203 protein-coding genes, 2 pseudogenes and 1 riboswitch (1 of these 206 running past the window's edge) are annotated in these 225086 nt (G+C 72.0%); of the genes and pseudogenes, 111 read left to right on the forward strand and 94 right to left on the reverse strand.

Annotation, left to right across the window (positions count from 1 at the left end; all coding sequences use genetic code 11):
- On the reverse strand, positions 1 to 1683 hold a 1683-nt coding region (locus tag E2C06_RS05785; protein ID WP_133287649.1), incomplete at its 3' end, for a protein-disulfide reductase DsbD domain-containing protein.
- Between the two features lie 140 nt (positions 1684 to 1823).
- Here E2C06_RS05785 and E2C06_RS05790 point away from each other — a divergent pair.
- Complete coding sequence (locus E2C06_RS05790; protein ID WP_133287650.1) at positions 1824 to 2153, forward strand: hypothetical protein; 330 nt, start codon at positions 1824 to 1826, stop codon at positions 2151 to 2153.
- A gap of 44 nt (positions 2154 to 2197) precedes the next feature.
- A complete protein-coding gene (hrpB, locus tag E2C06_RS05795; RefSeq protein WP_133287651.1) occupies positions 2198 to 4717 on the forward strand; it encodes an ATP-dependent helicase HrpB in 2520 nt (839 codons plus the stop codon).
- 78 nt (positions 4718 to 4795) lie between these two features.
- Here the strand turns inward: hrpB and E2C06_RS05800 are convergent, their stop codons facing one another.
- From E2C06_RS05800 to alr, 3 genes are read right to left on the reverse strand one after another with little or no spacing between them, the layout of a single operon-like run.
- Positions 4796 to 5605 (reverse strand): ABC transporter ATP-binding protein, encoded by an 810-nt coding sequence (locus E2C06_RS05800; RefSeq protein WP_133287652.1) that lies wholly within the window; start codon positions 5603 to 5605, stop codon positions 4796 to 4798.
- A 5-nt stretch (positions 5606 to 5610) separates the two neighbouring features.
- Complete coding sequence (locus E2C06_RS05805) at positions 5611 to 6399, reverse strand: MlaE family ABC transporter permease (protein ID WP_133287653.1); 789 nt, start codon at positions 6397 to 6399, stop codon at positions 5611 to 5613.
- Entirely contained in the window at positions 6399 to 7469 is a 1071-nt protein-coding gene (gene alr / locus E2C06_RS05810; protein WP_133287857.1) for an alanine racemase, read from the reverse strand. Before alr ends, E2C06_RS05805 begins: the two co-directional genes overlap by 1 nt.
- 254 nt (positions 7470 to 7723) lie before the next feature.
- Here alr and E2C06_RS05815 point away from each other — a divergent pair, with 254 nt between their 5' ends.
- The 3 genes from E2C06_RS05815 to E2C06_RS05825 all read left to right on the forward strand — a co-directional run bounded on the left by E2C06_RS05815 (position 7724) and on the right by E2C06_RS05825 (position 9655).
- On the forward strand, positions 7724 to 8299 hold the full coding sequence (locus tag E2C06_RS05815; protein WP_133287654.1) for a hypothetical protein: 576 nt from the start codon (positions 7724 to 7726) through the stop codon (positions 8297 to 8299).
- Between the two features lie 187 nt (positions 8300 to 8486).
- On the forward strand, positions 8487 to 8912 hold the full coding sequence (locus E2C06_RS05820; protein WP_165982239.1) for a YsnF/AvaK domain-containing protein: 426 nt from the start codon (positions 8487 to 8489) through the stop codon (positions 8910 to 8912).
- Between the two features lie 44 nt (positions 8913 to 8956).
- Positions 8957 to 9655 (forward strand): YsnF/AvaK domain-containing protein, encoded by a 699-nt coding sequence (locus E2C06_RS05825; protein ID WP_133287656.1) that lies wholly within the window; start codon positions 8957 to 8959, stop codon positions 9653 to 9655.
- A gap of 164 nt (positions 9656 to 9819) precedes the next feature.
- Here E2C06_RS05825 and E2C06_RS05830 read toward each other — a convergent pair whose 3' ends face one another.
- On the reverse strand, positions 9820 to 11343 hold the full coding sequence (locus tag E2C06_RS05830) for a replicative DNA helicase (RefSeq protein ID WP_133287657.1): 1524 nt from the start codon (positions 11341 to 11343) through the stop codon (positions 9820 to 9822).
- Between the two features lie 161 nt (positions 11344 to 11504).
- On the opposite strand from E2C06_RS05830, the gene E2C06_RS05835 reads away from it, so the two are divergent.
- Positions 11505 to 11945 carry an SPW repeat domain-containing protein gene (locus E2C06_RS05835; protein WP_133287658.1) on the forward strand — a complete coding sequence of 147 codons (441 nt, stop codon included), beginning with the start codon at positions 11505 to 11507 and terminating at the stop codon, positions 11943 to 11945.
- On the opposite strand, the gene E2C06_RS05840 is transcribed toward E2C06_RS05835, so the two are convergent.
- Entirely contained in the window at positions 11873 to 12988 is a 1116-nt protein-coding gene (locus tag E2C06_RS05840; RefSeq protein WP_165982240.1) for an MFS transporter, read from the reverse strand. The two genes, E2C06_RS05835 and E2C06_RS05840, sit on opposite strands and share 73 nt — an antisense overlap.
- A gap of 143 nt (positions 12989 to 13131) precedes the next feature.
- Between E2C06_RS05840 and E2C06_RS05845 the strand changes: the two genes are divergently transcribed.
- The 3 genes from E2C06_RS05845 (at position 13132) to fdxA (ending at position 17040) form a co-directional block, all read left to right on the forward strand.
- Positions 13132 to 16278, forward strand: a complete 3147-nt coding sequence (locus tag E2C06_RS05845; RefSeq protein ID WP_241671133.1) for a helicase-related protein — start codon at positions 13132 to 13134, stop codon at positions 16276 to 16278.
- Between the two features lie 13 nt (positions 16279 to 16291).
- The gene (locus E2C06_RS05850; RefSeq protein ID WP_133287660.1) at positions 16292 to 16597 is read left to right on the forward strand and encodes an RNA-binding S4 domain-containing protein; all 306 of its coding nucleotides are present in this window, start codon (positions 16292 to 16294) and stop codon (positions 16595 to 16597) included.
- 110 nt (positions 16598 to 16707) lie between these two features.
- Positions 16708 to 17040, forward strand: coding sequence for a ferredoxin FdxA (gene fdxA / locus E2C06_RS05855; protein ID WP_133287661.1), 333 nt, complete (start codon positions 16708 to 16710; stop codon positions 17038 to 17040).
- 103 nt (positions 17041 to 17143) lie between these two features.
- Here the strand turns inward: fdxA and E2C06_RS05860 are convergent, their stop codons facing one another.
- Together E2C06_RS05860 and E2C06_RS05865 are read right to left on the reverse strand one after the other, a co-directional pair.
- Positions 17144 to 17590: a response regulator gene (locus E2C06_RS05860; RefSeq protein ID WP_165982241.1), complete on the reverse strand. Its 447-nt coding sequence runs from the start codon at positions 17588 to 17590 to the stop codon at positions 17144 to 17146.
- Positions 17591 to 17680: 90 nt separating this feature from the next.
- Positions 17681 to 18859, reverse strand: coding sequence for a sensor histidine kinase (locus tag E2C06_RS05865; protein ID WP_165982242.1), 1179 nt, complete (start codon positions 18857 to 18859; stop codon positions 17681 to 17683).
- A gap of 75 nt (positions 18860 to 18934) precedes the next feature.
- Here E2C06_RS05865 and E2C06_RS05870 point away from each other — a divergent pair, with 75 nt between their 5' ends.
- The 3 genes from E2C06_RS05870 (at position 18935) to E2C06_RS05880 (ending at position 23027) form a co-directional block, all read left to right on the forward strand.
- The gene (locus E2C06_RS05870; protein ID WP_133287664.1) at positions 18935 to 20098 is read left to right on the forward strand and encodes a YbfB/YjiJ family MFS transporter; all 1164 of its coding nucleotides are present in this window, start codon (positions 18935 to 18937) and stop codon (positions 20096 to 20098) included.
- Between the two features lie 32 nt (positions 20099 to 20130).
- The gene (gene bla, locus E2C06_RS05875; RefSeq protein WP_133287665.1) at positions 20131 to 20967 is read left to right on the forward strand and encodes a class A beta-lactamase; all 837 of its coding nucleotides are present in this window, start codon (positions 20131 to 20133) and stop codon (positions 20965 to 20967) included.
- 71 nt (positions 20968 to 21038) lie between these two features.
- On the forward strand, positions 21039 to 23027 hold the full coding sequence (locus E2C06_RS05880) for a DUF4139 domain-containing protein (protein WP_133287666.1): 1989 nt from the start codon (positions 21039 to 21041) through the stop codon (positions 23025 to 23027).
- A 157-nt stretch (positions 23028 to 23184) separates the two neighbouring features.
- Here E2C06_RS05880 and E2C06_RS05885 read toward each other — a convergent pair whose 3' ends face one another.
- The 8 genes from E2C06_RS05885 to E2C06_RS05920 form a co-directional block, all read right to left on the reverse strand.
- A complete protein-coding gene (locus E2C06_RS05885) occupies positions 23185 to 24180 on the reverse strand; it encodes a D-2-hydroxyacid dehydrogenase (protein ID WP_133287667.1) in 996 nt (331 codons plus the stop codon).
- A 5-nt stretch (positions 24181 to 24185) separates the two neighbouring features.
- A complete protein-coding gene (locus E2C06_RS05890; protein ID WP_133287668.1) occupies positions 24186 to 24971 on the reverse strand; it encodes a class II aldolase/adducin family protein in 786 nt (261 codons plus the stop codon).
- Positions 24972 to 24986: 15 nt separating this feature from the next.
- The gene (locus E2C06_RS05895; RefSeq protein ID WP_133287669.1) at positions 24987 to 25877 is read right to left on the reverse strand and encodes an amidohydrolase family protein; all 891 of its coding nucleotides are present in this window, start codon (positions 25875 to 25877) and stop codon (positions 24987 to 24989) included.
- A gap of 72 nt (positions 25878 to 25949) precedes the next feature.
- Positions 25950 to 26741 carry an enoyl-CoA hydratase/isomerase family protein gene (locus E2C06_RS05900; RefSeq protein WP_133287670.1) on the reverse strand — a complete coding sequence of 264 codons (792 nt, stop codon included), beginning with the start codon at positions 26739 to 26741 and terminating at the stop codon, positions 25950 to 25952.
- A 78-nt stretch (positions 26742 to 26819) separates the two neighbouring features.
- Positions 26820 to 27080, reverse strand: coding sequence for a hypothetical protein (locus tag E2C06_RS05905; RefSeq protein WP_133287671.1), 261 nt, complete (start codon positions 27078 to 27080; stop codon positions 26820 to 26822).
- Positions 27081 to 27141: 61 nt separating this feature from the next.
- The gene (locus E2C06_RS05910; RefSeq protein ID WP_241671134.1) at positions 27142 to 28626 is read right to left on the reverse strand and encodes a sensor histidine kinase; all 1485 of its coding nucleotides are present in this window, start codon (positions 28624 to 28626) and stop codon (positions 27142 to 27144) included.
- 13 nt (positions 28627 to 28639) lie between these two features.
- Positions 28640 to 29320 (reverse strand): winged helix-turn-helix domain-containing protein, encoded by a 681-nt coding sequence (locus E2C06_RS05915; RefSeq protein WP_133287672.1) that lies wholly within the window; start codon positions 29318 to 29320, stop codon positions 28640 to 28642.
- Between the two features lie 177 nt (positions 29321 to 29497).
- Positions 29498 to 30652 carry a S1C family serine protease gene (locus E2C06_RS05920; protein ID WP_133287673.1) on the reverse strand — a complete coding sequence of 385 codons (1155 nt, stop codon included), beginning with the start codon at positions 30650 to 30652 and terminating at the stop codon, positions 29498 to 29500.
- Positions 30653 to 30750: 98 nt separating this feature from the next.
- Between E2C06_RS05920 and phnC the strand changes: the two genes are divergently transcribed.
- From phnC to phnE (E2C06_RS05940), 4 genes are read left to right on the forward strand one after another with little or no spacing between them, the layout of a single operon-like run.
- The gene (phnC, locus tag E2C06_RS05925; protein WP_241671135.1) at positions 30751 to 31572 is read left to right on the forward strand and encodes a phosphonate ABC transporter ATP-binding protein; all 822 of its coding nucleotides are present in this window, start codon (positions 30751 to 30753) and stop codon (positions 31570 to 31572) included.
- Between the two features lie 32 nt (positions 31573 to 31604).
- A complete protein-coding gene (phnD, locus tag E2C06_RS05930; protein ID WP_133287674.1) occupies positions 31605 to 32594 on the forward strand; it encodes a phosphate/phosphite/phosphonate ABC transporter substrate-binding protein in 990 nt (329 codons plus the stop codon).
- 47 nt (positions 32595 to 32641) lie between these two features.
- On the forward strand, positions 32642 to 33505 hold the full coding sequence (gene phnE, locus E2C06_RS05935; RefSeq protein WP_133287675.1) for a phosphonate ABC transporter, permease protein PhnE: 864 nt from the start codon (positions 32642 to 32644) through the stop codon (positions 33503 to 33505).
- On the forward strand, positions 33502 to 34329 hold the full coding sequence (phnE, locus tag E2C06_RS05940) for a phosphonate ABC transporter, permease protein PhnE (protein WP_133287676.1): 828 nt from the start codon (positions 33502 to 33504) through the stop codon (positions 34327 to 34329). Before phnE (E2C06_RS05935) ends, phnE (E2C06_RS05940) begins: the two co-directional genes overlap by 4 nt.
- Positions 34330 to 34482: 153 nt before the next feature.
- On the opposite strand, the gene E2C06_RS05945 is transcribed toward phnE (E2C06_RS05940), so the two are convergent.
- The 6 genes from E2C06_RS05945 to E2C06_RS05970 form a co-directional block, all read right to left on the reverse strand.
- Positions 34483 to 35877 carry an amidase gene (locus E2C06_RS05945; protein WP_133287677.1) on the reverse strand — a complete coding sequence of 465 codons (1395 nt, stop codon included), beginning with the start codon at positions 35875 to 35877 and terminating at the stop codon, positions 34483 to 34485.
- Between the two features lie 23 nt (positions 35878 to 35900).
- Positions 35901 to 36860 (reverse strand): NAD(P)H-dependent flavin oxidoreductase, encoded by a 960-nt coding sequence (locus E2C06_RS05950; RefSeq protein ID WP_193560424.1) that lies wholly within the window; start codon positions 36858 to 36860, stop codon positions 35901 to 35903.
- A 610-nt stretch (positions 36861 to 37470) separates the two neighbouring features.
- Positions 37471 to 37698, reverse strand: coding sequence for an AbrB/MazE/SpoVT family DNA-binding domain-containing protein (locus E2C06_RS05955; RefSeq protein ID WP_133287678.1), 228 nt, complete (start codon positions 37696 to 37698; stop codon positions 37471 to 37473).
- Between the two features lie 128 nt (positions 37699 to 37826).
- Positions 37827 to 39656 carry a translational GTPase TypA gene (gene typA, locus E2C06_RS05960; protein ID WP_133287679.1) on the reverse strand — a complete coding sequence of 610 codons (1830 nt, stop codon included), beginning with the start codon at positions 39654 to 39656 and terminating at the stop codon, positions 37827 to 37829.
- 196 nt (positions 39657 to 39852) lie between these two features.
- Entirely contained in the window at positions 39853 to 40233 is a 381-nt protein-coding gene (locus tag E2C06_RS05965) for a hypothetical protein (RefSeq protein WP_133287680.1), read from the reverse strand.
- A gap of 112 nt (positions 40234 to 40345) precedes the next feature.
- Positions 40346 to 41362: an adenosine kinase gene (locus tag E2C06_RS05970; RefSeq protein WP_133287681.1), complete on the reverse strand. Its 1017-nt coding sequence runs from the start codon at positions 41360 to 41362 to the stop codon at positions 40346 to 40348.
- 114 nt (positions 41363 to 41476) lie between these two features.
- Between E2C06_RS05970 and E2C06_RS05975 the strand changes: the two genes are divergently transcribed.
- The 3 genes from E2C06_RS05975 (at position 41477) to E2C06_RS05985 (ending at position 43549) form a co-directional block, all read left to right on the forward strand.
- Positions 41477 to 42127 (forward strand): EI24 domain-containing protein, encoded by a 651-nt coding sequence (locus E2C06_RS05975; protein WP_133287682.1) that lies wholly within the window; start codon positions 41477 to 41479, stop codon positions 42125 to 42127.
- Between the two features lie 147 nt (positions 42128 to 42274).
- The gene (locus tag E2C06_RS05980) at positions 42275 to 42907 is read left to right on the forward strand and encodes a bactofilin family protein (RefSeq protein WP_241671136.1); all 633 of its coding nucleotides are present in this window, start codon (positions 42275 to 42277) and stop codon (positions 42905 to 42907) included.
- Positions 42908 to 42991: 84 nt separating this feature from the next.
- Positions 42992 to 43549, forward strand: a complete 558-nt coding sequence (locus E2C06_RS05985) for a hypothetical protein (protein WP_133287683.1) — start codon at positions 42992 to 42994, stop codon at positions 43547 to 43549.
- A gap of 276 nt (positions 43550 to 43825) precedes the next feature.
- On the opposite strand, the gene E2C06_RS37395 is transcribed toward E2C06_RS05985, so the two are convergent.
- Together E2C06_RS37395 and E2C06_RS05995 are read right to left on the reverse strand one after the other, a co-directional pair.
- Positions 43826 to 44659: an ATP-binding protein gene (locus E2C06_RS37395; RefSeq protein WP_165982243.1), complete on the reverse strand. Its 834-nt coding sequence runs from the start codon at positions 44657 to 44659 to the stop codon at positions 43826 to 43828.
- A complete protein-coding gene (locus tag E2C06_RS05995) occupies positions 44566 to 45999 on the reverse strand; it encodes a PDC sensor domain-containing protein (RefSeq protein ID WP_133287684.1) in 1434 nt (477 codons plus the stop codon). Before E2C06_RS05995 ends, E2C06_RS37395 begins: the two co-directional genes overlap by 94 nt.
- 246 nt (positions 46000 to 46245) lie before the next feature.
- Here E2C06_RS05995 and E2C06_RS06000 point away from each other — a divergent pair, with 246 nt between their 5' ends.
- The 3 genes from E2C06_RS06000 to E2C06_RS06010 all read left to right on the forward strand — a co-directional run bounded on the left by E2C06_RS06000 (position 46246) and on the right by E2C06_RS06010 (position 49272).
- On the forward strand, positions 46246 to 47157 hold the full coding sequence (locus E2C06_RS06000) for an AEC family transporter (protein WP_133287685.1): 912 nt from the start codon (positions 46246 to 46248) through the stop codon (positions 47155 to 47157).
- A 52-nt stretch (positions 47158 to 47209) separates the two neighbouring features.
- On the forward strand, positions 47210 to 48181 hold the full coding sequence (locus E2C06_RS06005; protein ID WP_133287686.1) for a Bug family tripartite tricarboxylate transporter substrate binding protein: 972 nt from the start codon (positions 47210 to 47212) through the stop codon (positions 48179 to 48181).
- Positions 48182 to 48243: 62 nt separating this feature from the next.
- Positions 48244 to 49272: an SAM-dependent methyltransferase gene (locus E2C06_RS06010; protein WP_241671137.1), complete on the forward strand. Its 1029-nt coding sequence runs from the start codon at positions 48244 to 48246 to the stop codon at positions 49270 to 49272.
- A 203-nt stretch (positions 49273 to 49475) separates the two neighbouring features.
- On the opposite strand, the gene E2C06_RS06015 is transcribed toward E2C06_RS06010, so the two are convergent.
- The 3 genes from E2C06_RS06015 to E2C06_RS06025 are packed head-to-tail and all read right to left on the reverse strand — an operon-like array spanning position 49476 to position 52620.
- Positions 49476 to 49769 carry a hypothetical protein gene (locus E2C06_RS06015; RefSeq protein WP_133287687.1) on the reverse strand — a complete coding sequence of 98 codons (294 nt, stop codon included), beginning with the start codon at positions 49767 to 49769 and terminating at the stop codon, positions 49476 to 49478.
- 14 nt (positions 49770 to 49783) lie between these two features.
- Positions 49784 to 50311 carry a DUF488 domain-containing protein gene (locus E2C06_RS06020; protein ID WP_133287688.1) on the reverse strand — a complete coding sequence of 176 codons (528 nt, stop codon included), beginning with the start codon at positions 50309 to 50311 and terminating at the stop codon, positions 49784 to 49786.
- Positions 50308 to 52620: an NADP-dependent malic enzyme gene (locus tag E2C06_RS06025; RefSeq protein ID WP_241671138.1), complete on the reverse strand. Its 2313-nt coding sequence runs from the start codon at positions 52618 to 52620 to the stop codon at positions 50308 to 50310. The genes E2C06_RS06020 and E2C06_RS06025 overlap by 4 nt, the downstream gene beginning before the upstream one ends.
- Positions 52621 to 52823: 203 nt before the next feature.
- Between E2C06_RS06025 and mutS the strand changes: the two genes are divergently transcribed.
- The 4 genes from mutS (at position 52824) to E2C06_RS06045 (ending at position 59025) form a co-directional block, all read left to right on the forward strand.
- On the forward strand, positions 52824 to 55481 hold the full coding sequence (mutS, locus tag E2C06_RS06030; protein ID WP_133287689.1) for a DNA mismatch repair protein MutS: 2658 nt from the start codon (positions 52824 to 52826) through the stop codon (positions 55479 to 55481).
- A 20-nt stretch (positions 55482 to 55501) separates the two neighbouring features.
- Complete coding sequence (locus E2C06_RS06035; RefSeq protein WP_133287690.1) at positions 55502 to 58327, forward strand: [protein-PII] uridylyltransferase; 2826 nt, start codon at positions 55502 to 55504, stop codon at positions 58325 to 58327.
- Between the two features lie 168 nt (positions 58328 to 58495).
- Positions 58496 to 58810, forward strand: a complete 315-nt coding sequence (locus E2C06_RS06040) for a hypothetical protein (RefSeq protein ID WP_133287691.1) — start codon at positions 58496 to 58498, stop codon at positions 58808 to 58810.
- A 26-nt stretch (positions 58811 to 58836) separates the two neighbouring features.
- Complete coding sequence (locus E2C06_RS06045) at positions 58837 to 59025, forward strand: hypothetical protein (RefSeq protein ID WP_133287692.1); 189 nt, start codon at positions 58837 to 58839, stop codon at positions 59023 to 59025.
- 72 nt (positions 59026 to 59097) lie between these two features.
- On the opposite strand, the gene E2C06_RS06050 is transcribed toward E2C06_RS06045, so the two are convergent.
- From E2C06_RS06050 to dapA, 6 genes are all read right to left on the reverse strand, one after another.
- Positions 59098 to 60057: a Bug family tripartite tricarboxylate transporter substrate binding protein gene (locus tag E2C06_RS06050; protein WP_165982244.1), complete on the reverse strand. Its 960-nt coding sequence runs from the start codon at positions 60055 to 60057 to the stop codon at positions 59098 to 59100.
- A gap of 55 nt (positions 60058 to 60112) precedes the next feature.
- Positions 60113 to 62392, reverse strand: a complete 2280-nt coding sequence (gene xdhB, locus E2C06_RS06055; protein WP_241671139.1) for a xanthine dehydrogenase molybdopterin binding subunit — start codon at positions 62390 to 62392, stop codon at positions 60113 to 60115.
- Positions 62389 to 63777 carry a xanthine dehydrogenase small subunit gene (locus E2C06_RS06060; RefSeq protein WP_133287694.1) on the reverse strand — a complete coding sequence of 463 codons (1389 nt, stop codon included), beginning with the start codon at positions 63775 to 63777 and terminating at the stop codon, positions 62389 to 62391. Before E2C06_RS06060 ends, xdhB begins: the two co-directional genes overlap by 4 nt.
- Before the next feature lie 77 nt (positions 63778 to 63854).
- The gene (locus E2C06_RS06065; RefSeq protein WP_133287695.1) at positions 63855 to 64544 is read right to left on the reverse strand and encodes an amino acid ABC transporter permease; all 690 of its coding nucleotides are present in this window, start codon (positions 64542 to 64544) and stop codon (positions 63855 to 63857) included.
- 68 nt (positions 64545 to 64612) lie between these two features.
- Positions 64613 to 65431 carry an ABC transporter substrate-binding protein gene (locus tag E2C06_RS06070; protein ID WP_133287696.1) on the reverse strand — a complete coding sequence of 273 codons (819 nt, stop codon included), beginning with the start codon at positions 65429 to 65431 and terminating at the stop codon, positions 64613 to 64615.
- Positions 65432 to 65449: 18 nt separating this feature from the next.
- Positions 65450 to 66364, reverse strand: a complete 915-nt coding sequence (dapA, locus tag E2C06_RS06075; protein ID WP_133287697.1) for a 4-hydroxy-tetrahydrodipicolinate synthase — start codon at positions 66362 to 66364, stop codon at positions 65450 to 65452.
- 22 nt (positions 66365 to 66386) lie between these two features.
- Here dapA and E2C06_RS06080 point away from each other — a divergent pair, with 22 nt between their 5' ends.
- From E2C06_RS06080 to cynS, 11 genes and pseudogenes are all read left to right on the forward strand, one after another.
- Positions 66387 to 69290, forward strand: coding sequence for an FAD-dependent oxidoreductase (locus E2C06_RS06080; protein WP_133287698.1), 2904 nt, complete (start codon positions 66387 to 66389; stop codon positions 69288 to 69290).
- 175 nt (positions 69291 to 69465) lie between these two features.
- Entirely contained in the window at positions 69466 to 70449 is a 984-nt protein-coding gene (gene gnd / locus E2C06_RS06085) for a phosphogluconate dehydrogenase (NAD(+)-dependent, decarboxylating) (protein ID WP_133287699.1), read from the forward strand.
- Entirely contained in the window at positions 70449 to 70958 is a 510-nt protein-coding gene (locus E2C06_RS06090) for a gluconokinase (protein ID WP_133287700.1), read from the forward strand. The genes gnd and E2C06_RS06090 overlap by 1 nt, the downstream gene beginning before the upstream one ends.
- 97 nt (positions 70959 to 71055) lie before the next feature.
- The gene (locus E2C06_RS06095) at positions 71056 to 71763 is read left to right on the forward strand and encodes a ribonuclease activity regulator RraA (protein WP_133287701.1); all 708 of its coding nucleotides are present in this window, start codon (positions 71056 to 71058) and stop codon (positions 71761 to 71763) included.
- Positions 71764 to 71884: 121 nt separating this feature from the next.
- Positions 71885 to 72322, forward strand: coding sequence for an acyl-CoA thioesterase (locus E2C06_RS06100; protein ID WP_133287702.1), 438 nt, complete (start codon positions 71885 to 71887; stop codon positions 72320 to 72322).
- Entirely contained in the window at positions 72319 to 73278 is a 960-nt protein-coding gene (locus tag E2C06_RS06105) for a Bug family tripartite tricarboxylate transporter substrate binding protein (RefSeq protein ID WP_133287703.1), read from the forward strand. Before E2C06_RS06100 ends, E2C06_RS06105 begins: the two co-directional genes overlap by 4 nt.
- A gap of 404 nt (positions 73279 to 73682) precedes the next feature.
- Positions 73683 to 74780: pseudogene (locus E2C06_RS06110) on the forward strand (CmpA/NrtA family ABC transporter substrate-binding protein).
- 4 nt (positions 74781 to 74784) lie between these two features.
- Positions 74785 to 75633: a nitrate ABC transporter permease gene (ntrB, locus tag E2C06_RS06115; RefSeq protein WP_133287704.1), complete on the forward strand. Its 849-nt coding sequence runs from the start codon at positions 74785 to 74787 to the stop codon at positions 75631 to 75633.
- Positions 75630 to 75893 (forward strand): annotated as a pseudogene (locus tag E2C06_RS40575) (ATP-binding cassette domain-containing protein); the annotation flags it as partial. The gene ntrB and the pseudogene E2C06_RS40575, both read left to right, overlap by 4 nt.
- Positions 75894 to 75981: 88 nt before the next feature.
- Positions 75982 to 76485 (forward strand): ABC transporter ATP-binding protein, encoded by a 504-nt coding sequence (locus tag E2C06_RS40580; protein WP_338324200.1) that lies wholly within the window; start codon positions 75982 to 75984, stop codon positions 76483 to 76485.
- Positions 76482 to 76928, forward strand: a complete 447-nt coding sequence (cynS, locus tag E2C06_RS06125; protein WP_133287705.1) for a cyanase — start codon at positions 76482 to 76484, stop codon at positions 76926 to 76928. Before E2C06_RS40580 ends, cynS begins: the two co-directional genes overlap by 4 nt.
- A gap of 92 nt (positions 76929 to 77020) precedes the next feature.
- Here the strand turns inward: cynS and E2C06_RS06130 are convergent, their stop codons facing one another.
- From E2C06_RS06130 to E2C06_RS06165, 8 genes are read right to left on the reverse strand one after another with little or no spacing between them, the layout of a single operon-like run.
- Positions 77021 to 77575, reverse strand: a complete 555-nt coding sequence (locus E2C06_RS06130) for a HupE/UreJ family protein (RefSeq protein ID WP_133287706.1) — start codon at positions 77573 to 77575, stop codon at positions 77021 to 77023.
- Entirely contained in the window at positions 77572 to 78183 is a 612-nt protein-coding gene (gene ureG, locus E2C06_RS06135; RefSeq protein ID WP_133287707.1) for an urease accessory protein UreG, read from the reverse strand. The genes E2C06_RS06130 and ureG overlap by 4 nt, the downstream gene beginning before the upstream one ends.
- Entirely contained in the window at positions 78180 to 78935 is a 756-nt protein-coding gene (locus tag E2C06_RS06140; RefSeq protein WP_456305171.1) for an urease accessory protein UreF, read from the reverse strand. Before E2C06_RS06140 ends, ureG begins: the two co-directional genes overlap by 4 nt.
- Complete coding sequence (locus E2C06_RS06145; RefSeq protein ID WP_133287709.1) at positions 78856 to 79371, reverse strand: urease accessory protein UreE; 516 nt, start codon at positions 79369 to 79371, stop codon at positions 78856 to 78858. The genes E2C06_RS06140 and E2C06_RS06145 overlap by 80 nt, the downstream gene beginning before the upstream one ends.
- The gene (gene ureC, locus E2C06_RS06150) at positions 79371 to 81083 is read right to left on the reverse strand and encodes an urease subunit alpha (RefSeq protein WP_133287710.1); all 1713 of its coding nucleotides are present in this window, start codon (positions 81081 to 81083) and stop codon (positions 79371 to 79373) included. The genes E2C06_RS06145 and ureC overlap by 1 nt, the downstream gene beginning before the upstream one ends.
- Complete coding sequence (locus E2C06_RS06155; RefSeq protein WP_133287711.1) at positions 81083 to 81388, reverse strand: urease subunit beta; 306 nt, start codon at positions 81386 to 81388, stop codon at positions 81083 to 81085. The genes ureC and E2C06_RS06155 overlap by 1 nt, the downstream gene beginning before the upstream one ends.
- Positions 81389 to 81437: 49 nt before the next feature.
- Positions 81438 to 81740: an urease subunit gamma gene (locus tag E2C06_RS06160; protein ID WP_133287712.1), complete on the reverse strand. Its 303-nt coding sequence runs from the start codon at positions 81738 to 81740 to the stop codon at positions 81438 to 81440.
- A gap of 42 nt (positions 81741 to 81782) precedes the next feature.
- Positions 81783 to 82739: an urease accessory protein UreD gene (locus E2C06_RS06165; protein ID WP_165982245.1), complete on the reverse strand. Its 957-nt coding sequence runs from the start codon at positions 82737 to 82739 to the stop codon at positions 81783 to 81785.
- Between the two features lie 77 nt (positions 82740 to 82816).
- On the opposite strand from E2C06_RS06165, the gene E2C06_RS06170 reads away from it, so the two are divergent.
- From E2C06_RS06170 to E2C06_RS06195, 6 genes are read left to right on the forward strand one after another with little or no spacing between them, the layout of a single operon-like run.
- Positions 82817 to 83932, forward strand: a complete 1116-nt coding sequence (locus E2C06_RS06170) for an ABC transporter ATP-binding protein (RefSeq protein ID WP_241671140.1) — start codon at positions 82817 to 82819, stop codon at positions 83930 to 83932.
- Between the two features lie 2 nt (positions 83933 to 83934).
- The gene (locus E2C06_RS06175) at positions 83935 to 84957 is read left to right on the forward strand and encodes an extracellular solute-binding protein (RefSeq protein ID WP_165982246.1); all 1023 of its coding nucleotides are present in this window, start codon (positions 83935 to 83937) and stop codon (positions 84955 to 84957) included.
- Positions 84954 to 85841 carry an ABC transporter permease gene (locus tag E2C06_RS06180; RefSeq protein WP_206664449.1) on the forward strand — a complete coding sequence of 296 codons (888 nt, stop codon included), beginning with the start codon at positions 84954 to 84956 and terminating at the stop codon, positions 85839 to 85841. Before E2C06_RS06175 ends, E2C06_RS06180 begins: the two co-directional genes overlap by 4 nt.
- Positions 85834 to 86655, forward strand: a complete 822-nt coding sequence (locus E2C06_RS06185; RefSeq protein WP_133287715.1) for an ABC transporter permease — start codon at positions 85834 to 85836, stop codon at positions 86653 to 86655. Before E2C06_RS06180 ends, E2C06_RS06185 begins: the two co-directional genes overlap by 8 nt.
- A gap of 1 nt (position 86656) precedes the next feature.
- Complete coding sequence (locus tag E2C06_RS06190; protein ID WP_133287716.1) at positions 86657 to 87154, forward strand: ureidoglycolate lyase; 498 nt, start codon at positions 86657 to 86659, stop codon at positions 87152 to 87154.
- Entirely contained in the window at positions 87154 to 88077 is a 924-nt protein-coding gene (locus tag E2C06_RS06195) for an allantoinase PuuE (RefSeq protein ID WP_133287717.1), read from the forward strand. The genes E2C06_RS06190 and E2C06_RS06195 overlap by 1 nt, the downstream gene beginning before the upstream one ends.
- Here the strand turns inward: E2C06_RS06195 and E2C06_RS06200 are convergent, their stop codons facing one another.
- Positions 88078 to 89118 (reverse strand): TauD/TfdA family dioxygenase, encoded by a 1041-nt coding sequence (locus tag E2C06_RS06200; RefSeq protein ID WP_133287718.1) that lies wholly within the window; start codon positions 89116 to 89118, stop codon positions 88078 to 88080. It lies immediately after the preceding gene.
- Positions 89119 to 89216: 98 nt separating this feature from the next.
- Between E2C06_RS06200 and E2C06_RS06205 the strand changes: the two genes are divergently transcribed.
- From E2C06_RS06205 to E2C06_RS06245, 9 genes are all read left to right on the forward strand, one after another.
- Positions 89217 to 90191: a Bug family tripartite tricarboxylate transporter substrate binding protein gene (locus E2C06_RS06205; RefSeq protein ID WP_133287719.1), complete on the forward strand. Its 975-nt coding sequence runs from the start codon at positions 89217 to 89219 to the stop codon at positions 90189 to 90191.
- A gap of 53 nt (positions 90192 to 90244) precedes the next feature.
- Positions 90245 to 90883, forward strand: a complete 639-nt coding sequence (locus E2C06_RS06210; protein ID WP_133287720.1) for a histidine phosphatase family protein — start codon at positions 90245 to 90247, stop codon at positions 90881 to 90883.
- Positions 90884 to 91023: 140 nt separating this feature from the next.
- Entirely contained in the window at positions 91024 to 91848 is an 825-nt protein-coding gene (locus E2C06_RS06215; RefSeq protein WP_241671141.1) for a lipid-binding SYLF domain-containing protein, read from the forward strand.
- Positions 91848 to 92537 carry a lipid-binding SYLF domain-containing protein gene (locus E2C06_RS06220; RefSeq protein ID WP_133287721.1) on the forward strand — a complete coding sequence of 230 codons (690 nt, stop codon included), beginning with the start codon at positions 91848 to 91850 and terminating at the stop codon, positions 92535 to 92537. Before E2C06_RS06215 ends, E2C06_RS06220 begins: the two co-directional genes overlap by 1 nt.
- A 151-nt stretch (positions 92538 to 92688) precedes the next feature.
- Positions 92689 to 93204 (forward strand): YcgN family cysteine cluster protein, encoded by a 516-nt coding sequence (locus E2C06_RS06225; protein ID WP_133287722.1) that lies wholly within the window; start codon positions 92689 to 92691, stop codon positions 93202 to 93204.
- Positions 93201 to 94139: a dihydrodipicolinate synthase family protein gene (locus E2C06_RS06230; protein ID WP_133287723.1), complete on the forward strand. Its 939-nt coding sequence runs from the start codon at positions 93201 to 93203 to the stop codon at positions 94137 to 94139. Before E2C06_RS06225 ends, E2C06_RS06230 begins: the two co-directional genes overlap by 4 nt.
- A complete protein-coding gene (locus E2C06_RS06235) occupies positions 94136 to 94465 on the forward strand; it encodes a cupin domain-containing protein (protein WP_133287724.1) in 330 nt (109 codons plus the stop codon). The genes E2C06_RS06230 and E2C06_RS06235 overlap by 4 nt, the downstream gene beginning before the upstream one ends.
- A gap of 169 nt (positions 94466 to 94634) precedes the next feature.
- A complete protein-coding gene (locus E2C06_RS06240; RefSeq protein ID WP_241671142.1) occupies positions 94635 to 95366 on the forward strand; it encodes a M48 family metallopeptidase in 732 nt (243 codons plus the stop codon).
- Between the two features lie 689 nt (positions 95367 to 96055).
- On the forward strand, positions 96056 to 97036 hold the full coding sequence (locus E2C06_RS06245; protein WP_133287725.1) for a DUF808 domain-containing protein: 981 nt from the start codon (positions 96056 to 96058) through the stop codon (positions 97034 to 97036).
- A gap of 123 nt (positions 97037 to 97159) precedes the next feature.
- Here the strand turns inward: E2C06_RS06245 and trpS are convergent, their stop codons facing one another.
- The 4 genes from trpS to E2C06_RS06265 form a co-directional block, all read right to left on the reverse strand.
- Positions 97160 to 98161 (reverse strand): tryptophan--tRNA ligase, encoded by a 1002-nt coding sequence (gene trpS / locus E2C06_RS06250; RefSeq protein WP_133287871.1) that lies wholly within the window; start codon positions 98159 to 98161, stop codon positions 97160 to 97162.
- Between the two features lie 89 nt (positions 98162 to 98250).
- Positions 98251 to 99798 (reverse strand): murein biosynthesis integral membrane protein MurJ, encoded by a 1548-nt coding sequence (gene murJ, locus E2C06_RS06255; RefSeq protein ID WP_133287726.1) that lies wholly within the window; start codon positions 99796 to 99798, stop codon positions 98251 to 98253.
- 67 nt (positions 99799 to 99865) lie between these two features.
- Positions 99866 to 102049: a carboxypeptidase-like regulatory domain-containing protein gene (locus tag E2C06_RS06260; RefSeq protein ID WP_133287727.1), complete on the reverse strand. Its 2184-nt coding sequence runs from the start codon at positions 102047 to 102049 to the stop codon at positions 99866 to 99868.
- Positions 102050 to 102125: 76 nt separating this feature from the next.
- Complete coding sequence (locus E2C06_RS06265; protein WP_133287728.1) at positions 102126 to 103022, reverse strand: LysR substrate-binding domain-containing protein; 897 nt, start codon at positions 103020 to 103022, stop codon at positions 102126 to 102128.
- Positions 103023 to 103214: 192 nt separating this feature from the next.
- On the opposite strand from E2C06_RS06265, the gene E2C06_RS06270 reads away from it, so the two are divergent.
- Positions 103215 to 103961: a TSUP family transporter gene (locus E2C06_RS06270; RefSeq protein ID WP_133287729.1), complete on the forward strand. Its 747-nt coding sequence runs from the start codon at positions 103215 to 103217 to the stop codon at positions 103959 to 103961.
- Between the two features lie 18 nt (positions 103962 to 103979).
- Positions 103980 to 104234, forward strand: a complete 255-nt coding sequence (locus E2C06_RS06275) for a hypothetical protein (protein ID WP_133287730.1) — start codon at positions 103980 to 103982, stop codon at positions 104232 to 104234.
- Here the strand turns inward: E2C06_RS06275 and E2C06_RS06280 are convergent.
- Complete coding sequence (locus tag E2C06_RS06280) at positions 104225 to 104980, reverse strand: hypothetical protein (protein ID WP_133287731.1); 756 nt, start codon at positions 104978 to 104980, stop codon at positions 104225 to 104227. The two genes, E2C06_RS06275 and E2C06_RS06280, sit on opposite strands and share 10 nt — an antisense overlap.
- 38 nt (positions 104981 to 105018) lie before the next feature.
- On the opposite strand from E2C06_RS06280, the gene E2C06_RS06285 reads away from it, so the two are divergent.
- Positions 105019 to 105819 (forward strand): LOG family protein, encoded by an 801-nt coding sequence (locus tag E2C06_RS06285; RefSeq protein WP_133287732.1) that lies wholly within the window; start codon positions 105019 to 105021, stop codon positions 105817 to 105819.
- Positions 105820 to 105827: 8 nt separating this feature from the next.
- On the opposite strand, the gene E2C06_RS06290 is transcribed toward E2C06_RS06285, so the two are convergent.
- The 5 genes from E2C06_RS06290 to E2C06_RS06310 all read right to left on the reverse strand — a co-directional run bounded on the left by E2C06_RS06290 (position 105828) and on the right by E2C06_RS06310 (position 109704).
- On the reverse strand, positions 105828 to 106553 hold the full coding sequence (locus E2C06_RS06290) for a non-canonical purine NTP pyrophosphatase (RefSeq protein WP_133287733.1): 726 nt from the start codon (positions 106551 to 106553) through the stop codon (positions 105828 to 105830).
- A complete protein-coding gene (rph, locus tag E2C06_RS06295; RefSeq protein ID WP_133287734.1) occupies positions 106553 to 107275 on the reverse strand; it encodes a ribonuclease PH in 723 nt (240 codons plus the stop codon). Before rph ends, E2C06_RS06290 begins: the two co-directional genes overlap by 1 nt.
- Before the next feature lie 440 nt (positions 107276 to 107715).
- Positions 107716 to 108126 carry a response regulator gene (locus E2C06_RS37400; RefSeq protein ID WP_165982247.1) on the reverse strand — a complete coding sequence of 137 codons (411 nt, stop codon included), beginning with the start codon at positions 108124 to 108126 and terminating at the stop codon, positions 107716 to 107718.
- A 110-nt stretch (positions 108127 to 108236) separates the two neighbouring features.
- Positions 108237 to 108731 carry a GAF domain-containing protein gene (locus E2C06_RS06305; RefSeq protein WP_133287736.1) on the reverse strand — a complete coding sequence of 165 codons (495 nt, stop codon included), beginning with the start codon at positions 108729 to 108731 and terminating at the stop codon, positions 108237 to 108239.
- Positions 108724 to 109704 (reverse strand): Bug family tripartite tricarboxylate transporter substrate binding protein, encoded by a 981-nt coding sequence (locus E2C06_RS06310; RefSeq protein WP_133287737.1) that lies wholly within the window; start codon positions 109702 to 109704, stop codon positions 108724 to 108726. The genes E2C06_RS06305 and E2C06_RS06310 overlap by 8 nt, the downstream gene beginning before the upstream one ends.
- A 147-nt stretch (positions 109705 to 109851) precedes the next feature.
- A riboswitch (SAM riboswitch) is annotated at positions 109852 to 109930 on the forward strand.
- A gap of 72 nt (positions 109931 to 110002) precedes the next feature.
- Between E2C06_RS06310 and metZ the strand changes: the two genes are divergently transcribed.
- On the forward strand, positions 110003 to 111235 hold the full coding sequence (gene metZ, locus E2C06_RS06315) for an O-succinylhomoserine sulfhydrylase (protein ID WP_133287738.1): 1233 nt from the start codon (positions 110003 to 110005) through the stop codon (positions 111233 to 111235).
- A gap of 111 nt (positions 111236 to 111346) precedes the next feature.
- Complete coding sequence (apaG, locus tag E2C06_RS06320) at positions 111347 to 111763, forward strand: Co2+/Mg2+ efflux protein ApaG (RefSeq protein ID WP_133287739.1); 417 nt, start codon at positions 111347 to 111349, stop codon at positions 111761 to 111763.
- 40 nt (positions 111764 to 111803) lie between these two features.
- Here apaG and E2C06_RS06325 read toward each other — a convergent pair whose 3' ends face one another.
- The 5 genes from E2C06_RS06325 to E2C06_RS06345 are packed head-to-tail and all read right to left on the reverse strand — an operon-like array spanning position 111804 to position 116181.
- Positions 111804 to 112442, reverse strand: coding sequence for an ABC-type transport auxiliary lipoprotein family protein (locus E2C06_RS06325; protein ID WP_133287740.1), 639 nt, complete (start codon positions 112440 to 112442; stop codon positions 111804 to 111806).
- Positions 112439 to 113461: an MlaD family protein gene (locus E2C06_RS06330; RefSeq protein WP_133287741.1), complete on the reverse strand. Its 1023-nt coding sequence runs from the start codon at positions 113459 to 113461 to the stop codon at positions 112439 to 112441. Before E2C06_RS06330 ends, E2C06_RS06325 begins: the two co-directional genes overlap by 4 nt.
- A 48-nt stretch (positions 113462 to 113509) precedes the next feature.
- Positions 113510 to 114277, reverse strand: a complete 768-nt coding sequence (locus E2C06_RS06335; protein WP_133287742.1) for an ABC transporter ATP-binding protein — start codon at positions 114275 to 114277, stop codon at positions 113510 to 113512.
- Positions 114278 to 114280: 3 nt separating this feature from the next.
- A complete protein-coding gene (locus E2C06_RS06340; protein ID WP_241671143.1) occupies positions 114281 to 115399 on the reverse strand; it encodes an ABC transporter permease in 1119 nt (372 codons plus the stop codon).
- A complete protein-coding gene (locus E2C06_RS06345; RefSeq protein WP_241671144.1) occupies positions 115396 to 116181 on the reverse strand; it encodes a TrmH family RNA methyltransferase in 786 nt (261 codons plus the stop codon). The genes E2C06_RS06340 and E2C06_RS06345 overlap by 4 nt, the downstream gene beginning before the upstream one ends.
- A gap of 201 nt (positions 116182 to 116382) precedes the next feature.
- On the opposite strand from E2C06_RS06345, the gene E2C06_RS06350 reads away from it, so the two are divergent.
- Together E2C06_RS06350 and E2C06_RS06355 are read left to right on the forward strand one after the other, a co-directional pair.
- A complete protein-coding gene (locus E2C06_RS06350; protein WP_133287743.1) occupies positions 116383 to 116838 on the forward strand; it encodes a DUF3237 domain-containing protein in 456 nt (151 codons plus the stop codon).
- Between the two features lie 242 nt (positions 116839 to 117080).
- Entirely contained in the window at positions 117081 to 119351 is a 2271-nt protein-coding gene (locus E2C06_RS06355; protein WP_165982248.1) for a sensor histidine kinase, read from the forward strand.
- A 14-nt stretch (positions 119352 to 119365) separates the two neighbouring features.
- On the opposite strand, the gene E2C06_RS06360 is transcribed toward E2C06_RS06355, so the two are convergent.
- The 4 genes from E2C06_RS06360 to E2C06_RS06375 form a co-directional block, all read right to left on the reverse strand.
- A complete protein-coding gene (locus E2C06_RS06360; RefSeq protein WP_133287745.1) occupies positions 119366 to 120352 on the reverse strand; it encodes a Bug family tripartite tricarboxylate transporter substrate binding protein in 987 nt (328 codons plus the stop codon).
- A gap of 169 nt (positions 120353 to 120521) precedes the next feature.
- The gene (locus E2C06_RS06365; RefSeq protein ID WP_133287746.1) at positions 120522 to 121454 is read right to left on the reverse strand and encodes an NAD(P)-dependent oxidoreductase; all 933 of its coding nucleotides are present in this window, start codon (positions 121452 to 121454) and stop codon (positions 120522 to 120524) included.
- Positions 121455 to 121791: 337 nt separating this feature from the next.
- On the reverse strand, positions 121792 to 123465 hold the full coding sequence (locus E2C06_RS06370; RefSeq protein ID WP_133287747.1) for a stimulus-sensing domain-containing protein: 1674 nt from the start codon (positions 123463 to 123465) through the stop codon (positions 121792 to 121794).
- A gap of 132 nt (positions 123466 to 123597) precedes the next feature.
- Positions 123598 to 124299 (reverse strand): response regulator transcription factor, encoded by a 702-nt coding sequence (locus E2C06_RS06375; protein ID WP_133287748.1) that lies wholly within the window; start codon positions 124297 to 124299, stop codon positions 123598 to 123600.
- Between the two features lie 95 nt (positions 124300 to 124394).
- On the opposite strand from E2C06_RS06375, the gene E2C06_RS06380 reads away from it, so the two are divergent.
- The 3 genes from E2C06_RS06380 (at position 124395) to E2C06_RS06390 (ending at position 127277) form a co-directional block, all read left to right on the forward strand.
- Positions 124395 to 125120 (forward strand): HugZ family pyridoxamine 5'-phosphate oxidase, encoded by a 726-nt coding sequence (locus E2C06_RS06380; RefSeq protein WP_133287749.1) that lies wholly within the window; start codon positions 124395 to 124397, stop codon positions 125118 to 125120.
- Between the two features lie 148 nt (positions 125121 to 125268).
- Positions 125269 to 126864: a phosphoenolpyruvate carboxykinase gene (locus E2C06_RS06385; protein ID WP_133287750.1), complete on the forward strand. Its 1596-nt coding sequence runs from the start codon at positions 125269 to 125271 to the stop codon at positions 126862 to 126864.
- Positions 126864 to 127277 (forward strand): DUF2237 family protein, encoded by a 414-nt coding sequence (locus tag E2C06_RS06390; RefSeq protein ID WP_133287751.1) that lies wholly within the window; start codon positions 126864 to 126866, stop codon positions 127275 to 127277. The genes E2C06_RS06385 and E2C06_RS06390 overlap by 1 nt, the downstream gene beginning before the upstream one ends.
- Before the next feature lie 6 nt (positions 127278 to 127283).
- Here E2C06_RS06390 and E2C06_RS06395 read toward each other — a convergent pair whose 3' ends face one another.
- The 4 genes from E2C06_RS06395 to E2C06_RS06410 all read right to left on the reverse strand — a co-directional run bounded on the left by E2C06_RS06395 (position 127284) and on the right by E2C06_RS06410 (position 131316).
- The gene (locus tag E2C06_RS06395) at positions 127284 to 128006 is read right to left on the reverse strand and encodes an endonuclease/exonuclease/phosphatase family protein (RefSeq protein ID WP_133287752.1); all 723 of its coding nucleotides are present in this window, start codon (positions 128004 to 128006) and stop codon (positions 127284 to 127286) included.
- Positions 128007 to 128576: a hypothetical protein gene (locus tag E2C06_RS06400; RefSeq protein ID WP_133287753.1), complete on the reverse strand. Its 570-nt coding sequence runs from the start codon at positions 128574 to 128576 to the stop codon at positions 128007 to 128009. It abuts the gene before it with no gap.
- Between the two features lie 214 nt (positions 128577 to 128790).
- Positions 128791 to 130287, reverse strand: a complete 1497-nt coding sequence (locus E2C06_RS06405) for a SulP family inorganic anion transporter (protein ID WP_133287754.1) — start codon at positions 130285 to 130287, stop codon at positions 128791 to 128793.
- A gap of 186 nt (positions 130288 to 130473) precedes the next feature.
- Positions 130474 to 131316, reverse strand: coding sequence for a prephenate dehydratase (locus tag E2C06_RS06410; protein WP_133287755.1), 843 nt, complete (start codon positions 131314 to 131316; stop codon positions 130474 to 130476).
- A 169-nt stretch (positions 131317 to 131485) separates the two neighbouring features.
- Between E2C06_RS06410 and hisN the strand changes: the two genes are divergently transcribed.
- The 7 genes from hisN (at position 131486) to E2C06_RS06445 (ending at position 139520) form a co-directional block, all read left to right on the forward strand.
- Complete coding sequence (gene hisN / locus E2C06_RS06415; RefSeq protein WP_193560425.1) at positions 131486 to 132271, forward strand: histidinol-phosphatase; 786 nt, start codon at positions 131486 to 131488, stop codon at positions 132269 to 132271.
- A gap of 74 nt (positions 132272 to 132345) precedes the next feature.
- On the forward strand, positions 132346 to 134229 hold the full coding sequence (locus tag E2C06_RS06420) for an extracellular solute-binding protein (RefSeq protein WP_133287757.1): 1884 nt from the start codon (positions 132346 to 132348) through the stop codon (positions 134227 to 134229).
- Between the two features lie 4 nt (positions 134230 to 134233).
- The gene (locus tag E2C06_RS06425; protein WP_133287758.1) at positions 134234 to 135340 is read left to right on the forward strand and encodes a microcin C ABC transporter permease YejB; all 1107 of its coding nucleotides are present in this window, start codon (positions 134234 to 134236) and stop codon (positions 135338 to 135340) included.
- Positions 135337 to 136368, forward strand: coding sequence for an ABC transporter permease (locus tag E2C06_RS06430; protein WP_133287759.1), 1032 nt, complete (start codon positions 135337 to 135339; stop codon positions 136366 to 136368). The genes E2C06_RS06425 and E2C06_RS06430 overlap by 4 nt, the downstream gene beginning before the upstream one ends.
- A gap of 148 nt (positions 136369 to 136516) precedes the next feature.
- Positions 136517 to 138121, forward strand: a complete 1605-nt coding sequence (locus tag E2C06_RS06435) for an ABC transporter ATP-binding protein (protein ID WP_133287760.1) — start codon at positions 136517 to 136519, stop codon at positions 138119 to 138121.
- Positions 138118 to 138576, forward strand: coding sequence for a hypothetical protein (locus E2C06_RS06440; protein ID WP_133287761.1), 459 nt, complete (start codon positions 138118 to 138120; stop codon positions 138574 to 138576). Before E2C06_RS06435 ends, E2C06_RS06440 begins: the two co-directional genes overlap by 4 nt.
- Positions 138576 to 139520 carry a 2-hydroxyacid dehydrogenase gene (locus E2C06_RS06445; protein ID WP_133287762.1) on the forward strand — a complete coding sequence of 315 codons (945 nt, stop codon included), beginning with the start codon at positions 138576 to 138578 and terminating at the stop codon, positions 139518 to 139520. Before E2C06_RS06440 ends, E2C06_RS06445 begins: the two co-directional genes overlap by 1 nt.
- 111 nt (positions 139521 to 139631) lie before the next feature.
- Here the strand turns inward: E2C06_RS06445 and E2C06_RS06450 are convergent, their stop codons facing one another.
- From E2C06_RS06450 to E2C06_RS06460, 3 genes are all read right to left on the reverse strand, one after another.
- Positions 139632 to 140042: a MarR family transcriptional regulator gene (locus E2C06_RS06450; protein WP_133287763.1), complete on the reverse strand. Its 411-nt coding sequence runs from the start codon at positions 140040 to 140042 to the stop codon at positions 139632 to 139634.
- A 165-nt stretch (positions 140043 to 140207) separates the two neighbouring features.
- Complete coding sequence (locus E2C06_RS06455; RefSeq protein ID WP_133287764.1) at positions 140208 to 141590, reverse strand: leucyl aminopeptidase family protein; 1383 nt, start codon at positions 141588 to 141590, stop codon at positions 140208 to 140210.
- Positions 141591 to 141666: 76 nt separating this feature from the next.
- Complete coding sequence (locus E2C06_RS06460) at positions 141667 to 142920, reverse strand: hypothetical protein (protein WP_133287765.1); 1254 nt, start codon at positions 142918 to 142920, stop codon at positions 141667 to 141669.
- Between the two features lie 184 nt (positions 142921 to 143104).
- Here E2C06_RS06460 and E2C06_RS06465 point away from each other — a divergent pair, with 184 nt between their 5' ends.
- Positions 143105 to 145081 (forward strand): glycosyltransferase family 2 protein, encoded by a 1977-nt coding sequence (locus E2C06_RS06465; protein WP_133287766.1) that lies wholly within the window; start codon positions 143105 to 143107, stop codon positions 145079 to 145081.
- On the opposite strand, the gene E2C06_RS06470 is transcribed toward E2C06_RS06465, so the two are convergent.
- The 8 genes from E2C06_RS06470 to E2C06_RS06505 all read right to left on the reverse strand — a co-directional run bounded on the left by E2C06_RS06470 (position 144990) and on the right by E2C06_RS06505 (position 152810).
- Positions 144990 to 145517 carry an HAD-IIIA family hydrolase gene (locus E2C06_RS06470; protein ID WP_133287767.1) on the reverse strand — a complete coding sequence of 176 codons (528 nt, stop codon included), beginning with the start codon at positions 145515 to 145517 and terminating at the stop codon, positions 144990 to 144992. The genes E2C06_RS06465 and E2C06_RS06470 overlap by 92 nt on opposite strands.
- The gene (locus tag E2C06_RS06475; RefSeq protein WP_133287768.1) at positions 145517 to 146098 is read right to left on the reverse strand and encodes a D-sedoheptulose-7-phosphate isomerase; all 582 of its coding nucleotides are present in this window, start codon (positions 146096 to 146098) and stop codon (positions 145517 to 145519) included. Before E2C06_RS06475 ends, E2C06_RS06470 begins: the two co-directional genes overlap by 1 nt.
- Positions 146099 to 146160: 62 nt before the next feature.
- Complete coding sequence (locus E2C06_RS06480) at positions 146161 to 147312, reverse strand: UDP-galactopyranose/dTDP-fucopyranose mutase family protein (protein WP_133287769.1); 1152 nt, start codon at positions 147310 to 147312, stop codon at positions 146161 to 146163.
- 140 nt (positions 147313 to 147452) lie between these two features.
- Entirely contained in the window at positions 147453 to 148199 is a 747-nt protein-coding gene (locus E2C06_RS06485) for a Crp/Fnr family transcriptional regulator (protein ID WP_133287770.1), read from the reverse strand.
- Positions 148200 to 148361: 162 nt separating this feature from the next.
- Positions 148362 to 148736 (reverse strand): phage tail fiber protein, encoded by a 375-nt coding sequence (locus E2C06_RS06490; protein ID WP_133287771.1) that lies wholly within the window; start codon positions 148734 to 148736, stop codon positions 148362 to 148364.
- Positions 148737 to 148767: 31 nt separating this feature from the next.
- Complete coding sequence (locus tag E2C06_RS06495) at positions 148768 to 149070, reverse strand: hypothetical protein (protein ID WP_133287772.1); 303 nt, start codon at positions 149068 to 149070, stop codon at positions 148768 to 148770.
- A 25-nt stretch (positions 149071 to 149095) separates the two neighbouring features.
- Entirely contained in the window at positions 149096 to 152065 is a 2970-nt protein-coding gene (locus E2C06_RS06500; RefSeq protein ID WP_133287773.1) for a beta strand repeat-containing protein, read from the reverse strand.
- A gap of 91 nt (positions 152066 to 152156) precedes the next feature.
- Positions 152157 to 152810, reverse strand: a complete 654-nt coding sequence (locus E2C06_RS06505) for a hypothetical protein (protein ID WP_133287774.1) — start codon at positions 152808 to 152810, stop codon at positions 152157 to 152159.
- A 384-nt stretch (positions 152811 to 153194) separates the two neighbouring features.
- On the opposite strand from E2C06_RS06505, the gene E2C06_RS06510 reads away from it, so the two are divergent.
- From E2C06_RS06510 to E2C06_RS06545, 8 genes are read left to right on the forward strand one after another with little or no spacing between them, the layout of a single operon-like run.
- Entirely contained in the window at positions 153195 to 154286 is a 1092-nt protein-coding gene (locus E2C06_RS06510) for a polyamine ABC transporter substrate-binding protein (RefSeq protein ID WP_133287775.1), read from the forward strand.
- A 4-nt stretch (positions 154287 to 154290) separates the two neighbouring features.
- Entirely contained in the window at positions 154291 to 155328 is a 1038-nt protein-coding gene (locus E2C06_RS06515) for an ABC transporter ATP-binding protein (protein ID WP_133287776.1), read from the forward strand.
- On the forward strand, positions 155328 to 156254 hold the full coding sequence (locus E2C06_RS06520; protein WP_133287777.1) for an ABC transporter permease: 927 nt from the start codon (positions 155328 to 155330) through the stop codon (positions 156252 to 156254). Before E2C06_RS06515 ends, E2C06_RS06520 begins: the two co-directional genes overlap by 1 nt.
- Positions 156255 to 156268: 14 nt before the next feature.
- On the forward strand, positions 156269 to 157060 hold the full coding sequence (locus E2C06_RS06525) for an ABC transporter permease (RefSeq protein ID WP_456305172.1): 792 nt from the start codon (positions 156269 to 156271) through the stop codon (positions 157058 to 157060).
- A 58-nt stretch (positions 157061 to 157118) separates the two neighbouring features.
- Positions 157119 to 158321 carry a pyridoxal phosphate-dependent aminotransferase gene (locus tag E2C06_RS06530; RefSeq protein ID WP_133287779.1) on the forward strand — a complete coding sequence of 401 codons (1203 nt, stop codon included), beginning with the start codon at positions 157119 to 157121 and terminating at the stop codon, positions 158319 to 158321.
- Positions 158322 to 158325: 4 nt separating this feature from the next.
- Entirely contained in the window at positions 158326 to 159528 is a 1203-nt protein-coding gene (locus tag E2C06_RS06535) for a pyridoxal phosphate-dependent aminotransferase (protein WP_133287780.1), read from the forward strand.
- Positions 159525 to 160559 carry a GNAT family N-acetyltransferase gene (locus E2C06_RS06540; RefSeq protein ID WP_241671145.1) on the forward strand — a complete coding sequence of 345 codons (1035 nt, stop codon included), beginning with the start codon at positions 159525 to 159527 and terminating at the stop codon, positions 160557 to 160559. The genes E2C06_RS06535 and E2C06_RS06540 overlap by 4 nt, the downstream gene beginning before the upstream one ends.
- A 13-nt stretch (positions 160560 to 160572) precedes the next feature.
- Entirely contained in the window at positions 160573 to 161100 is a 528-nt protein-coding gene (locus E2C06_RS06545; RefSeq protein WP_133287781.1) for a DinB family protein, read from the forward strand.
- Positions 161101 to 161182: 82 nt separating this feature from the next.
- Here the strand turns inward: E2C06_RS06545 and E2C06_RS06550 are convergent, their stop codons facing one another.
- Together E2C06_RS06550 and E2C06_RS06555 are read right to left on the reverse strand one after the other, a co-directional pair.
- Positions 161183 to 162061, reverse strand: a complete 879-nt coding sequence (locus E2C06_RS06550; RefSeq protein WP_133287782.1) for an alpha/beta fold hydrolase — start codon at positions 162059 to 162061, stop codon at positions 161183 to 161185.
- 28 nt (positions 162062 to 162089) lie between these two features.
- Positions 162090 to 162956, reverse strand: a complete 867-nt coding sequence (locus E2C06_RS06555; protein WP_241671146.1) for a metallophosphoesterase family protein — start codon at positions 162954 to 162956, stop codon at positions 162090 to 162092.
- 121 nt (positions 162957 to 163077) lie between these two features.
- On the opposite strand from E2C06_RS06555, the gene E2C06_RS06560 reads away from it, so the two are divergent.
- Genes E2C06_RS06560 through E2C06_RS06570 form a run of 3 tightly spaced genes read left to right on the forward strand, consistent with a single transcriptional unit; the run spans position 163078 to position 165241 of the window.
- Positions 163078 to 163476, forward strand: a complete 399-nt coding sequence (locus E2C06_RS06560) for a carboxymuconolactone decarboxylase family protein (RefSeq protein WP_133287784.1) — start codon at positions 163078 to 163080, stop codon at positions 163474 to 163476.
- Positions 163476 to 164450, forward strand: a complete 975-nt coding sequence (locus tag E2C06_RS06565; protein ID WP_133287785.1) for an NAD(P)-dependent oxidoreductase — start codon at positions 163476 to 163478, stop codon at positions 164448 to 164450. The genes E2C06_RS06560 and E2C06_RS06565 overlap by 1 nt, the downstream gene beginning before the upstream one ends.
- On the forward strand, positions 164447 to 165241 hold the full coding sequence (locus E2C06_RS06570; protein WP_133287786.1) for an N-acyl homoserine lactonase family protein: 795 nt from the start codon (positions 164447 to 164449) through the stop codon (positions 165239 to 165241). Before E2C06_RS06565 ends, E2C06_RS06570 begins: the two co-directional genes overlap by 4 nt.
- 148 nt (positions 165242 to 165389) lie before the next feature.
- Here E2C06_RS06570 and E2C06_RS06575 read toward each other — a convergent pair whose 3' ends face one another.
- Positions 165390 to 165716, reverse strand: a complete 327-nt coding sequence (locus tag E2C06_RS06575) for a hypothetical protein (protein ID WP_133287787.1) — start codon at positions 165714 to 165716, stop codon at positions 165390 to 165392.
- A gap of 10 nt (positions 165717 to 165726) precedes the next feature.
- Positions 165727 to 166695, reverse strand: a complete 969-nt coding sequence (locus tag E2C06_RS06580) for a Bug family tripartite tricarboxylate transporter substrate binding protein (protein ID WP_133287788.1) — start codon at positions 166693 to 166695, stop codon at positions 165727 to 165729.
- 142 nt (positions 166696 to 166837) lie between these two features.
- Here E2C06_RS06580 and E2C06_RS06585 point away from each other — a divergent pair, with 142 nt between their 5' ends.
- Both E2C06_RS06585 and E2C06_RS06590 read left to right on the forward strand, forming a co-directional pair.
- The gene (locus tag E2C06_RS06585) at positions 166838 to 169210 is read left to right on the forward strand and encodes a xanthine dehydrogenase family protein molybdopterin-binding subunit (protein WP_133287789.1); all 2373 of its coding nucleotides are present in this window, start codon (positions 166838 to 166840) and stop codon (positions 169208 to 169210) included.
- A 227-nt stretch (positions 169211 to 169437) separates the two neighbouring features.
- The gene (locus E2C06_RS06590; RefSeq protein WP_133287790.1) at positions 169438 to 169797 is read left to right on the forward strand and encodes a response regulator; all 360 of its coding nucleotides are present in this window, start codon (positions 169438 to 169440) and stop codon (positions 169795 to 169797) included.
- 109 nt (positions 169798 to 169906) lie between these two features.
- Here the strand turns inward: E2C06_RS06590 and E2C06_RS06595 are convergent, their stop codons facing one another.
- From E2C06_RS06595 to E2C06_RS06615, 5 genes are all read right to left on the reverse strand, one after another.
- Complete coding sequence (locus E2C06_RS06595; RefSeq protein ID WP_165982249.1) at positions 169907 to 173284, reverse strand: PAS domain S-box protein; 3378 nt, start codon at positions 173282 to 173284, stop codon at positions 169907 to 169909.
- Positions 173285 to 173387: 103 nt separating this feature from the next.
- Positions 173388 to 174722: an oxygen-independent coproporphyrinogen III oxidase gene (gene hemN, locus E2C06_RS06600; protein ID WP_133287792.1), complete on the reverse strand. Its 1335-nt coding sequence runs from the start codon at positions 174720 to 174722 to the stop codon at positions 173388 to 173390.
- 45 nt (positions 174723 to 174767) lie between these two features.
- Entirely contained in the window at positions 174768 to 175040 is a 273-nt protein-coding gene (locus E2C06_RS06605; protein ID WP_241671147.1) for a cupin domain-containing protein, read from the reverse strand.
- A gap of 59 nt (positions 175041 to 175099) precedes the next feature.
- The gene (locus E2C06_RS06610) at positions 175100 to 176566 is read right to left on the reverse strand and encodes an AtzE family amidohydrolase (RefSeq protein WP_133287793.1); all 1467 of its coding nucleotides are present in this window, start codon (positions 176564 to 176566) and stop codon (positions 175100 to 175102) included.
- Positions 176563 to 176754 carry an AtzG-like protein gene (locus tag E2C06_RS06615; RefSeq protein WP_165982250.1) on the reverse strand — a complete coding sequence of 64 codons (192 nt, stop codon included), beginning with the start codon at positions 176752 to 176754 and terminating at the stop codon, positions 176563 to 176565. The genes E2C06_RS06610 and E2C06_RS06615 overlap by 4 nt, the downstream gene beginning before the upstream one ends.
- Before the next feature lie 148 nt (positions 176755 to 176902).
- On the opposite strand from E2C06_RS06615, the gene E2C06_RS06620 reads away from it, so the two are divergent.
- The 8 genes from E2C06_RS06620 (at position 176903) to E2C06_RS06655 (ending at position 195946) form a co-directional block, all read left to right on the forward strand.
- Positions 176903 to 180292 carry an alpha-1,4-glucan--maltose-1-phosphate maltosyltransferase gene (locus E2C06_RS06620; protein WP_241671148.1) on the forward strand — a complete coding sequence of 1130 codons (3390 nt, stop codon included), beginning with the start codon at positions 176903 to 176905 and terminating at the stop codon, positions 180290 to 180292.
- The gene (gene treS / locus E2C06_RS06625) at positions 180292 to 183591 is read left to right on the forward strand and encodes a maltose alpha-D-glucosyltransferase (protein WP_133287795.1); all 3300 of its coding nucleotides are present in this window, start codon (positions 180292 to 180294) and stop codon (positions 183589 to 183591) included. The genes E2C06_RS06620 and treS overlap by 1 nt, the downstream gene beginning before the upstream one ends.
- Complete coding sequence (gene glgB / locus E2C06_RS06630; protein WP_133287796.1) at positions 183588 to 185738, forward strand: 1,4-alpha-glucan branching protein GlgB; 2151 nt, start codon at positions 183588 to 183590, stop codon at positions 185736 to 185738. The genes treS and glgB overlap by 4 nt, the downstream gene beginning before the upstream one ends.
- A gap of 5 nt (positions 185739 to 185743) precedes the next feature.
- Positions 185744 to 187843, forward strand: a complete 2100-nt coding sequence (gene glgX, locus E2C06_RS06635; RefSeq protein WP_133287797.1) for a glycogen debranching protein GlgX — start codon at positions 185744 to 185746, stop codon at positions 187841 to 187843.
- Positions 187840 to 189630: a malto-oligosyltrehalose trehalohydrolase gene (treZ, locus tag E2C06_RS06640; protein WP_133287798.1), complete on the forward strand. Its 1791-nt coding sequence runs from the start codon at positions 187840 to 187842 to the stop codon at positions 189628 to 189630. The genes glgX and treZ overlap by 4 nt, the downstream gene beginning before the upstream one ends.
- A gap of 13 nt (positions 189631 to 189643) precedes the next feature.
- The gene (gene malQ, locus E2C06_RS06645) at positions 189644 to 191680 is read left to right on the forward strand and encodes a 4-alpha-glucanotransferase (protein WP_133287799.1); all 2037 of its coding nucleotides are present in this window, start codon (positions 189644 to 189646) and stop codon (positions 191678 to 191680) included.
- A 73-nt stretch (positions 191681 to 191753) separates the two neighbouring features.
- Positions 191754 to 194555, forward strand: a complete 2802-nt coding sequence (treY, locus tag E2C06_RS06650; RefSeq protein ID WP_133287800.1) for a malto-oligosyltrehalose synthase — start codon at positions 191754 to 191756, stop codon at positions 194553 to 194555.
- A complete protein-coding gene (locus tag E2C06_RS06655) occupies positions 194552 to 195946 on the forward strand; it encodes an alpha,alpha-trehalose-phosphate synthase (UDP-forming) (RefSeq protein ID WP_133287801.1) in 1395 nt (464 codons plus the stop codon). Before treY ends, E2C06_RS06655 begins: the two co-directional genes overlap by 4 nt.
- 24 nt (positions 195947 to 195970) lie before the next feature.
- Here the strand turns inward: E2C06_RS06655 and E2C06_RS06660 are convergent, their stop codons facing one another.
- Positions 195971 to 197149, reverse strand: a complete 1179-nt coding sequence (locus tag E2C06_RS06660) for a glycosyltransferase (RefSeq protein ID WP_133287802.1) — start codon at positions 197147 to 197149, stop codon at positions 195971 to 195973.
- 116 nt (positions 197150 to 197265) lie between these two features.
- On the opposite strand from E2C06_RS06660, the gene hydA reads away from it, so the two are divergent.
- On the forward strand, positions 197266 to 198747 hold the full coding sequence (hydA, locus tag E2C06_RS06665) for a dihydropyrimidinase (RefSeq protein WP_133287803.1): 1482 nt from the start codon (positions 197266 to 197268) through the stop codon (positions 198745 to 198747).
- Between the two features lie 37 nt (positions 198748 to 198784).
- Positions 198785 to 199195, forward strand: a complete 411-nt coding sequence (locus E2C06_RS06670; protein WP_133287804.1) for a hypothetical protein — start codon at positions 198785 to 198787, stop codon at positions 199193 to 199195.
- On the opposite strand, the gene E2C06_RS06675 is transcribed toward E2C06_RS06670, so the two are convergent.
- Positions 199192 to 199872 carry a DNA-3-methyladenine glycosylase family protein gene (locus E2C06_RS06675; RefSeq protein WP_133287805.1) on the reverse strand — a complete coding sequence of 227 codons (681 nt, stop codon included), beginning with the start codon at positions 199870 to 199872 and terminating at the stop codon, positions 199192 to 199194. The two genes, E2C06_RS06670 and E2C06_RS06675, sit on opposite strands and share 4 nt — an antisense overlap.
- Positions 199873 to 200131: 259 nt before the next feature.
- Between E2C06_RS06675 and E2C06_RS06680 the strand changes: the two genes are divergently transcribed.
- A complete protein-coding gene (locus E2C06_RS06680; protein ID WP_133287806.1) occupies positions 200132 to 200851 on the forward strand; it encodes a response regulator in 720 nt (239 codons plus the stop codon).
- Positions 200848 to 202233 (forward strand): ATP-binding protein, encoded by a 1386-nt coding sequence (locus E2C06_RS06685; protein WP_241671149.1) that lies wholly within the window; start codon positions 200848 to 200850, stop codon positions 202231 to 202233. The genes E2C06_RS06680 and E2C06_RS06685 overlap by 4 nt, the downstream gene beginning before the upstream one ends.
- A gap of 6 nt (positions 202234 to 202239) precedes the next feature.
- Here E2C06_RS06685 and E2C06_RS06690 read toward each other — a convergent pair whose 3' ends face one another.
- Positions 202240 to 203322 (reverse strand): LLM class flavin-dependent oxidoreductase, encoded by a 1083-nt coding sequence (locus E2C06_RS06690; RefSeq protein WP_133287807.1) that lies wholly within the window; start codon positions 203320 to 203322, stop codon positions 202240 to 202242.
- A gap of 115 nt (positions 203323 to 203437) precedes the next feature.
- On the opposite strand from E2C06_RS06690, the gene E2C06_RS06695 reads away from it, so the two are divergent.
- Genes E2C06_RS06695 through cofC form a run of 5 tightly spaced genes read left to right on the forward strand, consistent with a single transcriptional unit; the run spans position 203438 to position 207623 of the window.
- Entirely contained in the window at positions 203438 to 204298 is an 861-nt protein-coding gene (locus tag E2C06_RS06695) for a TIGR03620 family F420-dependent LLM class oxidoreductase (protein ID WP_133287808.1), read from the forward strand.
- A 13-nt stretch (positions 204299 to 204311) separates the two neighbouring features.
- Positions 204312 to 205316: a glucose-6-phosphate dehydrogenase (coenzyme-F420) gene (gene fgd, locus E2C06_RS06700; RefSeq protein WP_133287809.1), complete on the forward strand. Its 1005-nt coding sequence runs from the start codon at positions 204312 to 204314 to the stop codon at positions 205314 to 205316.
- Positions 205313 to 206053 (forward strand): coenzyme F420-0:L-glutamate ligase, encoded by a 741-nt coding sequence (gene cofE / locus E2C06_RS06705; RefSeq protein ID WP_133287810.1) that lies wholly within the window; start codon positions 205313 to 205315, stop codon positions 206051 to 206053. The genes fgd and cofE overlap by 4 nt, the downstream gene beginning before the upstream one ends.
- On the forward strand, positions 206050 to 206970 hold the full coding sequence (gene cofD, locus E2C06_RS06710; RefSeq protein ID WP_133287811.1) for a 2-phospho-L-lactate transferase: 921 nt from the start codon (positions 206050 to 206052) through the stop codon (positions 206968 to 206970). Before cofE ends, cofD begins: the two co-directional genes overlap by 4 nt.
- A complete protein-coding gene (gene cofC / locus E2C06_RS06715; RefSeq protein ID WP_133287812.1) occupies positions 206967 to 207623 on the forward strand; it encodes a 2-phospho-L-lactate guanylyltransferase in 657 nt (218 codons plus the stop codon). The genes cofD and cofC overlap by 4 nt, the downstream gene beginning before the upstream one ends.
- 60 nt (positions 207624 to 207683) lie before the next feature.
- Here cofC and cofH read toward each other — a convergent pair whose 3' ends face one another.
- Positions 207684 to 210041 carry a 5-amino-6-(D-ribitylamino)uracil--L-tyrosine 4-hydroxyphenyl transferase CofH gene (cofH, locus tag E2C06_RS06720; RefSeq protein ID WP_133287813.1) on the reverse strand — a complete coding sequence of 786 codons (2358 nt, stop codon included), beginning with the start codon at positions 210039 to 210041 and terminating at the stop codon, positions 207684 to 207686.
- A gap of 64 nt (positions 210042 to 210105) precedes the next feature.
- Between cofH and E2C06_RS06725 the strand changes: the two genes are divergently transcribed.
- From E2C06_RS06725 to E2C06_RS06745, 5 genes are read left to right on the forward strand one after another with little or no spacing between them, the layout of a single operon-like run.
- The gene (locus tag E2C06_RS06725) at positions 210106 to 211059 is read left to right on the forward strand and encodes a TIGR03619 family F420-dependent LLM class oxidoreductase (protein WP_165982251.1); all 954 of its coding nucleotides are present in this window, start codon (positions 210106 to 210108) and stop codon (positions 211057 to 211059) included.
- A 2-nt stretch (positions 211060 to 211061) separates the two neighbouring features.
- A complete protein-coding gene (locus E2C06_RS06730) occupies positions 211062 to 212090 on the forward strand; it encodes an LLM class F420-dependent oxidoreductase (RefSeq protein ID WP_133287815.1) in 1029 nt (342 codons plus the stop codon).
- A gap of 36 nt (positions 212091 to 212126) precedes the next feature.
- Positions 212127 to 213068, forward strand: a complete 942-nt coding sequence (locus tag E2C06_RS06735) for an acetamidase/formamidase family protein (RefSeq protein WP_133287816.1) — start codon at positions 212127 to 212129, stop codon at positions 213066 to 213068.
- Positions 213069 to 213087: 19 nt separating this feature from the next.
- On the forward strand, positions 213088 to 214047 hold the full coding sequence (locus E2C06_RS06740; RefSeq protein ID WP_133287817.1) for a peptidyl-alpha-hydroxyglycine alpha-amidating lyase family protein: 960 nt from the start codon (positions 213088 to 213090) through the stop codon (positions 214045 to 214047).
- Positions 214047 to 215585: a D-aminopeptidase gene (locus tag E2C06_RS06745; protein WP_133287818.1), complete on the forward strand. Its 1539-nt coding sequence runs from the start codon at positions 214047 to 214049 to the stop codon at positions 215583 to 215585. The genes E2C06_RS06740 and E2C06_RS06745 overlap by 1 nt, the downstream gene beginning before the upstream one ends.
- A gap of 148 nt (positions 215586 to 215733) precedes the next feature.
- Here E2C06_RS06745 and E2C06_RS06750 read toward each other — a convergent pair whose 3' ends face one another.
- Both E2C06_RS06750 and E2C06_RS06755 read right to left on the reverse strand, forming a co-directional pair.
- Positions 215734 to 216585 carry an LLM class F420-dependent oxidoreductase gene (locus tag E2C06_RS06750; RefSeq protein ID WP_133287819.1) on the reverse strand — a complete coding sequence of 284 codons (852 nt, stop codon included), beginning with the start codon at positions 216583 to 216585 and terminating at the stop codon, positions 215734 to 215736.
- 61 nt (positions 216586 to 216646) lie between these two features.
- Complete coding sequence (locus E2C06_RS06755; protein ID WP_165982252.1) at positions 216647 to 217636, reverse strand: Bug family tripartite tricarboxylate transporter substrate binding protein; 990 nt, start codon at positions 217634 to 217636, stop codon at positions 216647 to 216649.
- Between the two features lie 97 nt (positions 217637 to 217733).
- Between E2C06_RS06755 and E2C06_RS06760 the strand changes: the two genes are divergently transcribed.
- Both E2C06_RS06760 and E2C06_RS06765 read left to right on the forward strand, forming a co-directional pair.
- Entirely contained in the window at positions 217734 to 218150 is a 417-nt protein-coding gene (locus tag E2C06_RS06760; protein WP_133287821.1) for a helix-turn-helix domain-containing protein, read from the forward strand.
- 51 nt (positions 218151 to 218201) lie between these two features.
- Positions 218202 to 219161, forward strand: a complete 960-nt coding sequence (locus tag E2C06_RS06765; protein ID WP_133287822.1) for a tripartite tricarboxylate transporter substrate-binding protein — start codon at positions 218202 to 218204, stop codon at positions 219159 to 219161.
- A gap of 104 nt (positions 219162 to 219265) precedes the next feature.
- Here the strand turns inward: E2C06_RS06765 and E2C06_RS06770 are convergent, their stop codons facing one another.
- Positions 219266 to 220324, reverse strand: coding sequence for a tripartite tricarboxylate transporter substrate-binding protein (locus tag E2C06_RS06770; RefSeq protein ID WP_206664450.1), 1059 nt, complete (start codon positions 220322 to 220324; stop codon positions 219266 to 219268).
- On the opposite strand from E2C06_RS06770, the gene E2C06_RS06775 reads away from it, so the two are divergent.
- Both E2C06_RS06775 and E2C06_RS06780 read left to right on the forward strand, forming a co-directional pair.
- Positions 220323 to 220685 carry a gamma-glutamyltransferase gene (locus E2C06_RS06775; RefSeq protein WP_206664451.1) on the forward strand — a complete coding sequence of 121 codons (363 nt, stop codon included), beginning with the start codon at positions 220323 to 220325 and terminating at the stop codon, positions 220683 to 220685. The two genes, E2C06_RS06770 and E2C06_RS06775, sit on opposite strands and share 2 nt — an antisense overlap.
- Complete coding sequence (locus tag E2C06_RS06780; RefSeq protein WP_241671154.1) at positions 220576 to 220992, forward strand: gamma-glutamyltransferase; 417 nt, start codon at positions 220576 to 220578, stop codon at positions 220990 to 220992. Before E2C06_RS06775 ends, E2C06_RS06780 begins: the two co-directional genes overlap by 110 nt.
- Before the next feature lie 120 nt (positions 220993 to 221112).
- On the opposite strand, the gene E2C06_RS06785 is transcribed toward E2C06_RS06780, so the two are convergent.
- Both E2C06_RS06785 and E2C06_RS06790 read right to left on the reverse strand, forming a co-directional pair.
- Positions 221113 to 222087, reverse strand: coding sequence for a Bug family tripartite tricarboxylate transporter substrate binding protein (locus tag E2C06_RS06785; protein WP_165982254.1), 975 nt, complete (start codon positions 222085 to 222087; stop codon positions 221113 to 221115).
- A gap of 58 nt (positions 222088 to 222145) precedes the next feature.
- Entirely contained in the window at positions 222146 to 222922 is a 777-nt protein-coding gene (locus E2C06_RS06790) for an enoyl-CoA hydratase (RefSeq protein WP_133287826.1), read from the reverse strand.
- Positions 222923 to 222999: 77 nt separating this feature from the next.
- Here E2C06_RS06790 and E2C06_RS06795 point away from each other — a divergent pair, with 77 nt between their 5' ends.
- Positions 223000 to 224172 carry a CaiB/BaiF CoA transferase family protein gene (locus E2C06_RS06795; protein WP_133287827.1) on the forward strand — a complete coding sequence of 391 codons (1173 nt, stop codon included), beginning with the start codon at positions 223000 to 223002 and terminating at the stop codon, positions 224170 to 224172.
- 70 nt (positions 224173 to 224242) lie between these two features.
- Positions 224243 to 225086, forward strand: the 5' portion of a protein-coding gene (locus E2C06_RS06800) for an enolase C-terminal domain-like protein (protein ID WP_133287828.1). It continues 335 nt past the right edge of the window; only the first 844 of its 1179 coding nucleotides appear in the window; its start codon is at positions 224243 to 224245; its stop codon lies off the right edge, out of view.

The raw sequence follows: 225086 nt of genomic DNA on the forward strand, positions 1-225086 counted from the left end.
CGCCGGCAGCAGGGCCAGCGCGGCAATGGCCGCGGCGGCGGCCAGCGCCCGGCCGGCGCGGCGCCCGCCGCCAGCGCTGCGCTGCCCGATGCCGAGCGCCCAGCCGGCGAAGCCGAGCAGCACCGCGCCGGTCAGCACCAGCAGGAGCCCGTCCGGGCCCGCCTGCTGCGCCAGCACCCAGGCCAGCCAGGCGGAAGCGGCGTACATCGGGAAGGCGAGGCCCTGGCGTAGCCATTCCATCCAGGCGCCCGGCCGCGGCAGGCGCTGCGCCAAGCCGGGGAAGAGCCCCAGCAGCGCATAGGGCGCGGCGAGGCCGAGGCCGAGCGCGGCGAAGACCGCCAGCGTCGCCGGCGCCGGCAGGGCCAGCGCGGTGCCGACCGCCGCCGCCATGAAGGGTGCGGTGCAGGGCGTCGCCACCAGCACCGCCAGCGCCCCGGTAGCGAAGCTGCCGGGATGGCCGCCGCGCCTGGCCAGCGCCCCGCCCGCCCCGACGGGCCCACCGATCGCATAGACGCCCGAGAGATTCAGCCCGACCGCGAACATCAGCCAGGCCAGCGCCGCGACGAAGGCCGGGGCGGTGAACTGGAAGCCCCAGCCAGCGGCGATCCCGGACGCGCGCAACCCGACCAGCACCGCAGCCATAGCCAGAAAGGCGGCAAGCACGCCGAGGGTATAGCTGCCGGCATGCGCCCGGACCTCGGCTTTGGCGGCGCCGGACAGCCGCGCCAGCGCCATTGCCTTCATCGCCAGGATCGGGAAAACGCAGGGCATCAGGTTCAGGATCAGCCCGCCGAGGAAGGCGGAAAGCAGCGCCTGCCAGAGCGTCAGCGCCCCCGCCCCCGTCTCCGGCACGCCGCCGACCGGGGCGGCGACGGCATAGGCCGAGCGCACGCCGGCCGCATCCGTCAGGGCAACCACGCCGGACAGGGTGGCGGGGCTTGCCGCGCCTTCCGGCCGGGTCAATCCCAAGGTCAGCTTGCCGTCATGGACGCGCAGCGGCTGCGGTGCGGCATTGTCCAGCAGCCCGCCCTCGGTGGGGAAGAAAACGGCGTCGCGAATCGCGGCGGCCGACAACCCTTCCCCTTCCAGGGTCAGGCTGCCGCGCGTCCCGGCCAGAGCCGCCCGCACCGCCCAGGGAGAAGGCCGCGGCGCCGCGGCTTCCGCCGCGGTGAACAGCGGGGCGAGCCCGGCATCCGCGCGGCCCGCGGTGGCCACCGGCAGGTCGAGCCGGAAACGCCCCTCCTCGGGGATGCAGATTTCGGCGCAGACCAGCCAGTTCGCCTCGGCCTCGATGCTCAGCCGGTCGCCGGAAGCGGCGCCGGCCGGCACCACCATGCGGAAGGGCAGCAGCACCTCGCCCTCATAACCGAAGCTGACCAGCGGGCCGGTCGGGATGCGGGCGGGGGCCGGCCAGCGGATCGGGCTGCCCTCGGCACCGGCCGGCGCCACGATGGTGACCTCCGGCGGCGCGCCGGCATCGCCGGGGTTCTGCCAATAGGTATGCCAGCCGGGGGCTAGTCGAAGGCGGAGGCCTAGCTCGACCGGCTGCCCCGGCGCTACCTCGGCAGCGGCGGCGGCCAGCGTGGCGGTAGCGCGCGGCGAGGTGATGGCCGCGCTCTCCCCGGCCCGGCCGGCAAGCGGGGCGAGAAGGACCAGCAGGGCGAACAGGATTTGGCGGACCATGGCGCAGCCATAGAACGGAACGCCGCCCGGCCAAAGCAAGCGCCGCCCGCCAGCGACCGGGAGCGAATTCGCCGTCCCAGGCGTTTCCGCCCGGCGGCGATCCGGTTTAGGAGCAGCCCGCCAACCAGGAATCCCACGCCATGCCATTGTTCACCGTCGAGGTCGCAAGCCGGCCTGTGCTCGTCTTCTCCGAGACGAGCCGGGATTCCGCCGAGGAGATTCTGGCCAGCCTGATCGGGCCGGACCTGCAGGAATTCGAATCCGAGGGCGTGCCGGTCTGGGATGGCGAGGCGCCGCTTGCCGTGCGCGACGCCGACCCGGTCGAGACCACCCGCTGGGAGCAGGGCTTGGCCGAGGCGCAGGAGGACAGTGCCGGGGAGGAGGACGGCCCGGGCGATGGCGACGATTTTGCCGTTTTCCTCATCGAGCTCGACGAGGAGGGCGAGGAGGCGGACGGCGAGGAGGCCTGAGGCCCCTTTTTTAGGCGCATGGCGGCTACCTTATAATCCGCAGGATGCTGCCCGACCTTCCGGTGACCCAGGCGCTGCCCGCGCTGACCGCGGCGCTGCGCGCCGGCTCCAACGCCCTGCTCATCGCCCCGCCCGGCGCCGGCAAGACCACGCTGGTGCCGCTGGTCCTGAAGGACGAGCCCTGGGCGGCGGGGCGGAAGATCTTGGTACTGGAACCGCGCCGCGTGGCGGCCCGGGCCGCGGCGCGACGGATGGCCGAGTTGCTTGGCGAGGGCGCGCCCGGCCATACCATCGGCCTCGCCACCCGGCTGGACCGCGCGGTCTCCGCCGCCACCCGGGTCGAGGTGGTGACCGAGGGTCTGCTGGTGCGGCGGCTGCAATCCGACCCCGGGCTCGAGGGCATCGCCGCGGTCCTGTTCGACGAAGCGCATGAGCGCAATCTCGATACCGACCTGGCCCTCGCGCTCTGCCTTGACCTGCAAAGGGCGTTGCGGCCCGAGTTGCGGCTGCTGGCCATGTCGGCCACGCTGGATGGCGGCATCTTTGCGGGGTTGATGGGGAGCGGGGCGGCTGCCGACGCCACGGCAACGGATGCGCCGACAATCGAAAGCCTCGGCCGCGCTTGGCCGGTCACGATCGAGCACCGGCCGCGTGACATCCAGAATCCGCGCGACCTGCCGGAAGCGATGGCCGCAGCGATCCGCACGGCGCTCAAGGCGCATGAGGGCGACATCCTCGCCTTCCTGCCGGGCTGGGGCGAGATCCGCCGTACCGCCGAGCGGCTCGGCGGGATCGAGGCCGACATCCGCTCGCTGCACGGCGAGATGCCGCCGGCCGAGCAGGACCTGGCACTCAACCCCGGCCCGCGGCGGAAGGTGGTACTGGCAACCTCGATCGCCGAGACCTCGCTGACCGTCCCTGGTGTCCGCATAGTGGTCGATGGCGGTTTCCGCCGGGCACCGCGGCTCGATCCCGCCACCGGTCTGTCCCGGCTGGTCACGGTGCGTATTTCGAAGGCTGCGGCCGAGCAGCGCGCCGGCCGCGCCGGCCGCACCGCGCCGGGCGTGGCGATCCGGCTTTGGTCGGAGGCGCTGCATCGCGGCCTGGCGCCGCAGGACCGGCCGGCGATCCTTGAGGAGGAGCTGTCGGGCCTCGCCCTCGACCTCGCCGCCTGGGGGACGGAGCCGGCCGCGCTGTCCTGGCTGGACCCGCCGCCGGCAGGAGCCATGGCCGCGGCACAAGCGCTACTGGCGGAGCTTGATGCGCTGGACGGCGCCGGCCGGGTCACCGCGATCGGGCGGCGGATGGCGCGGCTCGGCACCCATCCGCGGCTGGCGCGCATGCTGGCCGCGGCCGAGACGGAGGGCGAGAAGGCCATGGCCGCCGATCTCGCCGCACTGCTGGAGGAGCGCGATCCGATCCGTCGCGCGAATGCGCGCGGAAGCGACATCCGGGAGGCGCCGGCCGATATCGGCCTGCGGCTTGACTTGCTGCATGGCGGTGACCACCCGAATGCAGACCGCCCGGCGATCCAGCGCATCCGCCGCGCCGCGGCGCTGCACCGCCGGCGGCTGGGCGTGCATGGGTCGGTCTACCCCGAGGGTGATCCGGGCGCCCTGCTGGCGGCTGGCTTCCCCGACCGGATCGCCGCCATGCGCGGCGTCATGGCCGGTGCCTTCCGCCTCGCCTCCGGCCAGGGCGCCCGGCTGGCGACCACCGACTCGCTGGCCAAGTCGCCGCTGCTCGCCGTCGCCGATCTGGAACTGCAGGGCACCGATGCCCGCATCCGCATGGCCGCCCGCATCGACCGCGCGGCGCTGGAGGCGCGCTTCCCCGAGCGCTTCGTGCAGGAGGAGGGCGCCGCCTTCGACGCCCGCGCCGGCGCCGTGCAGGCCCGCCGCCGGCTCCGCTTCGGCCCGCTGGTGCTGGAGGAAGCGACCATCCCGCATGCCGACCCGGCCGCCGTCGCCGCGGCGCTGGCGACGGCCGTGGCCGAGCGGTCCTTGCGCGACCTGCCCTGGGGCGAGGGAGCTAGGCAGCTTCAGGCACGCATCGGCTGGATGCGGCAGGCCGAGGGTGACTCCTGGCCCGACCTGTCGGACTCCAGCTTGATCGCCACGGTGCAGGACTGGCTGGCCCCGCAGCTGCACGGCAAGACCCGGCTGACCGAACTCGCCGGGCTGAACCTGCCGGACATCCTGCTGCAGTCCCTTCCCTGGGACCGCCGCCAGCGGCTGAACGCCTCCCTGCCCGCCCGCCTGCCGCTGCCGATGGGCCGCAGCGCCACCATCGACTATGCGCGGGAAGTGCCCACGCTCGAGGCCCGGGCGCAGCATTTGTACAGCCTGTCCGGCCTGCCGAAGCTGGCGGAAGGCCGCGTGCCGCTGCAGGTAGCGTTGCTGTCGCCGGCGGGACGGCCGATCGCGGTCACAGGCGACCTCGCGGGGTTCTGGAAGGCCGGCTGGCTGGATGCGCGAAAGGACATGCGGGGGCGCTACCCGAAGCATAATTGGCCGGAGGATCCGACGACGGCCCAAGCCGATCCGCCGAAGCCGGGTCGGTAAAGGAAGTAAGATCGAGGGAAGGTATTCTCCCCGAGCTCCTCCTCCAGTTTTGGGAGTCTGGCATCCGACCTGCGGCGGCTACCGCCTGAGCTCCATCTGAATGGGACCCTCGCGCTCGCCATTGGCGAACTGGTCCACCAGTGCATTGCCGGTATGGCCAAGCGCGCCGGCCGGGCCGCTCCAGACGATCCGCCCCTTGTGCAGCATCGCGGCGGTGTCGCCGATACGCCGCGCGCTGGCCATGTCGTGGGTGATGGACACCGCGGTCGCGCCCAGCTTCTTCACGCAATCGACGATCAGTCCATCGATGACCGCACCCATGATAGGGTCGAGCCCGGTGGTCGGCTCGTCGAAGAAAATAATGTCCGGCCGCGCCGCGATGGCGCGGGCCAGTGCCACGCGTTTCTGCATGCCGCCGGAAAGCTCGGCGGGCGAGAGGTCGCCGACAGAGCCGGCGAGACCGACCTGCGCCAGCACCTCGGCCGCGTGGTCGCGCGCCTTGGCTCGGGTAATGCGCTTCTGCGCCAGCAGCTTGAAGCAGACATTCTCCCAGACCGGCAGGCTGTCGAACAGCGCGCCGTTCTGGAACAGCATCCCGATCCGATCGCCGAGCGCCTCGCGCTCCCGCCATCCCATGCGCAGCACGTCGCGGCCGTCGACCTCAATCGTCCCCTCGTCCGGCTCGATCAGTCCGAGGATGCTCTTGATCGTCACCGATTTGCCGCTGCCGGAGCCGCCGAGGATCACCAGCGAATGCCTCGCATCGACGTCGATGTCGACGCCGTCCAGCACCTGCTTCGCGCCGAAGGCCTTCCGCACGCCACGCATGCGGATCTTCGGCACGCCGGCCACGGCCACCGGGGGGGACAGGATCGCCTGGTCGGTCATGTCCCTCATTGCGCGAAAAAGATCTCGGTCAGGACGTAGTCCAGCGCCAGGATGAGGATGGAGGAAGCGACTACCGCTTTGGTCGTCGCCCCACCGACGCCCTGCGCCCCGCCCTTCGAATTGTAGCCGCACCAGGTGCCCATCAGGGCGATGACGAAGCCGAAGACCGCCGCCTTCACCAGGCCGGAGACGACGTCGTCCGCTTCCAGGTAGTCGAAGGTGGATTTCAGGTAGGCGGCGGAGACGAAGCCGAGCTTCTGCGTGCCGATCAGCCAGCCGCCCATCACCCCGATCACGTCGGCCACCAGCACCAGCAGCGGCAGAGCGATGACGGCGGCCAGGATGCGGGGCGCCACCAGGTACTTCATCGGGTTAGTGGACAGCGTGGTCAGCGCGTCGATCTGGTCGGTCACGCGCATGGTACCGATCTCGGCGGCGAAGCTGGCGCCGATGCGCCCCGCCACCATCAGCGCCGCCAGCACCGGGCCCAATTCGCGGACCAGGGAGATGACTACCACGCTTGCAATGGCGCTTTGCGCATTGAAGCGGGCGAAGCCGGTATAGCTCTGCAGCGCGAGGACCATGCCCGTGAAGACCGCGGTCAGCGCCACCACCGGCAGCGAGAACCAGGCGATCTCGACGAAGGCGCGCCAGAACAGCCGGCCGTAAAAGGGCGGCCGCAGCAGGTGGCTCGTCGCCTCGAGCGCGAAGAGCCCCAGGTTGCCGACGGCGTGGCAGGCGGCGATGACCCCGCGGCCGAGCGCCGCCAGCGGATCGAGCAGGATGGCTCCCATCAGGCGGCGCGATATGCGCGGCGGTAGCGGGCGCCGAGCGAGGTCAGGATCTCGTAGCCGATGGTACCGGCCACGGCGGCGACCTCGTCCGGGGTGTTCCCGGGGCCGATCAGCTGCACCATCGTGCCGGGCACGACGTCAGGCAGATCGGTCACGTCGAAGGTGATGAGGTCCATGGATACCCGGCCGACCAGGGGCACGGGCCGGCCGGCGATCCTGCCGACGGCCCGCCCCGAGAGCGAACGAAGGTAGCCATCGGCATAGCCCGCGGCAACGGTGGCGATCCGGGAGGGCCGCGCGGCGGTCCAGGACGCGCCATAGCCGACCGGCGTGCCGGCCGGGATTTCCCGAACCTGCAGCACCGGAGCCTCGAGCGTTGCCACCTGCCGCATCGGGTTCGGCACGGCCGGGGTCGGATTGATGCCGTACAGCGCGCAACCCGGCCGGGCGAGGTCGGAGCCGAAATCGGGGCCGAGGAACATGCCGGATGAATTGGCCAGGCTCGCCGCCGCCGCCGGCAGGCGGGCGCGGATGGCGGCGAAGCGGCTGGCCTGCTGGGCGTTCAGGGGATTCTCCGGGTCGTCGGCACAGGCCAGGTGGGTCATGACATGGCGCAGTTCGAGCCCGGCCAGCCGCGCCGGGTCGGCTGCCAGCACCGCGGCCTCAGCCGGGGTCAGGCCGAGCCGCGCCATGCCCGTGTCGACGTGCAGCAGGGCGGGAAGTTGCCTGCCCTTGGCACGAGCGGCGGCGGCCCAGGCTGCGACGTCGCCGGGGCCGTTCAGCACGGGCAACAGGCCGGCCTCGCCATCCGCTCCCGGTGCGAAGCCGTTCAGCACCGCGACCATCGGGCCGGGGCCGAGCGCGGCGCGCACCGCCACACCCTCCGTCAGATGGGCGACAAAGAAGTGCCGGCAGCCGACTGCGTGCAGTGCGCGGGCTACCGGGGCGGCGCCGAGCCCGTAGCCATCCGCCTTCACCACGCCGGCCACCGCGCCAGGGGCGGCGCGGTCGCGCAACAAGAGCCAGTTGTCGGCCACGGCACCGAGATCGACGGTCAGCACCGCCTGCATCGCCTTCACCCCAGGTACATTGTGCAGCACGGCATGGACCGCGCGGCGGAGGGCGGCAAGCCTCGGATTGTGACGACGACCCTTGCACTGGCCGAGCAGCAAAGTACCGCAACCGGGTCCGGGGCGCGGCGTTGCACTGAGCGCCAGCACAATCGTGACTCGTGTTACCGCAGGGCACAATTTCCCAAAACCAGGGATTGCAGGATGCCATAGAGCTTCCGCCGGCGCGTCAATTCAAAGAAGGAAATTAGGCAATGGCCGACAGCAACAGGCGGCAGGACCAAACCGATGGCGCGGCGGAGACGATGCGCCGCGGCTCTCAGCAGGCTACCAAGGTCGGGGCCGAGGTGATCGGTCGGGCCGGCAAGGCCGCCGCCCAACAGGGCGACGCGGCACTGGAAGCGGCTGTCAGCCGGACCGGAGAAGCGATGGAGCGCGGCATGGAGGCAGCGCGGCGCACCGGTGCCGAGGTCGCGCAGCGCTCCGCTGCCGAGGTTACCCGCCAAGCCGAAGCCATCGAGACCAGCGGCCGGCAATCGGCGCAGGTCGCCAACGGAGCAGTCGCCGGCCAGGCAGAGACGACGATGCGGCCAGCAATGGTCGGGATGGTGGCGCTGCCGCAGGCCTTCGCCGGATTTCTCGGTGACATGGCCCGTACCAATTGGCAAATCGGCCAGGAGATGCTCCGCCTGGCCAATCCGGTTGCGCTGATCGAGCTGCAGCAGAAGATGCTGCACGGCTACCTGGATCTTATCCTGGCTGGGCAGGCGACGCTCGGGCGCACCGCCCAGGCGACCGAAGAAGCCTTGCCCAAGGGCCGGGAAAGCTGATTTCGCAACGGGTTAATTGTGCGCCGCAGCGGAACGCGTTGCGGCGCAGCATGTTCTCTGAGTCAGCGGGCCCTGGACCGACCCGCGCCAGACCACCCCGCCGCTGTCACAATACTGAAGTGGTCGGCTTAGATCGTTGATCGCGTGAATACCATCGCATCTGATTTTGCGACGGATGGGGGATTGCATGGCCGAGCCGGATCCATCAGGACGACTTATCGATGAGAAGGTCGTTCCTGTCATCGAGGAAACGGCGGTGGTCTACAAGGAGCGCGTCGTCACTGACCGGGTGCGCCTGCACAAGCGCGTCCAGACGACGCAAGAGGTGCTGGACATCCCGGTCCAGACCGAATCCCTCGAGGTGGAACGCGTGCCCATAGGCGCCTGGATCGAGGCGCCGGCCGGCATCCGCCACGAAGGCAATACCACCATCTACCCGGTGGTGGAGGAAGTGCTCGTCGTCGAGAAGCGCCTTCGCCTGGTTGAAGAAGTGCGCATCACCCGGCGACGGGACACTCGGCAGGTCCGGGAGAAGGTGTCGCTGCGCCACGAGGAGATCCTCGTCGAGCGTGATGCCCCGCCGGACGGGCCGGACCGCGACCCGGGGCCGTGAGCGCCTGGGCGCAAACGACTACATTGAAAATATAGGGGAATTTCATGATGGAATCCGTGATCGGGTTGCTGGCCGACCGCGAATCGGCGCTGCGTGTCCGCAGCGCGCTGGTTGAGGCCGGCTGCGACCAGTCCGCCGTGGTGATTTTCGACCGCGGCACCGGCCAGGCGCTCGCCGGGGAACTTGCGGAGCGCGGCCTCGAGCCGGCCCGCGCCCGGCTCTACGCCGAGGCGGTGATGCAGGGCGGCATCCTGGTCGCCGCAGAAGCCGAGACGGCGGACAGCGCGCTGGCGGTGATGAACCGCTTCGAGCTGAAGGCGCCGGAGCAGTTGCTCGGCCGGGGCGGCGAGACAACCGAGCGCGCCCAGTCCATCGAGGAGGAGCTGCATGTCGGCAAGCGGGAAGCCACGGGCGGCAAGCGCCTGGTGACCAGCGTCACCGAGCGCGAGGTCGAGAAGCCGGTGACGCTGCATGAAGAGACGGTCGAGGTGGAGCGCCGCCGCGAGGACCATGCCCTCCGTCCCGAGGAGGCCGCGCATGCCTTCCGCGAGGAGACGGTGGAGCTGACCGCGACCAGCGAACGGCCGGTGGTGTCGAAGGAGGCGCGGGTGACCGGCGAGGTGGCGCTGCGCAAGCGGAGCGTGGAGCGGCGCGAGGTCGTGCGCGATACCGTCCGCCGGCAGGACGTGGACGTGGAGACAATCCAGGAAGTGCCGAAGGCCGGCCCCGAGCGGCGCCACTGAGATAGGCTGGGGAGAAGCCATTCTCCCGCTGGACGCATGCGCCCGACCCCGCATCGACTTATGTGAGCCGGCACCTGCTGCGCGGCAGATGCCCGACTGACAGCGGGATGGGTTAGGCTTCGGGGAGGGAAATTCTTTTCCCTCCCCGATCTTTTTTCAGTGGCTCAGTGCCGGTCCGAACCGTCATGTACCACGTCGAGGTCGCCGAAGCGGGTGAACTCGCTTTCGAAAAACAGCTTTACCGTGCCGGTCGGGCCATGCCGCTGCTTCGAGATGATTAGCTCCGCCTTGTTGTGCGCCATCTCCATGTCGGCCTGCCACTTGGTCATGGCTTCCTCGAACTTGCCGCCATTGTCGAAGCCCATCTCCTTGGGGGCGCGCTGCGCCAGGTAGTATTCGTCGCGGTAGACGAACATGACCATGTCGGCGTCCTGCTCGATCGACCCGGATTCGCGCAGGTCCGAGAGCTGCGGCCGCTTGTCCTCCCGCTGCTCTACCGCGCGGGAGAGCTGCGACAGCGCGATCACCGGCACCGAAAGCTCCTTCGCAATTGCTTTCAGCCCTTGGGTAATCATCGAGATTTCAAGCACCCGGCTTTCCGGCCGGGTCCCCGCCGCCGGCCGCATCAGCTGAAGGTAGTCCACCACCACCAGCTCCAGGCCCCGCGTCCGCTTCAGCCGTCGGCAACGGGTCCGCAGCGCCGAGATGGTGATCGCCGGCGTATCGTCGATCACCAGCGGCAGGATGGCGAGTTCGCGGCTCACCTCGACGAAGCGGTCGAAGTCGCGCTGGGAGATGTCGCCGCGGCGGATCTTGTCGCCGGAGATGCGCGCCGCCTCGGACAGCAGACGGGTGGCCAGCTGGTCGGCGCTCATCTCCAGCGAGAAGATCGCCACCGTGCCGCGCGGCTGGACGCCCTCGCCCTTCTCCTGCGCCTCCCGCACCAGGGCCTGGGCGGCGCCGAAGGCGATCTTGGTCGCCAGCGCAGTCTTGCCCATGGCCGGGCGTCCCGCGATGATCATCAGGTCGGACCCGTGCATGCCGCCGGTCTTGGCGTCCAGGTCGCGCAGGCCGGAGGGCAGGCCGGATACGCCGCCGGGGGTTGAGAAAGCCTTGGCAGCGAGTTCCACCGCATCGGTCAGCGCGCGCTCGAAGGTGACGAAACCGCCCTCGGTCCCACCATCCTTGGCCAGGTCGAACAGCCGCTGCTCCGCTGCCTCCAGCTGTTCCTTGGCGGAAAGCTCGGCCTCGGCGCCGAAGGCGCGGTTGACCACCTCCTCCCCCACATCGACCAGCTGGCGGCGCAGCCAGCAGTCGTGGACGAGCCGGCCGTACTCCCCGGCATTGATGATGCCGACCATGGCAGTGAGCAGCTGGGCCAGGTAGGCGGGGCCGCCGACCTCGTCCAGCACGCCCGAATGCTCGAATTCCGGGCGCAGGGTGACGACATCGGCCAGTTGCCCGGCCTCGACCCGGCGCTGGATGGCGCGGTAGATCCGGCCATGCGCGGCTTCGGCGAAATGCTCGGGCGCGAGGAATTCGGATACGCGCTCGTAGGCCTTGTTGTTGGCCAGCAGTGCCCCGAGCAGCGCCTGCTCCGCCTGGTAGTTGTGCGGCGGCGTGCGCTGCGACAGGCCGAGCAGCCCGTCGACGCCCGCGAAGGGCGATGCCTGGTCGATGGTGTTCATGCGGCAATACTAGCGCGGAACGGGCCCTGTGGATTACGGGGATGGCTGTGGATAACGGGGACGGAACGCGGCGGCGGAACGGCGTGGTGGCCGGGCCACGGCTGCCGGAACAGCCGGCCTGCTCCGGGCGTTGGCGGGCGACCTGCCGAAGGATCCAACGGATGCGCCTGGTTTCCACCCGGCTTCATGGGGTCATGGACTACCTCTGGGGCGCTGCCCTGCTGCTGGCACCACGCCTGTTCCACCTGCGCCCTGGCTCGGCGGCGGCCCGGTCGGCCCAGGTGGCAGGCGCCGGCGCCATCGCCTATGCGGCGCTGACCGACTACGAGCTCGGGCTGGCGCCGGTGCTGGACATGCGTCAGCACCTGGCGCTCGACATCGCCGGCGGCGCAGCGCTGGCCGCCGCCCCGGCGCTGCTCGGCTTTCCCGGCCGGCGAACGCCGCATCTGGCCTTCGGCCTGTTTGCCGTCGGTGCCGGGCTGCTGACCCGGACCCGACCGCAGCACGGGCCGCGCCTCCTGGCGCTGGCTCAATCCCGCCGCAGCCGGAAGGCCAGCGGCAGCGCCAGGACGCACAATCCCGCCATTGCCCAGAAGCCCTGACCTCCCCAGGCTGCATAGAGCGGGCCAGAGGCAAAGGTCAGCAGGCCGGAAGCCAGCCCCACCCCGATCGAGGCATGCAGCGTCTGCGCCGTCGCCGCCTGGGTCGGCGGCATACCGCCCAGTACCCGCATCGCCGCCAGATGCTGCGCGCCGAACGTCACCGCATGCAGCAGTTGCACCGCGGCCAGGGCTGGCAGCCAGACCGTTTCCGCCGTCACCCCCCAGCGCACCACCCCGGCACCCGCCGCCAGCGCCGCCAAGCCCGGCGCCCCCAGCCGCTCCACCAGCGGCTTGCCCCAAAGAAAGAGTGCGACCTCGGCCACTACGCCCTCTGCCCAGAGCAGGCCGATGACGCCGGGCGAGAGCCCCGCCGCCTGCCAGTGGAGCGTGCCAAAGCCGTAATAGAGCGCATGGCTGCCCTGGATCAGCGCCGAGAGCGGCAGGATTCGGCGGAAGGCCGGGACGGCGAAGGGCGCGGCAAAGCCGCCCCGGCCACGCGCCGCCGCCCGTTCTGCTGGGAGGCCGCGCGCCGCCAGCGCGGTCAGGCCGAGGCAGGCGGAGGCCAGCCAGACGATGCTGCTCACCCCGAGCCACTGCACCGCCTGCCCGGCCACGATGGCCGCCAAGATGAAGGAGAGCGACCCGGCCGAGCGCACCCGGCCATAGTCGAACCGCTGCTCCCGTGCCGCGCCGAGGCAAAGCGCGTCCGAGAGCGGCACTACCGGCGCGTTCACCATGGCGTGCAGCACGGCCACCACCAGCAGGGCGGCGGAGCCCTGGGCCAGGGCGAAGCCGGTCACCGTGCAGGTGGCCAGGGCTGCGGCCAGCAGCAGGATGGTCCGCGCATCGCCGAAGCCATCCGCCCCGCGTCCTACGGCGGGCGCCGCCAGCAGCCGCACGGCGGAGCCGGCAGCAAGCACCAGAGCGATCTCCTGCGCCGTAAGCCCATGGTCCCGGAGCACCGCGGGGAGGAAGGGCATGAGGATGCCGACCGCGGCGAATTGTGCGGCGAAAAGCAGGGCGAAACGGGCGGGAGCTGACACCGGGACGCGCTCAGCCGACCGGCATCGTCGGGCGGCACGGCATTGCGACGGCGGGTCGGGCTTGGTCTGCACGCATCGGCGCCCCCTAACTTCCGGCCCACGTGGTTGCAAATCCTGCGCATCCGGCCCATGCATGGCGCCGCATGCCCGACCCCCACACCCCCATGTTCGACGCCCGCGTCAAGGCCGTGTTGGGCCCCACCAACACCGGCAAGACGCATCTGGCGATCACCCGCCTGCTGGCCCATTCCAGCGGCATCATCGGCTTCCCGCTGCGCCTGCTGGCGCGCGAGAATTACGACCGCATGGTCGCCGCGAAAGGGGAGCAGCACGTCGCCCTGATCACGGGTGAGGAGAAGATCGTCCCGCCCGGCGCCAAGTGGTTCGCCTGCACGGTCGAGGCCATGCCGCTTGACCGCCGCGTGGAATTCGTCGCGGTGGACGAGATCCAGCTCTGCGCCGACCCCGACCGCGGCCATGTGTTCACCGACCGCCTGCTGAATGCACGCGGCATGGTCGAGACTATGTTCATGGGCGCCGAGACCATCCGCCCGCTGCTGCAGCGCCTAGTGCCGCGAGCCGAGATCGAGACACGGCCGCGGCTGTCGCAGTTGACCCATTCCGGCCCCGCCAAGCTCACCCGCCTGCCGCCGCGCAGCGCCGTCGTCGCCTTCTCGGCGGCCGAGGTCTACGCGATCGCCGAGGCCATCCGCCGGCGCCGCGGCGGCTGCGCCGTGGTGATGGGGCGCCTGTCGCCCCGCACCCGCAACGCCCAGGTGGCGCTTTACCAGAACCGCGAGGTCGACTTCCTGGTGGCGACCGACGCCATCGGGATGGGGCTGAACATGGATGTCGACCATGTCGCCTTCGCCGCCCTGCAGAAATTCGATGGCCATAAGGCCCGCCAGCTGACCGCGCAGGAAGCCGCGCAGATCGCCGGCCGCGCCGGCCGCGGCATGCGCGACGGTACCTTCGGCACGACCGGCGAATGCCCAGCCCTGCCGGACGAGATCGTCTACAAGATCGAGAACCACAATTTCGAATCGCTGCAGACCCTGGCCTGGCGGAACAGCGAGCTCGACTTCACCAGCGTCGACGCGCTGATGGACAGCCTTTCCACCCCGCCTCCTCTGCCCGGCTTGGCACGCGGCAACGATGCCGACGACTTCATCACGCTCTCCATGCTGACGCGGGAGCAGGAGCTGCGCGCCTTGGCCTCGGGCCGCAACCGCGTCCAGCTACTCTGGGAAGCCTGCCAAGTGCCGGATTTCCGCAAGCTGGCGGACGACACCCACACGCGGCTCGTCGGCCGCATCTTCAAGCACTTGGCCGAGGACGGCGTGCTGCCGAGCGACTGGGTGGCCGGGCAGATCGCCCAATGTGGCGCGACCGAAGGCGACCTCGATACGCTGATGGCGCGCCTGGCCAATATCCGGGTCTGGTCCTACATCGCCGCCCGCGCCGACTGGACCCGCGACGCCGCGACCTTCCAGGCGGAGGCCCGGAAGGCCGAGGACGCGGTCTCCGACGCGCTGCACGAGCGGCTGACCGCCCGCTTCGTCGACCGGCGCGCCGCCCACCTTATGCGCCGGCTGGACGACACGGAAGGCGAGGACCTGCTTTCCGCGGTGACGCGCCAGGGCGAGGTGGTGGTCGAGGGGCATACCGTCGGCAAGGTCGCCGGCTTTCTCTTTCACCCCAAGGCCGAAGGCGCGACCGAGGAGGAGCGGAAGCTCGTCCTCCGCGCCGCCCGTCGTGCGCTGCGGGAGGAGATGCCGCGCCGCGTCGCCGCGGTGGAGACCGCCAAGGACGAAGCATTCGCGCTGACGCCGAACCATCGCGTCACCTGGACCAGCCCCGGCGCCGAGCCGGCCGAGATCGCCCGGCTGCGGATCGGCGACCAGCCCGGCAAGCCGCAGGTCGAGGTGCTGGCGAGCGAGTTCCTCGACGGCGCCCAGCGCGAGCGCGTCCGCGCCCGACTGGCCAAGTATGTGGAAGGGCTGGTGGGCAAGGAGCTCGCCATCCTGTCCACGATCGAGGCGAAGGCGGAGGCCGAGGGCGCGCTGCGCGGCCCGGCCTACACCTTGCGCGAGCATCTCGGACTGGTCCCCGGCAACACCAATGCCGGGATCAACCAGGATCTGCGGCAAAAGCTGAAGGCGATAGGCGTCCGAGCCGGCCGTTTCGCACTGTTTGTCCCGGAAGCCCTGAAGCCGCGCGCCATGGCGCTGCGGGCGCAGCTCTGGGCGATGTCACGCAACATCGACACCCCCTCGCTGCCCGCCCCGGGCCTCGTCGCGCTGCAGCTGCGCGAGGCCCATGAGGGCGAGACCAACCCGCCACCCCCGATCGGCTGGCCGCCGGGCTTTGCCCAGACCATGGGCTGGCTGCCGGCCGGGCCGGTGCTGCTGCGGCTGGACGTCGCCGAACGCATCGCCGCCGAGCTCGGCTTCCTGACAAGGCGCGCCCCGGCGCCGCCGCCTCCCGACCTCGCCAGCCGGCTCGGCGTGAAGGCGGATACGCTGGGGGCGGCGCTGACCGCGCTCGGCTTCCGTCTGCTGGAAGCGCCGCCGCTGGCGGAGAACGAGTACGGCCCGCCGACCCCGCTGCGCGTCGCCCAGCCGCGCCCACAACACCATCAGCACCAGCGTGGCCCAAGGCCGCATGGGCGTAACGAAGGACGCAACGAGGGCCGGGCCGGGCTCGGGCCGCGGCCGCAGCAGGGCGAGGCGCGGCAGGATGGGCCTCGGCAGACCCGCCGCGATGCCCGGCCGGAAGGACAGCGGGAAGCCCGGCCCGGCCAGCGCCCGCCGCAGGAGAACCGTCCGCAGCACGACCGGCAAGAGGGCCGCCCGCCGCGCGATCGGCAGGACGGCCGCCCGCCGCGTGACCGCGGCGACCGCCGCCCGGCTCATGCGCAGCGCGACATGCACCGGGAAGACCGACCGGTCCGCGTGCCGGACGCGCCGCTGCCGCCGCCCACCAGTGCGGCGATGATCTTCTTCGGCCCGCCCATCCCGCCCGAACTGCGCAAGTCACCGGGCCGGATGGAGGTCTCTCGTGGCCCCGGCGGTGGCGGCAAGCCCTGGCAGGGCCGTGACCGCGGCCCGGGCGGCGGCCCCGGCGGCCCACCGCGCGGCCCGAGGCCGGATCGGCGCGACGAAGACCGCGGCCCGCGCGGGCCACGGCCGGAAGAGCGCGAGGCGCGCAAGCCGGCAGAGCCGGCCGGGCCGAACCCGGATTCGCCCTTCGCGGTCCTGGCGCGGCTGAAGCTGCAGCAGAGCGGGTAGCGAGAGGCAGGGCGTGGCGGAAGGCGGCGAGGACCGGGACTGGCAGCGGCTCGACAAATGGTTGTGGTGCGCGCGGGTCGCCAAATCTCGCGCCGCCTGCGCCCGCATCGTCGAATCCGGCGCCTTCCGCATCAACCGCCAGCCGACCGATAAGCCGCATGCCAGGCTGCGGCTAGGCGACACCATCACCTTTGCCCTCGGCACGCCGGAACGCGGCGTGGTGCGGGTCTGGCGGGTGCTGGCGCTCGGCGACCGGCGCGGCCCGGCCAGCGAGGCGCGGAGCCTGTTCGAGGACCTGGTGCCGCCCTCGCAGGGCTGACCCGTGCAATCCTGATCCGCGAAGCCGGCAGAGCCCGGATGGGTTGCCTTCGCGCGCGGCCCGGTCCATCTCTGCGGCGCCGATCAGCCGGGCCCGAGGGACTGCCAGCCGTGACCTATGTCGTTCTCGAGAACTGCATCAAGTGCAAGTACATGGACTGCGTCGAGGTCTGTCCGGTGGACTGCTTCTACGTCGGCGAGAACATGCTGGTCATCCATCCGGACGAGTGCATCGATTGCGGCGTCTGCGAGCCGGAATGTCCCGCCGAGGCGATCGTGCCGGACAGCGACGATCGGGCGACCGAATATGCCGAGTTGAACCGGCAATATGCGGCGGAATGGCCGAACATCACTCGAAAGGGTGAGCCGCCCGCAGATGCCGAGGAATGGAAGAACAAGCCCGGCAAGCGCGCCCTGTTCAGCGAGAAGCCCGGCACGCCCTAGCAGCCTGCCGGAACCTTCGGGTCGGCACGCGCTTCGGCGGGTCGTTGGGAAGGTGCGGCCACAACTCCGGGCGTGCCTGCCCCGCAACGCTCTGCTTAGAGCCTCAGACCCGGTCGACCTGCCGGCGTCCACCCCGTGGCCGGGCGCCACATTTCGCCTGGGCCATCACGTCGCGCACCGCGCCGACCAGGTATTCGCCATGCTGCGGTTTCTGCAGTCGCACCGTCGGCCAGCCTAGTCCGCGCAGGTCGGCCTGCGGGGCGTCGCTGTCGTAGCCGGTCACCACCACGATCGGCAGGTCGGGCCGCAGCCGCCGCAGCGATCGGATGATGCCATGGCCGAGCAGTTCGCCGTTCAGCCGCAGGTTCACCACCGCGACCGACAGCGCCGCGGCCGGCACCGCCCGCGCCGCCGCCTCGGAGCAGGCAATCAGGGTGGCGAAGCCGGCTCCCGCCAGCAGGTCCTCCATCTCCAGCGCCAGCAGCGCCTCGTCGTCCACCACGAGCGCGAGCGGTGCGGCCGCTGCGGGGTTATCGTCCTGTCGTTCCATGCTGCCTCGGCTGGGGGCGCCATCTGGACGACGCTCCTGCTCAACAATCATCGCAGGCCATTCGTTACAGAAGCTTCACAGCCTTGCACGTCACCGCAGCGGGAGCAGACGGAACTGCAGCGTGAGCCGGGTCCCCCGCCCGGCGGGCGACCAGTCCAGCCGGGCAGAGAGCTGCCGCGCCAGCCCCTCGACCAGCCGCATGCCGGTACCGCCGGAGCGTTCCTCCGGCAGGCCACGGCCATTGTCGCAGAGGATGACGCGCAATTCGCCGCCTCGCGTCGGCTCCAGCCGCAGGCCTATGGTACCGCGGGTGCCCTCACCGCCGCGTGGGGCCGCGTCGAACGCGTATTTCAGGCTGTTGGTAATGAACTCGTTGACGATGAGGCCGAGCGGCGCCGCCTGTTCCGGCGGCACGATGATGCGCCGCATCTCCAGCACCAGGCGGATGCCGTGCTCGTCCTCGGCATGGAAGCGCAGAAGCGTTCCGGCCAGCTCGCCCAGGTAGGCGCCGAGATCGACCCGGTCGACATCTCCCGCGAGGTAGAGCTTGTCGTGCAGCAGCCGCAGCGCGTCGACCCTCTGGCGCACCACCCGCAGCGCGTCCAACGTCTCGGGCGAGCGGGCACGGCGGGACTGCAGCTGCATCAGGCCGATGATGACTTGCAGATTGTTCTTCACCCGATGCTGCAATTCGCGGAACAGCCGTTCCACATCCGCCGCCCGGGCGCGCAACTCGTCCCCCGCGCGCAGACGGTCCACCGCGGCAGCCAGCATGTTGGCATAGGTTTGTAGGAAGGCGATCTCATCGGCATCGAAGGCGCGCGGCGCGCGGCTGTCGACTTCCAGCAGGCCGTAGGGCGGCCGGCTGTCGGCGCCGATGACGGTGACGTTCACCAGCGACCGCACGCCATGGTCGCGCATGAATTCGGCAATCGGAAAGCGAGCCTCGGTCTCGGTGTCTTCGCTGACCACGGCCTCGGGGCTCGACAGCGCCAGCCCTTCCAGCGTGCCGGGCTCGGCTTTCAGCGTGACATGGCCCACCACGCCGGGCTTCCAGCCGACACCGGCGCGGACCAGCAGCGTGCGGCCATCCGGCTGCAGCTCCAGCACCTTAGCCAGCCCAGTGCCGAGCCCTTCGGCGACCAAGCGGCAGGCATCGTGCAGGATCGCCTGCAGGTCGTCGGAATGCAGCGCCAGCTCCCCGAAGCGGGCAAGCGCGGTCTGCTGCGCCAGCAATCGGTCCGCGCTGCGCTGGGCTGGATCGGACATGGCGGTGCAAAAGCCCGGCAGCCCTTGTGGTTCCGCGACCATGACGGCGGCGCGAGCAGCCGCTAGGCTTGGCCGGTGCCCCCCTTTCTCCGCCAGGCCCTTGCCGGTGCCGCCGCCACCGCCTCGGGCAACGGCCTCGCCCGCTTCGCCTATGTGCCGCTTTTCCCCGCCATGGTGGGCGCCGGCTGGGTGGACGGCGCCGAGGCCGGGACGCTCGGCGCGGCGGCACTGGCCGGCTACCTGATTGGCACGCTGATCGGGCGGCGCGCGGGGCAGCGGCTCGGGGTGCCGGGCACGCTCGACCTCGGGATGGCGCTGGTGGTCGTCTCCCTCGCCACCTGCGCTTGGAATGGCGGCTTCTGGTGGTTCCTGCCCTGGCGCGGCCTTGCCGGGATGGGCGGCGGGCTGTTGATGGCACTGGCCGGGCCGGCCACCCAGGCCTCCGTGGCGCCGGCGCAGCGCGGCCGGGCGGGCGGCGTGGTGATCGCCGGAGTCGGCTCTGGCATCGCCACGGGGGCACTTATGGTGCCTGCGCTGCTGCCGGCCGGGCTGCCGTCGACCTGGCTGGGGCTGGCCGGGCTGGTGCTGCTGCTTTGGGGACTGGCCCGCCCCCGCTGGCCGGACATGGCGCTGGATGGCGCGGCGGGGGAGGCACCGCCGCCCGCGGTGCTGCTGCTGACGACCTACGGGCTCTATGCCGCCGGGATGGTGCCGCCGATGGTCTACCTGGCCGACCTCGCCGCGCGCGGGCGGGGCCTCGGCGTCGGCATCGCCGCGCTGCTGTGGCTGGTCTTCGGCCTGGCCGGGGTCGCCGGCGGGGTGCTGAGCGGGCGGGCGGTGGACCGGCTGGGCGGCATGGCGACGCTCAGGCTCTGGCTGCTGATCCAGGTTGCAGCCCTGGCCTTGTGCCTGCCGCCCTGGCCGGTGCTGGTGCTGCCGGCCGCGGCGGCGGCGGGCTTCGCCGCGGTCGGCGTCACTGCCGTGGCCCTCAGCGTGACGCGGGAGATCGCCGGGGTGCAGGCGACCGGGCTCTGGCTGCGCTGCAACCTGACCTTCGCGGTGGTGCAGACGGTCGTGGGCTTCGGCCTCGCCGCGGTCTTCGCGGCGACCGGCGAAAGCCACATGGCGGTCTTCGGCGCCGGCCTCGGCTTCTCGCTGGCCGGCTTCGGCACGGCGGCGGTGCTGGCGCGGCAGGCAGGGCGTTCACCGGCGGAACCGGCAGCACCGCACGGCGTCTGACAGCGCTCCCCCAATCCGCAGAGAGCCCGCCCATGCCGTCACGCCGCACCCTGCTGGCCGCCCCGCTGCTCGCCCTGGCGCGCCCTGCCCGGGCGGCCGAGGCGCTCGCCGCGCTTGAGGCGCGGCACGGCGGCCGTCTCGGCGTCGCGGTGCTCGACACCGGCAGCGGCCAGCGGCTGGCGCATCGCGCCGGGGAGCGCTTCCCGCTGACCAGCACCTTCAAGTTCCTCGCGGCCGGGCGTGTGCTGGCGCGGGTGGATCGCGGCGAGGAAGGGCTGGACCGCATGGTCGCCTACACGAAGGCCGACCTCGTCACCTACTCCCCTGTGACCGGGCAGCAGGCCGCGATGAGCATCGGCGCGCTCTGCGACGCGGCAGTGACGTTCAGCGACAATACCGCGGGCAACCTGCTGCTCGACAGCTTCGGCGGCCCGGCGGGGCTGACCGCCTGGCTGCGGGGCTTGGGCGACGCGGTCACGCGGCTCGACCGGCGGGAGACGGCGCTGAACGAAGCGCGGCCGGGCGATCCGCGCGACACCACAACGCCGACGGCCATGCTCGGCCTGATGCAGGTTTTGCTGCTGGGCGAGGCACTGGCAGCAGCGTCGCGGGCGCAGCTCGCCGCCTGGCTGGTCGGCTGCCGCACCGGCGACCGGCGGCTGCGGGCGGGGGTGCCGGCCGGCTGGCGGGTCGGCGACAAGACCGGCTCCGGTGAGATCGGCACGGCGAACGACATCGGCATTCTCTGGCCGCCGGGCCGGAGCCCGATCCTGGTGGCGGCCTATTCCACTGGCTCCGCCGCGCCGGAGGAGGCACGCAGCGCCGTGCTGGCGGAGGTCGGGCGGATCGCTGCGGGGCTGGCGGCGTAGCCGACCCGCTGACATCCCTGCCGGCCGGCGGGCGGCGTGATAGGATGCGTTGCCGACTTGCAAGGAAGCCCATGCGCGCGCCCATCCTGCTGACCGCCCTTGCCCTGCCTGCCGCTGCAGCGGACCTGCCGGTGCGCAGCGTCACTCTCTCCAATGCCGGGCTGATGCAGATCGAGCGCGCCGGGGACCTGGCGCCGGAGGCCAGCATCGGCTTCCGCGCCCCGGTCGAGGACGTGGACGACGTATTGAAGTCGCTGCTTCTGCGCGACCCCGGCGGGCGGGTCGAGGACGTGCGGCTGGCGGCGCAGGACCTGCAGGCGGAAGCCTTCCGCGGCCTGCCGCTGAAGCCGGAGGATTTCGGCAGCCGCGCCACGCTGATGGCGGCGCTGCGCGGCCAGGCGGTGGAAGCGGGCGGCGCGAGCGGCCGGTTGATGGACGCCGAGGACACCGAGGCCGGCCTGCGGGTGACGCTGCTGACCGATGGCGGCCTACGGCTGCTGCTGCTGCGGGAAGGCGAGGAGGTCAGGCTGGCCGATGCCGCACTCGCCGCGCAGATCGCCCGCGCGGCAGAGGCGCTTGCGGCCAGCCGCAGCGCCGATATGCGCGGCATTACCATCCGGCTGTCCGGCGCGACGGCGCCGCGCGAGGTCGGGCTGACCTATGTCGCCGCCGCGCCGCTGTGGAAGCCGTCCTGGCGGCTGGTGCTGCCGGACGGGGCCGGGGAGGCGCGGCTGCAGGGCTGGGCGGTGGTGGAGAACCGCTCGGGCACCGATTGGAATAGGGTGCGGCTGTCGCTGGTGTCCGGCAACCCGTCCGCCTTCGCGCAGCCGCTCTATGCCCCTATCCGCGTTGCACGGCCGTTGCTGCCGGTGCGGGCCGCGGAGCGGGTGGAGGTGGCGGCCGATACCGGGGCGCGACCGGCGCTGCCGGAGATGTCGCCGGATATGCGCGCCTCGGTCTCCCGCCGCCTGCCCGCGGCTGCCATGGCCCGCATGGCGGCGCCGGAGCCACCGCCGGCCGAGGCGGCGCAGGCGGTGGCAGAGGCCTCGCCCGGGCGGGTCGCTTTCACCCTGCAGACCCCGGTTTCGATCCGCGGCGGGGAGACGGCGAACCTGCCCTTCCTGGAGGAGAGATTGCCGGCCGAGCGCATCTGGTGGGTGCAGGACGTGAACGTCCGCCATCCGCTGAACGCGGTGCGGCTGACCAATGCCACTGCCCATGTGCTGCCGGATGGCCTGGCCGCGGTCTATGGCGCGACTGGGGCCGAGGCCGGTGCCTGGCTGGGCGATGCCGAGCTACGCGCGGTGGCGCTGGGCGAACAGCGGATCATCGCCTATGCGCGAGACCGCAACGTGCAGATGACCGCCGCGCAGGACGGCAGCGAACGGCCGGTCGGCGTGGCGATGACGCCTGGGGTGGCGCATTTCACCGTGCGGAAGCGACAGGAGGTGGCGCTGGCCATCGACCCGCGCGGGGCGCGCGGCCGGCTGGTGCTGGACCTGCCGCGACGGGGCGAGGCGAAGCCGATCTTCGCGGTCACCGCCGAAGGCGATTTCGGCCTGCGCACCGAGGCCCTGCTGGACGGCAGCGCCACCACGCTGCGCTTTGCCTGGGAACAGACGGTGCGGCAGGAGGTGCCGCTCTGGGATCGTGGCCTCGGCGACCCGGTGCTGCTGCGCTGGCGCGAGATCGACCTGGACCAGGACTGGCGCCGCATGCCCGGCGGCGGCACCGGCCTCGAGACGCTGGAATTCTTGGCGATGCAACTGCCGGCCGAGGCGCCGGGACGCGCGATGCTGCAGGGGACGATCGCCGCCCTGGCGGAGGCAAGGCGCCTGCTGGAGGCGGCACGCGCCGCCATCCGTACCGATACCCTGGCGGAGGCGCAGCTGACCCGCGCCCGTGCTGCGGTGGAGGACCGGACCGGCGCGGCGAAGGAGGACGCCCGGAAACGGTTGAACGAGGCGAGCCAGACCGCCGAGCGTGCCGGCACCGCGGCGGATGCCGCCTGGGAGGCCTGGCAGCGCGCGGTGCAGGCCGTGCTCGCGCAAACGGGCTGACCGGCTGGTGAGCCTTCCGCGAGGTCAAGCAAGGCCTATGGAAAAAGTGTTCCGGCCCCGAACCCCTTTCCGTGAGGCGGGTATCTGCCGCGCGGCGCGTGCCGACCCTTGGAAAGAGATAGGGATTCGGGAGAAATGCCTTTCCTGTTCTTCCTTTTCAGGCGACGGGCTGCGCCACGTTCCTCAGCGGCTCGCCGGTGCGGTAGCGCCGCAGGTTGTCGCAGAAGATCGCCGCCACCCGCGCCGGCAGCCCGTCGGAGGCCGCGGCGCTGTGCGGCGAGACGATGACGTTGGGCAGATTCCAAAAGGGGCTGTCCTGCGGCAGTGGCTCCATCATGAAGACGTCGAGGAAAGCGCCGGCGAGATGGCCGCTGCGCAGTACCGCCAGCAGCGCCGCTTCGTCCACTACGCCGCCGCGGGAGACGTTGATCAGGTGCCGCCCTGGCGGCAGCAGTGCGAGCGCGCGGGCATCGATCAGCCCGCGCGTCGTCTCGGTCAGCGGGCAGGCGAGGAGAAGCCAGTCGGTGCGCGGCAGCAGGTCCGGCAGCGCGGCGAAGCCGGCCACCGCGTCGAAGCCCGGCGGCGGCCCGGCTGCGGCGTCGCGGCGGATGCCGATCGTGCGCAGGCCGAAGGCGCGGCAGAGCCGAGCGATCTCCTGGCCGATCGGGCCTGTGCCGATGATGAGCGCGGCCTGGCCCTCGACCTCGCGCGGCTCGGGCTCGGCATAGAGTGGTTCCCAGGCATGGCGCGCCTGGGCCGCGGCGATGCGGGGGAATTGCCGGGCCAGCGCCAGCAGGCCGGTGACCGCGGTCTGCGCCACCGCCGGCGCGCTGGCGCCGGTGCTGTTGGTCAGCAGCAGGCCGCGCGCCAGCATCTCCTGATAGACCGCCATGTCAGTGCCGGCGGAGAAAGTCTGCACCCAGCGCAGCGCCGGGGCGGCTTTCAGCAGGTCTATGAAGCGGAGGAAACGCGGATTCAGTCGATGCCGCGTGCCACCGACGAAGAGGTCGCGGGTGACGAAGGCGACCTCGATGCCCGCCGCGTCAGGCAGCGCCCCCTCGGGCGCCACCGGCACAAGCTCGGCCTCCGGCACGGCATCCCGGATGCGGCCGCCATGGCGCGCGGCGCCGATATCCGAGATGAGGATCCGCATGATGGCTAGTCGCGGTAGCTCGGGTCGATGCGGTCCAGCTTGCGCAGCAGCGCCGGCCAGTCGAGCACGCCGAAGGGACGGCGGGTCTGCGGCTGGTAGTTCAGCCAAGTCTTCTCGACGACGTCGTCCGGCACCTTGATCATCGGGCTGTTGCAGGACATCGCGGCGATCTGCGTCTTGCAGGACAGTTCCAACCGGTGCAGCGCGTTGAAGCATTCCGGGATGGTGTTGCCGACCGTCAGCAGGCCGTGGTTGCGCAGGATCATCGCATTGTTGTCGCCGAGGTCGCGCACCAGGCGTTCCTGCTCGGACAGGTCCAGCACGACGCCGCTGAAGTCGTGGTAGCTGATCTTGGCGAAGCGCATGCTGGTCTGGGTATTCGGCAGCAGGCCGCATTCGAGCGTCGAGACCGCCATGCCCGGCCAGGTATGGGTGTGGGCGACGCAGGCAATGTCGTGCTTCGCCTTGTGGATCGCCGAGTGGATGACGAAGCCGGCGCGGTTCACGCCGTAGTCGGTGCCGGGGAAGTCGGGCTTCAGCACGACGTTGCCGTCATAATCGATCTTGATGAGCGAGGAGGCGCTGATCTCCTCGTACAGCATGCCGTACGGGTTGATCAGGAAGGTGTCCTCGCCGGGAACGCGGACCGAGACGTGGTTCGCGATCAGGTCGCTCATGTGGTAGAGGTCGACCAGCCGGTAGCAGGCGGCGAGGTCGATGCGGGCCTGCCATTCCTCCGGGCTCACCCGGTGGCGCATGGACGGGATGCGGTATTCAGCGGCGTCGAGCATGTCTCGGGTCCTCCTTCAGAAATCGTAGAGCCGGGCGGCATTGTCGACGAGCACGGCCTGCAGCGTCGCGGCATCGGGGATCCAGCGCGCCAGCGTCTCGGCCAGCGCCGCATCCTCCGACATCGGTCGGTCGAAATAGGCGATATGCGGCCAGTCGGTGCCCCAAACGCAGCGCCCGGCATTCGCCGCCAGCAGCGCCCTCGCATAAGGATCGGCTGCCAGCCAAGGCGCCTCGCCGCCGGTGATGCGGTCGGCGCCGGAGATCTTAGTCCAGGCCCGGCCGTCGCGCAGCAGGTCGCAGAGCAGGCGGAAGCCGGGGTGTTCCGGCGTGTCATGCTCCGTCGAGATGCGGCCCATATGGTCGACGACCAAGTCCATCCCATGGGGCTCGAGTAACGGCAGCGCCTCGGCCAGGTCGCGCGCATGGATCCAGATCTGCAAATGCCAGCCGCGTTCCCTGATGCGGGGCCCGAGTTCCTTCAGGCTGTCATAGCCGACGCCGTTGCGGTAGGTGCGCTCCCCGGCCGCGCCGCGCAGCAGGTTCAGCCTGAGGCCGCGCACGCCGGCCGCGGTCATCTCGTCCAGCGTCCGGTCGGTGGTCTCCGGCGGCAGCACGGCGACGCCGCGGAAGCGGCTGGGATAGCGCCGCAGCGCGTCCAGCATCGCGCCGTTGTCGGTGCCTTGGGCGCTGGCGGTGACGATGACGCCGCGTTCGAAGCCCAAGGCATCGAGATGCGCGACGAAGGCCTCCACCGGCGCCTCGACCGGGGTGTAGCTGCGGTCCTCGGCCAGCGGGAAGCGGTCATAGGGGCCGAAGACATGCACATGGCTGTCACAGGCGCCGGGCGGCACGGCGAAGCCGGGGCGGCGGCCGGGCGGGAAGTAGGGCAGGCAGGGGTGGGTCATCGTCTCAGCGCCCGATCGTGGAGGCAGGCCGTGCGCAGCACGCGGGCTGGAGCGTGAATCGGTCGCGCATCATCATCGCCCCTTGAAGACAGGCTTGCGCTTCTCGGCAAAGGCCGCGGTCGCCTCCCGGTAATCCTCAGTGCCGGCGACGATGCCGGTGCAGCTCGCGGCATAGGTCAGCGCCTCGGCGAAGGAGCTGTTGGCGCCCTGCCGAACCATGCGCTTCATCAGCCGGATGGCAACCGTCGGACCGCTGGCCAGCCGCTCGGCCATTGCCATGCTGTGCGGCAGCAATTCTTCGTCCGGCAGCACCTTGTTGACCAGGCCGATCCGCTCGGCCTCGGCGGCCAAGACGAAGTCGCCGGTCCAGAGCATCTCGAGCGCCTTCGGCGTGCCGATCAGCCGCGGCAGCATCCAGGCGCCGCCATCGCCGGCGACGAAGCCGACCTTGATGTAGCTTTCGGCGAAGCGGGCGCTTTCCGCGGCGAAGCGCAGGTCGCCCATCAGTGCCATGTCCATCCCGGCGCCGGTCGCCGCGCCGTTGACCGCGACGATGTAGGGCTTGTCGAGTTCCTGCAGGGTCAGCGGGATACGGTGGACATGGTTGACCAGGTACTGGCCGCGGTCCCAGGCGGTCTGCCCGCCGGCAGCCACCCGCGCCATGCGCTTGACGTCGCCACCCGAGCAGAAGATCCGCCCCGCCCCGGTCAGCACCACGGCGCGGATCGCGTCGTCGGCGATGCAGACCCGCAAAACCTTCTCCCAGTCCGCCAGCATCTCCAGCGTGAAGGCATTTCCGCTGTCGGGGCGGTTCAAGGTGATGGTGGCGATGCCGCCGGTTGTCTCGAACAGCAATTCGCTCACGGCGCTTCCCCATTCTTTGGGGTAAGCTTAGGGGCGGTCGCCCGACCTCTCAAGCCATGCGGGCGCGCGCGGGGCCGTTCAGGGCGAAAGCTGGGCCGCGCGCACCGCGCGCCGCAGCTTGGCAATGCCGGTGCGGACATGCCCGGTGCCGCAGAGCCGCTCGCCCTCCGCCGCCAAGGTGCGGGAGGGTTCCTGCTGCGCCGCTGGCAGGCCGGCCAGGCGCACCACCAAGCTGTTGCAGTATTCCGGGGTGTCAGTGGTGACGCGCGGGCTCGGCTCCGCCGCGGCGGAAACCACCAGGGCCAGCAGCATCGCAGGGGGCGTCAGGGCAGCCGTCATCGCGGGGCGGAGAGTGCGACCCCGCTCTTGAAGCCGCCGTGGGCGGAACATGACGCTTCGGTCATCCCTGCGGCAGCCGAATCACCACCCGGAGACCGGGTGGCACGCGCTGCGGCACGGCATCCACCAGCGACACCTCGCCGCCATGCAGGTGCGCCACCGCCCGCACCAGCGACAGGCCGAGGCCGGAGCCCGGCGTGGCGCGCGCCTTGTCGGCACGGAAGAAACGCTCCCCGGCATGGGCGCGATCCTCGAGCGACAGACCAGGCCCGTCATCCGCCACGGTGACCTCGATCCCCACCGAGGTCGCCGCGGCCGAGAGCAGCACGGCACCGCCGGACGGCGTGAACTTGATGGCGTTGTCCAGCAGGTTGGCGACCGCCTGCAGCAGCAGGTCGCGATCGCCAACCATCGGCAGGGAGTCCGGCAGGTCGGTCTCCAGCCGCTGTCCACGCGCCTCGGCCGTCGCCTCGTAGATCTCGGCGGCATCCGCCAGCACATGCACCAGGTCGAGCGGCGCGAAGGCCGCCCGGCGGGCGCCCGCCTCGGCCTCGGCGATGCGCAGAAGGGCCTGGAAGATGCGGCTGATGCCGTCCAGGTCGGCGATCCCCTGCTCCACCGTGGCTCGCAGCGATTCCTCGTCCTCCGAGGTCGCCAGCGCGTCCTCGAGCTTGGCGCGGGCCCGGGCGATCGGCGTGCGGAGGTCATGCGCGATGGCGTCGGAGACGCCGCGCACGCCCTCCATCAAGGTCCCGATCCGGTCGAGCATGATGTTCAGCGTTTGCGCGAGACGGTCGAATTCGTCCCCGCTGCCGGACAGCGCGACGCGAGAGGACAGGTCGCCGCCGGCGATCGCCGCCGTCGTGGTGAAGGCCGGCCGCATGCGGGCCTGCAGGGCGTGGCGGATCAGCCAAGCGCCGGCCAGGGCAAACAGCACCACGGCGCCGGAAGCCCAGACCACGCCTTCGGTCAGCAGCCGGCGCAGCTCGGTCCGCTCGGTCTCGTCTCGGCCGACCAGCAGCCGCAGGCCGGGCAGTTCCAGCCGGTGCAGCCGCGCATCCACCGCCAGGCCATCATGCAGCACCCTCGTGCGGAACCAGGGCCCGGTCTCCGGCTGGCCCTTCGGCCAGCTGTCGAGGTTGCCGGCGATCCGCCGGCCGGTGCCGGCTTCCATCATCAGGTAGATGGCCTCGTTCTCGACATCGACCGCCAGCCGTTCCTCGATCGCCTCGACAAGCCCGGTGTTGCCGGCCTCGCGCCAGCGCTCGGACAGGGCGATGGCGTCGGCACGGATGGCGGCATCGGTCTGCCGGTCGAGCGCGCCGGCGGTCGCCCACCACAGCACCGCGACCAGCGCGACCGCGGCACAGGCGAACATGGCGGCAAAGAGTACGGCGAAGCGCAGCCCGGCGCTGCGCAGCAGCCGCGGCGGGCCGAGCGCCAAGCTGGGCGGGCCGGCAACGGGAGCGGACCGCCGCACCCCGAGCCGCCGCCCGAGCCGGGTGGGCAGCGGCATCCCGGGCGCCGGGCGGGCCTTGCCGCTCATGGCGCAGCGCCGGTCAGGGCTCCGCCCGGATCATGTAGCCGGCATTGCGGACGGTGTGGATCAGCGGCTTGTCGAAGCCCTTGTCCAGCTTCTGCCGCAGGCGCGAGACGTGGACGTCGATGACGTTGGTCTGCGGGTCGAAATGGTAGTCCCAGACCTTCTCCAGGAGCATGGTCCGGGTCACCACCTGGCCGGCATGCCGCATCAGGTGCTCCAGCAGGCGGAATTCGCGTGGCTGGACGTCGATTCGCTTCGCCGCCCGGGTGACGGTGCGCGACAGCAGGTCGAGCTCGAGATCGGCGACCCGCAGCTTGGTCGCCGGGGCATCGACCGAGGGACGCCGGCCGAGCGCCTCGACCCGCGCCAGCAGCTCAGCGAAGGCGAAGGGCTTCGTGAGGTAGTCGTCGCCACCGGCCTTGAGGCCCTTCACCTTTTCATCGACCGCCGACAGGGCGGACAGGAACAGCACCGGCGTACGGTTGCCCTGGCTGCGCAGGGTCTCCACCAGCCGCACGCCGTCGACGCCGCCCGGCAGCATGCGGTCGAGCACCAGCATGTCGAATTGCTCCGAGGCCGCGAGGAAGAGCCCGTCGCGGCCATTGGTCGCATGCTCGACCGTATGACCGGCCTCCTGCAGGCCCTTGCGCACGAAGCGCGCGACCTCGGCATCGTCCTCGACCAGCAGAATCCGCATCGTGTCCTGTCCTCGTCCGGTCCCGGATGGCACGATCCGCGCGACCCGGTGCGCGGGGATCGATCCTGGGCCGATCCTGTCATTCCTGCCCCCGAACCGGTTACCGCCGGCTGCCGGGCGCATTGATTCTACACCATGAGCGCTCCGCGCGGGACCACAACCGCCCGCAGCCCAGCCTTATCCGGCGCTCGGCCGCCGGCCGACCTGCACCGGCAGGTCGCGCTCCCGTCCCTCCCGCACCACCGTCAGGCGCAGGGTCTGGCCGGGCGGGATGGCGGCGACGGTGCGGACCAGCGCGCGGGAGGTCTCCACCCGGTCGCCGTTGATCGCCACCACCAAATCGCCCTGACGCAGTCCGGCGCGGCCTGCCGGGCTGTTGCGCTCGATCCCGGCGATCATCACGCCGCGGCGACCGGCGCGGCCATCCTCCGGCACGATGTCCTGCACCGAGACGCCGAGCCAGCCGCGCTCCACCCGCCCGTCCCGCTTCAGCTGCTCGATCACTGGCCGGGCCAGGTCGGACGGGGTGGCGAAGCCAATTCCGGCCGAGGCGCCGGAGGGGGAGTAGATCGCGGTGTTGATGCCGATCACCTCCCCGGCCGGGTTGAACAGCGGCCCGCCGGAATTGCCGGGATTGATCGCGGCATCGGTCTGGATGAAGTCGTCGAAGGGGCCGGCACCGATCTCCCGCCCGCGGGCGGAGATGATGCCGGCGGTGACCGTGCCGCCGAGGCCGAAGGGATTGCCCGCAGCCAGCACCCAGGACCCGACCCGGGCGGCGGAGGACGACCCCCAGGGCACCGCCACCATTGGCCCGCGCGGCTCGACCTTCAGCAGCGCCAGATCGGTCAGCTCGTCCGTCCCGACCACCCGCGCCGTCAGTTCCGAGCCGTCCTGCAGCGCCACCACCACCTTGCTGGCATTGCCGACAACATGGTTGTTGGTGACGATATAGCCGGCCGGGTCGATGACGAAGCCACTGCCGGCGCCCATCACCTCCTGCCGCCGGTTGCGCTGGCGGTCGCGAAAATAGCGCTCGAACGGGGTGCCGCGCAGTTCGGGCGGGATCTCCGCCCGCTGCTCCGAGGTGACGGCAATGTTGACCACGGCGGGCTGCACCCGCTCCGCTAGGTCGGCAAAGTCGGCGACGAGGGCGCCGCGCTGCGCCGCGGCGGGGGCGCAGGCGGCGAGCGGCAGCAGCGGGGCGGCAAGCAGCAGGGTGGTGGCGGCCAGGCCGAGCCTGCGGCGCGGCAGCGGGGCGGAAGGCAGGATGGCGATCCTCGATGGGGGCGGCGACGAAAACGGTCTCAGTGCAATTCTGGGCGGATGCATGCGGCTGTTCAACCCGCCTGACCAGGGCTTGACGAGATCGACCCGGCGATCGCGCGGCCGGGGTTCGCCGGCGGGCGGATCTGGGGTAACCCGGACGGATGGAGGCTTCCTCGGCAACGATGCTGGAATTGCAGGCGCTGACGCGGCGCTTCGACACGACCACGGCGGTGGACGGGGTCAGCCTCACCGTCCCGGCCGGGCAGATGCTAGGCATCATCGGCCGCTCAGGCGCCGGCAAGTCCACCTTGCTGCGGCTGGTGAACCGGCTCGTCGAGCCCAGCGCCGGGCGCATCCTGGCCGAGGGACGCGACGTCACCGCGCTGCACGGGTGGGCGCTCAGGGCCTGGCGGCGGGACTGCGCCATGGTCTTCCAGCAATTCAACCTGGTGCAGCGGCTGGATGTGCTGACCAATGTCCTGGTCGGTCGGCTGGCGCACCAGCACGGATTGCGCCGTGCCTTGGTCCTGCTGACCGGCACCTTCTCCGCGGCGGAGCGTGCCATGGCGCTGGCCGCGCTCGACCGCTTCGGCCTGGCCGAGGTGGCGCTGCAGCGGGCCGAGACGCTCTCGGGTGGCCAGCAGCAGCGGGTCGCGCTTTGCCGCGCCCTGATGCAGGCACCAAGGCTGATCCTGGCGGATGAGCCGATCGCCTCGCTCGACCCGATGAATGCCAGGGCGGTGATGGAGGCGCTGCGCCAAGTGAACCGGGCGGAGGGGATCACCGTGCTGGTCAACCTGCACCACCTCGACACCGCGCGCGAATACTGCGACCGGATCCTGGCGATGCAGGCCGGGCGGGTGGTCTTCGACGGGCGGCCGGAGGCGCTGGACGCCGCCCGGGTGCGCGACGTCTACGGCATCACCGAGGCCGAGTTCGCCGCCGAGGCCGCGGCTGCCCAGCAACGCGCGGCGGTGGCATGATCCAGGCGCCTTTCCGGACGAGGACCCGCACCATGACCACGCGTCGCGCCCTCGGCGCCCTGCTCACCGCCAGCCTCGGCTCCCCCGTGCTGGCGCAGACAGCGCGGCCGCCACGGCGCAGCCTCGACCCCGATATTGCCTTCCCCGAGGCCGGGCCGCGTGCCTGGGGGGCGCAGATGAAGCAGGTCCGCATCGGCCTTCTGGGCGGGGAGAACGAGTCCGACCGGCTCGGCCGCTTCGGCCCCTACCGCGACCTGATCGAGACGACCTTCAAGGTCCCGGCACGGCTCTACCCCGCCAGCGACTATGCCGGGGTGATCCAGGCCTTCGGGGCGAAGCAGCTTGACATCGCCAACATGTCCCCGGCCGCCTATGCCGCCGCCTGGGTCGACACGAATGGCGGCGTCGAGCCCTTGCTGACCACCGAGGAGGCTGACGGCTCCATCAGCTATGTCGCGGTCATGCTGGTGCGGGCCGACAGCGGCATCCGGACGCTGGAGGACATGCGCGGCAAGGCGATGGCCTGGTCCGACCCCAACTCGGCCAGCGGCTACCTGATCCCGCGCTTCGCGCTGCGTCGTCAGGGGGTGAACCCCGAGCAGTACTTCAGCCGCACCGGCTTCGCCGGCGGACACGAGCAGGCGATCATCGCCGTGGTGCAGAAGCAGTACGATGCCGCGGTCACCTGGGCGTCCGGCCAGGGCGACGTCAATGCCGGCTATACCCGCGGCACCCTGCGGGCAATGGTCGAGAAGGGACTGCTCGACATGCACCAGATGCGGGTGATCTGGACCTCGGCCCCCATCATCAACGGCCCGCAGACCGTCCGCACCGACCTGCCGGATGCCTTCAAGGAGGACATGCGGCTGTTTCACCTGGCCCTGCCCAAGGCGCATCCCGACATCTACCGGCAGATCGAGCGCGGCGGCGGCGCCGGCTACCGGGAAGTCACCCACCAGGACTACGCTTTCATGGTGGAGATGCGGAAGCAGGAGGCGGTGGAGCGCCGGCGGCGCAACTGAGCGCGTCCGATGGCCGGGGGACTAAATCGGCCGCGCCGCCAGCCGACGTGATCGCCCGCGGCGAAGCCGTCTACCAGGGGACGTTGCGGCAGCGCCGCCTCGCCACGCTGGTCGGCCTCGCGCTCCTGCTCGCCTGCCTGCTGGCCGCCGCCTGGGTGAGCGAGGTGCGGCCGACGACCCTGGCCGAGGGCCTGCCCCGCGCCGGCGAGTACTTCGAGAAGCTGCTGCCGACGCTGCGCTGGGCCACGCTCCTCGCGGACAGCGAAACCGAGGGCAGCCTCGCCGCCTGGTTCTACCGGCTCGATTCCTGGGCTTGGCTGCTGTTCGAGACCGCCAACATGGCGGCCCTCGCCACGCTGATGGGCGTCGCCGCCGGGCTGCTGCTGGCCTTTCCCGCCGCCCGCAACCTCGGCGCCGGCACGGTCGCGGTGCAGCTTGCCCGGCGCGGCATGGAGGCGATGCGGACGGTGCCCGAGATCGTCTTCGCGCTGATCCTGGTCTGGGCCTTCGGCGTCGGTCCGCTGGCCGGCATCCTGGCCATCGCGCTGCACACGGCCGGGGCCTGCGGCAAGCTCTTCGCGGAATCCATCGAGAATACCGGGCTCGGCGCCTGGGACGGCGTATGGTCGGCGGGCGGGTCCTGGCCGCAGGCCTGCCGCTTCGCCATCCTGCCGCAGGTGGCGCCCAACCTGCTGAGCTACGCGCTGCTGCGGTTCGAGATCAACCTGCGCTCGGCCAGCGTCATCGGCTTCGTCGGCGGCGGTGGGATTGGGCAGGAACTCTACACCGTCATCGCGCAGAACTACTACGAGGAGATCAGCGCCATCGTGCTGCTGATCCTGCTCGCGGTCGCCAGCATCGACCTGCTGTCGGAGCGGCTGCGGCACGCCGTGATCGGGCGGCTGGCATGAGTAGGGCGGATGTCGCCGCCTGGCGTGCGCGGCTGCCCGCCGCCTTCGGCTCCGCGCCACGCACCCGGCTGCTGCGCGGGCTCGGCGCCGCGCTCTTCCTGCTCTGGCTCAGTTGGGCGCTGGCACAGTTCGGCTTCACGCCGCGGCGGCTGTGGAACGGGCTGGAGGGCCTCGCCACCATCCTGCGGCTGATGGTGCCGCCCTCGCCCGGCGCGCAATGGGCCGAGATCCTGCAGGGGTTGGCGGAAAGTATCGCCATGGCCTTCCTCGGCACCTGCGTCGCGGCGCTGGTCGCCGTGCCGCTCGGCTTCCTCGGCGCCGGCAACGTGGTCACGGCCTGGGCGCTGCGCTTCTCCGTCCGCCGGCTCTTCGACGGCTTCCGCGGCATCGACCAGCTGATCTGGGCGCTGGCCTATGTGCGGGCGGTCGGGCTCGGGCCGCTGGCCGGGGTGCTGGCCATCGCCACCGCCGACATCGCGGTGCTGGCCAAGCTCTATGCCGAGGCGATCGAGAGCATCGAGCCTCGCCAGGTCGAGGGCGTGACGGCGGCCGGCGGTGGCTGGGCGGAGCGACTCCGCTTCGGCGTGCTGCCGCAGGTGCTGCCGGTGATGTTGTCCCAGGCGCTGTACTTCTTCGAAAGCAATACGCGCTCCGCGGCGATACTCGGCGTGGTCGGGGCGGGCGGGATCGGGCTGCAGATTTCGGAGCGCATCCGGGTCAGGGCCTGGGACGAGGTGGCCTTCATCATCCTGCTGATGGTGGTGATCGTCGCCACCATCGACTGGCTTTCCGCCAGACTGCGGAAGCGGCTGATCGGCGGGTGACGCCGTCCTCTCCGGGCCTCCCCTGCCAATGGCCGAGAGGCGCTTGGAACCCTACGGCGGTTTGCGTTCAAAGGTGACCGCGGCACCGCTGTGGGTCTTTGTTTTCATGCCGGATTCAGGCGTCCGGGCGTTCAAGCCCTCCCGCCATCCGCTCTAGAGTTCGGGCCAGCGGTCGGCCCAGGGGCGGGCTGCTTCCCACTCGGCGGCCATGGCGCAGAGCAGGCCATCCGCGCCGGAGGAGCCGACCAGTTGGAAGCCGATCGGCAGGCCCGCCTCGGACGCTTGGCAGGGCAGCGCGATGCCGGGCAGGCCGGCTAGGTTGGCGAAGTTGGTGAACAGCGCATGGCCGCGCGGGCCGACCGGCTGGCCGTCGATCAAGGGCGGCGCCACCTGTTCGGCCGGCCAGGGCAGCGCCGCGGCGGCAGGCGTCAGGATCAGATCCCAGGCGCCGAAGAACCCCGCCATCCGCCGGCGGAAACCGGCGATGCCGTCGACCGCGGCGAAGATCGCCTGCGGCGCCAGAGCCCGGCCCGCCGCCGCCATCTCCCGCAGCATCGGCGCCGCTGGCTCCCCGCCCCGCTCGGCCAGCAGCCAGGCGAGCCCGGCCTGGCTGATCGGGGCGAACAGTGCGTTCAACTCGTCCAGCGTGAAGGGTGCTTCGCCTTCCTCCACGTGATGCCCGAGGCCGCCGAGTTGCGCCGCGGCGATTGTGGTGCTGGTGGCGATCTCCGGATCCACCGGATTGCGGCCGAGGCGGGGCACGAACAGGATCCGCTGGCGCGGCGCGCGCGGCGGCACAGTGAAGGCCGGCATGGCGCGGCATGCGGGATCGCGCGCATCGGGCGGCGACAGCAGCGTCAGCAGCGCCACCAGGTCGGCCGTGGTCCGGGCAATCGGGCCGATCTGCTCGAGGTCGAGCAGGATCGCCGGCAGCCCGTCGCAGCGCGGAACCCGGCCGATCGAGGGCTTCAGCCCGACCAGCCCGGCATGGCTCGCCGGCCGGCGGATCGACCCGCCGCCATCGGTCCCGAGCGCCAGCGGCCCCAGCCCCGCGGCCACCGCCGCCACCGCCCCGCCGGAGGAGCCGCCCGGGGTCAGTGCGGTTTTCCAAGGATTGCGGGTGACGCCGTAGACGGTGTTGTCGGTATAGCCCTGCAGGGTGAATTCCGGGACGTTGGTCTTACCCAGCACGACCATGCCGGCCGCGCGGGCGCGCGCCACCGGCAACTCGTCCAGTTCCGGCACGTAGTCGCGGAAGATCGGGCTGCCCCAGGCGCAGGGCAGGCCGGCGACAGTGATGTTGTCCTTCACCGTAACCGGCACGCCATCCAGCGGCGAGAGCGGCGTGCCGGCCCGCCAGCGTGCCTCGCTTGCCCGCGCCGCGGCCCGGGCGCCGACCTCGTCCAGGGCGACAATGGCATTCAGCCGCGGGTTCAGCCGGCCGATCCGTGCCAGGATGGCCTCCAGCGCCTCCACCGGCGACAGCGAGTGGCGGGCGAAACGGCCGGCCAGGGTGGTGGCCGGCAGCAGGGCGGGATCGCTGGGCATGGAGGAGGCTCCAGTCGGGGCGGTCAGGGGAAGCAGCCGCGCAGGCGGGCCAGGCCCTCGGCCGCCTCGGCCGCCATCCGCGCAACCACCTCGCCGGCGGTCTCGACCCGGTCGAACAGCCCGACGCATTGCCCGGCCCAGACATAGCTGCCCGCGAGGTCGCCATCATCCGTGCCGCGCGCATTCATGGCGCCGGCGATCATCGCCACGATCTCCGCCTGCGGCGCGCCGGCCGCCTCGGCGGCGGTGATCGCCTCGGCATGCCGGCTGCGCAGCACGCGACCGGGCATCCCGAGCGTCCGCTTGATGATCATGGTGTCGCCCGGCGCCGCCGCAGCCAGCGCCTGCTTGTAGGTGTCATGCGCATGGGCCTCGGCAGTGGCCACGAACCGGGTGCCCATCTCGACGCCCTCGGCGCCGAGCGCGAGCGCCGCCAGCAGCCCGACCCCGGTGGCGATGCCGCCCGAGGCGAGGACCGGGATCTTCACCGCGGCCACCACGCGCGGGACCATCACCATCGTGGTCTCGTCGGACCGGCCGATATGGCCGCCACCCTCGTAGCCCACGGTCGCCACCATGTCGGCGCCGACCGCCTCGGCCTTCCGCGCCAGCTCCGGCCCCGCGGTCAGCACCAGCGTCTTTGCCCCGGCCTCCTGGCAGCGGCGGATATAGGGGGCGGGGTTGCCGGCGGTCAGCGCGATGATGCCGACGCCTTCCTCCAGCGCCGTTTCCAGCCCCGGCCAGATGTCCTGCCGTCCGATCGGGAAGTTCACCGCGAAGGGCTGCGAGGTTAGTTCACGGCAGCGCCTGATCTCCGCCCGCAGCGCCTCCGGCCCGTTGAGCCCGGCCGAGGCGATCTGCCCGAGGCCGCCGGCATTGGACACGGCCGCGGCCAGCGGGGCGGTGGCGACCCGGGCCAAGCCACCCTGGACGATGGGGTAGCGGATGCCGAGCAGGCGGGTGACGCGGGTTTTGATCTGCAACGGCATGGCATCCCCGGGCGGCTGTTTGCCACAGCCTAACCCGGGCGGCCGGCGCTGGGCAGCCGCCGGCGCGGCAGGCGAAGATCCTGCCACCGATGCGCCTGCAGCTCCGTCGCAGCCGAGCGGGGTTGCAGCAATCCGCGACCGCGCGATGTCCGGGAGCAGACCCTTGCGACGCACGCTTGCCGCCGGGTCTTCGGCACCCTTCGGTCCGTCCTGGGCGGCTGCGGCAGCGCCGTGCTGGCCGCATCGCCCAGCGAGAGGCGCTGCCGACAGAAGCCCACCAGCAGCCGGCCGGCCCGGGCACCCTCGGCGCGGCGAAGCCGATCACCGGCAGCGACAACTCCTCGGGCCGAGCGGAAGCGCGGGCCGGGGCGAGGCCAGGCCGGGCGGCCGGTTCGATCACCTCGGCCAGGTTCACCGCGCCGATCGCCGCCACGTCCAGCCCCGCCTCCTCCCCGACTGCTCGAAGACCAGGGCCAGCAGGGCGCCGACATCCGCCACCGGCAGCAGAAGACCAAGCGACACTATATCGAATGTCGCTGGACATCATCGGGTTTATGGCAGACCGCGACGCCACGGCATGACGCCGCCATCGGTCTTCCCGCTGCTACTCGATCTCGGCCAAGCGGCGCCGCAGCCCCTGCCGCACCCCGCGCAACCGGCGCAGCAGGGTCGGCGCGGCGATGCCGTGCAACTCCTCCCCCACCGCCCGTAGCAGGATCTGGCTGCCGGCGGTCAGGCCCAGTTGCAGGCGCAGCGCCTTCGGCACGGTGATCCGACCCTTCGCATCCACCCGGGCCCGCAGCATCCGCGGCGCATTCGGCAGCCTTGCCATTCCATCCACATCCGATCCGACCTGGCCGGCTTACGCCGCCTCCCGACCCGGATGCAACAGGATCCGGATACGACAACGGCGCCCTGCAAGGCAGGGCGCCGCTGGAACTCGCTACCGGTCCGGCAGCCTCAGGCGGCCTGGCTCTCCGACCGCTTCGCATGCTTCTTGCGCTCATGCGGATCGAGGTATCGCTTGCGCAGCCGGATGGCGCCCGGCGTCACCTCGACAAGCTCGTCGTCCTCGATATAGGCAATGGCCTGCTCCAGGCTCATCCGCCGCGGCGGAGTCAGCAACAGCGCCTCATCCTTGCCGGCGGCACGGATGTTGGTGAGCTTCTTCTCCTTGATCGGATTCACGTCGAGGTCGTTCTCGCGCGAATGCTCGCCGAGGATCATGCCCTCGTAGACCTTGACCCCCGGGTCGACGAAAAGCGTCCCGCGCTCCTGCAGGTAGAACAGCGCATACTGGATCGCCTCGCCCGGTTCGGAGGAGATCAGGCTACCGTTGCGGCGGCCCGGGATCACCCCGGCCCAAGGGCGATAGCCCAGGAAGAGCCGGTTCATCAGCCCGGTGCCGCGGGTGTCGGTCATGAACTCGCCGTGGTAGCCGATCAGGCCACGGGACGGGATCTCGAAGGTAATGCGGATCTTGCCGCCGCCGGACGGCCGCATGTCCTGCATCACGCCCTTGCGGATCGACAGCTTCTCGACGACCACGCCCGAATAGCCTTCGTCGACGTCGACGAGCACTTCCTCGTAGGGCTCCTCGCGCTCGCCGGTCTCCTCGTTCTGCCGGGTCAGCACGCGCGGGCGGCCGATCGTCAGCTCGAAGCCCTCGCGGCGCATCTGCTCGATCAACACGCCGAGCTGGAGCTCGCCGCGGCCGGCCACCTCAAAGGCATCGACCTCGTCGGACACCTTCACCTTGATGGCGACGTTGCCTTCGGTTTCCTTGAAGAGACGGTCGCGGATCTGCCGCGACGTGACCTTCTTGCCCTCGCGGCCGCCGAGCGGGCCGTCGTTGATGCGGAAGGTCATCGCCAGGGTCGGCGGGTCGACCGGGATGGCGTGCAACGGCTCCGACACTTCCGGCGCGCAGATGGTGTCCGGGATCGTCGCGTCGGACAGGCCGGCGATGGCGATGATGTCGCCCGCCTGCACCTCATCGACCGGCACGCGGTCGAGGCCGGAGAAGGTCATCAGCTTGGTCAGCCGGCCCGTCTCCACCTGGCTGCCGTCCTGGCGCAGCACCTTCACCGGCATGTTGATCCGGCCGATGCCCTGCTCGACACGGCCGGTCAGGATGCGGCCGAGGAAGTTGTCGGCCTCGAGGATCGCAGCATTCATCGCGAAGGGCTTGTCGAGCTCGACCTTCGGCGGCGGCACGTGCGACAGGATCAGGTCGAACATCGGCGAGAGGTCCTTGCGGGCCCCCTCGAGCTCCATGTCGGCCCAGCCCTGGCGGCCGGAGGCGAACATGGTGTGGAAGTCGAGCTGCTCATCCGTCGCGCCGAGCGCGGCGAAGAGATCGAAGACCTCGTTGTGGACCTCGTCGGCGCGGGCGTCCTGGCGGTCCACCTTGTTGATGACGACGATCGGCTTCAGCCCGCGGGCCAGCGCCTTGGTCAGCACGAACTTGGTCTGGGGCAGCGGGCCCTCGGCCGCGTCGCACAGAACGATCGCGCCGTCCACCATCGACAGAATGCGCTCGACCTCGCCACCGAAATCGGCGTGGCCGGGGGTATCGACGATGTTAATCTTGACACCCTTCCACTCGACGGCCGTGGACTTGGCGAGGATGGTGATACCGCGCTCGCGCTCCAGGTCGTTGCGGTCAAGCGCGCGCTCGGCCACGTGCTGGTTTGCGCGGAAGGCGCCGGCCTGCTTCAGGAGGTTGTCGACCAGCGTCGTCTTGCCATGGTCGACATGCGCGATGATCGCGACGTTGCGGATTTCCATACGGGGTGGTTCCCTGGGCGCCGCAACGCAGAACGACGCGGCCCGGTCGCAGGAGGCGACGGGCACGTGCGGCGCAGGCAGGCGGCATGTTGCGGCGCACAGATAGGATGCCGGCGCCGGAAAAGCGAGCCTTGAATGCCGCAGGGCAGCCGGAACCTGCGCGCAGGGCGGGGCCCTCGGGCCCCGCCCCCTTCGATTATCGCCGGTTGGTGCGGTCGCCCGGCATTACCGCCGTGCCGCCGGGAGCTTCCTGCCTGGCGCCGGAACTGGCGCTCGGGTCGGGGGCACCGCGGCCGCCACTCGGCGCCAAGGGCACCGCGGCGCCCTGGGCGGGCTGCTGGCTGCGGCCCTGCATGTTCTGCGGCGTGCTGCCTAGGTTGCCGGCCGCGGGCGAGCCGGGCGTGGCGCTGGTCAGGCCGCCGGTGCCGCCGCTGTCGGCGCCCGAGCCGCCCTGGGCCAGGACAATGAAGCCGGACCGGTCGGACGCCTCGTCCAGGTTGCCGCCACAGGTGGCAAAGGCAGGTGTGGCAAGCAGCACCGCGCCGAGCGCGGTGGCAATGAGTTCGGTTCGACGCATGGGGTCTCTCTCATCCGGGGGCGGGCCCGGCCCGCCATCTCCCAGTGAGCGGCCCTGACCGGATCCGAAGCGCCCGAGGATTTTTCGCGTCCCCGTTGCGTTCCGGCCCGCGTCAACCCAACACGGCAGAGACCGGCCGGTTCCCCGTGCCGGCAACGATCAGGGCCTTCACATCACCCTGCGGGCGGGCACCAAAATGCGAGATCACCTCGGCCGCCGCGGCCGAGCCCCAGCGGCCGCACTCCGGCAACGCCAAGCTTCGGGTATAGGCGGCGAGGAAGCCGGCCGCATAGGCATCACCGGCACCGGTCGTGTCCACCACCTTGGTCGGCACCGCGGCAACCTCGTGCCGTGCCTCGCCAGCGATGATTGTGCTGCCGGCGGCGCTGCGGGTCAGCGCCGCCAGCGCCACCTCGCCCCGGGCCAGCTCGGCCGCCGCCTCGAAATCCTCGGTCTCGTAGAGCGCCAGAATTTCGCTCTCGTTGGCGAAGAGGATATCGACCTCCTCCCGCACCAGCTTGCGGAAGGCCTGACGGTGGCGCTGCACGCAGAAGGCATCCGACAGGCTGAGCGCCACCTGGCGGCCATGCCGGTGGGCGATGCGCGACGCCTCCATAAAGGCCGCCTGCGCCGCCGGCGGGTCGAACAGGTAGCCTTCCATATAGAGGACCTTGGCGCGGGCCACCTCGGCCTCGTCCACGTCGGCAGCCGAGAAATCGACGCAGGCACCAAGGAAGGTGTTCATGGTCCGCTGCGCGTCGGGCGTCACCAGGATCAGGCAGCGGGCGGTGGGCGCCCCCCCTTCCAGCGGGCGGGTGGGGAAATGAACGCCGGCGGCGCGGATGTCGTGCGCGAAGACCCGGCCGAGCTGGTCGTCCGCCACCTTGCCGAGGAAGCCGACCCGGGCGCCCAGCGCCGCCGCCACCGCGCAGGTATTGCCGGCCGAGCCGCCCGAGCTCTCGGTGCCCGGCCCCATCGCGGCATAGAGCGCCTCCGCCTCCTCCGGCCCGACCAGGCGCATGGCACCCTTGGCCAGGTTGCGGTCCTCGAGGAAGCCGTCCTCGGCACGGGCCAGCACGTCGACGATGGCGTTGCCGATGCCGAGGATATCGAGGGTGGGCTCGCTCATGTCGGTCGCGACCTCATGGGGTTGGCTGGCGTTGCGGGCGGGGTGTGGACCGGATAGCCCCCCCGCTGCGGGGGGGCAACCAACGCTGCCGCGCGCCCCAAGCTGGATGGACCGATGCTCGCCGCCTGTATGCTGACTCTGCGCCAGTTGCCGGACCCCGCCTTCCTCGGGCCGCTGTTCAAGGGCTTTCTCGGGGCCGTCGCGGTCTTCGCCGGGCTCTCGGCCTTGGCCGCCTGGGGCACCGGGGCGCTGGCCGGCGGCACCGGCTGGCTGGCGACGCTGGCGGCGACGCTGGGCGGCGTATTGACCCTGGGCCTGGCGTTCTGGCTCTTCGTCCCGGCCATGCTGGGGATCGCCGGGATCTTCCTTGACCCGGTTTCGGCGGCGGTGGAGCAACGCTACTATCCCGGCCTGCCGCCGGCCCGCGGCGCCGGGCTCGGAGCGCAGACCGCCTTCAACCTGACCTTCGGCCTGAAGGTCGCCGCGGTCTCGTTGCTCGCCCTGCCGCTGGCGCTGCTGGCGCCGCCCTTCGGCGCGGTCGCGCTCTGGCTGATCGGCGCCGTCGCGCTCGGCCACGGGCTGTTCGAGGGGGTGGCGCAGCGGCGCATGTCGGTCGGCGAATCGAGGCTGCTGCGGCGGCGGCGCGAAGGCCCGGTCCTGGCCCTCGGCGCGCTGCTCTCGGCGCTTTCTTTTGTTCCGATTGTTAACCTTCTGGTTCCGGTTTTCGGCGCCGCTGCCATGACCCACCTGCTGCATCGAGGCTGAAGCGAAATATCCTGCAAAATCCTCGCAGGAACGCGATGTCGCCGTTGTGCGCGCGCGAGCCCGCATGGTAGCCCGGTGGCATTGCGCGACACGCCGCGCGGGACCTCCCGACGCATTGTCCGCCGCACCGTTCTGAAGGGGGACAGCATGGCCATCTTCGGCCGCAAACGTGACGACGGGCCGGCCACGCCGGCCGCCGACCCGACACCGGCGGCAGTTCCCGCCGCCAAGGATTCCGACTTCGGCGTGCCGCCATTCCGCCCAGCATCCAAGGACGCGCCCAACATGTCTCTGGCTCCGAAGCCGACCGCCACCCCCGCCGCGCCGAATGTCGGCATTCGCCCCGCCCCAGTCGGCGTCCCGGCCCGGCCGACCGCCCGGATCGATCCCGCCGAGCGCCGCACCCTGGTGGTCGGCCGCGGCATCAGCCTGCAGGGCACCGTCGCCGATGCCGAGCGGCTGGTGGTCGAGGGCACCGTTGAAAGCCAGATGATCCAGGCAAGCGAGCTCTTCGTCGCCCAGACCGGCATCTTCAAGGGCGAGGTCCAGGTCGAGGACGCCGAGATCGCCGGCCTGTTCGACGGCACCATCACCGCCCGCAACAGCCTGGTGATCCGCGCCAGCGGCAAGGTGAACGGCATTGCTCGCTGCCGGAAGCTCTCCGTCGAGGAAGGCGGCCAGGTCTCCGGCCGCATGGAGATGCTGACCGAGGCGCAGGCCTCCACCTCGCCGCGCCCGGCGACGCCCGCCCCGGTGATGCCGGCCCCCGCCGACGCCTGAGCCTTAGCCCGCCGCCGGGTGACCGGCGGCGGGCACCCACCCCGGGCCCGCACCCGCGATGCCCGATCCGGAGACAGCGCGGCCATGGCGCCCCGCCTCCGATTGCTGCTGATGCTGCTGCCCGCTGGCTGTGCCGCGGCGGGCGACCGGGAAGCCGTCGCCATGCGGACGGCAATGGAAAGCGGCCAGGCCAGCCTTGTGGCGATGGGCCCGCCCGTTCCGATGGCCGCCGCGGTGGTGCGGGTCGGCACTGCCGCGCAACCCGTGTTCCAGCCGGGCTTCGAACGGCCCGAATTCCGCCATGCCCTGTCCGGGGGTCCAGCCAGCGGCCATCCTGCCAGTGCCTCCGAGTTGCTCGGCGCCGGGCCGGGAGCCTTGCGCCGCTGGCTCGGCGAACCCACCCTGCGCCGGCCGGAAGGCAATTCCGAGGTCTGGCTCTATGCCGGGACGGGCTGCGCGCTTGACCTCGTTCTCTATCCTGCCGCGCATGGGCTTTCGGTGGCGCATGCCGCGGCGCGGGCGCAGGGCGCCGAAAAGCGCACCGAGGCCGGCTGCCTGGGCGAGATCGCCGGCGCGCGACAGGCGCGGCCAATTCCCGCCACGACCGGCCCGGCCGCGCCGCCGGCCGACCCGGGCGTCTGATACCGAGGGGCACTAAGGTCATACCGTCGTGCCCCTCGGACGCCGGCGCCTTGCCCCCGCATGGCTTGGCTTCGCCGCACCGGCGGCGGGCGCTGTTCGGCGCCTCGGCCCTGCGGGCCCCAGGTCGGAACTTCTTGCGTCAGGTATGAGACCCCGTCGAGACACTATGGTTGCCGGAAGCGAATCGCCTTCCTGCCAGGACGCCGCTCCGCCGCGGTTCTTCGCCTTGGAAGGAGGTCAGCACCTCCGGCCGGTTGCGCCCTGCGGCGGTCCGATTCAGCCGGCCATCTCCCGCGCCGTCAGCGCCGCGGCCAGGGCTCGCGCCAGCCCCGCCTCCCCGATCGGCTTGATCAGGTAGGCATCCATGCCCGAGGCCAGCGCGCGGACCCGATCCGCCTCCTCGGCTCCCGCCGTCAGGGCGAGGATCGGCGTGCGCCGGTTCGGGCCGGTGCCGTTGCGGATCAGCCGCACCGCGCCCGGCCCGTCGAGGCTCGGCATGTTGAGGTCGAGCAGGATGACGTCGAACCTCTCCGCCTCGGCCGCGGCCACCGCCTCGTCCCCGCTGGCGCCGGTGACGACGCGGTGGCCGGCCCGGCAGAGATAGGCCTGCATCAGTCCCAGGTTGGCCCGGCTGTCGTCCGCCACCAGCACCGCGAGCGGCGCCGGGCCGGGTATCTCCGCCGGCGGATTGATGGGCGGCTCCGCCAGCGCCTCGGCCGGGCCGAAGGGCAGCCGGACCCGGAAGCGGCTGCCCTTCCCGAGGGTACTCTCGACCGTTATGCCGCCGCCCATCGCCAGGGCCAGCCGGCGGCAGATCGCCAAGCCGAGCCCGGTCCCGCCGTAATGCCGGGCGATGCCGGCATCCGCCTGCTCGAACAGGGTGAAGAGCCGCGGCAAGGCCTCGGGGGCGATACCGATCCCGCTGTCGCGGACTTCGATCGCCAGGACCGTCCCGCCATCCGGCCGCCGTTCCGCCACCCACGCCACCAGGGTCACTGCCCCAGCTTCGGTGAACTTCACCGCATTGGACAGCAGATTGCCGACGATCTGCCGCAGCCGGGTCGGGTCGCCTGCCGCCCAGTCAGGCAGGCCGGGCGCCAGGTCGACCACCAGCGCCAGACCCTTGGTCCGCGCCTCCCCGCGGCGAGGGCGGCGGCATCGGCCAGCACCTTGGCCGGGCGGAAGGGCAGCGCCTCCAGGCTGACCTTGCCAGCATCCAGCTTGGCGAGGTCGAGGATGTCGTTCAGCAGGGCGAAGAGCACCTGGCCGGACTCGAGCACCATCGCCGCCTGGCGTGCCTGCTCCGGCGGCAGCGGCGCCTCGGCCAGCAACCGGCCGAAGCCGAGCAGGCCGGTCAGCGGCGTGCGGATCTCGTGTACCAGCACCGCCATGATGTCGCGGCGCTGCTGCGACATCGCCTCGGCCAGGCTGGCGCGCTCCTGCTGCGAGGCCGACCAGGCGCCGAGTGCCAGAGCAAGGCCGAGCGCAAAGGCCGCCAGCAGGCCTGCCCCGGCGATCACGGCGACCCGGTGGCTGCGCAGGTCGGCCAACTCGGCATCCACGGCGATGACCGCGGCGACGACCACAGGCAGCCCAGGCGGCACGCGCCAGCCGGCCAGCACCGGGTGGTCGTCCCGGGCGCGGTGGTACCCGACGGTGCCTGCGGAGGCCGCGCGCGCCGCCAGGATCAGCGGATGGTCGGGCGCCGGGGTGCGGGCCAGATCGGCCTCCGCGTCGCGGCTGCGGGCCAGGATGGCACCGTCGGGCAGCCCGCGCAGGATGGCGACACGGCCCGGCTGCGGCATCTGCGTTGCGAAGTCGGCGCCGAGCGCGATGGGGTCCAGCAGCACCGAGCCGACCCCCTGGATTCCCCCATCGGCATCGCGCAGCGGCCTGGTCACCAGCACGCTCCAGCGCTGGCTGACCCGGGCCTGCACCGGGCGGCTGACCGCAAGGCCCGGCACCTCGCCGCGCGGTCGTGCCGCGATGGTATCGCGGTCGCTGACATAGGTGCCTTCCATCCCTGGCGTGGTGCCGAAACGGACGACGCCGTCGAGGCCGACGGCGTTGGCCGCGGTCACGCCGAAGCGGTTGGCGGTCACGCTGCGCCGCAGGTGCTCCTCGATCCCCCGCGCGGCAGCGCTCTCCCACTCGGCCAGCATGCGCTCCCGCGTCTCGAGCAGGTCGAGTTGCGCGGTCACCACCTCGAAGACCCGCAGCAGGTTCTGCTCCAGGGCCGCCGCGCCGGCCTGGGCCTCAATGGTCCGGCCCGCCTGGGCGGCGCGCAAAGTGGAATCGAGGTAGGCCCAGGTGCCGAGACCGATCCCGAGCGCGCAGGCGAGCCAGCCCAGCAAGGCCGCCCGCATCGGGCGCAGCCGCGGGGCAGCCGACGCCGGCTTGGCCGGAACGACCGGCAGACCTGCGGAAGTGGCGGCGGCATCGGTCGACATGGCTTGACCCGACGGGCCGACGGGCAGCGCGGCGACGCCCTATCACCCATCACCCGAAGTTGTACGATTTTCGGTATTATGTCGCATGAAGGTTGTGCCGGCCTGAGCGGATGCCACGGCGACTTAGCGCATACATCACCCCATGCCGGCCAGCAGGGTCGATGGGGCGGGTCGCCCGGGGGCTGGACGAAATCCTCGGGAGCCCCCCGTATCGCCCGATCGCCCTCTCCAGCGCGGCCCGGACCTTTGATCCTCTACCTCGACGTCTTCGTGCCGCCCTTCGGCCTGTTGCTGCTCGGCGCCCTGCTGCGCCGATACCTGCTGCCGGACGGCCAGGTCTGGGCGGGGATCGAGCGCCTGGTCTTCTGGGTACTGATGCCGGCGCTGCTCTGTTCGGCCATCGCCGCAGTCGACCTGGCAACCTTGCCGATCGGCGGCATGGCGACCGCGATCTGGCTGGCGCTGCTCGGCGGGGCTGGGCTCAGCTTGGCCCTGGCCTGGGCGGCGGGGGTCGACCACCCGGCGCGGACCTCGGTCTTCCAGGGCGGCATCCGCTTCAACAACCTGATGGGCTTCGCGGTGATGGCCGGGATGTTCGGCGCCGCCGGCACCTCGCTCGGCGCGGTCGCCACCGGGCTGATCGTGCCCTTCGTCCAGCTGATGACCACCCTGGTCTTCGCCCTCGGCGGTGGGCGCGGCTTCTCGCCGGCACGGGCGGCGCGGCAGTTGGCGTTGAACCCGCTGCTGCTGGCCTGCCTGGCCGGCTTCGCCGTGTCGCTCGCCGGCGGGTTGCCGCCGGGGATCGCGCCGCTGGCCCGCTCGCTCGGCCAGGCCTCGGTCGCGCTCGGCCTGCTCTGCGTCGGCGCCGCGCTCTCGCTCGGCGCGATGCGCAACCGGCTGCCGCTGCAACTGGCCACCTGCGTCATCAAGCTAGTCCTGGTGCCGGCCATGGTGCTGCTGCTCGGCCGCGCGCTGGGGCTGGAGCCGCTGGCGCTCTCGGCCGCGTTGGTCTTCATGGCTCTGCCGACCGCGACCACCAGCTATGTCATGGCCCGCGCCATGGGCGGCGACGCGCCGCTGATGGCGGCGCTGACCACGCTGGAGCACCTGGTGGCGATCCTCACCCTGCCGCTCTGGATCCTGCTGCTGGGGTCGTGACGAAGGCCCGATGTTTCCGGTAGATGCCTTGGGCGAGAGCGGAGCGGATGCCATGCTGGGACGGCGCGGGATTGTGGCGGGGATCGGGGCGGCGGCGCTGGCTGGCGCCAGCGGCGCCCAGGCCCAGAGCTGGCCGGACCGGCCGCTGCGCTGGATCGTCGGCTACCCGCCGGGCGGCGCCAGCGATACCTTCGCCCGGCTGATCGGCAGCCACATGGCCGGCGCGCTCGGCCAGAACGTGGTGGTGGAGAACCGCCCGGGCGGCGGCGCCGTGGTCGCCAGCGACGCCGTCGTCCGCAGCGCGCCGGACGGCTACACGCTGCTGCACGTCGACAACGGCATCCTGGTCTACAACCCGGCGCTCTATGCGAAGCTGCCCTTCGACCCGGACCGCGACCTGCAGGGCGTCGGCTTCATAGGCCGCTTCCCGCTCTTCATCGTGGTCCGCCCCGACCACCCGGCGAAGGATTTCGCCGATTTCGTCGCCCAGTCGAAGCTGAAGGCGCCTAATTACGGCTCGCCCGCCGTCGCCTCGCCGCATCACTTGGCGATGGAGATGGTCAAGCGCCGCACCGGGCTGGAAGCCATGCACGTGCCCTATCGCGGCGGCCCGGCGGCGATGCAGGACCTGCTGGCGGGCAACCTGGACGGCGTCGTCATCGACTGCGCCTCCGGCATCCCCTTCATCACCGGCGGCAAGGTGAAGACCCTGTGTGTCTTCTCCGAGGCCCGCAGCCCGCGCGCGCCGGAGGTGCCGACCCTGCGCGAGCTCGGCTTCGCCAATGCCGTCGCCTATGGCTGGCAGGGCATGAGCGTGCCGGGCGCGGTACCGGCGCCGCTGGTGGCGAAACTGGCCGAAGCGCTTCAGGCCGGCGTCGGCGCCCCCGACGTGCAGGACCGTTTCAAGACGCTGGGGATCGAGAGCGCATCCTTGAGCCCGGGGGAATTTCAGGCCTTCGTCGCCCGGGAGAATGCCGAATGGCGACCGCTGATCCGCGAATTGGGGATCCGGCTGGACGGCTGAAGCGGCTACCCCCGGTAGCGCCCGCATTGAGTTGTTGACCCGCATGCGGCACATCCTGCCGCATGCCCTTGCGCTTCCTCCGCTCGCTCGTCCGCCGCCGCGGCAAGATGACGCCGCCACACGAATGGTTGCAGCGGCAGACCCGCGAGATCGAGTTGCTGCGCTGGACGGTGAAGGTGCTGGGCGCCGATCTGGCCCAGCGCCACTACGCGGCCGGCCTTGCCGGCCCGCATGTCCCGCTGCCGGAGGAGCCGGCGCCCTTTGGCCTGACCAGCCGGGCCTGCCGGCAGACCGACATCGAGGGCTACTGGATCCGCCACTGGTGCCGCGCGCTCGGCACGACGCCCTTCTACCACCGCAAGCTTTGGGAGGACGGGTTCATCCTCCAGGTGCTGTGGGAACAGGGCGTCCTGCAGCCGGGTCGCCGCGCGCTCGGCTTCGCGGTGGGGCAGGAACCGCTGCCGGCCATCCTTGCCTCGCGCGGGGTCGCGGTGCTGGCGACCGATCTCGCGGCCGATGATGCCCGGGCGGAGGACTGGATCCGGACCGGCCAGCATGGCCGCAACACCGATCCGCTGTTCCGCGCGCATCTGTCGGACCGTGCCGAATTCGACCGGCTGGTCGAGTTCCGCACCGCTGACATGGCGGCCCTACCGGCGGCGCTGCAGGACGGCAGCCGCGACATCGTATGGTCGGCCTGCGCGATGGAGCACCTGGGCTCGCACGAGCGCGGCATGGCTTTCGTCGAGGCGGCAATGCGCTGCCTGAAGCCGGGCGGCATCGCGGTGCACACCACCGAGCTGAACCTGGACGAGGCGGGAGAGACCCTCTCCCAGGGCACGACGGTGCTTTACCAGCGGAAGCACCTGGACGCGCTGGCGGCCAGACTCGCGGCGCAAGGGCACCGGATGCTGCCGCTCGACCACGCGCATCCGCCGGGAATCATGGACCAGTTCGTCGATGTGCCGCCTTTCGAGGAAGGGCGGGTGCCGCTCGGTCCACTGACGCCGCCGCATCTGCGGCTCTCGATCGCCGGCCATCCCGCGACCTCGGTCGGGATCGTGGTGATTGCGGGGCAAGGGGCGCCGTAACCCGTCCATAATCCCATGGCGTCATAGGTAGGTCCCGAACAGGCCATCCGGAATTGCCGCCGATGCTGCAGCGCCTTCTCGCCCATCTCTCCTGGAATCGTCTCCGCCACTGGGTCCGCTACCGCCCGGAGCGGCGCTACATGCGTGGGCGATAGGTCCCGAGCGGAATATAACATTTTCGAGAGAAAGGGCTTAGGCCGGCCTTAAGGGGCCAGCGCGTCCCGCACCCATTGTTCGCCCGCCACTGGCAGGGCGTTCCAGGCCGCATCGGCGGAGACATGGGTGACCAGCAATTGCGTCCCCACCCGCGCCGGCGCCGGCAAGGTGCGGAGCAGGTGGTCGCGCAGATAAGCGGGCGAGACGCCGGTTTCGGCCAGAGTCGCACCTTTCGAGACCTGCCAGTGCTCCGGCGCGATCTGAAAAATCGATTCGAAGAAGCGTTTTTCGTCATCCGGCGCCAAGGCCGAGAGATCGTGCAGGATGAGGCTGAGCGGCATCGGGTCCCCCGCATTCAGGCCGGGAGAGCGCCGGCCGCATGCAGGTGGACAATGGCAATATCGCCTGGGCTTGCAACCGCCTCGGCCACCAGGCTGCGGTGGCACTGCGCAGGATCGGCCTCGAGGCAGAGCAGGCAGACCCGCCCCTCGCGCGCCTCGACGGCCAGCGCGGCGACCGCCGCCTGCGCCTCGGTGCCGGCCAGCCTGGCGCCGAAGATCCGCTTCATCTCGGCGGTCCGGCCCGCCTTCGCCGCGGCACGGCCTTCCGGTGGGGTGCCGAGCGCGCGGAGATGGCGGTAGCCGATGCCGGCCCGCCCCAGCGCCTCTGACAGCGCGCGCTTGGCGAAGCCGGGGCGGCGGCTGTTCGGCAGTTCCCGCACGTCGACCAGCGTGGTGACGCCGGCCTCGCGCAGGGTCTCGATCAGCCGGTCCGGCGTCGTCCCCTCGTACCCGATGGTGAAGAGGGGGTGCGTCGATCCGGGGGAAGCGGCCGCTTCACGCCCCGGGCCGCAGGACGGCCCAGGACGATCTGGGGCTGTCACCGCGCAATGGCCGCATGCGCCGCGAGGCAGGCCATGTCGAGCAGCTGCGTGACGCTGGCATCGACGGGCACGATCTGCACCGGCTTCGACAGGCCCATCAGCAGCGGCCCGATCGCCGTGCCGCTGGTCAGGCGGGGGACCGACTTGGTCAGGATATGCGCGGCATGCAAGCCGGGCATTACCAGGACGTTGGCCGCGCCGGTCAGCCGGCAGAAGGGATAGAGGTGCGCCCGCAGTGCCGGGTCCAGCGCCACGTCGGCCGACATCTCGCCGTCGTACTCGAAATCCACCTGCCGCTGGTCCAGCAGCTTCACCGCTTCGCGGATCGAGCCGGGGATCGAGCCCTTCGGGTCGCCGAAGGTCGAGAAGGACAGGAAGGCGACGCGCGGCTCGTGCCCCAGCCGGCGCGCCGCGGCGGCGGACTGGATGGCGATCTCCGCCAGCGTCGCGGCGTCGGGGCGTTCGTGGATCGCCGTGTCGGCGACGAAGACGGTGCCGGAGACGCGCGCCAGCAACAGGGTCAGGCCGAACATGATGCCGCCCGGCGCCGGGTCGATGACCGAGGTGATCCCCTCGAGCGCCACCGAGTAGCTGCGGGTCACGCCGGTGACGATGGCATCCGCATCGCCCAGCGCCACCATGCAGGCGGCGAAGACGTTGCGGTCCTGGTTGACCAGCCGCTGGCAGTCGCGGAACAGGAAGCCATGCCGCTGCTGCTTGCCATAGAGGTATTCGGCATAGCGGCGGTTGCTGTCGGAATTGCGGGCATTGCGGATGACGATGCCCTCCGGCAGCGGCACGCCGATGGCCCGCATCGTCGCCTGGATGCGGTCCTCCCGGCCCACCAGCACCGCGGTGCCGTAGCCCGCGTTGTGGAAGGCGATGGCAGCGCGGATCACCTTCTCCTCCTCGCCCTCGGCGAAGACGACGGTGCGCGGGTTGGCCCGCACCCGCTCGGTGATCAGCTCGAGCGCATTCGCCGTCGCATCCAGCCGCCCGGTCAGGCTGCGCGCGTAGCGCGGCAGGTCGGTGATCGGCCGGCGGGCCACGCCGCTGTCGACGGCCGCCTTTGCCACCGCGACCGGCACGCGGCTGATCAGCCGCGGGTCGAAGGCGTTCGGGATGATGTATTCCGGCCCGTAGCGCAGCGACTTGCCGGCGCCGGCGGTGTTCACCTCCTCCGGCACGTCCTCCCGCGCCAGCAGCGCCAGGGCGCGCGCGGCGGCGATCTTCATGGCGTCGTTGATCGTGCTGGCCCGGACGTCGAGCGCGCCGCGGAAGATGAAGGGGAAGCCGAGGACATTGTTGACCTGGTTCGGATAGTCCGACCGGCCGGTGGCGATGATGCAGTCGGGGCGGACCGCCTTGGCTTCCTCCGGCGTGATCTCGGGGTCCGGGTTCGCCATGGCGAAGATGATCGGCTTGTCGGCCATGGCGCGGACCATCTCCTGCGTCACCGCACCCTTCGCGGACAGGCCGAAGAAGACGTCGGCGCCCGCCAGTGCCTCGGTCAGGGTGCGGGCGCGGGTTTCGACCGCATGGGCCGACTTCCACTGGTTCATGCCCTCGGTGCGGCCCCGCCAGAGCACGCCCTTGGTGTCGCACATGATGATGTTCTCGGGCCGCATCCCCATGGCCCGCAGCAGCTCGGCGCAGGCGACCGCCGCGGCGCCGGCGCCGTTGATGACCAGCTTCGTCTCGGCCAGGTCACGCCCGGTCAGGTGCGCCGCGTTGATCAGCCCGGCCGCGGCGACGATGGCGGTGCCGTGCTGGTCATCGTGGAAGACCGGAATGTCCATCAGCTCGCGCAGCCGCTGCTCGATGATGAAGCATTCCGGCGCCTTGATGTCCTCGAGGTTGATTCCGCCGAAGCTGGGCCCGAGGTAGCGCACCGCGTTGACGAAGGCGTCGGCATCCTCGGTGTCGATGCAGAGATCCATGCCGTCAACATCGGCGAAGCGCTTGAAGAGGGCGACCTTGCCCTCCATCACCGGCTTCGACGCCAGCGCGCCGAGATTGCCCAGGCCCAGCACCGCGGTGCCGTTCGAGATGACCGCGACGAAATTGCCCTTGGCCGTGTAGTCATAGGCCAGTTTCGGATCGCGGGCGATGTGCAGGCAGGGCTCGGCGACACCGGGCGAATAGGCCAGGCTCAGGTCCCGCGCGGTGATCAGCGGCTTGGTCAGCCGGATTTCCAGCTTGCCCGGGCGGCCTTCCGCATGCAGCGCCAGCGCCTCCTCCGGCGTGACGCGGGCGGTGCGGCCATCGGCGAGGGAGCCGGCAAGCCCTGCCATCGGTTGGTCATCCATCTGAACTGGTCCCTTCGCGCGCCTGTCGAGGGGGCCTGTTTGCCGGCCTCCCCTCCCTGCCGCCATTTACGCAGTCGCGGGGCCTGCCGTGAAGGCAGTGGCTTCGCGGCTGCGAAGGCAAGTCGCGGAAAAACAATGGTTGGCCGATTGTCCGCGATGCGGACGGGGCTGCCGCCGGCGCTGCGAAAGGGCTACAGACCGGCATGGACCAGGCCACCGATCCCGCCGCCCGCGTGCCGACCGCCGAAGGCGCCTCCCCCGCCATGGCGCAGTGGTTTGCGCTGAAGTCGGCGCATCCGGACGCAATCCTCTTCTTCCGCATGGGCGACTTCTTCGAGATGTTCTTCGCCGACGCCGAAGCGGCGGCGGAGGCGCTCGACATCGCGCTGACCTATCGGGGCGAGCACCAGGGCATGAGGGTGCCGATGTGCGGCGTCCCGGCCCACAGCCACGAAAGCTACCTGGCCCGGCTGATCCGCCGCGGCTTCCGCGTCGCCATCGCCGAGCAGATGGAGACGCCGGAGGAAGCCAAGCGCCGCAAGGCCGCGGCGGTGCGGCGGGAGGTGGTGCGGCTGGTCACGCCGGGCACGGTGACGGAGGAGACGCTGCTCGAGGCCTCGCGGCCGGCCTGGCTGCTGGCCCTTGCCCCGGATGAGGGGCGGCTCGGCGCGGCCTGGCTCGACCTGTCCACCGGCGCCTTCGAGACCGAGGCGCTGGCGCTCGATGACCTGCCCGCCCTGCTGGCCCGGCTGGAGCCAGCCGAGGTGCTGGCCCCCGCCAGCCTGGCGCTGCCCGGCGCGGTCGAGACCGGCGTGCCGCGCGACGGCGCGCGCCGCCTGGCTGAGGCCTATGGCGTCGCCACCCTGGAAGGTTTCGGCAGTTTCTCCGCCGGCGAGGCTGCGGCGGCCGCCATGGCACTCGACTATGTCCGCGCGACGCAGAAGGGCGCGGCCGGCCGCGCCTTGCCGCACCTCACACGCCCGGTCCCGCGCGGCGGCCGCGGCGTGCTGCAGATGGATGCGGCGACAAGACGCAGCCTCGAGATACTGCGGAGCGAACGCGGCAATACCCGCGATTGCCTGCTCGCCGCCGTCGACCGCACGGTGACCGCCGCCGGCGCCCGGCTGCTGGCCGACCGGCTCGGCTGCCCGCTGGCCGAGCCGGCGCCGATCGCCGCCCGGCACGACGCCGTCGCCGCGCTGCTGGCCGACCCGGCGCTGCGGGTGCGGATCCGCGCCGCGCTGAAGGGCGCGCCGGACATGGCCCGCGCGCTCGGCCGCCTCGCGCTCGACCGCTTCGCCCCGCGCGACCTCGCCGCGATCCGGGACGGGCTGGGCCGGGCGGCGAGCATCGCCGCGGCGCTGGAGCGGCCGGAGGGGCTGGCCGCCATCCCGCCGCTGCTCGCCGAGAGCGCCCGGGCGCTGCGCCCGGCCGAGGACCCGGCGCCCGAGCTCGGCCGCGCCCTGGCGGAAACCCTGCCCGCCCGGCTCGACGATCCGGGGATCGTGGCGCCGGGCTACGACGGCCAGCTCGACGGGCTGCGGCGGCTCAGGGACGATGCCCGCGGCGCCATCGCCGCGCTGCAGCTCGACCTCGCCCAGGCCTGGGGCGTCGCCAGCCTGAAGGTCCGCCACCACCAGCAATTCGGCTACCTGGCCGAACTGCCGCCGGCACCCGCCGAGACCCTGCTGCGCAACCCGCCGGTCAAGGCGACCGGCGACTTTGCGCCAATCCACCGCCAGACCATGGCGAACGGCGTCCGCTTCACCTGCGCCGCGCTCGCCGCGCTCGACCGCCGGCTGTCGGAAGCGGCCCAGGAGGCGGCGCGGCGGGAGAAGACCATCGCCCGGCACCTGCGCGGCCTCTGCCTTTCAGCCGCGCCGGGCATCACCGCCGCGGCCGAGGCGCTGGCCGAGATCGACCTCCATGCCGCCGCTGCCGAACTGACCGCTGGCGGCGGCTGGTGCCGGCCGGAGCTGACTGAGCGGGCGGATTTCTGCATCACGGCCGGCCGCCACCCGGTGGTCGCCGCGGCCCTTGCGCGCAACAAGGGCCCGGCCTTCGTGCCGAACGACTGCGACCTCTCGCCGGGGCGGCGCATCTGCCTGCTGACCGGGCCGAACATGGCCGGCAAATCCACCTTCCTGCGGCAGAACGCGCTGCTGGTGGTCCTCGCCCAGGCCGGACTCTTCGTGCCGGCCGAGAGCGCCCGGCTGGGCCTGGTCGATCGCCTGTTTTCCCGCGTCGGCGCCTCGGACGACCTGGCCGGCGGGCGCTCGACCTTCATGGTCGAGATGGCGGAGACCGCGGCCATCCTGAACCTCGCCGGCCCCAGATCGCTGGTGGTGCTGGACGAGGTCGGCCGCGGCACCGCCACCTGGGACGGGCTGGCGATCGCCTGGGCGGCGCTCGAGGCGCTGCACGACCGCACCCGCTGCCGGACCATCTTCGCCACCCATTTCCACGAGCTGACCGCCCTGGCCGGCAAGTTGCCGGAGGTGACCCCGGCGACGATGCGGGTGCGCGAGTGGAAGGGGGAGGTCGTCTTCCTGCATGCCGTCGGCCCCGGCACGGCGGAGCGCAGCTGGGGTCTGCATGTGGCGAAGCTGGCCGGGGTGCCGCGCGCGGTGCTGGCCCGGGCGGCGCAGGTCCTCGCCTCGCTGGAGGAGCGCGCCCGCGGGCTCGACCCGCTCTCGGACGAGTTGCCGCTCTTTGCCCGGCCGGCGACGCACGCCTCCGATGCCCACCCTGCCCTCGATGCCCTGGCGGCGCTCGACCCCGACGCACTGTCACCCCGTGAGGCGCAGGAGGCTTTGTATCGGCTGAAAAGCCTATTGGTTGGTGCTGTCCCCGGCGGCTGACTAGGGTTATTCTGGCGGGAATGACCGCAGCCGCCGCTTTTCCCGCCCGGGCCAATGCCCAGCGCCACCCGGCGCTGGCCGAGATGCCGACCGTCATTCCCGACCTGATCGCCGAGCTCACCGGCGAAGCCGGCGGTGGCCCGATCCGGCGGGAGGATGCGCTGGACCTGCTGCGGCGTCATCTCGGCCGCATCCAGTCCACCGTGCAGGACGGGTTCGAGGCGCACGAGCTTTCCGGACTCGCCGCCGCCCGCTGGCTGGCGGCGCTGAGCGACGGGCTGATGACCGCGATCCACCATTACGCCCTGGCGATGGTCCCCGCCCGCGGCGCCGTGGAGATGAACGAGCCGCCCTTCGCCCTGGTGGCCACCGGCGGCTACGGCCGCGGCGTGTTGGCGCCCTATTCCGATATCGACCTGCTCTTCCTTACCGACCAGTCGGCCGGGCCGCGCGCCCAGCGGGTGGTGGAGTTCGTGCTCTACCTGCTCTGGGATCTTGGCCTGAAGGTCGGCCATGCCACGCGGTCCATCCGCGACTGCATGGACGAGAGCGCCAAGGATGCGACCATCCTGACCGCCCTGGTCGATGCCCGTTTCCTGGCCGGGGAGAAGCCGGTCTTCGAGCGCTTTGCCGAGGTCTTCACCCGCACCCGCCAGCAGCGCGGGCTCGGCCCCTTCCTCGCCGCCAAGCGGACGGAACGCGCCGGGCGACATGCCCGCTACGGCGACAGCCCCTATCTCGTCGAGCCCAACATCAAGGAAGGCCGCGGCGGGTTGCGCGACCTGCAGACCCTCTACTGGCTGGCGCGCTACGCCTTCGGCACCCAGCGCATGCCCGACCTGGTCGGGCCGGACAGTCCCGGCGGCGGGTTGCTGTCCGAGCACGAGGCGCGCGCCATCCGGCGGTCCTGGGACTTCCTCTGGACCGTCCGCTTCCACCTGCACTACGTCGCCGGCCGGGCCGAGGACCGGCTGACCTTCGACTTCCAGCCGGTGGTCGGCGCCCGCATGGGCTATACCCCGCGCGGCCGGCAGGACGGCGTCGAGCGCTTCATGAAGCACCTGTTCCTGACGGTGCGCGACGTGCTGCGACTGACCCGCGTGCTGGAGCCGGCGATCGAGCGCGCCGCGCTCGGCCCGCCGGCGACGCGGCGGCATGGCGATGCGGCGCTGGCCGAGGCGGGCCTCGCCTTCGCCGACGGCAAGCTGGTGGCGGCGCCGCCGAACCGCGACTTCTCCCGCGAGCCGGTCCTGATGCTGCGGATCCTGAAGGCCGCGCGGGACCGCAAGCTCGAGATCCACCCGCTGGCGATCCGGGCGCTGATCCGCAACGCCCACCATGCCGCCGCCATCCGCGGGACGGAGGAGGCGAATACTCTCTTCCTCGACCTGCTGACCGGGCGCGACGCCGCGACCTGGCTGCGGCTGATGAACGAGACGGGATTCCTCTCCCGCTTCATCCCGGACTGGGCCCGCATCGTCGGGCTGATGCAGTTCGACACCTACCATGTCTATACGGTCGACGAGCACACGATCGAGGCGATCGGCGTGCTGCAGCAGGTCGAGCGCGGCGACCTGACCGAGGCGGCGCCGGTGGCGACCGAGCTGGTCGGCCAGTTGCAGTCGCGCCGCGCGCTCTATGTGGCGACGCTGCTGCACGACATCGCCAAGGGCCGCGGCGGCGACCATTCGGAACTCGGCGCCCGCATCGCGACGGAGCTCGGCCCGAAGATCGGCCTGACGCCGGAGGAGACCGAGACCGTCTCCTGGCTGGTGCTGCACCACCTGCTGGTCAGCCAGACCGCCTTCAAGCGCGACATCGAGGACCCGAAGACCATCCTCGACATCGCCGACCTGGTGCAGTCGCCGGAGCGCCTGCGGCTGCTGCTGGTGCTCACGGTCTGTGACATGCGCGCGGTCGGGCCGAAGGTCTGGAACGGCTGGAAGGCGACCCTGCTGCGGGAAGTCTACTGGCGCGTGGCGGAAGTGCTGGCCGGCGGATTGAGCGTGCCGGAGCGCGACGTGCGCGTGGCGCGTGCCCGCGACGCCGCGGCGGCCATGCTGGCCGGCTGGCCGGACACGGATCGCGACAAGTTCCTCTCGCTCGGCTATCCCGGCTACTGGCTGTCCTTCGATGCCGAGACGCATGCTCGTCACGCCGCGCTGATCCGCGAGGCGGAGGCGACCAAGGCGCCGCTGACGGTCCGCACCCGGGTGCTGGAATCCCGCGCGGTGACCGAGATCACCGTCTATGCCGCCGACCATCCCGGCCTGTTCAGCCGCATCGCCGGCGCGCTTGCCGTGGCCGGCGCCAGCATCGTCGACGCGCGCATCCACACGCTGACCAATGGCATGGCGCTGGATACCTTCTGGGTGCAGGACGCTATGGGCGGCGCCTTCGACGCGCCGCACCGCCTGGCCCGGCTTGCCGTGCTGATCGAGCAGTCGCTGTCCGGCCGCCTGCGGCTGCGGGACGAGATCCGCAAGGTGCGGCGCGAGCCGGCCCGGCTGCGCGCCGTCACCGTCCCGCCGCGGGTGGTCTTCGACAACCATGCCTCGAACACCCACACCGTGATCGAGGTGAACGGCCGCGACCGGCCCGGCCTGCTGCACGACGTCACCGCCGCGATCAGCGACCAGGGGCTGCAGATCGCCTCCGCCCACATTACGACCTATGGGGTGCGGGCTGTGGACGTCTTCTACGTGAAGGATGTCTTCGGCCTGAAGGTCGAGAACGACCGCAAGCTGGGTGCACTGCGGGTGGCGATGGAGGCGGCGCTGGCGCCGCCCGGCGAGGGTGGCGGGGCGGTGCTGCCGGCGCCGCGGGCAGCCGCCGAAAGAGCATGATCCCCGGCCGGGCTGGCGCGTTGCAGGGGAGACCGGAGCGGATCGACGAAGGGCAGCATCGCCCGGAGGCGTGAATCTGCTTCGCGAGCCAATCCGGAGCGGATCGGCGCGGGGCAGCACCGCCCGGCAGCCGGAATCCGCGCCGCACGCCAGTTCCGGAGCAACGCCGTGCCCGACGAACCCAATATGCGCCCCGACCAATCGAAAAATCCGGGCGAGGACTATGAGTTGACCACTGCCGGCAACGACGGACCGCTGGGGCCCGAGCCGGTCCCGCGCGACAAGCGGCCGGAGGCGCAATACCCGAAATCGGACCGCGAGCAGGGGGTGAACCGCAAGGATGCGGCCGCCCCGGGTGGCCCGGTGAACATCAAGGTGAAGGACAACAAGCCGGACGACAGCGGGCCACAGGCCGCCGGCCAGGCCGAGGACAAGGCGACCGGCGCCGGCAGCCGCGACGCACCCGGCCTGCCGCGCGCCTGAGCCCCCAACCGCGAAAGGATCATCCGATGCGCATTGCGCTGTCCTGCCTGACCGTCGTCCTGGCGCTCGCCGGGTGCGACCGGCCAATAACCCCGGGCCCGAGTGAGACCCGCGGCTTGCCGGTGCTGCAGCCCGTGCCGCCGAGCGGGGGCGCCGGCGGCGTCGTGCCGCTCGAGCGTCCGGCCGGCAGCCGGGGCGGCGACAAGGGCAGCTGAACCGCTGCTGCCCCGGTGCCCCCAGGGGGATAGTGGGCCCGGCGATCCCCAGCCGGCGATGCGTCCCGCGTCTCAGCCGCCGGCCAGCAGCCCGGCGTCCCGCATCAGCCGTCCAATCACCGCCTTGTCGCGGGCGTGCAGCGCCCGCGCCTCGGCAGGGGTCGCGCTGGCGGGGTCGCTGCCGGTCGCCTCGAGCCGCACCCGGGTTGCGGGATCGGTCGTCGCCGCGCCGAAGGCGGCGGCCAGGCGTTGCTGCACCGCCTCCGGCGTGCCGGCCGGAGCGAAGACAAGGATCCAGGTCGAGAGGTCGTAGCCCGGCAGCACCTCGGCGATCGCCGGCACGCCGGGCAGGTTCGGGCGGCGGGTGGTGCCGGTCACGCCGATCGGCCTTGCCTTGCCGCTTTCCAGCACCGGACGCAGGCTGCTCTCGCTGATGAAGACCGCGTCGATCCGCCCGGCCGCCAAGTCGCGCGCCGCGTCGGCGCCGCCGCGATAGGGGATGTGCTCCAGCTTCACCCCGGCCATGGCCTGCATCAGTTCTCCCATCAGGTGGCCGACATGGGCGACGCCGGGCGTGCCGAAGGTCACGGTGCCGGGCCGCCGCGCCGCCTCGGCCAGGAAGCCGCGCAGGTCCTGCGCCGGGAAATCCGCCCGCATGCCGAGCACGTAGGGCGCGGCGGTCAGCTGGGTAACCGGCACCAGCATCTCGTAGTCGAGCGGCAGGGAGCGATTGACCAGCGGCGAGGTTATGGTCGTGGCGCCTTCCAGGACCAGCGTGTAGCCATCGGGCGCAGATTGCGCTGCGGCAGCGGCGCCGAGCGCGCCCGAGGCGCCGGTCTTGTTCTCGATGATGAGGGACTGGCCCAGCGCGTCTGCCACCTTTGGCTGGACGATGCGGGCGACGGTGTCGGCGATGCCGCCAGCGCTATAGGGAACGATTAGCCGGACCGGACGGTTGGGGAAGGCCTCCTGCCCCCGCGCGACGGTGGGCAGGACGAAGGCGGCCAGCGCGGCCCGGCGCGTGATGCTCATGAATCGTTCTCCCGCCTGCTTCGGCGCCATGGTGGCACCCGCTGCGGGGGCGCGGCTACCCGCCCCGGATCGCCATCAGCACGCGTTCCGGCGTCGCCGGCGCGTCCAGCCGGTCGGTGCCGATCGCATCCTTCAGCGCGTTCCAGACCGCGGTCGCCAGCATCAGCGGCGGCTCGCCCACCGCCTTCGAACGGAAGATGGTCTCCGACCGCGCCGGCGCGTCCGCCAGCAGGCGGGTTTTCAGCACCGGTGGCACGTCGCGGCTGCCGGGGATCTTGTAGGTGGCGGGGCCGAGGGTGCGCAGCCGCCCCTCCGCGTCCCACCACAGTTCCTCGCAGGTCAGCCAGCCCATGCCCTGCACGAAGGCGCCCTCCACCTGGCCGATATCGACCGCGGGGTTCAGGCTGCGGCCGCAATCCTGCACCAGATGCGCCGAAAGGCAGCGATGCTCGCCGGTCAGCGTATCGACCGCGACCTCCGCCACCGCGGCGCCGTAGGAGAAGTAGAAGAAGGGCTTCCCCGTCATGGTCGCCCGGTCCCAGTGGATGTCGGGCGTCTTGTAGAATCCGGTCGCGGAGAGCGAGACGCGCCTCATGGTGGACAGCTTCGCCAGCTCCCCGAACCCCATCGCCCGGTTGCCGCCGCCGGTGACGCGGCCCTCGGCGAATTCCACCTCGCCCGGCGCGATGCCCCATTCCTCCGCCGCCACCTCGGCCATGCGGCCGCGGATCGCGCCCGCCGCGGCATGCGCCGCCCAGCCGTTCAGGTCACTGCCGGTGCTGGCGGCGGTGGGGGAGGTATTGGGGACCTCCGCCGTGCTGGTGGCGGTGATGCCGATCCGCTCGACATCGACGCCGAAGACACTGGCGACCACCTGGGCGATCTTGATGAAGAGGCCCTGGCCCATCTCCGTCCCGCCATGGTTCAGCCGGATCGAGCCGTCGGCATAGACATGCACCAGCGCGCCGGCCTGGTTCATGTGCATCTGGCCGAAGGAGATGCCGAAGGCCAGCGCCATGCTGCCGAGGCCGCGGCGGAGGTAGGGGTGCTGCGCGTTGAAGGCGGTGATCTCGGCGCGCTTGGCGTCCCAGCCGCTGTCCTGCTTCACCTCGGCCCAGACGCGGCGGATCAGGTCGCCTTCGAGTTCCTGGCCATAGGGTGTCGCCGCGCCGTTCTCGCCGCCGGCGAAGTTGCGGGCGCGCACTTCCTCGGGCGGCAGGCCGAGCGACTTCGCCACGCGATGCACCACGTCCTCCATCAGCAGCAGGCCCTGCGGCCCGCCGAAGCCGCGGAAGGCGGTATTGCTGACGGTATTGGTCTTGCAGGCCAGCGCACGGACGGACAGCGCGGGCACGTCGCAGCAGTTCAGCGCATGGGTGATGGCGCGGAAGATCACGCCGCCGGTAATGTCGAGGCTATGGCCCGCATCCGCCGCCATGATCGCATCCAGCGCCAGGACGCGGCCGGTGGGATCGAAGCCTGCGGTCCAGCGATAGAGGAAGGGGTGCCGCTTGCCCGTCGCGGCGATATCCGCCTTGCGCGACAGCCGCAGCTTCACCGGCCGGCCGGTCCGCCGCGCGCCGAGCGCCGCGGCGGCGGCGACCCAGCTTGCGTTGCTCTCCTTACCGCCGAAGCCGCCGCCCATGCGGCGGGTGGTGACCATGACCCGGTTGTGGTCGCAGCCCAGCACGCGGGCCACGACGTGCTGCACCTCGGTCGGGTGCTGGGTGGAGGAATAGACCAGCATGTCGCCATCCTCGCCCGGCACCGCCATGGCGATCTGGCCCTCGAGGTAGAAATGCTCCTGCCCGCCGGCGCGGAATTCGCCGGCAAGCCGCAGCGGCGCTTCCGCCAGTGCGGTGCCGGGATCACCGCGGGTGATGGCCTGCGGCGGCAGCACCCAGGCCTCGCGCGCGATGGCGTCCTCAATCGTCAGCACCGGCGGCAGCGGCGCGATCTGCGGCTTCAGCGCGGCGGCTCCGGCGATCGCCGCGTCGCGCGTTTCGCCGAGCACGATGGCCAGCGGCTGGCCGGCGAATTCCACCAGGCCCTCGGCCAGCATCGCCTCCCCCGAGCCGGCGGCCGCGATGTCGTTCAGCCCCGGCACGTCGCCCGGCAGCAGCACCGCAGCCACGCCCGGCAGCGCGCGGGCCGGTGCCGGGTCGATCGGCGAGAGCCGGCCATGCGCGACGGGGGACAGGCACAGCGCCGCATGCAGCAGCCCCGGCGGCTCCGGGATGTCGTCGAGGAAACGGGCCTCCCCGGTCGCGTGCTTCAGCGCGCTGTCGTGCCGCAGGGATGCGCCCATGCCGCGGGCGGATTGGATCTGGCTCACAGCGCGTGCACCTCCGCCGGAAGGTCGGGTCGCGCGACCCGCCAGTACAGCCGCCGCAGCAACCCCTGCGCCGCCGCCAGCCGATAGGCCGCGCTGCCGCGCAAATCCGATAGCGGGGCAAAATCCTTGGCCAACTCGTCCGCCGCATCGGCGAAGCAGGCGGGCGCCAGCAGCGCGCCGGCCAGCATCGCCTCGGCATGTTTCGCCCGCGCCGCCATCGGTCCCATGCCGCCGAAGGCCAGTTGCGCCCCGGCGATCCGACCGGCCTCGGCCCGCACCAGGAAGGCGGCGCTGATTGCCGAGATGTCCTGGTCGTGCCGTTTCGACACCTTCTCGCAGGCCAGCACCGCGCCCTCGGCCGGGCGGGGGACGTGGACGGAGACGATGACCTCGTCCGGCGCCAGCGTGGTCTTGCGGTAGCCGATCAGGAAATCCTCGGCCGTCGTGCAGCGTTCCCCGCGCACCGAGGCGATGCGCAACGAGGCACCGAGGACGAGCAACGGCGGCAGCGCATCGCCGATCGGCGAGGCGGTACCGAGATTGCCGCCAATCGAGCCCAACGCGCGGATCTGCCGCGATCCCAGCCGCGTCATCATGGCCGCGAGCGGCGCCAGCCTGCCGTCCAGCAGCCGCAGCAGCCGCGCATAGGACACGGCGGCACCGATATCGATGCCCGCGGCATTGGCGGACAGCGCCTGCAGCTCCGGTACGCCGAGCAGGCCGATGACGGCGGGCGGCCGCTGGCGGTGCTCGCTGACCAGCAGCCCGAGATCGGTGCCGCCGGCGAGCAGCATGGCTTCCGGCTGCGCGGCGCGGAGCACGAGCAGTTCGGCCAGCGATGCCGGGTGGTGGAAGACCTGGCCCGCCGCGGCGAAGCTCGCGCTGGCAGCGGCGGGCAGCGCGGGCGGCGAGGCGCCGTCATCCTCCAGTCGGGAGAAGGCCTCAATGATCGGACGGTAGCCAGTGCAACGGCAGAGGTTGCCCGCCAGCGCTTCGTGCACAGCCCCGCCCTCGCGTGCATGCGCCCAGGCGGACATCGTGATGCCCGGGGTGCAGAAGCCGCATTGCGTGGCATCGCCCTCGGCCAGCAGGTGCTGCACCGGATGCGCCGCGCCCTCGGCGCCGCGCAGCCCCTCCACCGTGCGCACCGCCAGGCCGTGCAGCTGGCCGAGCATCGCCAGGCAGGCATTGATCGGGGCGCGATGCCCGTCGGGCTGTTCCAGCACCACGGTGCAGGCGCCGCAATCGCCCTCGGCACAACCTTCCTTGGTGCCGGTGAGGCCAGCCGGGCCGCGCAGCCAGTCGAGCAGCGTCATGGTAGGCGAGGTGCAGGCGGGCAACGTCACCGGCGTGCCGTTCAGCACGAGCATAATGCGATCGGTCATGGCGGGAGACTAGCAAGCGCCGCGCCAGCGGAGGATGAACCCTGCGCGTGGCGCACAACGTGCGCGGGTGGCCGGTGCTAGCGCCGATCCGCCGCCTCATTCGCGTAGCCGCGGCCGAAACGGCGTTCCAGCCGCCGCTGCACCAGGTCCCAGAGCGTGGTCAGCACCAGGTAGTACAGGGCCGCGACCAGGAAGAGCTCCAGCACCATGAAGCGTTCCTGGATCAGCACCTGGGTCCGTCGCAGCAACTCGTCCACGCTGATCACGCTGGCGACCGAGGTGGTTTTCAGCAGCCCGTTCACGCTGTTGCCGAGCGGCGGTATGACGACGCGCAGCGCCTGCGGCCAGGTCACCAGGCGGAAGACCTGCCCGCGATGCAGGCCAAGCGCCAGGGCTGCCTCCCGTTGCCCCTTCGGCACGGACTGGATGCCTGCGCGCAGGATCTCCGAGAGGTAGGCGGCCTCGTTGAGTGAAATGCCGATCAGCGCGGCTTCCCAGACCGAGAAGCGGAGGCCGAAAAGCGGCAGGCCGGTATAGATCACCAGCAGCTGCACCAGCAGCGGCGTGCCGCGGAAGATCCAGCAATAGAACACCGCGAAGCCGCGCAATGCCGCGCTCACCGAGAGCCGCAGCACCGCGATGCCGAGGCCGAGCACCAGCCCGCATAGCAGCGAACCGGCGGTCAGTGCGACCGAGATCAGCGCCCCTTCGAGCAGGTAGGCGTTGAAGAGGTAGTCGAGGAAGCCGTCCCAACGCCAGATGGTCATTGCTTGTCCCTGTGGCCGATGCAGACCTGCGGGCCTGGCGGCCCTTCGGTCATCGGACGCACATGGCCTCAGCCGGGGCCCACCACGTCGAAGGGACCCTCGTAGGCCTTCACGCCGTACTTATCGAGCAGCGCGCCGAAGCTGCCATCCGCCCTCATCTCCCCCAGCACCACCGCCACCGCCTGGGCCAGCACCTTGCTGCGCAGGCCGAAGTTGATCGGCGTGCCGAAAAGCCCGCTCAGCGCCCGGGTGAAGTCGCCGCGGTCGTCGTATTCCTTGCCCGTGCTGTCGATGGAGACGGCGGCATCGAGCTGGCCGGCCCGCAGCGCCTGGAAGCTTACGGCGAAATTGTCGAAGGGCCGGATGGTGATCGGCTTCAGCCCCTTCTCCTCCAACGCCTTGGCAATGTCCTGCGTGCGGCGGAACTCGAAGCCGCCCTGCTCGACGCCGACGGTGAGCGCCGCCAGGTCCTCCAGCTTCGTGATCCTGCGCGGATTGCCGCGCGGCACGCTGATGCTGATCGCCTGTTCCTCGTAGCGCACGAGGTACATCAGCTTGGCGCGTTCCTCGGTGTAGAACATGCCGGTATTGATCATGTCCCAGCGCCGCGCCGCGAGGCCGGGGATCATCGCCGCGAATTCGATCCGCACATGCTCGGGCGTGAGGCAGAGGCGCCGGGCGATCTCGGCGCCGAGGTCGACCCGCATCCCAACCAGCTGGCCCTGCGCGTTGACGTATTGCATCGGCGGCAGGGTCGGGTTGGTGGAGAGCGTCAGGGTGCGCGGCTTGACCAGCTCGCTGTCCGGCACGCGCGGCGCGCAGTTCTGGGCCCAGGCGGGCATGGCGACGGTCGCGAGCGCGGCGCCGAGCAGCAGGCGGCGAAGCATGGTCCGGTAAGTCTCCCTCTATTCCGCCGCGGCGCGGCTGGCCGGTATCGCACCCATGTCCTGCAAGACCCGCGCCAGCGCGGGCAGGTCGGCATCCGGCAGCGGCAGCCGGGGCGGCCGCGGCGCGCCCATCTCCATTCCCATCAGGCGGAAGGCCGCCTTGGTGCCGGAGACGTAGCGCGGCCCGCCGACCCAGGGCAGCAGCGGGGCCAGCTTACGGTAGAGCGGCAGCGCCTTGGCCCGGTCGGCGTCAAAGGCCGCGGCGGCGAACATGTCGCGCGACAGGCGCGGCACGACGTTGCTGCAGACCGCGACCCAGCCGATGGCGCCGAGCCAGGCGCTCTCGTAGCCCAGCACGCCCGCGAAGACCTCCATCCGGTCGCCGCAGGCGGCGATGATGTCGCGCACGCGGGTGACCTCCAGCGTGCTCTCCTTGACGTAGCGGCAGTTCGGGATGGTCGAGAGCCGGGCCAGCGTCGAAGGCAGCAGGTCGACATTCGCCGTCGCCGGGTTGTTGTAGACCATGATCGGGATCCCGATGGCATCGGCCACGGTCTTGTAGTGCTGGTAGAGCTCGTTCTCGGTCGGCACGCTGTAGAATGGCGGAATGATCATCACGCCGTCGGCGCCGAGCGATTCGGCCTCCCGGCTCAGCGCCACCACCTCCCGCGTGTCCTCGGCGCCGGTGCCCATCAGCACTGGCACGCGCCCGGCGGCCGCGCGGACGACGCATTCGGTGATCGCCGTGCGCTCCTCCCGGCTCACGCTCAGGAACTCGCCGGTGGAACCGAGCGGGATCAGCCCGTCGATGCCCTCCGCGATCTGGAACTCCACCAGCCGCGCCAATGCCGCCAGGTCCACCGCCGCGCCGTCCGCGGTGAAGGGGGTGATCAGGACGGTATAGGTGCCGCGGAAGGGCTTTTGCACGGTCATGGGCCCGTTCATGCTGGAGGCGATGACCGAGACCCTTCCCCATTCCCTGCCGCGCGGCAAGGGCGTCCGCCTCTGCCACCCCGACATCCCGCGCGCGGCGGAGCCCGTCTGCCTCACCTTCGATGGCACTGACGTGGAGGCGCTGTCGGGCGAGACATTGGCCGCCGCGCTCTCGGCTGCCGGGTTCCTCGCGTTCCGCCGGACGGAGAAGGGCACGCCGCGTGGCCTCTATTGCGGCATGGGCGCCTGCTTCGACTGCATCGTCACGGTGGACGGCAAGGTCAACCAGCGCGCCTGCCTGGTAAAGGCGCGGGACGGGATGGTGGTGTCCAGCGCGCCGCCCGACGTGCCCCTGCCGCTCGCCCCCGCCCCGGCGGCGATCGAGGACCGCGCCTGCGACCTGCTGGTGGTCGGCGCCGGCCCTGCCGGGCTGGCCGCGGCCGAGGCCGCCGCCACGGCGGGCGCTGAGGTGGTGGTGCTGGACGAGCGCGGCGAGGCCGGCGGGCAATACCTGAAGCCGCTCGCCGCCAGCCACGCCCATGCCGCGCCCGACCGGCAATTCCGCCAGGGCGATGCGCTGCGCGCGGCGGCGCAGGCCGCCGGGGCCGGGATCCTGACCGGCGCCACCGCCTGGGGCGGCTTCGCGCCGGACGAGATCGGCGCGTTGGTCGGCGAGGCCGCCGTCACCTTCCGCCCGCGCCGGCTGGTCATTGCCGCCGGCGCGCATGAACGGCCGGTGCCGATCCCCGGCTGGACCCTGCCCGGCGTGATGACCACCGGCGCGATGCAGACCCTGGCCCGGGCCAACCGCGTCGCGCCGGGAGAGCGCGTGGTGATCGCCGGCAACGGCCCGCTGAACCTGCAGCTCGCCTGCGAATTGCTCGATGGCGGGGTCGCCGTCGCCGCGGTTGCGGAAGCGGCGCCGCGGCCCGGCCTGGCGCAATGGCGGCAGGCGGCGGCGCTGCTGCGGGCGGGGGCGGACCTGGCCTGGGACGGGCTGTCCTACCTGCGCAAGCTCCGGGCGGCCGGCGTGCCGGTCCTCTGGGGCAGCATGCCGCTGGCCTGCGAGGGCGAGGGGCGCTTCGGCACGCTTGTCCTGGCGACGCCGGCCGGCGAGGCGCGGATCGAGGCGGATGCCTGCGCCCTCAACCTCGGCTTCCAGCCGGAAACCGGCCTGGCCCGCGCGCTCGGCGCTGCGCACCGCTTCGTCGATGACGGGCTCGGCCGGCTCGAGACCGTGACGGATGACGAGGGCCGCACCTCCCTCCCCGCGGTCTTCGCGATCGGCGACGGCGCGGCGATCGGCGGCGCCTGCGTCGCGCTGGCCCGCGGCCGGCTGGCCGGGCTGGCGGCGGCGCGCGACCTCGGCCTCGTGGCGCCGGATGACCCGGCGGCGCGGGCGGCGCTGCGCCGGGCGCTCGACTTCCAGGCGGCGCTCTGGCGGATCTTCGCCGCACCGCCTTTCGACATCGCGGCCGTCGGCGATTCCACCATTCTCTGCCGCTGCGAGGAGGTGACGGCGGGCGCCCTGCGGCGGGCGCGGGCGGAGGGCGCGCAGACGCTCGGCGCGCTGAAGAAGGCGACCCGGGCCGGCATGGGCCGCTGCCAGGGACGGATGTGCGGCGCGACCCTCGCCCGGCTCTGCGGCGCGACCGGAGAGGCCGGCTTCGCCGCGCCGCGCGCCCCGGTGAAGCCGGTGCCGGCCGCGGCGCTGATGCTGGAATTGCCGGAGGCCGAGGCGGCCGGGCCGGCCTACCCGCTCCCCCAATTCAACGCGCGCAGCACGCGGCCCGCCGTCGCCCCGCCAGATGCCTGCGACGTCCTGGTCGTCGGCGGCGGCGCGCTCGGCCTTTCCACCGCGCTGTACCTGGCGCGGGAGGGCGCCGACGTGCTGGTGGCGGAACGCGGCGAGGCCGGCATGGCCGCCAGCACCGCCAATGCCGGCAGCCTGCATGTCCAGCTCCTCACCTACGACTTCGACGGCGAAAGCGACCGCGGCCCGGCGATCGACCGCCTGCCGCTCGGGCCGCGCAGCATCGCGCTCTGGCGGGAGGTCGCCGCCGAGGCCGGCGAGTCGCTCGGCATTCGCACCGAGGGCGGGCTGATGCTGGCCGAGACCGCGGCGGAGTTCGCCTGGGCCCGCGCCAAGGTGGCGGTGGAACGCGCCCGGGGGCTTGAGAGCCACCTGCTCGGCGCCAATGAGCTGCGCTCGATCGCGCCCTATCTCGGCCCGCATTTCGTCGGTGCCTGCTTCTCCCCCGCGGAGGGGCAGATCGACCCGCTGCGCGGCACCCATGCGCTGCGCCGCCTGGCGGAACGCGCCGGCGCCCGGCTGCGGCAGGGGGTGGAGGTCCTGGGCATCGCACGGGAGGGCGCCGGCTTCCGGGTCGAGACCGGCGGCGGGCCGATCAGCGCCGGGCGGGTGGTGAACTGCGCCGGAGCTCATGCCGGGCGGATCGGCCGGATGCTGGGGCTCGGCCTGCCGGTCATCGGCACGGTCCAGCAGGTGATCGCCACCGAGGCGGCGGCGCCCGCCATGCGGCACCTGGTGGCCCATGCCGGGCGGCACCTCTCGCTGAAGCAGGGGGATGGTGGCCACCTGCTGGTCGGCGGCGGCTGGCCGGGGGTGCTGGACGACGCGGGCTCGCCGCGCAACCTGCGGCGCTCGATCGAGGGCAATCTCTGGGTCGCCGGCCGGGTACTGCCGGGGATCGGCGGGCTGCATGCGCTGCGCGCCTGGACCGGCCTGGCGGTGGAGGTGGACCGGGCGCCGCTGCTGGGGGAGACGCCGGGCATCCCCGGCCTCTTCCATGCGGTCACCAGCAACGGCTACACCCTGGCGCCGATCGCCGGGCGGATGACGGCGGAGGCGGTGCTGGGCAGGGCGGCGGTGCCGCCGGAATTCACGCTGTCAAGATTCGGATAAAAACGAGGAAGGTTGGGAGGAGGTATTCTCCCCAAACCCCTCATCTATTTTTGTGGGTCTGGCACCCGCCGCGCGGCGAATGCCAAGCCCACAAAAAGGAAGGGAGGGGTTCGGGGAGGGAATACTTTTCCCTCCCCGACCTTCTGCCAAGGCAAACTGGAGTAGGACGCAAGCGATGCAACTCGGCATGGTCGGCCTGGGCCGGATGGGCGGCAACATCGTGCGGCGGCTGCTGCGGGCGGGGCATCACTGCGTCGCCTTTGACCGCGACCCGGCCCCGGGTGCCGCATTGGCGGCCGAAGGTGCGACCGCCGTGGCCGACCTGCCGGCCATGGTCGCGGCGCTCGACGCCCCGCGGGCCATCTGGGTCATGCTGCCGGCCGGCGACGCGACCGAACAGGCGCTGGTGACGCTGGCCGGCCTGCTCTCGCCCGGCGACGTGCTGATCGATGGCGGCAACAGCTTCTGGAAGGACGGCGTCCGCCGCGGCGCCATGCTGCGGGCCAAGGGTCTGCATTTCCTCGACATCGGCACCTCCGGCGGGGTCTGGGGCCTGGCCCGCGGCTATAGCCTGATGATCGGCGGGGAGGATGCGGTGGTCCGCCGGCTCGACCCCATCTTCGCCGCCCTGGTCCCAGGCGAGGCCGCCGCCCCGCCGACCCCGGGCTTCGCCGGCGACCCGCGCGCCGCGCAGGGCTATGTCCATGCCGGGACCAACGGCGCCGGACATTTCACCAAGATGGTCCATAACGGAATCGAGTACGGGATGATGCAGGCCTTCGCCGAAGGCCTCGACATCCTGAAGCACGCCGACAGCAAGGCGCTGCCGGAGGACCACCGGCTCAGCCTCAACCTCGGCGACGTGACCGAGGCCTGGCGGCGCGGCAGCGTGGTGGCGAGCTGGCTGCTTGACCTGACGGCACAGGCGCTGGCGCAGGACCCCGAGCTCGAGAGCTTCTCCGGCCATGTCTCCGACAGCGGGGAAGGCCGCTGGACCGTGCAGGCGGCGGTCGAGACGGCGGTTTCGGCCCCGGTGCTCTCGGCCGCGCTCTATGCACGCTTCGCCAGCCGGGACGAGGACCGCTTCTCCGGCAAGGTGCTCTCGGCCCAGCGCAAGGGCTTCGGCGGGCATCTGGAGCCGCCGAAGGCCGCTGGCTGATGGCCAAGCCCCTCGTTCTGGTCATGGGCGTCTCGGGCGCCGGCAAGAGCACCGTCGGCACCCTGCTGGCGACGCGGCTCGGCGCCCCCTTCGCCGATGCGGATGCGTTCCACCCCCCGGCAAACATCGCCAAGATGAGCCGCGGCGAGCCGCTGGTGGACGACGACCGCTGGCCCTGGCTGGACGCGATCGGCGTCTGGCTGGATGCGCGGGCGGCGGCCGGCGAGGGCGGCGTGGTCACCTGCTCGGCGCTCAAGCGGGCCTACCGCGACCGGCTGCTGGCCGGGCGGCCGGCGGTGCGGCTGGTGCACCTGTCCGGCGACGCGGCGCTGATCGGCGCGCGGCAGGCCGCGCGGCCGGACCACTTCATGCCGGCCAGCCTGATGGCCAGCCAGTTCGCCACGCTGGAGGTGCCGGGCGAGGCGGAGGGGGTGATCACCCTCTCGGTCGAGCCGCTGCCCGAGGCGATCGTGGAAGCCGCGCTGCTGGCGATCGGCGCCGCCGGCTGACCGCGGCGGGGCACCTCCCGCCCCGGATGCGGCTGGGCTAGACAGGCCCGACCACCGCGCCGCCGGCGCCTAAGCCTTCCAGGAGAAACGCCGAACCATGTCACTGTCCGCCGCCGACCGCGCCACGCTGGAGAGCATCTCCACCGCGACGATCACCACGCTTCTCCTGAAGAAGGGCCTGCGCAACATCTGGATGCGCGGGCCGCAGCCCTTCACCCCGACCGCCAAGGGCAAGCGGATGGTCGGCCCGGCCTTCACCCTTCGCTTCGTCCCGGCGCGCGAGGACCTGGCGACGCCGGAAAGCTGGTCCTCCCCGCGCTCGACCCGCGCCGCGATCGAGGACATGCCGGCAGGCGTCATCGCCGTCGCCGACGCGATGGGCTGCACCGATGCCGGCATCTTCGGCGACATCCTCTGCGCCCGGCTGATGAATCGCGGCGTCACCGCGCTGGTCACCGATGGCTGCGTCCGCGACGTGGCCGGCGTGGTCGGCACCGGGATGCCGGTGTGGTGCCGCGGCGGCGCGGCCCCGCCCTCGGTCGCCGGCCTGACCTTCACCGGCTGGCAGGAGCCGATCGGCTGCGGCGGCGTCGCCGTCTTCCCGGACGACATCATCGTGGTCGACGACGACGGCGCCGTGGTGATCCCGAAGGCCTTCCTGCAGGAGGTGCTGGACGGCGGGCAGGAGCAGGAGCGGCTGGAGGCCTGGATCGTCGGCAAGGTGGAGCAGGGCGAGAAGCTGCCCGGCCTCTATCCGCCGAATGCCGAGAACAAGGCGCGCTACGAGGCCGAGAAGAAGAAGTAGGCCCAGGCCCGCGATCGCCCTGCATGGCGACACGCAGGGCGTGAATCGCCGCCCACCCGATACTTGACGACAAGCGGCGGCGCCCGGACCCTCGGCTCCAAGCAATTGGAGACCCCGAGGCATGGCGCCGCCGCCCCCCGCGCCCGCACGCTTCCCTTTCTGGACGGAGGAGAAGCTGCGGCTGGCCGATACCGACATGAACGGCCACATCAACAACGGCGCCATAGGCGCCTTCTGCGAGGCCGGCCGCGCCGAGATCATGCAGGCCGTCGCCGGCCCGCCGGAGACACGCGCGGTCGGCATGGCGGTCGCCCGGGTCGAGATCGACTACCTCCGCGAGATCCACTACCCCGGCCAGGTGCGGATCGGCACCTGCGTGGCGCGGGTCGGCCGCAGCAGCATCACGGTGGAGCAGGCTCTGTTCCAGGGCGAGACCTGCTTCGCCACCTCCCGCGGCGTCATGGTGATGCTGGACCGTGAGACGCGGCGGCCGGCGGAGATGCCGGCAGCACTGCGACAAGGCTTTGCCGCCATGGCACCCGTGGGGGAGGCGGCATGATGCGCCGGCGCTCGCTGCTTGCCACGCTCGGTGTCGGCCTCGCCGCCCCGGCCCTGGGGCAGGAGGCATGGCCCTCCCGCCCGGTCCGCATCGTCGTTCCCTTCCCGCCCGGCGGCACGGTGGACTTCCTCGGCCGGCTCACCGCCGCTTGGCTGCAGGAGGCGACGGGCCAGTCCTTCATCGTCGAGAACCGCTCCGGCGCCGGCGGCAATATCGGCGCGACGGCGGCCGCCCGGGCCCAGCCGGACGGCTATGTGCTGCTGATGGGCTCGCCCGGGACCCAGGCGATCAACGCGCATCTCTACCCGAACCCCGGCTATGACGGCATCGCCGACTTCGCGCCGATCTCGCTGGTTGCGGAACTGCCGAACCTGCTGGCGGCGCATCCCTCGCTCGGCGTGCACGACGTGGCCGGGCTGGTCGCGCTGTCGAAGCAGCGTCGCCTGGCCTATGGCGAAACCAGCATCGGCGGCAGCACCCACCTGACCGCCGAGTTGTTCCGCCTGCAGGCGGGGATCGAGGGCGAGCACGTCACCTATCGCGGCAGCGCGCCGATGCTGGGCGACCTGCTGCCGGGGCGGGTCGCCTGGGGCGTCGACAACCTGCCCTCCATCCTGCCGCATATCCGCTCGGGCGCGCTCATCGCCATCGGCGTCTCCTCCCGCACGCGGTGGTCCGGCGCGCCTGAGATCGCGGCGATTGCCGAAACCCTGCCGGGCTACGAGGTTACTGCCTGGTTCGGCCTGCTGGCGCCGAAGGCAACACCCGAGCCGGTCATCGCCGCCTGCAACGCGGCGCTGGTGCGGATGCTTGCCACCCCGGCCGCGGCGCGGCGGCTGGCCGAGCTGGGCGCAACGCCGATCCCCGGTACGCCCGAGGCGTATCGCGCGCATATCCTGGCGGAGCATGCGAAATGGGGCGGGGTGATCCGGCAGGCGGGCATCCGGCTGGAGTAGATGCCCGTTAGGTAGGCAGGACTGGACGCGGTGCGGGCAGCGGGGTGCGATCTCCGGGCGCGGCGGTCGGATTTTACGCCGGTGACCGCTGGCACGGCCGTTGCCATGCGGGACCGGCTCGCCTGCCGGGAGAAACCGCCGTGTCACGTCTTTTCGCCGACCCGCTCGACGCTGCCGCGCGCCTCGGTGCTTGTGCCTGCGGCCAGGAGCACGGGGCCCTGGCCTGCGCAGCCGCGGCGCCTGCCGATGGCACCGGCGCCCAAGGCGAGGCAGCGGAACAGGCGGTCTTCCGCGCCGTCTTCCCGGACGACGCCACCCGCCGCGGGCTGCTGACCCGCTTCGGCGCCGCCGCGGTCGCCGGCGCGCTGGCCTCGGTCTTCCCGCTTGCGGCTGCCCGCGAAGCCATGGCCCAGGCGACCGGCACGCCGGAGAAGAAGGACCTGAAGATCGGGTTCATCCCGATCACCTGCGCCACGCCGATCATCATGGCGCACCCCATGGGCTTCTATCAGCGGCACGGGCTGAACGTGGAGGTCATCCGCACCGCCGGCTGAGCGGTGATCCGCGACAAGTCGATCGCCCGCGAATACGACGCGGCGCACATGCTTTCGCCGATGCCGATCGCCATGTCGCTCGGCGTCGGCGTCGCCGCGCCGATCCCCTGGGCGGTGGCGGCGATCGAGAACACCAACGGCCAAGCCATCACCCTGGCGACGAAGCACAAGGACCGGCGCGACCCGAAGGACTGGAAGGGTTTCCGCTTCGCCGTGCCCTTCGACTTCTCTATGCACAACTACCTGCTGCGCCACTACCTGGCGGAGCACGGGATCGACCCGGACAAGGACGTGCAGATCCGCGCCGTCCCGCCGCCCGAGATGGTCGCCAACCTGCGGGCCGACAATATCGACGGCTTCCTCGGCCCCGATCCCTTCAACCAGCGCGCCGTCTTCGACGGCGTCGGCTTCATCCACGTCCTGACGAAGGAATTGTGGGACGGCCATCCCTGCTGCGCCTTCGCCGTGCCGCGCAGCATGATCGGCGAGACGCCGAACACCTTCGGCGCCCTGCTGCGGGCGATCGTCGAGGCGACCGCGCATGCGGCGAAGCCCGAGAACCGTAAGGAGGTCGCCACGGCGATCAGCGCGCAGAACTACCTGAACCAGCCGGAGACGGTGGTGGCGCAGGTGCTGACCGGCACCTTCGCCAACGGGCTCGGCACGGTGCAGCGGGTGCCGAACCGCATCGGCTTCGACCCCTTCCCCTGGCAGTCCATGGCGATCTGGATCCTGACCCAGATGCGCCGCTGGGGACAGGTGAAGACCGAGCTCGACTATGCCCAGGTGGCGAGCCAGGTTTTCCTCACCCTCGATGCCGGCAAGGCGATGCGGGAGATGGGCCTCGCGGTACCGGCGAGCGCGACGCGGACCGAGACCATCATGGGCCGCGCCTTCTACCCGGCGAACCCGGCCGGCTGGGCCGACCGCGCGATCCGCGGCGCCTGATCCGATGGGGCGTACGGTACCCGCCTGGCAGTCGGCGCTGCTGTCCTTCGTCTTGCTGGCGCTGTTCCTCGGCGGCTGGGAGCTCGCCTCGGGCAGCGGCGCTGGCGGCGGCGCGGCGGTCGATCCGGAATATGCCGCGCTGCTCGGCCAGGCCGCGGCGAGCGGCGGGCAGACCCCTTTCCCGAAGCCCTCCGAGATCGGCCTGCGGCTCTGGGAGCTGCTGCGCGACCCCTTCTATGTCCGCGGCACCAACGACCAGGGCATCGGCGTGCAGATCGCGTATTCGCTGCTGCGCGTCGCAGCGGGCTTCGGGCTGGCGGCGCTAGTCGCCATCCCGCTCGGCTTCCTGATCGGCATGTCGCCGCTGCTCTCGGCCGCGCTCAATCCCTTCATCCAGGTGCTGCGGCCGGTCTCGCCGCTGGCCTGGATGCCGCTGGCGCTCTTCACCATCAAGGACAGCAACGTCTCCTCGGTCTTCGTCATCTTCATCTGCTCGCTCTGGCCGATGCTGCTGAACACCGCATTCGGTGTAGGCAGCGTGCGGCGGGAATGGCTGAATGTGGCGCGGACCCTGGAAGCCGGCACCTGGAAGACCGCCTTCCGCGTCATCCTGCCGGCCGCGGCGCCGACCATCCTGACCGGCATGCGCATCTCGATCGGCATCGCCTGGCTGGTGATCGTGGCGGCGGAGATGCTGGTCGGCGGCACCGGCATTGGCTACTGGGTCTGGAACCAGTGGAACAACCTGTCGCTGGCCGACATCATCATCGCCATCCTGCTGATCGGCGTCGTCGGCCTGCTGCTCGACCGCGCGCTCGGCGCGGTGGCGCGCGTGGTGGCCTGGCAGGAATGACGCACCCCTATGTCTCGGTCGAGGGCGTGACCCGCGCCTATCCCGGCCATGTCGTCTTCCGCGACCTTTGGTTCGGGGTGAACCGCGGCGAGTTCGTCTGCCTGGTCGGGCATTCCGGCTGCGGCAAGAACACGGTGCTGAACATCCTCGCCGGGCTCGACGTGCCGAGCGGCGGCGCGGTCATCGTCGACGGCCAGGCGATCGACGGTCCCTCGCTCGACCGCGCGGTGATCTTCCAGGGCCATGCGCTGATGCCCTGGATGACGGCGGAGGCGAACGTCGCCTTCGCTGTCCTGCCGCCACCCCGGCTGGCCCAAGGCGAAGCTGCGCGAAGCGGCGCGCCAGGCCCTGACCGAAGTCGGCCTAGCCGATGCGGCGGAGCGCAAGCCCTCGATGCTCTCAGGCGGGATGAAGCAGCGCGTGGGCATCGCCCGGGCGCTCGCGTTGCGGCCGAAGATGCTGCTGATGGACGAGCCTTTCAGCGCACTGGACGCGCTGACCCGCGGCGCCTTGCAGGACGAGGTGGCGCGGCTGGTGACCGAGGCCAATCAGACCGCCTTCATGATCACCCACGACGTGGACGAGGCGATCCTGCTCGCCGACCGCATCCTGCTGATGACCAACGGCCCCAACGCGCGCTGCGCCGAGGTGGTGGTGAACACCCTGCCGAAGCCGCGCAACCGCGCCACCCTGCACCGGCTGCCGGGCTACCACGCCCTGCGCGACCACATCCTGGAATTCCTGCTGATCCGCAGCCGGACGCTGGCCGGCGCGCGGCCCGCGGACTGGAACCCGGAGGCGCCGCCGGAAGTGCGGCCGGCGCTGCTGACGCGAAAGGAGATGCCCGCATGAACGATGCCAAGACCGAGCTCGGCCGCAAGATCCTGAAGCTCAAGAAGCAGAAGAGCCTGAAGTGGGCGGACATCGCAGCACGCATCACGATGAGCCCGGTCTGGACCTGCGCGCTCTGCATGGGGCAGATGAGCGCCGAGCCGCAGCATGCCCGCGGCATCGCCGAGATCCTCGGGCTCGACGAGGAGGAGGAGGCGACGCTCTGCGAGATCCCCTATCGCGGCGCTCAGCCGATGCCGCCGACCGACCCGCTGATCTACCGCTTCTACGAATTGGTGCTGGTCTACGGCACGTCCTGGAAGGAGATGATCCAGGAGGAATTCGGCGACGGCATCATGTCGGCCATCGACTACGACATGCTGCTGGAACGGCTGCCCGACCAGAAAGGCGACCGGGTGAAGATCACGATGACCGGCAAGTTCCTCAGCTACAAGCGGTACTGAGACGCGATCCGATGACCGGAGACCCTCGGCCGAAGGTCTGAACCGGCGTGCGGGAAAAGGCCGGGGCGGCGCGTGGCACCGCCCCGAAGCCGTCAGACGAAAGCCAGCAGCACGCCAACGGCGGCCGTCGCGCCGCCCGCGACCTGCGCCGCGTACCGCGCCCAAGGTGCCGCCGTGTTGCCGAGCGCGAGGCCCGCGGCGTGCAGCACCGCGGTGCCACCGATCGCCCCCAGCAGCGCCACGCCGCCGAGCTCGACGCCATGCGCCGCGCCATGCAGCAGGCCGAAGCCGGCAACCAGAACCATGCCCAGGCCGAGCGGCAGCCGCACCGCCAGCGCCGCGAGCGCGCCGAGCACGATGACCGAGGCAAGTATGCCCGCCTCCCCCCCCGGCAGCGCCACCCCGGCGAGGCCGAGGACACCGCCCAGCGCCATCCCGCCGAGGAAGGCGCCCGGCAGCGCCAGCCGCGCCGCGCCGCCCGAAAGCCCGGCCCAGAGCCCGACCATGACCATGGCCAGCAGATGGTCCGCCCCGCTGAACGGGTGCAGGAAGCCCGCCATCAACCCGTGATGCAGCCCGTCGCCGATATGAGCAAGGGCCGGCGCCGGCAGCAGCAGCGCCGCGGCGAGGAGTGCGAGCGCGTTCATGACCCGATGCCGCCCTGCTGCAGGATGAAGTCCGCTATTTCCGTCACGCCCTTGTTCTCCTTCAGGTTGGTGAAGATGAAGGGCCGCAGCCCGCGCATCCGGCGCGCGTCGCGGTCCATCACCGACAGGTCGGCGCCGACCAGCGGCGCCAGGTCGATCTTGTTGATCACCAGCATGTCGCTGCGGGTGATGCCGGGGCCGCCCTTCCGGGGGATCTTGTCGCCGGCGCTGACGTCGATGACGTAGATCGTCAGGTCGGCCAGTTCCGGGCTGAAGGTGGCGGCCAGGTTATCCCCGCCGCTCTCGATGAACAGCACCTCGAGCTTCGGAAAAGCCAGCACCATGTCGTGCACGGCCGCGAGGTTGATCGAGGCATCCTCGCGGATCGCGGTATGCGGGCAGCCGCCGGTCTCGACGCCGGCAATGCGCGCGGGGTCAAGCGCGCCGGCGCGGGTCAGGAATTCGGCGTCTTCCTTGGTGTAGATGTCGTTGGTGATGACAGCGACGTCGTGCGTGTTCCGGAGGTGCCGGCAGAGCCGCTCGGTCAGCGCGGTCTTGCCGGAGCCGACGGGGCCGCCGATGCCGACGCGGAATGGGCCATTCCTCATGATCTGAAGAGCCTCGTGTACTGGGTTTCGTGCCGCATCGAGAGCAGGTCGAGCATGGGCGCCGCGGTGCCGAGCGTGTCGAGATCGGCGGCAAGCGCGGCTTCCGTCGCGGCATCAACCACCGGGTGCAGCGCGGCGGTGGCGACCTGGCCATCGGTCTGGCCGAGCGGCACCAGCCGCACTCCGGCCGAGACCAGGTTGGCGGCGAAGGCGGCCAGCCAGCCCGCGAGCGCCGGGCGCAGCGGGATGCCGTGGAAGCCGGCGGCGGCGCCGAAGGCCACCGGATGCGCCAGCGCCCGCGGATGCCGCGCGGCATAGGCCGCGAAGCGCGCATCCGGCCAGGCGGATTGCGTCACGCCGGCGAATGCGGTGCCCTGCGCCATGCTCTCGAGCGCCGTCTCCGCCGTGCCGCGCCAGGCTGCCGCCAGCAGCGCCAGCTCGTCCAGCGCCGCATCGTCGCCGGCGTCCGCGGCGCGCCAGGCTGCCGCCAGCAGCGCGCCGTCGATCCGGCCGGCGCCGGCACGCAGCACGGTGGCGATATAGTCGAGCAGCGCAATGCGGGTAGCGACGCTGCCGTCCTCCACCGCCGTCTCCAGGCCGTGGCTATAGGTATAGGCGCCGACCGGATAGGCCGGCGACAGCCAGGCCAGCAGCCGGTAGAGCGCGCCGCCGTCAGTGATGGTGATGGTGGCCGTCGCCATGGTCGTGACCGCCGCGGTGGTGATGGCCGGGCTGGCGGTTCTGCTCACCATAGGCGCCGCCTTCCGGGTTGAAGGGCGCATCCACCTTCCGCACCTCGGCACCCAGTCCCTGCAGCATGGCGACGATGACATGATCGTCGCGGATCAGCAGCCGGTCGGCCTGGATCTCGGTCGGCAGGTGCCGGTTGCCGAGATGCCAGGCGAGCCGCATCAGCAGCGCGGGGGTCGGCGCGCGCACCTCGACCAGCGGCTCCGGCGCCGCCCGCACCAGGATGACGCCGCCCTGCTCCAGCAGCAGCCCGTCGCCGTCGCGCAGCGGCACCGCTTCCTCGAGGTCGAGCAGGAAGGCGAAGCCGCCTTCGGCGACGTAGCGCCGCCGCCGGCGGAAGCGGTCGTCGAAGTCGAGGGTGACGGTGTGCTTCGCGGTGCGTTCCACCCAGCCGTCCTTCGGCAGCACCTGGGTCGCGCGGGGGAGTGTGTCGCTCATCAGAACAGGAAATACCTTTGTGCCATGGGCAGCACCTCGGCGGGTTCGCAGACCAGCAACTCGCCATCGGCGCGGACCTCGTACGTCTCGGGGTCCACTTCGATCCTCGGCAGGGCGCCGTTCAGCACCATGTCGCGCTTGCCGATGCCGCCGCGGCAATTCTCCACCGCCAGCAGTGTCTTCTGCAAGCCGAGCCGGTCGCCGATGCCGTGCCCCAGCGCGGCCTTCGAGACGAAGGTGACGCTGCTGGCCTGCAGGGCGCGGCCGTAATTGGCGAACATCGGCCGGTAGTGGACCGGCTGCGGCGTCGGGATGGATGCATTGGGATCACCCATGGGCGCCATGGCGATCGAGCCGCATTTCAGCACCATGTCCGGCTTCACCCCGAAGAAGGCCGGCGACCACAGCACGAGGTCGGCCAGCTTGCCGACCTCGACGCTGCCGACATGCGCGCTGATGCCCTGGCTGATCGCCGGGTTGATCGTGTACTTCGCGATGTAGCGGCGGACGCGGAGGTTGTCGTTCTCCCCCGCCTCCCCCGGCAGCCGGCCACGCTGCAGCTTCATCTTGTGGGCGGTCTGCCAGGTGCGGATGATGACTTCGCCCACCCGGCCCATCGCCTGGCTGTCGGAGGACATCATGCTGATGGCACCGATATCGTGCAGGATGTCCTCGGCCGCGATCGTCTCCTTGCGGATGCGGCTCTCGGCGAAGGCCACGTCCTCCGGGATGCGGGGGTCGAGGTGGTGGCAGACCATCAGCATGTCGAGATGCTCGTCCACGGTGTTCACCGTGTAGGGCATCGTCGGATTGGTGCTGCTCGGCAGGAAATTCGGCTCGCCCACCACCCGCAGGATATCAGGCGCATGGCCACCGCCGGCGCCTTCGGTGTGGAAGGCCTGGATGGTGCGGCCGGCGATCGCGGCGATGGTGCTCTCGACGAAGCCACTTTCGTTCAGCGTGTCGGTGTGGATCGCCACCTGCACATCGAGCGCGTCGGCCACGCTCAGGCAGGTGTCGATTGCCTTCGGGGTGGTGCCCCAGTCCTCGTGCAGCTTCAGGCCGCAGGCGCCGGCCAGCACGACCTCCTCGATCCCAGCAGGCAGGGCGACGTTGCCCTTGCCAAGGAAGCCGAGATTGACCGGCAGCCCCTCGGCCGCCTGCAGCATGCGCGCCATGTGCCAGGGGCCGGGCGTGACGGTGGTGGCCAGCGTGCCATGCGCCGGGCCGGTGCCGCCGCCGAACATGGTCGTCACGCCCGACGCCAGTGCTTCGTCCACCTGCTGCGGGCAGATGAAATGGATATGCACGTCGAGCCCGCCGGCGGTCAGGATTCGTCCCTCGCCGGCGATGACCTCGGTCCCCGGGCCGATGACGATGGTGACGCCCGGCTGGGTGTCCGGGTTGCCGGCCTTGCCGATGCCGGCGATGCGGCCGTCGCGCAGGCCGACATCGGCCTTCACGATCCCCCAATGGTCGAGGATCAGCGCATTGGTGATGACGGTGTCGACGGCGCCCCCGGCACGCGTCACCTGCGACTGGCCCATGCCGTCGCGGATCACCTTGCCGCCGCCGAACTTCACCTCCTCCCCATAGGTGGTGAAATCCCGCTCGACCTCGATGATCAGGTCGGTATCGGCCAGCCGCACGCGATCGCCGGTGGTCGGGCCGTACATGCCGGCATAGGCGGCGCGGGAAATCGGTGCGGGCATCAGACCGGTCCTTCCGTCTCGCCGCGGAAGCCGTGCACGATCCGCGCGCCGGCATAGGGGATGAGCCGCACCTTGCGCGTCTGCCCCGGCTCGAACCGCACCGCGGTGCCGGCGGCGATGTCGAGCCGCCGGCCGCGGGCCATGGCGCGGTCGAAATCCAGCGCCGGGTTGGTCTCGGCGAAGTGGTAGTGGCTGCCGACCTGGATCGGCCGGTCGCCGGTATTGCCGACTTCGATCTCAAGGCTGTCGGCGCCGGCGTTCAACTCGATCTCGCCGGCGGCGGGGAAGATCTCGCCGGGGATCATCGTCCGGCCATCCGGTCCACGCTGCGCTGCGGCTCTCCGCCATTGGATGTCATCGGATCGGCTCGTGCACGGTCACCAGCTTGGTGCCGTCGGGAAAGGTTGCCTCCACCTGGATCTCGTGCACCATCTCGGGGATGCCCTCCATCACCTGGTCCCGCGTCAGCACCGTGGCGCCGTCGCGCATCAGGGACGCCACGCTGCGGCCATCGCGCGCGCCCTCCACCACATGGTCGGTGATCAGGGCGACGGCTTCCGGGTAGTTCAGCTTCACGCCGCGTTCCAGCCGGCGCCGCGCCACCTGCGCGGCCATGGCGATCAGCAGCTTGTCCTTCTCGCGGGGCGTCAGGTTCATCGCGGTCCCAGCCTCTCTCGCGCGATCATGCGTCGCGTCATGTCAGGTCGTCCAGAGCCGCGGCAGCCGCGCCGGCAGGCCGAGCTGCGCGGCGCGCAGCGCTACGATCGCCGCCCCCACGGCCTCTCGCACCGCAGAGGCGCGGCCGAGCCAGCGCGCCAGCAGCAGGCCCGGGCGCGGGATGGTCGCGGCGCCCGGCGCCGATTCGGGCAAGCCGCGCAACAGGCCGCGCCCCGCCGCCGCATCGCCGCCCGCCAGCAGCAGCGTGCCCAGCGCCTCCGCCCCGGCGAAGCCGAAGGGGTGCAGCAGCGGCGCGGCCAGGTTGCCTTCCAGCGCCAGCGCATCGGCCCAGAGCAGGCCGGCCGGCCCATGCAGTCGCCAACGGTCGCGCAGCAGGCCCCGCGTCATCGTCTCGCCCCGCGCGGCGCGGCCGAAGACCAGCGTCTCGGCCGCGAGCAGCACCGCGCCAGGGGCAAGCTCCGCCCGCATGTCGCGCAGGAAGCGGGCGCCGTTGAAAAGGATGGTCTCCTGCGGGATCCATTCCAGCACCGCGCCGGCGTCCAGCGTGATGCAGGTCTCCACCCGCGTCTCCGGCCCGAGACTCCGATAAACCTTTTCGGCCGCCGCGGTGGAGAGTGTCGCCTGCGCCCCCGCCTCCAGCCGCACCGATTGCCGCAGCGCGTCGCCGCCAGCGAGCCCGCCGGCGCAGTTCAGCAGGGCGGCGGTCGGCGGCTCGCCGGGTTCGGGTGTGGGGAACAGGATGCGCAGCGGCGATTGCTGGTAGAGGTCGCGCAGCACGGTCACAGGTCCCTTGCCCCCCCGCGGCGCCCGCGCGAAGACCAGGTCGAAGGCACCGTCGGCGCGCTGGTGACGGCTCGGCAGGGGCGGCGTGTCGCGCGGCATCGGCCGGACCATGGCATGCGGCGCGGCGGGGCGGAACCACCCGGCCAAATGCCGCGCGCACGGGCAGGCTGCCCCGAAACTGATCAGCATGGTCATCGCGGAATGCCGTACGCCCCGTCTCGCCGCCCATGGCATGGTGGTTGCGTAAAGCCGGGATCGAAGGGGAGACGCGCGTGCAGTTCCGCCCAGTGCCACCGGCCATGACCGAAGCCGCTTCGCTGCGCGGCCACACGCTCGACGTGCTCGGCCTCGGCGTGCGCTACGGCGCCTTCACCGCGCTCGACAATGTCGGCCTGTCCGTCCGCGCGGGAGAGGTGCTCGCGCTGCTCGGCCCCTCCGGCTGCGGCAAGACCACGCTGCTGCGGACCGTCGCCGGCTTCGTCCGGCAGACCGCGGGCCGCGTGCTGATCGACGGCGCCGGCATCGACGACCTGCCGCCCAATCGCCGCCGCGTCGGCATCGTCTTCCAGAACTACGCCCTGTTCCCCCACATGACCGTGGCGGAGAATGTTGCCTATGGCCTGAAGGCCCGCCGCGAAGCCGCGCCGCGCATCGCCGCGCGGGTGGCGGAGCTGCTGGAGATGGTGCAGCTCGGCGCGCTGCGGGACCGCCGGCCGGCGCAGCTCTCGGGCGGTCAGCAGCAACGGGTGGCATTGGCCCGGGCATTGGCGATCGAGCCCTCGATCCTGCTGCTCGACGAGCCCTTCGCCGCGCTCGACCGCTCGCTCCGGCTCGACATGCAGATCGAGATCAAGCGGCTGCAACGGCAGCTCGGCCTGACCGCCATCCTGGTGACGCATGACCAGGACGAGGCGATGAGCGTCGCCGACCGCATCGCGGTCATGCGGCGCGGCCGGATCGAGCAGCTGGGCGCCCCGGTCGAGGTCTACGATCAGCCTGCCACGCTCTTCGTCGCCGGCTTCATCGGCACCACCAACCGGCTGCCTTGTACGGTCGACGGCATGGCCAGGCTGCGCCTCGCCGATGGCACGCCGTTGCCCGTGCCGGCCGGGGCGCTGCCACCCGGCCCGGCGCTGCTGACGGTGCGGCCGGAACAGCTGGAACTGCGCGACGAGGCCGGCCCGGGCTGCTTCCCGGTCGAGCTCGGCCTCGCCTTGCCGCTCGGCGGCCAGACGGTGCGGGAGGCGCGGCTGGCCGACGGCACCCCGATCCGGCTGACCGAGCCGCGGCTCGGCGCCATCCGCGACCTTGGGGCGCGGGCCTTCTGCGGCCTCGCCCCCGGCGCCCGCCCGGCGCTCTTCCCACGCCCGACCCCCGAGGAGGAATGACCATGTCCCCGACCCTCAGCCGCCGCGCCCTGCTGGCCGGCACCGCGGCCTTGGCTGCCCCGCTGGCGGCGCGCGCGCAGAAGCCCGGCAGCGTCACCGCCGCCATCTATCCCGGGGCCTGGGAAGAAGCCTTCCGCGACCTGGTCGCGCCGGCGCTGAAGAAGTCCTACAACATCGAGCTGGAGATGCAGGCGCTCTTCGCGGTGGACCAGGTGGCGAAATTCGCCGCCAGCCGCGGCGCCCCGCCCTTCGACTGCTTCGTGCTCGACCCCGGCCCGCGCGCCACGGCGCTGGAGCGCGGGATGTTCGAGAAGTTCGACGCCTCGAAGCTCGCCTCACGCGCCGCCATCCCGGCGGCGCTGGTGGACGAATGGGGGATCGGCTGTAACGCGCAGGTCGTCGGCATCGCCTACAACCCGAAGAAGCTGCCGAAGCCGAAGGGCTACGCGGATCTTTTCAAGGAGCCCTGGGTTTCCCGCCTCGGCCTCACCGGCTTCGGCACCACCTTTGGCACCGTCAGCCTGATCGAGATCGCCAAGATCTTCGGTGGCAGCGAAACCAACATCGACCCGGCGCTCGCCGAGCTGAAGAAGGTGCTGCCCAAAATCGCCGCGGTCAGCAGCCCGGCGGCACTGCCCGGCCTGTTCCAGCAGGGCCAGTGCGACGTCACCTATACCAATACCCAGACGGTGACGACGCTGAAGGACCGCGGCGTGGACATCGAATTCGCGGTGCCGGAGACGGGGGCGACGACCTTCCTCACCACCCTGCACATCGCCAAGGGCTGCGAGAACATGGACGCGGCCTACAAATACATCGACACCGCCGTCAGCAAGGGCGTGCAGGACGCGCTGCAGAAGCCGCCCTACAACTTCATCCCGGTGAACAAGGAGGTCGCGCTCGGCAAGGACCTGCCGATGCGGAGCCTCGACGAGATGTCGAAGTTCGTCACGCATGACTGGTCGAAGATCAACCCGCTGCGCGGCCAGTGGATCGACCGCTTCAACCGCGAGATGGCGAAGTGAGCAGCGCGGCGGCCCTGCCGGCGCCGCGCGCCCGCGGGGCCGCCGCGCCGGCGCTCTCGCCCTGGGGCCTCGCCGCCCCGCTCGGCCTGGCCTATGCGGCCTTCTTCGCCGCGCCGCTCTTCATGCTGTTCGCCGTATCCTTCTACGCGGACGAGCAGATGACGCGCTTCGGACTCGACCAGTGGCGGCGCTTCCTGTTCGACAGCTTCCACTGGAAGGTTATCGCCGACACGCTGCTGCTGGGACTGAAGGCGGTTGCCGCCACGGTGCTGCTCGGCTTCCCGCTGGCGCTGGTTTATCGCGCGGCCTCGCCGCGCTGGCAGCGGGTGCTGCTCTTCGTCGTGATCATGCCGCTGCTGACCAGCGTCGTGGTCCGCACCTTCGCCTGGATCGTCATCCTGGGGCGCGAGGGGGTGGTGAACCAGCTGGTGCTGGGACTTGGCCTGGCCGCCGAGCCGCTGCGGCTGCTGCAGACCGAGCTCGGCCTCGTCATCTCGCTGACCCAGATCGAGATGCCCCTGCTGCTGCTGCCCCTGCTCTCCGTCATGTCGCGCATCGACCCCAACCTGATGGATGCCTCCGCCTCGCTCGGCGCCTCCCCCTGGCGGACGCTGTTCCGGGTGATCCTGCCGCTGGCGGCGCCCGGCCTCGCCGCCGGTTGCCTGCTGGTCTTCGCCTCGGCCACCACCGCCTTCATCAGCCAGTCGGTGATCGGCGGCGGGCGGCTGGTCTATTTGCCTTCCATGATCTGGCAGCAGGCGATGATCGCGGCGCATTGGCCCTTCGCCGCGACGGCCGCCATCGCGCTGCTGGTCTCGGTCTCCGCCGTCATCGCCGTCATCGCCTATGCCGGACGGGTCGCGGGGGGGCGGGTGCATGGCTAGGCGGCGCAGCGCGAGCGAGCTGTCCTACGGCCTAGTCATCGGCAGCCTGGCGGCGCTCGCCCTGGTGGTGCTGGTCGGGCCGATCCTGATCGTGCTGGCGACCAGCTTCACCGACAGCCGCTCCATCCGCTTCCCGCCCCAGGGCTTCTCCTTCCGCTGGTACGAGCTGCTGCTGGACGAGGTGCGGTCGCGGCAGATCCACCGGGCGGTGGGCAATACCCTGCATGTGGCGGTCGTCGCCGCGGGACTTGCCACGCTCGGGGGCACCGCGGCGGCGCTCGGCATCTCCCGCGTCGCGGGGAAGGCGGGACGGCTGGCGGATGCGCTCTTCATGTCGCCGCTTGTGCTGCCCGGCCTCGCCTTCGGGCTGGCGGCGCTGATGTATTTCACCCTGCTGGGGTTCCGCCCCTCGCTCGAGCTCATCATTGCCGGGCACCTGGTCGTCGTGACGCCCTTCGTGCTGCGGACCGTCGGCGCCTCGCTCTCGCAGCTCGACCCGGCGCTGCTCGATGCGTCGCGCAGCCTCGGCGCCGGGCCGGTCCATACCTTCCGCCGGGTCACCCTGCCGCTGATCGCCCCGGGGATCGCCGCCGGGGCCTTCCTCGCCTTCATGGCCTCGGTCGACAATGTGCCGGTCTCCCTCTTCCTCTCCTCGGCGCGGACGGACATGCTGCCGATCCGGATGTGGGGCATGATGGAGAGCACGCTCGACGTCCGGGTGGCCGCCGTCTCCGGCACGCTCATCCTGGTGGCCTTCCTGCTCATGCTGGTGATGGAGCGGCTCACCGGCCTCACGCGCCGCATGCGGGGATGACATGTACCTGAAAGCCGAACCGCTGACCTCCGCCGCCTTCCTGCCCTATGGCGAGGTCATCGAATGCCCGGCCATGCCCGGCCGCACCTATTTCGAGGATGCGCTGGCGAACCTGCGGCCCAAGGCGCGCGGCAGCATCTCCCTCACCGTCAAGGCGCCGCTCACCGCGCTGCCGCTGCGCACGACCATGATGGAGCGGCACGAATTCTCCTCCCAGTCCTTTGTCCCGCAGGAGGCCGGCCGCTGGCTGGCGATCGTCGCGCCGCATGCGGCGGGTGCCGGCGGCGGAGCCGCAAGCAAACCGATGCCGGACATGGCGCGGGCCCGGGCCTTCCTCTGCCGTCCCGACCAGGGCGTGACCTACGGCGCCAATGTCTGGCACCACCCCTTCACGGTGCTGGACCGGGAGGCGCGCTTCGTCATCTTCATGTGGCGCGACGGCACGCGGGGGGACGAGGAATTCGTCGAGGTCCCCGAATTCACGGTGGAGATCCCCTGATGCCCTATCAGGTCGCCCGCGACTTCCGCGGCTACGGCGCCAATCCGCCCGACCCGCGCTGGCCGAACGGCGCCCGTCTCGCGGTCAATTTCGTCATCAACTACGAGGAAGGCTCGGAGCCCTCCTTCGCGTTGGGGGATGGCGTCACCGAGACCGGGCTGACCGAATCGCACGGGCTGAACCAGCTGAAATCCGGCCGCGACCTGGCGGCGGAGGGCATGTTCGAATACGGCTCCCGCGTCGGCTTCTGGCGGCTGCACCGGCTGTTCCAGGAACGCGGCCTTCCGCTGACCATCTTCGGCTGCGCGCTGGCGCTCGAGGCCAATCCGGAAGCCGCCGCGGCCATCCGCGCCGCGGGCTACGACATCTGCTCGCACGGCTGGCGCTGGGTGAAGCATTTCGAGCTGTCCGAGGCGGAGGAGCGCGAGCACATCGCCCGCGCCGTCGCCAGCATCGAGCGGACCATCGGCCGCAAGCCGGAGGGGTGGTACTGCCGCTACGGACCCAGCGAGAACACCCGCCGCCTGGTGATGGAGCACGGCGGCTTCCTCTACGACAGCGACTACTACGGCGACGAGTTGCCCTTCTGGCTGACGGTGGACGGCAAGCCACAGCTCGTCGTGCCCTATTCGCTGGTGAACAACGACGGCAAGTATGCGGGATGGATGGGCACCGCCGACCAGTGGTTCTCCTTCATCCGCGACGCCTTCGACATGCTCTACGCCGAAGGAGCGACGCAGCCGAAGATGATGTCGGTCGGGCTGCACATGCGCCTCATCGGCCACCCCGCCCGCGCCGCCGGGCTGCAGCGGCTGCTGGACTACATGATGCAGCGGAAGGATGTCTGGATCACCCGCCGCGTCGATATCGCCCGGCACTGGATCGCAACGCATCCCTACCCCGGCAAGGGGCTGAACGAGTAGCTACGCCGCCAGCGCGCTCCGCCCGGGCATCGCCCCGCCGCGCAGCGCGCCGGCCCGCACGTCGCCCCATTGCCCCGCATGCCCCGCCGGCAGCGCCCGGCTCAGCGGGCTGGCCAGCCAGATGCGCAGCAGGTTGCGCCGGCCGCCGGCGCCGTCAGCATAGGCCGTGCGGCCGTGATAGGTGACGTGCTGGTTCATCAGCTGGATCTGCCCCGGCGCGAAGGGCATCTCGATGCAGAGCTCCTCGGCGACCGCGGCCAGCCGGTCCATCGCCTCCACCTGCCGCGACGTCAGCGGCGGCACGCCGGGCTGGCCCTGCGCGAGTTCCACATAGGTGCGGCTGTACTGGCTGGTGAATTCGCCGCCGGGCCCCCGGGCGAAGACCGGCATCGGGAAGGGCCGCGCCGCCATCCCCTCGCCCTCCTCGTCGGCCGGGCGGGCGCGCCAGAAATCCTCATATAGCACCGCCAGCAGCTCGGGGCAGCGCTCGGCCATCGCATCCTGGATCGCCACGGTGGAGACGATGCGGGAGACGCCGCCCTCGATCCCGTTCGAGGCACAGAGCAGGCTCAGCAGGTCGCACTTGTCGGTATGCCAGCGCAGCGGCCCGGTGGACCGGCTGCGCGCCCGCGCCGTGCCGGCCGCAACGGCGGCGCCGGTGCCGGTCTCGTCCTTCACCTCGGCCAGGATCTCGCCCGTGGTGTTCTGCGGCAGCGGCGTGCCGAGATGGCACATCAGCCCCCAGAAGACCCGCTTGAGGTCGGTGTCGGAATACCGCGCCGGGTCGAGCCCGGTGAGCCGCACCAGGCCGCGCCCCGCCTCGAGCTCGCGCACCACCTCGGCCAGGAAGCCAGCCGTCTCGGGCAGCGGGAAGTGCCGGGCATCGAAGCGCGGCGGCGCCCGGTCGCCGAGCCCGGCCAGCGCCGCGTCGATCTCGGCCGTCGCCATCGGCGGCAGCGCCATGATCCAGGACGGGTCGCGCGCGAGCTCGGCGCCGGTCCAGGCGGCGCGGCCGCCGATGGGGGAGAGGGTCTGGGTCATGCTGCGGGCCTCCTGCGGCGAGGATAGACCCGCGGCGCGGCGCTGTCTCGTTGCGCACCCGCTTGGCAGCGCCGCGGCTTCCGCGCAGACTCCCGCGCATGCAACGCCGTTCCCTCCTCGCCGCCTCGCTCGCCGGCAGTCTCCCCCTGGCGCTCGCCGCCCGGGCGCAGCCGGCCTGGCCCGACCGCCTCGTCCGCTTCGTCGTCCCCTGGCCGCCGGGCGGGCTGAACGACCTGATCGCGCGGGCCTTCAACGACCCGGTTTCCCGCGCCCTCGGCCAGCCCATCGTCAACGATTTCAAGGCCGGCGCCGGCGGCCGGATCGGCGTGGCGGAGGTCGCCCGCGCGGTGCCCGACGGCTACACCATCGGCATGGGCAATCTCGGCCCGCTGACCATCTTCCCGCACCTGTTCCGCGACATCCCCTACGATGCCGGGCGCGACCTGATCCCGGTGGTGATGTTCGCCGCCTCCCCCCTCGTGCTGGTGGTGGCCAACGACGTGCCGGCGACCACCTTGCCCGAGTTCATCGCCTGGGTGCGCGGCCGGCCCGACCGGTCCAACTATGCCAGCGTCGGCGTCGGCACCGCGCAGCACCTGATCTTCGAGATGTTCAGGCAGCGCGACGGCATCGCCATCGAGCACGTCCCCTTCCGCGGCACCAACGAGAGCCTGCCGGCGATGCTGCGCGGCGACATCCAGGCGATGTTCGACACCCTGCCGCTGATGCTGCCGCAGATCCGCGCCGGCGCGGTGCGGGCGCTGGCGGTGACCACGCCGGTCCGCGTGCCGCAGCTGCCGGAAGTGCCGACGCTGATGGAATCCGGCTACCCGGATATCGACGTCTCCACCTGGTATGCGGTGATCGCGCCGACCGGCACGCCGGCGCCGGTGCTGGCGCGGCTGCACGCCGAATATGTCCGGGTCGCGCAGCTGCCGGAGACCCAGGCCTTCCTCGCGGCGCAGGGGCTGATCTATCTGCCGAACGAGCCCGGCGCCTTCGCCGCCCGCGTCGCGGCGGAGCGCGCCCGCTGGGGCGGCATCATCCGGGCGCAGGGGATCAAGGTGGAATAGGCCGCGGGAGGGGCGGCTATGGACCCCGCCCGCCACCCTGCTACACCGACACCGTGCCAGACCCCACCCGCCTCTTCCTCATTCGCCACGCGCTGGTCGAGCCCTCGGCCCGCGCCACCTTCTACGGCAGCATGGATGTCGCGCTTTGCGACCTCGCGCTGCGGGAGGAAGCGGCGCTCTACCGCTGGCTGGCCTTCCGCCTGCCGCGGCCAGCAGCATGGATCTGCACCAACCTCGGCCGCACCCGAGCGACGGCCGCAGCCATCTTCGCCGCCGGCTACCCGGACCAGCCCCTGGGCGTGGAGCCCGACCTGGCCGAGCAATTCCTCGGGGAGTGGCAGGGCATCCCGCATGACGCGCTGGTAGAGCGGCTGCGCCACCCGCCGCATCCCTTCTGGCCGCATGCCGCCGAGGAGGAGCCGCCCGGCGGGGAGAGCTTCGCCCAGGTCCAGGCCCGCGTCGGCGCGGCACTGGAACGAATCGCCGAGCGCCACGCCGGGGAGGATGTCGTCATCGTCGCGCATGGCGGCTCGATTCGTGCGGCGCTGGCGCATGCGCTGGGCCTGTCCGGCCACCAGGCGCTGGCCTTTTCCATCCGCAACCTCGGCCTGACCCGGCTGGAGAAGGTCGGCGCGGACTGGCGGATCTCGTCGGTGAACGAGGAACCCTGGAGCCCGCCCGACTGGGAGTGATGCCGCGGGATTGATCGCGGGCGCCATGCTCGGCGACGAAAAGCGCAACGAATGACGGGAGCGCCGGCATTCCGCCCTTGGACAGGCATGACCTAACCAAGTAATCTCACGCCAATTCCAGGGTTTGGCAGGGGGGCTTCATGCGCCATCTCATGACGCGGCGACCTTTCGCGGGTCGGCTTGCAGCGCTGGGCCTCGCCCTGGCGACCCTCGCCGGCTGCTCCGGCACGCCAGGCGTCGGCGAGGAACAGGCGCTGGTCGACCGCGCCACCCTCTCGGTCCAGGAGATCCTGGGCGAGGGCAACGACAAGATGAATGCCCAGAGCCTGCTGCGCCGGGCCCGCGCCGCGATCGTCTGCCCGCGCATCTTCCGCGCCGGCTTCTTCTTCGGCGGCGAGGGTGGCGGCTGCGTCCTGCTCGGCCGCGACGCCGCCGGATCCTGGTCCTCGCCCGCCTTCTACACGCTGGGCTCCGGCAGCTTCGGCCTGCAGGCCGGCATCCAGGACCTGCAGATCCTGATGCTGATCATGAACGACAAGGCGCTGAACGCCGTGCTCGACAGCCAGATGAAGCTCGGCGCCGATGCCTCGCTGGCGGTCGCCACGCTCGGCGGCTCGGTTTCCGGCGCCACCACCGCCGCGGTCGGCGGCGACATCGTCGCCTTCGCCCGGGCCCGCGGGCTGTTCGCCGGGCTGACGCTCGAGGGTTCGCTGCTCTCCTCCCGCAGCGAGTGGAACCGCAACTACTACCGGCAGGAAGTCGGGCCGCGCGAGATCGTGGTGGCGATGCGGGTGCACAACCCGGGCGCCGACCCGCTGCGCGCGGTGCTGATGCGCTTCGGCGCCGGCGGCGGCGCGGCCGCGGCACCCCCGCCCCCGTCCAGCGGCAACCCGGCCGGCCTCACACCGGTCAATGCGCTCGGCAGCGGCCCGGTGCAGCAATCCACCCTGCCGCCGCTCCGCTGATGCGCGGCTGGCTCGCCGGCCTCGTCCTGCTGCTGGCGGCGGCGCTGCCGGCGCGGGCGGACGACCGCGGCGACGCCCAGTCGCTGGTCGACAACAGCACGCTGGCGGTGCAGGAGATGTTCAGCACCGGCGATGCCGCGGCGGTCGCCGACATGCAGCGCATGCTGCGCCGCGCCCGTGCCGCCCTGGTCTGCCCGCGCATCTTCCGCGCCGGCTTCATCCTGGGCGGGGAAGGCGGCGGCTGCGTCCTGGTGGCGCGCGACGCCGCCGGGTCCTGGTCTTCCCCGGCCTTCTACGGCTTGGCCTCCGGCAGCTTCGGCCTGCAGTTCGGCGTGCAGGACATGCAGGTGCTGATGCTGGTGATGTCGGATGCCGGACTCACCGCGCTGATGGACAGCCAGTTCAAGCTCGGCGCCGATGCCTCGGTCGCCGTCGCCACCATGGGCGCGGGGCTCGAGGGCTCGACCACCGCGGCCGGCGGCGCCGATATCCTCACCTTCGCCCGGGCGCGCGGGCTCTTTGCCGGGCTGGCGCTGGAAGGCTCCGTGCTGACCAACCGCAGCGCCTGGAACCGCGCCTATTACGGCCAGGAAGCCTCGCCGCGGCAGGTGGTGGTGGCGATGCAGGTGCATAACCCCGGTGCCGACCCGCTGCGGGCGGCGCTGATGCGCTTCGGCGCGCGGCAATAGCCGGGCCCGGGAGTTCCGCCGCCCCGCCATCGGGGCTGGAGCGGCCTGCCCGGTCCCCGACCCGGCACCCCGCTCCAGCTCATTGTTTGCAAAGCAGATTCACACCTCCGGGCGGTTCCGCCCTTCGGCGACCTGCTTTAGGCTGCGCCGCGTGGCACCCCAAGATCCTTTCTGGAAGACCAAGACGCTCGAGGCGATGAGCCGGGCCGAGTGGGAATCCCTCTGCGACGGCTGCGGCCGCTGCTGCCTGCACAAGCTGCGGGACGAGGACACCGACGAGGTCGCCTTCACCGATGTCGCCTGCCGGCTGCTGACGATCGAGACCAGCCGCTGCGCCGACTACGAGAACCGCCGCAAATGGGTGCCGGACTGCGTCAAGCTGACGCCGAAGCGCCTCAAGCGGATCGACTGGCTGCCGCCGACCTGCGGCTACCGCTTGGTTGCCGAGGGCCGCGACCTCGAATGGTGGCACCCGCTGGTCTCCGGCGACCCGGAGACGGTGCATCAGGCCGGCGTCTCGGTCCGCGGCAAGGCGATCCGCGAACGCGATGCCGGCGCCTTCGAGGACCACATCGTCCGCTGGCCCGGCCAGCCGCCGCGCGGCAAGCGCGCCAGGCCCCCGGCAGAGACACCGACCGAGAAGACCGAAGGAGACGAGGACCCATGAAGAACGCGCTCTTCGGCGGCGTGAATGCCGCCGTGCTGACCGCCATGAAGCCGGACCTCTCGCCTGACCCGGCGCGGATGGCCGGCCATGCCAAGTGGCTGCTGGCGAATGGCTGCAACGGGCTCGGCGTGCTCGGCACCACCGGGGAGGCCAACAGCTTCGGCCTGCACGAGCGGAAGGCGATTCTTGAGGGTCTGATCGCCCATGGCGTCCCCGCCGCCACCATGATGCCCGGCACCGGCTGCGCCAGCCTGACGGATACGGTGGAGCTGACGCTGCATGCCAAGGCGCAGGGCTGCCGCGGCGTGCTGCTGCTGCCGCCCTTCTACTACAAGGCGCCGTCGGACGATGGGCTCTTCGCCTATTTCTCCGAGGTCATCCAGCGGACCGGCGGCGGCATCCCGCTCTACCTGTACAATTTCCCGCAGCAATCGGCGATCCCGTTCAGCATCGACCTGATTGGCCGGCTGCTGAAGGCCTATCCCGGCGTGGTGAAGGGCTCGAAGGACAGCAGCGGCGACTATGCCAACATGAAGGCGATGGTCGACAACTTCGCCGCCGACGGCTTCGAGGTCTATTCGGGATCGGACGAATACCTGCAGCGGATCCTCGCCGAGGGCGGCGCCGGCTGCATCACCGCGGCGTCCAACGGCAACAGCCATTGGGGCGGCATCGTCTATGCGAAGCGCACGGGGCCGGAGGCCGATGCGGCCCAGGCCATGCTGACCGCGACCCGCAAGGCCGCCGTTTCCGTCCCGCTGATCCCCGGCCTGCGCGAGATCATCGCGCGCTCCACCGGCGACGAGGGCTGGCGCACCATCCGTCCGCCGCACCTGCCGCTGACCGCGGCGCAGGGCGATGCGATCTGGGCGGCCTGGGGCGCCGCCGGCGCGCTGCCGCTGCCGGGCTTCGCCGCCGCGAAGGCGGCTGAATGAGCGAGCCCCCCTTCGCCGAGCCGCTGCGCTGCCGGGAGCCGGCCACCGGCACCGTCCAGCTCGACACCGAGCATGTCCGCGTGACGCGCTGGGACTTCAATCCCGGCGCGGAAACCGGCTGGCACCGGCATGGCTGGCTTTATGTGGTCGTCCCGGTCACCGACGGGACCCTGCTGCTGGAACTGCCGGGCGGCCAGACCGCGACCGCGACGCTGACCGCCGGGGTCGCCTATACCCGGGATGCCGGGGTGGAGCACAACGTGGTCAATGCCGGGACCGCGCCGCTCAGCTTCGTCGAGACCGAGCTGAAGGCGCTGCCGGGCTAATCCTGAGGTTGCGGGAACGTCGGAACTTTCACAGTAATGCGCAATTCGCCGGCAAATGGCGACCGGCCGGGCCTTTCCGGCCGCCGCTCCCGCCTCCGTTGCCCGGACGTTCCGCAACGAGGCATGTCAAGCCGTTGAACCCTGCCCCCCGCCGCCGCATGGTGGGGCCATGGATCAGACCGAAGCGGAGACCGTCGCGCTGGAAGGCTGCCCGTCAGCCGGGACGGCGCCGGAGACCATGGCCTGCCCGGTGCGCTGGCGCCGCTCCGCCCGCGCCCGCCGGGTCAGCCTGCGGATCGATGCCCGGGCCGGGGCGGTGGTGGTGACCCTGCCGCCCCGCGCCAACCGCCGCGCCGGGATGGCGCTGCTGAACACCCATGCCGCCTGGGTGCGGGAAAAGCTGGCGGCTCTCGCCCCGCATATCGTGCTCGAGCCGGGCTCGGAGCTGCGCCTGGGCGGCCTGCCGCATGTTATCCGGCACGACCCCGCGGCCGCGCCGGGGGTGCAGCTGGCGGCCGGCGCCATCATCGCCGGCGGGCAGGAGGCGGCGCTGCCGCGCCAGGTCGCCGCCTTCCTGAAGGCCGAGGCGCAGCGCCGCATCCGGGTGCTGGCCACCGGCCATGCCGCGCTGCTGGGGGTGGCGCCGAAGGCGATCCGGCTGAAGGATACCCGCAGCCGCTGGGGCTCCTGCGCCCCGGACGCGACGCTCGCCTTCTCCTGGCGGCTGGTGATGGCGCCGGACTGGGTGCTGGACTACGTGGTGGCGCATGAGGTCGCCCACTTGAAGGAGCTGAACCATTCCCCGCGCTTCTGGGCGCATGTGGCGCGGCTGACGCCGCACCGCGACGCCGCGGTGGAATGGCTGCGGGTGAACGGGCCGGCGCTGCTGCGGGTCGGGTAGCGCCGGTCGCGGCAGGGCGTGAACGCCCGGCCGCGGGACCCTGCCCTGGAAAAGAAGGGTGACAGCGCCCAGGGCAAGGCGATGGCAAGGCGATTTCCGCCCCGCGACGAAGCAGGTCCGTTGCGGCGCCGTTGCCGCCCGTGGTTGCGCCGCGCCGCTGGTCACCCGAGGCCGCCATGCCGCCCCGCTGCGCCGCCTGGCAGATGGCTGTCCTTCCGCTGGTCTGGATCGGCTTTCCACCCGCCCGGGTCTTCGGCATGGTCAGCGCCGGCCGGCTCTACGGGATCGGCTGCACACCACGCTGGTGCCGCGGCCCGGTTGGATCGAGGGCATCCTCGACGCCCCCTCCGCCCAGCGAGCCCGCCATGCCGGCAATGGGTTCCGCCCGGACCGCAACCACGGCGGGGTGCTGATGATCCGGGACCGGCTCTTCGGCACCCATACGCCGGGGGACGGCGCGGTGCCGCCGGGCTTCGGCCTGGTGCATCCCCCGGGGTCGCAGGTCCCCCTGGTCATCGTCTTCGCCGAGTTCCGCGGCATGCTGCGGAACGCGATGGGCGCATGCGGCCGGCGCGACCGGCTGGGCTGGCAGCCGCCGGCACGACCGGGCCGACTCGTTCCCAGGCCGCCGGAACGCAACGACGCCTCATCGGTTGGAACGGCCTGCCGCCGCAACCGAAGGAGCTGCCTTGAGCACCGGCCTGATTGCCTTGCTGGACGACGTGGCCGCGCTGGCCAAGGTCGCCGCCGCCTCTCTGGACGACGTCGCCGCCCAGGCCGGCCGGGCCGGTGTGAAGGCCGCGGGGGTGGTGATCGACGATGCCGCGGTGACGCCGCGCTACGTCGTCGGCTTCGCCGCCAGCCGCGAATTGCCCATCGTCTGGCGCATCGCGCTCGGCTCCCTGAAGAACAAGCTGGTCTTCCTGCTGCCGGCGGCGCTGGCGCTCAGCGCCTTTGCGCCCTTCGCCATTACCCCGCTGCTGATGCTGGGTGGCGCCTTCCTCTGCTACGAGGGAGCGGAGAAGATCTATGAGGCGCTCTGGCCGCACGCCGCGCATGCGCACGAGGCGAAGACCGGCGCGGCCGGCCAGGACCCGGCGGCCTTCGAGCAGGCGCGGGTTGCCTCGGCAATCCAGACCGACTTCATCCTCTCGGCCGAGATCATGGCGCTGACCCTCTCGACGGTGCCGGAGGCCTCCTTCTGGACCCAGGCCGCGGTGCTGGCCCTGGTCGGCATCGGGATCACCATCGGGGTCTATGGCGCGGTGGCGCTTTTGGTGAAGGCGGACGATGCCGGGGTGGCGCTGGCGGCCGGCGGCGGGCCGGCGCCGGTGCGGGCGCTCGGGCGCGGCTTGGTCGTCGGCATGCCGGTGCTGCTGAAGTTGCTGGGCCTCGTCGGCACCGCCGCGATGCTCTGGGTCGGCGGCGGCATCCTGCTGCATGGGCTGGAGGAATACGGCGTCACCGCGCCCGGCCACCTGCTGCACGATGCGGCCGCCACGGCCGGCGGGGCCGTCCCGGCGCTCGGCGGCGCCGTGGCCTGGCTGGTCGGCGCGCTGGGCTCGGCAGTTGTCGGCCTGGTGGTCGGCGGGATGCTGATCCCGGTGGTGGAGCATGCGATCGCGCCACTGGCGCGGCGGCTACGGCCGGCCAAGGTGCAGGCAGCCTAGGACTGAAGAGGAAAAGGCCTTCCCTGCCCCGGCCCTAGCCTTCCTTCTCGCGGGTCGGGACCTGACTCGGAGGAAATAAAGGAGGGTCCAGGGAGGATGCCTCCTCCCTGGCGCTGGCTTCCTTCAGCGCGGCAGGAAGCCGACCACCCGCTCCGCCTCGGTGACGATCGGCTCGGCGATCGCCGCGGCCCGCTGCGCGCCCAGCCGCAGCGCCGCATCCAGCGCCGCATGGTCGCCGAGCAGCCGCTGCATCTCCGCCTGGATCGGGCTGAGGTGGTCGACCAGCGCCTCGACCAGCACCTCCTTGAAGGCTCCGAAGCCCTTGCCGCCATGCTCGCGCAGCACGTTCTCCGGCAGGCTGCCGGTGACGGCGGCCAGGATGCCGACCAGGTTGCGCGCCTCCGGCCTTCCCTCGAGGCCCGAGACATGGTCGGGCAGCGGCTCCGGGTCGGTCTTCGCCCGGCGGACCTTCAGCGCGATGGTGTCGCGGTCGTCGGTCAGGTTGATGCGCGACTGGTCGGAGGTATCCGACTTCGACATCTTCTTCGTGCCGTCGCGCAGCGACATCACGCGCGCGGCGACGCCCTGGATCAGTGGCTCGATCCGCGGGAAGAAGTCGGGCACGCCGTAGTCGTGGTTGAACTTCTCGGCGATGTCATTGGCCAGTTCCAGGTGCTGCTTCTGGTCGTCGCCGACCGGCACCAGGGTCGCCCTGTAGGCCAGGATGTCGGCCGCCATCAGGTTCGGATAGACGTAGAGGCCGGAGGACGCCGCTTCCCGGTCCTTGCCGGCCTTGTCCTTGAACTGCGTCATCCGGTTCAGCCAGCCGAGCCGCGCCACGCAGTTGAAGATCCAGGCGAGACGCGCATGGGCATGCACGTGGCTCTGCACGAAGAGGATGCAGCGCCTGGGGTCGAGCCCGCAGGCGATCAGCGCCGCCGCCATCTCCCGCGTCTGGGTCTGCAACTCCTTCGGGTCCTGCCAGACCGTGATGGCGTGCAGGTCCACGACGCAATAGATCGCGTCGTGCGTGTCCTGCAGCGGCACCCAGTTGCGGATGGCGCCGAGATAGTTGCCGAGGGTCGGGATGCCGGAGGGCTGGATGCCCGAGAAGACGCGCTGCATGGGGGTGGAGACCATCTGCGGGGTGAAGGGAGGCGGTGATTGCCCCTCGGCGCGGTCAGGTCAAGCGGTGGCCTTCCGCCGGGGTGGTTTCAGGCGGCGGACTTACGCCGCCGGCGCAGCATCCCCCGCACCTCCCGCACGTCGATCGCGCCCAGCGCCTGGGCCACGCCGAAATAAACCGCGCCGCCGGCCGCGACCAGCGCCGCGAGCGCCACGAAGCGCAGCGGCCCCGCGACCGGGAAGAGCACCGTGCGCAGCGCCAGGATCGCCCCCGCCATCAGGGCGGCGGCCAGTAGCAGCCGTGGGATGCGCCGGCGCAGGCGGCGGTCCAGGATCATCTGCCCCCTGCGGTTCAGCAGCCAGCCCAGCATGGCGGCGTTGAACCAGGCCGAGAGGGCCGTCGCCAGCGCCACCCCGACATGGCTCAGCCATTGGATCAGCACCAGGTTGAGCACGATGTTCAGCGCCACCGCGGCGAAGCCCACCTTCACCGGCGTCGCGGTGTCGCCGCGGGCGAAGAAGCCCGGCGCGTAGATCTTCACCAGCACATAGGCCGGCAGCCCCAGCGCATAGGCCGAGAGCGCCGCGGCGGTCAGCGCCGCTTCCTCCGCCCCGAAGGCGCCGCGCTGGAACAGCACGGAGACGATCGGCCAGGCCGCCGCCGCCTGACCCGCCGCCGCCGGCAGGCACAGCAGCAGCGAAAGCTCCATCGCCCGGTTCATGGTGCGGTGGGCCGAGAGCGTCTCGCCCGAGCGCACCTGGCGCGACAGCAGCGGCAGCATCGCGGTGCCGACCGCGGCGCCGATGACGCCGAGCGGCAGCTGCCCCACCCGGTCGGCATAGTACAGGTAGGACACCGCCCCGGCCGGCAGGAAGCTGGCGATGATCACGTCGACCGCCAGGTTGAGCTGCGTCACCCCGGCGCCGATGATCCCCGGCCCCATCCGCCGCAGCACCTGCCGCACCTCCGGCGCGAGCGACGGCAGCTTCAGGAAATGCAGCGGCATCCCTGCCCGCGCGCAGGCCCAGAGCACGAGGCCGAGCTGCACCGCGCCCGAGAGGGTGACGCCCCAGGCCAGCGCATGCGCCGGCGTCGCCACGTAGGGCGTCAGCACCAGCAGCGCCGCCATGGAGAGCAGGTTGAAGAAGATCGGCGCGGCGGCGGCGGCGGCGAAGCGGTCGAGCCCGTTCAGCACGCCGGAGACGAGGGCGGTCAGGCAGATCAACAGCAGGTAGGGGAAGGTGATCCGCGTCAGCTCGATCGCCATCTGGAATTTGGCGGGGTCGTCGGTGAAGCCCGGCGCCAGCACCGACATCAGCTGCGGCATGGCCAGGATGCCGAGCACCACCAGCAGCGAGAGCCAGAGGGTCATCAGCGCTGCCATGCGCTCGGCCAGCTGCCGCGCCACGACCGGCCCCTGCACCGCCAGCGTCCCGGCGAAGGCAGGGACGAAGGCGGCGTTGAAGGCGCCCTCCCCGAACAGCCGGCGGAACAGGTTGGGCAGCTTGAGCGCGACGAAGAAGGCATCGGCCATCGGCCCGGCACCGAGCCGCGATGCGATCAGCATGTCGCGCGCGAAGCCGAGGACGCGGCTGGCCATGGTCCAGCCGCCAACGGTGAGGACGCCTTTGAGCATGGGGCGGGGGTCTAGCCCGGAACGGCCCGGGCGGAAATGGGGCGGGCCGCGACCCGCCCCGGTTGGATCATCGCGCCAGCGGATCGGGGCGCATCTGCACCTTGAAGACCCGCGGCCGCTCGCCCTTGCCCGTCTCGTTGTGGAAGGGCGCGCGGGTGCCGGTCGTGGTCCAGACCCCGCGACCCTTCCAGCCCGCGTCCGGGTCGTCGATCCGCCCGTCGACGTTCTTGGTGAAGAACCCCGCGGGGTAGGGCACGTGCAGCTGGTGCAGCTTGCCGTCGACCAGCACCGTCAGGCTCTCGGAACCGTTGGTCGAGGCGATCGGCACGTCGTTGCCGAGGCCCAGCGTGTTGAAGCGGTCGACCCAGACGTAATAGGCATGGTCGGCGCTGCCGGAGGGATCGACGCCGGCGAATTGCGGGCCGGGGAAGCGATACAGCGTCCAGCCCTCGGTGCATTGCTCGCCGGTTACGGCGCTCGGCCCGGTCAGCGGCGCCTTGCACTTGCTGCGGTCGAAGCTGGCCAAGTGGCCGCTGCCGAGCGTGGTCCAGACCACGCCCTTGCTGTCCACGTCGATCCCGCGCGGGCTCCAGCTGCCGGCCGGCGGCTGGAAGAGCTCGGTCAGGCCGGTATTGGTCGGGTCGGACCCGGGGATGAAGCGGATCAGGTAGCCCGGCTGGTCCATGCGGGAGAAGCCCCGGTCCATCGACTGGCCCCAGATCGAGCCGTCGGTCGGGCTCGGCTGCACGCCGTACATGCCCGCGATGACCCGCTTCTGCTTCGTGGGGTCGAGCGGCTTGTCCGCCTCGACATACTCGCCCCGCTTGCCCCAGCCGGGCACGTCGACGACCATCGGCGCCCAGCCCTGGGAGGCCTTGGCGTCACGGGTTTCCAGGTACTTCCGGGTGTTCAGCCAGCCCACCACGTTGCCGGCCGGCCCGCCCCAGCTGGTCCAGAGCGTCTGGTCGGCGTCGTAGCCGAAATACAGGTGGTGGGTGCCGAAGCAGGTATCGATCAGGTCGAATTTCTGCGTCTTCGGGTCGAAGACCGAGAAATGCCGCCCGGCATTGATCGGCACCACCTTGGCCGAGGGGTGGTCGCTGCCGGCCTTGCACCATTCCGGCTGGTCGGCGGCGGCGCGGATGCGGGCGGCGAACCAGACCAGGCCGCGGTCATCGACGATCAGGTTGTGGTTGCTGGTATGGCCGTCCCAGATCGCCTCCTCGCCCCAGAAGGGCGAAGGCCCGCGCGGCTCGTCCGCCAGGCTCGGCGTGCCCGGGCGGTAGGGGTGCTTCACCGTCCAGGCCTTGTGGTTGACCGGGTCCAGCACAGGCACCTCGTCGGTCGATTCCTCCGGCGAGCCGTAGATCAGCCCGTTCGGGAAGAGCGTCGGCTTCCGCTTGTCGGTCGAGATGGCGTCGTGCAGGTAGCTGGTCGGCGAGGCCCAGTCCCAGAGGCTGACCACCATGTTGCGCTCGAGGCCCTGCGGCCGGGCCGGCTTGTCGGCGGGCAGCTCGCCCTTGGCGATCCGGTCGGTCCAGTCGGCATAGAGCGAGAGGCCCTTCTCCGGCCCGAGCCGCGCGATCGAGATCGCCATGTTGCCCATGGCCTGGCCGGACTGGATGCGCCGCGCCCACATCTCGGTCGAGTTGGGGAACTCGCCGAGCTCCTTCCTGGGGTGGCGGATGTTCTGGCTGCCGAGCGCGTGGCAGGACTGGCAGGACTGCTTGACGGTATCGACCCAGGCATACTGGGACCGCATGAACTCGGGGATGCCGTTGCCGCCGCGCCCGTCGCCGGTGCCGGGGAATTGGTCGGCAGCCGGGATGCGCAGCATCGAGTACCAGTACATGCCGGGATAGAGCTCGGCCGCCGCCGCGGCGCTCGGCGCCGGCGTCGCCGCCAGGTTCAGCGGCTGGCCGGGCGTGCCGTCCACCCGCGGGCTGTCGGCCAGCCCGTAGCCGCGCACCCAGACCTTGTACTTCGCCTTCGGCAGGTCGGGGATGACGTAGCGCCCGGCATCGTCGGTGGCGACGATCTTCGCGAATTTCGTGCCGAGGTCGGTGGTCTCGGCGATCACCCAGACCCCGGCCTCCGGCCCGGACGGGCCAGTCACCACGCCGCCGATATCGGTCGCGCCGATGCCCGGGGCGGATGCTGCGGCGGTCTGGGCCTGCGCCCCCGGGGCGGCGGCGAGCGCCGCGAGCAGGGCGGCCGCCGGCAGCGGGGCGCTGCGCTTCAGCTTGGACATACTTCCCTCCAGGGCCGCCGTTTTGGTCGGGCGACCTCGATGCCGGCGCATAGCAGGGCGCGCCGCGCAGGGGCTGTCAATCCGGAACGGGACGGGGCGCGGCGGCGCCCGCGGCGGCCGCGGTGATCCAGCCGAGGAAGGCGGCGAAGGCCGGCTCCGCCAGCCGCTGCGGCCGGTGCACGAGGTACCAGCCCATGCCCTTCGACACCGTCAAGCCGAAGGGCGCCACCAACCGCCCGGCCGCGAGGTCGTCGTCGATGTAGGGCCGGATGCCCATCGCCACGCCGAGCCCGTCGGCCGCCGCCTGCAGCGCCTGGCCGTAATGGTCGAAGAGCGGGCCGTGCGCCTGCAGCCCCGCAAGCCCTGCCGCCGCCAGCCAGCGCGGCCAGTCCTCGGCGGCATGGCCGACGCGCAGCAGGCTCAGGCCCGTCAGCTCCGCCGGCGCCCGCAGCCGGCCGGCCAGCGCCGGGGCGCAGACCGGCGTCAGGTCGGCGGCAAAGAGCGGCACGGCAACGAGGCCGGGCCAGGCGCCCTCCCCCAGCCGGATGCCGCAGGTCCAGTCCGGCGCGAAGGGCACCGCGGCGCCGCCGGTGGTGATCCGCACCTCCACCCCCGGCTGTCGCCGCTGCCAATCGGCCAGGCGCGGGATCAGCCAGCGGATGGCGAAGGTCGGCCCGACGCCGAGGGTCAGCACCTGCCGCCCGCCGAGCGCCACCACCTCCTCGGTCAAGGCAGCCAGCCCATCCAGCAAGGGGCTGAGCCCGGCGAGGTAGCGGGCACCGGCCGTGGTGGGCACCAGCCGGTTGGCCCGCCGCTCGAACAGCGCGAGGCCCAGCCGCTCCTCCAGCAGCTTCACCATGCGGCTGATGGCGGCCGGGCTGACATGCAGCTCCTCCGCCGCCGCGGCGAAGCTGCCGCTGCGGCCGGCCGCCTCGAAGGCACGGATACCGTTGAGGAAGGGCAGGCGGCGCAAGAGGCGTCCTTCTCTGGCTGGCCGGTGCAGTCCACCGCGGCCATCGGGATGCCGGGCTGGCCGATTCGGCCCGCCGCGCCTGCGGCGCCGCGGCCATCGAACAGCCTCAGGGAAGCTGAGGCCAGCCCAGGCTATCTCGGTTTGTGCCGCGGGCTCAACCAGCGCATGCCGGGGGCAAGAAGGAATCGCCGCATGGCCCCGACCACCATCCTCCTGCTTGCGGTCGTGATGACCGGCACCGCTTTCCTTTCCGGCATCTTCGGCATGGCCGGCGGACTGGTGCTGATCGGAGTGCTGCTGGCGCTGCTGCCGCTGCCCGAGGCCATGGCGCTGCATGCGGTGACGCAGATGGCCTCCAACGGCTGGCGCGCCTTCCTCTGGCGGCGGCACATCGTCTGGCGGCCGATCGCGGCGATCGGCGGCGGCTTCGCCTCGGCGCTGCTGCTGTGGTCGCTGCTGCGCTGGGTGCCGGGGAAGCCGGTGGCGCTGCTGGCGCTTGGCGTCACGCCCTTTCTGGTAAAGCTGCTGCCGAAGGGGCTGGCGCCCGACCCGCGCAGCCCGGTGCAGGGCCTGGCCTATGGTACCGCGGCGATGTCGCTGATGCTGCTGACCGGCGTCTCCGGCCCGTTGATCGACCGCTTCTTCCTCGGCGGCGGGCTCGACCGGCGGCAGATCGTCGCTACCAAGGCGGCCTGCCAGATCCTCGGCCATGCCACCAAGCTGGTCTATTTCGGCGCGCTGGTGGACCAGACCGCGGGGCTCGACTGGACCGTGGCCGGCGTCGCCATCCTTTGCTCGATGCTCGGCACCACCCTGGCCCGGCGGATCCTCGAGGCCATGACGGATGTCCAGTACCGCCGCTGGACGGACCGGCTCATCGCCGTGGTCTCCGGCTACTATGTCGCCTATGGCGGCTGGCTGCTGGCGGCGGCACCCTGAGGCAAAGGAGGCAAGCGCATGTCCGAGACGACCATCGCCCCGATCATCGCCCCCATCATCGCCCCCCTGGTCCGCGACCTGGTCGCCTGGGTCGCCGCCGAGCCCCGCCCCTACCGCGAGGTCATCGAGGCCTGGCGCACCTCCTGCCCCCGCCTCACGGTCTGGGAGGACGCGCTGGAGGGCGGCTTCGTCGCCCTCGGCCCCGGCGGGCCGGAGGGGCTGCAGGTCTCCGCCACGCCGCGCGGCCGGGCGCTGCTCGCGGCTCAGGGCTGACCGCCGAGGAAGCCGGCCAGCCGGGCGCCGAACAGCGCGTCGAAGGCCGGGTCCTGCGCCGCGCCATGGCCGGTCGGCGCGGCCGGGCGGTCGATCACCAGGGCATCCGCCCCGCAGCGCGCCATGCCCCCGGCGAAGGCCGCGGCCCGCGCCGCCGGGTCGGGGTCGTAGGGGTCGTCGGCAAAGAGCACGAGCCCGCCGCGCCGCACCGTGCCGGGCGCCGCGGCCGCGCAGGCCTCCCGGAAGGCCGCGAGCGCCAGGGGCCGCCGCTCCGGCCGCGGGCCATGCGCCGCCGGCGCCATCAGCAGCACGGCCTCGGCCAGCGGCGCATGGCGCAGCGCGACCAGCACGATGAAGGCGCCGCGGCTCTCGCCCACCACCGCGATGCGGCGATAGCCCTCCGACCGCAGCCGCGCGGTGCCGGCCGCGAGCACCTCGGCGCCCGGCTCCAGCGGATCGAGCGCCGCGGTGATTGTGGCTGCCTCCGCCGGCCGGTCCAGCCGCCAGAGATCCCAGCCCCCGCCCAGCAGGCGGCCGAGGAAGGGCGGCGGCTCGGGCGGCGGGCCGTCCCGGTAGTGCTGGTGCGCCCAGACCAGGGCGCCCGCGGCGCGCCCGGGCCCCTGCAGCGGCGCGGCCCCGGGACGCATGACCCGCCCGCCCTCGGCCCGCGCCAGGGCGGGGAGGAGGAGGGCGGGGAGGAGGAGCGCCGGCAACGTGCGGCGGGCCAGGGGGAACGCGGGGGCCATGCCGGGTGCTACGTCCGTCCGATGCACAGGATGGCGGCATGACCGACAACGCGGCCCAGATGGCTTCCCCCAGCTACCGCCTGGCGGTCGAGGACCCGGACTTCCTGCGGCGCGACGAGGCCCGCGCGCTGCGCTTCGCCATGGAATACGAGAAGGCCGAGCTGGCGCTGCGCGACTGGGGCGTGCGCAGCACCGTGGTGGTCTTCGGCAGCGCCCGCATCCCCGCCCCCGACCGGGCGGTTCCGGGCACGCCGCGGGCCCACCTCGCGCCCTGGTACGCGAAGGCGCGGGAATTCGCCCGCCTCGTCTCGCTGCGCGGCGGCGCGCTGGCGCCCCACGGCCGGCTGCGCGACAACGTCGTCGCCACCGGCGGCGGCCCGGGCATCATGGAAGCCGCCAACCGCGGCGCCGCCGATGTCGGCGCGCCCTCCATCGGCTTCAACATCTCCCTGCCGCACGAGCAGGCGCCGAACGCCTACAGCACGCCGGCGCTGACCTTTCGCTTCCACTACTTCGCCATGCGCAAGATGCACCTGGCGATGCGCGCCAATGCGCTGGCCGTCTTCCCCGGCGGCTTCGGCACCTTCGACGAGCTGTTCGAGGTGCTGACCCTGCTGCAGACCCGCAAGGCCCCGCCGGTCGGCGTGGTGCTGTTCGGCCGCGAGTACTGGGAGGAGGTGGTGAATTTCGAGGCGCTGGCCCGGCACGGCCTGGTCGACTCGCACGACCTCTCGCTGTTCGGCCTGGTGGACGAGCCGGAGGAGGGCTGGGACTGGCTGGTGGCGCATGGCCTCAAGGCGCATACGCCCGACAGCGAGGCCGTCGCGGAGGAGGGCTGAGCCCCACCTCACCTGGCCGGCCGCGCCAGGCAGGCCGCTTCCAGCAGGGCGAAGGCGCGGGCGCGGTGGCTGATGCGGTGCTTCTCCGCCGGGTCCATCTCGCCGAAGGTCTCGGCGCCGCCCTCGGGGACGAACATCGGGTCGTAGCCGAAGCCGCGCTCGCCGCGCGGCGGCGCGACCCAGCTGCCCTGCACCTTGCCCTCGAAACCCTCGGTGTGGCCGTCCGGCCAGGCGAGGACCAGGGCGCAGGTGAACCAGGCGCTCCGGTCGGCATGGGGTTCGGCGAGCGCGGCCACCTTCGCCATCGCCATCGCATAGTCCCGCCCGCCGCCCGGCAGCTCCGCCCAGTCGGCGGTCCGCACGCCGGGACCGCCGCCGAGCGACGCCACCGAGAAGCCGCTGTCGTCGGCCAGCGCCGGCAGCCCGGCGGCGCGCGCCGCGGCCAGCGCCTTGATGGTGGCGTTGCCGATGAAGCTGTCCTCGGTTTCCGCCGGTTCCGGCAGGCCGAGCTCGCCGGCCGAGACCACCTGCATCCCGAAGGGCGCGACCAGCGCCGCGACCTCCCGCAGCTTGCCGGCATTGTGGCTGGCCAGCACCAGCCGGCCGGGCGCGAGTTGGCGTTGGCGGGCCGGCCGGTCCAGACCTCCGCGGCCTGCGCCGCTGCGGTCATCGGCGGCGTTGGCCGGCCGATTCAGACCTCCGCGGCCTGCGCCGCTGCGGTCATCGGCCGGCATCAGCCGATCCCCACCGCAGCGCGCTGTTGGCGGAACAGCTCGTCGGTGCCGTGCCGCGCCAGGCGCAGCAGGTCGAGCAGCTGCGGCTCGGAGAAGGGCTCGCCCTCCGCCGTGCCCTGGATCTCCACCATCCCGCCGCCGCCGGTGAGGACGAAATTGGCGTCGGTATGGGCCTTGCTGTCCTCCTCGTAGTCGAGGTCGAGCACCGGCACGCCCTGCCAGATGCCGCAGGACACCGCGGCCACCTGGTCCTTCAGCGGCATTGTGGCGATGACGTTCATCTTCAGGCAGTGGCGGAAGGCCAGGTGCAGCGCCACCCAGGCGCCGGTGATGCTGGCGCAGCGGGTGCCGCCATCGGCGGTCAGCACGTCGCAGTCGAGGGTGATGGACATCTCGCCCATCGCCTTCAGGTCGGTCACGGCGCGCAGCGACCGGCCGATCAGCCGCTGGATCTCCTGGGTCCGGCCGGACTGCTTGCCGCGCGCCGCCTCGCGGTCGCCGCGCGTATGCGTGGCGCGCGGCAGCATGCCGTATTCGGCGGTCACCCAGCCCTGGCCGGTGCCGCGCAGGAAGGGCGGCACGCGGGTCTCGATCGAGGCGGTGCAGAGCACCTCCGTCACCCCCATCCGGATGCGGCAGGACCCCTCGGCATGGCGGGCCACGCCGGGCTCGAGGACGACATGGCGAAGGGCATCGGGCGCGCGGCCGGAAGGACGGGTCATGCGCCCGGGGGTACCACGCGGGCGGAGCGGCGGGGAAGGCGGCCTCCGGACAAAGGCCGGGCCGGGGACTGAAGGGTGGGGGGGGCCACAGCGGCGCCGCCCTTCCGAACCGTTCCCGCCAGCGGCCGGAAGGCCTTCGGGACCCTCGGGTCCAAGGGAGCCGAGCCTGCCTCGGATCGGCTCAACCCGAATAAATCCGGGGCCGTGGCGGCGGGCGGAAAGGCCAGGTGCGGCAAGGGCCCGGTCGTGGCCGGGCCTGAGGATTTGAGGAATTGAGCGCGGGGGGGAGCGCTGGCCGGAACGCGCTTTCGGACAAAGCGCCGGACCGGCGGCGAAGCGGCAGAGGGCTGCGGGATGGGTCATGCGCCGGCCTCCGTACCAAGGCGGCAGAATGACAGGAATATAGTCCTTTTACCAGCCCGATCGCTGCATCCGCCGCCTCATTGCGCCAGCACCGCCGCCTGCGCCGGCGCCTGCCCCACCACGCCGAACCAGGCCCGGTCGCTGAGCCGCGCGACCGCGCGCACCAGCATGTCGGCGTTGAAGGGTTTGGCGATCACCTGCTCCTGCGGCCGCAGCGCGTGTTCCAGCAGGTAATCCGCATTGGCGGTCACGTGCACCACCGCGAGGCCGGGCAGCCGGGCCAGCGCCTCGGCCGCCAGCGCCAGGCCGTTCAGCCCGGGACCGAGGTTGAAGTCGGTCAGCAGGACGGAGGGCCGCAGCCCGCCGTCCAGCAGCGCCAGCGCCTCCCGCGCGTCGGCGGCCTCGACGCAGGCGAAGCCGGCATCCGCCAGCAGATCGCATATCGACATGCGGATCAGCGGCTCGTCCTCAACAACCAGAACCTGCATGGCAGCATCCCCCCATAACCAGCTTGATTTGTCACGAATCCCCCGTAGGTTGAGATGTGCGCCAGGGAGCCCTCCGTGTCGCTTTACAAGCGCGAGAGGTCGCGTGTCCGTCACTGGACGTGGAGCGCCCACTCGGCCGCAGCCACCAGTCCCAGCAATTCCGCCATCGCCCGGCGTCCCGGCGTGACCACCGCCTCGGGCCAGAGGAAGTTGACCGTGCCCCGGCATTCGCCGCGCAGCACCACCGGGACATTGACGATGCTGCGCAAACCGAGCGCGGCGATCAGCGCATGGTCGGCGAAATGCGCGCGGATCGCCGCCTCGCCCTCGCCGACGAAGATGCGCGCCTGCAGCAGCACCTGGCGGCCCCATTCGGTATCGCGCTTCGGCTTGGCGCCGCCGACGGGATAGGCGGCCTCGTCCGAGCTGTAGATCCGCCGCACCGTCATCGCCGCGGCATCGAAGCGCATCGCGGTGCAGAGACGCTGGCCCATCGCCTCCCGCCCCACCGCATCCGCGGCGCGCAGCAGCGCCAGCGGCGCCGGGTCGCACGCCGCGGCGGCGAGGCGCGCGAGCTGCGCCGCGGAGAGGCACGCCTCAGGCATCGCCAGCCGTCACGCCGAGCTCGCGGATCACGCGGCCCCACTTCGCCGCATCGGCGCGCATCCGGGCGGCGAAGTCGGCGGGCGCCTCGGGCGCGACCTCGACGCCGATCGCCGCCATCTTCCCCTTCACCTCGGGCAGCAGCAGCGCCTGGTTGATCTCGGCATTCAGCCGCGCGACCACCGCGGGCGGCATGCCGCGCGGGCCGAGCACGCCGTACCAGACCGCCATCGCGTAGCCCGGCACGGTCTCCGCCACCGTGGGCACGTCCGGCAGCAGGGCGCTGCGGTGTTCCTCGGTCACCGCCAGCAGCCGCAGCCTTCCCTCGCGCACATGCGGCAGCGTCTGCGTCCCGGCGCTGAAGAAGAGCTGCACCTGCCCGGCCACCGTATCCAGCACCGCCGGCGCGCCGCCGCGATAGGGCACGTGCACCATCTCGATCCCCGCCATGCGGCAGAACATCGCGGCGCAGAGGTGGTTGGTCGAGCCCGGCCCGGCCGAGGCGTAGGCGAGTCTCCCTGGATTGGCGCGGGCATGGGCGATGAACTCGCCGACGGTCCTCGCCGGCACCGAGGGGTGGACCACCATGGTGTTCAGCACGAAGGCGAGCAGCGCGACCGCGGTGAAGTCCTCGACCGGGTCGAAGGGCATGTCCTTGATCAGCGCGGCGTTCATCGCATGCGTGCTCATCGTGGCAAACAGCAAGGCGTGGCCGTCCGGCGCGGCGCGCGCGACGGCCGCCGAGCCGATGTTGCCCGAGGCGCCGGAGCGGTTCTCGACCACCACGGGCTGGCCGAGCGCCAGCCGCAGCGGCTCCGCCAGGGTGCGCGCCAGGATGTCGGTGGACCCGCCCGGCGCCCAGGGGACGGTGATGGTGACGGGGCGGCTCGGATAGGCGTCCTGCGCCCGGGCGGCGGGGGCGAGGATGGCCGCGGCCAGCACCGCCCGGCGTGTCGTTCGAAATGATTGCGTCATCGTCGGATCCCCGGCCTTGCCGCATCCTTACGCGAAATTCCCGGTTTCCAAAGGCCTCGGGCCATTGGTGGGGTGGCCTGGAGGGGCGACGCCCCACCAGCCTTGACCCCGCCCGCCGCTCGGACGTATGCCTAAGGCCCATCGGCCCCGGCCGATCCTCGCGATTTGTCCGGCCAGCTTGCGGCGAGGTGAAACAAGCGCGCTAAACGGCCGTCGGGGGTGACCCGTCGCCCCCGCCCCGTTCAACGGGCCGGACACCGCAGTCGTCGCCCCAGATGGGGCCAAGGTGTCCCTCCGCATGTCCAAGACCCCGCCGTCCCGTCCCTTGCGCCCCGCCACGCTGCTGGTCCGCGGCGGCACCATGCGTTCCAGCATGGACGAGACCTCGGAGGCCTTGTTCCTGACCTCCGGCTTCGTCTACGACAGCGCCGAGCAGGCCGAGGCGACCTTCAACGGCACCGAGACCCACTACCAGTATTCCCGCTTCGGCAACCCGACGGTGCAGATGCTGGAACAGCGCCTGGCCCTGCTGGAAGGCGCCGAGGCCTGCCGGATGACGGCGACCGGCATGGCGGCCGTGCATGCGGCGATGCTGTCGCACCTGAAGGCCGGCGACCGCGTCGTCGCCTCCCGCGCGCTGTTCGGCTCCTGCCACTGGATCGTCTCGACCCTGCTGCCGCGCTACGGGATCGAGAGCGTCTTCGTCGACGGCGGCGACCTCGGGCAGTGGCAGGCGGCGCTGGCGCGGCCGACCGCGCTGGTGCTGCTGGAGACGCCGTCGAACCCGATGCTCGAGATGGTCGACCTGGCCGCGGTGGCGGACCTGGCGCACAAGGCCGGCGCCATCGTCGTGGTCGACAACGTCTTCGCCACGCCGCTGCTGCAGCAGCCGCTGAAGTTCGGCGCCGATGTTGTGGTCTATTCCTGCACCAAGCACATGGACGGCCAGGGCCGCGTGCTCGGCGGCGCCGTGCTGGGCACGAGGAAGTGGGTCGAGGAGGTGCTGCAGCCCTTCACCCGCAACACCGGCCCGGCGATCAGCCCCTTCAATGCCTGGGTGATCCTGAAGGGGCTCGAGACCCTGTCGCTGCGGGTCAACGCCATGTGCCGCAGCGCCGCCGCGATCGCCGACTTCCTGGCCGAGCGGCCGGAAGTCGCCCGCACGCTCTATCCCTTCCGCGCCGACCATCCGCAGCAGGCGCTGGCGCGGCGGCACATGTCGGGCGGCGGCACGCTGGTGACCTTCGAGCTGCGCGGCGGAACGGGCGAGGCGAAGGACGCGGCCTTCCGCTTCTGCAACGCGCTGCGGGTGATCGACGTTTCCAACAACCTCGGCGATGCGAAGTCGATGGTGACGCATCCCGCGACAACCACGCACATGCGGATCGGCGCGGCGGAGCGGGCGAAGCTCGGCATCACCGACGGCACGATCCGTCTGTCGGTTGGCCTCGAGGACGTGGCCGACCTGATCGACGACCTGGCAGAGGCGCTCGACGCCGCCGGCGGCACGGTTGCGCGCGCCGCCGAATAGTGGCGGCGGCGCGGCGGGCGTGGCAGTGTCCCGGCAAAATGGGAGGAGTTGCCATGGCTTCCAAGACCCGCGCCGGCTCCGTCACCCCGCAGCGGATGGGCGCCTGACCCCGTGCCGGAGCCCCGCACCCCCGCATGGACCGCCGTGACGCGCGACGTGCGCGTCACCGTCCGCACCTACTACCTGGAAGACCAGTCGGAGCCCGGCCGCGGCCACTATGCCTGGGCCTATCGCGTCACCATCGCCAACGAGGGCCGCCGCACGGTGCAGCTGCTGAAACGCACCTGGCAGATCACCGACGGCCAGGGCCGCACCCAGCGGGTGCACGGCGAGGGCGTGGTGGGGGAGCGACCGGTGCTCGATGCCGGGGAGAGCTTCGAGTATACCTCCGGCACCCCGCTGGCGACGCCCTCCGGCTTCATGCGCGGCACCTACCACATGGTGGCGGTGGAAACCGGGGAGAGCTTCGACGTGGAGATCCCAGGCTTCAGCCTCGACAGCCCGCACCAGCCCAGCGCGGTGCACTGAGGCGGGCGGGGCGGGGCGGATCGGCGCCGCCCCGCCCGCCTCAGCGGCGGCCGATCGCCCCGGCCAGCGCCGCTTCCAGCCGGCCGAGCGCGTCGCCCAGCGCCGCCGACATCGCCGCCGCCGCGTCCGTGGCCGCCGCCTTGCCATCGGCGCGCGGCCCGCCCGGCAGCGGCGCGGTGCCGTCGGCCAGGAACTGCCCCAGCACCCGCGTGTCGCCGGCATTGCCGTTCGCCAGCAGCAGGGCCGAGAGCGAGGCGCGGGCGACGCCCTGGACCGGCTCTGCCTGCAGCCGGGTCAGCTCGCCTTCCAGGATCAGGTCGGACCGCAGGCGGGAGCCCGGCGCGGTGACCGCCGCGAACCGGCCGCTGGCCAGCAGCCAGCGCCGCAGCGCCTCCTCGACCAGGTCGGCGGGCGGGGCGGTCCATTCGCTCCAGAAATCCACCATCACCTCGTCCCGCGGGCCGAGCACGCGGAGGCCCCGCTGGTCGAGCCCGGGGGCGGCCCGCAAGGTGCGCAGCAGCAGCACCGGGCCGCGCTTCGCCGGCGGGCGCCCAGGGGAGTTCCCAGGCGGCCGCTCCGGCGCGAGGACGAAGCGCTGGGTCTGCTGGTAGGGGCGGTCGGGCAGCACGCTGCAGGCGGGCAGCGCGAGGGCCGCGAGGATCAAGGCACGGCGGGTCATCGGCGGGATCCCGGAGGCGCGGGCGGCGGCGCGCCGAAGATGGCCTGGGAGGGATAGCGGCGGAGCTGCTCGGTGGTGTCGCGCAGGTTGGCGACGGCCGCGCGCAGGTCGCGCAGGATCGGCGCCAGCTCCGCCTGGATGTCGGTGGTGGCGCTGCGGACCGAGCGCAGGGAGGCATCGAGGTTGGTCATGCTGCCGGGCAGCCGGGCCGCCGCGCCGCGCAGGTCGGCGGTCGCCGCGGCGGCGTTCGACAGCGCCTGGGTCACCTCGCGGCTGCCGAGCAGCTTGCGGGCGTCCTCGGCGGTGCCGCGCAGCTCGGCCAGCGCGCCCGGGACGTTCGCCTCGGCCGCGGTGGTGCGCAGCGTCCGCATCAGCTCGGCCGCCTCGCGCAGGGTCACCGCCAGGTCGCCGTCCTTCACCTGGCCGCGCAGCTCGGAGACCAGGCCGATGACGTTGTCGAGCAGCGCCGGCAGGTCGGCCGTCTGCAGCTTCTGCAGCAGCTGTTCCGCCGCGCTCTGCACCTGGGCAACGGTGGAGGGAATGGCGGGCACGTAGGGATAGCGCGGCTCCCAGGGCACCGCGCGCGGCGGGAAGCGCTCCGGGTCGACGAAGTCGAGCTCGAGGTAGTTCACCCCGGTGATGCCCTGCGCGGCGATGCGGACGCGGAGCCCCAGCTTGATCGCCTCCTCGACGTTCGGCGTCTCGCCGATGCGGGAATTGTCGACGGCGAAGCGGACATAGACCAGCTGGAAGGCGGCGCCGAAGGGGTCGCCCTGCGGCCGGCGGTATTCCGCCGAGACCAGCCCGATCTCCGAGATCCGGCCGATGCTGACGCCGCGGTAGCGCACCGCCGCGCCGACCTCGAGGCCCTGGACGGATTCGCGGATATAGGTCTCGAATTGCTGGCTGCTGCCGCTGAGCCGGTCGGCGGTCAGGAAGAGGACGAAGCCGATGCCGAGCGCCAGCCCGGCCAGCACCAGCGCGCCGACGCGCAGGTAGAGCCCGCCTGCCTGCGGCATCTCAGCGCCGCCCGCGCGCGGGCGCGCCACGGATCGTGTCGGGGACCATCACGCCAGCACCTCGCGTCGGAAGAAGGCACGCACCACGGGGTTCCGGCTCTCGTCGCGCAGGCGCCGCGGATCGCCCTCTGCAATCATGCCCTTCGCCTCCTTGTCCAGCATGATGCATCGGTCGCCGATCGCCAGGATCGACTGCAGCTCGTGCGTCACCACGACGAAGGTGGTGCCGAGATCGCGCGCCAGCTGCCGGATCAGCGCATCGAGCCCCGCCGAGGTAATCGGGTCGAGCCCCGCCGAGGGCTCGTCGAGGAAGAGGATCGGCGGGTCGAGCGCCATGGCCCGGGCGATGCCGGCCCGCTTGGCCATGCCGCCCGAGATCTCCGCCGGCAGCCGCCCGGCGGCATCCGCCAGCCCGACCAGGCCGAGCTTCACCCGCGCCACCATGTCGCGCGCCTCGGCCGGCAGGTCGGTGTGCTCCTCGAGCGGCACGCCGATGTTCTCGGCCAGCGTCGAGGAGCCAAAGAGCGCGCCCGACTGCCACATCACCCCGATCCGCCGCAGCAGCGCGACCCGCGCCGCGCCGTCGAGCCCGTCCATCCGCACGCCGAGGATCTCGATGCTGCCCTCGGCCGGGGCATAAAGGCCGATCATGTGCTTCAGCAGCGTGGATTTCCCGCAGCCGGAGCCGCCGAGGATGACGAAGACCTCGCCGCGGCGGACGTCGAAGGTGACGTGCTCGAAGATGGTGCGGCCATCGAAGCGCGCCGCCAGGTCGCGCACGCGGATCACGGCCTCCGCCTCCGGCGTCCCGGGCATGGCCTACCAGCCCAGCCGGAAGAACAGCACGGCGGAGACGCCGTCGAGCAGCACGATGGAGACGATCCCCCCCACCACGGCCGCGGTCGCGGCATCGCCCACCGCGCGCGGGCCGCGCCCGGCGCCGAGCCCGGCGCGGCAGCCGACCAGGCCGATGGCGAGCCCGAACATCGCCGCCTTGGCCAGCCCGCCCACCAGATCCTTCAGGTGCACCCAGGCCTGCAGCTGGTTCACCACGGCGACCAGCGGAAATCCCAGCGTCCCCATCACCACGCTCATGCCGAGCAGCCCCGCCAGGTTCATCAGCAGCGCCAGCACCGGCATGACCAGCATCGCCGCCAGCAGCCGCGGCAGCACCAGCCAGGCGATCGGGTCGATCCCCATGATGCGCAGCGCGTCGATCTCCTCGTTCACCGTCATGGTGCCGAGCTCGGCGGCATAGGCCGAGCCGGTACGGCCGGCGAGGATGACGGCGGCCATCAGCGGCCCGAGCTCGCGCAGCAGGGAGATGCCGACGAGGTTCGGGATGAAGATCTCGGCGCCGAACTGCTTCATCGGGATGGAGGACTGGAAGGCCAGGATCAGCCCGATCAGGAAGCCGAGCAAGGTGGTCAGGCCGAAGGCGCGCAGCCCCGCCTCGTCCAGGTGGCGCAGCACCTCCGGCCAGCGCAGCCGCCAGGGCGCCCGCAGCGCGCCGAGCCCGGCGAGCAGCGATTCGCCGAGAAAGGCGACCTGGCCGGCGGCGCCCCGGGCGCGCCGCAGTGTCGCCTCGCCGACCCGGCCGAGAAAGGGCAGCGCCGGTTGCGGCTTCGGGCCGGGCCGGTCCAGCGCCGCCCGCGTCCGGTCCAGCAGGGCCTGCAGCGGCCCGGCGGCGAGGCCCTGGAATTCGGCCCGGTGCGCTTCCCGCTCCAGCCGCAGCAGCAGCACGGCGCCGGCGGTGTCCAGCGCGGTGACGCCGCCGAGGTCGAGCGTGAGCGGATGGACGCCGCGGGCGGCGCGCATCGCCTCCGGCCAGAGCCGCGCCGCGGCGGCGGCATCGAGCCCGCCGCGGAAGGCCAGGCGCCGCCCCGGCCCGTCCGGCCTGATGTCGAGGGTGGCGGGATCGGGTGCGGTGGCGCTCACGCGGCGGCCGGGGCCGCGGAGGCTGGCGCGGCGGCGCCGAGGGCATGGAACAGCACCGCCGCGGCCTGCGCCACGTTTAGGCTCTCGACCAGCCCGCTGCCGGGCAGGGTGATGCGGGCCTCGCAGGCCTCGAGCACCGGCGGCGACAGCCCCTCCTCCTCGTTGCCGAGGACGAGGGCGATGGGGCGGTCGCGCGGGATCGCCTCGGGCCGGGCGCCGCCGGCGGCGACGGCGGCCACCGTCAGAAAGCGGCCGCGCATGCCGCGCAGCAGGTTGGCCAGGTCGCGGGCGCGCAGCACCTCGAGGTGCTCGAGCCCGCCCTCGGCGGTGCGGAAGGCGGCGTCGGACAGGTCCGCCTGGCGCGGGTCGCCCGAGAGCAGCAGGGCGCGGGCGCCGAAGAAGGCGGCGGACCGGGCGATGGCGCCGAGGTTGTGCGGGTTGCCGATGCCGTCCAGCACCGGCAGGAAGGCGGCCTGCGGCAGGCCGGGCGGCAGGGCGTGGCCGGGCAGCGGCTCGGCGAAGCGGGCGACGGCGACTGCGCAGATGCCGCCATGGTGCTGGGTGCCGGCGATCCGGGCCAGCTCCTCCGGCGGCACCTCGCGGTAGGGCCGGCGGGTGCGGGCGAGGTGCTTGCAGAGCGGCCCCGCCAGCCGGCGCCATTCCTCCGTATAGAACAGCCGCAGCACCTGCTGCGGCCGGCGCAGGAAGAGCGCGCGCACCGGGGCCGGGCCGCAGATGCGGTTCGGGTCGGGCGGCCGGGGCAGGAAGGGCGCGTCAGGCATGCGGGGTCGAGGGCATCCGGCGTTTATAGGCGTGTCGATCCATGTTGGCATCCGCGTTGCGCCGGCCAAGCGGCGGCTTGGGGCATGCCAGGCTGCGCCTCGGGGCATGCCAAGCGGCGGCAGAGCGGGGAGTGCGGCCAAGGACGGGCGGCCCGGGGGAGGCGCCGGCGGCGGCACGGTACGGAATCGGGAGGGCGCGAGATGACGGCGGCGGGACTGGAGTTCATCGGTCAGGTCGAGGTCGCGGTGGGGCTGCCGCTGGTGGTCGGCGCCGGGCCGGCGGGCGAGCGCCGGATCGTGCCGATCCTCGGCGGGCAAGTGAGCGGGCCGCGGCTGGCCGGGGAGATCCTGGCCGGCGGGGCGGATTTCCAGGTGATCCGCCCGGACGGGGTGACCGAGATCGTCGCCCGCTACACGCTGCGCCTGGCGGACGGCGCGCTGGTCTACGTGGTCAACCGCGGCATCCGTCACGCGGCGCCGGAGGACATGGCGCGGCTGCTGCGGGGCGAGCCGGTGGCGCCGGAGCGGGTCTATTTCCGCACCGCCCCGGTCTTCGAGACGGCGGCGCCGCAACATGCCTGGCTGCACCGCAGCCTCTTCGTCGGGTTCGGCGAGCGCCGGCCGGACAGCGTGCTGGTGCGGATCCATGCCGTGTAGCAAGGCCACCGGCAGTTTCGGGGGAGGCAGCGTCCCGGGGCTGCCGCTCGCAATGCCGCGTCCGTCCGATCCGGCGACGCGAAGTGACGGAGCGTGTCGTGACTTCAGCATGAAACGGCACAACCGGCGCGGTAGTTCACCGGAGTTGCGTTATCGCGAATTTTTTATATTCCATAGGAATGGATTGGTGGGCATCGGGTCTGGTAGGTTCTTGGCTCGGCAGATCGGCAGGATTGGCCAGGATGAATGGCTGCAACGCCGATCGCACCGGTCCGGCGGAGTGGACGGTGTGGGAGAAGCAGGGCCTTGACCGGGCAACTGGTCGGGCCTTCGCCCCTCCGGGGCTCCACACCGTGCTCGCCGGGGCCTTCGGCCTGCTCGGGCTGCTGGCCGCGCTGGCGGCCTCCCTTGCCGTCGGCAACCTGGCCGATCGCCGGCTGCGGGCCGATATCGGCGCCGAATTCGCCGCCACCGCCGAACGCGCCGCCGACCTGCTCGACCGCGGCCTCTTCGAGCGGCTGCGCGACATCCAGGTCGCCGCCTCGCTCGACACCATGCGCGACCCGGCGGCGGGCCCCGCCGCCCGGCGCGCCGTGCTGCAGCGGCTGCACGAGACCTATCCCGACTACGCCATCCTGTTCTTCGTCGGCCCGGACGGCCGGATGCTGGTCAGCAGCAGCGGGGCGCTCGAGGGCGCCGACGTTTCGCGCCGCGAATACTTCCTCGCGGGCCGCCGCGGCCCCTTCGTCGGGGAGGTGCATGACGGCTTGCTGATGGCGGCCGCGCTCGGCCGGCCGGCCGACAACCCGCCGCGCTTCGTCGACCTCGCCGCGCCGGTGCAGGCGCCGGACGGCAGCCTGCTCGGCGTCGTCGTGGCGCATCTCTACTGGGAATGGGCGGAAGGCATCCAGCGCGACGTCATGGCGCCGGTGCTGGCCCGCCATCCCGGGGCCGAGGCGCTGATCCTGGCGCGGGACGGCCAGGTGCTGCTCGGCCCGCCGGGGATGCCGCGGGCAGCGCCGCCGTGGCTCCCGGCCGCGATCGCCGCCGATCTCGCCGCCGGGCGCGGCGGCAGCCGGGTCGAGCCGGCGATGGCGGCGAGCGCGCAACTGGTCGGCTATGCGCCGACCGGGGGACACCGCGACTACCACGGGCTCGGCTGGTCCGTCCTGGTGCGGCGGGACGCGGCGGCGGCCTTCGCCCCGGCGCGGCAGCTGGCGGGGCAGGTCATGCTCTGGGGGCTGGCCGCCACCGCCCTGGCTGCGGCGCTCGGCTGGCTGCTGGCCGGGATCATCGCCCGCCCGCTGGTCGAGCTCTGCGAGGCCGCCGGGCGGCTGCAGCGGGACCCCAGCGCCGTGGTGCCGCCCGGCCGCGGGGCGCGGGAGGTGGTCTCGCTCGCCGGCGCCATCGCCGCGCTGGTCGAGGCACTGCGCGGGCGGGAGGCGGCGCTGCGCGACGGCGCGGCGCGGCTCCGGCTCGCCACCGAGGGCGCCGGCCTCGCCGCCTGGGAACTCGATCTCGGCTCCGGCCTCCTTACCCGCTCGCCGCGGCACGACCTGATCTTCGGCCAGGCCGGGCCGCTGGCGGAGTGGCGCCTCGCCGACAGCCTCCGCCACGTGGTGCCGGAGGACCGCGACGCCGTCGCGCGGGGCTTCGCCGCGGCGGTGGCCGGGGGCGCGGAATGGCGCTGCGAGTGCCGCATCCGCCGCGCCGGGGATACCGAGCCGCGCTGGGTTTCCTGGCGCGGAGCGCCGGTGAGGGAACCTGGCGGAGCGCCGGTGAGGGAAGCGGGCGGCGCGGGGCGGCGCTATGCCGGAGTGGTCGAGGACATCACCGACCGGAAGGCGGGCGAGCGCGCGCTGGAGCTGCTGGTGCGCGAGCTGGACCACCGGGTGAAGAACCAGTTCGCCGTCTTCGACGGTCTGGTCCAGTTCACCGCGCGCGGCGCCGCCGACGTGCCCGGCATGGCCGCGGCGCTGCGCGGCCGGGTGATTGCCCTGGCCCTGGCGCATGACCTAGTGCGGGAGGCCGCGGGCAGCGGCCCGAACCGCGGCCTGCGCCCGACCCGGCTGGCCGCCCTGGCCGAGGCGGTGCTCGGCCCCTTCGGCACCGCCCGGGCGGAGGCGGAGGAGACGCCGGGGGCGGCCAGCTACGGGGGCGGGCGCATCGCGCTGTGCGGGCCGCCGGTCAGCATCGGCCCGACCGCCGCCGCGGCGCTGGCCCTGGCGCTGCACGAGCTGGCCACCAATGCGGCGAAGCACGGCGCGCTGTCCCGGCCGCAGGGAAGGGTCGCGCTGAGCTGGGAGGACGCTGCCCCGGGAGGCATCCGCCTGGTCTGGCGCGAGACCGGCGGCCCCGTGCTCGCCGACGCGCCGGAGCGGCGCGGCTTCGGCTCGACGCTGATCCGGCAGAGCGTGGCGCACCAGCTCGGCGGCCAGGTGCGCTTCGACTGGTCGGACCCGGACGGGCTGGCCGTGCGCCTGGAATGCGCGAGGGAACGACTGGCGCGCTGACGCCGGGGGCGCGGCTACTCGATCGCCTTGAAGCCGGTGGCCCGCACCACCTCGGCCCAGCGGGCGCGCTCGGCGGTCATCGTCGCGGCGAAGGCGGCGCTGCCGGCCGCGGCGGGGCGGAAGCCGGCCTCCTGCAGCTTCGCCACCAGGGCGGGCGCGGCGAGGGCGCGCAGCACCGCGGCCTCGAGCGCCGCCAGCACCGGGGCGGGCGTCGCGGCCGGCGCCACCAGGCCGAACCAGGCGCTGAAGCCCAAGGCCGGCTGGCCGAGCTCGGCCATGGTCGGCACCCCCGGCAGCACCGGGGACCGCGCCGGGCCGGTCACCGCCAGCGCCTTCAGCCGGCCGGCCTTCACGTGCGGCGCCACCACCGCGACGGTGCCGAACATGCCCTGCACCGTGCCGTTCAGCACCGCGCCCATGGCATCGCCGGTCGAGCGGAAATGCACCGGCTCCACCGCCAGGCCGGTCGCCTGGCCCAACATGGCGGCGCCGAAATGCCCGGGCGTGCCGGCGCCGAAGGTGCCCATGGAGAGCTGCCGCTGCGCGCGGCCCCAGGCGAGGTAGCCGGCGAAGTCGTCCACCGGCAGCGCGGCGGGCACGACGAAGCCGAAATCGGCCGCGGCCAGCTCGGCGACCGCGGCGAAATCGCGCGCGGGGTCGTAGGGCAGCTTGGCATAGGTGCTGGGCGCCATGGCCAGCTGGCCGACCTCGCCCAGCAGCAGCGCGGTGCCGTCGGCGGGGGCGGTCCTCGCCACCTCCTGCGCCGCGATCAGCCCGCCGGCGCCGGGCCGGTTGTCGACGACAACGCCGGCCGGCAGGGCATCCTTCAGCGCCTCGGCGACCAGCCGGGCGAGCACGTCCGGCCCGCTGCCCGCAGCGAAGCCGAGCACCAGGCGCAGCGGCCGGTCGGGCAGCGCGGCGCGGGCCGCGCCGGGGGAGGCAAGCGGCAGCAGGGCGGCGCCGGCCAGCAGGGCGCGGCGGCCGGCGATGCGCGTGGTCATGGATGCGTCTCCCCGGGGCCCCAGGCGGGGCGTTGCGCCGCCGGCGTACCGAAGCGCCCCGCCGCGGTCAACGCGGCGGGCTTGCCACCACGGCGCGGTCAACGCGGCGGGGCTCGCCACCACGGCGCGGTCAAGGCGGCGGGCTCGCCGCCACGGCGTGGTCGAGCCGTCAGCACATCGCCAGCGCGACCAGCACCCGCGCGGCGATCAGGGAGGAGACGCGGGCATTGCTTTCGATCGTGGCGCCGGCGATGTGCGGGGTCAGCAGCAGGTTGGGCACGCCGGCCAGCACCGAGCCGGCCGGCAGCGGCTCGACCTCGAAGACATCGAGCGCGGCGCCGCCGAGCCGGCCCTCGCGCAGCGCCGCGGCCAGCGCCGCCTCCTCCACCACCCCGCCGCGGGCGGCGTTCACCAGCACCGCATCCGGCTTCATCAAGGCCAGCTGCGGCGCCGAGAGCAGGCCATGCGTCCCCGGCCCCAGCGGCACGTGCAGCGTCACCGCATCGGCGCGGGACAGCAGTTCCTCGAGCCCCACCATCTCGGTCTTCGTCTCGGACCAGTCGGCATGGGTGGCGGAGATCAGCGGGTCATGGCCGAGGATGCGCATGCGGAAGGCATCCGCCAGCCTGGCGACGCGGCGGCCGATATCGCCGAAGCCGATGATGCCGAGCGTCTTGCCCGCCATCTCCCGGCCGCCGATCAGCCGCTCGCGCGGCCAGCCGCCGGCTGCCACCTCCGCGGTCGCACCGTAGGCGCCGCGCAGCAGCGTGCCGATCGCCAGCAGGACGTATTCGGCCACCGAATCGGCATTGGCGCCGGAGGCCGGGATGACGTCGATCTCCCGGGAACGGCAGGCGGCCAGGTCGATGTTGTAGAGCCCGACGCCGAGCCGGCCGAGCACCTTGAGGCCGGGTGCGGCGGCGAGCAGCTCGGCATCCACCCGGGTCTGGTTGCGGACGATCAGCGCCCGGGCATCGGCCAGCGCGGCCCGCAGCGCGGCCGGGTCCTCGAACAGCCGAGGGTCGTAGAGCGTCGGCTGGGCCGCGCGGAGGCTCTCGACCGCGGCCTCCTCCATGAACTCGGCGATCACGATCTGGCCCATGCCGTGGCTCTTCCCGCGTTCCGGCCCACCGAAGCGGGTGGCGCCGGCAGTCCTGTCCCGCATTGCATATAGGCCGAGCGACGTGGCGGGGCACAGGGCTGCGTGCAGATGCGGCGCGGATTGGCGCGACGGATGCGAGACGCCGGACTTGGCGGAGGCGCGCCGCGAAGCCGCCCGCTCACGCGACCGGCAGCGTCATCCAGATGCAGGACGCGCCGCGAAGCCGCTCGCTCACGCGACCGGCAGCGTCATCCAGATGCAGGACGCGCCGCAAAGCCGCTCGCTCACGCGACCGGCAGCGTCATCCAGATGCAGGACGCGCCGCAAAGCCGCTCGCTCACGCGACCGGCAGCGTCACGATGAACCGCGCCCCGGTCACCTTGCCCGCCGCGTCCCGGCGGTTCTCGGCGGCGATGCGGCCGCGCAGGCCCTCGACGATCTGCCGGCAGATCGAAAGCCCCAGGCCGGAATGCTGGCCGAAGCGCTCGCCGCTGGGACGCTCGGAATAGAAGCGCTCGAAGATGCCCTCAAGCTTGGCCTCGGGGATGCCCGGCCCCTCGTCCTCCACCACCACCTCGACCATTGCCCCGGCCGGGCGGGCGCGGACGAAGACGCGGCCGCGTTCCGGGCTGAAGGACAGCGCGTTGCCCAGCAGGTTGCGCAGCACCTGCACCACCCGCCCCTCGACGCCGCGCACCACCAGTCCCTCGGCCGGCGCCTCCAGCACCACCGTGGGGTCGTCCTCCTTCCGCGTCGCCTGGTGCAGCTCGGCCAGCGTCGAGAGGATCGGCGCGATGTCGACCGGCACGGCGACGGTGCGCGACAGCTCGGCATCGACGCGCGAGCTGTCGGAGATGTCGGCGATCAGCCGGTCCATCCGCACCGCATCCTCGGCGATGATCGCCAGTAGCCGGTTGCGCTGCTCGGGGTTCTCGATCCGCCGCAGCGTCTCGATCGCGCTGCGGACGCTGGTCAGCGGGTTGCGGAGCTCATGCGCCACGTCGGCCGCGAAGCGCTCGTTGGTGTCGATCCGGGCCCAAAGCGCGCGCGCCGCGGATTGCAGGTCGCGCGCCAGGATGCCGATCTCGTCCTCCCGCGCCAGCAGCGTGGGCGGCACGCTGCCGCTGCGGCCCTCGCCCTGGCGCATGGCGGCGGCCGAGCCCGCCAGCTGCATGATGGGGTTGGCCAGCGTCTGCGCGAGGTAGAAGGACAGCGCCACCGTCAGCGCCAGCGCCACCCCGAAGATGCCGAGCACGCTGGCCCTGATCTCGAACAGCCGCTGGTCGACCTCGCGCGCCTCCCGCGTCAGCAGCACGATGCCGACCGACTGGTTGCCGCGCCGGGCCGGCTCGGCGACGCTCACCAGCAGGCGGCCATCGGCGGTGCGGCGGATATAGGGGGTGACGCCGCCCTCCAGCGCCAGGCGCAGTTCCTCCCGCCGGTCGGGGCCGAGATTGGGCTGCCAGTCGAAGGAGGGCGCGTCGGGGTTCACGTCGACCTCGACATCCGGCCGGCTGCCGCGCGGCACCACCGAGAGCACCCGGTCGTAGAGGCCGGAGACGGTCATCGAGAAGGCGCCGCGCGGCTCGGGCGGGGCCAGCGGCTCGGTCACCACCGCGCCGCCGGCGCCGTCCCGCACCCGGCTGTCGGCGACGACCAGGCCGGTATTGTCGAAGAGCCGCGCCTGGGTATTCGGGGACGGGTCGACCAGCCGGCGCAGCAGCGGCCGCGCCGCTTCCGGCACCAGCACGGCGCGGTCGTCCTGCAGCCGCGTCGCGGCCTCGGCGATGGCGCCGGCATAGATGCGGGCCTGGGTGCGCATCGCCTCGACCTCGGCCGCCAGCAGCCCGTTCTGGTACTGGTCGAGGTAGAGCATGGCAGCCGCCAGCAGGGCCGGCGGCAGGACGTTCAGCAGCAGGATGCGGCGCAGCAGGGGCGAGACCCAGCGGCGGCGCGGCGGCGCGACGGCGGCCTGGGCGGCGGTCTCGGGCGGCAGGCCGATATCGGGCATGGGGGTTCCTGCGCCGGGGTCAAAGGGCGGCGACGGCCGATCCGTCCTGGCATAGCACGGCCGCGGCCGGGGCGATGCCTGGCGCGGGTGCGGGCGAGCGAAGGCGCAGGCGGGGGCGCCGTTCTCCCGGCCTCAGCTCTCCTTGTAGCGGTAGCCGATGCCGTAGAGCGTCTCGATCTGCGCGAAGTCGTTGTCGACCTGGCGGAACTTCTTGCGCACCCGCTTCACGTGGCTGTCGATCGTGCGGTCGTCGACATAGATGTTCTCGCCATAGGCGGCGTCGATCAGCTGATCGCGGTTCTTCACCATGCCCGGGCGCAGCGCCAGCGCCTTGACCAGCAAGAACTCGGTCACCGTCAGCTGGATGTCGGTGCCCTTCCAGACGCAGGTGTGCTTGGTCTCGTCCAGCACCAGGTCGCCGCGGACGATGACGCCGCCGGCCGGCTGGCCGTTCGCCTCGGCGCGGGAAGCCTCGTTCCGTCGCAGCAGGGCGCGGATGCGCTCCAGCAGCAGCCGCTGGCTGAAGGGCTTGGTGATGTAGTCGTCGGCGCCGAGGCGCAGCCCCATCAGCTCGTCCACCTCCTCGTCCTTGCTGGTCAGGAAGACCACCGGCATGGCGCTGCGCTGGCGCAGCCGCTGCAGCAGCTCCATCCCGTCCATCCGCGGCATCTTGATGTCGAGCACCGCGAGGTCGGCGGGCCGGGCCAGCAGCCCCTGCAGGGCGCTCTCCCCGTCCGTGTAGGTGCGGACCTGGAAGCCCTCCTGCTCCAGGGTCATGGAGACGGAGGTCAGGATATTGCGGTCGTCGTCCACCAGGGCGATCGTGGCAGCCATGCGTTGCTCTCCACCGGGACTGGCCCGGCCTGTCGTCGAGGCAGGATGGCACCACATATGGTGCGGGATTGTGGCGCAACCCGGACGGGAGCGAGATGGTGACCGACAACCCGGCTTTCGAGGCACGCTGCCTGGTCCGCGGCGCCGCCTCGGCCACCCTGGCCACCCAGGCCGCAGGCCAGCCCTTTGCCAGCCTGGTGACCCCGGCCGCCGCCGGCGACCTCTCGGTCCTGCTGCTGCTCTCGTCCCTGTCCGAGCATACCCGCCAGCTCCGGGCGGAGCCGCGCTGCGCCCTTCTGTTCCAGGGCCAGGCCGCCGAGGCCAATCCGCAGACCGCGCCGCGGGTGACGCTGACCGGCCTGGCCGCCCCGGTGCCGGAGGCCGAGGTGCCGGGGCTGAAGGCGCGCTTCCTGGCGAAGCACCCCTATGCCGCGCTCTACGCCGATTTCGGCGATTTCGCGTTGTGGCGGATCACCCCCGCCGCCGCCCAGCTGGTCGGCGGCTTCGCCCGGGCGCTCAGGCTGCGCGGCGCCGACCTGCTGCCCGACCCGACGGCGGTCGCCGCCCTGGCGGCGGCCGAGCGGGACATCCTCGACCACATGAATGCCGGTCATGCGGCGGCCCTGGCGGCGATCGCCGCGGCGCTGCCGGGCGGCGGGCCGGGTGGCTGGCGGATGGTGGCGCTGGACCCGGACGGGGCCGACCTGGGGTTCGGCGAGCGGGTGCTTCGCCTTAATTTCAGTGCCCCGGCGGCCGATCCGGCTGCAGTCCGCGCTGAGTTGATTCGCGCTTCCCAGGAGGCTCGGCCAGGATCGGCATGACTTCCGGTTGCAAAACCCGGCATCCTGCCCCTTTGCCAATCGTAAGACACCGCCGTAATTTAGCCTTCGAGAGCATGGACACCGCGGGCCTCGACCCGGGCCCCCAGCAATGGCGCGGTCCCGGAATGCCCCGCCTGGAGGAATATACATGAGCCTGCCCGAGAGCGCCCTCGCCGGCACGGGTGTGACCAGTGGGTCCACCGTCCATGCCAACCTGACGGCCCCGGGCCTGTATGAGCACGCGATCCGCCGCGGCGAGGGCCGGCTTTCCGCCGATGGCGCCTTCATGGCGGTGACCGGCGTCCATACCGGCCGGTCCGTGCAGGACAAGTTCGTGGTCGACGACCCCGAGGTGCATGACCAGATCTGGTGGGGCAAGATCAACCAGCCGATGCCGCCGGAGAGGTTCCGCGGCCTGCGCAGCAAGGTCCAGGCCTGGCTCGGCGCCCGCCCGGTGCTCTTCACCCAGGACCTCTATGCCGGCGCCGACCCGGCGCACCGCATCAAGGTGCGGCTGGTGACGACCAATGCCTGGCACGCGCTGTTCGCCCGCAACATGTTCATCCGCCCGCCGGTCGAGGACCTCACCGGCTTCGCGCCCGACTTCACCATCCTGCACGCGCCGGAATACGAGGCCAACCCGGCCGAGGACGGCTGCCGCACCAGCACCTGCATCGCGCTGTCCTTCGCGGCGAAGACCATCCTGATCGCCGGCACCAGCTATGCCGGCGAGATCAAGAAGTCGATCTTCACCGTGATGAACTGGCTGCTGCCCGCCAAGGGCGTGCTGCCGATGCATTGCAGCGCCAACCAGGGCCCGGCCGGCGACACCGCCCTGTTCTTCGGCCTCTCGGGCACCGGCAAGACCACGCTCTCCTCCGACCCCGAGCGCAGCCTGATCGGCGACGACGAGCATGGCTGGTCGGATACCGGCGTCTTCAACTTCGAGGGCGGCTGCTACGCCAAGGTCATCCGCCTTTCGCGCGAGGCCGAGCCGCAGATCTGGGACGCCAGCCACCGCTTCGGCGCGGTGCTCGAGAACGTCGTCGCCGATGCGCGCGGCAACCTCGACCTCAACGACGGCTCGCTGACCGAGAATACCCGGTCCTGCTACCCGCTGGAGTTCATCCCGAACACCATGCCGGGCGGCCGCGCCGCGCTGCCGAAGAACGTGGTGATGCTGACGGCGGACGCCTTCGGCGTGCTGCCGCCGATCGCCAAGCTTTCCTCGGCCCAGGCGATGTACCACTTCCTCTCGGGTTATACCGCGCGCGTCGCCGGGACCGAGAAGGGCCTGGGCAAGGAGCCGCAGGCGACCTTCTCCACCTGCTTCGGCGCGCCCTTCCTGCCGCGCCACCCGGAAGTCTATGGCAAGCTGCTGTCTGACCTGATCGACCGGCACGGCGCCGATTGCTGGCTGGTCAACACGGGGTGGTCCGGCGGCGCCTATGGCACGGGCAGCCGGATGTCGATCAAGGTGACCCGCGCCCTGTTGCGCGCGGCGCTCGACGGCAGCCTGGCCAAGGTCGAGTTCGAGACCGATCCCTTCTTCGGGCTGCAGATCCCGAAGGCGCTGCCGGGCGTGCCCGCCGAGGTGCTGAACCCGCGCAACACCTGGGCGGACAAGGCGGCCTATGACCGCACCGCGGCCGACCTCGTCTCCCGCTTCGAGAAGAACTTCGAGGGCTTCTCGGGCGGCGTGAGCGAGGAAGTGCTGGCGGCGGCGATCCGGGCGGCCGCCTGATGCCCGATGGCGGGCTCGGCCCGGGGCGGCGCGGGCCGGGGGGCCAGCCCCCGGCCAGCAACGTCCTGGGCGGGACGCTGCTGCCCTGTTCGGTGGCGCCGCTGACCGGCTTCTTCCGGGACGGCTGCTGCAACACCGGGCAGGACGACCTCGGCCTGCATGTGGTCTGCGCCGAGATGACGCGCGAATTCCTCGCCTTCTCCAAGGCGCGGGGCAACGACCTCTCGACCCCGCGGCCGGAATACGGCTTCGCCGGCCTTAAGCCCGGCGACCGGTGGTGCCTTTGCGCCGCGCGGTGGGAGGAGGCGCGCTCGGCCGGGATGGCGCCGCGGGTGCTGCTGGAGGCGACGCATATCGCCTCGCTGGAAGTCTGCAGCCTGGAAGACCTGAAGGCGCACGCGGTCGATAGCTGAGCGCCGTCAGCCCGCCGGCCCGCGGCCGAGCAGGCCGGTCTCCAGCCAGGCCTTCACCGGCAGGTGGTCCGAGGCACGGCGCGCCAGCGGCGTGTCGTGCGCCGCCACCCGCCGTACCAGGCCCCGCGGCAGGCCGAGGACCCGGTCCAGCGAGGCGACCGGGCGGAAGGCGGGAAAGCTCGGCGCCGGCAGGGGCTCGCCGAAGACCGGCGCCAGCACGCCGAGCGCGCCGCCCCCGGTCCGCCATTCGTTGAGATCGCCCAGCAGCAGCGTCGGCAGGCCCCGGCCGGGGCCCGTCGCCATGGCCTCGAGCAGCGCCGCCGCCTGCCGCCGCCGGCGCCGCGCGCCGAGGCTGAGATGGGTGCCGATGACGCGGAGCGGCCCGCAGCCGAGATCCAGCACCGCCAGCAAGGCGCCGCGCGGCTCGAGCCCGCCGAGGCGGAGGCCGACCGGGCCCTCGAGCACCGCGGCGTCGCGCCGCACCAGCAGCAGGTTGCTGCGCCAGCCCTGGTGGTCCGGCCGCTGCGACGGCGCCAGGACGCGGAGGCCGAGCGCTTCGGCCACTGCCTGGCCGTCCAGCATCGGGGCACCGCGCCGGAAGTAGTGCTGCGCCTCCTGCAGGGCGATCAGGTCCGGCCGGATCTCGGCGATCACGCCGAGGATGCGGTCCGGCCGGAACCATCCCATGGGGCCGCGACCGCGATGGGCGTTGTAGGTGGCGACCAGCATCTAGTCGCCGGCAGCCGGGCTCGGTGCCGGATCGGGCAAGGGCCGCCTGGCCGCCGCGGGCCGGTCCTGCGCGGCCCGCGCCGCCAGCCGGCCGCCGCCGAGGCTGCCCAGCGCCGCGCCGGCCGCCGTCAGCGCCACGTCGGTCCAGGTATCCGTCCAGTCGCCGATCAGGCCCGTGCTCCACTCGAAGACTTCCCAGGCGATGCCGAGCCCGAGGCCGCAGCCCGCCCCGACCAGGCCGAGGCGAAGGACGCCGCGTGGCCGCCCATCCGCCAGCAGCAGCGCCGCGAAGACCGCCCCGGCCAGGATGCCGCTCAGCAGGTGCACCGCCTCGTCATAGGGATTGGCGCCGTAGAACCAGTTCAGCCCGTAGCCCGGGGCCGAGAGCAGCGAGGCGAGCGGCGGGACGGCATCGAGGCCGCGCGGCAGCGTCCTGAGGCGCCGGGGCAGCCGCGGCATGCGCTCGCGCGGCGGCAGGACGAGGGCGAGGCAGCCGGCCAGGGCCACCAGGGTGCCGGTGGCCGCCTGCCGCTTGTCCAGCGACCAGAACCAGGCCGCCACCGCGGCCATGGCGGCGTGGCAGATCCAGGCGAACCAACCCGTGCCGGGGGCGCCATGCCGCCGGTCGTCTTGCCGCGTCTGCAGGGCCCGGCTCTCCCAACCCTCGGCCCGTCGCGGCCGCGGGTGCGGCGCTGCCGGGACCGGCAGCGGCGAACAACGCGCGGGCGGGCAAAGGGTGGCGCAGCTCGGCGCCGCCCGCGCCGGGATTCGGTGGCCGCCGGCCTCAGTGCCCGCCGGCCACCGCCGCCTTGCCCGGCTTGTCGTGCTGCGCCAGCCGGTCGACCAGCGTCCGGCTCGCCTCGTTCATGCCCGTGATCTCGACCGGCACGCCGTGGTGGCGGAATTTCAGCACCACCCGGTCCAGCGCGTTGATCCCGGTGATGTCCCAGAAATGCGCGGCATGGACGTCGATCACCACCGATCTCGGCGACTCGCGGAAGTCGAAGGCGCCGTGGAAGGCCTCGGCCGTGGCGAAGAAGAGCTGGCCGGTGACGCGGTAGGTGCGGGTGCCCGTCGCCGCGTCCAGCGCCGACTCCACCCCGAAGAAGCGGGAGATCTTCTGCGCGAAGAACAGCCCGCTGAGGACCACGCCGACCAGCACGCCCTTGGCCAGGTCATGCGTCCCGAGCACCACCGCGACGGTCGCCAGCATCACCACGCTGGAGCTTTTCGGGTGCGTCACCAGCGTTTGCAGGGACCGCCACTGGAAGGTGTTGATCGAGACCATGACCATCACCGCGACCAGCGCCGGCATCGGGATCTGCTTCACCCAGGGGCCGAGCGCCACGATCAGGAAGAGCAGGAAGGCCCCGGCCCAGAGGCACGAAAGCCGCCCCCGCCCGCCGGAGGAGACGTTGATGACGGACTGCCCGATCATCGCGCAGCCCGCCATGCCGCCGAACAGGCCGGAGGCGATGTTGCCGAGGCCCTGCCCGGCGCATTCGCGGTTCTTGCTGGAATCGGTGTCGGTCATCTCGTCGATGATCGCCGCCGTCATCAGGCTTTCCAGCAGCCCGACCATGGCCAGCGTCAGCGCATAGGGCAGGATGATCCGCAGCGTCTCGAGCTCGAGCGGCACCATCGGCAGGGCAAGGGCCGGCAGCTCGCTCGGCAGCGCGCCCATGTCGCCGACCTTGTGGAATTCCGTCCCCGTGGCCATCGAAAAGGCGGTCAGCAGGACGATCGCGACCAGCGGCGAGGGCACGGCCGTGGTGACCCGCGGCAGCAGGTAGATGATGCCGAGCCCGGCCGCGACCATGGCATAGACCGGCCAGCCCATGAGCTGCCAGCCCGGCCCGAACAGCTCCGGCAGCTGCGCCATGAAGATCAGGATCGCCAGCGCATTGACGAAGCCGGTGACGACGGACCGCGAAACGAAGCGCATCAGGTCGCCGAGCCGGAGCGCGCTGGCGACCAGCTGCAGCAGCCCGGTCAGGATGGTCGCGGCGAACAGGTAGTTCACCCCGTGGTCGCGCACCAGCGTGACCATGACCACCGCGGTCGCGCCGGTCGCGGCCGAGATCATCGCGGGGCGGCCGCCGGCGATGGCGGTGACGACGGCGATGCAGAACGAGGCATAAAGGCCGAGCTTCGGATCGACCCCGGCGATGATGGAGAAGGCGATCGCCTCGGGGATCAGGGCCAGGGCGACGACGGTGCCGGCCAGCAGGTCGCGCGTGACGTTCGGCGACCATTCGTCGCGCAGCTTGGACAGGGACATGGGGCAGCCTTCAGCGGGCGGCTGCCCTGTTCGGCGGCCGCCGTATCATGCGGGAGCGGTCGGCGTCGGCGGGAACGCGCCGTCTAAGGCGGGGTGGTTCCCGCGGCGACAGGCTTCAGGTGCGAAGGCATAGGTCCACCCTGCCCGATCGCATGCTGCGGCGCAACCGGCGATGCTGCGGCGGGATCAGCGCCCCCGGTGCTCCAGCCGGTAGGCATGCGCCGGATAGGCGCCGAGCACCTTCACTTCGCGCGAGAAGAAGGCCAGCTCCTCCAGCGCCCGCGCGACATTCGGGTCGTCCGGGTGGCCGTCCACGTCGGCCAGGAACTGCGTCGCGGTGAACTCGCCGTCCAGCATGTAGCTTTCCAGCTTGGTCATGTTCACCCCGTTGGTGGCGAAGCCGCCCAGCGCCTTGTAGAGCGCCGCCGGGATGTTCTTCACCCGGAAGACGAAGGTGGTGATGCAGGGGCCGCGGAACGGCGCCGGCCTGCCCAGCGAGCAGACATAGAAGCGCGTGGTGTTGTGCGCCGCGTCCTCGACGTTGCGGCGCAGGATCTCGAGCCCGTAGGTCTCGGCGGCCAGGGCCGAGGCGATGGCCGCGTCCTCGACGCCGCCGCGCTCGGCGATCAGGTGGGCCGCGCCGGCGGTGTCGGCCTCGATCACCGGCTCCAGCCGCAGCTCCTTCAGGATCAGCCGCACCTGGCCGAGCGCCACGGGGTGGCTATGGGCGCGCTTCAGGGTGGCCAGCGTCGCGCCCTTCGGCGCCAGCAGGCAGTGCTCCACCCGCTCGAAATGCTCGCCGATCACCGACAGGCCGCTGTCCGGCAGCAGGCGGTGGATGTCGGGCACCCGGCCGGCGAGCGAATTCTCGCAGGGCAGCATGGCCAGCCTCGCCTCGCCGGCGCGGACCGCGTCCATCGCCGCCTCGAAGGACGGGCAGGGCAGCGTGCGCCAGCCGGGATAGGCGGCGCGGCAGGCCAGGTCGGAATAGGCCCCGGGCAGGCCCTGGAAGGCGATGAGGTCGGACATGCGGGCCGCCGTGGACAGGAATGAGCGCGCTGTCTAACCAACCCCCCGGTGCGGCGCAAACAGCGCAGCGCAAACAGAGCGGCGCGAACCGGGGGCAGGCCATGCAGGCGTTCATCGAAGCGGCGGAGGCCGCGGCCGATCCGGTCGCATCGTCCCGGAGGCGCGGCGCGTGAAGCGGATCGACCCCATCTTTGCGGCGGCCGCCGAGGCCGCCGCCGAGGCCGCCGGCGCCATCATCCGCCCGCTCTTCCGCTCCCAGCTCCTGGTCGACTCCAAGGGCGATGCCAGCCCGGTGACCGAGGCCGACCGCCAGGCCGAGCTGGCGATGCGCGCCCTGCTCCGCGCCCGCTTCCCCGGCCACGGCATCTGGGGCGAGGAATTCGGGCCGGAGCAGGCCGATGCCGAATACCTCTGGGTGCTCGACCCGATCGACGGCACCAGGGCCTTCGTCACGGGACGGCCGCTCTTCGGCACGCTGATCGGCCTGCTGCACCGCGGCCGCCCGGTGCTCGGCATGATCGACCAGCCCGTCACCGGGGAGCGCTGGCTGGGCGTGGCGGGCGAGCCGACCCGCTTCCGCGCGCCGCTCGGCGGCACCCCGCGCTGCAGGCCCTGCCCCGCGGTCGGCAATGCCGAGCTGTCCTGCACCAGCCCCGACATGTTCGACCCCGCCGACCGCCCGGGCTTCAAGCGGCTGCGCGGCGCGGCACGGCGCGTCACCTGGGGCGGCGACTGCTACGCCTATGGGCTGCTGGCGCTCGGCCTGGTGGACCTGGTCTGCGAGGCGACGATGAAGCCCTGGGACTGGGCGGCGATCGTCCCGGTGGTGGAAGGCGCCGGCGGGCGGGTGACCGGATGGGACGGCAGGCCACTGACGCTCGGGAGCGACGGGCGGGTGCTGGCGGTCGGCGACCCGGCGATGCTGGCCGAGGCGGTGGGACTGCTCGGCGGCTGAGGCAGCCCACCCGGGCGCCGGGCCACAGGCCGGCAAAGGTTGTCGCCGTCGGCCCGAACCCCCATCCTGCGGGGATGCAACGCCGCGACCTGCTGGCCATCGGCCTCCCCTGGGGCCTCGCCCTTCCCGCATCCCTCGGCCGCGGCGCCCGCGCCGCCACCCCGGCCGGCAGTCCCGGGCCGGACGGCATCACCCGCACCCATGCGCTCTCCCTGCTGGGGGAGCCCGCCCTGCCCGCCGACTTCACCCATTGGCCCTGGGTGAATCCCAAGGCGCCGAAGGGCGGGGAGCTGGTGCTGGCCGCGCTCGGCAGCTTCGACAGCTTCAACCCCTTCATCCTGCGCGGCACCCCGGCGGTCGGCATCGGCCGGGTCTGGGACACGCTGCTGCGCGACAGCGACGACGAGGCGAGCACCGAATACGTCCACCTCGCCCAGCGGATCGACCTGCCGGCCGACCAGCGCTGGGTGGCCTTCGAGCTGAACCCGGCGGCGAAGTGGCACGACGGCCGGCCGGTGACGGCCGAGGACGTGGTCTGGACCTTCGACACGCTCCGCACCCAGGGCCGGCCCACCTACCGGTCCTACTACGCCGACGTGGCCGAGGCGGTGGCGGAAGGCCCGCGCCGCGTGGTCTTCCGCTTCAGGAACAACGAGAACCGCGAGCTGCCGCTGATCCTCGGCCAGCTCACCGTGCTGCCGAAGCACTGGTGGGAGGGCCGCGACTTCGGCAAGCCGCTGCAGGAGATCCCGCTGGGCTCCGGCCCCTACCGGCTGGAGCGGTTCGAATCCGGCCGCAGCCTGGTCTACCGCCGGGTGGAGGACTATTGGGGCCGCGACCTGCCGACGATGCGGGGCACGGCCAATGCCGGCACCATCCGCTACGAGTACTTCCGCGACCCGACCGTGGCGCTGGAAGCCTTCAAGGCCGGGCAGATCGACTTCCGCACCGAGAACATCGCCAAGGAATGGGCCACCGCCTACGACTTCCCCGCGGTGCGGAAGGGCCTGGTGAAGCGCGACGAGATCCGCCACGAGCGGCCGACGGGCATGCAGGCCTTCGCCGTCAACCTGCGCCGCCCGCTCTTCCAGGATGCCCGCGTCCGCCGCGCCCTGATCGAGGTCTTCGACTTCGAGTGGATGAACGCCAACCTCTTCTACGGCAGCTACACCCGCACGACCTCCTACTTCTCCAACTCCGAGCTGGCGTCGTCCGGCCTGCCGCAGGGCCGCGAGCTCGAGATCCTGGAGCAGTACCGCGGCCGCGTGCCCGACCGGCTCTTCACCGAGGAATACAGGCTGCCGGTCACCGACGGGTCCGGCAACAACCGCGAAGGCCTGCGCCGCGCGCTCGACCTGCTGCGCCAGGCCGGCTGGGTGGTGAAGGACCGCAAGCTGGTCAATGCCAGGGGCGAGCCCTTCGCCTTCGAGATCCTGCTGAACGGGCCGAGCTTCGAGCGCATCGCCCTGCCCTACATGCAGGTGCTGCAGCGGCTCGGGATGGAACCCCGCGTGCGGACGATCGACCCGGCGCAGTACGAGGTGCGGACCGACGCCTTCGACTTCGACATGACGGTCGGCGGCGTCGGCCAGTCGCTGTCGCCGGGCAACGAGCAGCGCGACTTCTGGACCTGCGCCGAGGCGCAGAAGCAGGGCAGCCAGAACCTTTCTGGCATCTGCGACCCGGTGGTCGACGCGCTGGTCGAGCTGCTGATCGCCGCGCCCGACCGTGCCGAGCTGATCGCCCGCACCCGGGCGCTCGACCGCGTGCTGCTGTGGCACGACTTCATGATCCCGCAATGGCACAGCCGCACCTTCCGGGTGGCCTATTGGGACAAGCTCGGCCGGCCCGAGCGCAACCCGCGCTACAACCTGGCGATCGACAGCTGGTGGATCGAGCCCGAGCGCGTCGGCGCGGTCGAGCAGGGCAAGCGCGAAGCGCAGCAGGCGCCACGCTAGAAGAATGGGTGCCTATCTTCTCCGTCGCCTGGCGCTGGTGGTGCCGACCCTGCTCGGCATCATCCTGATCAACTTCGCCGTGGTGCAGTTCGCGCCGGGCGGGCCGGTCGAGCAGATGCTGGCCGAGCTCAAGGGCAATGCCGGCAGCACGCTCGGCCGGCTGTCCGGCGAGAGCCAGGGCGAGACCCGGCCGCAGGAGCGCCGCGACGCATCGGCCAGCGGCGAGGGCAGCCGCTACCGCGGCGCCCGCGGCCTGGACCCGGCGGTGGTGGCGGAGATCGAGCGCAGCTTCGGCTTCGACAAGCCCTGGCAGGACCGGCTCTGGACCATGCTGGCGGGCTATGCCCGCTTCGACCTCGGCCGCAGCCTGTTCCGCGACAGGCCGGTGGTGGAGCTGATCCTCGAGAAGATGCCGGTCTCCATCTCGCTCGGCCTCTGGTCGACGCTGATCATCTACCTCGTCTCCATCCCCTTGGGCATCCGCAAGGCGGTGCGGGACGGCTCGCGCTTCGACATCTGGACATCAGCGGTGGTGCTGGTGGGCTACGCGATCCCGGGCTTTCTCTTTGCCATCATGCTGGTGGTGCTGTTCGCCGGCGGCAGCTTCCTGCAGTGGTTCCCGCTGCGCGGGCTGCTCTCGCCGGGGATGGAAGCGGCGCCCTTCGCGGCCCGGGCGCTCGACTATGCCTGGCACATGGTCCTGCCGACCATCGCGCTGGTGATCGGCGGCTTCGCCGGGCTGACCATGCTGACCAAGAACTCCTTCCTCGAGGAGATCCACAAGCAGTACACCGTGACGGCCAAGGCCAAGGGCGCCGGGGAGACCCGGGTGCTCTACGGCCATGTCTTCCGCAACGCCATGCTGCTGATCATCGCCGGCTTCCCCGCCGCCTTCATCGGCATCCTCTTCACCGGGGCGCTGCTGGTGGAGATCATCTTCTCGCTCGACGGGCTCGGGCTGCTCGGCTTCGAATCGGCCATCCGCCGCGACTACCCCGTGATGTTCGGCACGCTCTACATCTTCACCCTGCTCGGGCTGATCATGCAGATCGTCGGCGACTTCGCCTATACGATGGTCGACCCCAGGATCGACTTCGAGGCCCGGCGGTGACACCCCTCACGCGGCGCCGCCTGGCGAATTTCCGCGCCAACAGGCGAGGCTACTGGTCGCTCTGGATCTTCGCCGCGCTCTTCGTGGTCACCCTCTTCGCCGAGTTCATCGCCAACGACCGGCCGCTGGTCGGCCGCATCGACGGCCGCTGGTTCGTCCCCGTGCTGGCCGACTATGCCGAGGACGACATCATCCCGGACGGGCTGCCGACCGAGGCCAATTGGCACGACCCGGAGCTGCTGCGCGAGATCGCCGGGCGCGGCTGGATCCTCTGGCCCGCCATTCCCTATGCCTACAACACCGTGGTGCTCGGCCTGCCGCAGCCGGCGCCCTCCCCGCCCACCGCGCAGAACTGGCTCGGCACCGACGACCAGGCGCGGGACGTCCTGGCGCGGGTGATCTACGGCTTCCGCACCTCGGTGCTGTTCGGCTTCAGCCTGACCATCGTCGCCTCCGTCATCGGCATAGCCGCCGGCGCGGTGCAGGGCTTCTACGGCGGGCTCACCGACCTGCTGTTCCAGCGCTTCATCGAGATCTGGTCGGGCATGCCGCAGCTCTTCATGCTGATCATCCTGGCCTCGATCATCGAGCCGGGCTTCTGGACCCTGCTGATCTTCCTGCTGCTCTTCTCCTGGATGGGACTGACCGGCGTGGTGCGGGCGGAGTTCCTGCGCGGCCGCAACCTCGATTATGTCCGCGCCGCGCGGGCGCTGGGTGTATCCGACACGCGGCTGATGGCGCGGCACATCCTGCCGAACGCGATGGTGGCGACGCTGACCTTCCTGCCCTTCACCCTGTCGGGCTCGGTCACCGTGCTCGCGTCGCTCGACTTCCTCGGCTTTGGCCTGCCGCCCGGCTCGCCCTCGCTCGGCGAGCTGCTGGGACAGGGCAAGAACAACCTGCAGGCGCCCTGGCTGGCCTTCACTGGCTTCGTGGTGCTGGGCGGGGTGCTGACGCTGCTGATCTTCGTCGGCGAGGCGGTGCGGGACGCCTTCGATCCGCGGAAGCTGCCGGGGGGTGGCCGATGACGGGAAGCAAGATCGGGGAGAAGGTAGTCTCCCCGGACCCCTCATCTATTTCTCTGGGTCGGCATTCGCCGCGCGGAGGGTACCGACCCACGAAAATGGATGAGGGGGCCTGGGGGAGAATACCTTCTCCCCCAGCCTTTGCCTTTCCATGACCCTCCTCCGCGTCGAGGACCTCTCGGTCGCCTTCGCCGGCCGCACCGTCGTGCGCGGCGTCTCCTTCCAGGTCGATCCCGGGGAGACGGTGGCGCTCGTCGGCGAGAGCGGCAGCGGCAAGTCCGTCACCGCCCTCTCGGCGCTCCGCCTGCTGCCGCCCGCGGGCAGCAACCCCACGGGCCGCATCACCCTCGACGGCACCGACGTGCTGGCGGCGAACGAGGACACCCTCCGCCACCTCCGCGGCGGCACCGCCGGCCTGGTGTTCCAGGAGCCGATGACCTCGCTCAACCCGCTCCACACGATCGCCCGCCAGGTGGGGGAGGCGATCACCCTGCATCAGCCGCTGTCCGGCGGCCCGCTGCGCGACCGCGTGCTGCACCTGCTGCACCAGGCCGGCCTGCCGCAAGCGGAGGACAGGATGGGCGCCTACCCGCACCAGCTTTCCGGCGGCCAGCGCCAGCGGGTGATGATCGCGGCCGCGCTGGCGAACGACCCGAAGCTGCTGATCGCCGACGAGCCGACGACCGCGCTCGACGTCACCATCCAGGCGCAGATCCTGGAATTGCTGCGGGACCTCAAGCGCCGCCTGGGCATGGCGATGCTGCTGATCACCCATGACCTGCAGATCATCCACCGCCACGCCGACCGCGTCGTGGTGATGAAGGACGGCGAGGCGGTGGAGCAGGGCGCGACGGAGGCGGTCTTCGCCGACCCGCGGCACCCCTATACCCGCATGCTGCTGGCCACCGAGCCGCGCGGCCGGCCCGCGCCGGTGCCGGCCGGCGCCGCGCAGGTCCTCGCCGGCGTCCGCATGAAGGTGCATTTCCCGATCCGCCGTGGCCTGCTCCGGCGGACCGTCGGGCATGTGAAGGCGGTGGACGGCGTCAGCCTGACCATCCGCGAAGGCGAGACGGTCGGCCTGGTCGGCGAGTCCGGCAGCGGCAAGACCACCCTCGGCCTCGCCCTGCTGCGGCTGGAGGGCAGCGAGGGCGAGATCCGATTCGAAGGCCGCGACATCCAGCCGCTGTCCCGCGCGGCGCTGCGGCCGCTGCGGCGGCGCATGCAGATCGTCTTTCAGGATCCCTACGGCTCGCTCTCGCCGCGCCTCAGCGCCGGGGAGATCATCGGCGAGGGGCTCGAGGTCCACGAGCCCGGCCTGACCCGCGCTGCCCGCGACGCGGAGGTGGCCCAGGCGCTGGAGGAGGTGGGCCTCGATCCCGCCGCCGCCGCCCGCTACCCGCACGAGTTCAGCGGCGGCCAGCGCCAGCGCATCGCCATCGCCCGCGCCCTGGTCCTCAAGCCGCGCCTGGTGGTGCTGGACGAGCCGACCAGCGCGCTAGATGTTTCCGTCCAGGCCCAGGTGGTGGAGTTGCTGCGGGCGTTGCAGGCCAGGCACCGCCTGGCCTACCTGTTCATCAGCCACGACCTGCGGGTGGTGCGGGCGCTGGCCCACCGCATCATCGTCCTGAAGGACGGCCAGGTGGTGGAGGAAGGCGAGGCCGAGAGGCTTACCGCCGCGCCGACCCAGCCCTATACCCGCGCCCTGATGGCCGCCGCCTTCGATCTCCGGGCGGTCGAGGGGACCCACCGCACGTGACGACCGAGCTGGAGCGCCTGCGCGAGTTGCTGGATGCCGACAAGGCCAAGCTCGGCGTCCATATCCGCAAGATGAACAGCCCCGGCACGCCGGTCTACCAGTCGCTGGAGAACGTGGTGCCGCCGGCGATCATCCTGGTCGGCTCCTTCGGCGCCACCATGCTGGTGCACTTCTATCTCGGTGCCGCGATCCTGGCGGCGGGCTGCGTCTGGTGGCTGGGCAAGCACCTGCCGCGGGTGAAGGACGGCGTCTTCGACCGCACCGCCGCCATGGTGCTGGCCAGCGAGAAGAACTTCGATTTCTGGTGGTCGCAGGGCGTGCTGAGCCTCTACGCCAAGCTGCCGGACGGCACGGAGCGCGCGGCGACCCGCCGGCAGGACTGGCGCGCCTGGGTGCGCGACCTGCCGGCCGGGCTCGAAACCCTGCCCGCCGGGCACATGATGCAGGAGCAGTGATGGCCATTCTGCTGGCGACCAACAAGAGCGCCGCGGCGAGCACGGTGGAGGCCTGGCGGCAGGCGCTGCTGGCGGTGGACCCGGGCCTCGACATCCGCGGCCATGCCGACGCCCTCGACCCCGGCGGGATCGACGTGGTGGTGATGTGGGGCGCGCAGGACCTGGCGGCGCTGCGGGCCTACCCGAACCTGAAGCTGATCTGTTCCATGGGCGCCGGCGTCGACCACCTGATGCGCCCGCCCGGGCCGCCGCCCGGCGTGCCGGTGGCCCGGCTGAAGGATGTGCGGCTGACCACGGGCATGACCGAATGGGTCCTGCTGAACGTGCTGCGCTTTCACCGGCAGGACCTCGACTACCGCGCGCAGCAGGCGGCGCGGATCTGGGACGAGTTGCCGGCCCCCGACACCGCCGGCCGCCGCATCGGCATCCTCGGCCTCGGCGAGCTCGGCACGGCGTCGGCCCGCGCGCTCATGGCGCTCGGCTTCCCCGTCATGGGCTGGTCGCGCGGGCCAAAGGCGATCGACGGCGTGCGGGGCTTCCATGGACCGGATGGGTTGGCGGCCATGCTGCCGCAGGCCGACATCCTGGTCTGCCTGCTGCCGCTCACGCCGGACACCCGCGGCGTGCTGAACGCGCGGACGCTGGGGCTGCTGCCGCGCGGCGCCTTCCTGGTGAACGGTGCCCGCGGCGGGCATGTGGTGCAGCCCGACCTGCTGGCGGCGCTCGACAGCGGCCAGGTCGCCGCCGCCGCGCTCGACGTCTTCGAGCCGGAGCCGCTGCCCGCCGACCATCCCTTCTGGGGTCATCCGCGCGTGGTAATGACCCCGCATGCGGCGAGCATCACCATCCCGCAAAGCGCCGCGCCGCAGGTGGTGGACAATATCCGGCGCGCCCGGGACGGGCGGCCGGTGCTGAACCTGGTGGATTTCACGCTGGGCTACTGAGGCAGGTCGGCAAGTAACGACCGGCAGGACCTGCCACCCCTTGCGGTGGCCGATCCCGGACCGTGGCCTGCAGGGCTCCGGCCCGCCCGAAAATCGGGCGGGCGCGTCGCTTCAGCCGGCCCGGCGCGATTCGCGGCCCGGGTCGGCGTTCGCTGCGCCGGCTTCGCCGCCCGAGGCATGCAGGTGCGTCTCGGCCTCGGACATGATCTGCCGCATGTCGCGCAGGAAGGCGGTGCCCTTCAGGGTCCGCTGCACGATGACGCTGCGGCGGTCCATCGGGTCCACCTTGCGGCGGGCCAGGTCCAGTTCCCCAAGGCGGTCGAGCGCCCGGGTGATGGCCGGCTTGGACACGTTCAGCTCCGCCGCAAGGCCGCGCACGGTATGCGGGCCGTCGGTCAGGTAGACCGTCAGGAACACGCCCAACTGGCGTGCCGACAGGTCGGGACCGTCGCGCCGCACCAGCGCGACGACCGTATCCCGAAGTATGCCGACCAGCTGGTCGGGGTTGCTCTGTACCGCCATAGCTCCAATCCCCTCGCCCCTTATGGGCTTTCGTCGGCTGACCGGTCCGGGACCCTTGCTCCCCGGACCGGCACAATCAGTTTGCAGGCACTACAGACGGGGTAACGCATCCTGCTGTTCTGAGAGCCATCCGACCCGAAAAGTTTCCACCGCATCTCGTTGTCGTTACCGGCCCGGCCCCGGTATGCCAGCGAACAGAGTTTCGATGGTTGCTGTCAGGGTCCTGAGTGCCTGCGCCTCGCCGCCCTCGGGACGGCCCGGCCGGCTGCCGTCGTTCCAGGCATAAACGTCGAGGTGGACCCACCGCATAGGCGCCGGGACGAAACGCCGCAAGAACAAACCTCCGATAATGGCGCCCGCCATGGGGCGGGATGAGACGTTGTTGATGTCCGCTACCGTACTGTCGAGCCAGGAGTCGTAACCTGCATGTAACGGCAGCCGCCAGAGCGGATCCGCCGTCGCCTCGCCTGCCGCCAGCAGGGCAGCGGCCAGCGAATCGTCGGGCGTCATCATTGCCGGCAGGTCGGGCCCGAGCGCGACCCGTGCCGCCCCGGTCAGCGTCGCGCAGTCGACCAGCAGTTCCGGCTCCCGCTCCGCCGCGAAGGCCAGCAGGTCGGCGAGCACCAGCCGGCCCTCTGCATCGGTATTGCCCACCTCCACCGTCAGCCCGGCCCGGGTCCGCAGCACGTCGAGCGGGCGGAAGGCATTGCCCGCCACCGCATTCTCCACCGCGCCGACCAGTACCAGCAGCCGCACCGGCAGGCCGAGCCGCATGACCAGGTCCGCCACGCCCAGCACCAGCGCCGCGCCGCCCATGTCCTTCTTCATCCGCAGCATGCCGGATGCGGGCTTGAGGTCGAGGCCGCCGGAATCGAAGCAGACCCCCTTGCCGCAGAGCGCGACCAGCGGTGCCTCCGGCCGGCCCCATTCCAGGATGGCGACGCGCGGGGCCTGCACGCTGGCCTGGCCGACCGCGGCCAGGGCGGGGAAGCCTTCCTCCAACGCGGCGCCCTGCACCACGCTGCAGCGGGCGCCGTGGCGTTCCGCCAGCGCCACGGCGGCGGCGGCCAGTTCCTCGGGCCCGAGCAGGTTGGGCGGGGCATTCACCAGGTCGCGCACCAGCAGGATCGCGCTGGCGGTATGCACCGCGCGCTCGGTCCCGGGCGGCGGCACCAATCGCGCCGGCGCCCGGCCGGCCGGCTTGAAGCGGGCATAGCGATAGGCGCCGAGGCACCAGCCGAGCACCGCGGGCGCGGCATGCGCCGCATCCACCAGGCGCCAGGCACTGCCGGCCGGCAGGGCATGCGGCAGCCCGCCGAAGGACCAGGGGGTCGGGGCGGCCTCGCCGAGGCCGAGCACCGCGCCGGCGATGCCGCCATTCCCCGGCAGCAGGCGGATTTCCTGCGGCCTCGCCTCGAAGCCCGAGGCATCGAGGAAGCCTGCCGCCTCGCGCGGCAGGCTGTCCCGCAGCGCCGCCAGCCCGGCGGGGCCGGTGCAGTGCAGCGGCAGGGCAATGGTATCGGGCGCAGCTAACCCATCAATCGGCATACAATATCCCGGCGCTTGCGGCGCCGGGGGAGCCGCGCCGAGGCGACGCCCCGGCGCCGGAATACTTCCGCTGAATTCATGCGGCGTGACGCGATTCCTGTCCAGCGCCGCGCGCCGCTGCCGTTTCGTTTTTTGAAGTTGGCGCGTCCATGATCCGCAGATGCGCCTCGATCACCGGCACCGACGCCACTGAGCCAGTATCGGGAAGCCCCGCATCGGGTTCCGGCACCAGCGCCCGCCAGGCCTCGACCCCGGGCAGCCGGCCCGGGTTGCGCCGCACCAGCTCGGTCTTCAGGAAGGGAAAACCCATCTGCCGCACCAGCGCGTGCCAGAAATGATGCGTCGGGTTCAGCGGCTGCGACAGAAGACGCGATTCGCGCGCCGCCGGCGGCAGCGATTCCAGATCGCGCAGCAGCGGGTGGGAGGCCGCCAGCCGCGCCCGCTCCTCCCCCACCGCGAGCGCGGCGGCGACCAGCCGGTGGTAGCCGAACAGCGCCGCCACCTGGTGGCCGCGGCCGCGCATCCAGCGCGCCAGGCGCAGCTCGCCGCGCTGCACGACCAGCCACTTGGAGTGGCTCATCCGCATCGCGGCCAGGAAGCCGAAGAGGTCGCCGGTGGCGGCGGCGCCGCGCGCCAGCAGGAAGTAGCTCTGCAGGTGCGGTCCGCCCTGGATGCTTTCGGTCAGGCCGAACAGCCCTTCCCCGCCGGCCCGCAGCGCCGCCAGGACCGGCGGCAGCGGCAGGATTGGACCCAGCACGCTGTCGTTCGCCAGCAGCAGCTCGGTCGCGCCCGGCCAGCGCCGCCAGGCCTCGGCCGCCAGCTCCTGCCAGGCGCCGAAGTCGCGGCCGAAGTTGCGCCGTTGCGCCACCAGCGCGCAATGCTGCCGGGCCGCCTGCCAGTCGACCTCGGGCACCGTCGCGGACATGGTGATGAAGACGATGGCGAAGCCGGCGGCGGCCAGGCCGGCGAGCTGCCGCCGCACCATCTCCGAGACCTGACCCGAGCCGGCATAATGGACGTAGAGCGCGACGGAGGTCGCATCCGGCCGCGGGTCCACCCCCGGCTCCAGCCGGAGCAGCGGCGGCGCGCCGCCGCCGAGGGCGCGGCCCAGGTCACGCGGCAGGGCGCCGGCGATCTCAAGGCCCACCTGGCCGGCCCGGAAGGCCAGCCGTCGCCAGGTCCCGGCGGTGCTGTAGCCATGGATGGCGCGGCGCAGGCCCGGATCCTGCGGGCTGAGCGGGCTGAGCGCATAGGGGCGGGCCAAGGGGCGGGCCAGGGCGGGCGACCTTTCCGGAGCGGGAAAGCCCGGCGGTACCACACGGCCAGACAAGTCCGGGTTCAGGAGGCAGGGAGATACCGCGCCCCTGCGGTTGAGCGGCATACAACAGGCCGTGAGCCGAACGAGCGATTGCCTCGGGATTCCAGGCGCTTGCCGCGAATTTCTGTGCGGCCTCCCCGGGCCTGAACCGGCCGTGACCCCCGGCGGTCCGGCCCGGCGCCTATCAGCCAACCCGATGGAATCCTTGCACCTGGTCCTGCAGCGAAGCTGGCGCGCCGCCTGGGGCCGGCTGCCCGGCGGGCTGCTGCCGCTCCGCCTCCGCCTCGCCGCTTTCGGCCGGCGCCTCTTGGGCACCCCGCCGACCGGCCGCTACGACTCCGAGGATCGCCGAGGCTACGCCGCCTGGCTGGCCAGGCATGCCCGGCTGCGGCCGGCCGACCGCGCCGCCATCGCCGCGCACGTCGCCGCCATGCCGGCGCGGCCGCTGATCTCCCTGGCGATGGGTGTCGCCGGCGGGCCGCTGCCGGCGGTGCGCGCCGCGCTGGCGGCGGTGCAGGCGCAGATCTGGCCGCAGTGGGAGCTCTGCGTCGCGCTCGACCCCGCGGCGCCGACGCCGGTCGTCCGGCTGCTGGAAGCGGCGGCGGCAGAGGACCAGCGGCTGCGGCTGTTGATGGTCTCGGCCGGCCCGGTCGGGCTGGTCAACGCGGCGCTCGGCATGGCGCGCGGCGCCTTCGTGGCGGCGATCGCGCCCGAGGGACGGCTGGCCGAGCAGGCCCTGTACGAGGTCGCCGCGGCGATCGAGGCGCGGCCGGACCTCGCCGTGCTCTATGCCGACGAGGACCGGATCGATGCCTGGGGCCGCCGCCAGGCCGCCTGGCTGAAGCCGGAATTCGACCCCGACCTGCTGCTCGGCCAGGACCTGCTGGGCGGCTTCGTCGCCTATCGGCGCGACCTGATGCGCGAGCTGGCCGGACTGCGCGAGCCGATGGGCGAGGCCGCGGCGCACGACCTGGCGCTGCGGGCGACTGCCGCGGCGGGGCCGGCGCGGGTCGCGCATATCCCGGCGCTGCTCTGGCATGCCGGGCCGGGACGCGCCGAAAAGGGCCGTGCCGCCGACCCGGCGGCGCATCGCCGCGCCGCGGCCGCCGCGCTGCAGGCGGCCGGCATCGCCGCGCGGGTCGAGCCGGCGCCGCTGGCGCCGCAGTGGAGCCGGGTGGTCCGCGCCCTGCCCGATCCCGCCCCGCTGGTCTCGGTCATCGTCCCGACCCGCGACCGGGCGGCGCTGCTGGAGGCCGTGGCCGAGGGGGTGTTGCGGCGGACCGACTATCCGGCGCTCGAGTTCATCGTCGTCGACAACGGCTCGGAGGACGCCGCGACGCTGGCGCTCTTCGGCCGGCTGCGGGCCGACCCGCGCGTCCGCATCCTGGCCGCGCCCGGCCCCTTCAACTACTCCGCCCTGAACAACCAGGCGGCCGCCGCGGCGCGGGGCGAGATCCTGCTGCTGCTCAACAACGACATCGAGGTCATCGAGCCCGGCTGGCTGCGAGAGATGGTGAGCCATGCCGTCCGGCCGGAGATCGGCGCGGTCGGCGCCAAGCTGCTCTATGCCGATGGAAGGCTGCAGCATGGCGGCGTCGTCACCGGCGTCGGCGGCGTGGCCGACCACTATCTGCTGCGGGCGGCGCGCGACGATGCGGGGTATTGCGGCTCGCTCGCCCTGGCGCGGCAGGCCGGGGCGGTGACCGGCGCCTGCCTCGCGCTGCGCCGCACGGTCTTCGAGGAGGTGGGCGGGCTGGACGCGCAGCACCTCGCGGTCGCCTTCAACGACGTCGATCTCTGCGTGCGGATCCGGCAGGCGGGCTACCGCGTGCTCTGGACCCCCTTCGCCGAGCTCTACCACCTCGAAAGCGCCTCCCGCGGGCAGGATGTCGCGCCGGAGAAGGCGCGGCGCTTCGCCGGGGAGATCGACACCATGCGCCGCCGCTGGGGCGAGGTGCTGCTGCGCGACCCCTTCTATTCGCCCTGGTTGAGCCTTGAAGGCGCGCATGGCGCCCTGGCGCGGGAGCCGCGGCGGGTGCCGCCCTGGGCGCCCTGGCTGGCCCCCGCGCGAACCGGGGGGGTCAGGGCTGCGCCGCGAGCCAGCGCGCCACGGCCCGCACCGAGGGCAGGCGCAGCGTCGCCGCACCCCCACCCGCCGCCGCAGCCGCGCTGACCAGGATGCGGGTGCCGATGCCGGCGCGCAGCGCCGCCTCGGCATCGCCCGGCTGGTCGCCGACCATGATCGAGCCGGGCAGGTCGAGCCCGAGCGCGGCGGCGGCATCCAGCAGCATCCCCGGTGCCGGCTTGCGGCGAGGCGTCGGGCGGTCCGGATGGTCGGGGCAATGCTCGATCCGCGCCAGCGGGGTGCCGCGGGCGGCGAATTCCGCGGCGACCCAGGCCATCAGCGCCTGGAAATCGGCTTCCGTGTAGCGGCCGCGGCCGATGCCGGACTGGTTGGTGACGATGACGAGCGGCAGGCCGCGCCGGGTCGCCTCGGCGGCGAGGTCGAAGATGCCGTCGACGAAGTCGAACTCCTCCCGGCGGTGGACATAGCCGTGGTCGAGATTGACGATGCCGTCGCGGTCGAGGAAGAGCGCCGGCCGCGGCATCAGGCGCGCGGGAACATCCGCCGCTCGATCATGGCGCAGATCATGTGGCCCGCGACCTCATGCGCTTCCTGGATCAGCGGCGTCGAGGTGGCGGGGACGCGGAGACAAAGGTCGCAGAGCGCCGCCAGCTCCCCGCCCGCGGCGCCGGTGAAGCCGGCCACCGCCATACCCTTCGCCTTCGCTGCGGCCACGGCGGCGAGGATGTTGGGCGAGCGGCCGGAGGTGGTGATGGCGAACAGCACGTCGCCCGGGGCGCCCAGCGCCTCGACCTGCCGGGCGAAGATGCGGTCGTAGCCGTAGTCGTTGCCGACCGCGGTCATGATCGAGCTGTCGGTGGTAAGCGCGACCGCCGCCAGGCCCGGCCGGTCGTAGTGGAAGCGGGCGACCAGTTCGCCGGCCCAGTGCTGCGCATCCGCCGCGCTGCCGCCATTGCCGCAGAACAGCAGCTTGCCACCGGCCCGCAGCGCCGCGACCGAGAGGTCGACAGTGCCGGCGATGGCGGCGAGGCACCCCGCATCCTCCGCCATCCGTTCCAGGGTCGCGGCGGAGTCGAGGATGGCGGCGCGGATCTCGCTGGTCATGCCGGCGGTTTAGCCCGCCGGCATCCCGGGTGGAAACACCGGCGTGACCCCCGGGCGTCGCATCACCCCAACGGGTCGAGGAAGAAGGCCGGCGGCGCCGCGCCTTCGGCCAGCCGCTCGAGCGTCGCGGTCGCGGCATCCATCGCCTCGCGGATGGTCACGTCCATGTCGAGGTAGCGGTAGGTGCCGAGCCGGCCGAGGAAGGAGATGCCCTGCGTCCGGCGGGCCAGGGCCACGTAGTCGGACAGCATGGATTTCTCGCCGACCAGCCGGATGGGATAGTAGGGGATGTCCTCGGCGCCGCCGAGCCGGCTGTATTCGCGGAAGCAGACCGTGCCGGTGAACCGGTCGGCCTCCCAGGGGGCGAAATACTTGTGCTCGGAGATGCGGGTGAAGGGCACGTCCTCGTCGCAGTAGTTCAGCACCGCGGTGCCGAGCAGGTCGCCCTCGGCGCGGACCTCCTCGAAGTCGAGGGTGCGGTAGCCGAGGCGGCCAAGCTGGTAGCCGAAATAGCGGTCGAGCGGGCCGGTGTAGAAGACATGGGCGAAGTCGCCGCCGGCCTCCTCGAAGCGGCAGCCGAGCCGGACGTCGATCCCCGGATGGTCGAGGATGCCGGCGACGATCGCGGTGTAGCCATCCGCCGGCATGCCCTGGAAGGGGTGATTGAAGTAGTTGTCGTCGTAGTTGAAGCGCAGCGGCAGCCGCTTGAGGATCGAGGCCGGCAGCTCGGTCGGGTCGAGGCCCCATTGCTTGCGGGTATAGCCGCGGAAGAAGGCGCGGTAGATCCGGTCGCCCACCATCGACAGGGCCTGTTCCTCGAAATTCGCGGGCTCTGTGATGTCGCGCCGGGCCTGGGCGGCGACGAAGGCGCGCGCCTCGGCCGGGTTCATCGTGGTGCCGAAGAATTGGTTGATCGTGTGCAGGTTGACCGGCAAGGAATAGACCGCGCCGCCGCTCAAGGCCTTCACCCGGTTGACGTAGGGCATCATTCGGCCGAAGCGGTTGACGTAGTCCCAGACCTCGCGGTCGGCGGTGTGGAAGATGTGCGGCCCGTAGCGGTGCAGCATGATGCCGGTCGCCGCGTCGCGCTCGGTGTGGCAATTGCCGGCGACATGGCGGCGCTCGTCGAGCACGACGGACTGGTGGCCGGCCTCCGCCAAGCGGCGGGCGAGCACGGCGCCGCTGAAGCCGGCGCCGACGATGCAAAAACGCATGAAATGAATGACCCTCGACTGCCGGGGCCAGGGCTGGTGCCGCGGCCCCTGGGGTCCTCAGCGCCTGGGGGTCGCCAAAGCCGCAGGGGAGGCCGCGCAAACTCGCGTCAGTGGCAACGCCGAAAGGGCGGCGAGGACGCTCAGAAGCTGTCGTTGGTGCCTTCGGCCATGGCGGTGATCGCCGGCACGTTCAGCAGCTCGACCCGGTGGTGCACCGGCTCGCGGATCCAGCCGCGCTTGCGGAAGGCGGTCAGGCTGCGGCTGACGGTCTCCAGCGTCAGGCCGAGGAAGTCGGCGATATCCGCCCGGGTCATCGGCATCTCGAGCACCTGGCGCGGCTCGCCGCGGCGGCGGCTGGCATCGACCAGGGAGATCAGGAAGGCGGCGACCCGCGCCTCGGCCGAGCGGCGGCCAACGGTGACCAGCTGTTCCTGCGTCGCGGTCAGCTCCTGGACGCAGAGGTCGAGCATCCGCCGCTCGAGCTTCGGGTAGCGGCGCAGCAGGCCGTCGAGCTGCGGGCGGTCGAGCCGGCAGAGCCTGGCATCGGTCAGCAGCTCGGCATCGAAGGGATAGGATTTGAGCGTCGTGTACCCGATGACGTCACCGGCAAAGCGGAAGCCGACCACCTGCTGCTTGCCGTCCGGCAACAGCCGGGTGAGCTTGGCGACACCGTCGATCAGGGTGAAGACACGGCCGGCCGGATCGCCCTCACGGAAGACCGCGCTGTGCGCGGGCAGGACCATCTGGTTCGCCTCGGAGGAGATCTCGTCCAGCGCCGCGGCATCGAGCGGCTGGCAAAGCCCCGCGACCCGGCTCCCGCAACGGTCACAGACCTGCCCGGCGGCATTCGCCTCATGCGTCGGGTGCGGGACGTCGAAGGGGTTCAAGGCGATCTCCGATCCTCACGCAAGCTTAGCCGAGCAGGGCCGTCGGATACAAGCTAGGGCTAATGCACGCGATTTCCGAGTCGCACCCGCGATACACGCATGACAAGTCTATGGGAAGAGCGGCAACGGCGCGACTCCCGCCGCGCCGTTGCCGCTGCAATTTCAGCTGGCGCTCAAAACCAGGGAGGCGGCGTTGAGCGTGACGGTGCCGGCCCCGGTCACCGCCGCCGGCTGCGCCAGCGCCGACCAGGTCAGCGGGTTGCCGCCGCTGGCCGCGTCGAACAGGCCGACATGGGTCAGGGTGCCGGCCGCCGCGGTGAAGGTGAAGCGGACGGCATCGGTGTTCTGCTGCGCCCCGGTGCCGGTGAAGGTCACCCGCTGCCGGGCATAGCCGAGGCCGGCGGGTTCCCCGATCAGGCCGGTGGCGTCGGCGCCGCCGGTGCCGAGCCCGAGGAAGACCTGGCTGGGCAGCGCGGGGACCCGGGCGCACAGCGCGCGGCCGAGCAGGTTCTTGGCGTAGTCGGTGAGGTCGGGCATGCGTCTCTCCTCTCAACAGATGCGGGCGGGATCAGGCGTCCTCGGCATCGGCGAACCAGACCGTGCCGTCCGCCGCCGGCCGGGCGCGGGCGGCGGCGTAGAGCGTTCCGCTGGTCACCGCATGCAGGTCGGGCAGGCCGAGCTCCTCGGCGGTCGCGCGGTAGGCGAGGCCGGGCAGCGGCGCCTTGCCGGCCTGGCGCGCATCGCGGCTCGGCCAGCCGTGCAGGCGGAACTCGGCGATGCCGGCGGCGTGATCGATCTGGCAATGCGTCAGCCGCCAGTAGGCGGCAACGAGACCCGTGTTGCGGATCTCGATCGGCTTCAACAGGGCCATGGAATACCTCCGTGGTGAATGGGACTCAGCCGACGACTTCGACCGAGAGGATGCGGGCGACCCAGTTGATGGTCTTGTTCGCCTCGCCGGTGACGGTGACGGCAATGCCGCCATTCGTGGTGTCGGCGCCGACGCCCATCTTCCAGCCGGCATTCGCGGCCGTGTCCCCGCCGTTGTTCGGCGCGTTCAGGGTCGGGCTGCCGGGGGTGATGAAGACCGTTGCCGCGGCGCCGGTGCCGCGACGCACCAGGATGTCGCGGGTCCAGCTCGCGCTGTCGCCGAGGGTGCCGGCGGTGCCGCCGGTCTGCCGCGCCACCACGAGCAGCCGGGCGGCATAGGTCCCGTTGTTCGGCAGGTTGGCGAGGTTGGCGGCACCTGGCGGGAGGCCGTCGGCGGTGAGCACGGCGGCCGTCGCATCGGTGGTCTGCCGGCGCAGCACGAACTCGCCCGCCTGGGCGTCGCCGTTGCTGGCGAAGCGTCCGGCGGCCCAGGCGCCGCGGGCGTAGTTGCCGCGGCTATCCGCCTGGAAGCCGCCGGGCACCCAGCCGTACTGGCCGCCGGCGGTGTTGCTGTTGCCTCCGGCGACGGTCGCCGCGGTGGCCGAGGCGGTGTTGCCGCCGCCGCCGCCGATGGTCGCCTGCGCCCCTGCCGCGACCTGGCTGGCAAGGCTGCGGATGCCCTGCCAGTCCGTCGCATTGGCGCCGCGGGCATTGCCGCCGGCGATGGTCGCGTCGGCGAGCTGGAGCTGTGCCGGGCGCGACCAGGCCCAGGCTGTGGTGGCCAGCGCGGTGCTGCTGTCGGTCGCGGCCGGCGTCGGCGCGGTCGGGCTGCCGGTGAAGGCTGGCGAGGCGAGCGGCGCGGCGCCGGCGATATCGGCAATGCCGAGGGCGACCGCGCCGGACCGCCCGGCGACAGAGGCGACCGGCGCCGCCGCCGCTGCCGCCGCGCCGAAGCCATCTATATCCGCGCTGGTCAGCGTCACCGCGCCGGTGCGGCCGGCGACGGATGCAACAGGTGCCGCCGCCGCGGCCGCCGCGCCGAAGCCGCCGATGTCGGCGCTGGTCAGCGTCACCGTGCCGGTGCGGCCGGCAACCGAGGCGACCGGTGCCGCCGCCGCGGCCGCCGCGCCGAAGCCGCCGATATCCGTGCTGGTCAGCGTCACCGCGCCGGTGCGGCCGGCAACCGAGGCGACCGGTGCCGCCGCCGCCGCCGCCGCCGCCGCGCCGAAGCCGCCAATATCGGCGCTGGTCAGCACGACATCGCCGGCGCGGCCGGCCACGCTGCTGACCGCGCCGATGCCGCCGCCGCCCGAGGCCGTGGAATAGCCCTGCGCCCGCACCCATGCGGTGGTGGCCAGGGCGGTGGAATCGTCGGTCGCCGCCGCCGTCGTGCCGCGGACCAGGCCGCTGCCGTTGCCGGCCAGCATCAGGTCGATATTCGCGTCCGCGCCCTGCGCCTGCACGGCCACCGCCGTGCCGGTGCCGCCGCCGGTCACCACGAGGCGGTTGGCGCCGGCCAGCGGCGTCGCCACCTCGAGCGCATGGCCGCCGGGCGCAGCGCCGAGGGTGATCGCCCCGGCGCTGGCCCGCAGCAGTTCCGCCCCGCCGGCCGCGGCGGCCAGCGCGCCGCTCGTCGGCTGGAACAGCCCGGTATCGGCGCTGCCGAGCGCGAGGCCCGGCCGCGCCGCCCGGCCGGCCGGCGCGCCGAGCGCCAGCGTCGCGTTGGTGGTGGTGTTCACCAGCGCGCCGCCATTGCCGGATTCCAGCAGCGGCGGGCTGCCGAGATAGAGCTGGTTGACAGCCGCCGCGCCGCTATCGGCGAGCGAGATCGCCGTCGCGCCGTTGTTGCGGTAGTTGTAGCGCACGCAGCGCAGCGAGAAGACGTCCATCCGGTTGCCGCTGCCGGCGATGCGGACGGCATTGTCCTCGACCGCGTCGATCCGCAGATTGGCGACCTGCACGCGGGTATTCGAGGCATTGACGAGGATGCCGCTGCCGCCGGCGAGCGGCGGGCCACCGGCGTTGAAGATCTCGCCCTGGTGGGTCAGGTTGGCGATCTGCCCGTCGGTGCCGTTCGCCTCGACCCAGACGCCGTACTGGCAGAAATCGGTATAGGCCTGGCCGATGTAGAACTTCGTGGTGATGCCGCTGCCGGAGGAGGCGAAGCGGAACATGCTGCGATAGCCGAGCGCGAAGGCCTGGTCGATGAAGACGCCGTCGCAGCGGCGGAACACCATGGCGTCGGCATTGGCCTGCTGCCAGCGGATGATGTTGTTGTCGCTGCTCCAGAACGGCCAGAAGTGCACGCTGTGGATGCGCGGGATGTCGTAGCACTGGTCGATCTCGACGCCGGTCCGCAGCACCTGGCCGCGCAGCCGGCGGATGTCGAGCCTGCCGGAATTTCGCGCATAGATGCCGCGGGCGACGTTGCTGAGCATGACGTTGTCGAAGTCGACGCCGCCGAGGCAGTCCTCCACCCGGAAGACGAAGTCGTAGTTGGTCGGCGCCCAGGCGGCGTTCTGCGCCGCGGTGTGGGACTGCGTCACCGCGATGTCGCGCACCGCGGAACCGCGGGCGAGGACGCCGGTGAAGGTGAAGGGGGTGAAGCCGGTGCGGTCGACCTGCAGCCAGGTGCCCTGGCCGGGGGACGGACCCTCGGTGAAGCCGGCGCCCTGCAGCCGGATGGTGACGTCCGACAGGAGGATGGCAGAGGCGATGCGGTAGACCCGCGGGCCGAAGCTCAGCGTGCCGCCGCCCTTGGTCTTCAGGTCGTTGATCGCCGCCTGGATGGCGGGCGCGTCGTTGGTGACGCCGTCACCCACCGCGCCGTAGTCGCGCACATGCGCGCCGCGGTCGGCGAGGACCGCGTTGCGGAGCTGCGCGACGGTGGCGCGGCGGGTCTCGAGGGTGGCGCCGCTGGACTGCACCAGCGGCGCGAGGTCCGCATCCGCGGCGCTCGCGGCGGCGGGAAGCTCGCTGATCCTGACGTCGGGCATAGGTCTCCGGTCCGGGTGGGCGCGCAGCGAGGGCCGGGGTGGGGGCGGCCGGCGCTGCGGGCTGATGGGGGAAGGGTCGACGCGGGCGCGGTCAGCTCTTCAGCGGGTCGCCCGCTTCGGTGGCCAGGCCGTTGCCGGTCTCGATCAGCAGGCGCGCGAGGTCCGGCGCGACGCTGAAGCTGCGGGACGTCTCGGCAATCGCCGGGTCGGCCGCGTCCTCCACCCGGATGCGGTAGCCGCTGCCGATCGGCGGGGCGGGGAAGCTGGCGGCGGCGACGCCGCCCTGCACCGCCACCGCCTGCACCGGCGGGATGACCACGCCATTGGCGTCGCGCAGGCTGAAGACCACCTGGGCGATCGGCCCGGCGACGCTGGCCGAGACGGGGATGCTGCCGCCGACCAGGATCCCGGCGGCGATCGGCGCCAGCAGGATGGTGCGCACCACGGCGGAGGCGGCCTGGCCGAAGCTGAAGCCCTGGCTGGCGGCGCGGATCAGGGCGATGGGGCCAACCGGGCCGTCCAGCGTCACGCCGGTGCCGAGCACGGCATTGCTGCGGAAGGGCACCAGCGCCATGGCATCGACCGTCTGCAGCACCAGCAGGTCGCCGGGCTTCAGGCTGGCCGCGACCGGGGTGAAATAGCCGGCGGCGCTGACCACGGCGCGGGTATCCGCGGTGCGGTAGTGCCAAAGGTTGAAGGCGCTGGTCTGGAGCAAGGCATTGAGGTTGGCCGGGCTGAAGGGCACGGGGTTCTCTCCGTCTCGGCAGCGGCCGGTCGCGACGGCGGGCCGCGCGGCGCGGGTGCGCGGCGCGGGGGACCGGGTGCGGCGGGCTCGGATGGTGCGGGGGGAGCTTCGGGCACAGGTCTGCCGTCGGCCTGGTGGGGATAGCCGGGTTCGGATCGCCATGTCAAGGAAAATTATCCTAGTTCATCGAAGTTTGGGACGGTGGTCCTTGGCGCGCCTGGGCCGCCCTTCCGGACCACCGGCGTCCCGTGGGCCAGCGCGCCGAAGCTCCAATGCGGCGCGTCGCCCTAGCCTGCTGTTCGCACAGCAGAGTCGCGCCTTCCGGGCGGTTCCGCCTCGCGGCGATCTGCTCTAGCCTCGCGCCACCCCAACCGGAGCGGGAAGATGCGCCGACGCTGGTCTTTGGCGGCCCTGCTGGCCGCCCTTCTCGCCCTGCCCGCCGCGGCGCAGCCGGTGCTGAACGTCTACAACTGGGCCGACTACATCGACCCTGCCGTCATCCAGCGCTTCCAGCGGCAGACCGGCATCAAGGTGCGCTACGACGTCTACGACAGCCTTGAGACGCTGGAGGGCAAGCTTTCGGCCGGACGGTCGGGCTACGACGTCATCGTCCCGACCAGCGAGCCGACCTTCGCGCGTCTGGTCCGCGCCGGCGCCTTGCGGCCGCTCGACAAGGACAAACTGCCGAACCTGCGGAACCTCGACCCCGGGCTGATGCAGCGGGTGGCCACCGTCGATCCAGGCAACCGCTACGGCGCGATCTATCTCTGGGGCACGGTCGGGCTTGGCATCCGGCTCGACAAGGTGCGGGCGATCTGGCCCGAGGCGCCGCTGGACGGGCTCGACCTGCTGCTGAAGCCGGAGAATGCGGCACGGCTGGCGACATGCGGGCTGGCGGTGATGGACAGCGCGACGGACGTGCTGCCCTCGGTGCTCGCCTGGCTGGGCAAGGACCCGAACACCTCGGACCCGGCCGAGCTGAAGGCGGCGGAGCAGGCGCTGCTGGCGGTCCGCCCGCAGCTGCGGGCCATCCCCGGCTCGGGCGCGCTGCTCGACATGCTGGCGACCGGGGAGGTCTGCGTCGCGCTGACCTACAGCGGCGACGTCATCCAGGCGGCGGCCCGGGCGCGGGAGGGGGCGAAGGGCGTCGAGCTCGGCTACGTCGCGCCGAAGACGGGCGTGCATCTCTGGTTCGACCTGCTGGCGATCCCGGCCGATGCGCCGGACCCCGAGGCGGCGCAGGCCTTTATCGACTTCGTGCTGCAGCCGGAGATGATGGCGGCGATCACCAGCCAGGTGCGCTACCCCAATGCCGTGCCGGCCAGCCGGCCGCTGGTGGCGCCGGCGGTGCGGGACGACCCGAGCGTCTACCCGCCCGAGGCGGCGCTGGCCCGCGCCTTCGTCCCCGCCACGCCGAACCAGGCCGGGGAGCGCGCGCGCACCCGGCTCTGGAGCCGCTTCCGGGCGGGGCGCTAGGGGATTGGCGGAAGCCCTGCTGCGGCTGGAGGGGGTGACGAAGCGCTTCGGCGCGACCCTCGCCCTGGACGCGCTGAGCCTCGAGGTGATGCCGGGGGAGTTCGTCGCGCTGCTCGGCGGCAGCGGGTCCGGGAAGTCCACGCTGCTGCGGATCGTCGCCGGGTTCGAGGCGGCCGAGGCCGGCCGCGTGCTGCTGCAGGGCCGCGACATCGGCGCGCTGCCGCCGCATGCGCGTCCCGTCAGCATGGTGTTCCAGAGCTATGCGCTGTTCCCGCACCTGACGGTATTCCACAACGTGGCCTACGGGTTGCGGCGCGACGGGGTGGCGCGGCCGGAGATCGCCCGGCGGGTCGCGGAAGCGCTGGCCATGGTCGGCCTGGAGGGGTTCGAGGCGCGGAAGCCGGCGCAGCTCTCGGGCGGCCAGCGGCAGCGCGTGGCGCTGGTCCGCAGCCTGGTGAAGCGCCCGCCGCTGCTGCTGCTGGACGAGCCGCTGGGGGCGCTGGATGCCGGCCTGCGGGAGCGCACGGGGCTCGAGCTGCGGGCGCTGCAACGCGCCACCGGCGCGGGGTTCGTGATGGTGACGCATGACCAGGCGGAGGCGCTGGCGCTGGCCGACCGGGTGGCGGTGCTGCAGGAGGGGCGGCTCGCGCAATACGGCCCGCCCCAGGTGCTGTACGAACGGCCGGCGACGCGGCATGTCGCGGAATTCCTCGGCGCTGCGAATATCCTGGAAGGCCGGGCGCGGCCGGACGGGGCGGTGGAGTGCGGCGCCGGCTGCCTGCTGCGGCCGCCCCGCGCCGCGCCTGCCTATGCCCTGCGGCCGGAGCGCATCCGGCTGGTGGCGCAGGCGCCGGCGGAGAAGGGCGTCACGGCGCGGCTGAAGGACCTGGCCTATCGCGGCGACGGGTGGCTGGCGATGGTGGCACTGCCGGGCGGGGCGGAATGGCGCGTGGCGCTGCCGGCGGATGCCGCGCCGCCGGCGCCGGGGGCCGCGCTTTCCCTGGCCTGGGCGGCCGAGAGCCTGGCGCCGCTGGACGCGTGATGCGGCGCTTCCTGGTCCTGCTGCCGCCCTTCGCCTGGCTGCTGGCGCTGGTGGCGGCACCGGTGGCGATCCTGGCCGGCATCGCGCTGAGCCAGGGCGCGCCGGGGGTGCCGCCTTTCCTGCCGCCGGTCTCCCTGGCCGCGGGCTGGCAGGGGACCCTCGAGAACATCCTGACCCTGGTGCAGGACGGCTATTATGCCGGGTCCTTCCTGCGATCGCTGGTGGTGGCCGGCGTGTCGGCGGCGCTCTGCCTCGGCCTTGCCTATCCCGTGGCCCTCGGCATCGCGGCGGCGCGGGAGGGCTGGCGGGTGCCGCTGCTGGCCATGGTCCTGCTGCCGTTCTGGACCGGCTTCCTGCCGCGGCTCGGTGCCTGGATCGGGCTGCTGCGCGATGGCGGCTGGGTGAACGGGGTGCTGACGGGGCTCGGCGTCACCGCCGGGCCGCTGCCGCTGCTGTACAGCGATGCGGCGATGTATCTCGGCATGGTGCATGCCTACCTGCCCTTCGCCGTGCTGCCGCTGACCGCGACGCTGCTGCGGCGCGACCTGGCCGTGGAGGAGGCGGCGGCGGACCTCGGCGCCAGTCCCTGGGTGGTGTTCCGCACGGTGACCCTGCCCTTGAGCCTGCCCGGCGCGGCGGCGGCCTTCCTGCTGGTCTTCATCCCCGCGGCCGGGGAGTTCGTCATCCCGGAGCTGCTCGGCCCGCCGGAGGCCTTGCTGGTCGGGCGCGTCTTGTGGGCCGAGTTCTTCCAGAACCGCGACTGGCCCCTGGCCGCCGCCCTCGCCGTGGCCCTGCTGGTCTTGCTGATCGCACCGATCCGGCTCTTCCAGCGGCTTGATGAAGGGGGGTCTCGAAGGGGGGCTTCGCCCCCTTCGCGGGTCGGCGGCACTGCCGCCGACGGGCGGCGCCCCGGGGTGCTGCGATGAGGCGGATAGGATTGGTGCTGGGCCTGGCCTTTCTCTGGCTGCCCATCCTGCTGCTGGTCGGCTACGCCTTCAGCGCCGACCGCATCCCTTTCCAGTGGGGCGGCTTTTCCCTGCGCTGGTTCCGTGCCCTGGCGGCGAACGGGCGGATGCTGGAGGCGGCCTGGCTGTCGCTGCGGATCGCCGCCGGCGCCGCGACGCTGGCGGTGCTGCTGGGTGGCATGGCCGGCTGGGTGCTGGCGCGGCATGGGCGGTTTCGCGGCCGTGCGCTGTTCGGCGCGCTGGCCGGCGCGCCGCTGGTGCTGCCCGAGGTGGTGACCGGCCTGTCCCTGCTGCTGCTCTTCGTCGTGCTGCAGGGGGCGGCGGAGGCGGCATTCGGCTGGCAGCTCGGGCGGGGCGCCACCACGGTGCTGCTGGCGCATGCGACCCTCGGGCTGGCCTATGTGGCGGTGGTGGTGCAGGCGCGGCTGGCCGGGCTGGACCCGGCGCTGGAGGAAGCCGCTGCCGACCTGGGCGCGGCGCCCTTCACGGTCTTCCGCACCGTCACCCTGCCGCTGATCGCCCCGGCGCTGGTGGCGGGCTGGCTGCTGGCCTTCACCCTCTCGCTCGACGACGTGGTGGTGGCCAGCTTCGTCTCCGGCCCGGCCGGGACGACGCTGCCGATGCTGGTCTTTTCCCAGCTTCGGGTCGGGCTGACGCCGGAGATCAACGCGCTGGCGGCGGTGATCCTGGCCCTGGCGGGACTGCTTCTGGGGCTGGCGGCCGTCATTCTCGGGCGGAATGGCCGGGGTGGCGCTCGGGCGGGTTGAAGCCAAGGGGGGCGGCCTGTAGGTTCCGGCCCCTTCGCCAGACCGCAGGCCCCAGACCATGAAGCTCATCGCCGACCGGCTCGACCGGATCTCCCCTTCCCTGACCATCGCCATGACCAGCAAGGCGCGGGCGCTGAAGGCGGCGGGCAAGGACGTCATCGGCCTGGCCGCGGGCGAGCCCGACTTCGACACCCCGGACAACGTCAAGGAGGCGGCGATCGCCGCCATCCGGCGCGGCGAGACCAAGTACACCGACGTCGCCGGCACCATGGCGCTGCGGCAGGCGGTGGCCGCCCGCTTCAAGGCCGACCACGGCATCGACTACAAGCCGGAGGAAATCCTGGTCGCCACCGGCGGCAAGCAGGTGATCTTCGACGCCTTCCTCGCCACCATCCAGGCGGGCGACGAGGTCATCATCCCCTCCCCCTGCTGGGTCTCCTACCCCGACATCGTCGAACTGGCCGAGGGCAAGCCGGTGATCGTCCGCGGCGACGAGAACATGGGCTTCAAGCTGCGGGCCGAGCAGCTGGAAGCCGCGATCACGCCGAAGACCAAGTGGTTCCTGCTCAACAACCCGTCCAACCCGACAGGCGCGGCCTATTCCGCCGAGGAACTGAAGGCCCTGACCGACGTGCTGATGCGGCACCCCGATGTCTGGGTCTTCACCGACGACATCTACAACAAGCTGGCCTATGACGGCTTCCGCCCGGCGACGGTGCTGGAGGTCGAGCCGCGCCTGCGCGACCGCACCGTGACGATGAACGGCTGCTCCAAGGCCTATGCGATGACCGGCTGGCGGATCGGGTATGCCGGCGCCCCCGCCCACCTCATCAAGCAGATGGACAAGCTGCAGAGCCAGTCCACGTCCAACACCAGCAGCATCAGCCAGGCCGCGGCGGTCGAGGCGCTGACCGGGCCGCAGGACAGCATCGAGACCATGAAGGTGGCCTACAAGCGCCGCCGCGACATGGTGGTGGAGATGCTGAACGCCGCGCCGGGCATCCGCTGTCACAAGCCGGAAGGCGCCTTCTACGTCTTCCCGTCCATGCAGGGCTGCATCGGCAAGACCACCAGGGCCGGCAAGCGGATCGAGACGGACGAGGATTTCTGCATCGCGCTGCTGGAGGAGGAAGGGGTCGCCTGCGTGCACGGCGCCGCCTTCATGTACCCGGGCTATTTCCGCATCAGCTACGCGACCTCCGACGAGCAGCTGGTGGATGCCTGCACGCGCATCCAGCGCTTCTGCGCCGGGCTGAAGTAAGCCCATGCCCGAGCTCGCGGAGCGCCTGTCGAACGTCAAGGTCTCGCCCTCCGCCGCGATGACGGCGAAGGCGCGGGAGATGCGGGCGAAAGGCGTCAACGTCATCAGCCTGGCGAATGGCGAGCCCGACTTCGCCTCGCCCCGCCATGCGATCGAGGCCGCCTACAGGGCCGCGCTCGCGGGCGACACCAAATACCCGCCGCAGGGCGGCACGCCGGCGCTGAAGGCGGCGATCGCGCGCAAGTTCAAGCGCGACAACAGCCTGGACTACACCGCGGACGAGATCATCGTCGGCAACGGCGGCAAGCAGGTGATCTTCAACGCCTTCATGGCGACGCTCGATCCGGGCGACGAGGTGGTCATCCCCTCCCCCTTCTGGGTCAGCTACGCCGACATGGCGAAGGTCGCCGGCGGCGTTCCCGTCACCGTCTCCTGCCCGCAGAACAACGGCTTCAAGCCGCGTCCCGAGGATATCGAGGCGGCGATCACCCCGCGGACGAAGTGGGTGATGCTGAACTTCCCGGGCAACCCGACCGGCGCGGTGCCGTCGCGCGAGGAGCTGGCGGCGATCGGCGAGGTGCTGCTGCGCCACCCGCAGGTCTGGGTCATGTCGGACGACATGTACGAGCACCTGCTCTATGACGGGCACCGGTTCTCGACGATCGCCGAGGTGACGCCGGGGCTGAAGGACCGTACGCTCACGGTCAACGGTTGTTCCAAGACCTATGCCATGACCGGCTGGCGGATCGGCTTCGGCGGCGGGCCTGCACCCCTGATCCGCGGCATGTTCAACATGCAGGGCCAGGCGACGGCGGGCGTCTCCACCATCAGCCAGGCGGCCGCGGTCGCCGCGCTGGACGGGCCGCAGGAGCTGGTGGAAACCCAGCGCGCGGCCTACGAGCAGCGCCGCGACATGGTGGTCGAGATGCTGAACGCCGCCCCTGGCCTTACCTGCCACAAGCCGGAGGGCGCCTTCTACGTCTTCCCGAACCTGGCGGGCTGCCTCGGCAAGACCAGCCAGGGTGGGCGGAAAATCGAGACCGACACCGACTTCGTCGCGGCGCTGCTCGAGGAAAAGCAGGTCGCCTGCGTGCAGGGCGCGGCCTATGGCATGTCGCCGCACATGCGCATCTCCTATGCGACCGATACCGCCAGCCTGACCGAGGCCTGCGGCCGCATCCAGGAGTTCTGCAGGGAGTTGGCGTGACGCGATCGCGGAACGGCGCAGCCGCGGAGCGTGAATCGCCGCCGCCAGGCCTGATCCGGGAGGGCCGGGATGCCGACGCCAAGGGCTTCATCGCCCTGATCGGCGCCTGCTGGGCGGAGTATCCCGGCTGCGTCATGGACGTGGACGGCGAGGTGCCGGAGCTCCGCGCGCTCGCCACCCATTTCGCCGGCCAGGGCGGGATGCTCCGGGCGGCGGAGCGCGACGGGCAGGTCGCCGGCATGGTCGGCACCAAGCCGATCGGGGACGGCGCCTGGGAGATCTGCCGCATGTACCTCGCGGCCGGGGAACGCGGCACCGGCCTGGCGCAGCGGCTGCTGGACACCGCCGAGGCGCATGCGAAGGCGGCGGGCGCCGAGCGCCTGGTCCTCTGGTCCGATACCCGCTTCGACCGGGCGCACCGTTTCTACGAGAAGCAGTCCTATGTCCGGCAGGGCGCGATCCGCGCGCTCGGCGACCTCTCGAACTCGCTGGAGTACCGCTACGCCAAGCCGGCGCGCGGGCTGGTGGTGGAGGCGCTGGACGCCGCCGCGGCGGCCAGCGCGGAGCGGCGGCTGGCGGAGATCCTCGTCGCCTGCGTCGCGGCTGGTGCCAGCGTCTCCTTCCTGCCGCCGCTGGAAATGGACAAGGCGCGCGGCTTCTGGCGCAAGGTGGCGAAGGATGTGGCGGCCGGCGGGCGGGTGCTGCTGGCCGCCTGGCTGGACGGCGCGCTGGTCGGCACCGCTCAGCTCGCGCTCGACATGCCGGAGAACCAGCCGCACCGCGCCGACGTGGCCAAGGTTTTGGTCCACCCCGCCGCCCGCCGCGCCGGCATAGGCCGCGCGCTGATGCGGCGGGTCGAGGCGGAAGCGCGGGCGCGGGGCCGCCGCCTGCTGGTGCTGGATACCGCCGGCGATGCGGCGGAGCGGCTTTACCGCGCGACCGGCTGGCAGGAGGCCGGCACGATCCCCGGCTTCGCGCTGGACGGGCACGGGGGCGAGCTTGCTACCATCTTCTTCTGGAAGCGCGTCTGAACGGGAGGCGTCGATGATCTCCCCCGACTGGTGCCGCATGATGGCGGCCTACAATGCCGAGATGAACCGCCGCCTCTATGCCGCCGCGGCCGAACTGCCGGACGATGCGCGGCGGCAGGACCGCGGCGCCTGGTTCGGCTCGATCCACGCCACGCTCCGTCACCTGCTCTGGGGCGACCGGCAATGGATGTCCCGCTTCGCCGGCTGGGACAAGCCGCCGCCGGGCCAGGGCACCAGGCCGCCGCTGGTCGAGGATTTCGCCGCGCTGCGCGCGGCGCGGGCGGCCGACGACGCGCGGATCGAGGCCTGGACGGCGGAACTGACACCGGGCTGGCTGGCCGGCGACCTGACCTGGTTCAGCGGCGGGTCGCAGAAGGAGATGGTGCAGAAGCGCTGGGTGCTGCTGACGCATCTCTTCAACCACCAGACCCATCATCGCGGCCAGGCGCATGCCCTGATCACCCAGGCCGGGGTGCGGCCGGCCGATACCGACCTGCCCTGGATCATCGACCTCCCGGCGCTCGGCATCGGGCCTGGCTGAAGCGGATCGCCGCAGGGCGGAACCGCCCGGAGGCGTGAATCCGCTTCGCAGCAAACAAGCCGGCCCGCCCGGACCACGCAGCTCAAAGGAAGCGGTCGAGCGCCGCAAGCACCTCCTCCGGCGCCTCCTCGGCCAGGTAGTGGCCGCTGTTCACCGCGCCGCCGTTAAGCGGGCCGGACGCATATTCCCGCCAGACCGCCATGGCGTCGTACCAGCGCGGGATGGCGCCCTGGCTGCCCCAGAGCGCCAGCAGCGGGCAGGAGATCCTCTCCCCCGCGGCGCGGCTGGCGCGGTCATGCTCCAGATCGATCGCCGTGGCGGCGCGGTAGTCCTCGCAGATCGCGGCCACGGTGCCGGGCTCGCGCAGCGCTGCCAGGTAGTCGGCCCGGGCTTCCGGGTGGAAGAAGCCCTTGTCCTTCGGCTCGCGCGCCGTGTGCAGGTCGAACCAGTCCTCAGTGTCGCGCAGGATCATGCGCTCCGGCCGGTCATGCGGCTGGGCCAGGAAGAACCAGTGATAGTAGCCCATGGCAAATTCCATGGTCGTCCGCTCGAAATGCGCGAGCGTCGGAATGATGTCCATGGTGCAGAGCCGGTCCACCGCGGCCGGGTGGTCGAGTGTCAGCCGGTGTGCCACGCGCGCGCCACGGTCGTGCGAGACGACACGGAAGCGCTCATGCCCCAGGTCCCGCATCAGGGCGACCAGGTCCTTCGCCATCTCCCGCTTGGCATAGTGGCGGCTGTCCGGGGTGACCGGCGGCTTGGCGCTGAAGCCGTAGCCGCGGATGTCGGGCGCGACGACGCTGAAGCGCCGCGCCAGCGCAGGCGCCACCTTGTGCCACATGGCATGAGTCTGCGGGTTGCCGTGCAGCAGCAGCAGCGGCGGGCCGTGGCCAGCCCGGCGCAGGCGGATCCGCTGGCCGTTCGCCTCGCGGGTTTCCAGCGTGAAGCCTTCGAAGAACATGGATGTCGCCTCCCTCGCCGGCATCCTGCTACGGCGTTCCGGCGACCGCCACCGCCGGCGTCGCCTCGGTCGCCTGCGGGTGCACCGCGGCCCAGCTCGTGCCGTCCCAGGCGCGGGCGAAGACCTCCACCGCGCCGCCGGGGGCGATGCGGATCTCGTTGAAGGCGTTCGGCTCGCCCCGCAGCCGGCGGGAGGTGGTGGTGGAGGAGAGCACCACCGTCAGCGGCCCCTCCGCCCGGGTGGTCGTGGTGGCGGTGCCGGCCGCCCGCGCCCCCGCCTCCCGCGCCGGCTCGGCCACGTCGCCGACATGCAGGTGGCCGGACAGCACCAGCCGCACCCCCTGCCGGGCGAAGGCGGCCAGTGCCCGGGCGGCGCCGCCGACCGGGCGGGCTTCGGGGTCGGCATGCGGCGGCAGGAAGGGATGGTGGGCGACGACGATCCGCGTGAGGCCGGGCGGCAGCGCCGCCAGCCGCGCCTCGCAGCGGGCCAGGCGGTCGCTGCTGACCCGGCCGCGCGACCAGTCGGCATACCAGCCGCCGCGGCGCGCGGTGTTCAGCCCGACCACGCCAATCCGGGCATCCTGGAAGACCGGCTCGGTCTCCGGGGCCACGTGCCGGCGCCAGCGGGCATAGGGGTCGAGGTAGCGCTCCGCCAGCCAGTAAGCCACCAGGTCGTGGTTGCCCGGCACCGCCAGCACCGGCGACCGTAGCCCGTCGATGAAGGCCCGGGCCGCGACGAACTCCCGCGTCCGGGCGCGCATGGTCAGGTCGCCGCTGATGGCGACCAGGTCGGGCGGGTCGCGCGACAGTTCCTCCGCGAGGGCGGCGACGACCTCGGGCAGCTCGGCGCCGAAATGCAGGTCGGACAGGTGGGCGATGCGGTAGGCGGGCGGCACGGGCGCAATCTCCGGGGGTGGTGCCTCAACAGCCCTGCGGCGGGCCGGTTCGCAGGGGGCCGCCCGGTTGACCGGACGCCCCGCCCGCGCGAGCCTCCCGGCCTGAACGAGGAGGAACACCATGTCCGAAGACAGCGCCCTGTTCGACAAGGGCCTGCCGATCCGCCGCGAGGTGCTGGGCGCCGAATACGTCGATGCGTCGATGGCCAAGGCCGACGACTTCATGATGGCCTTCCAGCGCGCCACCACCACCATCGCCTGGGGCTGGGCCTGGGGCGACCCGACGCTGGACCGCAAGACCCGCAGCCTGCTGAACCTGGCGATGCTGACCGCGCTGAACCGCGCGCCGGAGATCAAGCTGCACGTCAAGGGCGCGCTGACCAACGGCGTGACGGTCGAGGAGATCAAGGCGACGCTGCTGCACGCGACGGCCTATTGCGGCATCCCCGCCGGGCTCGACGCCTTCAAGGCGGCGCATGAGGTGCTGGTGAAGGAAGGCGCCCTGCCGGGGACGAAGTGATGTCCGACATCAAGAACGGAGCGTCCGGTGACCGGAGCGCCGAAGGGCGCGGGGGTCTGAATCGGCCGCTGGATGCGGCGCGCATCCAAACAGTGGCCTTCATCGGCATCGGCAACATGGGCTGGCCGATGGCGGCCAACCTGGTGAAGGCCGGCTTCGAGGTCACCGTCTGCGACGCGCGGCCCGGCCATGCCGCCCGATTTGTCACCGAGGTCGGCGGCCACGCCGCGGCCGGGCCGGCGGAGGCGGCCAAGGGCGCGGACTGCGTCGTCACCATCGTCCCCACCAGCACGCAGGTGGCCGACGTCGCGGCGCTGATCGCCCCGGTGCTGTCGAAGGGCACGCTGGTCGTCGACATGACCAGCGGCCAGCCGGGCAAGACGCGGGAGATCGCCGCCGACCTCGCGGCACGGGGCGTCGCCATGGTCGACGCGCCGGTCTCGGGCGGCGTGCCGCGGGCGAAGACCGGCGACCTCGCCATCATGGTGGGCGGGGAGGATGCGGATCTCGACCGCGCCGACCCGGTGCTGCGCGCGATGGGCACCAGCATCCACCGCTGCGGCAGCATCGGCGCCGGCCAGGCGATGAAGGCGCTGAACAACCTAGTTTCCGCCGGCGGCTTCCTGATGGGGATCGAGGCGCTGCTGATCGGCCAGCGCTTCGGCCTGGATGCGGCGAAGATGGTGGACGTGCTGAACGCTTCCTCCGGCATGACCAACAGCAGCCAGAAGAAGTTCAAGCAGTATGTCCTATCCCGCCGCTTCGACGACGGCTTCGGGCTGGAGCTGATGGTCAAGGACCTCGGCATCGCGCTCGAGGTGGGGCGAGAGACGAATACGCCGACGCCCTTCTCGGCGCTGTGCCGGGAGCTCTGGGCGGCCTCGCTCACCGCGCTCGGGCCCGGCCACAACCACACCGCGTCGGCCCAGCTGTCCGAGAAGATGGCGGGCGAGATCTTGGGGGGCAACAAATGACCTGGGAAGCCTATGCCATCCGCTACGGCCGGCACGACCGGCCGGCGCAGTCCAACTTCCTGCTGCCGGTTGCCGACCCGCACGATGCCATGCCGCTCGACTACTTCGTCTGGCTGCTGCGCAATGCCGAGGGCCATGAGATCGTCGTCGACACGGGCTTCGACGCCGCCTGCGCCGAAAAGCGCGGCCGGACGCTGAACCGCAGCGTCGGCGACAGCCTGCGCGCCATGGATTGCGACCCGGCCCGGGTGCGGGACGTCGTCGTCACCCACCTGCACTACGACCATGCCGGCAGCATCGAGATCTTCTCGAATGCGAAGATCCATATCCAGGACCGGGAGATGGCCTTCGCCACGGGGCGGCACATGTGCACCGGCTGCATCCGGGTGCCCTTCGAGGCCGACCACGTCGTCTCGATGGTCCGGGCCCTGTTTGCCGACAAGGTGCAATTTCATGACGGCGAGGGGCAGGTCGCGCCCGGCGTCACCGTGCACCGCGTCGGCGGGCATTCGGACGGGTTGCAGGTGGTGCGGGTGGAAACGGCGCGCGGGCCGGTGGTCATCGCCTCCGACGCCATGCATTTCTACGCCAATGGCACCACCGGCAATCCCTTCCCGATCATCTTCGACCTGGGCGCCATGACCCAGGGCTGGCGGATCGCCAGGAAGCTGGCCGGCGGCGACGAGACCCGGGTGATCCCCGGCCATGACCCGGCGGTGCGCGACCGGTTCCAGCAGGTGCCGGGGCAGAACGGCGAGGTCGTCGCGCTGCACCTGCCGCCGGTCGGCTGACAAGGAATAGGCCGGGGCGAAGGTACTCTCCCCGGACCCCCCATCTGTTTCTGTGAGTCCGGCAGCCGCCGCGCGGCGAGTGCCGATTCCCAAGAAGGAAGGGTGGGGTTTGGGGAGGGAACACTTTTCCCTCCCCAATCTTTCCTGCCTACCAGGACAGCGCCACGGTGGTCAGCAGGAACCCCAGCAGGGCCAGCCCCATCGACAGCCCCGGCCAGTAGGGCCGCGCGCCCTGCTGCACCAGCAGCCAATTGGCGCCGAGCGAAAGCACGATTCCCGCTACCGGCTGGGTCCAGTGCATCTTCCAGAAGCCCCAGGCCAGCAGCACCAGCCAGAAGCCGAAGGCGGCGCGCCCAAGGATATGGAAGACGTTGTCGGCGACCGCCGCCTCCGGCCGCAGGCCGGGGGTGGAACAGCGCGCCTCGATGACGCCGGCGAGCGACAGCGCGATCAGCGCCAGGATGTAAGGCTGCATCGGCGGGGTTCTACTCGGCGCGGATATTGGCCGCCAGGATCACCTCCCGCGCCCGGCCGGCCTCCTCGCGGATCGTCGCCGCGGTATCCGCCGGCGTGCCGCCGATCGGCTCCAGCCCCAGCTCGGTCAGGCGTTTCCGGAAGGTATCGTCGGCCAGGATGCGGTTGGTCTCGCGGTTCAGCCTGACCACCACGCTCTCCGGCAGCGCGGCCGGGCCGGCCAGGTAGTTGAAGGCGAAGGAATCGAAGCCGGGGATGGTCTCGGCGATGGTCGGCAGGTCCGGCATCAGGCTGGATTTCCGCGCGCTGGCAACGGCCACCGCCCGCAGCGCGCCGCTCGCCCGGTGCTCGGTGAAGAGCAGCAGCGTGTCGATCAGGAAGGAGATGCGGCCGGCGATCAACTCGGCGATCGCCGGGCCGCTGCCGCGGAAGGGAACATGCGTGACGTCGATCCCGGCCTTCAGCTTCAATGTCTCCCCCGCGAGGTGCGAGGAGGCGCCGATGCCCGAGCTGCCGAAGCTCAGCTCCCCCGGTTTCGCCTTGGCCAGGGCGATCAGCTCCGGCACCGTCCGCACCGGAAGGGCGGGGTTCACCACCAGCAGGTTCGGCGCCCGCACGAGGCTAACGATCGGGGTGAAGTCGCGCTCGGCGTCATAGGGCAGGCCGCGCATGAGATAGGGATTGACGATCTGCGGCCCCGGCGTGCCGTAGAGGAAGGTGGTGCCGTCCGGCCGCGCCTTGGCCACCGCATCGGCGCCGATGGTGGCCCCCGCCCCTGGCCGGTTCTCGACCACCACCGGCTGCCCCAGCGCCGGCGCCAGCCGCTCCGCCACCAGCCGTGCCAGCAGATCGGAGGCGCCGCCGGGCGCGAAGGGCACGATCAGGCGGATCGGCCGGGTCGGCCAGTCCTCGGCCCGTGCCTGGCCCGCCGCCAGCAGCCCGGCCGCACCCCACAAAGCACTGCGTCTTCCGAGGCTCATCCGCGTTCCTTCCCCAGGCCTTTGCGGCCAAGCCTTCCGAAGGCGGAAGTGCCTGTCAATCGCACCGGGCCGGGGTCGCCCCCTGGACAAAGCTGGCCTAGGCTCGACATCAAGCCCCGATCAACATCGCCGAAAGAGACCCATGCCCGACAGCAACATGCCGGACCTGTCCCGCCTTAAGTTCGGTGTCGGCCAGGCGGTGCCTCGGCAGGAAGACCCGATCCTGCTGCAGGGGCGCGGCCGCTACACCGATGACATCAGCCTGCCCGGCGAGCTCTACGCCGTCATGGTCCGCAGCCCTTATGCGCATGGCGTCATCAAGGGGATCGAGACCGCGGCGGCGAAGGAGACCCCCGGCGTCCTCGGCGTCTTCACCGGCGCCGACCTCGAAGGCCATGGCTATGGCGCCATGCGCTGCGTCCTGCCGCTGAAGAACGCCGACGGCTCGCCGCTGAAGAACATCGAGCGCCCATCTCTGGCCATGGACAAGGTCCGCTTCGTCGGCGACCCCGTCGCCTTCGTGGTGGCCGAGACGAAGCAGGCGGCACGCGACGGGGCCGAGGCGGTCTTCGTCGACATCGACGTTCTGCCGGCGGTGACCGAGGCCTCGGCCGCGGCGGCGGCCGATGCGCCGCAGCTCTACGACCACCTGCCGGGCAACCTCTGCCTCGACTTCCACCATGGCGATACCGAGAAGGTGGCGGCCGCCTTCGCCGCCGCCGCGCATGTGACCAAGCTGTCCATCCGCAACAACCGCGTCGTGGTCTGTGCGATGGAGCCGCGCAGCGCCATCGGCGAGTTCGACGCCGAGACCGGCCGCTATATCCTGCATGTCGGCAGCCAGGGCGTCTTCGGCCTGAAGGGCCAGATGGCCAACGACGTGCTGAAGGTGCCGCCGGAGAAGGTGCGGATCCTGACCGGCAATGTCGGCGGCAGCTTCGGGATGAAGGCCAGCGCCTATCCGGAATACCTTTGCCTGCTGCATGCGGCGAAGGTCCTGGGCAAGCCGGTGAAGTGGACCGACGAGCGGACCGGCAGCTTCCTGTCCGACAGCCATGGCCGCGACCATGAGGTCGATGCCGAGCTGGCGCTCGACGCGAATGGCCGCGCGCTCGCCGTCCGGCTGACCGCCTATGCCAATATGGGCGGCTACCTCGCCACCGTCGCGCCGCTGATGGGCACCGGCAATTTCGTCAAGAACGTTCAGTCCAACTACGCGACGCCCCTGATCGAGGTGAACACCAAGTGCCTCGTCACCAACACCACCCCGGTCTCGGCGTACCGGGGCGCCGGGCGGCCGGAGGGCAACTACTTCTTCGAGCGCCTGCTGGAGCAGGCGGCGAAGGAGACCGGGCGCAGCGCGATCGAGCTGCGGCGGATCAACCACATCCGGCCCGACGCCTTCCCCTTCAAGGCCTCGACCGGCAGCGTCTACGATAGCGGCGACTTCTCCGCGGTTCTCGACCAGGCGCTGAAGGCGGCGGACTGGGACGGCTTCGCGGCGCGCAAGGCCGAGAGCAAGGCGCGCGGCAAGCTGCGGGGACGGGGGATCGGCAACTTCCTCGAATGCACGGCACCGCCGATGAAGGAGCAGGGCGAGATCCGCTTCGAGGAGGACGGTACCGTCACCATCATCACCGGCACCCTCGACTACGGCCAGGGCCACTGGAGCCCCTTCGCCCAGGTGCTGCACACCCATCTCGGCGTGCCCTTCGAGAGCATCCGCCTGGTCCAGGGCGACAGCGACCTGCTCATCGCCGGCGGTGGCACCGGCGGCTCCAAGTCGCTGATGGCCTCGGGCGCGGCGATCGTCGAGGCGGCGCAGCTGGTCATCGAGAAGGGCCGCACCGCCGCGGCGCACATGCTGGAAGCCGCGGTCGCCGATATCGAGTTCGACCGGGACGGCAAGGGGTTGGGCCGCTTCACCATCGCCGGCACCGACCGCAGCATCGGCATCATGGAGCTTGCGCAGCGCATCCGCACCGCCAACAATCCCCCGCCCGACCTGCCGACCAGCCTCGACGTCAGGCACGTCTTCGGGGAAGCGCCGCAGGCCTATCCCAATGGCTGCCATGTCTGCGAGGTCGAGGTCGAGCCGGAGACCGGCCACACCGAGGTGGTGCGCTACATGTCGGTCAACGACTTCGGCGTCATCGTCAACCCGCTGATGGTCGCGGGACAGGCGCATGGCGGCATTGTCCAGGGCATCGGCCAGGCGCTGATGGAACGCGTCGCCTATTCCGAGGAAGGCCAGCTGCTGTCGGGCAGCTACCAGGACTACTGCCTGCCGCGGGCGGGGGACCTGCCGGATTTCGGCTTCGTCAGCCATCCCTCGCCTTGCACCACCAACCCGCTCGGTGCCAAGGGCTGCGGCGAGGCCGGCTGCGCGGGATCGCTGCCCGCAGTGATGAACGCCCTGGTCGATGCGCTCTCCGAGTTCGGGATCAACCATATCGACATGCCGGCGACCCCTGAGATCGTCTGGCGGGCGATATCCGAAGCGAAGGCGGCGTGACCCCGGGAAGTGTCGCCGAGAGGGCATTCGGACCCTTCCCGGCGCCCGATTCTCTCCGAACCGTGAGTCGCGCCAACCTTTTGCGCGTGTAAACGATTTCGTCAGCCGTGGCACGGTTGCAGAACCGGGCAGTGGTCGCGGGCGGCGGCAACCGTATGGCCGATATGATACCATCGGCCGTGCGAGTCTTCGTCGCGATGCGATGCAGGCCCAGGAGGAGTAAAAGCATGACAAGGCTCACGGGACGCCGGGTTCTCGTCGTAGAGGACGAGGCGCTGGTCGCCATGCTCGTCGAGGACGCGCTCCTCGACGCCGGGGCGGCCGTGCTCGGGCCGGCCGCCACCGTTTCCGAGGCCTTGCTGCTGCTGGACCGGGAGAACCCGGATGTCGCGGTGCTCGACCTGAACCTGGCCGGCGAAACCTCGACTCCCGTGGCCGATGTACTGGCGAAGCGCGGCGTGCCCTTCGTGGTCGCCACCGGCTATGGGGCGGAAGGCCTGCCGCCCAGCCACGCGCATGTGCCGGTGCTGGCCAAACCCTACGACCCGGACGACCTGACCGCGGCGCTCGGCCGGCTCTGCAATTGAACCGAGGTCGCCGGGCTCATGCCCGGTGCAGGGAGCCCGGCCTGTGCCGGCCGCCGGCGCGGCGCTGGCGTCCGAGGCGCACGAAGGTGTAACCCACGTGCGCCTGGCATCAGCCCGCGGCCACCGCCCAGGCCACCGTCTCCGGCAGCCAGAGCGTCACCACCGTGCCCAGGCCGGGCGTGCTCTCGATCCGCAGCGCGCCGCCCGATTGCGCGGCGAAGCCATGCGCCATCGACAGGCCCAACCCGCTTCCCTGTCCCACGTCCTTGGTGGTGAAGAAGGGCTCGGCGGCGCGGGCCAGGGTGTCGGCATCCATCCCCTCCCCCGAATCGGCGACCCGAATCCGCACATAGGATCCGGGCGCCAATCCCTGCGGGTTCGACCGGGCGACCGCCTCGGGCGCCGCTTGCAGCCGCAGCGTGCCGCCTTCCGGCATGGCGTCCCGGCCGTTCAGCGCCAGGTTGAACAGCACCATTTCCAGCTGCATTCGGTCCGCCCGCACCGGGGGCAGGTCGGGCGCGGCCTCGATCTCCAGCCGGATGCCAGCGCCGAGCGGCCCGTGCAGCAGCGTCGCCAGGCCCTGCAGCACGTCCGGCAGAGCGACCGGTCCGGCCTGCAGCTGATCCTGCCGGGCGAAGGCCAGCATGCGCCGGGTCAGGTCGGCACCGCGCCCGGCGGCCTGCAGCGCCACCTTGGCATAGCGTTCGACCCGTTCGGGCTTGCCGGCGCTGCCGGCCACCAATTGCAGCGCCCCGGTCAGCACCTGCAGCAGGTTGTTGAAGTCGTGCGCCACGCCGCCGGCGATGCGGCCCAGGGCTTCCAGCTTTTGCGCCTCGCGCAGCCGCGTCTCGGCCCGATTCCGCTCGGTCACGTCGAGCAGGACCGAATAGCTGTAGGCGAAGCCGCCAACCGGATCGTGCTCCGCCCGGGCCCGCACCAGCACGTCCACCACCTCGCCGTCGGCGCGGCGCATGCGGTACTCGACCTCGCGCACCTCGTCGCCGGTGCGCCGCAGTTCCTCGACCGCCGCATCCCAGCGGGCGGCGCTCTCGGGCAGCATGAACTCCCCGGTCCGGCGGCCCAGCACCTCCTCCCGCCGGTAGCCGAGGAAGGCCAGCCACTCGCCGCTCACCCGGATCAGCCGGCCATCGGCATCGACCGAATGGAAGGCGGCCGGGGTGCGGTCGTAGATCCGGCGCAGCTCGCGCTCGCGCGCCGCCAGCTCGGCGGTCCGTTCCGCCACCGCCCGTTCCAGCCCCGCCTTGTCCTGCAGCAGCGTTGCCTCGGCCCGCTTGCGGTCGGTCAGGTCGAGGATGAAGGCGATGGTATCCTCGCGCGGCTCCCCGACCAGGGCGAAGCCGACCAGCACCGGGACGCGGCTGCCGTCGGGGCGCTGGTACTCCTTTTCATAAGGCGTGCAGACGCCCTTCTCCCGCGCCTCGGCGATGCCGGCGGCATCGGCCGGCAGCCATTCCGGCGGGGTCAGACTGTCCCAGCGCAGCGTCCCCGCCTCCAGCGCCGCGCGGTCCGCGCCGGCCAGACGCAGCAGGGCGTCGTTGGCATCCAGGATCCGGCCATGGACGTCGCCGCGCAGCACGCCGATCGGATTGGCCTCGAGCATGGCGCGCAGCTCGGCCTCGCGCACCCGGGCCTCGGTGATGTCGCGGTTCACCCCCAGCATGCGGACCGGAAAGCCCGCGGCGTCCCGCATGACCCGGCCGGTCACCGACAGCCACCGCTCGGCCGCGTCCGCGGCCCGGATGATGCGGAATTCCGCCGCCAGCGTCCCGCCCTCTGCGCCCAGCGCCGCCTCCGTCGCCGCTTGCAGCGCGGGGCGGTCGGCCGGGTGCACCAGGGCGAACCAGTGCTCCATGTCGGGCGGCGGCAAGGCGGGGTCCAGGCCGAACAGCGCATATTGCCGCTCCGACCAGACCTGCCGCCCGCTGGCGATGTCGAGGTCCCAGCTGCCGATCCCGCCCGCCTCCTGCGCCAGGCGCAGCCGCGCCTCGCCTTCCCGCAGAGCATCCTCGGCGGCGCGGCGGCCGGTAACGTCGCGCACCGCGCCGATCGCCCGGAGCGGCTGGCCGGCCGCGTCGGTGAGGACCTCGCCGCGGTCGTGCAGCCAGCGGGTGCGGCCATCCGGCAGCAGGATGCGATACTCCAGCGCATAGGGTCCGGCCTCGGCCAGGATGCGGCGGATGCGCTCGCGCAGCCGCGGCCGGTCCCCGGGGTGCAGCCGGGCCAGCCAGTGCTCGTGATGCGCGGCCCAGGTCTGCTCGCCCTCCGGCAGCGCCGCGCCGTGCAGGGCGGCATACTCCCGGGTGGCGCGGCCGGTATCGGTCTGGATGTCCCATTCATAGGCGCCGATCTGCCCGGCCCGCTGCGCCAGGCGCAGCCGCTGCTCGCTCTCCTGCAGCGCCGATTCGGACCTGCGGCAATCGCCAAGCAGGCCGTCGAAGGCGCGCGCCAGGGTCACCGCCTCGGCGAAGCGGCTGCCGGCCGGCAGCGCATCGCGGCCGCCCTCCCGCTGCTGGCGCGCCGCAGCCTCGGCCAGTCGGTGCAGCGGCAGCGCCAGCCAGGCGGCAGCAAACCAGCCGAGCAGGGCGGCGAGGGCCGAGGCGGCGAGGCCATAAAGCAGGATGTCGCGCTGCAGCGCGGTCGCCGGCGCCAGGGCGAGCGCCGCCGGGCGGCGCGCCAGCACCCGCCAGCCGAGGCCAGGATAGTCACCCCACCCGTGCGTCGGCTGCACCGCGGCGAGATAGGGGCCGCCATCCGGGAAGTCCATCGGCGCGCGCAGGACCGCCGCCGGGTCCAGCTGCCGGCCGAGCAGCGCGCCGGGCCCCAGCAGCACCTGCCCGTCGCGCGAGAGGATGAGGATCTCCGGCTCCCCCGGCCGCGGGGAGCCGACCACCGCCGCCGCCCAGCGCCAGTCGAGATGCGCGGCGACCACGCCGACCAGCCTGCCATCCTCCGTCCGCACCGGCGCCGCCAGGTCGACCAGGCGGAGCGGCGTCGGGTCGCCGGGCCGGCTGGCCAGCATCGAGGCCTCGTGCACGTCCTCGGCCACCGGGCCGCGCATGGCGGCGCGCAGGAAGGGCCGGGCCGAGGCGTCCTGGCCCTCCAGCGCCCGCCGGCTGTCGACCACCACATGCCCGTCGGGGCCGACGAAGGCGACCAGGGCATAGTCGGCATAGGTATCGTGCACGTGGCGCAGGATCTCGCGCCGAAGCTCCGGCGCGGTATCCGGGTCGCGCATCAGCGGCAGGCGGGTGGCAAGCTGCACGTCCCGCCAGCGCGCCGCCATGTCGCTGTCCAGCCTTTCGGCGAAGCGCCCCGCGGCGGTGTCCAGCATGGCGAATTGGTTCGCCTCGATTCGGCGCAGGGCAGCATTGCCGGCCAGCAGGCTGGTGGCCAGCGCGGCGAGCAGGGCGATGCCGCCGAAGGCGGCGGCCAGGATGAGGCGAAGGGGTGGGTGCGGCAGCGCCATCACTGGTGCAGGTGGAAAGCGCTTGTATCCGCCGCGGACTCGTTGCGGCGTCACATGGGCGTGACCCTCCATGGCCGTTCGGTGGACCGCCGGCGGCGCCCATTCACACCGCCGCGCTGTGCCGGCCGGCGCCGGTGCCGAGATAGGCGTCGAAGCAGGCCGCCACGTGCCGGACATGCCGCCGCCCGGCATCGGTGACCCGCAGCAGGTCGGGCGTCAGGTCGAGCAGGCCGTCCGCTTCGAGCGCGGCCAGAGCCGGCCGGACCTCGGCCACCAGCGCCGGCGGCAGGGCGGCCAGATCGAGCGCGAAGTCGCACATCACCCGCTCGATGCAATGCCGGCGGAGCCGGTCCTCGGCGGTCACCGCGCGGCCGCGGCGGATCGGCAGCGTGCCGGCCTCGACCGCGGCCACCCAGCGGCGCTCGTTCGGCTCATTCTGGGCATAGCCCGCGGCCTCGATCCCGCCGATCGAGGAGGTGCCCATGCCGAGCAGCACCGGCGCGGCATCCGTGGTGTAGCCCTGGAAGTTCCGCCGCAGCGCGCCCCCGCGGGCAGCGGCCGCGATCGGGTCCTCCGGCCGGGCGAAGTGGTCGAGGCCGATCGCCTCGTAGCCCGCGGCGACCAGCACCTGCTCCGCCGTCTCGGCCTGCCGCAGGCGCTCAAGCGCACCGGGCAGGTCTTCCGTATGGATGGCGTTCTGGTGCGGCTTCATCCAGGGGACATGCGCATAGCCGAAGACCGCCACCCGGTCGGCGCCGAGTTGCGCCGCGAAGCGCGCGGTGGCGGCGACCTGGGCGCCGGTCTGGCCGGGCAGGCCATACATCAGGTCGAGGTTGATGCCCCGGATGCCCGCGGCGCGCAGCCAGCCGATCCCGCGGGCGACGGTCTCCTGCGGCTGGGTGCGGCCGATGCGGCGCTGCACCGCGGGGTCGATGTCCTGCACGCCGAAGCTGGCGCGGGTGATGCCGCCCTCGGCCAGGGCGGCGACGATCTCCTCGTCCAGCACGCGGGGGTCGAGCTCGATCGCCAACTCGGCATCGGGACGGATGCCGAAGGTGCCGCGCAGCCCGGCCAACAGCGTCCGCAGCCCGGCCGCTCCCAGCGTGCTGGGCGTGCCGCCGCCGAGATGGATCGCGGCGACCCCGGCATGCGCCGGCAGCGCCGCCTGCAGCAGCGCAGCCTCCCGCAGCAGGGCGGCGCCGTAGCGGGCGATGCGGCCCTCGTTCCGGGTCACCGTGGTGTGGCAGCCGCAATACCAGCAGAGCGAGGCGCAATAGGGGATGTGCAGGTAGAGGCTGAGCGGGTGCTCCGGCCGGATGCCGGCGAGCCAGCCGCGATACTCCGCATCGCCCAGCGGGCCGAAATGCGGCGCGGTGGGATAGGAAGTGTAGCGCGGGAGATTGGCCAGCGCGTAGCCGATGGGGATGGGCTTGCTCATGCCGGCGATGCTGGCCCGGCCGGGCGCGTGCTGCCTTGCGCGGGATCAAGCGGGCGGGAGGTGCACCGCGAACCACAGCGTCTCCCCCGCCGGATCGGTCCAGGCGACCCGGTGGCGGCAATGCGCCGGGATCACCGCCCAGTCGCCCGGCGCCAGCGACCGTTCGGTCCCATCGGCGAAGCCGAGCCGGGCGGCGCCGCGCAGGAGCAGCACGAACTCGTCCTCCGCCTGATCATACCAGGCGCCCTCCGGGTCAACCTGGCCGCGGGAGGCGATGCGCACCACCCGCGCCCCGCCGCCGGCCAGCAGCTCGGACAAGGCCTCGCCGCCGGCCGGGGCCGCCGGGCCCGCCGTGATCCGGCCGAAGCGAGGCGCGCTCAGGCGGCCTCGGCGAAGGCGGGCGCGACCGGGGCGGCGCAGACCCCCGCCGCTTCCAGCGCCGCGGCGGCGCGGAACAGCAGCGCCTCGGACCAGGGCCGGCCGATCAGCTGCACCCCGATCGGCAGCGCGCCCTCGGCCCGCGGCACCGGGGCGGTGACCACCGGCAGGCCGATGCCGCTGATCGGCTGGGTGAAGAGGCCCATCGAGGGCCTGAGCGGCACCTGCACCCCGTCCAGCGCCAGCATCTCCTGGCCGATCGGCGTCGCCGGCACCGGCGTCGCGGGGGCCAGCAGGATGTCCCAGTCGGCCATCAGCGCGCGCATGCCGTCGCGCGCCAGGCCGCGCACCCGCTGGGCATGGTTGACCCAGGCCGCCGGCAGCAGCGCGCCGGCCAGCAGCCGGTCCTGGGTCAGCGGCTCGTAGTCCGCGTACTGCTTGCGCAGCGTCGGCAGGTGCAGCGCGGCGCCTTCGGATGAGGTGATCAGGAAGGCCGCGGCGCGGGAGGCCTCGGCCATGTCCCATTCCACCACCTGCGTCGCGCCGAGCGCGGCGGCCACAGCCGCGACGGCCTCGCGCGCCGCGGCCGATTGCTGCCGGCCGAACCAGCCGCCGAGCACCGCCATGCGCAGCCCGGCCAGTCCGCGGCCGAGGCCGGGTGTCGCCGGCTCCGGCGGCTGCGGCGCCTGCGCCGGGTCCGCCGGGTCAAGGCCCTGCAGCGCGTCGTAGGCCGCGGCCAGGTCGCCGACGCTGCGGGCGAAGGGGCCGACATGGTCCAGCGAGTAGACGAAGGGGAAGGAGCCATGCCGCGACAGCCGGCCATAGGTCGGCTTCAGCCCCCATACGCCGTTCAGCGAGGCCGGCACCCGGATCGAGCCGTTGGTGTCGGTGCCGAGGCTGATCGGGACCAGCCCGGCCGCCACCGCGGCGCCCGAGCCGCCGGAGGAGCCGCCGGCGATCCGGGTGGTGTCGTGCGGGTTCCGCGCCGGCCCGTCATGGCTGTTCTCCGTGGTGAAGCCATAGGCGAACTCGTCCATGTTCAGCGCGCCGACGCAGATGGCGCCGGCGGCTTCCAACTGCCGCACCAGGAAGGCGTCCCGCGTGGCGGGCGGCGCGCCGCGGCGGATCCTGCTGCCGGCCAGGGTCGGCAGGCCCGCCAGGTCGAACAGGTTCTTCGCCGCGAAGGGCACCCCGGCCAGCGGCCCGACCTCCTCCCCGGCCGCGATGCGCGCATCGACGGCAGCCGCATCGGCCGATGCCCGCTCCGCAAGCACGGCGGTGAAGGCGTTGACGGCGGGGTTGCGGGCGGCGATGCGGGCCAGCGCGGTCTCGGTCACCGCCAGGGCCGTGGTCTCGCCGCTGCGGATGCGGGCAGCGGTGTCGAGGGCAGGGTTGCCCAGGTCCCGGCGCGACCGGTCCAGCCCTTCGCCACTGGCTACGGTTTTCCGCCCATCGGACGCACTCATGGCCGGAAGACCGGTGCCGGCTCGGAGGTCGGCTCAAGCGGGACCGCGAAGGCCGGTGCGGCGATCCGCACCACCAGCGCGAGCGCCGCGGCGACCCGGGCCTGCCGCTCGGCATCCAGCACCAGCCCCACGGCGGGGGCGACGGCCGCCACATGGGCGGCTGGGTCGAAGCGATCGGGGTCTAACATCGGCGGGCCTCCTCGGGCAGGTCGCATCCTTCCATGCCGGAATCATGCCGCCCAGGCTTGCGCGCCTTTTCGCGACGGCTCTCGCAGCGGTGATGGCGCCGATCCGGCCCCAGGGCGTTTCGCGCCGGGCAGTGATACGGGGGTACAGATGGCGTCTCGACGCGGCGGCAAGCCGAAGACCATGGCGCATGCCATGGCCGAACCGGTCACGGCCAAGCCGCAGGCGCCACCCGTCCTGCCGGAACTGGCCCCCGCGGCACCCGCGCCGCGGCTTTACCTGCTGCATCCCCTGCTGGTCGGCCCGCTGCCTGCCTGGGACGCGGCCTTCGCCCGGGTCGCCGGGCTCGGCTTCGACGCGGCGCTGATCGCCCCCGTCTTCGCGCCGGGGCCGAGCGGCAACATCTTCCACCTCTCCGATCCCGAGGCTCCGCATCCGATCCTTGAGGCGCCGGCCGATGCGGTGGCGGCGCTGGCCGAGCTCGCGTCGAAGGCGAAATCAGCCGGATTGGCGCTTTATCTCGACATCGTGCTGGACCGCGTGGCGGCCGGCGGCGCGCTGCTGGCCAGCCACCCCGACTGGTTCGAGACCGAGGCCCAGGCCGGCCCGCCCGATCCCCGCCAGGCACCGCCGGAGCGCGGCACCGCCCGCGCCCGCTGGGAGGACCCGGCGGTGGCGGAAGCGCTCGGCGGCTGGTGGGAGGACCGCCTGCGCCGCTTCGCCGCGGCTGGGATCACCGGCTTCCGCTGCGACCTGCCGACCCGGGTGCCGGCCGCGATCTGGCGCCGGCTGACCGCGGCGCTGCCGCAGGCCCGCTTCCTCGCCTGGACCGCCGGCGTCCCGGCGCCCGAACTTCCCGCCCTGGCCGGGGCCGGCTTCGCCGCGGTCTTCGACAGCCTGGGTTGGTGGGATGTCGAGGGCTCCTGGCTGGTCGAGGAGGCGGCGCGGCTCTCCGCCATCGCCCCGATCATCTCGACGGTGGAGGCGCCCTTCGGGCCGCGCCTGGCCGCGCGTGACGCCGATGCCTGGACGGCGGAGCGGGCGGCGCGGCGGCATCTGCAGCTGGCCGCCGGGCTCGGTGCCGGGCTGCTGGTGCCGATGGGCTTCGAATACGGTGCCCGCCGCCCGCTGGACCCGGCGCGCGACCGTCCGGGCGACTGGGACTGGCTGGAACGGCAGGCGGGCTTCGACCTCTCGGCCGCGCTGCGCGAGGCCAATGCGGCAATCGCCGCGCGGTCGTTGACACGGGCGGAGCTGCGGCCGCTGTCGGGCCCCGGCGCCCCGGTCGCGGCGCTGCTGCGCGCCGCCGGGCCGGATGCGCGGGAGGCCCGGGCGGCGACGCTGGTCCTTGCCAACCCGGATCTGCGCGGCGGCGCCAGCGTGACGCTGTCCAGCCTGCTGCCGGCCGCCGGCGGCGCCTTCACCCGGTTCCGCCCGGTCGCGCCCACCCAACATCGGCCAGGCGGGGGCGTGCCGCTGGGCCCGACCGCGACCGTGCAGCTCGATCCCGGCGAGGTCCGGCTGTTCGAGGCCGAGGCGCCGCGGCCGATCCTGTCCGCCACGGCCGTCCCCGCTGCCGCGCCGGAGAAGAACGTGCTCGCCGCCGCGGTTTCGCCGCGGATCGGGATCGAGGCCGTCTCGCCGGCTGTCGAGGACGGCCGCTTTCCGGTGAAGCGGATCGTCGGCGAGGTGGTCGAGGTCACCTGCGACCTGATCTGCGACGGCCACGACCAGCTGGGCGCCGTTCTGCAATGGCGCGCGGCCGACGAGACGCAATGGACCGAGTGCCGGATGACGCCGCTCGGCAACGACCGCTGGATGGCGCGTTTTCCGTTGGAGCGCATGGGCCGCTACGCCTTCGCGGTCGAGACCTGGCGCGACGCCTTCGCCACCTTCCGCTACGAGCTGGAGAAGAAGCACGCCGCCAATGTCCCGATCGGACTGGAACTGGAGGAAGGCCGCATCCTGGTCACCAAGGCCGGGCAGCGGGCCGGCGGCGCGCTGTCCGACCTGGCGGAGCGGCTGCAGGGCGCGGCGGATCCGGAGCGGCTGACCCTGCTGATGTCGAAGGAGACGGCCGACTTCATGGCCGCCGCCGACGACCGCCCCTTCCGCGCCCGCAGCGCGGAGATGCCGCTGGAGGCCGAACGCACCGGTGCCGGCTTCGCCAGCTGGTACGAGCTCTTCCCGCGCAGCCAGAGCGGCGACGCTAGCCGGCACGGTACGTTCGACGATGTCATCCGCCGCCTGCCGCATATCCGCGGCATGGGCTTCGACGTGCTGTACTTCCCGCCGATCCACCCGATCGGCCGCGCCTTCCGCAAGGGCCGCAACAACACCCTGACGCCGGGGCCGGACGATCCCGGCAGCCCCTATGCGATCGGCTCGGAGGATGGCGGGCACGACGCCATCCACCCGCAGCTCGGCACGCTGGATGACTTCCGACGCCTTGTCGCCGCGGCGCGGGAGGAAGGGCTGGAGTTGGCGCTCGACTTCGCCGTCCAGTGCAGCCAGGACCATCCCTGGCTGAAGCAGCATCCGGACTGGTTCGAATGGCGGCCCGACGGCACGATCAAGTATGCCGAGAACCCGCCGAAGAAGTACCAGGACATCGTCAACGTCGACTTCTACAACGAGGGCGCGGTACCCCTGCTGTGGACGACGCTGCGCGACGTGGTGCGCTTCTGGGTGGATCAGGGCGTGCGGCTGTTCCGGGTGGACAACCCGCACACCAAGCCCTTCCCCTTCTGGGAATGGCTGATCGCCGATATCCGCGCCCAATGCCCGGACGCCATCTTCCTGGCAGAGGCCTTCACCCGGCCCAAGGTGATGTACCGCCTGGCCAAGGTCGGCTTCGGCCAGTCCTATACCTACTTCACCTGGCGGAACGAGAAGGCGGAGATCCAGGAATACCTGGAGGAGTTGGCGAACACCGCGCCGCGCGACTTCTTCCGCCCGCATTTCTTCGTCAACACGCCCGACATCAACCCGCCCTTCCTGCAGACCGGCGGCCGCGCCGGCCACCTGATCCGCGCCGCGCTGGCGACCACGCTGTCGGGGCTCTGGGGCATGTACCAGGGCTTCGAACTCTGCGAGGCGGCGCCGCTGCCGGGCCGCGAGGAATACCTGGATTCCGAGAAGTACGAGATCCGCGTCTGGCCGGACCGCCGTCCCGGCGACATCGTCGAGGAGATCACCCGCCTGAACATGATCCGCCGTGCCAACCCCGCCCTGCAGACGCATCTCGGCGTGGCTTTCCACAATGCCTTCAACGACCAGGTGCTCTGGTACCGGAAGGCCACCGTGGACCGTGGAAACGTGGTTCTCTGCGCCGTCAGCCTCGACCCGCGCAACGTGCAGGAAGCGGCGGTCGAACTGCCGCTCTGGGAATGGGGCTTGCCTGACCATGCGGCGCTGGAGGCGGAGGACCTGATGACGGGTCGGCGATTCACCTGGACCGGCAAGGTGCAGCGGCTGCGGCTCGACCCTGGGGCGCTGCCCTTCGGGCTCTGGCGCGTGCGCCCGGCGGGAGGCATCTGATGGCGCGCGACAACGGCGACAGCGCCAAGCTGCGCCACGCCCGGAAGGCGACCGATGCCCGCGAGCCGCAATGGTATCGCGATGCGGTGGTCTACCAGCTTCACGTGAAGAGCTTCTTCGACGCCAACGACGACGGCATCGGCGACTTCGCCGGACTGTTGCAGAAGCTGGACTACATTGCCGAACTGGGCGTCGACACGCTTTGGCTGCTGCCCTTCTACCCCAGCCCGCTGCGCGACGACGGCTACGACATCGCCGACTACCGCGGGGTGAACCCCAGCTACGGCACAGCGCAGGATGTCCGCCGCTTCGTGCGAGAAGCGCATGCGCGCGGGCTGAAGGTGATCACCGAGCTGGTCATCAACCACACCAGCGACCAGCACCCCTGGTTCCAGCGGGCCCGCGCCGCTCCCCCCGGGTCGTCCCACCGCGACTACTACGTCTGGTCGGAGACGGACCAGAAGTACACCGACACGCGGATCATCTTCCTCGACACCGAAAAGTCCAATTGGACCTTCGACCCGGTGGCCGGGCAGTATTTCTGGCACCGCTTCTACAGCCACCAGCCGGACCTGAACTTCGAGAATCCGCGCGTGCTGTCGGAAGTGCTGAACGTCATGCGCTTCTGGCTCGACACCGGAATCGACGGGCTGCGGCTCGACGCGGTGCCCTACCTGCGGGAGCGCGAGGGCACCAACAACGAGAACCTGCCTGAGACGCACGAGGTCCTGAAGCTGATCCGCAGCAAGCTGGACCAGGGCTATCAGGGCCGCCTGCTGCTGGCCGAGGCCAACCAGTGGCCGGAGGACACCCAGCAGTATTTCGGCGCCGGCGACGAATGCCACATGGCCTTCCACTTCCCGCTGATGCCGCGGATGTACATGGGCATCGCGCAGGAGGACCGCTTCCCGATCACCGACATCCTGCGGCAGACCCCGGACATCCCGGATGGCTGCCAATGGGCCATCTTCCTGCGCAACCACGACGAACTCACGCTGGAGATGGTGACCGACCGCGAGCGCGACTATCTCTGGTCCACCTATGCCGCCGACAAGCGGGCGCGGATCAACCTCGGCATCCGCCGCCGCCTGGCGCCGCTGCTGGAACGCGACCGCCGCCGGATCGAGCTGATGAACGGGCTGCTGCTGTCGATGCCCGGCACGCCGGTGATCTACTACGGCGACGAGATCGGCATGGGCGACAACATCTTCCTGCGCGACCGCGACGGCGTGCGCACCCCGATGCAGTGGTCGCCCGACCGCAACGGCGGGTTCAGCAAGGCTGATCCCGCCGCGCTGGTGCTGCCGCCGCTGCAGGACGCGATGTACGGCTTCCAGGCCGTCAACGTGGAGACGCAGGCGCGCGACCCGCATTCGCTGCTGAACTGGATGCGGCGCATGCTGGCGGTCCGCAAGCGCAGCCGCGCCTTCGGCCGCGGTGCGATGCGCCTGCTCTATCCCGCCAACCGCAAGGTGCTGGCCTATCTGCGGGAGCATGAGGACGACACCATCCTCTGCGTCTTCAACCTCTCGCGCTCCGCCCAGGCGGTCGAGCTCGACCTCTCCGCCTGCGCCGGCCGCGTGCCGGTGGAGATGCTGGGCGGCACCAGCTTCCCGCCGATCGGCCAGCTGCCCTACCTGCTGACCCTGCCGCCCTACGGCTTCTACTGGTTCGTGCTGGCGACCGAGAAGGCGCTGCCGCCCTGGCACGCCCCGGCGCCGGAGCCGCTGCCCGACCTCCGCACCCTCGTCCTGAAGGCCGATGTGAAAGAGCTTCTCGGTGCCGCCGTGCGCGGCGATCTCGAACAGAACGTCCTGCCGGAATACCTGCCGAAGCGCCGCTGGTTCGCCGCCAAAGGGGAAAGGCTGGAGGGCGTGCGGCTGACCGCCATCGCCGCCTTGCCTGAGGCCATGGGCGCCGTGGTGCTGGCCGAGGTGGAGGCCCGCCTGCCAGGCCGCACGGAGCGCTACGCCCTGCCGCTGGCCGGGGTGGAGGATGCCGAGGGCGTCGGCCCGCTGGCGGCGCAGCTTGCCCTGGCACGGCTGCGGCAGGGCCGCCGGGTCGGCTACCTGACCGATGCCTTCACCGACAACCGCATGCCGCCCGCGGTGATGCATGCGCTGCGCGACGGGCTGGTGCTGCCGAGCGACGATGGCGAGATCCGCTTCCACGCCACCTCGCGCCTCGCCGACATCGCCTTGCCGGAGTCGCCGGAGATCCGCCGGCTCTCGGCGGAACAGTCCAACTCCTCCCTCATCTACGGGGAGCAGGTGGTGCTGAAGATCATCCGCCGCATCAACCCCGGCATCCATCCGGAAGCCGAGGTGACGCGCTACCTGACCGAGCAGGGCTTCGCCAATACCGCGCCGCTGCTGGGCGAGGTGGTGCGGATCGCGCCCGACGGCACGCCCAACACGCTGATGCTGGCGCAGGGCTTCGTGCGGAACCAGGGCGACGGCTGGGGCTGGACGGCGGATTGGCTGGCCCGCGCGGTGGACGAGGCGGCGCTGACCGACACGCCGCCGGAGGATCCCTTCGCTGGGTATCTCTCCTTCGCCACCGCGCTCGGCACCCGGCTCGGCGAGTTGCATGCGGCGCTCGCCCGGCCGACTGACCAGCCGGCCTTCGCGCCCGAACTGGCGACCGAGGACGACCGCGCCGCCTGGGCCGCCGGCGCGCTGGCGCAGCTCGAGCCGGCGCTGGAGCTGCTCTCCGCCGGCGCCGCGCTTCCCGCGGACGCGGTGCCGCATGCCGAGCGCCTGCTGGCCCGGGCCGAGGCGCTGCGCGAGGCGACCTACCGCCTGGCGCAATCCGCCGACGGCGCGCTGAAGACCCGGGTGCACGGCGACTTCCACCTGGGCCAGGTGCTGGTCGCGCAGGGCGATGCGGTGATTGTCGACTTCGAGGGCGAGCCGGCCCGGCCGCTCGAGGAGCGCCGCGCCAAGGGCAGCCCGCTGCGCGACGTCTCGGGCCTGCTGCGCAGCTTCGACTATGCGGCTCATGTGGCGACGGCGACCGAATCCTCGGCCGCCTCCGCCGCCGCGCCGCCCGAACGCCGCGCCGCCCTGATCGTCCGCTGGCAGCAGGAGACGGAACGCGCCTTCCTCGACGCCTATCGGGCGGTGGAGACCGCGGCGGCCAACCCCTGGGTGCCTGCGGGCGCCGAGGCGGCGCTGATCGATCTCTTCCTGATCGAGAAGGCGGCCTATGAAATCCGCTATGAAGCGGCGAATCGCCCGGCCTGGATCGGTGTCCCGCTCCGCGGCCTGGCGACCCTGGCGGAGCGGATCACGGCATGAACCAGGCTTACGACACGCTGGCCGCAGGCCGCCACGGCGACCCGTTCTCCCTGCTCGGCCCGCATGCCGGCGAGGTGCGCACCTTCCAGCCCGGCGCGCGCGGCGTCACCGTGCTGGCGCGGGATGGCGGGGCGGAGCTCGGCCGGCTGGAACAGGTGCACCCGGCCGGCATCTTCGCCGGCAAGGTCGCAAGCGCCGTACCCTATCGCCTTCGCGTCGAATGGCCGGGCCTGCCGCAGGAGACCGAGGATCCCTACAGCTTCGGCCTGCTGCTCGGGCCCCTCGACATGCACCTGTTCGCCGAGGGCCGGCACTTCGAGCTGGCAAAGGTTTTCGGCGCCCAGGCGATGGTGGTGGAAGGCGTGCCCGGCGTGCGCTTCGCGCTCTGGGCGCCGAATGCGCGTCGCGTCTCGGTGGTCGGCGACTTCAACGGCTGGGACGGCCGCCGCCACCCGATGCGGTTGCGTGCCGAGGCCGGGGTGTGGGAGCTCTTCGTCCCGCGCCTGCTACCCGGCGCGACCTACAAGTACGAACTGCTCGGCGCCGACGGCGCGGTGCTGCCGCTGAAGGCCGACCCGCTGGCCCAGGCGACCGAGCACCCGCCCGCCACGGCCTCCCGCGTCATGGACCCGGCACCCTTCGCCTGGACCGATCAGGCCTGGATGGCGCGGCGCGGCGCCGCCCAGGCGGTGGATGCGCCGATCTCGATCTATGAGGTGCATGCCGGGTCCTGGTGGCGCGACGACGCCGGCGACTCGCCCGACTGGGACCGGCTGGCCGACCGGCTGATCCCCTATGTCCAGGGCATGGGCTTCACCCACCTGCAATTCCTGCCGATCATGGAACACCCCTTCGGCGGGTCCTGGGGCTACCAGCCGCTGTCGATGTTCGCGCCCTCCGCCCGTTTCGGTGCGACCTCCGGCTTCGCGCACTTCGTCGACCGTGCCCATGCGGCGGGGATCGGCGTGATCCTCGACTGGGTGCCGGCGCATTTCCCGACCGATGCGCATGGTCTGTATGAGTTCGACGGCACGCATCTGTACGAGCATGCCGACCCGCGTGAAGGGTTCCACCAGGACTGGAACACCGCGATCTACAACTTCGGCCGCAATGAGGTGCGCGGCTTCCTGCTCGCCAGCGCGATCCATTGGCTGGAGCATTTCCACGTCGATGGCCTCCGCGTCGATGCGGTGGCCTCCATGCTCTACCGCGACTATTCGCGGCAGGCCGGAGAGTGGATCCCGAACCGCCATGGCGGGCGGGAGAACCTCGAAGCCGTCGCCTTCCTGCAGGAACTCAATGCCGTCGTCGCCGAACGCTGCCCGGGCGCGGTGATGATCGCCGAGGAAAGCACCGCCTGGCCCGGCGTGACGAAGCCGACGAACGAAGGCGGGCTCGGCTTCCAGTACAAGTGGAACATGGGGTGGATGCACGACACCCTGCACTATATCGAGCAGGACCCGGTGAACCGGAAGTACCACCACGACAGCATGACCTTCGGGTTGGTCTATGCCTGGAGCGAGCATTTCGTGCTGCCGCTCAGCCATGACGAGGTGGTCTACGGCAAGGGCTCGCTGCTGCGGAAGATGCCGGGCGACCCCTGGCAGCAATTCGCCAACCTGCGCGCCTATCTCGGCTTCATGTGGACCCATCCTGGCAAGAAGCTGATCTTCATGGGCGGCGAGATCGCCCAGCCCGCCGAGTGGAACCACGATGCCGCGCTGGCCTGGCCGCTGCTGGACGACCCGCGGCATCGCGGCATCCAGCGCCTGGTGCACGACCTGAACGCGGCCTACCGCCGGCTGCCGGCGCTGCACCGGCAGGACGCCTCGCCCGAGGGCTTCCGCTGGGTGATCGGCGACGACCGCGCGCAGAGCGTCTTCGCCTATCTGCGCCTCGGCGCGGCGGGCGACCCGCCGGCACTGGTGGTCGTCAACCTGACGCCGGTGCCGCGCCACGCCTACCGCATCGGCGTGCCACAGGCAGGTACGTGGCACGAGGTGCTGAACAGCGACGGCGCGGCCTATGGCGGCAGCAACAGCGGCAATGGCGGGGCGATCGAGGCGGAGGCGGTGCCGAGCCATGGCTTCGAGGACAGCCTTTCGGTCTTCCTGCCGCCGCTCGCCACGCTGATACTCTCGCCGTAGGGGGAATGGCGCCCGTCCCGACCCGCCTGCTGCCCGGCAGGCCAGACCCGCTGGGGGCGACCTGGGACGGGCTGGGGGTCAATTTCGCGGTCTTCTCGGCGAATGCCGAGCGGATCGACCTCTGCTTGTTCGACCCGTCCGGCCGGCGGGAGGTGGCGAGGCTGTCGCTGCCGGAATGCACGGACGAGGTCTGGCATGGCTATCTGCCGGAAGCCCGGCCCGGGCAGCTCTACGGCTACCGCGCCTACGGTCCCTACGAGCCACGGCGCGGCCATCGGTTCAATCCGCACAAGCTGCTGCTCGACCCCTATGCGCGCCAGCTGCACGGCGAGCTCCGCTGGTCGGACGTGCTGCTCGGCTACCGTCCCGGCGGCGGCCGGACGGACCTGTCCTTCGACCGCCGCGACAGCGCGCCGGCCATGCCGAAAGGCGTGGTGGTGGATGACAGCTTCGCCTGGGGCGACGACCGAAATCCCGGCACGCCCTGGGACCGCACGGTGATCTACGAGGCGCATGTGCGCGGCCTGACCATGCGGCGCGAGGACATCGCCCCGCGCGAGCGCGGCACCTTCCGTGCCCTGGCCGAGCCCCAGGTGATTGAGCACCTGCAATCCCTCGGCGTCACCGCGATCGAGCTGCTGCCGATCCAGGCCTTCCTGCAGGACCGCTTCCTGGTAGCAAGGGGTCTGAAGAACTACTGGGGCTATTCGACCCTGTCCTTCTTCGCGCCCGAACCCCGCTACCTCGTCGAATCCTGGATGCGGAACGAGCTGAAGGTGGCGGTGCGCCGGTTGCACGGTGCCGGCATCGAGGTCCTGATGGACGTGGTCTACAACCACACCGCCGAGGGCAGCGAGCTCGGCCCGACGCTGTCCTGGCGCGGGCTCGACAATGCTTCCTACTACCGCCTCGTCCCGGGCGACGAACGGCACTGCATCAACGACACCGGCACCGGCAACACGGTGAACCTGTCGCATCCGCGCGTGCTGCAGATGGTGATGGACAGCCTGCGCTACTGGGTCACCGAATACCGGATCGACGGCTTCCGCTTCGACCTCGGCACCATCCTTGGCCGCGAGGGCCACGGCTTCGACCCCGGCAGCGGCTTCTTCGACGCGGTCCGCCAGGACCCGATGCTGTCGCGGGTCAAGCTGATCTCGGAACCCTGGGACATCGGTCCGGGTGGCTACCAGCTCGGCAACCACCCGCCGGGCTTCGCCGAGTGGAACGACCGCTTCCGCGACGGCACCCGCCGCTTCTGGCGCGGCGATGGCGGCATCCGGGCGGAGTTGGCGGCGCGGCTGACCGGCTCGGCCGAGCTGTTCGACCGCCGCCGGCGGCGGCCCTGGGCCGGCGTGAACTTCGTTGCCTCGCATGACGGCTACACCCTGCGCGACACGGTCAGCTACGAGGAGAAGCACAACCACGCGAATGGCGAGGACAACCGCGACGGCCACAACGACAACTACAGCCGCAACTGGGGCGTGGAGGGTGAAACCGGCGACGCCACGATCCGCGCCACCCGCCTGGCCGTGCTGCGGGCCATGCTGGTCACCGTCTTCGCCTCGGCCGGGACGCCGATGCTGCTGGCCGGCGACGAGATGCTGCGGACCCAAGGCGGCAACAACAACGCCTACAACCAGGACAACGAAACGAGCTGGATCGACTGGGCCCTGGCGGCAACGCCGGAGGCCGAGGCATTGCGCCGCTTCACCGCACGGCTCGTGGCGTTGCGGCAACGGCTGCCGCCGCTGCGACCCGCCACCTTCCTGCACGGCGCGACGGAACTTCGGCCCGGCCTGAACGACATCTCCTGGTTCGATCAGCATGGAAAACCGATGACCCCCGAGGCCTGGAACGATCCCGAGGCGCGCACCCTGGCGCTGCGCCGTGCCGCCGCGGCCGAAGCGGGCGGCGTCGACGTCACGCTGCTGCTGCTGAATGCCGATGCGGCCGGCCATGCCTTCGCGCTGCCGCAACCGACGCTGGACTGGCGGCTGATGCTCGATAGCGGGCACCCGGATGCCGCCGACCGCCCGGTGCTGGATGAAGCCGTGCCGGTCGCGCCGCGCGGCGCCGTGCTGCTCGCGGCGCGGCTGGCATGACCGGCTTCGCGCAGGCGACCCGCTGGGGCGCGACGCTGCTGGAGCCGCTGGCGGAGCTGCCGCGCACCCATTTCCGCATCTGGGCGCCGGACGCGGCGCAGGTGACGCTGGAAGTGGCGCAGCACGCCCCGCAGGCGATGAACGCGCAGGAAGGGGGCTGGCATGAGGTGGTGGCGCCGGTAGGCGCCGGCGCGCAGTACCGCTTCCGCGTCTCGCCCGACCTCGCGGTTCCGGACCCGGCCTCCCGCCTGCAGGCGGGCGACGTGCACGACGCATCGGTGGTGGTCGATCCCCGCGCCTATGCCTGGCAGCAGGCGGGCTGGCGTGGCCGGCCCTGGCACGAGGTGGTGCTCTACGAGCTCCATGCCGGCACGATGGGCGGCTTCGCCGGCGTGCAGGCGGCACTGCCGCGGCTGAAGGATCTCGGCATCACCGCAATCGAGCTGATGCCGATCAACGATTTCCCCGGCGCGCGCAATTGGGGCTACGACGGGGTGCTGCCCTATGCGCCGGACACCACGCTCGGCACGCCGGAGGCGCTGAAGGCGCTGGTCGATGCCGCGCACGGCCTGGGGCTGATGGTCTTCCTAGACGTCGTCTACAACCATTTCGGGCCCGACGGCGCCTATCTGCACGCCTATGCCAAGCCCTTCTTCGACGAGGGCATCCACACCCCCTGGGGCGCCGCGATCGACTTCAAGAAGCCGCCGGTGCGCGACTTCTTCGAGGACAACGCGCTGTTCTGGCTCAACGAGTACCGTTTCGACGGGCTGCGCTTCGATGCCGTGCACGCCATTGCCGAGACGGATTGGCTGGACGTCCTGGCCGCCCGCATCCGCCGGGAAATCCCGGACCGCCACGTTCATCTGGTGCTGGAGAACGAGCGCAACGGCGCCCGCCACCTGAAGCCCGCCGGCGGTTTCGACGCACAGTGGAACGACGACGGCCACAACATCCTGCACCCGCTGCTGACCGGCGAGCGCGAGGGCTACTACGAGGACTTCGCCGAGGACGGCGCGGCCAAGCTGGCGCGGGTCTTGTCGGAGGGCTTCCTGTTCCAGGGCCAGGTCTCGGGGCATCTCGGCGCACCGCGCGGCGAGCCGTCGGCCCATCTGCCGCCGACCGCCTTCGTGCTCTTCCTGCAGAACCACGACCAGGTCGGCAACCGCGCCTTCGGCGAGCGCCTGCCGGCCCTTGCCGATCCGGAGGCCCTGGCAGCGGCGACGGCGCTGCTGCTGCTCTCCCCGCAGATCCCCATGCTCTTCATGGGCGAGGAATGGGCGGCGACGGCGCCCTTCCTGTTCTTCACCGACCACAATGCCGAGCTCGCCCCGTTGGTCACTGCGGGACGAAGGAAGGAGTTCGCCAAATTCGCCGCCTTCCAGGACCCGGCAAAACGCGAGCGCATCCCCGACCCGAATGCGGAAGGCACCTTCCGCGACTCGATCCCGGATGCGGTTGAGGCCGGGCGCCCGCCGCATGACGCGGTGCTCGCCCTGCATCGCCGGCTGCTGGCGCTTCGCCGCGACCGCATCGTCCCGCATCTGCCCGGTGCGGCCGCACTCGGCGCCGAGGTCATCGGCGAGAAGGCCGTGCTGGCCCGTTGGCGGCTCGGCGACGGCAGCACCCTCACCATCGCCACCAACTTCGGGGCCGGGCCGGTACCCTGCGATGCCGCCGGCGAGACACTGTTCGAAAACCACGCCGGCGCGCTCGGCACCGGTCGCTTGGCGGCGCGTTGCACGGTCGCCCTGATCGACCCGCCGCGGCAGGATGGTGGGGCATGACCGGGGGACCAGCATGACCACCGACGACCAGTTGCGCGCCATGGCGGAGGCCGCCGGCATCGCCACCACATGGCGCGACGTGCATGGGAAGGAGCAGTCGGTCGGCCCCGACACGCTGCGCGCGGTAATGGCCGCCCAGGGCCTGCCGGAGGATGCGGCCGAGGCACGCGAGACGCTGCGCGCGCTGGCCGACCGCCTGCCGCCGCTGATCACCGCGACCGTCGGCCCGGATGGCGTGCAAGTTCCGGGCGCCGAGATCGGCCATCGCTTCCGCCTGGACATCGAGGGCGGCAACCGCATCGAGGGGCATCTGGAACAGGGCTGGGGCGGCGAGGCGCGGCTGCCCGCCATCTCCACCCCCGGCTATCACCGGCTGCACCTAGACGACGCGCATTGCATTGTGGCCGCGGCGCCGGCGCGCTGCGTGACGCTCGACGATCTCGGGGCCTCGGCGCATGGCGGGGCGCTGCCCTGGGCGCTGGCGGCGCAGATCTATTCGCTGCGCTCGCCGCGCGACATGGGGATCGGTGATTTCGGCGGCGTCGCGGCGCTGGCGCGGGCCGCCGGACGGCGCGGCTGCGCCGCCATCGCGGTCAGCCCGGCGCATGCGCTGTTCTCCGCCGATGTCGGGAAGTACGGGCCCTATTCGCCCTCCTCCCGCATCTTCCTCAACGTCCTGCACGCCGATCCCGCCGCCGCGCTGGGCCATGTCCCTGACGACTTCGGCTCGCCCGATACGCTGGTCGACTGGCCCTCCGCCGCGCGCCGCAAGCTGGATCGGCTGCGCGCGCTGTACGAGGCGGCCGCCGACCACCCCGGCTTCGTCGACTACCGCAACGAGGCCGGCGCTGCGCTCGAGTCCCATGCGCGGTTCGAGGCTTTGCACGCGCACCTGCTGGCGCGCGACCCGGCGCTCTGGGGCTGGCGCGACTGGCCCGCCGAGTTCAACGCCCCCAACAGCCCCGGCGTCACCCGCTTCGCCCGCGACAACCCGGCCGAGGTCGCCTTCCACGCCTTCTGCCAATGGCTCGCCGATGCCTCGCGCGGCGCGGCGCAGCAGGCGGCACGGGATGCGGGCATGCCGATCGGGCTCATCGCCGACCTCGCCGTCGGCACCGACGGCGGCGGCAGCCATGCCTGGTCGCACCAGCGCGCCATCCTGCCGGATGTGACGGTCGGCGCGCCGCCCGACATCTTCTCGCCGCTCGGCCAGGATTGGGGGCTGACCGCCTTCTCGCCGCTCGAGATGAAGGCCGGCGGCTTCGCCGCCTTCCTCGAACTGGTCCGCGCCGCCTTCCGCCATTCCGGCGGCGTGCGCGTCGACCATGCGATGGGGCTGCAGCGGCTCTGGGTCGTGCCGCGCGGCGCCGGGCCGGCGGAGGGCGCCTACCTGCAATACCCGATCGACGACCTGGTGCGGCTGCTGGCGCTGGAATCGCACCGCCACCGGGCGATCGTCATCGGCGAGGATCTCGGCACCCTGCCGGAAGGCTTCCATGGCCGGATGGAGAAGGCCGGTATCCTCGGCATGAAGGTGCTGTGGTTCGAGCAGGAGCAGGACGGACGCTTCCTCGCCCCGCGCCACTGGCCGCGCAACGCGACGGCGATGACCACGACGCACGACCTGCCGACGGTGGTCGGCTGGTGGCAGGGCCGCGACATCACCTGGCGGGCGGAACTCGGCCTTTTCCCCGATGTGGCGACGGCGAAGCGGGAGGAAGCCCGGCGCGAGCAGGATCGCACCGCGCTCTGGACCGCGTTCCTCGAAAGCGGCGCCGCCACCGGAGACCAGCCGGAGCCGGAGGATGGTGAGGCCGTGGTCGACGCCGCCATGGCTCATGTCGGCGGCGCCGGCTGCGCGCTGGCGATCCTGCCGCTCGAGGATGCGCTCGCCCTGCCGGAGCAACCCAACCTGCCCGGCACGGTCGACCAGCATCCGAATTGGCGACGCCGACTGGATGGCGAAGCCACGACGCTGCTCGATGCGCCGGCGGTGGCGCGGCGGCTCGAGCTTTTCGCCCGCGCCCGGCCATCCCTGCAGGAAACCTGAGCGCCCCTCACGGCATTGGCTCCGTTTGTTGAAGCCGGCGCGCCGCGCCGGTTGAGCTGACGGAGACCGACCCATGGCGAACCCGCCGCGCGATACAGGCCCGGCGGGCCTTCGCGCCACCGCGCGACTGCAATTCCACGCCGGCTTCACGCTGGACGATGCCGTGCCGCTGGTGCCCTATCTCGCGCAACTCGGCATCAGCCACCTATATGCCTCGCCCATCCTGAAGGCGCGGCCCGGCTCGATGCACGGCTACGACATAGTCGACCACGGCCAGATCAACCCGGAACTGGGCGGGGAGCCGGCGCTGCGCCGGCTGGTCGCGGCGCTGAAGGAGGCCGGGCTCGGCCTGATCATCGACATCGTGCCGAACCACATGGGCGTCGGCGGTGCCGACAATGCCTGGTGGCTGGATGTCCTCGAATGGGGCCGCCAAAGCCTGTTCGCCAGCTTCTTCGACATCGACTGGGAGCCGCCGGACAGGTCCCTGTCCAACCGCATGCTCGCCCCCTTCCTCGGCGCACCCTATGGCGAGGTGCTGGAATCCGGCGACCTCACGCTGCAGTTCGACGCCGCCGAAGGGCGTTTCCACGCGCAGTACTACGAGCACCGCTTCCCCATCGCGCCGCAGCACTACCACCACATCCTGCAGGCTGCCGGCGATCCGCAGCTGTCGGACTTCGCCCTGGAATTCGGCCGCATCGGCCTGCACCAGCGCGACCGCACCATGGCCAGGGAACAGGCCTCGGCCCTGCGCGCGGCGCTGGCCGCCCGCGCCGCGACGCCGGAAGGCGGTGCCGGCATCGCCCGGGCGCTGGCCGCCTACGACGCGACGACCGAGGAGGGCCGCAAGGCGCTGCACCGCCTGCTGGAACGCCAGCACTACCGCCTGGCCTGGTGGCGCGCCGCGGCGGACGAGATCAACTGGCGCCGCTTCTTCGACATCACCTCCCTCGCCGGCCTGCGGGTCGAACTGCCGGAGGTCTTCGACGCCACGCACGAGCTGGTGCTGAAGCTCTATGCCGAGGGCGCGGTGGACGGCATGCGGATCGACCACGTCGACGGCCTAGCCGACCCGCGCGGCTATTGCCGCAAGCTTTACCGCCGCATGCAGGCGGTGCGGCCGGACCGCGAGCCGATGATCTGGGTGGAGAAGATCCTCGCCCCCTTCGAGACGCTGCGCACGGACTGGTCGGTGGACGGCACCACCGGCTACGACTTCATGGACGAGGCGAGCGGCGTCCTGCACGACCCCGAGGGCGAGGCGCCGCTGACCGCGCTCTGGACCGAGCAGACCGGGCGCACGCCGCTCTTCGAGGAGGAGGCGAAGCAGGCGCGGCGGCAGATCCTGCGCGACAACCTGGCCTCCGAGCTGAACGCCACCGCCGCTGCGATGAAGCGCGTAGCGATGCGCGACCTGACGACGCGGGACTTCACCCTGACCGGCCTGCGCCGCGCCTTGACCGAGGTGCTGGTGCATTTCCCGGTCTATCGCCTCTACATCTCGACCGGCGGGCGCAGCGCCGACGACAAGCGCATCCTCGACTGGGCGCTGGCCGGGGCGCGGCGGACGGTGCGAGCCACCGACCGGCCTTTGATCGACCTGCTGGATGCCTGGCTGGGCGGCGACCCGCCGCGCAGCCTGCCGCCGGTGCTGCGGCGGGAACGCCTCGCGGCGGCGGTGCGGTTCCAGCAGCTTTCGGCGCCGGTCGCGGCGAAGAGCGTCGAGGACACCGCCTTCTACCGCTACGGCAGGCTGATCTCGCGCAACGAGGTCGGCTCCGACCCCGCCCGCTTCGCGGTCACCCCGGCGGGCTTCCACGGTGCCGCCCGCGCCCGGGTGAAGAACTTCCCGCGCGCCCTGCTGGCGACCGCGACGCACGACCACAAGCGGGGCGAGGATGTCCGCGCCCGGCTCGCCGTGCTGTCCGAGCTGCATGGCGAATGGACCGCGGCGGTGCAGCGCTGGTCGCGGCTGAACGCATCGCTTCGGCGCGACCTTCCCGACGGCGCCGCACCGGGGATGAGCGCGCAGCTGATGCTCTACCAGACCCTGGTCGGCGCCTGGCCGCTCGGTCTGGCGCCCGAGGACGAGGCGGGAGTCGGCGCCTTCCTGGAACGGGTTGCCGCCTGGCAGGAGAAGGCGCTGCGCGAGGCCAAGCGACGCACCGAGTGGGCGGTGCCGAACCTGGAATACGAAGCGGCCTGCCAGGAATTCATCACCGCCATCATGGCGCCCGACCGCGCCAGCCACATGCGGGCCGAGATCGCCGCCTTCGCCGCCCGCATCGCCCCGGCCGGTGCCATCAATGGCCTGTCCCAGGCGCTGCTGCGCTGCGCCTCGCCCGGCGTGCCGGACCTCTACCAGGGCACGGAGTTCTGGGACTTCTCGCTGGTCGATCCGGACAACCGCCGGCCGGTCGACTGGGATGCGCGGCGCGGCGCGCTGGAAGCGGCCATGCCGGCGGCAGCGCTGCTCGACCACTGGCAGGACGGGCGGGTGAAGCAGGCGGTCATCGCCGGCGCCCTGGCGCAGCGGGCCGCGCGCCCCGCGTTGTTCGCCGCGGGCGACTACCAGCCGGTCAGCGTGGAAGGCCCCCTCGCACAACACGTCCTCGCCTTCCTCCGCACCCATCGCGGGGAGGCGGCGCTGATCGTTGTCACCAGATTGCCTGCGACCATATTGAAAGATTCGTCGCTGCCGCTGCTGCCGGCGGCGGAATGGAGCGGAACCGATCTCCGCCTGCCGGCTTCATGGAAGGCACGGCACTGGCGGGACGCGCTGACCAGGGAGGGTCTGCGCGCCCATGGCGACCGCCTGCCCGTCGGGCAGGTTCTCGCCGGGCTTCCAGTGGCCTTGCTGGAGGTGGGATGAGCCGCATCGTCGTCGTCTCCAACCGCGTGCCGGTGCCGCAGGGCAATGCCGGCCAGGCCGGGGGGTTGGCGGTCGCTCTCCTCGGACTCATGCAGCGCCGCGGCGGGCTCTGGTTCGGCTGGAGCGGCGCGGTCACCGAAGCCCCGGCGCCGCCAGGCCTGACCCAGCGCGGCGGCGTGGGCTATGCGACGATCGACCTGACCGAAGCGGAGCATCGCGGATATTATACCGGTTACAGCAACGGCGTGCTCTGGCCGATGCTGCACAGCCTGCCCCACCTGATGTCGTTCCGCCGGCAGGACCTCGACGTCTACCGCCGCGTCAACCGCCGCTTCGCCGACAACCTGGTGCCGCTGCTGCGGCCGGACGACCGCATCTGGGTGCACGACTACCACCTTATGTCGCTGCCCGGCGCGCTGCGGCAGCGCGGCGTCCTGGGCCCGACCGGCTTCTTCCTGCATGTTCCCTTCCCGGCGCCGGAAGCCGCGGCCGTTGCGCCCGGCATCCGCGGCCTGGTGCAGGACGTGCTGGCCTGCGACCTGCTCGGCTTCCAGACCGCGACGGACCGCGACAATTTCGCCGCGACCGCGGTCGGCTTCGCAGGCGCGGTACGGACCGACGACAATTTCGTCGAACTCGGCGGCCGCCCGGTTCGCCTCGGCATCTTCCCGGCGGAGATCGCCGCGCCGGAATTCGCCGCCACCGCCGCGGCGCAGATGGAAACCGAGCCCTACCGGCTGCTGGCGCGCTCGATGCGCGGCCAGGCGCTGCTGCTGGGTGTCGACCGGCTGGACCCGACCAAGGGACTGCCGGAGCGACTGGAGGCCTTCCGCCGCGTCGTCGCCCGCCGCACGGCACGCAGCCTGACCATGCTGCAGATCGCCGCCCCCTCGCGCGAGGACGTGGCGGCCTATCGGCGGCTGCGGCAGGAGATCGACGCTGCGGCCGGCGCCATCAACAGCGAGTTCGGCGAGCCTGACTGGACCCCGCTCCGCCTGCTGGCGCGGCCGCAGACCCGCGACACGGTGGCCGGCTTCATGCGCCAGGCACGCGTCGGCATCGTCACGCCGATCCGCGACGGGATGAACCTCGTCGCCAAGGAATATATCGCCGCGCAGGATCCGGCCGACCCGGGGGTGCTGGTGCTCTCGCGCTTCGCCGGCGCGGCGGCGCAGCTTGACTCCGCGCTGCTGGTGAACCCGCACGATGCGGAAGGCATGGCGGAAGCGATCTGCGCCGCGCTCGACATGCCGCTGGCCGAGCGACGGATGCGCTGGCAGGCCGCCTGGGCGGCCATTGCCGGCGCCTCGCCGGAGGGCTGGGGACAGGATTTCCTCCGCGCCCTGGCGCCGGAGACGCTGGACCGGATGCCGATGGCGGGGACGGCCTGACAAATACCTGCGCAGACCACCTGATCAGGCACGGCGCATCCCGGTGACCTGGCCTTCGCGGTCCACCCGGTAGCGCCGGCCGGCCCAGGCGATCTCGCGACCGAAGGCGCTGCCGAGCCAAGCCGCCATCGCCAGCAGCCCAGCCGCCAGGCGGAGCCAGGTGCCCTGGCCGAGCACGCGACGCGCCTCGGCCGCGGCCTCCGGCGGCAGGATCGCCGCGGCGATGGCGCAGCGCAGGCGGATGCGGATGCCGTGCAGCAGCACGGCGAGGCCGATGCAGGCCAGCGCCGCCGGATCCCCCGCCGCCAAGCCCGCCAGCGCCGCCGCGCCGCCGAGCGCCGGCACCAAGGCGCCCAGCCCGACCAGCGGCCAGAAGGCCGGCAGGTGCAGCCGCAGCAGCCGGTACTGCCGCGCGCCGAATTCCAGCACGCCTCGGACATCCAGCGCCACCGGGCTCGGCGGCCGCACGGTCAGCGGGGCATAGACCAGCAGGCCGGCGGCGCGGGCCGCGCGGGTCAGCACCAGGTCGTCCGACATGGCGCGGTCCCAGAGGCGCGGCAGGTCGAGCCGGTCCATCGCGTCGCGGCCGATCGCCGTCGCGCCGCCCCAGCAGATGTTCCAGGACGGGGAGCGCGGCAGCGTGGCGATCCCAGCCTCGATCAGCGACAGCGCTTCCGTCGCCAGGCCGGCGCCTGGCATGGGCAGGATCCAGCGATAGCCGGTGGCGATGGCGCCCTGGCCGGTCAGCACCGGCCGCAGCAGGGCGCGGAGCTGGCCGGGCGGCGGCAGGGTATCGGCATCCAGCGTGACCACCGCGGCGTCGCCGGAGCGCAGTTCGCGCAGGGCGGCCAGCAGGTTCTGCACTTTCTGTCCGCGGCCTTCGGCCGGACCTGCGACGGCCAGTGTGGCGCGGCCGGGATGCGCAGCGACGTAGCGGGCCAGCAGCGGATGCGCGGGGTCGTCCGCCGCTTCCACCGCGAAGGCGACGCGCCAGTCCGGCCAGTCCTGCGCCGCCAGCGCCACCAGGAAGCCGGGCAGCACCGGCCCGGCGCCGCGGACCGGCACCAGGACCAGCACGGGGGGCGTCGCCGCCGGCCAGGGCTGCGGCCGGCGCAGCAGGCGCAGCGTCACCGCGCCGGCAACCGTCGCCAGCGCCGCCAGCACGAGCCAGGCCGCCACCAGCCCCGCCGCCACGAATCCCATGCCGCCCCCCGTCTCCCCGCCACCCTGCCGCCCCGGGCCGCGGCTGCCCAGGGGTGTTTGCACCGCGGCAGGGCCGGCGGCATCCTCCCGCCGCGAGTGGCGAAGGAGACCCGGCGATGGCCGAATACGACCTGGTGGTGCGCGGCGGCGAGGTGGCGACCGGCTTCGGCACGGCGCGCTGCGACATCGGCATCCGCGGCGGCCGCATCGCAGCCTTGGCGGACCGCATCGAGGGCGGCGCATCGACGCTCGATGCCGGCGGCCTGCTGGTGCTGCCCGGCGGCATCGACAGCCATTGCCATATCGAGGAGCCCTCCCGCGGCGGCTATGTCAGCACCGCCGGCACCCCGCCGGTGACGGTGAACGAGGAGAGCTTCCTCACCGCCAGCACCTCCGCCTTCGCAGGAGGCACGACCTCGGTCGTCTGCTTCGTGCCGCAATGGAAGGGCGAGGGCATCCTGCCGCGCCTGGCCGACTACGAGCAGCGCGCCGCGCGCGGGATGCTCGACTACAGCTTCCACCAGATCATCACCGACCCGACCGAGGAGGTGCTGGAGCGGGAGGTGCCGCAGATCGTGGCGAAGGGCATCCGCAGCCTGAAGGTCTTCCTGACCTACGAGCCGCTGCACCTGTCGGACGAGGAGTACATCAAGGTCCTGGTGGCGGCGCGCAGGAACGGCTGCCTGGTCACCGTCCACTGCGAGAATTACGCCGCCATCAAGTGGCGGACCGAGGCGCTGCTGAAGGCCGGCATGACCGCGCCGAAATACCACGCCTGGTCGCGCCCGGGCATCGTGGAGCGGGAGGCGACGCACCGCGCCATCGCGCTGGCCGAGCTGGTGGACCAGCCGATCCAGGTCTTCCACGTTTCCTGCGCCGAGGCGGCGGAGGAGATCGCCCGCGCCCAGCATCGCGGCCTCAAGGTCTGGGGCGAGACCTGCCCGCAATACCTGACCCTGACCGGCGCCGACATGGACCGGCCGGGGTTCGACGGCGCCGCCTTCATGTGCAGCCCCTCCCCCCGCACCGCCGAGGAACACGGCAGGGTCTGGGAAATGATCCGGCGGGGGACGCTCGATATCGTCTCCTCCGACCATTGCGGCTTCTCCATGGGCGGCGACCGCGGCAAGGCGTCCAGCGGCCGGGATGCCAGCTTCGACGCCATCCCGAACGGCATCCCCGGCCTCGCCGCGCGGCTGCCGATCCTGTTCAGCGAGGGCGTCTCGAAGGGGCGAATCACGCTGGACGACTTCGTCCGGCTGAGCGCGGCCAACCCGGCCGGGCTGATGGGGCTGGCGCCGCGGAAGGGCATGATCGCGATCGGCGCCGATGCCGACCTGGCGCTGTGGGACCCGAAGAAGCGGGTCACGATCACCAACAAGCTCATGCAGCACGCCATCGACTATACCCCCTACGAGGGGCTGGAGGTCACGGGCTGGCCGGTGGCGACGGTCCGCCGCGGCGCGGTGGTGATGCGCGACGGGGTGGTGCAGGCGGAACCCGGCACGGGCCAGTTCCTGCCGCGCGGCCCCTATGCCATGGCGACCCCGCGCGGCGTGCTGGCGCATGGCTTCGATGCGGCACCCGCGCCCGGCTGAGCCAGGAACCAGGGCGCGCGGCGGACGCTGAGGCGTCATGCCGCGCGCCATCCTTCTCCTTGCCCTGACGCTGCTCGGCGCCTGTGCCGACAGCCGCACCCCGCAGGCCTTCGACCAACGCATGGCCGGCTTCGTCGGCCGGCCGGAGGCCGATCTCGTCGCCGGCCTGGGGGTGCCGAGCCGGACCTACGACGCCGACGGCCGCCGCCTGCTGCAATGGGACTTCCTGCAGCCCAGCACGACGCCGGCGGTCTATCCCAGCATCGGGCTCGGCTTCGGCAGCTTTGGCTTCGGCCGGGGCGGCGGCAGCGCGGTGGGTGTGGGGACCGGCCTCGGCTTCGGCCCCCTCGGCGGCGGTGGGGTGCCGCAGGGCTGTTCGGTGGTCTTCGAGACGCGGCAGGGCACCGTGCAGGGCTTCACCCGCAACGGACCGGGCTGCATCGCCTAACCGTCCTCGACCACCGCCCGCCCGGTCACGAAGCGCCAGTGATGCCAGAGCAGGCGGGCCGCGAGCGACCGCCAGGGCGCCCATTGCTCCGCCATGATCACCAGTGCCTTCGGCCCCGGCCTTGCCGCCAGCCCCAGCAGGTGCGCGGCACTCGCGGCCAGCGCCACGTCGCCGGGTGGGAAGATGTCGGGCCTTTGCTCGGCAAACAGCAGGTGGATCGCCGCCGACCACGGCCCCAGCCCCTTCACCGCGGCGATATGCGCCAGCGCCGCCGCATCCGGCATCCCCGGCAGCGCGGCGAAATCCAGCCGCCCGTCGACGCAGGCCTTGGCCAGCGAGCGCGCATGCGCCGCCTTGGGCCGCGACAGCCCGGCCACACCGCACAGCGTCGCATCGTCCATCGCCAGCAGCCCGGCCGGCTCCAGCGCGCCCGGCAGCGCGGATAGCCGCTTCCAGATCGCCGAGGCCGCCTGGTTGCTGATCTGCTGGCCGCAGATTGCCCGCAGCAGGCCGGGAAAGCCCGGGCGCCGCACCCGCCAGGCCAAAGGGCCGGCCGCGGCCTCCACCCCGGCGAAGCGCGGGTCGGCCGCGACCAGCGCGGCGATGCCGGCGCGGGCCCATGGCGGGGCCTCGGGGAAGGGGGGCGGCGGCGGGGTGGTTGAGAAGGGGGGGGCCATCCCCGCCGCCTTAGAGCAGAACGCCGGAGGGCCGATACGCCCGGAGGCGTGAATCCGCGTCTCTGACCGCTGCCCGAAGGATCGGCGCCGGGAAGAGGGGGGACGGCGCCGACCGCACCCTGAAGCTGGACCCGCGATGTTGCCCAGGGAAGGGCCGAACCATGCCGAATTGCAACGCTCGGCAACAAGTGACGCTGCGGCAACGTCCAGCAACAAAGCCACGCACAAGCCGCCCGGTTCGCGCTATGTAACCGCCACGATGGAGCCGCAACCCCATATCCTCGTCGTCGACGACGACCGCGAGATCCGCGACCTTCTCTCGAAATTCCTCGAGCGGCAGGGCATGCGCGTTTCCGCCGCCCGCGATGCGAAGGAAGCCCGCAAGCTCTGGCCGCTCGGCCGCTACCACCTGGTGGTGCTCGACCTGATGCTGCCCGGCGAGAGCGGGCTCGACCTCGCGAAGTGGCTGCGCAGCCAGGCGGAGGTCCCCATCGTCATGCTGACGGCGATGAGCGAGGAGACCGACCGAATCGTCGGGCTCGAGCTCGGCGCCGACGACTACCTGGGCAAGCCCTTCAACCCACGCGAGCTGCTGGCCCGGATCCGCGCCGTGCTGCGCCGGGCGAGCGGCGAGCCCGGCACGGCCAAGGAGCCGCCGGCCAAGGCGATCCGCTTCTCCGGATGGACGCTGGAGCCCGCCCGCCGCCGCCTGCTCAACCCCGACGGCGCCGAGGTGCCGCTCACGGGCGGCGAGTACGAGTTGCTGCAGGTGCTGGTCGAGCGCCCGAATCGTGTCCTGACCCGGGACATGCTGATGGACCTGCTGCGCGGCCGCCAGGCCGGGCCGTTCGACCGGGCGATCGACGTCGCCGTCTCGCGGCTGCGGCGCAAGCTGGAGGATGACGGGCGCAACCCGAGCCTGATCAAGACCGTCCGCGGCGGCGGCTATGTGCTGGCCGCGACGGTCGAGAAAGGGTGAACCAGCTTTCCCGACCGGCGCAGGACGCGCCGCCGCGCCGCCGCTGGCATCCCTGGCCGCGCAGCCTGGCCGGCCGTACCGCCCTGGTGCTGCTGCTGGCGCTGACCGTGGTGCAGGCGGCGGGGCTGACCATCCATGCGCTCGACCGCGTCGACCTGCAGCGCTTCGCCCAGGAGCGGGAGATCTCGCAGCGGGCGGTCAGCGCCTGGCGGACCGTGCTGCTCGCCCCGCCCGACCGCCGGGCGCAGATGCTGGCGGAGCTGGAATTGCCGAGCGGCCTCTCGGCGACGCTGGACGAGATGCCGCTGGCACGGCCGGAACTGCCGCCGATGCCGCCGCCGGTCCTCCGGCGGCTGCGCTTCGACCTCTTCGCCAACAGCCCGCCGCGGTTCCGCCCGCGGGAGCTGATCACCGCCTGGATTCCCGGCGGCCCCTCCTTCGCCGCCAGCCTGCGCCTGCCCAGCGGCGACTGGCTGAACCTGCGGATCCACCTGCCGCCGCCGCGGCCCTGGCATTCCGAGACCTTCTTGATCGCCTTCGCCGCCATGACGCTTGCGGCCGGGCTGCTCATCCTCTGGGCGGTGCGGCGGCTGACGCGGCCGGTGCGGGCGCTGGCGGAGGCGGCCGAGCGACTCGGCCGCGACGTCAACGCGCCGCCGCTGCCGGAAGCGGGGCCGAGCGAGGTGGCCACCGCGGCGCATGCCTTCAACACCATGGCGGCGCGCATCCGCCGCTTCGTCGGCGACCGCACCCAAATGCTGGCGGCCATCGGCCACGACCTGCGCACGCCGATCACCCGGCTGCGGCTACGCGCCGAGTTCATGGACGACGACGAGCAGCGGCGGAAGATGCTGGCCGACCTCGACGAGATGGAGGCGATGGTGGCAGCGACCCTTGCCTTCGCCCGGGACGAGTCGGCGGCCGAGCCGACGGTCGCGGTCGACCTTGCCGCGCTCTGCCGCACCGTGCTGGACGAGGCGGCGGACGGGCATCCGGACCTGGCCGAGGCGATCGCCTACCAGGGGCCGGACCGGCTGGTGGCGCAGGTCCGGCCGGTGGCGATGAAGCGCGCCATCGCCAACCTGGTCGGCAATGCGCTGGCCTATGGCTCGGCGGCGCGGCTCACCCTCTCGGCGCCCGAAGCGCCGGCGCGGCCGCTGCGGCTGGCGATCGAGGATGACGGGCCGGGCATCCCGCTGGCCGAGCTGGAATCGGTCTTCCAGCCATTCCGCCGGCTGGAAACCAGCCGCAACCGGGAGACCGGCGGGACCGGGCTCGGCCTGCCGATCGCCCGCAACATCTTCCGCGCGCATGGCGGCGATGTGGTGCTGCGGAACCGGCCGGGCGGCGGGCTGGTGGCGGTGGCGACCCTGCCGGGCTAGGCGGCCCTACTCTGCCGCGGGTGCCATCTCCCGCACCCGGGGGATCACCTCCTCGGCGAAGAGCCGGATCGTCCGGTGCCGCACCGCCTGCGGCACGCCGTAGGTGGCGTTGCTGACGACCAGGTAGTTGAAGCCGAGGCCGATGATCTCCTGCAGACGCCGCGCCACCGTCGCCGGCGATCCCACCAGGTTCTGGGCGAGGTAGCCGCCGAGGTTGGCGGGGTCGGAGAGCTGCCGCAGGTTGGCGAACATGCGGTTGAACTGCTCGTAGCCCGGGATATTGCCCCAGGGGGCATGGTCGGACTGGTAGTGCTCCACCTGCAGGGCGAAGAATTTCGGCAGGTATTCCAGCGCCTCGGCCTGTGCGGCCGCGTCCGTCTCGGCGACGAAGCACTTGATCGAGATCGGGAAGGTCGCCTCGGCCGGCCGGCCGGCGGCGGCGGTCCGTTCCTTCCAGGTCTCCAGGATGCGGCGCAGCAGCTTGTCGGGGAAGGACGACAGGCAGAGCGGCGGCAGGCCGAGATCGGCCATGATCGCCGCGCTCTCCAGGCTGCCGATGGCGCCGTAGAAGCTCGGCATCCGGCCCTGCAGCGCCGGCCGCAGCACGGTCGGCGCGGTCCAGTTGGCGTAGTGCCCGGCATGGGTCACCGGCCCGCCCTGCAGCGCCTTCCGGGTGAACTCCCAGCACTCGCGGAAGCGGTCGCGGGCGGTCTCCATGCCGATGCCGAAGGCGTCGTATTCCGACTTCGCCGTGCCGCGACCCATGCCGATGTGCAGATCGCCGTCGGACAGCGTCTGCAGCATCGCCACATCCTCGGCGAAGCGCACCGGGTCGTACCAGGGCAGCACCATGACCGCCGTGCCGAGGCCGAGGCCGGGGCAGGCCGCGGCGATGTGGGAGAGGAACAGCAGCGGGTTGGGCTGCGGGTAGTAGTCGCTGAAATGGTGCTCCACCATCCAGGCGGCGTCGTAGCGCAGGCGGTGCAGCAGCTCGGCATCGGCGATCGCCTCGCGGTAAAGCTGGCTATCGCTGAGCCCTGCCTCCCCCACGGCACCGATCTGGTAGGCGAAGCGTGCGGCGGTTGCCATTCGGACCCTCCCCGGGGCGTTCTTGCGGGAACGCTAGGTTTCGCCGCCCCCGGCCGTCAACTGGCGGGCCGCGCCGGGCAGCGCCATACTGCGGTCAGGGACGGAGGATGCGGTCATGGATTTCGGACGTCTCGGCGTATGGTGCTCGACCGACCGGTTGGATGCGGCGGGGCTGCGCGCCCTGCTGAAGCGCGTCGAGGGCAAGGGCTACGGCACCCTCTGGTACCCGGAATCGCGCGGCCATGAATCGGTCGCGCTGGCCGGCTTCCTGCTGGCGAACAGCACGAAGCTCGTCATCGGCAGCTCGATCGCCAATATCTACGCCCGCGATGCCTTCACCGCCCGGCGGGCGCTGGCGACGATGAACGCGCTGCATGGCGGGCGCTTCGCGCTCGGCCTCGGCGTCTCGCACATCCCGATGGTGGAGGGCCTGCGCGGCCACCACTACGACAAGCCGATCCCCGCCATGCGCGCCTACCTAGATGGCATGGCGAAGGGCGGCGGCGCCGCGCTGGAAGGCCCGGTGCTGCTGGCCGCGCTCGGGCCGAAGATGCTGGCGCTGGCGGCGGCGCGGTCGGACGGCGCGGTGCCCTACAACGTGACGCCGGACCATACGAAGCAGGCGGCGGAGATCCTGGGTCCCGGCAAGGTTCTCGCGGTCGAGCAGAAGGTCTGCATCGAGCCGGACAAGGCGCGCGCCCGGGCACTGGGGCGCAAGGAGCTCGCGCGCTACATGACGCTGCCGAACTACGTGAACAACTGGCTGCGCCTCGGCTTCTCGGAGGCCGAGCTGGCCGATGGCGGCAATGACCGCTTCATCGACGCCATGGTGATCTCGGGCGACGCCGAGGCGGTGAAGACCGGCCTCCGCGCGCATTTCGCCGCCGGCGCCACCCATGTCTGCATCCAGCCCGTCACCGAGGACGGCGACACCGGGCACCGCGACGCCATGCTGGCGGCGCTGGCCGATACCTGAAGGGGCGAAGACCATGCTGACGCTCGGCTACAAGGCCTCGGCCGAACAATTCGCCCCGGCGAAGCTGCTGGACTATGGCGTCCTGGCGGAACAGGCGGGGTTCGATTCCTGCTTCATCTCCGACCATTTCCAGCCCTGGAAGCACACGGATGGGCATGCGCCCAACTCGCTGGTCTGGCTCGGCGCGCTGGGGGCGCGGACGCAGCGGCTGGTGATGGGGACCTCGGTGCTGACGCCCACCTTCCGCTACCATCCCTCGATCGTGGCGCAGGCCTTCGGCACGCTGGGCTCGATGTTCCCCGGCCGCGTCATCCTCGGCATCGGCACCGGGGAGGGGCTGAACGAGGTGCCCTCGACCGGCGCGCCCTGGCCGGAGTTCAAGGAACGCTTCGCCCGGATGCGCGAGGCGGTGCAGCTGATGCGGAAGCTCTGGACCGAGGAGCGCGTGAGCTTCGAGGGCCAGTACTACAGGACGGAGAAGGCCACGATCTACGACCGGCCGGAAACGCCGGTGCCGATCTACGTCGCCGCAGCCGGCGCGCTGGTGGCGAAATACGCCGGCCGCGGCGGCGACGGGTTCATCTGCACCTCGGGTAAGAAGCCGGAACTGTACACCGAGACGCTGCTGCCGAACGTCGCCGCCGGGCTGGACGCCGCCGGCGCGCCGAAGCCCAACTACGACCGGATGATCGAGGTGAAGGTCTCCTTCGACACCGACCGGCAGCGCGCGCTGGAGGACACCCGCCACTGGGCGGCGCTGGCCCTCTCGCCCGAGGAGAAGATGTCGGTCGAGGACCCGGCCGAGATGGAACGCCTGGCCGATGCCTTGCCGCTGGAACGCGCCGCCAGCCGCTGGATCGTCTCCGACGACCCGGAGGAGCATGTCGAGCGGATCGGCTACTACGCCGGGCTCGGCTTCAACCACCTGGTCTTCCACGCGCCGGGGCCGGATCAGGCGCGGTTCCTGAGCCTCTACGGGGAGCGGGTGCTGCCCCTGCTGCGCCGCCGCTTCGGGTGAGCGACGCGCTCACCCTGCTGGCGGTGCCCGGCCTGCCGATGGTGGCGGCGGGCGACGACCTCGGCGCGATCCTGGCGGAGGGGCTGGCGCATGCCGCCATCCAGCCGCAGCCCGGCGACGTGCTGGCGGTGGCGCAGAAGATCGTCAGCAAGGCGGAGGGGCGCAGCGTGCCGCTGGCCTCCGTCACGCCCTCCGCCCGCGCGCAGGCTTTGGGCGCGGAGACCGGCAAGGACCCGCGGCTGGTCGAGTTGATCCTGTCGGAATCCGTGCGGGTGGTGCGGTCGCGGCCGAACCTGATCATCGTCCAGCACCGGCTCGGCTTCGTCATGGCCAATGCCGGGATCGACCAGTCGAATGTCGGGCGGGACGGTCATGCCCTGCTGCTGCCGCTGGACCCGGATGGCAGCGCCGCGGCGCTTTCGGCACGGCTCGGCCTGCCGGTGGTGATCACCGACAGCTTCGGCCGGGCCTGGCGGCGCGGCACCGTCGGCGTTGCCATCGGTGCGGCGGGGCTGCCGGCCCTGCTGGATCTGCGCGGCCAGCCCGACCTGTTCGGCCGCACGCTGATGGTCAGCATCACCGGCTTCGCCGACGAGATCGCCGCGGCCGCAGGGCTGGTGATGGGCCAGGGCGCGGAGGGACGGCCGGCGGTGCTGGTGCGCGGGCTGCGCTGGTCGGCGCCGGCGCTGCCGGCCTCCGAACTGGTGCGGGTCGGCGCGGAGGATCTGTTCCAGTGATCGTGGCGTTGTCGGGCGGCATCGGCGGGGCGAAGCTGGCGCTCGGCCTGTCGCAGGTGCTGCCGCCTTCGGACCTGCTGATCGTCGCCAATACCGGCGACGACTTCGAGCATCTCGGCCTGACCATCTGCCCCGATATCGACACGCTCAGCTACACGCTGGCGGGGCTCGACAACCCGGTGCTGGGCTGGGGCCGGCACGACGAGAGCTGGGGCTTCATGGATACGCTCGGCGCGCTGGGCGGACCGGACTGGTTCCGCCTCGGCGACCGCGACCTGGCGGTGCACGTGCTGCGGACGCATCGGCTTCGCGGCAGGGAGACGCTTTCCAGCATCACCGACGACGTGCGGCAGCGGATGGGCATCGGCCCGCGCATCCTGCCGATGAGCGACGATCCCGTGCGCACGCGCATCCTGGGCGACGCGGGCTGGATCGATTTCCAGGACTGGTTCGTGCGGCAGCGCGCGGCGCCGGTGGTGCGCGCGGTGGAATTCGCCGGCGCCGCCGCGGCGCGGCCGCAGCCGGAGGTGCTGGCGGCGCTGCGGGCGGGGCCGCGCGCCGTGGCGATCTGCCCGAGCAACCCCTTCATCAGCATCGAGCCGATCCTGGCGGTGCCGGGGATGCGGGATGCGATCCTGGCCTCGGGCGCGCCGGTGATCGCCGTATCGCCCATCATCGCCGGGCAGGCGGTGAAGGGACCGACCGCGAAGATGTTCGCCGAGCTGGGCACGCCGCCCTCCGCCGCCGCGGTCGCCGCGCGCTACGGCGACCTGCTGACCGGCTATGTGATGGAAGAAGGCGACGACGCGACCGGTATCGCCCCGCGCGTGTTCCGCGCCGCGACGCTGATGCGGACGCTGGACGACAAGGTGGCGCTGGCCCGGGCCGTGCTGGCCGCGGCGGATGCGCTGCGGTGACGCTCTGGGCCGTGCTGCCGGTAAAGGAGATGGCGGGGTCGAAGCAGCGCCTCTCGCCCTTGCTGTCGCCCGAGGAGCGCGTCGCACTGATGCGGGTGATGGTGGGCGAGGTGTTGGACGCGCTGCTCGGCGCGCGCGGGCTGACCGGGGTCGCGGTGGTGACCCTGGATGGCTGGACCACGGCGGAGGCAGGGCGTCGCGGCGCGCGGGTCATCACCGCCGGCGCGCGGGACGGGCATACCGGCAGCGTCACCGCGGCGGCGCGGGTATTGGCGGCGGAAGGTGCGACCGGCGTGCTGACCATGCCGGGCGATATCCCGGCGGTGACAGCGGCGGAGACCGAGGCGCTGGTCGCGGCGCACGGTGCGGCGCCGGCCTTCACCATCGCCCCGGCGCATGACGAGAAGGGCTCGAACGGCGTGGTGCTGAGCCCTCCCGGCGTGGTGCCGCTGCGCTTCGGGGAGGACAGCTACTTCCCGCACCTCGCCGCGGCGCGGGCGCAGGGGATCGAGCCGCGCATCGTGCCGCTGCCCGGCGTGGCGATGGACATCGACCATCCCGAGGACATCGCCATGTTCGCCGGCCTCGACCTCGCCCGCGGCACCCGCACCCTGTCCTGGCTGCGTGAGTCGGGCGTCCTGACCCGCCTCTGACCCGAGGTGTCCGGAGGCCTTTCGGCCTTTGGCGGGGTGCGCGAGGGGCAGCGCCCCTCGCTACGCGTGTTCCCGCCGCCGCGGCGCCGTCTGCACCACCGGCGCCAGCTCCTCCGCATGGTAGGACTTCCGCCGCTGCGCCTCGGGCGGCGTCCCGTACAGCGTCGTCCGCTGCTGCGGCATGCGGCCGATCGATCGGATCAGCGCCTCCATCGCCTCGGGCGGGAATTCCTGGCCGTGCTGCGTGCCGGCCGCGCGGCTGATGCTCTCGTTCATCAGCGTGCCGCCAAGGTCGTTGGCGCCGGCCTGCAGCGCCAGGGCAGCGCCCTGCGGTCCCATCTTCACCCAGCTGGTCTGGATGCTGGCGATATGCGGGTGCAGCACCAGGCGCGCGACGGAGTGCATCAGCAGCGCCTCCCGGAATGTGGGTCCGCGCCGCGCCTGGCCGCGCAGGTATATCGGCGCCTCCATGTGGACGAAGGGGAGTGGCACGAACTCGGTGAAGCCGCCCGTCTCCGCCTGCAGGTCGCGCAGCACCAGCAGGTGCCGCGCCCAGTTCAGCGGCCCTTCGACATGGCCGAACATGATGGTCGCGGTCGTCCGCAGGCCGAGCGCATGCGCGGCGCGCGCGACCGCCACCCATTCCGCGGTGTTCACCTTGTCCGGGCAGATGATGGCGCGGATCTCGTCGTCCAGGATCTCCGCCGCCGTGCCCGGGAGGGTGCCGAGCCCGGCCGCCTTCAGCCGCGCCAGGTAGTCGCGGAGCGAAAGGCCCAGCGTCGCCGCGCCCTGCGTCACCTCCAGCGGGGAGAAGGCGTGGATGTGCATCCCGGGTACCGCGGCCTGGATCGCCCGGCAGATGCCTTCGTAGGTCGCGCCGGTATAGTCGGGGTGGATGCCGCCCTGCAGGCAGACCTCGGTCGCGCCGCGGGCCCAGGCTTCCTCGGCGCGGCGGACGATCTCGGCATGGTCGAGGTCGTAGGCCGGGCCGCGCAGCGCCTCGTGCGTCCTGCCCTTGCTGAAGGCGCAGAACTTGCAGCGATAGGTGCAGATATTGGTGTAGTTTATGTTTCGGTTGACGACGTAGCGGATGGTGTCGCCCGACATCGCCGCGCGCAGCCGGTCCGCCGCCGCCGCGACATGCGCCTGGTCGGCATCACGCGCGGCGAACAGCCGCATGATCTCGGGCTCGTCGAGCCGCGCGCCGCCGGTGGCGCGGTCCACCAGGCGGGCCAGCGCCGCATCGGCGGTGGCCAGGCGGGGGGCCGGCAAGAGCGGCAGAAGCGTCTCGCCCGGCGACCAGTCGTCGCCGCGTGCGAGGCCCTCCGCATCGCTCGCGCGCCGCATCGCGGTGGCGACCGTGGGCGAGAACCAGGTGTCAGGCGCGCGGACGTATTCGGCATAGGTCGGTAGCCGCTGCACCAGCATCTTGCCGGCCTCCGCGGTGCGGGCGGCCAAATCTTCCAGATGCGGCCAGGGCGCTTCGGGGTTCACATGGTCGGGCGTCACCGGGGAGACACCGCCCCAATCGTTCAGCCCGGCCGCGACCAGCTTCTGGTAGACGCCGGGCGACAGGTTCGGCGGCGCCTGGATGTGCATCGCCCCGCCCAACACGATCCGCGCCGCGGCGATGGTCCAGAGCAGGTCGTCGAGGTCCGGCTCCTCGGCCCCCGCCAGCTTCGTCCGCGGCTTGGCGCGGAAATTCTGGATGATGACTTCCTGGATATGGCCGTGCTGCGCGTGGATCCGGGCGATCGCCCGCAGCGCCTCCAGCCGCTCCGCCCGCGTCTCGCCGATGCCGATCAGGATGCCTGTCGTGAAGGGCACGCGCAGCTCGCCGGCCAGGCGCAGCACTTCCAGCCGCGCCTCCGGGTGCTTGTCGGGGCTGCCGTGGTGGACCTGGCCGGGTTCGCAGAGCCGGGCGCTGGCGCTCTCCAGCATGATGCCCTGGCTGGCGGTGACGGCACGCAGCGCGGCGATCTCGTCGCGGGTCATCACGCCGGGGTTGGCATGCGGCAGCAGCCCGGTCTCCTGCAGGACCAGGTCGCACATGGCGGTCAGGTAGGAGATCGTCGTCGCATGCCCCAGCGCCGCCAGCGCCTCGCGCGCCTGCCGCCAGCGCAGCTCCGGCTTGTCGCCCAGGGTGAACAGCGCCTCGGTGCAGCCGGCCGCGGCGCCGGCGCGAGCAATCGCCAGCACTTCTTCGGGCGAGAGAAAGGCGGCGTGACCGGGGCGCGGGTTCTCCGCGAAGGTGCAGTAGTGGCAGACGTCACGGCAGAGTTTCGTCAGCGGGATGAAGACCTTGCGCGAATAGCTGATGACGCGGCCATGCGACGCGTCGCGCAGCGCTGCCGCTTCCGCCATCAGCGCGTCCAGAGGCATGGCTTCCAGCCGATCCTGCACCCTTGCTTCCCCCATCACTGGCCTCCATCGTGGGTCAGGCACCGCCCGGATGCAATGCGGCGGCGGCGGAGGAAACGGCATGAAGATCGGCTTCAACGCCCCCAGCGGCGGGCCCCTGGCCACCCCGGAGCACCTGACCCGCCTGGCGCAGGAGGCCGAGGCGATGGGCTACGGCTACGCCACCATCAGCGACCATGTGGTCATCCCCAAGGACATCCACGCCAAGTACCCCTATACCGACAGCGGGGAGTTCCCCGCCGGCAGCCGCGGCGAACGGCACGAACAGCTGACCCAGGTGATGTTCCTGGCGGCGAAGACGACGACGCTGCGCATGGTCACATCGGTGATGGTGGTGCCGCACCGGCCGGCGCTGCTGACCGCCAAGATCCTCTCGACCATCGACGTGCTCTCGGGCGGGCGGCTGACCCTCGGCATCGGCGCCGGCTGGCTGCAGGAGGAGTTCGAGGCGCTGCAGGTCCCCGACTTCGCCGCCCGCGGCAAGGTGACGGACGAATACATCCTGGCGGCGCGGGAGCTCTGGACCGCGCCGGAGCCGCGCTTCGCCGGCGACTACGTCCGCTTCCAGGACATCAGCTTCCAGCCGAAGCCCGTGCAGCCGGGCGGCCCGCCGGTCTGGGTGGGGGGCGAGAGCGGCCCGGCGCTACGCCGTACCGCGCGGCTCGGCGATGCGTGGTACCCCATCGGCACGAACCCGTCCTTTCCCCTTGAGAGCCTGGCCCGCTACCGCGCCGCGGTGGCGAAACTGCGCGGGCTGGTGGAGAAGGAAGGCCGCGACCCGGCCAAGGTGGCGCTGGCCTACCGGGTGCAGAAATACGGGCCGGAGGTGCCGGCCACGGCCGGCGACGGCGAACGCCGGCTCTTCTCCGGCCGGCCCGAGCAGATCGCCGACGACCTGAAGGCGCTGCGCGACCTCGGTGTCGGCGCGGTGGACTTCACCTATCCCGGCAATACGGTCGAGGAGGTGCTGGCCAGCATGCGCGACTTCCGCGACGGCGTGATGGCGAGGCTCTGACCATGCGGCTCGGCCTCACCCTCGGCATGGGCGCCGGCGTCGACACCGCGCTGGTGCTGGAAGCCGAACGGCTCGGCTACCATTCGGTCTGGTGCGGCGAGAGCTATGGCAGCGACGCGGTGACGCCGATCGCCTGGGTGCTGGCGCGCACCACGCGGATCAAGGCCGGCACCGGCATCATGCAGATGCCCGGCCGCACGCCAACCTGCGCGGCGATGACGGCGATGACGCTGCAGCAGTTGTCGGGCGACCGGTTCCTGTGCGGCGTCGGCCCCTCCGGCCCGCAGGTGGTGGAGGGATGGCACGGCCAGCCATACGGCACGCCGATGGTCCGGACGCGGGAATATATCGACATCATCCGCGCCATCGTCGCGCGGGAGAAGCCGCTTGAACACCAGGGGGAGCACTACCGCATCCCCTATGACGGGCCGGATGCGACCGGGCTCGGCAAGCCGCTGAAGAGCATCCTGCACGGGGCGCCGCTGCGCTTCTACTGCGCCTCCATCACCCCCGGCGGCATGCGGCTGGCGGGCGAGATCGCCGACGGCAACCTGCCGATCTTCATGTCGCCGGAAGGCGCCGACCTCGTAGCGAAGCCGACGCTGGAGGGCATGGCCAAGGCGGGCAAGCCGGCCGACCTGCATGCCTTCGACATCGCGCCCTATACCAAGATCAGGCTGGGCGACGACCTGCAGGCCTGCCGCGACGCCGCCAAGCCCGAACTCGCGCTCTACATCGGCGGCATGGGCGCGAAGGGCAAGAATTTCTACAACGACTATGTCCGCCGGCTCGGCTACCCCGATGCCGCGGCGGCGATCCAGGAGGCCTACCTGGCGCGGCGCCACCGCGACGCCGCGGCGCTGGTGCCGGACAGGCTGGTGGACGAGATCGCCCTGGTCGGCCCGGCCGACCGCATCCGCGGCCGGCTGCAGGACTGGAAGGCGGTGGCGAAGGAAGGGAAGATCGGCACGCTGGTGCTGACCGGCGCGACGCAGCCGGCGCTGCGGGTGGTGGCGGAAGCGGTGCTGTAGCATCATCGCGCCTCCCGACCCGGAGACCGCCGCGCCATGCCCGCCCATACCCTCCGCGCCACGCCCGAGACGACGCGCATCGGCGTCTTCAACGCCAGCTTCCCGCCGGTGCTGACCATCGCGCCGGGCGATACGGTGCAGGTCGAGTGCATCTCCGGCCGGCCGAGCGTGATGCCGCCCGAGGGCAGCGGCTTCACCATCCCGGCGGCGCTGAAGGCGGTCATCGAGGCCAACCGCGAACCCTGGCTCGGCCATATCATGACCGGCCCGATCGCCATTGCGGGCGCCGAACCGGGCGACACGCTCGAGGTGCGCATCGACCGCATCGAGCCGGGCGCCGACTGGGGCTACAACATCATCCGCCCGCTGGCCGGCACGCTGCCCGAAGATTTCCACGAAACCCACCTGATGCATATCCCGGTCGACCGGGACCGTCGGGTTTGCCGGCTGCCCTGGGGCACCGAATTGGCCTTGGCGCCCTTCTTCGGCGTCATGGGCGTCGCGCCGCCGCCGGCCTTCGAGACCATCACCTCCATCGCGCCGCGCATCCACGGCGGCAACCTCGACAACAAGGAATTGCAGGCGGGGTCGTCGCTCTTCCTGCCGGTGCATGTGCCGGGCGCCAACTTCTCGGTCGGCGACGGGCATGGCGTGCAGGGCGACGGCGAGGTCTGCGTCTCCGCGCTCGAGATGTGCCTGAACGGCACCTTCACCTTCCGGCTGCACAAGGCGACGGGACAGGCGATGCCGCGGGCGGAGACGCCGACCCATTACGTCTCGATGGGCATCAACGAAGACCTGGACCAGGCGATGAAGCAGGCGCTGCGGGAGATGATCACCTTCATCTGCAGCCGCACCAACCTGGCGCGGGAACAGGCCTATGCCTTCTGCTCGCTGGCCGTGGACTTCCACGTGACCCAGACGGTGAACGGGGAGAAGGGCGTGCATGGCCTGCTGAGGAAGGGCCTGCTGTTCTGACCTGAAGGGGGACGCATCCATGGACCACATCTTCGGCACCGGCGATTTCCGCTACGAAGCCGTGCCCGATTGGGGCCGCCTGCCCGCGGGATGGTCGCTGAAGGAGGTCGCCGCCGTCGCGGTGGACAGCCAGGACCGCGTCTATGCCTTCAGCCGCGGCGAGCACCCGGTCTGCGTCTTCGACCGCGACGGCCAATTCCTGACAAGCTGGGGGGAAGGCCTCTTCTCCCGCGCGCATGGCCTGCACATGGGGCCGGACGACATCCTCTGGTGCACCGACGACGGCGACCACACCGTCCGCAAATGCACGCTCGACGGACGCGTGCTGCTGACCATCGGCCTGCCCGACCGGCCGGCGCCCTTCATGTCCGGCCAGCCCTTCAACCGCTGCACCCATACCGCGCTGTCGCCGGAGGGCGACATCTACGTCTCCGACGGCTACGGCAATGCCGCCGTGCACAAGTATTCGCCGGAGGGCAAGCACCTGTTCTCCTGGGGCCGGCCGGGGATGGAACCCGGTGAGTTCAACCTGCCGCACAACATCGTCTGCGACGATGCCGGGCTGGTCTACGTGGCCGACAGGGAAAGCCACCGGGTGCAGATCTTCGATGGCAAGGGGCAGTACCAGGGGCAGTGGACGAACGTGCACCGGCCCTGCTCGCTCTTCCTGGGCAAGGGCGCCTGCCCCTGCTGCTACGTCGGCGAGCTCGGGCCGCAGCTGCCGGTGAACAAGGCCTTCCCCAATCTCGGCCCGCGCGTCTCCGTGCTCGACATGCAGGGGAAGGTGCTCTCGCGCTTCGGCGAACTAGGCGGTGGTCCCGGGCAGTTCTGGTCGCCGCACGGGCTCTGCGTCGACAGCCGTGGCGACCTTTATGTCGCCGAGGTCAGCTTCACAGCCTATCCGCGCTACCACGACGGCAAGGCGCCCCCGCCCGAGGGCGTCCGCTGCCTGCAGAAATACCGCCGCGTGCCGGCCTGATGGACCGGCTTGAGGCGCTTGCCGCCCGGCTGCCGCAGGCCTATCCCGGCCCGGGCGGCGCCATCGCCGTGCTGCGGGCGGGCGAGGTGCTGCTGCGGCATGCCTGGGGCTATGCCAATGCGGAACGGCGCATCGCCTTCACGCCGCGGACGTTGTTCCGCATGTGCTCCATCACCAAGCAGTTCACCTGCGCCGCGGTGCTGGACGCCTGCGGCGACCCGGCGATGCTCGATCCGCTGATCCGCGCCCGGCTGCCGCTGCTGGGCGATGCGGCGCCGGGCGCGCTGCATCTGATGCACAACCAGTCCGGCCTGCGCGACTACTGGGCGGTGGCGATGCTGCACGGCGCGCCGGTCGAGTCCGCTTTCGGCGACACGGAAGCGGCGCGGGTCATCGCCGGCACCACGTCCCTGCACTTCGCGCCGGGCGCCCGCTATTCCTACGTGAACCAGAATTTCCGCCTGCTCTCGGACGCGCTGCAGGACCATACCGGCCGCGGCTTCGCTGAGCTGCTGCGCACGCATATCTTCGACCGCGCCGGCATGGGCAGCGCCTTTCTCGCCGCCGATACCCGCGCCATGCCGGACGGCACCGAGGGCTACGAGGGCAATGTCGCCAGCGGCTTCCGCGCCGCGGAGAACCGCATCCTCTGGACCGGCGATGCCGGGCTCGGCGCCAGCCTCGACGACATGATCGCCTGGGAGCGGCATATCGACGCGACGCGGGACGACCCGGAATCGCTGCATGGCCGGCTCGCCCAGCCCGTCGCCTTCGCCGATGGCGCGCCGGCGCACTACGGCTTCGGCCTCGGCCGCGGCCGCGAACACGGCCGGGCAATCCTCAGCCATGGCGGCGCGCTGCGCGGCTGGCGCAGCCACCGGCTCACGATGCCGGCGGAGCGCATCTCGGTCGTGGTGATGTTCAACCACTTCGGCGATGCGCATGGCGCGGCGCTGGAGGCGCTCGGCGCCGTGCTGGATGCGGCGCGGCCGGGGCCGGACACGACATTGTCGCCGCCCGCCTGGCTCGGCGCCTATCTCGAGCCGGAGACGGGCCTTGCCGCGCGGATCGATGCCGCCGCGCCCGGCCGGCTCCGGCTGCGCTTCGGCCATTCGGCGGAACTGCTCGACCTGCAGCCGGATGGCAGCGCGACCAACGGCCTGACCCGCCTGCGCATGGCGGCGGACGGCCTCTGGATGGACCGGCCGCAGGAGAACCTGTCCAGCCTGCTGCAGCCCTGCGACGGAGAGGCGCCGCGCGACCTCGCCGGCCGCTACCGCTGCGGGGAACTGGGCGCCGAACTCGAGATCGCCGATGCCGGCGGCGCGCTCTATGGCGGCTTTTCCGGCTTCCTCGGCCAGGGGCGGATGGAATTGCTGGAGCCGATCGGCCGCGACCTCTGGGCCCTGCCCTGCCCGCGCGCGCTGGACCACACGCCGCCGGGCGACTGGACGCTGGCCTTGCGCCGCGGCGAGGATGGCGGCGTGACGCTGGGCTGCTGGCTGGCGCGCGGGCTGGACTACCGGCGCGTCGGGTAGAAGGGAAGACTGGGGGAGAAAGTATTCTCCCCCAGTCTTCCCTCATCTATTTCTCCGAGTCTGGCAGCCGCCGCGCAACGAGTGCCGACTCACATAAGGGAAGGGTGGGGCTTGGGGAGGGAACACCTTTTTCCCTCCCCAACCCTGCCTACCTCACCGCCTCGATCAGCTTCGCCCAGCGGTCGAGCTCCGGCAGGATCACGTCGCGCTTCGCCGCCTCCAGGCTCAGCACCACGCGCTCGACGCCAAGGTCGCGGTCCGCCAGCAGCGCGTCGCGGTCCTCCTTCACGCCCCAGATGGTGATGGGGACGTCCTCCTCACGGCGCCCGGCCTCCGCCAGCATGGCGCGGAATTGCGGGACCAGCGCCGCCACGTCCGCATAGTGCTTGCGCACGCGGTGCGGCATCCAGCCATTGCCGTAGCGCACCGCGCGCTTCGCTCCCCAGGGAAACGCGCCGCCGACAATGATCGGCGGGTGCGGCTTCTGCACCGGCTTCGGCCAGGTCATCATCGGCGCGACATCGACGAACTCGCCGTGGTACTCAGGCTTGGATTTCGTCCAGATCGCCTGCATCGCCTCGATCCGCTCCCGCGCCAGCTTGTGGCGGGTGGCGAAGACGGTGCCGTGGTCCTCGATCTCCTCCTGGTTCCAGCCGTTGCCGACGCCGAACAGGAAGCGCCCGCCGGAGATCTGGTCGAGCGAGGCGACCGACTTCGCGGTCTGGATCGGGTCCCGCTGCACCACCAGGCAGATGCCGGTGCCGATGAGCAGGGTGCGGGATGCCATCGCCGCCGCGGTCAGCGTCACGAAGGGGTCCATCACGTCGTAATACTGCTTCGGCAGTTCGCCGCCGCTCGGGTGCGACACCCGGCGGACCAGCGGGATATGCGAATGCTCCGGCGCCCAGAGGCTGTCGAAGCCGCGCTCCTCCAGCGCCAGGGCGAGCTCCGCCGGCGACATGGAATAGTCGGTGAAGAACATCGCCGCGCCGATCTTCATGGCGTCCCTCCCGTGGTTCCGGAAAGGCTGGACCGGTCCGGCGATGTCCGCAACCTTCGGCCTATTCCGCCTGGGCGCCGCTGATCTCCACCAGCGTTTTCCAGCGGCCCTCCTCGCCGCGCCAGAAGGCGCCGAACTCCGCGGGCGAGGCATCGGTCATCGGCTGGAAGCCGAGCGGGATCAGCCGCGCGCCGAATTCCGGCGCCTTCGCCACCTGCGTGATCAGCGCATGCAGCCGCGCCAGCACCGGCTCCGGCGTGCCGGCCGGGGCCATGGTGGCGTACCAGACCTGGGCATCGACGCCCTTGCCCGGCAGCAGCTCGTTCATCCCCGGCACATCCTCGAGCCCGGGGACATAGGTGATCCGCTCGGCGCTGCCGACCGCCAGCGCGCGGAAGCGGCCCTCCCGCACATGCGGCATCAGCGCCGGCATCACGTCGAACATCATGTCGATGTTGCCGGCGACCAGGTCCTGGATGGCCGGCCCGCCGCCGCGATAGGGCACATGGGTGATGTCGATCCCGGCGACGCGCTTCACCAGCTCCATGTAGAGGTGGCTGGTGGTGCCGGTGCCCGACGACCCCATGGTGATCTTCCCCGGCTCCTTCCTCGCCGCGGCGACCAGCTCGGCGAAGCTCTTCCAGGGGCGCTGGGCGTTCACCACCAGCAGGATCGTGCCGGTGGAGACGCGGGTGATCGGCGCGAGCTCCTTCAGCGGGTCGATCGGCATGCGGCTGCCATAAAGGTACTTGTTCGCCGCCAGCGTATTGGCCGCGCCGATCAGCAGGGTGTGGCCGTCCTTCTCCGCCCTTGCCACGAATTCCGCGCCGATATTGCCGCCGGCGCCGGCGCGGTTTTCCACCACCACGGGCTGGCCGAGCAGCGGCGACAGCTTCTCCCCCAGCATGCGGGCGGTGATATCGAGCGCGCCGCCGGCGGCGATCGGCACGATGAGGCGAACGGGGCGGTTGGGCGCCCATGTCTGGGCATTGGCGGCAGCAGGGGTGAGGGCAACGGCGGCGAGGCCGAGCAGGGGACGGCGGCGGATCATGGGGGGAAAGCTCCGGCGGTTCGCCCGCATGTCAGGGCAGCGGGCCCCCGGGTCAACCGAAAAGGAACCCGCCAGGCCGCGGCGCGTGGAACTCCTCATGCCGAACGATGCCCCGCCCATGGCCGCGCTGATCGAGGGAAGGCTGGACCGGCTGGGTCTGACGCCCGAGGAAGCCTGCCGCCAGGCCGGCCTGCCCGCGGATTTCCTCGATCGTATGGCCGAGGGCCGGGTCCCGCCCCCGCGCGGCCAGAAGCTGGTCCGGCTGGCCGAAGCCTTGGCGACCAGCGTCTCCTACCTCGTCGGCCTCGACCCCGACACCCCTCCCCCGGCCGAGCTGATGGAGGAGGACCAGGGCTCGCTCGGCCTGCTGGCGGGGGACGAGGAAGCACTGCTGCGCGCCTATCGCCGGCTGGAATTCCCGCAGAAGGCGGCCGTGGTGCTGGTTGTCCGCAGCATGGCGGGGCCCGAGCCGGTGCCGGACGCGGTGCCGCCGAAGCGGGTCGGGCGGAAGTAGCCGCACCGGCACGATGCTTGCTGACCCCGGCCGAACCTGAGGAGGTCGGGGATGCTCCGTCGATGCGTGTTGATGGCCGCCGGCTTGCTGGCGGCGCCCCTGGCCCGCGCCCGGGGCTGGTCGCCCGAGGCGCCGCTGCGCCTCATTGTCCCCTTCCCGCCCGGCGCCGGGATCGACGTGCTGGCGCGGCAGCTGGCCGCGGTGGTGCAGGGCGATCTCGGCCAGGTGGTGGTGGTGGAGAACCGCCCCGGCGGCGGCACGCTGGTGGCGACCGAGGCGATGCTGCGCACCCCGCCCGACGGCCAGGCGATGCTGATGGTCGCCAACAGCTTCACGGTGAACCCCAGCCTGCACCGGCCCTCGCCCTACGACCCGCTGCGGCAGTTCACCCCGCTTGCCCTGCTGACCGAGGTGCCGCACGTGCTGGTGGCGCATCCTGCGCTGGCCACCGACTTCGCCGGCTTCCTGGAGAAGGCCCGCCGCCCCGGCCCCGGGCTCAGCTTCGGCAGCAACGGCCAGGGCACCAGCCTGCACCTGGGCGCCGAGCACCTGAAGCTGCTGGCGGGGCTGAATGCGACGCATGTGCCCTATCGCGGCACGCCGCAGGTAATGACCGACCTGATCGCCGGCCGCGTGGATTACATGTACGGCAACCTGCCGGACGTGCTGCCCATGTTGCGCGACGGCCGCCTCCGCGCCCTGGCCCTGGCCGCGCCGCGGCGCAGCGGCTTCCTGCCGGACCTGCCGAGCCTCGGCGAGCTCGGCTTCCCCGCAGCGATTTCCGACAGCTGGTACGGCGTGGTGATGCCGGCGGGCGGCAGGCCGGAGATCGCGGCGCGGTTGAGCGCCGCCTGGCTGGCCGTGCTCGCCCGGCCGGAGGTGGCGGCGAAGCTGCGCGAGCAGGGCTTCGACATCCTCGGCCAGGGGCCGGAGGGCTTCGCCACGCGCATCCGCCGCGATGCCGGCGTTTATGCCGAGGTCATAAGGGTGGCGCAGCTGAAGCCGGAATAGCAGCGCGACGGCCTCCGCTCCGGCGGGAACGCGGCACCGCCCTCGCCCACTGCCGGCAGGGCGGAGCCGCGCGTCCGGGCGCCCAAGCCCCAGCGCGATCCGTCCTATCCCGCCTTCGCCCCGGTCGCCTGCAGGATAGGCGCCCATTTCGCCGCCTCGGCGCGGATGAAGCGCGCCGCCTCGGCCGGGCCGCCGGCCAACGGCTCGATGCCCGCCTCGGCATAGCGCGCCCGCGCGCCCGGCTCGGCGAGCGCGGCGGCGGCGGCCTCGGCCAGCCGCGCCAGGATCGGCGCCGGGGTCCCGGCGGGGGCCTGCAGCGCCTGCCATGACGAGGCCGCGTAGCCCGCCACCCCCGACTCGGCCAGGGTCGGCAGCGCGGGCAGCAGGGCCGAGCGGTGCGCGGTGGTGATCGCCAGCGCCCGCACCCGGCCCTCCTTTGCCAGCGGCGCCAGCAGGGTCTGGCTGTCGATCATCAGGTCGGCCCGGCCGGCGACGAGGTCGGTCACCACCTGCGGCGTGCCCCGGTAGGGCACCACGGTGAATTCGACGCGGGCCAGCGACTTCAGCAACTCGCCCGCCAGGTGCGAGGCGGCGCCGATGCCCGTCGTGGCGAAATTCGCCGTCCCCGGCCGCGCCCGCAGCCAGGCCAGCAGCTGCGGCACGTCCTCCGCCGGCACGCCGGGATGCACCGCGACGACGAAGGGCTGGTCGCCGAGCAGCGCGACGGGCGCGAAGTCGGCCAGCGGGTCGAAGCCGAGATCGGCATAGAGCGCGGCCATCACCGCATGCGCCGCGCCCGAGAGCAGCAGCGTGTGCCCGTCCGGCGCCGCGCGCGCGACGGCGCGGGCGCCGATGGTGGCGCCGGCGCCGGGCAGGTTCTCGATCACCACGGGCTGGCCCAGCCGCCGGGCCAGCGGCTCCGCCAGGATGCGGGCGACGACGTCGATGATGCCGCCGGCGGCGAAGGGGACGACGACGCGGACCGGGCGCGCCGGATAGTCCTGCGCAAGCGCCAGGGACGGCGCGGCGAGCGCAGCGAGCAGCAGCGTGCGGCGATGCATGGCAAGGTTCCCGGCGAGTGCCGCGAGGCTGCCACGCCCGCCGCGGCGTGGCGAGACGGCCGGCTTGACGCGGTCGCCGGCGCGGCGCGCCAATGCGCGCATGCGCCGCCTCCTCCTCGCCCTGCTCCTCCTCTCGGTCCCCGCCGCGGCCGAGCCCGCCCGCCGGCAGATGGTCGCCGCCGCGCATCCGCTGGCGACCGGGGCCGGGCTGGCCATGCTGCGGCAGGGCGGCAGCGCGGTGGATGCCGCGGTCGCCGCGGCCCTGGTGCATTTGGTGGTGGAGCCGCATGCCAGCGGCCTCGGCGGCGGCGGGCTGCTGCTGGCCTGGGACCGGCTTCACGCTGAACAACGGCCTGTCCAACTTCGCCAGCGACCCCGCCGCGGCCAATGCCATGGCGCCGGGCAAGCGGCCGGCGACGACGATGGCGCCGACCATCGTCTTCGGCGCGGACCGGCGGCCTGAGATCGTGGCGGGGGCCGGCGGTGGCGCCTGGATCATCGATGCCGTTGCGGCGGGGCTGGCGGAGATGCTGGGGCGCGGCGCCGGGCCGCAGGCGGCGGTCGCGCTGCCGCGGACCGGCGCGCAGAACGGCGCCGCCTTCCTCGAGGCGGGCAGCGCCGCGGCGGCGCTGGAGGCGCCGTTGCGGGCGCTGGGCCATGCGCCGCGCGTGGTGCCGGTGGACACCGGGATGCAGGCGCTGCGGGTCACGGCGCAGGGCATCGAGGGCGGCGCCGACCCGCGCCGGGACGGCATCGCGCCCGGCGACTGAGCGCCGGGGGAGTGTCGAGCCGGCGATTCACGCCCTGGGCGTTTCCGCCCAGGACGATCGCTGCACTCCGTCAAGCCGGCGATTCACGCCCCGGGCGTTTCCGCCCAGGACGATCGCGGGCTACTCGATCCGGATACCCGCGTTGCGGATCAGCGCCGCGTAGCGATCGGCATCGGCGCGCAGCAGCGCGGCCGCATCGGCGCTGCTGCCGCCGCCGGGGATGAAGCCGGCCTCCTTAATCCGCGGCCGCAGCGCCGGGTCGGCCAGCGCCTTGTTCACCGCCGCGGCCCAGCGGTCCCGCACCGGCTCGGGCAGGCCGGGCGGGCCCATCAGCATGTACCAGACATTGGCGTCGAAGCCGGGAAAGCCGCTTTCGGCGACCGTCGGCAGGTCGGGCAGCCATTCGATCCGCGTCGGCATGGTGGTGGCCAGTGCCCGCACCCGCTCGCCGCGGATATGCGGGAGGTAGGTGGGGAAGGTGTCGATCGCCAGGTCGATGCGGCCGGCCAGGATCTCGTTCACCGCCTGGCCGGTGCCGCGGAAGGGCACGTGGGTCATCCTGATCCCGGCCGCCGAGGCGAGCAGTTCCGCTGCCAGGTGCTGCTGCGTGGCGACGCCGGAGGAGGAGTAGTTCAGCGCCCCCGGATGGGCCTTGGCATGGGCGATGAATCCGGCCAGGTCGCGGGCCGGGGAGGACAGCGGCACCACCGCCACCAGCGGTACCGTCGCCGCCAGCACCACCGCGGTCTGGTCCTTGATGATGTCGAAGGGCGGCGGGCTCATCAGCGGCGGCACGACGGCCGAGGCGCTGACGGTCGACATGTAGACCGTGTGGCCGTCCGGCGCGGCGCGGCTGCCGGCCAGCGCGGCGATGGTGCCGCTGGCGCCCGGCCGGTTTTCCACCGCGATGGGCTGGCCGAACTCGGCCTGCAGCGCGGGCGCCAGGAAGCGGGCAATGATGTCGGTGCCGCCGCCCGGGGCGAAGCCGACCAGCAGGGTGATGGGGCGCGTCGGCTCCCAGCGCGGCTGGGCGCGCACCGGGCGCGGCAGGGCCAGCAGGCCGGCGCCGGCCAGCATGTGGCGGCGGTGGATCATCGGGGTTGCCTCCTCCATGGCCGGGCTGCGCCGGCCTGCTGTCGCGGCGTTGCTGCGGTCAGGTGCCGGTCCATTGCATCGGCCGCTTGGCAAGGAAGTTCTGCACGCCCTCGCGGAAGTCATTGCTGGTGAAGCACATGGTCACGAGGTCGTCGCCGTTCACCTGGCGCGCCGCCAGCCGCAGGCGGCGCATCGCCTCTTTGGTCGCGCGGAGCGTCAGCGGCGCATGGCCGGCGAGCGTCCGCGCCAGCGCCTCGGCCCGACCCTGCAGCGCCGCGTGGTCGGGCAGGATCTCGGAGACCAGGCCGATGGCCTTCGCCTCCTCCGCCTCGACCAGCCGCGCGGTATAGACCAGGTCGATGACGCGGGCCGGGCCGATCAGCGCGGCGAGCCGGCCGTAATTCGCCATCGACAGGCAATTGCCGAGCGTCTTGGCGATGGGAAAGCCGAAGCGCGCATTGGCGGCGGCGAGGCGCATGTCGCAGACCGCGGCGATGGCGGCGCCGCCGCCGGTCGCGGCACCCGCGATCGCCGCGATGGTCGGCTTCGGGCATTCCTCGAGCGCGGTCAGCACGCCGTCGATCCGCTCCTCATAGGCGAGCGCGTCCTCGGGCGTGCGGAATTCGGTGAACTGGGAGATGTCGGTGCCGGCGGCGAAGGCCTTCTCCCCGGCGCCGGTGATGACGATGGCCCGCAGCGAACGGTCGTCCCCGGCCGCGAGGGCAATCTGCCGCAGCCTCTCGTACATCGGGAAGGTCAGCGCGTTGCGCGCCTGCGGTCGGTTGAGCGTGACGAAGCCGATGCCGTCGCGCGTCTCGTAGAGCAGCTCGTCCATGGGGTCCTCCCGGGGTTGCGCCATTGGTGACCGGGCGGGAGGCGGTTATCAAGCGGCGAAGCCAGGAGGAATGTCCGATGCTGCCGCTGTCCCGCTTCACCGTGCTCGACCTCACCCGCGTCCGCTCCGGCCCCACCTGCGTGCGGCAGCTGGCGGATTGGGGCGCCAACGTCATCAAGATCGAGGCACCGGAGGAGATCGACACCGGCAGCGGCATGGGCGGCGACCGGCACGGGCCGGACTTCCAGCAGGTGCACCGCAACAAGCGCGGCATCACGCTGAACCTGAAGCACCCCGAGGGGCTGGCGGTGTTCCGGCGGATGGTCGCCAAGGCCGACGTGGTGGTGGAGAACTACCGCCCCGACGTGAAGGACCGGCTGGGGATCGGTTACGACGCGCTGGCGGCGATCAATCCCCGCATCGTGCTGGGTTCCATCAGCGGCTTCGGCCAGACCGGGCCCTATGCGCGGCGGCCGGGCTTCGACCAGATCGCGCAAGGGATGGGCGGTCTGATGAGCGTGACCGGCCTGCCCGGCCAGGGGCCGGTGCGGGTCGGCATCCCCGTGGCCGACCTCACCGCCGGGCTTTATGCCGCCATCGGCATCCTGGTGGCGCTGCTGGAGCGGGAGCAGACCGGCCGCGGCCGCTGGGTGCACACCTCGCTGCTCGAGGCGATGGTGGCGATGATGGACTTCCAGGCGACGCGCTGGACCATGACGCAGGAGGTGCCGCAGCAGGCCGGCAACGACCACCCGACCACGGTGCCGACCGGGCTGTTCCGGACCGAGGACGGGCTGATGAACCTGGCCGGCGGCGGGCAGGAGATGTGGAACCGCATCGTCGACACGCTCGGGATCGCTGAGCAGGCGAAGGACCCGGCCTTCGCCACCGACAAATCCCGTGCGGCGAACCGCGACAGGACCAACGCCCTGCTGCAATCGGTGCTGGAGTCGGATACGTCCGAGAATTGGATCGCCCGGCTGAACAAGGCCGGCGTGCCCTCCGGCCCGGTTTATGCCATGGACCAGGTCTTCGCCGACCCGCAGGTGAAGCATCTCGGGATCGAGTGGCCGGTCGAGCACCCGGCGCTCGGCACGGTCAACCTGGTGCGGGCGCCGATGAACCTGGAAGGGGTGGCGCCGCCGCGCCGGCCGACGCCGGAACGCGGCGAGCACACTGCCGAGGTGCTGGCCGAGTTCGGCATCGACGCCGCGGCGCTGGCGGCGTTGAGGGCCAAGGGCGCCGTCTAGCCCCGCAGCGCTTGACCCCGGCGCGGCGCTGCGGCAGCACCGCGCCTCCACACGGGAGGAACGCGACGCCATGCGCATCGCCTCGGTCCGCGACGGCGTGGTGCCGATCGCCTCCGCCATCGCCAATGCCTATATCGACTTCTCCAAGATGACCGCCTCGGTCGTCGCGGTCACCGTCGAGGACGGCCAGGGCCGCAGCGCCACCGGCTACGGCTTCAACTCCAACGGCCGCTATGCCCAGCCCGGCCTGCTGCGCGAACGCTTCATCCCCCGCCTGCTGGAAACCCCGGAAGCCGCCCTCGCCCATGCCGATGGCGGGCTGGAACCCGCTGGCGCCTGGGCGGCGATGATGCGGAACGAGAAGCCGGGCGGCCATGGCGACCGCAGCGTCGCGGTCGGCGTGCTCGACATGGCGCTCTGGGATGCCGCGGCCAAGCTGCAGGGCAAGCCGCTCTGGCGGCTGCTGGCCGACCGCTACCGCGGCGGCGAGGCCGACGAGGCCGCCTGGATCTACGCCGCCGGCGGCTACTACTACCCCGGCAAGGGCCTCGACGAGCTGGTGGCGGAGATGCAGCGCTACCTCGACCTCGGCTATTCCGTGGTGAAGATGAAGATCGGCGGCGCGCCGGGCACGCCGCTGCGCGACGCGCTGAAGCTCGACGTCCAGCGGATCGAGGCGGTCCTCAAGCTGCTCGGCGGCGACGGCTCCCGCCTCTGCGTCGACGTCAACGGCCGCTTCGGCCTGCATGCCGCGCTGGCCTATGGCGCCGCGCTCGCCCCCTACAAGCTGCGCTGGTACGAGGAGCCGCTGGACCCGCTCGACTACGCGACGCACGCGACGCTGGCCGAGCACTACGGCGGCCCGATCGCCACCGGCGAGAACCTGTTCTCCATGCTCGATTGCCGCAACCTGA

The sequence above is a fragment of the Dankookia rubra genome (assembly GCF_004355005.1).
Classification (GTDB): Bacteria; Pseudomonadota; Alphaproteobacteria; order Acetobacterales; family Acetobacteraceae; genus Paracraurococcus; species Paracraurococcus ruber_A.

Excerpts from the sequence above, each read along its gene's own strand:
- E2C06_RS05790 (WP_133287650.1), top strand. The coding sequence starts at position 1,824 with ATGCCATTGTTCACCGTCGAGGTCGCAAGCCGGCCTGTGCTCGTCTTC.
- hrpB (WP_133287651.1), top strand. The coding sequence starts at position 2,198 with ATGCTGCCCGACCTTCCGGTGACCCAGGCGCTGCCCGCGCTGACCGCG.
- E2C06_RS05800 (WP_133287652.1), bottom strand. The coding sequence starts at position 5,605 with ATGACCGACCAGGCGATCCTGTCCCCCCCGGTGGCCGTGGCCGGCGTG.
- E2C06_RS05805 (WP_133287653.1), bottom strand. The coding sequence starts at position 6,399 with ATGGGAGCCATCCTGCTCGATCCGCTGGCGGCGCTCGGCCGCGGGGTC.
- alr (WP_133287857.1), bottom strand. The coding sequence starts at position 7,469 with ATGCAGGCGGTGCTGACCGTCGATCTCGGTGCCGTGGCCGACAACTGG.
- E2C06_RS05815 (WP_133287654.1), top strand. The coding sequence starts at position 7,724 with ATGGCCGACAGCAACAGGCGGCAGGACCAAACCGATGGCGCGGCGGAG.
- E2C06_RS05820 (WP_165982239.1), top strand. The coding sequence starts at position 8,487 with ATGGCCGAGCCGGATCCATCAGGACGACTTATCGATGAGAAGGTCGTT.
- E2C06_RS05825 (WP_133287656.1), top strand. The coding sequence starts at position 8,957 with ATGATGGAATCCGTGATCGGGTTGCTGGCCGACCGCGAATCGGCGCTG.
- E2C06_RS05830 (WP_133287657.1), bottom strand. The coding sequence starts at position 11,343 with ATGAACACCATCGACCAGGCATCGCCCTTCGCGGGCGTCGACGGGCTG.
- E2C06_RS05835 (WP_133287658.1), top strand. The coding sequence starts at position 11,505 with ATGCGCCTGGTTTCCACCCGGCTTCATGGGGTCATGGACTACCTCTGG.
- E2C06_RS05845 (WP_241671133.1), top strand. The coding sequence starts at position 13,132 with ATGCCCGACCCCCACACCCCCATGTTCGACGCCCGCGTCAAGGCCGTG.
- E2C06_RS05860 (WP_165982241.1), bottom strand. The coding sequence starts at position 17,590 with ATGGAACGACAGGACGATAACCCCGCAGCGGCCGCACCGCTCGCGCTC.
- E2C06_RS05865 (WP_165982242.1), bottom strand. The coding sequence starts at position 18,859 with ATGTCCGATCCAGCCCAGCGCAGCGCGGACCGATTGCTGGCGCAGCAG.
- bla (WP_133287665.1), top strand. The coding sequence starts at position 20,131 with ATGCCGTCACGCCGCACCCTGCTGGCCGCCCCGCTGCTCGCCCTGGCG.
- E2C06_RS05880 (WP_133287666.1), top strand. The coding sequence starts at position 21,039 with ATGCGCGCGCCCATCCTGCTGACCGCCCTTGCCCTGCCTGCCGCTGCA.
- E2C06_RS05885 (WP_133287667.1), bottom strand. The coding sequence starts at position 24,180 with ATGCGGATCCTCATCTCGGATATCGGCGCCGCGCGCCATGGCGGCCGC.
- E2C06_RS05890 (WP_133287668.1), bottom strand. The coding sequence starts at position 24,971 with ATGCTCGACGCCGCTGAATACCGCATCCCGTCCATGCGCCACCGGGTG.
- E2C06_RS05895 (WP_133287669.1), bottom strand. The coding sequence starts at position 25,877 with ATGACCCACCCCTGCCTGCCCTACTTCCCGCCCGGCCGCCGCCCCGGC.
- E2C06_RS05905 (WP_133287671.1), bottom strand. The coding sequence starts at position 27,080 with ATGACGGCTGCCCTGACGCCCCCTGCGATGCTGCTGGCCCTGGTGGTT.
- E2C06_RS05910 (WP_241671134.1), bottom strand. The coding sequence starts at position 28,626 with ATGAGCGGCAAGGCCCGCCCGGCGCCCGGGATGCCGCTGCCCACCCGG.
- E2C06_RS05915 (WP_133287672.1), bottom strand. The coding sequence starts at position 29,320 with ATGCGGATTCTGCTGGTCGAGGACGATGCCGAGGTCGCGCGCTTCGTG.
- E2C06_RS05920 (WP_133287673.1), bottom strand. The coding sequence starts at position 30,652 with ATGCATCCGCCCAGAATTGCACTGAGACCGTTTTCGTCGCCGCCCCCA.
- phnC (WP_241671135.1), top strand. The coding sequence starts at position 30,751 with ATGGAGGCTTCCTCGGCAACGATGCTGGAATTGCAGGCGCTGACGCGG.
- phnD (WP_133287674.1), top strand. The coding sequence starts at position 31,605 with ATGACCACGCGTCGCGCCCTCGGCGCCCTGCTCACCGCCAGCCTCGGC.
- phnE (WP_133287676.1), top strand. The coding sequence starts at position 33,502 with ATGAGTAGGGCGGATGTCGCCGCCTGGCGTGCGCGGCTGCCCGCCGCC.
- E2C06_RS05945 (WP_133287677.1), bottom strand. The coding sequence starts at position 35,877 with ATGCCCAGCGATCCCGCCCTGCTGCCGGCCACCACCCTGGCCGGCCGT.
- E2C06_RS05955 (WP_133287678.1), bottom strand. The coding sequence starts at position 37,698 with ATGGCAAGGCTGCCGAATGCGCCGCGGATGCTGCGGGCCCGGGTGGAT.
- typA (WP_133287679.1), bottom strand. The coding sequence starts at position 39,656 with ATGGAAATCCGCAACGTCGCGATCATCGCGCATGTCGACCATGGCAAG.
- E2C06_RS05965 (WP_133287680.1), bottom strand. The coding sequence starts at position 40,233 with ATGCGTCGAACCGAACTCATTGCCACCGCGCTCGGCGCGGTGCTGCTT.
- E2C06_RS05970 (WP_133287681.1), bottom strand. The coding sequence starts at position 41,362 with ATGAGCGAGCCCACCCTCGATATCCTCGGCATCGGCAACGCCATCGTC.
- E2C06_RS05975 (WP_133287682.1), top strand. The coding sequence starts at position 41,477 with ATGCTCGCCGCCTGTATGCTGACTCTGCGCCAGTTGCCGGACCCCGCC.
- E2C06_RS05980 (WP_241671136.1), top strand. The coding sequence starts at position 42,275 with ATGGCCATCTTCGGCCGCAAACGTGACGACGGGCCGGCCACGCCGGCC.
- E2C06_RS05985 (WP_133287683.1), top strand. The coding sequence starts at position 42,992 with ATGGCGCCCCGCCTCCGATTGCTGCTGATGCTGCTGCCCGCTGGCTGT.
- E2C06_RS05995 (WP_133287684.1), bottom strand. The coding sequence starts at position 45,999 with ATGTCGACCGATGCCGCCGCCACTTCCGCAGGTCTGCCGGTCGTTCCG.
- E2C06_RS06005 (WP_133287686.1), top strand. The coding sequence starts at position 47,210 with ATGCTGGGACGGCGCGGGATTGTGGCGGGGATCGGGGCGGCGGCGCTG.
- E2C06_RS06010 (WP_241671137.1), top strand. The coding sequence starts at position 48,244 with ATGCCCTTGCGCTTCCTCCGCTCGCTCGTCCGCCGCCGCGGCAAGATG.
- E2C06_RS06015 (WP_133287687.1), bottom strand. The coding sequence starts at position 49,769 with ATGCCGCTCAGCCTCATCCTGCACGATCTCTCGGCCTTGGCGCCGGAT.
- E2C06_RS06025 (WP_241671138.1), bottom strand. The coding sequence starts at position 52,620 with ATGGATGACCAACCGATGGCAGGGCTTGCCGGCTCCCTCGCCGATGGC.
- mutS (WP_133287689.1), top strand. The coding sequence starts at position 52,824 with ATGGACCAGGCCACCGATCCCGCCGCCCGCGTGCCGACCGCCGAAGGC.
- E2C06_RS06035 (WP_133287690.1), top strand. The coding sequence starts at position 55,502 with ATGACCGCAGCCGCCGCTTTTCCCGCCCGGGCCAATGCCCAGCGCCAC.
- E2C06_RS06045 (WP_133287692.1), top strand. The coding sequence starts at position 58,837 with ATGCGCATTGCGCTGTCCTGCCTGACCGTCGTCCTGGCGCTCGCCGGG.
- E2C06_RS06050 (WP_165982244.1), bottom strand. The coding sequence starts at position 60,057 with ATGAGCATCACGCGCCGGGCCGCGCTGGCCGCCTTCGTCCTGCCCACC.
- E2C06_RS06060 (WP_133287694.1), bottom strand. The coding sequence starts at position 63,777 with ATGACCGATCGCATTATGCTCGTGCTGAACGGCACGCCGGTGACGTTG.
- E2C06_RS06065 (WP_133287695.1), bottom strand. The coding sequence starts at position 64,544 with ATGACCATCTGGCGTTGGGACGGCTTCCTCGACTACCTCTTCAACGCC.
- E2C06_RS06070 (WP_133287696.1), bottom strand. The coding sequence starts at position 65,431 with ATGCTTCGCCGCCTGCTGCTCGGCGCCGCGCTCGCGACCGTCGCCATG.
- dapA (WP_133287697.1), bottom strand. The coding sequence starts at position 66,364 with ATGACCGTGCAAAAGCCCTTCCGCGGCACCTATACCGTCCTGATCACC.
- E2C06_RS06080 (WP_133287698.1), top strand. The coding sequence starts at position 66,387 with ATGACCGAGACCCTTCCCCATTCCCTGCCGCGCGGCAAGGGCGTCCGC.
- gnd (WP_133287699.1), top strand. The coding sequence starts at position 69,466 with ATGCAACTCGGCATGGTCGGCCTGGGCCGGATGGGCGGCAACATCGTG.
- E2C06_RS06090 (WP_133287700.1), top strand. The coding sequence starts at position 70,449 with ATGGCCAAGCCCCTCGTTCTGGTCATGGGCGTCTCGGGCGCCGGCAAG.
- E2C06_RS06095 (WP_133287701.1), top strand. The coding sequence starts at position 71,056 with ATGTCACTGTCCGCCGCCGACCGCGCCACGCTGGAGAGCATCTCCACC.
- E2C06_RS06100 (WP_133287702.1), top strand. The coding sequence starts at position 71,885 with ATGGCGCCGCCGCCCCCCGCGCCCGCACGCTTCCCTTTCTGGACGGAG.
- E2C06_RS06105 (WP_133287703.1), top strand. The coding sequence starts at position 72,319 with ATGATGCGCCGGCGCTCGCTGCTTGCCACGCTCGGTGTCGGCCTCGCC.
- ntrB (WP_133287704.1), top strand. The coding sequence starts at position 74,785 with ATGGGGCGTACGGTACCCGCCTGGCAGTCGGCGCTGCTGTCCTTCGTC.
- cynS (WP_133287705.1), top strand. The coding sequence starts at position 76,482 with ATGAACGATGCCAAGACCGAGCTCGGCCGCAAGATCCTGAAGCTCAAG.
- E2C06_RS06130 (WP_133287706.1), bottom strand. The coding sequence starts at position 77,575 with ATGAACGCGCTCGCACTCCTCGCCGCGGCGCTGCTGCTGCCGGCGCCG.
- ureG (WP_133287707.1), bottom strand. The coding sequence starts at position 78,183 with ATGAGGAATGGCCCATTCCGCGTCGGCATCGGCGGCCCCGTCGGCTCC.
- E2C06_RS06140 (WP_456305171.1), bottom strand. The coding sequence starts at position 78,935 with ATGGTGAGCAGAACCGCCAGCCCGGCCATCACCACCGCGGCGGTCACG.
- E2C06_RS06145 (WP_133287709.1), bottom strand. The coding sequence starts at position 79,371 with ATGAGCGACACACTCCCCCGCGCGACCCAGGTGCTGCCGAAGGACGGC.
- ureC (WP_133287710.1), bottom strand. The coding sequence starts at position 81,083 with ATGCCCGCACCGATTTCCCGCGCCGCCTATGCCGGCATGTACGGCCCG.
- E2C06_RS06155 (WP_133287711.1), bottom strand. The coding sequence starts at position 81,388 with ATGATCCCCGGCGAGATCTTCCCCGCCGCCGGCGAGATCGAGTTGAAC.
- E2C06_RS06160 (WP_133287712.1), bottom strand. The coding sequence starts at position 81,740 with ATGAACCTGACGCCCCGCGAGAAGGACAAGCTGCTGATCGCCATGGCC.
- E2C06_RS06165 (WP_165982245.1), bottom strand. The coding sequence starts at position 82,739 with ATGACCATGCTGATCAGTTTCGGGGCAGCCTGCCCGTGCGCGCGGCAT.
- E2C06_RS06175 (WP_165982246.1), top strand. The coding sequence starts at position 83,935 with ATGTCCCCGACCCTCAGCCGCCGCGCCCTGCTGGCCGGCACCGCGGCC.
- E2C06_RS06185 (WP_133287715.1), top strand. The coding sequence starts at position 85,834 with ATGGCTAGGCGGCGCAGCGCGAGCGAGCTGTCCTACGGCCTAGTCATC.
- E2C06_RS06190 (WP_133287716.1), top strand. The coding sequence starts at position 86,657 with ATGTACCTGAAAGCCGAACCGCTGACCTCCGCCGCCTTCCTGCCCTAT.
- E2C06_RS06195 (WP_133287717.1), top strand. The coding sequence starts at position 87,154 with ATGCCCTATCAGGTCGCCCGCGACTTCCGCGGCTACGGCGCCAATCCG.
- E2C06_RS06200 (WP_133287718.1), bottom strand. The coding sequence starts at position 89,118 with ATGACCCAGACCCTCTCCCCCATCGGCGGCCGCGCCGCCTGGACCGGC.
- E2C06_RS06205 (WP_133287719.1), top strand. The coding sequence starts at position 89,217 with ATGCAACGCCGTTCCCTCCTCGCCGCCTCGCTCGCCGGCAGTCTCCCC.
- E2C06_RS06215 (WP_241671141.1), top strand. The coding sequence starts at position 91,024 with ATGCGCCATCTCATGACGCGGCGACCTTTCGCGGGTCGGCTTGCAGCG.
- E2C06_RS06220 (WP_133287721.1), top strand. The coding sequence starts at position 91,848 with ATGCGCGGCTGGCTCGCCGGCCTCGTCCTGCTGCTGGCGGCGGCGCTG.
- E2C06_RS06230 (WP_133287723.1), top strand. The coding sequence starts at position 93,201 with ATGAAGAACGCGCTCTTCGGCGGCGTGAATGCCGCCGTGCTGACCGCC.
- E2C06_RS06235 (WP_133287724.1), top strand. The coding sequence starts at position 94,136 with ATGAGCGAGCCCCCCTTCGCCGAGCCGCTGCGCTGCCGGGAGCCGGCC.
- E2C06_RS06240 (WP_241671142.1), top strand. The coding sequence starts at position 94,635 with ATGGATCAGACCGAAGCGGAGACCGTCGCGCTGGAAGGCTGCCCGTCA.
- trpS (WP_133287871.1), bottom strand. The coding sequence starts at position 98,161 with ATGCAGCGCGTCTTCTCGGGCATCCAGCCCTCCGGCATCCCGACCCTC.
- murJ (WP_133287726.1), bottom strand. The coding sequence starts at position 99,798 with ATGCTCAAAGGCGTCCTCACCGTTGGCGGCTGGACCATGGCCAGCCGC.
- E2C06_RS06260 (WP_133287727.1), bottom strand. The coding sequence starts at position 102,049 with ATGTCCAAGCTGAAGCGCAGCGCCCCGCTGCCGGCGGCCGCCCTGCTC.
- E2C06_RS06270 (WP_133287729.1), top strand. The coding sequence starts at position 103,215 with ATGGCCCCGACCACCATCCTCCTGCTTGCGGTCGTGATGACCGGCACC.
- E2C06_RS06275 (WP_133287730.1), top strand. The coding sequence starts at position 103,980 with ATGTCCGAGACGACCATCGCCCCGATCATCGCCCCCATCATCGCCCCC.
- E2C06_RS06280 (WP_133287731.1), bottom strand. The coding sequence starts at position 104,980 with ATGGCCCCCGCGTTCCCCCTGGCCCGCCGCACGTTGCCGGCGCTCCTC.
- E2C06_RS06285 (WP_133287732.1), top strand. The coding sequence starts at position 105,019 with ATGACCGACAACGCGGCCCAGATGGCTTCCCCCAGCTACCGCCTGGCG.
- E2C06_RS06290 (WP_133287733.1), bottom strand. The coding sequence starts at position 106,553 with ATGCCGGCCGATGACCGCAGCGGCGCAGGCCGCGGAGGTCTGAATCGG.
- rph (WP_133287734.1), bottom strand. The coding sequence starts at position 107,275 with ATGACCCGTCCTTCCGGCCGCGCGCCCGATGCCCTTCGCCATGTCGTC.
- E2C06_RS37400 (WP_165982247.1), bottom strand. The coding sequence starts at position 108,126 with ATGCAGGTTCTGGTTGTTGAGGACGAGCCGCTGATCCGCATGTCGATA.
- E2C06_RS06305 (WP_133287736.1), bottom strand. The coding sequence starts at position 108,731 with ATGCCTGAGGCGTGCCTCTCCGCGGCGCAGCTCGCGCGCCTCGCCGCC.
- E2C06_RS06310 (WP_133287737.1), bottom strand. The coding sequence starts at position 109,704 with ATGACGCAATCATTTCGAACGACACGCCGGGCGGTGCTGGCCGCGGCC.
- metZ (WP_133287738.1), top strand. The coding sequence starts at position 110,003 with ATGTCCAAGACCCCGCCGTCCCGTCCCTTGCGCCCCGCCACGCTGCTG.
- E2C06_RS06325 (WP_133287740.1), bottom strand. The coding sequence starts at position 112,442 with ATGACCCGCCGTGCCTTGATCCTCGCGGCCCTCGCGCTGCCCGCCTGC.
- E2C06_RS06330 (WP_133287741.1), bottom strand. The coding sequence starts at position 113,461 with ATGCCGCAGGCAGGCGGGCTCTACCTGCGCGTCGGCGCGCTGGTGCTG.
- E2C06_RS06335 (WP_133287742.1), bottom strand. The coding sequence starts at position 114,277 with ATGCCCGGGACGCCGGAGGCGGAGGCCGTGATCCGCGTGCGCGACCTG.
- E2C06_RS06345 (WP_241671144.1), bottom strand. The coding sequence starts at position 116,181 with ATGCCTGACGCGCCCTTCCTGCCCCGGCCGCCCGACCCGAACCGCATC.
- E2C06_RS06350 (WP_133287743.1), top strand. The coding sequence starts at position 116,383 with ATGACGGCGGCGGGACTGGAGTTCATCGGTCAGGTCGAGGTCGCGGTG.
- E2C06_RS06355 (WP_165982248.1), top strand. The coding sequence starts at position 117,081 with ATGAATGGCTGCAACGCCGATCGCACCGGTCCGGCGGAGTGGACGGTG.
- E2C06_RS06360 (WP_133287745.1), bottom strand. The coding sequence starts at position 120,352 with ATGACCACGCGCATCGCCGGCCGCCGCGCCCTGCTGGCCGGCGCCGCC.
- E2C06_RS06365 (WP_133287746.1), bottom strand. The coding sequence starts at position 121,454 with ATGGGCCAGATCGTGATCGCCGAGTTCATGGAGGAGGCCGCGGTCGAG.
- E2C06_RS06370 (WP_133287747.1), bottom strand. The coding sequence starts at position 123,465 with ATGCCCGATATCGGCCTGCCGCCCGAGACCGCCGCCCAGGCCGCCGTC.
- E2C06_RS06375 (WP_133287748.1), bottom strand. The coding sequence starts at position 124,299 with ATGGCTGCCACGATCGCCCTGGTGGACGACGACCGCAATATCCTGACC.
- E2C06_RS06380 (WP_133287749.1), top strand. The coding sequence starts at position 124,395 with ATGGTGACCGACAACCCGGCTTTCGAGGCACGCTGCCTGGTCCGCGGC.
- E2C06_RS06385 (WP_133287750.1), top strand. The coding sequence starts at position 125,269 with ATGAGCCTGCCCGAGAGCGCCCTCGCCGGCACGGGTGTGACCAGTGGG.
- E2C06_RS06390 (WP_133287751.1), top strand. The coding sequence starts at position 126,864 with ATGCCCGATGGCGGGCTCGGCCCGGGGCGGCGCGGGCCGGGGGGCCAG.
- E2C06_RS06395 (WP_133287752.1), bottom strand. The coding sequence starts at position 128,006 with ATGCTGGTCGCCACCTACAACGCCCATCGCGGTCGCGGCCCCATGGGA.
- E2C06_RS06400 (WP_133287753.1), bottom strand. The coding sequence starts at position 128,576 with ATGGCCGCGGTGGCGGCCTGGTTCTGGTCGCTGGACAAGCGGCAGGCG.
- E2C06_RS06405 (WP_133287754.1), bottom strand. The coding sequence starts at position 130,287 with ATGTCCCTGTCCAAGCTGCGCGACGAATGGTCGCCGAACGTCACGCGC.
- E2C06_RS06410 (WP_133287755.1), bottom strand. The coding sequence starts at position 131,316 with ATGTCCGACCTCATCGCCTTCCAGGGCCTGCCCGGGGCCTATTCCGAC.
- E2C06_RS06420 (WP_133287757.1), top strand. The coding sequence starts at position 132,346 with ATGCAACGCCGCGACCTGCTGGCCATCGGCCTCCCCTGGGGCCTCGCC.
- E2C06_RS06425 (WP_133287758.1), top strand. The coding sequence starts at position 134,234 with ATGGGTGCCTATCTTCTCCGTCGCCTGGCGCTGGTGGTGCCGACCCTG.
- E2C06_RS06435 (WP_133287760.1), top strand. The coding sequence starts at position 136,517 with ATGACCCTCCTCCGCGTCGAGGACCTCTCGGTCGCCTTCGCCGGCCGC.
- E2C06_RS06445 (WP_133287762.1), top strand. The coding sequence starts at position 138,576 with ATGGCCATTCTGCTGGCGACCAACAAGAGCGCCGCGGCGAGCACGGTG.
- E2C06_RS06450 (WP_133287763.1), bottom strand. The coding sequence starts at position 140,042 with ATGGCGGTACAGAGCAACCCCGACCAGCTGGTCGGCATACTTCGGGAT.
- E2C06_RS06455 (WP_133287764.1), bottom strand. The coding sequence starts at position 141,590 with ATGCCGATTGATGGGTTAGCTGCGCCCGATACCATTGCCCTGCCGCTG.
- E2C06_RS06465 (WP_133287766.1), top strand. The coding sequence starts at position 143,105 with ATGGAATCCTTGCACCTGGTCCTGCAGCGAAGCTGGCGCGCCGCCTGG.
- E2C06_RS06470 (WP_133287767.1), bottom strand. The coding sequence starts at position 145,517 with ATGCCGCGGCCGGCGCTCTTCCTCGACCGCGACGGCATCGTCAATCTC.
- E2C06_RS06475 (WP_133287768.1), bottom strand. The coding sequence starts at position 146,098 with ATGACCAGCGAGATCCGCGCCGCCATCCTCGACTCCGCCGCGACCCTG.
- E2C06_RS06480 (WP_133287769.1), bottom strand. The coding sequence starts at position 147,312 with ATGCGTTTTTGCATCGTCGGCGCCGGCTTCAGCGGCGCCGTGCTCGCC.
- E2C06_RS06490 (WP_133287771.1), bottom strand. The coding sequence starts at position 148,736 with ATGCCCGACCTCACCGACTACGCCAAGAACCTGCTCGGCCGCGCGCTG.
- E2C06_RS06495 (WP_133287772.1), bottom strand. The coding sequence starts at position 149,070 with ATGGCCCTGTTGAAGCCGATCGAGATCCGCAACACGGGTCTCGTTGCC.
- E2C06_RS06500 (WP_133287773.1), bottom strand. The coding sequence starts at position 152,065 with ATGCCCGACGTCAGGATCAGCGAGCTTCCCGCCGCCGCGAGCGCCGCG.
- E2C06_RS06510 (WP_133287775.1), top strand. The coding sequence starts at position 153,195 with ATGCGCCGACGCTGGTCTTTGGCGGCCCTGCTGGCCGCCCTTCTCGCC.
- E2C06_RS06520 (WP_133287777.1), top strand. The coding sequence starts at position 155,328 with ATGCGGCGCTTCCTGGTCCTGCTGCCGCCCTTCGCCTGGCTGCTGGCG.
- E2C06_RS06530 (WP_133287779.1), top strand. The coding sequence starts at position 157,119 with ATGAAGCTCATCGCCGACCGGCTCGACCGGATCTCCCCTTCCCTGACC.
- E2C06_RS06535 (WP_133287780.1), top strand. The coding sequence starts at position 158,326 with ATGCCCGAGCTCGCGGAGCGCCTGTCGAACGTCAAGGTCTCGCCCTCC.
- E2C06_RS06545 (WP_133287781.1), top strand. The coding sequence starts at position 160,573 with ATGATCTCCCCCGACTGGTGCCGCATGATGGCGGCCTACAATGCCGAG.
- E2C06_RS06550 (WP_133287782.1), bottom strand. The coding sequence starts at position 162,061 with ATGTTCTTCGAAGGCTTCACGCTGGAAACCCGCGAGGCGAACGGCCAG.
- E2C06_RS06560 (WP_133287784.1), top strand. The coding sequence starts at position 163,078 with ATGTCCGAAGACAGCGCCCTGTTCGACAAGGGCCTGCCGATCCGCCGC.
- E2C06_RS06565 (WP_133287785.1), top strand. The coding sequence starts at position 163,476 with ATGTCCGACATCAAGAACGGAGCGTCCGGTGACCGGAGCGCCGAAGGG.
- E2C06_RS06570 (WP_133287786.1), top strand. The coding sequence starts at position 164,447 with ATGACCTGGGAAGCCTATGCCATCCGCTACGGCCGGCACGACCGGCCG.
- E2C06_RS06575 (WP_133287787.1), bottom strand. The coding sequence starts at position 165,716 with ATGCAGCCTTACATCCTGGCGCTGATCGCGCTGTCGCTCGCCGGCGTC.
- E2C06_RS06580 (WP_133287788.1), bottom strand. The coding sequence starts at position 166,695 with ATGAGCCTCGGAAGACGCAGTGCTTTGTGGGGTGCGGCCGGGCTGCTG.
- E2C06_RS06585 (WP_133287789.1), top strand. The coding sequence starts at position 166,838 with ATGCCCGACAGCAACATGCCGGACCTGTCCCGCCTTAAGTTCGGTGTC.
- E2C06_RS06590 (WP_133287790.1), top strand. The coding sequence starts at position 169,438 with ATGACAAGGCTCACGGGACGCCGGGTTCTCGTCGTAGAGGACGAGGCG.
- E2C06_RS06595 (WP_165982249.1), bottom strand. The coding sequence starts at position 173,284 with ATGGCGCTGCCGCACCCACCCCTTCGCCTCATCCTGGCCGCCGCCTTC.
- hemN (WP_133287792.1), bottom strand. The coding sequence starts at position 174,722 with ATGAGCAAGCCCATCCCCATCGGCTACGCGCTGGCCAATCTCCCGCGC.
- E2C06_RS06610 (WP_133287793.1), bottom strand. The coding sequence starts at position 176,566 with ATGAGTGCGTCCGATGGGCGGAAAACCGTAGCCAGTGGCGAAGGGCTG.
- E2C06_RS06615 (WP_165982250.1), bottom strand. The coding sequence starts at position 176,754 with ATGTTAGACCCCGATCGCTTCGACCCAGCCGCCCATGTGGCGGCCGTC.
- E2C06_RS06620 (WP_241671148.1), top strand. The coding sequence starts at position 176,903 with ATGGCGTCTCGACGCGGCGGCAAGCCGAAGACCATGGCGCATGCCATG.
- treS (WP_133287795.1), top strand. The coding sequence starts at position 180,292 with ATGGCGCGCGACAACGGCGACAGCGCCAAGCTGCGCCACGCCCGGAAG.
- glgB (WP_133287796.1), top strand. The coding sequence starts at position 183,588 with ATGAACCAGGCTTACGACACGCTGGCCGCAGGCCGCCACGGCGACCCG.
- glgX (WP_133287797.1), top strand. The coding sequence starts at position 185,744 with ATGGCGCCCGTCCCGACCCGCCTGCTGCCCGGCAGGCCAGACCCGCTG.
- treZ (WP_133287798.1), top strand. The coding sequence starts at position 187,840 with ATGACCGGCTTCGCGCAGGCGACCCGCTGGGGCGCGACGCTGCTGGAG.
- malQ (WP_133287799.1), top strand. The coding sequence starts at position 189,644 with ATGACCACCGACGACCAGTTGCGCGCCATGGCGGAGGCCGCCGGCATC.
- treY (WP_133287800.1), top strand. The coding sequence starts at position 191,754 with ATGGCGAACCCGCCGCGCGATACAGGCCCGGCGGGCCTTCGCGCCACC.
- E2C06_RS06655 (WP_133287801.1), top strand. The coding sequence starts at position 194,552 with ATGAGCCGCATCGTCGTCGTCTCCAACCGCGTGCCGGTGCCGCAGGGC.
- E2C06_RS06660 (WP_133287802.1), bottom strand. The coding sequence starts at position 197,149 with ATGGGATTCGTGGCGGCGGGGCTGGTGGCGGCCTGGCTCGTGCTGGCG.
- hydA (WP_133287803.1), top strand. The coding sequence starts at position 197,266 with ATGGCCGAATACGACCTGGTGGTGCGCGGCGGCGAGGTGGCGACCGGC.
- E2C06_RS06670 (WP_133287804.1), top strand. The coding sequence starts at position 198,785 with ATGCCGCGCGCCATCCTTCTCCTTGCCCTGACGCTGCTCGGCGCCTGT.
- E2C06_RS06675 (WP_133287805.1), bottom strand. The coding sequence starts at position 199,872 with ATGGCCCCCCCCTTCTCAACCACCCCGCCGCCGCCCCCCTTCCCCGAG.
- E2C06_RS06680 (WP_133287806.1), top strand. The coding sequence starts at position 200,132 with ATGGAGCCGCAACCCCATATCCTCGTCGTCGACGACGACCGCGAGATC.
- E2C06_RS06690 (WP_133287807.1), bottom strand. The coding sequence starts at position 203,322 with ATGGCAACCGCCGCACGCTTCGCCTACCAGATCGGTGCCGTGGGGGAG.
- E2C06_RS06695 (WP_133287808.1), top strand. The coding sequence starts at position 203,438 with ATGGATTTCGGACGTCTCGGCGTATGGTGCTCGACCGACCGGTTGGAT.
- fgd (WP_133287809.1), top strand. The coding sequence starts at position 204,312 with ATGCTGACGCTCGGCTACAAGGCCTCGGCCGAACAATTCGCCCCGGCG.
- cofH (WP_133287813.1), bottom strand. The coding sequence starts at position 210,041 with ATGGGGGAAGCAAGGGTGCAGGATCGGCTGGAAGCCATGCCTCTGGAC.
- E2C06_RS06725 (WP_165982251.1), top strand. The coding sequence starts at position 210,106 with ATGAAGATCGGCTTCAACGCCCCCAGCGGCGGGCCCCTGGCCACCCCG.
- E2C06_RS06730 (WP_133287815.1), top strand. The coding sequence starts at position 211,062 with ATGCGGCTCGGCCTCACCCTCGGCATGGGCGCCGGCGTCGACACCGCG.
- E2C06_RS06735 (WP_133287816.1), top strand. The coding sequence starts at position 212,127 with ATGCCCGCCCATACCCTCCGCGCCACGCCCGAGACGACGCGCATCGGC.
- E2C06_RS06740 (WP_133287817.1), top strand. The coding sequence starts at position 213,088 with ATGGACCACATCTTCGGCACCGGCGATTTCCGCTACGAAGCCGTGCCC.
- E2C06_RS06745 (WP_133287818.1), top strand. The coding sequence starts at position 214,047 with ATGGACCGGCTTGAGGCGCTTGCCGCCCGGCTGCCGCAGGCCTATCCC.
- E2C06_RS06750 (WP_133287819.1), bottom strand. The coding sequence starts at position 216,585 with ATGAAGATCGGCGCGGCGATGTTCTTCACCGACTATTCCATGTCGCCG.
- E2C06_RS06755 (WP_165982252.1), bottom strand. The coding sequence starts at position 217,636 with ATGATCCGCCGCCGTCCCCTGCTCGGCCTCGCCGCCGTTGCCCTCACC.
- E2C06_RS06760 (WP_133287821.1), top strand. The coding sequence starts at position 217,734 with ATGCCGAACGATGCCCCGCCCATGGCCGCGCTGATCGAGGGAAGGCTG.
- E2C06_RS06765 (WP_133287822.1), top strand. The coding sequence starts at position 218,202 with ATGCTCCGTCGATGCGTGTTGATGGCCGCCGGCTTGCTGGCGGCGCCC.
- E2C06_RS06775 (WP_206664451.1), top strand. The coding sequence starts at position 220,323 with ATGCGCCGCCTCCTCCTCGCCCTGCTCCTCCTCTCGGTCCCCGCCGCG.
- E2C06_RS06770 (WP_206664450.1), bottom strand. The coding sequence starts at position 220,324 with ATGCGCGCATTGGCGCGCCGCGCCGGCGACCGCGTCAAGCCGGCCGTC.
- E2C06_RS06785 (WP_165982254.1), bottom strand. The coding sequence starts at position 222,087 with ATGATCCACCGCCGCCACATGCTGGCCGGCGCCGGCCTGCTGGCCCTG.
- E2C06_RS06790 (WP_133287826.1), bottom strand. The coding sequence starts at position 222,922 with ATGGACGAGCTGCTCTACGAGACGCGCGACGGCATCGGCTTCGTCACG.
- E2C06_RS06795 (WP_133287827.1), top strand. The coding sequence starts at position 223,000 with ATGCTGCCGCTGTCCCGCTTCACCGTGCTCGACCTCACCCGCGTCCGC.